The following is a 202,550-nucleotide window of genomic DNA, read 5'->3' on the forward strand; positions in this document are numbered from 1 at the left end:
CCCATGTACCGATCGCCCGACATCTGCTCCGCGCCAAGGATCTCGCCGACGCGCGCTACTGCGAGGCACTCACCGTCGCCGACATGGCTGCGGCCGCCGCGCTGTCCCCGGCGCACTTCAGCCGCCGTTTCAAGGCAGCGTTCGGTGAGTCGCCGCACCAGTACCTGCTGACCCGCCGCCTGGAGCGGGCCGCGTCGCTGCTGGTGACGACCGACTGGACGGTGGCCGCGATCGCGGTCGCCGTGGGTGCGCAGAGCATCGGGTCGTTCACGACGAGTTTCCGCAGGGTGTACGGGACGACCCCGCAGGCCTACCGCGCGGCCCATCCGCCCGCCGCGCGGCATGTGCGCATCCCCCGATGCGTGGCGATGGCCTACGCGCGCCCGCAGAACCGCACGTTTCGAGAAGACACACCTGCGCAGACTGCCTAGCGTCGTTCTCAGGCAGTCGACCAAGGAGCGGCCATGACAACCATCAAGATCGCCAATGCCCAGTTCTGGGTGCACGACCAGGACGAAGCGCTCGCCTTCTACACCGACAAGCTGGGCTGGGAGGTCCGGGCGGACGTGACCATGGAGGCATGGAGCTTCCGCTGGCTGTGTGTCGGTCCGCCCGGAGGGGACGGTCCGGCGCTGGTGCTGATGCCCGTGCCGAGGCAGCCCATGCTGGACGAGGCCGCCAGCGCCCAGCTGTCCGACCTGGTGGCCAAGGGGGCGGGCGGCACACTGTTCCTGGAGACGGACGACTGCAAGGCCGCCTACGACGAGCTGTCCGCCCGAGGCGTCCAGTTCAACGACCGCCGACGGTCCAGCCGTACGGCATCGACACGTCCTTCCGTGACCCCTCGGGCAACAACATCCGCCTCACTCAGGTGCTGGAGTTCGACCCGGACCGCGGCTGACCCCGATCCACGGGCTGCCACCCACCACCGGAGCCGGGCTCCTGTCCGCAGGGGCGCGTCATAGGGTTCAGGGCGCGGTGATCCGGTCGGCGGGCGATGAGGTGGCGGTGGATGGCGGGACTGTACGAGATCTGGCAGCAGGCGGAGGTGTCGCGCAGGCTCGACGTGTTGTCGGGTTTCATCGCGATGTGCGCGGCGGGGGACGACAACGCTCGACGTCGTCTCGCCCGGCTGGTTGCTGATGCGGAGACGGCCGTCTCTTCCTCGCCCCCGGATCTGGCCGTCGCCTCGGAGCGCCTGGACGAACTCGTCGAGTGGGCTGACACGGAGTGGGCCGATCACCCCTATCGTCCAGTGGAGGCCCGGCCCGACGAAGCCGATCGGCAGACCCGTGACTATGCCAAGGATCTCTGGCACGCAGCACTTCCGGTCCGCCTGCGATCCGAAATGGTCCGCATCGAACTCCACCTTGAAGTGCGGTTTCTGGCCTTGCGCCGCCAACCGGGATTGAGCTGTCGGAGCCGCCAGGATGTCTACTACGTCGCCGGGCGTGCCGCGATGGCTCTCGACCTTGGACATTTGGAAGTGGCAGAGCAGGAGATCCGGCGCATGGAACAGGTGGTTTCCGTGGCACCGTGAGAGGTCAACGCTGTCCGGAGCGTGTGTCGCCGCCTTCCTGATCACCCGCCTACACGTCCACTGTCCTCGTCAGAACCCCTTAGGGCTAAGATTTCAACACCAGATATATGCCGCGAGGGGAAGACATGGTTCAGCGCAGGTCGGCGAGGCGGCCCGATGCCGTTTCGGGGATTGTCGACGAGTGGGCGCGGGAGCGGCCCGAGCTCGACACCACGCCGCTGGAGGTGCTGGCCCGGCTGCACCGCTCGTATCTGCAGTACCAGTCGCGGGTGACCTCGCAGCTCGATGCGCACGGTCTGTCCGTCGCCGGGTTCGACGTGCTCACCGCCCTGCGCCGGTCCGGGGCGCCGTACCGGCTCACCGCGGGACAGCTCGCCGCTTCGGGGCTGATCTCCTCGGCGGGGGTGACCCTGCGTCTGGACCGGCTCGAGAAGGACGGGCTGCTCGTGCGGGAGCGGGACGCCGATGACCGCCGGGTCGTGTACTCGCGACTGACCGAGGCCGGGCTGAAGAAGATCGACGAGGTCTTCGCCGCCCATCTGGAGAACGAGCGCCGGATGCTCGGCGGGCTGTCACCCGCCGAGCGCCGTCAACTGGGCGGTCTGCTCTCCAAGTTGGAGCGTTCGATCGTGGAGTCGGACGACGCCGCGCAGGACGGACCGAGCACCGGCTGAGCCGGTCGCCGCGGCTGAGTCATGCGGTGGCGTCGGCCGGCGGTCGCGCCTTCGACTGCTGCTTGGCTCGGGCCTGGTAGAGACGGCGGAGGCGGACGATGCCGAGGTCGTGCTGGTAGAGGTTCTCGCGCTGGTCGGCGTCCTGCGGCATGGCTTCGAGCATGACGCGGTCCTGCTCCAGGACCTCCCAGTGACGGGCCTCGATCAAAGTCTTGTAGAGGAAGCGCCAGGTGTCGCGCTGCCAGTCCCGCACCTTGCGGTAGCGCCAGAAGAAAACGCCGGTGCGCCCCGCGTCCACCGGGCAGGCCATGCCGACGATGCCGAAGGGACCGCCGGGCCCGGCTGACGGCGGGTACGGGATGGACAGGTCCACCCAGTCGACACCGGTGTGGCACAGCTCGACCCAGTCGAAGTTCACCCCGCGCTGGTCGGTCTTCTCGAAGAAGTAGCCGCGGTCGGTCTCCCGGATACGGAACTTCGCCGTCGTGTCCCCGGCGAACATGGTGTGGGACTCGTTGTGCAGGAACGCGCCGTGCATCGGGTCGAGCAGGTTCTCCATGGCGTACCGCCAGGGGACGTTCCACTCGGCGTAGCAGAGGAAGGCATCGGTGTCGTCGTCGGCCAGCGGGTCCGGGACGGTGAGGTCGACCGGCTCGGGGTGCTCCTCGTCGCCGAAGTAGGCGAGGATCGCGCCGCCCACCTCGCGCACGGGCAGGGAGGTGACGAGGGTCTTGCCCTCCAGGTTGCAGCCGGGGAGGCCGGGCACGGAGGTCACCGTGCCGGTGCCGTCGACCTCGACGCCGTGGTACCAGCAGGCGACCCGGTCGCCCAGGTGTTTGCCGAGCGAGAGCGGGGCGCCGCGGTGCGGGCAGCGGTCGGCGAGCATCGAGAGGGTGCCGTCGGATTTGCGAAAGAGCAGCCAGTTCTCGCCGAGGGCGGTCACCTTCCGCATGCCGCCGGGCTCGACGAAGTGCGACGGCACGACGGGGTGCCACTGGTTGCGCAGGCCGTGGGCGTAGATGTGCTCGGCCGTGTCGTGGGTGGAAAGCGTCATGTCAGGCTCCCAGGCGGTGCATCTCGGCGCGGAAGGACTCCTCGGTCCAGGGCTCTCCCGTGGGGGTGTGCAGCTGACGGGAGTTGAGGCCCGCGAGCACGTCGGTGAGCTCGTGGCCGTCGTTGGTGAAAATGTCCTCGAGGGTGCGCGCGAGCTTCAGCTCGTACGGGGTGGGCTCGTGGTCGCGGGTCTGGTGGGGGTTCAGCTGGGGCCAGGTCTCGGGCATCGGGACTCCGTGCGGGTCTGGGGGCCGGGGAATTGCGAAACGGTCGGGTGCCGGCAGCTGGGACAAGCGGCGGCCGGCCGGGGGTCAGAGGTCCAGGACCAGTCGGTCCGAGGCGCAGCGCGAGACGCAGATCATCATCGTGTCGCCGGCCGCGTGTTCGGCCTCGGAGAGCAGGAAGTCGCGGTGGTCGGGGAGGCCGCCGAGAACGCGGGTCTCGCAGGAGCCGCAGATGCCGTCACGGCACGAGGAGTTGACGTTCAGGCCCGCGTTCTCGGCGGCCTCCAGGATGGAGGTGCCGGGACCGACGCTCAGGGTCACCCCCGACGTACGGCATTCGACGTCGAAGGCGCTGTCGTCGTCGCCGCGTTCCACGACCGGAGCGGCGAACCGCTCGGTCCTCAACTGCCCTTCCGGTACGGCACCTTCGACCGCCTGCAACAGCGGTTCAGGACCGCAGCAGTACACCAGCGCGTCGGCGGGCAGGCCCGCGAGGATGCTCGGCAGATCGATGTGGCCCTGCTCGTCCTGCGGTACGAAGCTCACCTGGCCGCCGGTGAGCGCCGACAGCTCGCCGCCGAACGCCATGGACGCCCGGGTGCGCCCTCCGTGGACCAACCGGTAGGGAGTGCCGTCGCGTTGGGCCTGCCTGGCCATCGCCAGGATGGGGGTGATGCCGATGCCGCCGGCGATGAAGACGTAGGAGGCGGCGGGCTCCAGCGCGAAGTGGTTGCGCGGCCCGGCCACCCGCACAGTGTGGCCGGGCCGCAGGATGTTGTGCACGTGGCGCGAACCGCCGCGCGAGGACGGCTCGTTGAGGATTCCGAGCCGGTACACGGCGTTGTTCGCCGGGTCGCCGCACAGGCTGTACTGACGTACGTGACCGCCGACATGGAGGTCCAGGTGCGCGCCGGGTGTCCAGGCCGGGAGCGGTTTGCCGTCGGGGTGGTTCAGTTCGACGGAGAGGACGCCCTCGGCCTCCCAGGTCATGCGGTGGACCAGGAGGTCGAGCTCCTGCTCTTCGGTGATGCTCATGGTGGGGGGCCTCCCTACGCGGTGGGGATCTTCACGGGCGGGGTGAACGGGTTCTTCATGGGGCCGAGGGTTGCGAGGTCCACCTCGACGAGCGTGGGTCCGTCATGGGCGACGGCGGCCTTGATGACACCTGCGGCGTCGGAGGCGTCGGCGATGCGCGCGTACGACAGTCCGCAGGCGGCGGCGAGCACGGCGAAGTCGGGGGTGAACAGGTCGACTCCGGAGCGGCGTTCGCTGTACTTGTCCTGCATGTTGCGCAGCACGCCGTATCCGCCGTCGTTGAAGACGACGAGCGTCAGGCGCGGTCGTTCCTGGGCCAGCGTGAGCAGTTCGCCGAGGTGGACCGCGAGTCCGCCGTCGCCGGCGATGACCACGGTCGGCTCGTCCGGGCGGGCGACCGCCGCACCGATGCCCATGCCCAGGCCTTGCCCGATACCGCCACCGCGCGGAAAGACATTGGCGCGCGGGTCGTGCATCGGCAGCAGGCGGTTGCCCCAGGAGGAGGACGGGATGGTGACATCGCGGGCGACGACGATGCCGGGGGGCAGTGCGTCGGCGAGGGCGTCGCAGATGGCGGCCTGGGGGCCGATGTTGTCGTGCAGCGTGGCGCGCACCTCGTCGCGGACGCGACGCACACGGTCCGTCCAGTCGGCGTCCGCGCGCCTGGCTGCCGTGGTCAGTTCGGGCAGTACGGCGGACGCGGCACCGTGGAGTGCGTGCCGGGCCGGGTGGACGCGGCCGAGTGCGGCGGCGTCGATGTCGATCTGGATGTGCGCGGCGGGCAGTTGGAGCCCGTAGTCGGCGGTCTCGTTGGAGCGGAAGTGGGTGCCGACGGTGACGAGGACGTCGGCGTCCTTCAGCAGGGCGCGTACGGCGGGCGTGGTGGCGAAGTTGCCGATGACCTGCTCGTGGTCCTCCGGAACGGCACCGCGCCCGGAGTTGGAGGTGAGCAGCCCGGCGCCGGTGGCCTCGACGAGCGCCAGGAGTTCGGCCCGCGCGGTGTTCGCGCCGCCGCCCGCCCAGATCAGGGGTCGCCGCGCGGACGCCAACAGAGCGCAAGCGGCCGTGAGTTGCTCCGCGTCGGGGACCGGTGGCTCGGTGGCCGGAGGCGTGGAACCGTCGTCCTCCTGTGCCGCGTACTGCAGGTCGATCGGCCACTCGACGCTCGCGGGCCCGGCGGGCGCGGTGAGGGCGGCAACGGACGCCTCGCGCAGGATGCGCCCCGCGTCACGGGTGGAGGTGACGGTCGCGGCGTACTTCGACACCGCGGTGAGCATCCCGAGCTGGTCCTTCGTCTCGTGGATGAAGCCCCGCCCGCTGCCGAGGTACGCGGATTCGACCTGTCCGGTGATGTGCAGGACGGCCGTGCCCGCGGAAAGGGACTCGACGAGGGATCCGGCCGCGTTGCCCGCGCCGGTGCCGGTCGAGGTGAGGGCGCAGCCGATGCTGCCGCGTGCGCGGCCGTACGCGTCGGCGGCGTTCACGGCGGTGGCCTCGTGGCGTACCGGTACGAAGCGCAGTCCGGGGTCGGCCTCGATCGCCTCCACGAGCGGGAGGTTGTGCACGGAGACGATGCCGAAGACGGCGTCGATGCCCAGCGAGGTGAGGTGGGCGGCGAGGAGTTCGCCTCCATTGCGGTGGGTCACAGGGGTCATGGAGGGCTCCTCAGAGGATGCCGCGGCCGACTCCGCCGCAGACGTCGATGCTGGTTCCGGTGATGTACGAGGCGCGCGGGGAGAGCAGGGCGACGATGGCGTACGCGACCTCCTCGGCACGGCCCAGCCGGCCGAGCGCGACGCCCCGGTCGGCAGCGAGCTGGGCCTGCCACTCCTCGTAGCCGAGGCCGGTGTCGGCGGCGGCGTGGCGGCGCGTCCACTGGCCCGTGTCGATGAGGCCGAGGCACACGGAGTTGACGCGGATGCCGTCGCCCGCGAGCTCGGTGGCCAGGGACTTGGAGAGGTTGAGGATGCCGGCGCGCGCGGCGCTCGTCGTGATCAGCCGGGTCTCCGGCTGCTTGGCGAGGACGGCGTTGACGTTGACGATCGCTGCCGCGTCCGAGGCGCGCAGGTAACTGCGGGCGGCGGCAAGGGGGTTGAGCACGCCCGAGAACTTCAGCTCGAGTTCGTCGCGCCAGTCCTCGGCGGTCGTCTCGTCGAGCGGCTTCATACGGGACTGGCCCGCGTTGTTGACGAGCGCGTCGAGGCGCCCGCCGAAGTGGGCTGCCGCGCGCTCGACGAATTCGCTTACGCCATCGGAGTTCCGTACGTCGCACACGCCGGTGAACAGCCGGTCGGAACCGGCGCCCAGGTGCGCGGCGGCCTTGGCGAGCCGGTCCGCGTCGCGGCCGCAGGTGGCGACGTCGGCGCCTTCGTCGAGCAGGGCCCGTACGGTGGCCAGGCCGACACCCGAACTGCCGCCGGTGACCAGTACGGTGCGGTCGGCGAGGCCGAGGTCCATGAGAACTCCTTGCAAGAGGTGGTGCAGAGCGCAGGGGTGGATCAGTGCATGGTGAAGCCGCCGTTGACGGCGATCACCTGACCCGTCAGATAGCCGGAGTCCGCGCCGAGGAGGAACGACACCGTCCCGACCAGGTCGTCGGCCTGCTGGGGCCGTGCGATGGCCCGGTTGTGCGCGTACAGGGCATGCCGTTCGGCGGGTACGGTCTCGGTCGCCTCGACCTCCGTGAGGCCCGGCGCCACCGCGTTGACGGTGATGCCCTCGGCGCCCAGCTCACGGGCCATCGCCCGGGTCAGTGCGATGACGGCGCCCTTGGAGGCGATGTAGTGGGCGAGGCGGGGTGAGCCGTAAAGGGCGGCGTCCGAGGCGATGTTGACGATGCGGCCGGGCCGCGCCATCAGCGGGAGGAGGTGCTTGGCGACGAGCCAGGGCCCGCGTGCGTTCACTGCCATCAGCCGGTCCCACACCTCGACGTCGATGTCCTGGAAGTACTTGCCGCCCACGCCGTTGGCGAGCGCGGCGTTGTTGACCAGTCCGTGGACGGGGCCACGGGGTGCCAGCCACGCGGCCAGGTCCTCGACCGAGGCCGGGTCGGCGACGTCGAGCGGTACGAACTCCGCCTCGCCGCCCGCCTCTTGGACGGCCTCGGCCGTCCGCCTGCCCCATTCCTCGTTCAGCTCGGCGACGACGACCCGGTAGCCGTCCGCACCGGCCCGGCGGGCCATGGCCTCCCCCAGGCCACGGCCCCCACCGGTGACGACGACCGTCCGCGGCTGCTCAGTCACGGGTGATGCCGTACAGCGGCGAGTACTCGGGGTAGGTCGGCACCTGCGGCTTCTGCGTGCCGATGATGACGCAGAACAGTGCGTCCGTGTCGCCCTCGTTCTTCAGCGAACGCGTCACCCCGGCCGGCACCACGATCATGTCGCGGTAGCCGAGGGTGCGGTACTCGACCTCGTCCGCGCCGCGGTGGATGCCGACGCGGACCTGGCCCTCCAGCACGAAGAAGGCCTCCTCCACGTCGTGGTGGGTGTGGGCCGGGCCCTCGGCGCCGGGCGGCAGCAGCATGTTGGAGAAGGTGAAGCCGCCGGAGGGGAGGATGCGGTTGTCGTTCTCGTGGTTGCCGGTGGCGCCGGAGCCGACGTAGCGGATCTGTGCGCGCTTGTACTGCGGGCCGGCCTTCTCCTGGAAGGACAGGGTGCTCCAGTCGGGCTCGCGGGAGCCCTTGGTGGCGATGAGGGCGTCGGTGTACTTGGCGAGGTCCCCGCCGTTGTCGTACTCGGTGGTGGTGATCGGCATGGTGGTCATCCCTTGCTGGTCCGGGAGTTGGTGACGATGTGCAGGTGGGACAGCAGCCAGGCGTTGAAGTGCTCGGGCTGTTCCTGGTTGGCCAGGTGACCGGCGTCCTTGACGATCACGTACGCGGTCTTGTGCAGACCGCCGGCCAGGACCTGTGAGGCTTCGGGACCGGTGACGCGGTCCTGGTCGCCGCACAGGACGAGGGTGGGCGCGGTGACTCGGGCGAGCTCGCCGCGCAGGTCGGTGGTGGCCATGGACTCGGCCGCGTGTCCGTAGCCGGGCAGGCGGATCGAGTCGGCCATGGTGTCGACGACGCGCCGCAGGAGTTCGTTCGGCGCGCCGGCGGAGACCAGGCGGGGGCCGCGCTGCTCGGCGAAGGCGCGCGGCCCGAGCTTCGCGAGTTCGGCGACGCGGGCGCGCATCCCGGCGGCCTTCTCGGGGGTCGTACCGGAGCCGGGGGTGGAGTCGGCCATCGTCAGCGAGGCGATGAGGTCCGGGTGGCGGGTGGCGAGCCGCAGCGCGATCACGCCGCCCCAGGAGACGCCGAGGACGTGGGCCCGGCTACCGTGGGTGGGGCTGCTGTGTGCACGGATGACCGCGGCGGCCGTGTCGGCGTAGTCGTCGAGGTTCAACTGCCCTTCCGGGTCTGCCGACTTGGCGTAACCCGGCGCGTCCCACGCGACTATCTTGAAGTCGGCCGCGAGCGCCTGCAGTTGGGGCGAAAAGGCAGCGGAGGACGACCCGATCCCGTGCAGGCACAGCACCAGCGGCCCACTGGTGCCCGCCTGTTCGAGATGCAGCCCGGCGATGTCATACACCGTTGCGCGAGCGGTCACAGGATCTGCCCCGAGCGTCCGGCGAGGGCCGCGAGGGAGCGCAGGACCGCGTACGGAACGACCTGGCTGGTGGCGGGGTTGGCCGCGTCCGGCTGATGCCTCACCTCGAAGCGGTACGAGCCCTGCGGGCCGTTCGCCTCGATCACGTGCGAGGTGTGCACGGCGGCCGGGTCGGCGACGACGCTGACCCGTACCGCGTCCAGGTCCCCGACCGCGAGCGCCACGGAGGCGGCCACGTTGGTCGACTTCGGGAACTTGACCGGCACCTCGCGCGCGGTGCCGCGCATCACCTCGACAGGCCCGGTCGCGGTCCGCATCGCGGTCAGCAACTCCTCGTCCATCCAGGGCTGTTCGAGGGTCGAGGGCAGCTTGGTGGTGGTCAGCCTGATCTCGCTCAGCGGCCCCATGGCGCGTACCGCCTGGAGCAGGTCGAGTCCGCCGACCGCTCCCCCGGTGAAGTACACCCGCCCGGGACCGGTGGTCAGCAGCTTCTTCGACAGCTCCTCGTCGGTCAGGGCTCCCGTGGACGCCACGAGGAGGTCGGTGCCGGAGGCGAGGATGGTCTCGCCCCAGCCCCGTACGACACCCTGGCCGGCCACCTCGACAATCAAGTCGCAGCGTTCCAGGGCCTGTTCCACGGTCAGCTGCGGTGCGGGGGTCGCGTCGCCGAGCGGGCGGTTGTCGACGACGGCGGCCAGCTCGGCGCCGGGTACGTCACCGGCGGCGATGGCGCCGCCGACGACGCGACCGATGGCTCCCCATCCGATGAGACCGACCTTGCGAACCCTGTTCATGCTGCGACTCCTTCGGCGTCGACGGGCGGGACGACGGGGCTGCCGTCGGGCGTGCCCGCCATGTGGGCGCGGATCAGCTTCGACGGCGGGCCCGCGGTGCCCCAGGTGTCGGACAGTTCGGGCGTCCGCCGCCAGGTCCGGCAGATCCACACCTCCTCGACGATCTGCGCGACCTCGGAGGTGTACTCGCACACCAGCCCTGTCGGGTCGGTGAAGTAGGAGAAGGTGTTGTCGCCGGGGCCGTGCCGGCCGGGGCCCCACTCGGGGGTGATCCCGTGGTGCCGGAGCCGGCCGAGCCCGCGCATGAAGTGGTCCAGCGAACTCATCTCGTACGCCACGTGGTTGAGGGAGACCCAGGGCGCCTGGTTGAAGGCGATGCAGTGGTGGTCGGTGTTGCAGCGCAGGAACGCCATCTGGTGCTCGGACCAGTCCGAGACGCGCATGCCGAGCACCTCGCGGTAGAAGGCGACGGCGGCGTCGATGTCGGTGGTGTTGAGGACCGCGTGCGTGACGCCGACGGGCAGCGCCTCGTCCCGGCCGCGCGCGGGCACCGCCCAGGTGTCGGCGGAGAGTTCGACCAGGCGTCCGTCCAGGTCGTGGAACCGCAGCCCGTAGCCGCCGCCGACCTGGTCGAGGGCGCCGGGCTCGGTGACGAGGGTGATCCCGCGCGCCTCCAGCCGGCGTGCGGCCTCGTCCACCTCGGCGGGGGTGCCGACGGCGAAGGCGAGACGGCCGAGGCCGATCTTCTCGGACCGGGTCAGCTGGAGGGCGTGGTGCTCCGTGCCGGTGCCGCGCAGCCAGCTCGCGCTGTGCCCGGCCTCGACAACCTCCAGGCCCCACACCTCCTCGTAGAAGCCGGCGGCCTCGGCGAAGTTCGGGGTGAGCAGCTCGACGGAGCGCAGTGCGCGCAGCCGGGCGATCGGGGGGTGGTTCATGTGCAATCTCCCAGACGAGTGGGTCAGTTGGCCCAGGGCAGCGGTGCGGAGTCGGTGCCCCAGTACAGGGACTTCTGCCGCTGGTAGGCGCGGATCAGGTCGCGGCCCTTCTCGGTGCCGAGTCCGGAGTCCTTCATCCCGGCGAAGGGGGTGGAGATGGAGAACTGCTTGTACGTGTTGATCCAGACCGTTCCGGCCTCGATCCGTCGCCCGAGCCGCCGGGCGGCCCGCGCGTCCCGGGTCCAGATGCCGCAGGCGAGCCCGAAGTCGGAGTCGTTGGCCTGCGCGACGAGTTCGTCCTCGTCGTCGTAGCGAAGCGCCACGAGTACGGGGCCGAAGATCTCCTCCTGGCAGGTGCGCGCGGAGTTCGGCAGCCCGTCGATCACGGTCGGCAGGTAGTAGGCGCCCTTGGCATACCGCTTGCCCTGGGGTGCGGCGCCGCCGCAGAGCACCCGGCCGCCTTCCTCGCGCGCCAGGTCCACGTACGCGGCGACCGCGTCCCGGTGCCGGTGGTGCACGAGCGGGGCCACCTGTGTGTCGGGGGACGTACCGGGTCCGACTCTCAACTTCCGTACGCGCTCGACGAGTTCGCCGACGAAGGCGTCGTAGAGACCGGAGTGGACGAAGAGGCGGGAGCCGGCGACGCAGGACTGGCCGCTGGAGGAGAAGATCCCGTACATCACGCCCGCGAGGGCCTGTTCGACGTCCGCGTCCTCGCGCACGATCGTCGGCGACTTGCCGCCGAGTTCGAGCGAGGCGGGGATGAGCTTGTCGGCGGCCGCGTGGGCGATGCCGCGACCCGTGCCGGTGCCGCCGGTGAAGCCGATACGGCCCACGAGCGGGTGTCTCACGATCGCGTCGCCCACGATGCTGCCCTTGCCCGGCAGTACCGCGAGCAGCGCGGTCGGCAGTCCGGCGCCGGCCAGCACCTGGTGGACGATGCGGCCGAGGGCGAGGGAGACCAGCGGCGTCCACTCGGCGGGCTTGAGCAGGACGGCGTTTCCGCCGGCCAGTGCGGGCGCGAGCTTCTGTGCGTCGGAGGCGATCGGCGAGTTCCAGGGGTTGATGGCGCCGACGACGCCGATCGGCTCGTGGACGCTCATCGTCAGGTACGGGCCGCGTGACGGCGTGAGCGCGTCCTCGGCGGTCTCCAGCGCCGCCGCCGTGTACCGGAAGGTGCCGGCGGCGCTCAGGGCGAGGGCGCGGGTTTCGCCGAGAGTCTTGCCGGTGTCGGCGGTCTGCAGCGCGGACAGATCCTCGGCGTGCTCCTCGATGGCGTCGCCGATCCGGTGCAGGACGCGCGCCCGCTGGTGGGGCAACAGGTCGCGCCACTCGGGCGCGGCGGCGGCCCCGGCGGCGGCCCGCGCGGCCTCCTCCACGTCCTCCACGGACGCGGCGTGCACGGTGGTGAGGACGGCGCCGTCGGCCGGGTCCACGGTGTGGATGGGCAGGCCGCGACCGCGACGCCAGTGGCCGGCGATGAGGATCTCGTCGGCGGGGATGCGCGGCATGGGGACCTCCGGATGAGGGCGGTACGGGATTCTCCGCTCGCGTCGGGCGCACTGCGCCAATCGCGGTGTCGAAGCACTAGAAATCTAAGGGCTTAACTATTTTGACCGCAAGAGGGTGCCGCCCGGGAAATTTTCACGAGGTCAGGGATAAGGCTTGCCTAACCTCGGAGTGGTACCGGTAGAACTTTAAGCGCTGAGATGTTCAGCACCTACGGAAATGGGAGCCCGTCTCCCTGCCCCGCTCTCACAGCCGCCCGGTACCGGGATACCGTCGTACCCTCGCGGCCCGAACCCTCCCGTGCGGTCCCGTCCCCCAACCGCGCCGTACGGATCCGGAGGCCAGGCATGACGATCGACGCACAACGCGCCGCCGCCGAGCGACCAGGCGACGCACCGGCGCTCGCGGCCGCCATCGGCGCCCGCTTCGAACGCCTGCCGCTGTGCCGCTGGCAGGTGATGGTCCGGCTCATCGTCGGCACCGCCACGTTCTTCGAGGCCTTCGACCAGCTCCTGATCGCGTACGCGCTCCCCCAGCTGCGCTCCGAGTGGAACCTCGACACCGGCCACACCACCGCCTTGATGACCGTCGGCTCGGTCGGCATGCTGGGCGGCGCGCTGGTCTCGGGCCGGCTCGCCGACCGGGTCGGCCGCGTCAAGGTGATCGCCGGCTGCATCGCTCTCGCCAGTCTGTGCAATCTGGCGCTGACGCTGTGCACCTCGCCCGAGCCGTTCATGGCGGTCCGCTTCGTGCAGGGCATGGCCATCGGCGGTGAGGTGCCGATCGCCGCCACGTTCATCGCGGAGATCACCCGCGCCCACCAGCGCGGGCGCTTCGTGCTCCTCTTCGAGCTGGTCTTCCCGGCCGGCCTCACCGCGGGCGCGCTGGTCGCCTACTGGCTGGTGCCGCTGCTCGGCTGGCGCTGGATGTTCGGCCTCGCGGCCCTGCCGGTCGTCCTGAGCCTCCTCGTCCTGCGCCTCGTGCCCGAATCGCCGCGCTGGCTCGCGGACCACGGCCGGCACGAGCAGGCGCTCGCCACGATGGCGGCGATCGAGACGAAGGTCGAGAACGTCACGGGTGCCCCGCTGCCGCCCCCAAAGCCGACGCCGTCCGTCGTACCGCCCCGGGGCAAGGGCGGTCTGCGCGAGCTGTTCGGCGGCCGCTACCGCAAGCGCATGATCGTCGTCGGGCTTCTCTGGTTCACCGGTTACTTCGCGAACTACGGCATCACGTCCTGGCTGCCGACCATCTACAAGTCCCACTTCCACCTCGGCCTGTCGACGGCCCTCCTCTACTCGACCGTCACCAGCTGCGCCGGGCTGCTGGGCTGTCTGATCGTCGCGCTCACGGTGGACCGGGTCGGCCGCCGCAACACGGTGATCTGGTGCTTCGCAGCCGCCGCGCTCTGCCTGCTCGTCCTCGGCCTGTCGGCGTCAGGCACCGCGGTCGGCGTGCTGATCTGGACGTCCCTGGCCGCGGTCTTCCTCTTCGGCTGCAACATCTGCCTCTACCTCTACACACCCGAGCTGTTCCCCACCCGGATCCGGGCACTGGGCGCCAGCATGGGCGGTGCCATGAACCGCCTGGGCATCGTCCTCGGCCCGATCGTGGTGGGTGCGATCTACGCGGGCGGCGCGATCGGCACGGTCTTCGTGACCCTCGCCGCCGTGGCCGTGGCCGGTTCGCTCACGGCCGCGGGCGGTGCTGAGGAGACCAGCGGGCGCAGCCTGGAGGACGTGGCGCCGTAGGCCTCGAGGGTGCGTCCGGGTGGGGCGCACCCTTGGCCAGACATCAGGGACGCATTCGGGGGGTACCCCCTCTGTGGAGGTTCATGATGTTCGAAGCAGGCGACATCCGCGAATGGCGGGGGCACGACGTGGTCGACCCGGAGGGTCACAAGATCGGCGTTCTGGAGGCGATCTATGTGGACACCGCGACCGACCAGCCGAATTTCGCAACGGTCACCGTGGGTCTGCCCACCCGTCGGCGCCTGGTGTTCGCGCCGCTGTCCGGCGCGACCGTGGGACCGGGCTATCTCAAGATCACTCAGCCCAAGGACATGGTCAAGAAAGCCCCCTCGATCGAGGTCGACGGAGAGCTGCCGGCCGAGGACGAGCCGGAGATCTTCGCCCACTACGAACTCGACTACAACTCGGGAGCCGGCGGTGAACGCCGGCTCGCCCGGCGCTGAACCGCCGACGACACCGAAGACACCGACGACATCGAAGTGACCGAAGCCTCTGGAGGGCCGATGAGCCTCTTTCTGTTCCTCGTCCTCGCGGCCGTCGTGCTGGGCATCATCGGAGTCGCCGTACACGGCCTCTTCTATCTGCTGATCATCGGCGCCGTCGTCCTGCTCGGTGCCCTCGCGTACGCGGCCCTGCGTTTCCGCCGTGGCGGCAGGAAGCACCGCGTGGCGCGCTGATCGGCACGGTGCGACGCACTGATCGGACCCGGCGCGGTGAGTCCGCCGGGTCCGATCAGCCGCCCGCGTCCGGTCAGGCCTCGTCGAGGCGGCGGACGTCCTCCTCGTCCCACGTGCGGGTGTCGCGCGGCTGGGTGTACGGCTCGGTCTCGGGCGGGAGCCCGCCCGCGATGGCCCGCTGCCGCACGCTCTCCGCGTCGAACTCCAGGCCCAGCAGGATCGCGAGATTGCTGATCCACAGCCAGACGAGGAAGACGATGACGCCGGCCATGGTGCCGTAGGTCTTGTTGTACGAGGCGAAGTTGGCGACGTAGAAGGCGAACCCGGCGGAGGCGAGCAGCCAGATCACCAGGGCGAGCAGACTGCCCGGGGTGATCCACCTGAAGCCCTTGACCTTGGCGTTCGGGGTGGCCCAGTACAGGATCGCGATCATCACGGTGACCAGCACCACCAGGACCGGCCACTTGGCGATCGACCACACCGTCAGCGCGGTGTCCCCGACTCCGAGCGCCTGCCCGGCCTGCCGGGCGATCCCGCCGGTGAAGACCACGATCAGCGAGCTGACGACGGCGAGCACCATGAGGACCACCGTCACACCCACCCGCACCGGCAGGATCTTCCACACCGGCCGGCCCTCCGGCATGTCGTAGACGGCATTGGCGGACCGGATGAAGGCGGCCACGTACCCGGACGCCGACCACACCGCCAGCACGATGCCCAGCAGGGCCATCAACGAGCCGGTCCCGGAGTTGTTCTGCAGTTGCTCGACGGCCCTCGTGATGATGTCGCGCACCGAGCCGGGAGCCAGCTGCCGCATGTTGCTAAGCACCTTGTCGGTGGCCGACTTGCCGGCCACCCCCAGAAGCGAGACCAGCACCAGCATCGCCGGGAACAGGGACAGCACCCCGTAGTACGTCAGCGCCGCGGCCCGGTCCGTCAGCTCGTCGTCCTTGAACTCCTTGAGGCTGCCCTTGAACACGGCGGCCCAGGCGCCCTTGGGCAGCTTGACGGGGGTGTCCGGAGCGGCCTGTTCGACCTCGTGGTCCGGCCCCACCTCCTCCGGCGACGGCACCCGGGTGGCCGGGTCGTCGTCGCGGTCGTGTTCTGCGCGCCGTCCTGGAAGATGAAGCTTTGCCATATCTGCCGGGTATCCCGAGGGAGCGCACTCACGCCCACGTCCACGGCACACGGCGTCACGCGGTCGCTGCGGGGCCGGCGTGCGGACCGTGATGCGGTCGGCGTGCGGACGGTGATGCGGTCGGCGTCAGTGGCCGTGTCCGTCGGGTCGGGCCGTCTCCACCTGCCCGGCATCCATCGGCGTCTCCATGGCGGAGGACGTGATCACCTCGGAGCGTCGGCTGCCGCGGTCCATGAGGCCGCCCGTGAAGGCGAGCCCGAGACCCGCGACGGCAAGCGCGGCGCCGACGAGGTTGGGCGAGGCCCAGCCCCAGCCCGCTGAGATGGCCAGCCCGCCGAGCCAGGCACCGCCCGCGTTGGCCAGGTTGAAGGCGGAGTGGTTGGAGGCCGCGGCCATGGTCGGCGCGTTCTTCGCCTTGGCCATAAGCAGCATCTGCACGGGCGTGGTGACGAACGAACCCATCGCGCCGATGAACGTGATCGTCAGCAGGGCCGGCACGGTGCTGTGCACGGTGAAGTAGAACGTCACCAGTCCCGCCGCGAGCAGGGCGAGGCCCGCATAGAGCGTCGGGCGCAGAGCACGGTCCGTGAGGGGGCCGGCGAGCAGCGTGCCGGCGGTCATGCCGACGCCGTACAGCGCGAGGACCAGGGTGGTCGAGGAGTCGGAGATGCCCGTGAGGTGCGTCAGCATCGGCACCAGATAGCTGTAGACGGCGAAGAATCCGCCGAACCCCACCACCGCCGTGCCCAGACCGATCGCGACCTGGCGGTTGCCCATGGCCCGCAGTTCGTGCCGGATGCCGGACTGCCGGCCGCGCGGCTGGTGCGGCACGAAACGGGCCAGTGCGGCCAGCGCGATCAGGCCGATGACGGCGACGGCGCCGTACGCGGACCGCCAGCCCAGCTGCTGTCCGAGGGCGGTGCCGGCCGGCACACCGACGATGTTCGCGACCGTCAGCCCGAGGAACATCTTCGAGACGGCACGCGCGGCCCGCTCGGGGGCGACCAGGCGGGAGGCGACGACCGCGCCCACGCCGAACAGCGCCCCGTGCGGCAGCCCGGCCAGGAAGCGCGCGGCGAACAGTAGGCCGAAGCCGGGGGCGAACGCGGACGCGAGATTGCCGATCACGAACAGTCCCGACAGGAGCAGCAGGAGCCGCTTGTGCGGTACGCGCGCGCCGATGCCGGTCAGCAGCGGGGCGCCCACCACCACGCCGAGCGCGTACGCCGAGACCAGGTTGCCGGCGTGGGGCACCGACACGCCGACCCCGTCGGCGATCTGGGGCAGCAGCCCCATGGTGGCGAACTCGGTCGTGCCGATGCCGAACGCGACGACAGCCAGGGCCAGCAGAGCCAGGGGCATGGTGCGGGGGAACCTTTCAACGAAAGCACTACGGGGACAGGACGGGGACAAGGGAGCGGTCACGGGCCGAGGTCGTCTAGATCCTCCGGCCGGCCGCGTCGAGCACCATTGCCCGCGCACCCCCAAGCAGGGCGAGCCCACCAACGGTGCAGCACGGGCGCGGCACCGCGCATTCCAAGATCGGCCCGGACTTCCACGTGATCTGCGTCATGCCCCGATCAGCCGCGAAAGGGCGGCGCATATCGCAGGGCCCGCCATTCACGCATTTGAAAGAACGAATACACTTTCATGTTCTGGTTGACGCTGAACGTACGTGGGGGTGATGCTGGGGAGCGATCGAGAAGACGGTATGTGCCGGGAGCATCCATGTCCCATCACACGGCTCTTCCCCAGAGCGAGGAGCCCTGCCCCGCCTGCGGCACCGCGTTCCAGGTGCCGCAGCCGTCCGCGCCGGTGACCCTGAGCGTCGACGCGGCCGGCGACCGGCTCGTGGTGACGGTCTCCGGTGAACTCGACCTGGAGAGCGACCAGTTGCTCCAGCGGACGTTGAGCGATGCACTCGACCGTACCTCCGGGTGCCTCGAACTGGACCTCGCGGACGTCGACTTCTGCGACTGCGCGGCCCTCAACGTGCTGCTGGACGTGCACGACCGGGCGCGCGCGAGCGCCAAGCGCTTCCTGCTGCGCGCCACCAGCCCGGCCGTTGAACGCCTGCTCGCCCTCACCGGTGTTCTCCCGCTCTTCGCGGCGGGGGCTGCGGACTCCGGGTCGCCGGTCAACGGAACGACACGTGAGACGAACTCGCCCGGCGCCGACATCGCGGCCGAGAACGCCCAGCTGCAGGAGGCGTTGGAGAGCCATGCGGCGATCGATCTGGCCCGGGGCATGCTCATGGCGTCGTTCCGGCTGAATCCCCAGCAGTCCTGGCAGGTACTCGTGACCGCGTCCCAGCGCAGCAACACGAAACTGCGCCTGATCGCCGAGGCCCTTCTGCAGACCGCAGACGGCAGCGCGCTGCCCGCACCGCTTGCCGACCACCTGGCCACTGCCGTGCGGGCGCACAGCGGTTCAGCAGGATAGGGGTTCAGCAGGGCTCATCGCCCGTCTTCCGCCCGTGAGTTGACGGACGCGTCCGGTATGCCGAGGGCGAGCAGAGCGGTGTCGTCGTCGAGGCCGTCGCCGAAGCTGTCCAGCAGGTCCGTCAGGGCCTTGATCACGGCGCTCGGGGGCTTTCCCGCGCGCTCGGTGGCGAAGGCGAGCAAAGCGTCCTCCCCGTACAAGGAGGCGCGGTCCTCGCCGGTGCGGGCTTCGGTGAGGCCGTCGGTGTAGAGCAGGAGTGTGTCGCCGGGTGCGAGTTCGGTCGTGGCGGTGGCGAAGCTCGCGGAGGGCAGGACACCGACCAGGAGGCCGCCGGGTGTGGGCAGATAGGCGGCCGTGCCGTCGGCGCGCAGCACCAGGGCCGGAGGGTGCCCGCCCGAGGCGACGACGACGGCGACCCGACCGGTCACCGGGTCCGGTTCGAGCGTGCCGAAGACGACGGTGCAGTGGCGGGGGTCACCGCTGCCGGTGTAACGCTCGTGGAGCACCGTGTTGAGGGTGGCGAGGGCCGCCACGGGGTCGGCGTCGTGCAGTGCGGCCGCCCGCAGCGTGTAGCGGGTCAGCGAGGTGACCGCGGCGGCCTGGGGCCCCTTGCCGCACACGTCCCCGAGGAAGAACGCGTAGCGCTTGCCGTCGATCGGGAAGAGATCGTAGAAGTCGCCGCCGAGCCGGTCGGGAGAGGCCGTGTGGTAGTGGGCCGCCGTCTCCAGTCCGGGCACCCGCGTCAGCGTGTCCGGCAGCAGTGAACGCTGGAGGACGGCGAGGGCGTCCTGCAGCCTGGCGCGGTCGGTCTCCGCCCGCATGCGCGCCTCGTCGGCCACTTTGCGGCGGCGCAGCAGCTCCTCCTCGTACGCCCGGCGGTCCCGGGCGTCGAAGAGGGTGGTGCGGATCAGCAGGGGTTCGCCGACGCTGCCGCGCTTGAGCACCGAGGAGACCAGGACCGGCATCCGGCCACCGTCCGCCTGCTTGATCTCGAAGGCGATGCCGCTGATCTCACCCTGCAGCTGCAGCAGCGGCGCGAAGTGCGTCTCGTGGTACAGCTTCCCGCCCACGGTCAGCATGTCGCTGAACCGCATCCGGCCCACCACCGCCGCACGCTCCAGGCCGAGCCAGCCCAGCAGTGTGGCGTTGATCTTCGCGACGGTGCCGTCCATCAGGGTGGACAGATATCCGCAGGGAGCGCTCTCGTACAGTTCCTCCGCGCTGTCCTCCAGCAAGGCGGCGAATGCCGCGTCCTCCGTCCGGTCGCCGTCGGCGTCGGACGGGTCGGGGCGCCCGGAGCGACGGGTCATCGCAGCTCCGCGAGAAAGTCCAGGAGGGCCTTGTTGGTGGCTTCGGGCGCCGACAGGTGCGGGCAGTGCCCGGTCGCGTCCAGCGTGACGAGCGTCGAGCCGGGGATCGCTCGGCTGACGAACGCACCGACTTCACGGGGAGCGATGGCGTCGTGGGTGCATTCCAGCACCAGCGTCGGGACGTTCACCCGCTTCAGGTCGTCCCTCGAGTCCGAGAGGAACGTGGTGCGCGCGAACACGCTCGCCATGTCGGGGTCGGTGGCGCAGAAGCTGTTCTTGAGCTCCTCGCCGAGTTCGGGCCGGTCCGCGTTGCCCATGATCACCGGTGCCATCGCGGCCGACCAGCCGAGGTAGTTCGAGTCCAGGGACTGCAGCAGTTCCTCGATGTCCTCGGCGCCGAAGCCGCCGCGGTAGCCGTCGTCGTCGATGTAGCGCGGGGAGGGGGCGATCATCACCAGTGCGCCGATCCGCTCCGGAGCGAGGTCGGCGGCCAGCACCCCGATCATCGCGCTCACCGAGTGCCCCACGAAGATCGCCTCACGGAGGTCGAGCGCCTCGCACACCTCCACGACGTCCCGGGCGTATCCGTCCAGGGAGGAGTACCGCTCCGCCGAGAATGCGGCAGGGTCCGAGCGGCCCGAACCCACGTAGTCGAACAGCACCACCCGGTGGTCCTCGGCCAGAGCGGGCACCGTCAGCCGCCACATGTTCTGATCGCAGCCGAACCCGTGCGCGAGCACCACCGTGGGCCCCTGCGGGTTTCCGGTGACGGTGATGTTGTTCCGCCGAGCTATGTCCATGGTTCACAGTCTCACAAGGTCGCCACACCGCCCCCATTCACCGCTGAACCACCCTGCGTCACCCGTGGTCACCCCCAGTCACCCACCGCCTCCCGGCACGTGGCCTTCGATCGTCGGGCGACTCCAAATGACCCCGAGCACAAGGCAGTTGACTGCTCATCAGTCGCACGATCAACTATAACTTTGCCAGCTCTTGGTGTAGCCGGGCCGTCGTTTACGTGAGCCTCATGGGCACCAGGCGGTGACCGCAGCCCCGCCAGAACAGGCGACTGCCGCGGCCACCGACCCCCCACGCAGGTGAAAGGCAGCAACGATGAAGAAGAACCGCGCGCTGCGGTACGGCGGCCGCGCGCTGGCGCTGACGGCGACCGCGCTCGGGACGATCGCGGCGGCCGTGCCGGCCGCGGCCGAGGACCAGCCGACCGCGGAGCAGATCATGAGCGACTGCGCCTTCGGCGCGGGCAAGTGCAGCTTCAACTCCCCCCAGCTCGGCGAGGCTTATCTCGGCAAGCCCCGCCAGGTCTCGGACCTGCTCTACAACTGCACCGCCTCCCCCGCCTCCCAGTCCCTGTCCTGGGCCGACACCGTGGGCTCCTCCCACTCGGTGGGCGGCTCCATCACCGTCGGCGGCGGCATCGAAGGCATCATCACCGCCAGCGTGACGGCGACGTACAACTACACGTGGCAGAGCTCGCACACCGAGACGAGCTCCTACACCGTGACCGTGAAGCCGGGCGAGGTGGGCTGGATCACCCGCGCCCAGGTGATGCAGCAGATATCGGGCACCTGGCAGACCCACTACGACGACCCCAAGTGGGGGCACTACTACTGGTTCGTGCCCGACACCGTCACCGGGCCCGCCCCGAACGGCACGGACGGCCGGCACAACGCGGTCGTGGCCCGGTCCCGCAGGATGACGGCGGAGGAGAAGAAGCTCTGCTCCACTCAGGACAAGCTCTTCACCCGCGCCCGCTGATCCGGTCCCTGGTGGAGCCCGCGGCGGACGGAGAGCACGCCGGGACACCGGTCCGCTCTCCGTCCGCCCCGCAGGCCGTTCAGCTCGCGCCGGACTCCGGGCCGTAGAGCGCGGCGATGTCCTGGGACCGCGCCCACCGGCTGTACGTGGGCGACTGCGGCCAGCCCTCGGGAGAGTCCTGCCATTCCTCCTGGCGCCCGAACGGCAGCGTGTCGATCAGCGCGAACGAGTGGCTGAGCTGCTCGGTCCCCCTGCCGGTGGTGTGCCAGGTGCGATACACCTTGTCGCCGTCGCGCAGAAACACATTGACCGCGAATCCGCCGTCGGGCGGTGCGCCGACGTCGCTTCCGAACGGGCTGTTCGCCGTCGAATACCAGGTCATGCGGTTGCCGACCCGCTCCTTGTAGGCGAGCGCTTCCTTGATCGGCCCCTGGGTGACGATCACGAATCGCGCGTCGTAGCTGTCCAGGAACTCCAGTCGGGTGAACTGCGAGGTGAATCCCGTGCAGCCCGGGCACTGCCATTCCTTGCCCGCGAACCACATGTGGTTGTAAACGATCAATTGGCTCTTGCCCTCGAAGATCTCCGCCAGCCGGACCGGGCCGTCCTCGCCGTCGAGGACGTAGTCGGGCATCTCCACCATGGGCAGGCGGCGGCGCTCGGCCGCGATGGCGTCGAGCTCCCGTGTGGCGGCCTTCTCCCGGGCGCGCAGCGCTTCGAGCCGTTGCTCCCAGGTCGCGGCGTCGACGACGGGCGGTAGTGCGTGGGTGGTCATGATCCCTCACAGAATTCGTGCGCGGTTGTCCCGTGTACTTCCCTTGTACTGAGGTAGACCCCGCCCGGCTCCGGAACTCATCGCTCGTCGGCGTATTCATCGACCGGTAGCACAAACAGCGGGGCGGTGGCTGTGCGCCACGTAAATTCTCGGAGACATCTCGTACAACCTTTCGTCACGTCCGCCGGTCTGGATATCGCAGGTACGTACAGGAGTTGGTGAAGAGGAGCTCAAAAGGTGACCGTGCGCTCTTTTGCCCGGCGGATGCGACCTCGAGTCGAGCGGAAGGCCGCCGAGAGGGTGTGGCAGTTGCGCACCATGCGGCGCCGTCGGCGGGCGGCGGTCACCGACCCGGTGCTGCGCCCGGTGGCCGTGCGCGGCCAGCAGTTCTACGGACGCGTCGTGACCGGCTTCACCGCGGTCGAGGCAGCCGCCTCCAATCTCGGCCTGGTCGTGGCCGCCCTGGAGCAGGAGGGCATCCCGCACTTCCTGGTGCCGGGCTCGCGTACCCGTCACACGGTCGGCGTCAACGCCGTCGACCGGGAGCGCTTCCTGACCGCCCTGGAGGCGCAGAACGCGGGCAAGGCCGTGTTCATCGGCAGACCGCTGCCCGGCGGAAAACTGCTGCACCCCGCGCTGTTCATGGACGGAGTGCTGCCCGCGGCCCTGCGCTCGGCGCCCACGCTGCGGATCGGCGAGAACCATCTGGGACCCGCAGGCCAGCTGCTCGCCGGGCCCGAACTCGCCTGCGACGTCGAGTTCTGGGAGGACGGGGCCGAGCTCATGGCCTCCGAGGAAGGGCCCCGCCGACTGGCCAAGGTCCAGCCGCAGGCGTCCGCGGACATCTTCGCCGAATCCCTGATCGCGCCCCGGAACAACGGCGTCACCGACGTGCTTCCCGCCTCCGAGCAGAAGCCGGCCACCGTGCAGGTCGGCGACCGTGAGCTGCCGAGCTTTGTGCCGTTCACCCAACCGACCGTGCACGACGTGACGTTCCCCGTCGACGTCGTCTACACCTGGGTGGACGGCGAGCAGCCCGAGATGCGTGCCAAGCGGGCCCGTTACCAGGGGCGGGGCACCGCCGAGATCCTGGACAAGGAGATCAACGCCTCCCGCTACACCAGCCATGACGAGCTGAAGTACTCCCTGCGCTCGCTGGCCATGTACGCGGACTTCGTCCGGCACATCTACCTCGTCACCGACGGGCAGAAGCCGCACTGGCTCGATGACGAGGCCCCGGGCATCACCGTCGTCGACCACCGCGACATCTTCCCGGCGGATGTGCTGCCGGTGTTCAACTCCCATGCCATCGAGACCCGGTTGCACCACATCGAGGGCCTGTCGGACCACTATCTGTACTTCAACGACGACGTGTTCGTCGGCCGCCGCGTCACCGCGGAGCACTTCTTCCACGGCAGCGGGCTCATGAAGGTGCCGGTCTCGCCCCTCAAGATCGGCATCGGCAAGCCGCACGCCGAGGAGACGGCCACCAACTCCGCCAGCAAGAACGTCCGTCGGCTGCTGTGGGAGAAGTTCGGGCGGATGACCACGAACAACTTCATGCACACCCCGCTGCCGCAGCAGCGCGAGACTCTGCTGGCGTTGGAGGAGCTCTTCGCGGAGGACATCCGCCGCACCACCGCGTCCCGTTTCCGCTCCCCGCAGGACGTGGCGATGACGGCGCCGCTGCTCTACCAGTACGCGCTGATGACCGGCCGCGGCGTGCCGGGCAGCTTCAGCTTCCGGTACGTCAACATCAGCCGCCCGGACGCCGAGAAGCGCCTGGACGATCTGCGCCGTACCCGCCGCTTCGACTTCTTCTGCCTCAACGACGTCGATGTGCCGCCGGAGGAACGGGAGTTGGTCGGCGTCCGGATGAGCGAGTTCCTCGAACACTACTTCCCCTTCCCCAGTCCCTTCGAGAAGCGGAACTGACGGGGCCGCCTCCATGGACATCCGCCACCGCTCCGCGATGCCCGCGGGCCTGCGAGCCGTCCGGGATCTGCTGGTGCGCCTCCGGCTCGCACTGTGGGCCCGGTTCTGGACACTGCGCAGGATGCGGGCCAGACGACGTCTGCGGGCCGCGGTCCCCGGGCTGCGCCCGGTCGCGTTCGGGCCGCTACGGCTGTACGGGCCGACGGTCGCCTCCTACACCGCAGCGGACGCCGACGAGGCCGACCTCGAGCGGGTCTGCACCCTGCTGGAGTCGGTCGGAGTGCCGTACTTCCAGGTCCCTTCCGACCAGGGCGACGGCACGCCCCGGCCGGTCATCGGCGTCGAGGAGTCGTACCGCGAGGTGGTGCTCGCCCGCGCCGCGCAGCGTTTCTCGCGGACGCCCGAGTACGTCGGTGCCGTCGGACCGGACGGTGCCGTGACCTGCGCGGTGCTGTGGGCCGACGGAGGTCTGCCCCGCGCTCTCGCGCAGGCGTCGGTGCTCCGGACCGGCGTCGTGCGCCTCGGCCCCGCGGGGCAGGTGCTCAGCGGAACCGAGGCCGGCTGCGACATCGAGTTCTGGCGCCACGGCCGGGACCTGGGCACCGCCCCGGGGAGCGACCCCTTCTGGCTCACCGTGCCCGGCAGCCAGTTGGGGGACGTCTACGGCCCGGCGCTCGTCGCCCCGCGCCGCAACGCCGTCTCCGAGGTGCTCCCCGCGGTGGCGCAGCAGCCCGCCGCGCTGACCGGTCCGCGCCGCCGTGTGCCGACGTTCGCGCCGTTCGCCGAGTCCACCGTCGACGAGGTGCGCTTCCCCGTCGACGTGGTCTTCACCTGGGTCGACGGGGACGACCCCACGATGGCCGCCAAACGCCGTGCCCATCAGCGGATCTACGACTACGACAACGCCATCGCCCCGCGCGAGACCGGCGCCTCGCGCTACACCAGTCACGACGAACTCAGGTACGCGCTGCGCTCGTTGGACATGTACGCCGGGTTCGTGCGGCACGTCTACCTCGTGACCGACTCGCAGATCCCGGCCTGGCTGAACCCGGACGCGGAGGGGCTGACGGTCGTCGACCACCAGGACATCCTCCCGGCGGCGGCACTCCCCGTCTTCAACTCCCATGCGATCGAGAGCAGTCTGCACCACATACCGGGCCTGTCGAACCACTACCTCTACTTCAACGACGACGTCTTCATCAACCGCCCGGTGCGGGCCGAGCACTTCTTCCACGGCAACGGGATCGCGCGTATCCCGCTCTCCCCGCTGAAGCTCGGGCTCGGATCTCCGCACGCGCTGGAGCCGGCCCCGAACTCCGCGGGCAAGAACTCCCGCGAGGTGATCAGGCGCTTCCACGGCCGGTACGTCACGCACAAGTCGCTGCACACCCCGCACCCCCAACTGCTGTCGGTCATGCAGGAGATGGAGAGCCTCGGCATCGACGAGCTGGAGCGCACCTCCTACTCGCGCTTCCGCTCCACGTCCGACGTCGCGCCCGCGTCCACGCTTCACCACCACTGGGCCATCGCGACCGGTCGGGCCGTTCCGGCCCACTACCGCTTCCGCTACGTGCAGTTGGGGTCCCCGGACATGGGGCGCCGCCTGGCGCGGCTGACCGCCGGCGAGGACATCGACTTCTTCTGCCTCAACGACGTGGACACTCCTCCGGAGGCGAGAGCGGAGGCGCAGGCCGCCATCCACGGGTTCCTGGAGCGCAAGTTCCCCTTCCCGAGCCGCTTCGAGGGGTCCTCGACCCGACCCGTCGCCCGCCCGGTCACGCCTCGGATCACGAAGCTTCCCCGCCAGGTGACCCTCGGTGAGGTCCGACGTCACGACGGTGGGGTCCGCCACGAGGGCCGCAGCCAATAGCCGCGCCCGGCTCGGAGGGTCAGGGCCACACCGAGATCGCGGCGCCTGCCATGACGACGCCCACTGCCAATTGCACGGTCCCGATGGACCGAATGCCAACACGCAGGAACAGAAGGCCCGTTACCGCTGCCACCACGCCTAGAACCCCCCACCCCAGCACCGGCGACCAATCCGTGGGCGGCTGCCCGGAGGGCCTCGGCTCCTGCGGGGGCTCGCCGCCCGTCCGGCCCAGTCCTCGTACGGCGAGCACGATGGCGACCAACAACAGGGCGAACACGTCCCCCAACAGCACGAGCACCAGAAGGCAGCCAGTCGTGAAGGCTTCGGCCGTTCGAGAGGACGGCTTGTCGGGAGCGGATGGCATGTTCCTACGGTGGTACGGAACGCACTGCTTCAAACGGGCCGTCGCCGAGCCGCAACTCAGGTGTAGTACGGACTTGATGACCCACCGAGCAAGGAGATCCGATCATGGCTGAGGCTGACGAAAGACCGGCCGAGGTGAACAAGCGGGACATCCTGCTCTCCGGCGGCCGGACTCTCCAATTGACGGAGTACGGCAACGGCAGCATCCGGATCACGTTGACCGGGTCTCCTTATGTGATCACGTGTCTTGAGCAAACCGAGGACGGAGCCGTCCTGAAGCTCTCTCCCGGGCGCGAGGGATCCAACGCCCACAGGAACTGGGTCCGCGACCACAGCGGCGACGACCGGTAGCCGCATCAGACGTGCGCGATGGCGGCTCCCGTCAAGGCGCCGCCCGGCGTCCTTCGCTCGTTCGGTAGCGCCCCGGTGTGGTGCCCATGATGTCGTTGAAGGCGGCGATGAAGCTGCTGGGGTTGGACCAGCCGCAGGCGTGGGCGACGTGTGTTGTGTCGTGGTTGTCGGCGAGGAGGACGAGGGCGTGGTGGATGCGCAGTTGGGTGCGCCATTGGTAGAAGGTCATGCCGAGTTCGTCGTGGAACAGGCGGCTGAGCGTGCGGGCACCGGCCCCGGTTCTGCGCCCCAGTTCCGCCAGTGAGGAGTTGTCCGCGGGCTCCTCGTACAGGATCCGCGCGACGGCCTGCAGACGGTCGTCGCGGGGTTCTGGCAGTTGCAGTGGCTGCTCGTGTGCCTCGCGGAGTTCGTCGACGAGGGCGCGACGGAGCCGGGCGTGTGCGGCGCGGTCGTAGGAGTCCGCTGCCGGGTCGTAGTTGCGTGGGCCCGTGAGGGCGAGCAGCATCTCGCGGGCGAGGTCGGAGACGAGGAACACGACGGGACGGCTCGGTACGAGCCTGGCCAGGGACGCGGGCAGAAAGACGATCCGCATGTCGGTGTGCCCGTGCGCGCGGTGGTAGTGCGTGAACCCGGCGGGAGTCCAGGCCACCCGGTTCGCGGGAACGATCGAGGTGCCGCGTTCCGTGTGCACCGACAGGACGCCGCCGGCCGCGTACACCAGATGTCCGCGAGGGTGGGACTGCACCGACGTCGTCGCCCCCGACGGCCATTGATGCGCCCCACCGGACGGCCACAGCCGTGACGTCGCACCGGATTGGGGAGCTTGGCGGCCTACGGGCATGAGGTGGCAGTCTACCGGTGGCCCGCCGCACCGCTCGGTGGCGACAGTGGACGCAAGAGCGATGATCTTCACTGTCGAGGTGGTCAGGGATGAGTACGACGATGCGGGCGGCGGTCTGCGTCAGGGCCGGCGGCCCTGAGGTGCTGGAGATCCGCGAGCTTCCGGTACCCGAGGTCCGGGACGGCTGGAGCCTGGTGCAGGTCAAGGGCGTGGGTCTGAACCGGTCCGAGCTGAGGACGCGGCAGGGGCACTCCCCGAACGTGACGTTTCCGCGTGTGCTCGGGATCGAGTGCGTGGGCGTCGTGGCCGCCTCGACCGACCCCGAGGTGCCGGACGGGACGACCGTCGCGGCGGTGATGGGCGAGATGGGACGGGCGTTCGACGGCGGCTACGCGGAGTACGCGCTGCTGCCGAACACGCTGCTGATGCCGATCACCACCACGTTGCCCTGGGAGGTCCTGGCCGCGCTGCCGGAGACGTATCTGACCGCACAGGGTTCACTGGACGCGTTGGGGATCATGCCGGGTGGCGCGGGGCGGTTGCTGATCCGTGGCGGAACCTCGTCCGTGGGGATGGCGGCAACCTCGATCGCGTCCGGCCACGGCATCGAGACGGCGGTAACGACCCGTCGGCAGAGCAAGATCGCCGCGCTGGCCGCGGCCGGTGCCGGTCATGTACTCCTCGACGACGGCGGGTCGTTGGCGGCGAGTGTGCGCGACGTCTGGCCCGAGGGACCGGACCACGTCCTTGATCTCGTCGGGACGAACACGGTGGTGGACTCGCTGCACCTGGTCCGCCGCGGCGGCACGGTGTGCGTGACCGGTTCGCTCAGCGGATGGACGCTCCCGGACTTCGAGCCGATCGCGATGATCCCGTCCGGGACCAGGCTCACCGCCTTCCACAGCGACGACATCCGGGGCAGCGCGGGCAGAGCCGTATTGCAGCGGGTCGTACGGGAGGTCGAGGCCGGCCTCTACCGGCCCCACGTGGACCGCGTCCTCGGCCTGGACGACATCGTCGCGGCCCACCGGCACATGGAGAACAACGAGGCCACCGGGAAGGTCGTGGTGGTGCCGTAGGGGCTGAGGGGCGGGGCCGTCAGTTCGGCAGTGTCGCGCGCATCATCCGTGCCGTGGCAGTGGCGTCGTAGTCCTCCGGAACGCCCGGTACCAGGATGATGTCCCCGGGGATGTTCCGTGCGCGCAGTGGTGCGATCTCCTGGTAGGGGGCCGAGTCCCACCAGGCCTGCGCGTCCGCCATCGAGGGGAAGGCGATCACCACCACATGCCCGGGCCACGACCCCTCCTTGACCTCGTGCTGGGCACCGTGCACCAGGAATCGGCCGCCGTACGGGGCAAAGGTCGCCGTGATGCGCTCGATGTAGTCGGCGATCTCCGGGTGCGGGGCGGCTTCCTGCAGGTGGGCTATGGCGTAGGCGGACATTCCGTCCCCTTCCGAGAAGTGCCGGACTGGTTACGCCATTGATCCTGGCAGTGGGCCCGTTCACCGTCGATTACCCCACGAGTAATCGTCCCGCCGGCCTCAGATCAGCCGGGCCAGCCCCGCCGCCGACGGGCTTCCCGGGGCCGCCTGATACACGATGATCACCTGCTGTTCGGCGCCGCCGACGGTCAGGGCCTGCCGCCGCAGGGCGAGTTCCCCGACGGCCGGGTGTGCGAACCGTTTGAGCTCGTCGCGGGAGGGCCGTACGTCGTGCCGCGACCACAGGGCACGGAAGTCGTCGTCCCTCCGAAGCTCCTCGATCAGCCGCGCGGTGGCGGGATCGCGCGGGTCGGCCTCGGCGCGCAGGGCCGCGGCGGTCTGCGCGGCGATGTCCGGCCAGTCGGGGAAGAGGCGCCGTGTCGCGGGGTCGCGGAAGACGTCCCGGGCCAGGTTGTGTCCGGGCTCGTACATCGGGGCGAGTGCGCGCGCCCACTTGTTCGCGGCCAGTACGTCGAAGCGCCGGTTGCGCACATACGCCGGGGTGCCGGCCCATGAGTCGAGCAGCTGGTGCACGTCGGCGGCGACCTCGGTCCGCGACGGTTCCACGGGATCGGGGGCGGCGAGCGCGAACAGGTGCGTCGTGCCGTCCGCGTCCAGTTCCAGGGCCTGTGCGAGCGCCCGCAGGACCTGCGGTGAGGGATGCCGGTCGACGCCCTGTTCCAGCCGGACGAGATACGGCTCGCTGATGCCCGCCAGCAGGGCCAGCTCCTCGCGCCGCAGCCCCGCCACCCGGCGTCTTCCCGGCGTCGTGACGTCCGTACGGGAGGGCGAGATCCGTCCCCGCCGGGCCTTGATGAACTCCCCCAGGGCGTTGTCGGTCGCCATGGGCTGAAGGGTAACCCTCCCGGGGTGCTGGCTGCCGGTGCGCGGGTCGCGGAGGGTCGAGGCATGAAGACCTGGTTCATCACCGGTGCGTCCCGCGGCTTCGGCAGGACCTGGGCCACCGCCGCCCTGTCCCGCGGCGACCGCGTCGCCGCCACCGCACGCCGCCCCGAACTCCTGCAACCCCTCGTGGACCGCTACGGCGACCGCGTACTGCCCCTCCGCCTCGACGTCACCGACCGGGCCGCCGCCACCGCCGCCGTCCAACGGGCCGCGGATGTCTTCGGCCGCCTCGACGTGGTCGTCAACAATGCCGGCTACGGCCTGTTCGGCATGGTCGAGGAGACCACCGAGGAACAGGCACGCGCTCAGCTCGACACCAATCTGTTCGGTCCGCTCTGGGTGACACAGGCGGCACTGCCGATCCTGCGCGCCCAGCACAGCGGGCACATCGTGCAGGTGTCCAGCCTCGGCGGCCTCGCCGCCTTCCCCACCCTCGGGCTGTACAACGCCTCCAAGTGGGCGCTCGAAGGCATGAGTGAGGCCCTCGCCCAGGAGGTCGGCCCCCTCGGCATCCGCGTCACCATCGTCGAACCCGGCCCCTACGGCACCGACTGGTCCGGTACGTCCGCGGTGCACACCGAGCCGATCGCCGCGTACGAGCCCGTCCGCGAGGCCCGCCGGGCCGGTGCCACCGCCCGCACACCGCAGGATCCGCAGGCAACCGCTGATGTCCTGCTCGAACTGGTCGACCTCGACGACCCTCCGCTACGGCTCTTCCTCGGCGACTACCCGTACCCCGTCGTGGAAGCCGCCTACCGGCAACGTCTCGACACCTGGAACGCCTGGCGGCCTCTCGCCACCAGGGCCTGACCGGGGCAGTGCGCTCCCCTTCGCAGCAGACGACCTCGGTGCTACAGTTAGGGCGAACGACCAAGGTGACTGCCCCAGGCGATCGCCCAAGCCGACGACGAGCGCCTACTGCTGCGCCTCGCGTACGGCGGAGAGGGAGACGGAATGGCGGACGGAAGGGCGCTCAAGATCCCGGCGCCGCGCGGCGGGGTACGCCTGCGCGGGGTCACCAAGACGTACGGCACCGGCGAGGCGAAGCTCAACGCGCTCGACGGCGTGGACCTGGACATCGAACCGGGCGAGCTGGTGGTGGTCCTGGGCCCCAGCGGCTCGGGCAAGACCACGCTCCTCAACATGATCGGCGGCATCGAGTCCCCCGACGGCGGCGAACTGACCGTCGCCGACACCACGTTGACCGGCCGCGCGCCCAGGGAGCTCGTCGCCTTCCGCCGTGACCGCGTCGGCTTCGTCTTCCAGTTCTTCAACCTGGTCCCGACGCTGACGGCGCGTGAGAATGTGGAGGCCATCGTCGAGTTGACCGGTCGGGGGCACCGCGCCGAGGTGCCGCGGCTGCTGGAACAGGTCGGGCTCGCGGACCGCATGGACCACTTCCCCGCCCAGCTCTCCGGCGGTCAGCAGCAGCGTGTCTCCATCGCCCGCGCCCTCGCCACCGATCCCGACCTGCTGCTCGCCGATGAACCGACCGGCGCCTTGGACGTGGCCACGGGCAAGACCGTCCTCAACCTCCTGCAGGAGGCCAACCGCCAGGGACGTGGCGTGCTGATGGTCACGCACAACGCGTCCATCGCCTCGATCGCGCACCGCGTCATCACCATGCGCGACGGCCGCATCCAGTCCATGGAGCGCAATGCCGAGCCCGCCGACGCGGCAGCCGTGAGCTGGTGAGGGCGTGCACCGCATCCTGCTCACCAAGACCCGCCGCGACCTGCGCCGCCGGCTCCCCCAGTTCGCCGCCATCGCGGTCACCGTCATGGTCGGCGTCGTGCTGTTCATCTCCAGCTACGAGGCCTACCAGAACCTCAGCGCCTCGTACGACCGCACCTACGCCCGCCTGCGCTTCGCCGACGTCACCGCGACCGGCGGCAACCCCCGGCAGGTCGCGGCGGCAGCCCGGCACACGTCCGGGGTCTCCGCCGTGAGCAGCCGTACGCAGGGCGATCTGCCGCTGCGCATCGGGGGCGACAAGCTGCTGGGCCGGGTCGTCGGCCTGCCCGCCGGCGCCCAGCCCTCGGTCGACCGCGTCGCCGTCACCTCCGGCCACTACCTCGATCCCGGCGACCCCACCGGCGTCCTGGTCGAGAGCCATGCCGCCAAGACCTTCAAGCTGTCACCGGGCAACCGGTTGCGCGCGTTCGACGGCTCGGCCTGGCACACCGTCACCGTCCGCGGTGTAGTGGACTCGGCCGAGTATCTGTGGCCCGCCCGCAGCAGGCAGGACTCCCTCGACGACCCGCACTCGTTCGCCGTGATCTTCGCCCCCGAGACCACCGCCCGCAGCCTGGCCGGGCCGAGCGCCGCGAGCCAGACCCTCGTGCGGTTCACCGACGACTACCGCGACAGCGCCACCACGAAGCGGGCGACTGCGGAACTGCGGGCGGCGGGCGCCGTCGACGTCACGCCCCGTTCCGAACAGGCCTCGGTCGCCACCCTCAAGGAGGACCTGACCGGATTCCAGCAACTCGGCCTGACGTTCCCGCTGTTGTTCCTGGCGGCGGCCGCGGTCGCCGCGTATGTGCTCATCACCCGTCTCGTCCTGTCCGAGCGCAAGGTGATCGCCACGTTCCTCGCGGCGGGCGCCCCGCGCAGGCTCGTCGTACAGCACTACCTCAGCCATGGCACCGTGGCAGGCGCGACCGGCGCCGTCGTGGGACTCGTGCTCGGCACCCTGTCCACGGACGCGGTCACCCGCGCCTACACCAGCGCCCTGAAGGTCCCGGACACCGTCATCGAGCACCGCTGGCCCGTCGCGGTGATCGGTCTGGTCTTCGGCCTGCTGGTCGGCCTCGTCGGCGGCATCGCCCCCGCCCTGGCGGCATCCCGCGAGGCGCCCGCCGAGGCCATGCGCGGCGACGGCGGCACCCTCGAACCGCCCGGACCATGGAGCCGTACGGTCGCCCGGGCCCGCCGCATCCCGGTCGTCGCCCGGCTGGCACTGCGCGAGCTGACCCGCAGCCGGCGCCGGACACTGGCCACCATGACCGGCACCGTGCTCTCACTCGTCCTCGTGCTCGCCTCCGTCGGGATGATCACCAGCATGCGGTCGCTGGTGAACGTGCAGTACGGCACGGTGCAGCAGGAGGACGCCACGATCACCGCCGACACCCACGCGTCCGGCCTGGCAAGCAGCCTGCGCAAGGTCCCCGGGGTCGCCCGCGTCGAACCCGTCACCACGGTGCCGGTGACCGTCTCGGCCCACGGCCACTCGTACGCCACCTCGCTCACCGGATACCGGCAGGGCACGGTCATGCACGGCTTCCGTACGCCGAGCGGCGGCACGACGAGCCTGCCCGCTCAGGGCGTGCTCGCGGGCAAGGCGATCGCGAGCCGGCTGGGCGTCCGGGTCGGCGACATGGTCACCGTCAACTCCCCCGGCGGAGAGGGCCGGCAGGCCCGTCTCGCCGGTCTGCTCGACGAGCCGATCGGCACGTCCGTCTACGCCACGGACACCACCGCGCGTGCCCTCACCGGCGCCGGTGCCGACTCCTACCAGCTGCGCTTCGACCACGCTGTGAGCGAGCACGCCCGGGACGACGCCCGTGCCACGATCAGCAACATGGTCGGCGTGGTCGCGTACACGGACGCCAAGGCACTGCGCAGCCAGTTCGACAAGTACCTGGGTCTGTTCTGGCTCTTCGCCGGTGTGATGCTCGTCCTCGGCGCGATCCTCGCCCTCACCGTCATCTATGTGACGATGACCGTCAATGTCGCCGAACGCACCGGTGAACTGGCCACGTTGCGCGCGGCGGGAGTTCCGCTGCGTCGCATCGCCGGCATCCTCGCCACGGAGAACCTCACCGCCACTCTCCTCGCCGTACCCGTGGGACTGGTGGCGGGAGCCGCCGCGGCGTGGGAGGCGCTGGACTCCTTCAGCAGCGACATGTTCCACATCCAACTCACCCTGGGCTGGGGCACGTTGCTGTCCGCCGTCGCCGCCGTGCTCGCGGCATCCCTGCTGTCACAGATACCCGCGATACGCATGGTCCGCGGCCTGGACATCGCCCGGGTCGTACGGGAGCGGGCCCAATAACCCCAGCACATGCCCCGGAACTTCCTGTGTTAAATTGGACATACGTCCAAGACGATCGCCCAGTGCGTTCGACCCGAAAGGAGGCCGGGCCACTGTGACCCCGACCTCGGCCGAGCGCGGCAAGGAGACCCGCGTACGGCTGCTCGACGCCGCCTCCCAGCTCATCGCAGAGGAGGGCTGGGGCGCCGTGACGACGCGCAAGGTGGCGGACCGGGCCGGTCTGCGTCCCGGCCTCGTCCACTACCACTTCAGCACCGTGACGGACCTGCTCATCGACGCGTCCCTCGGAGAGGTGCGCCATGAGGTGGAGGGGTCACTGGCGGCGCTGCGCCGCGAGATCGACCCGGCTGCCGGAGTGGAGCAGGTGCTCGCGATGGCCGAGGGGTACACCCCGGACGACCAGTTGACGGTCCTGTTCACCGAGGTGCTGCTCGCGGCCACGCGTCATCCGCGGCTGCGCACCGAACTGGCCGCCCTGATCCGCGAGTTCCGCGCCGCCCTGGCCGACTGGCTGCGCGCCAGTGCCGGCCTGGACGACGCGGAGGCCACCGCGGTCGTCTTCGCCGCGCTGCTGGACGGCCTGGTGCTGCACCGCCTGGTCGACCCCTCCCTCACGGCCCAGCCCATCACCGGACCTCTGCGGCGTCTGGTCGGAGCGAAGGAATCGACGGACGCGACGGGTACGAAGGACGCGACGGACGCCGGGCGGGGCTGAGCAGGTCCGGTGCTCAGCCCGGGCGCGTGCGGTTCCTCAGGGCCGCGCTGTCCGGTAGGTGCGTACGTAGTCGAACTGCGCTGTCGCCCCGGCCGTGTTCATCGAGACCAGGCCGATCCGCAGGGCCTGTTCGGCGGGCAGGGTCCACACGCCGGTCCAGGTCCAGTGTTCGCCGTCCGTGCTGGTGGCCGCGCGCACCTCGTGTTCGGCGCCGGGCGTGTCGTGGTGGTACGACAGCCGCAGCCACAGCGTGTCGGCGGCCGGTCCGCCGAACATGGGGCCGTACGCCACCGCGGTCGGCGGCGTGGTCGTGGGCCGTGCTCCCTCCTTGCCGAACTCGGTGACATGGGTGACCTTCCCGTTCGTGTGGCTGAGCGGCAGCACGGCGTGGACGAGTTTGAAGTACCGGTCGTCGTTGCCGTAGAGCACGAGGCCCGCCTGCTGGTTGCCGGGTCCGTTGGCCAGATGGAGCTTCGTCTCCACGATGAAGTCGCCCGGCGGTGCGGGCCTGGTCAGCACGGACGCCGTGTTGGTGCCGAGGTAGAGCTCGGCGTTCTGGGTCGGCCAGGACAGGGAGCCCCCGCCGAGTGCGGCTCCGGCTGCAGGGCCGCGGACCCAGGCCCACTTCGGTGAGAGCGAGTCGCCCTTGAACTCGTCGCTGTAGGCGGGCAGTTCGGCGCCGGTGGTGGGGGCCGGGACCCGCGCGGTGACGGGTGTGTAGAGGCGTGCGGCGCCCACGTTGTCCGCCTGCGCGCCCGTTCCCCGGGTGGCGACGCCGACGCTTCCGGGGTGGATGGCGGCCGCGGGAAGTGTGCGGTGCTGCACGGCCACGGGGTCGTGCAGCCGGTCCGCGCTGACCTCCACGGTCAGCCGGGTGCCGCGTACTTCGGCCGAGACATTGCGCCAGGCGTCCCACTCGAATCCGGACGGCAGCGGTGTGGTCCGCTCCCCCATGCTGACGCCGTTCACCCGCACGTCGGTCACCAGCGCCTGCCGGTCGCGGTCCAGCCAGGCGACGACACGGTTGTCCGGGCCTCTGTCGGCGATCACGAGTCCGGCCGCCGATCCGGCCGAGGTGACGCGCAGGTCCGCCTCGGCGCGTACCTGGGCCGGGGCTGACGCGGCCGTCACCAGATAGCCCGCGTCGGCGGACGTGGTGCGGTGGGTGACGTATCCGCCCGAGTCCTGGTCGGTGGCGGCGGTCCAGCCCCCTGGGCCCTGTTCGCGCCAGCCGGACAGCGAGCCGTCGTTGAAGGTGCCGCCCGCGCTCCATGTGGTGACAGGGGCCTGCTGACTGCCTTCGGAGGGACCCGCACCGGCCCGGACGACGGGCCAGCCGTTGATCCAGTCGAGCCGGTCGACGAGCATCGGGCGGGTGCTGAGCGTGCGGTCGACACCGGGCACGGGATCGAGGTCGGGGTCGTCGGCGGGGATCGCGTGGTAGACGAGCCAGTCCTGTCCGGACAGGTCGGTCTGCACGGCGTTGTGCCCGGGTCCGATCCACCTGCCGTCGCCCCCGACGACCACACCGCCCTTGCTGGTCGGGGCCGTCAGGTCGACACCCCGGTCGTCGGTGAACGGCCCCGTAGGGCTGGTGGCGCGGCCGACCTTGACCTGGTAGCCGCTGAAGGCGCCGTCACAGCATCCGGCGTCCGAGTAGAAGAGGTAGTAGTAGCCGCCGCGGTGGACGACGTAGCCGCCCTCCATGCGGCGCCCCTGGGCGACCTCGGTGACCGGGCCCTCGATCCGGGTGCGGTCGCCGTTCATCCTGGCCACGCAGATGGTGTCGTAGCTGCCCCAGTACAGATACGGCTGTCCGCCCACGTCCGTGAACTGGGCCTCGTCGATGTCGCCCGTGGCGCAGCCGCTGTCCGCGGGCAGCACGGCGCCCTCGTCGTGCCACGGCCCGGTGGGGGTCGGGGCGGTGGCCACTCCGACGGTGTCCTTGCCGGCCACCGAGTAGAAGAGGTTGTAGTGGCCGTCGGTGTAGCGGATGTCGGGGGCCCAGAGCCGGGAGCCGTCGTGCCAGGCGGGCTGGGTGTCGGGCGTGAACACCTGCCCGGCGTAAGCCCAGTGCGTCATGTCCGAAGAGCGCAGGATGGGCAGCATGCGTTCGCCGCTCTCCCCCTTGCTCTGGAAGACGGGGTTCTGGGTGCCGTAGGCGTACCAGTAGCCGTCCTTGCCGCGGATCATCGTGGGGTCGGGGAAGGTGTCCACGGTGCCCGCGGTCACGGGATTGCGGTACGTCGGTGACGGCGCGGCGGCGGCCGCCGGGTGCGCCGGGGGCAGCAGTCCGGCGACGAGCAGGCCGGTCAGCGCTGCGAGGGCGCGATGGATGCGTCTGCGGCTCATGACGGTGACGGGCCTTTCTGTTCGAAGGCGCTCAGCGTGGGGTCGTAGTCGGAGGTGCCGATGTCGTACATCGGCGTCATCCAGTGGTAGAAGTTGTCGCCCCGCTCCCTCAGCAGGTCGTACATGCGGCGCATCAACCGGCGCCGTACGGCGGCGAGTTCGGGGTGGTCGTAGCGGTTGGACAGTTCGTGCGGGTCGGCGGTGAGGTCGTAGAGCTCGTTGACCGACTCCGGGTTGACGACGAGCTTGTAGCGCTCGTCGCGGAGCATCCGCTGCGGGTAGGGGAAGTGGTGGCCGTGGAACTCGGCGAGCAACTCCCTTGGCCAGTCGGGGTGTTCACCCCGTATGAGAGGGAGCAGGCTGCGGCTGTCGGTGGCCGGTGCCGGGTCGCCGCCGGCGAGTTCGAGGAGGGTGGCCGTGCAGTCGGTGAGGGTCGCGAACTCCTCGCGCACCTGCGGGGGTTGGCCGGGCACCCGGATGATTCCGGGGATGCGGTAGATGTCCTCGTACATCGCGGGGCCCTTGTCGTGCAGGCGGTGGGCGCCGGTGAACTCGCCGTGGTCGGCCGTGAAGAAGACGGCGGTGTCGTCGGTGAGGCCGAGTTCGTCGAGGCGGGTGAGGATGCGGCCGATCTGTTCGTCGACGAGCGTGACGTAGCCCCAGTAGACCGCGATGAGTTTGCGGGTGACGTCGAGCGGCATGGTGTCGAAGGCCCAGTGGGCGCTGTAGTTGCGCTGCACCGGTGGTTTGCCCTCGAAGGTCTCGGCGATCGACGGTGGCAGGTCGACGAGTTCGGGGTCGTAGAGGTCGTAGTAGGCGTCGGGCAGCAGGTAGGGCAGATGCGGGCCGAAGAAGTGGGTGGCCAGGAAGAAGGGCCGGCCGTCCGCCGCGTACTTCTCCAGCTGTTCGATGGCGCGGGTGGCCAGGTAGTACTCGAAGGTGGCTTCCACGGGCTGCTGGAGGCGGGCGGCGAGGAGGTTGCCGGGGTTGCCGTTGGGGGTGGTGCCGCGTACCGGTTCGGTGATGCGGTACGGCGGAAGGCCGCGCTCCTCCAGGTAGGCGAGGTAGTCGGGGTGGTCCACCGGGTTGTGCCAGCCGGGCAGGTCGGGGCCCTCGAAGCCGTAGGAGGCGGCGTTGCGGTGGGTCCCGACGTGCCATTTGCCGATGAGGCCCAGCTGGTAGTCCCGTTCGGCCAGGGACTCCGGGAAGGTGAAGGCGTCCTCGCGCAGGTCCTCCAGGTAGCCGACGTTGCGTTCGTGGTTGGCGAGCAGTCGGTGGCGGAACGGCGCCTGGCCGGTGAGCAGGCTGGCGCGGGCCGGGGTGCAGATGGCGGTGGGGGTGTAGAAGCGGTCGAAGCGGGTGCCGGTGGCCGCGAGCCGGTCCAGGTTCGGGGTGGCGACGTGCGGGTTGCCGTAACAGCCCAGGGTGTCGACCCGGTGCTGGTCGGTCATCAGGAAGAGGAGGTTCACCCGGCCGCCTTCGTGTAGACGTCGGCGGCGTAGAAGGTGTCCGCGGCGGGGGCCTTCTTGAGCTGTCCGGTGCCGACGAAGAAGTCGCTCATGTCGTCCAGCCACTTGGCGACGGTGCCGTCCTCGGTCTTGGCGACGAGGTCGGCGGTCGTCAGCTGTTTCACATGGCTCGCGTCGGACGCGACCTTGTCCTCCGGGATCTTGAGCAGTTTCGCGGCGAGCGCGATCGACTCCTTCGGATGCGCGGCCCGCCAGTCGTTGGCCTCCTGCAGGACCTTGACGACCTTCTCGTTGGTGGCGGGCGCGACCTTGTCACCGGTGACGAACGCGGTGGGGAAGTCGCCGCCGATCTGCTGGGTGCCGGACACCTCGACCAGCTTCGGCACCTTCTGCTTGATCGTGTCGATCAGCGGATACCAGATGCCTGCGCCGTCGATCTGCCCGGAAGCGAACGCGGAGACGACGGTAGCGGGCTCCATCGCGACCTTCTTGATGTCGTCCATGCTCATCCCGGCCTTCTGCAGGGCCAGATGGAGCACCATCTCGCCGGACGTCCCCTCCGGCACGCCGACCTTCTTGCCCTTCAGGCCGGCGATGGAGGTGATGCCGGGCTGGGCGATGACCCGGTCCGCGTAGGTCAGGGTGTCGATCGCGACGATCTTCGACTTGCCGGAGGCGGGCAGCCACATGGCGCCCGGGCCGATGTAGCCGTAGTCGAGGTTGTGGGTGCCGAGGGCCTGGATCTGGATGGGGCCGTTGACGAAGACCTTGTACGAGGCGGATATGCCGTGCTTCTTCCACAGGCCCCGCTCATCGGCGATCGCCAGCAGGCTCGCACCGTTGTAGTCGGCGATGTACCCGAACCGGATGCTGTCGCCGCCGCTGCCGCCGCCGGAGGAGCCACATGCGGCGAGCGGCAGTGAGAGGGAGGTGGCGGACAGGGCCGTGATGAAGCCGCGTCGAGACATGCTCATGACATGAGTTCCTTCGAAGTGCTGTGCGGAGTGAGGGAGTTCAGGCGGCCGAGCCCGCCGGTGTCTGGTGGTAGACGGAGTGCCAGACCTCGTTGCGGATCCGCGCGAACTCCGGTGACAGGCGCAGTTCTTCGGTCCGCGGGTAGGGCAGGTCGACGTCGATGATCCGGTGGATGCGGCCCGGTCGAGCGGCCATCACGACGACGCGCCGCGCGAGGTAGACGGCCTCATCGACGTCGTGGGTGATGAACACGACCGTGCGCTTGCGGCGGCTCCAGGTGTCCAGGAGCTGATCCTGCAACTGCACCCGGGTCAGCGCGTCCAGCGCTCCGAACGGCTCGTCCATCAACAGGACTTCGGGGTCCACGGCGTAGGCACGGGCGATCGCGCAGCGCTGTTTCATGCCGCCGGAAAGCGTCTTGGGCAGTGCGTCGGCGAAGTCGGACAGTCCGACCAGGTCGATGGCCTGCTCGGCCCGTCGCCTGCGCTCGTCGGCCGCGAGGGAGGTGAGCTTCAGCCCGAACTCGACGTTGCCGCGCACGGTCAGCCACGGGAAGAGGGCGTACTGCTGGAAGATGACGCCGCGTTCGGGGCCGGGCCCGGCAACGCGCCTGCCGTCGACGAGCACTTCGCCCGAGGTCGGCTCCACCAGTCCGGCGGCCAGGTTCAGCAGGGTCGACTTGCCGCAGCCGGAAGGCCCGACGACGGTGACGAACTCCCGCTCCCCCACGTCCAGCGAGACCCGGTCCAGGGCGGTGAACTCGCCGCCCTTCATCGGGAACGTCCTGACCACGTCCCGGAAGGAGATCTTCGCGTCGGCCCGGCCGGGCACCGGGTCCGTCGAGTCGAGTTCCGTGCTCATCGGCGCTCCTGCCATCCGGTCAACCGCCGTTCCGCGAGGAGCAGCAGACGGTCCATCACCAGCCCGATCACTCCGATCGTGATGAGGCCCACGAAGATCGTGGGGATGTCGTAATAGGTCTGGGCGTGCGTCATCTCGTAGCCCAACCCCTTGTCCGCGGCGATGAGTTCGGCGGCCACCACGGTCGCCCAGGCGGAGCCCAGCCCGATCCGCATGCCGACGAGCAGGAACGGCGTGGCCGCGGGGATGACCACCTTGAGGAAGATGACGCGGTCCGGGGCGCCCAGCACCCGGGCCGCGTTGATCAGAGTGCTGTCCACGCCGACCACGCCCTGGAAGGCCGCCACGACACAGGACAGGAACGCCGCGAGGAAGATGACGAAGACCTTCGGCGTCTCCCCGATGCCCATCAGCACGATCGCCAGCGGGATGATCGCCAGGGGCGGGATGGTGCGGAAGAACTGGACGTACGGCTCAAGCAGGCCGCGCGCGAGCGGATACCAGCCCATCAGGAATCCGACGGGTACGGCGAGCAGGGTGCCGAGCGCGAAGCCGAGGAAGACGCGGCGCAGACTGGCCAGCGCGTCCTGGGCCAGCGTGCCGTCCTCGATCAGGTCGAGCGCCCTGGAGGAGACGGACAACGGGCCGGGCACGTCGGCGAGTTGGGCCGAGGCGACCAGGGCCCAGGCCGCGACACCGACGACCAGGGCGATCAGATTGAGCAGCAGCGTCGGGACCCCGCGCCTGGTGCGGCGGGGCGTAGAGGTCGTGGGTGTCTTGTCGGGGGCGGTGATCACTGCCATGGCGGCCTCGCCCGGTGCGCGGGTGTCATGTGTGCTCCTCGGAATCGGGGGATGCGGGGTAGCGGGCGAGCAGCGGCGACTCGTGCAGGACCAAGGCGATGGCGCCGAGCGCGCCGGCGGCTTCGCCGAGTGCGGCCGGGCGCAGATCGACGCGGTTGCGCGAGATCGGCATGAGGTCGGCGGCCAGGGCCCGGGCCACACCGCCGAACAACGCCTCGCCCGCCTCGGCGAGTTCACCGCCGATGACGACGACGCCGGGGCCGATCGCGTTGCACACGGCGGCCAGTACGGTGCCGACCTTGGCGCCGACACCGTCCAGCAGGGTGGCCGCGGCGGGGTCGGCGAGGAGGGTGGGCAGATCGTCCGCTCTGTCATGGGCCTCGAGTACGGCCCCGACGGAGGCGACCGTCTCCAGACACCCTCGCCCGCCGCACGAACATCGGCGTCCGTCCGGTTCGACGGTGATGTGCCCGAACTCCCCCGACAGTCCGTGGGCGCCCCGGTGCAGCGAGCCGCCCACGACCAGGCCGCCGCCGACGCCGTGCGACAGCCGCAGATACAGCACGTCCTGATCGCCGGCCGCGGCTCCCCACGTCGCCTCGGCGAGCGCGGCCAGGCGGGTGTTGTTGTCGACGAGGACGGGGACGCCGAACCGCTTGCGCAGCAGCAGCGGGAGGTCACGGCGGGGTTCGGTGCCGTCCTGCTCCTCCGCCGCGTCCTGCACCGGGCCGACGACACCGACGCCGATCGCTCCCAGCGAGCCCAGCCGCAAGGTGCCTCCGGCCAGTGAGCCGACGAGCCGTTCGGCGACGTCCACCCGCTCCTGCCAGGGCAGGTCCGGCTCGTGGGCCTCGCCGGCCGAACCCATCACCTCGTGGGCGACGTTGACCGCGGCCACGTGCACCGCGCGCCGGGCGAAGTCGATGCCGATCGCCTGTCCCGCCTCGGGGTGCAGCGTCAGCGTCTCCACCGGCCGCCCGCGCCTGCGCTCCCCCGCGGCGGGCGCCGTGGCGACGACCGCGCCGCTGTCGACGAGCGCGCCGACGATGTCGTAGAGCGTCGTCCTCGACAGTCCGCTGTGGCGGCCCAGCTCGGCGCGGCTGAGCGGGCCGTGCTTGCGCAGCAGCCCGAGGACGAGCTCTTCGTGGCCGCGGCGCAGCCGCGCCAGCGGGCCGTCGTGGTGCAGTGGCATGGGCCACAGCATGAGGACGCCCGCGTTTTTTCGTCAACAGCCCGGAATAAATAAAACGAGCGGGGCCACTCCCCGATCGGGCTCAAACATGCAGGTCAAGTGGGGCGTCTGCGGGCGGCACATGGGCGGCAGATTTTTATACGCCCGCAACAGTGGACGGCTCGCGCCGGGTCCAGGCGACTGTGTGCCGGCCCGGTTCACGCGTCGCGAACCGTGCGGAATCCCAGGTTCCCGGTGCTGCTGTCCGGTGTGTTGGAGGTGCGGGCGGCCACGCGGTACCGGTTGCAGTAGGAGCGGTGGCACAGGTACGAACCGCCGCGCATGACCCGGGAGGTGCCACGCTCGGGGCCCTGCGGGTTCGTGCGCGGACGGCCGCCGTGATCGGTGCCCCACCAGTCGGCGCACCACTCCCAGACGTTGCCGGACATGTTGTGCAGACCGAAGCCGTTGGGCTCGTAGGCGTCGACGGGCGCCGTGCCGCGATAGCCGTCCTCCGCCGTGTTCTTGGTGGGGAAGTGCCCCTGCCAGATGTTGCAGCGGTGCTCGCCGCCCGGCGTCAGTTCGTCGCCCCACGGATAGCGGCGCTGATCGAGTCCGCCCCGGGCGGCGTACTCCCACTCGGCCTCGGTGGGCAGCCGGGTTCCGGCCCAGCGGCAGTACTCCTGCGCGTCGTGCCACGAGACGTGCACGACCGGGTGGTCTCCGCGGTCCGCCACCCCGCTGCCGGGCCCTTCGGGCGCCCGCCAGTACGCCCCTTCCACCCCGCACCACCAGGGCGTCTGCTCCGGGCGGGCCGCTCCGCGCCGCAGGGCGGCGGGCAGGAACCCCGCGAACACGTACGACCAGCCGAACCGCTCGGCCTCGGTGACGTACCCGGTCCCGTCCACGAAGGCGGCGAACCGCTCGTTGGTCACGGCGTGGACGTCGATCCAGAAGGGCGACACGGTGACGTCGCGAACGGGCCCTTCCCCGTCCTCCCGGAAACCGTCCGGGTCCTCGGTGCCCATACGGAACGTCCCGCCCGTCAGCAGCACCATCCCGTCGGTCGCACCCGTACGCCCGTCGGCCGCCACCACCGCTCCGGCCGACCCTGTCCGCCCCGCACGGGCCGGCGCACAACAGCCCCCGGCCTCCCCCTCGGACCCCGCCATACGACCTCCCGTTACACGATTCTCCGATGCCGAGGCTACGACATGGTCCGCTGCGCCCTGTCCGGCCGCGGGCCTGTATCGGGGTCAGCCGTCGGCGCGCGCCGGGCCTGTTCGGTGCCGAGGGAGAGCGTCCGCCGCGGCCTTGTCCGTGTCCCGGGGAAGACGGGTGGCCGCGACGAGGCCGACGACTCCGATGACGGCCAGGCAGGCCATCGCGGCGGCGTAGGCGCCTTTGGTCAGTCCGGAGACGAGGATGGTGCCGGCGATGGCCGTACCGAACGACGAGCCGAGGTTCGACACGCTGCGGGACAGCCCCGAGATCTCCCCCTGCTGCTCCTCCGGGAAGCTCGACTGCACGACGTTGACCGACGGGGTCAGCATCATGCCGAGGCCCAGTCCGATCAGCAGCAGCCCGGGGACGAAGGCCCAGGCGGTGCTGAAGGCCCCGGCCAGGGCGATCAGGGCGACGATCCCGGCGATGGCGCCGGCGAAGCCGGTCGTGATGAGCAGGCGCTGGGAGCGCCGCTTCGCCATCCTCTCGGCGGTCAGGGACGTGAGCAGCAAGCCCAGAGTGGCCGCGGTGAAGATGACCCCGGTCTGTATGGCGTCGTATCCGCGGACGACCTGGAGGTAGGCCGCCACCGTGAAGGACGTGCCCATGAGCATCAGCCACTGCACGTTCTGGGTGACCAGACCGAGATTGGACGTGCGGTTGCGGAACAGGCTGCGCGGCAGCAGTGGTTCCTGCCCGGCAGCTTCCTTGGCGCGGACGTGGCGGAAGAACCACCACAGCACGAGTGCGCCGAGGGCCATGAGGCCGGCCATCAGCCAGATGTCGTTGTCGGCGGCGAGGATGCCCATGACGACGAGGACGAGGCCGGCGGCGGCGAGCACCGCTCCGAAGGTGTCGAAGGAGGAGGTCGGATCGGGCGGCAGCGGATCGGTCATGCGCAGGCTGAGCAGCACGATCACCCCGATGACCAGGGCCTGGAACACGAACGCCGCCCGCCAGCTGATGCCCGAGGTGATGAGGCCGCCGATCAGCGGTCCGGCCGCGGCACCGGCACCGCCCAGCGCCATGACGACCCCGAAGGCACGGGCGCGGGAGGTCACGTCCGGGTACATGAGCGTGGCGAGGATGTAGACGGGCGGGATGAGCAGGGCGGTCCCGACGCCTTCGAGGACCGCGTTGCCGAGGATCAGCACCCCCAGTCCCGGTGCGGCCGCGCACAGCAGGGCGCCGACGGCGTAGACGACCAGACCGAGCAGGAAGCAGCGTTTGCGTCCGTAGCGCTCGGTGAGCTTGCCGCCGGGGATCATCAGGGCCGCCATCACCAGCAGGAAGAGGGTGATCGCCACCTGCACGCCCTGCACGGTGGTGTCGAGGTCCTTGCTGATGTCGTTGATCATCACGTTCATGTTGGAGCCGGCGAAACTGCAGATGAACTGGGCGAGGGCCAGGGCGGCCAGGACGCGTCTGCTGCCCGCTATCTGGTTTCGCTCGGCCGTCTCGACCACTTCTGTCGCCTCCTGGCGCCCCTTCGGCATCGGCCATGCACCGGGCAGGGGCCCGCCTCCGCCTGCCTTCGTCCAGGGTTCGGCGGCGCCCGCGGCGCCTGCCTCACCCACCGGGGGTGAAGCCCTCCCGGTGCGGGGTTGCCAGGTTGGGCACACGTGGACGGCGCGATGTCGCGGCACGCGGGTGCCCGAGGGCGCGCGGCGGGAAGGAGAACGCTCATGCAACGCTATGCCCCGATCGAGAACCACGGGCTGGTGGGAGACCTGCAGACCGCGGCACTGGTCTCGTCCGAGGGAACGGTCGACTGGCTGTGCGCGCCGAGGTTCGACTCGCCCAGCGTGTTCGCGTCCATCCTCGATCACGAGCACGGCGGGTACTTCAGCGTCTCCGCCGACAGCAGGCGGCCCCCGGTCCAGCTGTATCTGCAGGACACCGCCGTCCTCGTGACCCGCTTCCTCGCCGAGGAGGGTGTCGGGGAGGTCATCGACTTCATGCCGGTGGACCGTCCCGAGCAACCCGCGGACACGCACCGCCTGGTCAGGGTGTTCCATGTGGCGCGGGGCCGGGTGCGCTTCTCGCTCGAGTGCCGCCCCCGCTTCGACTACGGGCGTGCCGCGCACCGCCTGGACATGCGCGAGGACGCGATCCGCTTCGAGAGCGCCGGTGCCCGGGCCGTGCTGCAGAGCGCGGGTCCGCTGCGGTGGAGCCGGGACGGCGACGACGTCCTCGGTGAACTCACGCTCGGCCAGGACGAGTTGGCCGCCGTGGTGCTGACGCTCGGAGCCTCGCGGGACATGCGGGTGGCTCCGGTCGGGCCCGCGGAGATCAGGGAACTGTTCGAGCGGACCCGGGACTTCTGGCACAGCTGGATTCGCCGCAGCACCTATGACGGACGCTGGCAGGACATGGTGAACCGGTCGGCCATCACCCTGAAGCTGCTCACCTACGCGCCCACCGGAGCACCCGTGGCGGCGGCCACCATGGGCCTGCCCGAGCAGATCGGCGGCGGACGCAACTGGGACTACCGCTACACCTGGGTCCGTGACGCCTCGCTGTCGGTGGGCGCCCTGCTCGGCCTCGGCTACGTCGACGAGGCCGTGGCCTTCCGCCACTGGCTGGGCGACCGGATCCGGGCGGGTCGCACGGTCAGCGGTGAGCCGCTGCAGATCATGTACCGGATCGACGGCGACCCGGAACTGCCGGAGGAGGTCCTCGACCACTTCGAGGGCTACCGCGGCTCGGCGCCGGTGCGCGTCGGCAACGGCGCGGCCGGTCAGCTCCAGCTCGACATCTATGGAGAGGCGGCACTCGCGCTGGCCCAGTCCGTGGACGGCATCGCCGACGTGCCGCCGTACGACGGCTGGCAGGCCCTTTCGGGGGTGCTGGACTGGCTGGTGAAGGCCTGGGACCGGCCGGACGAGGGGATCTGGGAGACCCGCGGCGGCCAGCAGGACTTCACCTACAGCCGGCTGATGTGCTGGGCCGCCTTCGACCGTGGGCTGCGGATGGCCCAGCGGTACGCCAGGCCCGCCGACACCGCGCAGTGGATCACGGCCCGCGACGACATCCTGCGGCAGGTGATGGAACGGGGCTGGAGTGCAAAGCGCCAGGCGTTCGTCCAGCAGTACGACGACACCACCCTGGACGCGTCCCTGCTGCTCATGCCCCAGGTCGGGTTCATCTCGGCGAAGGACCCCCGCTGGCTCTCCACCCTGCAGGCCATGGAGCAGGAGCTGGTCTCGGACAGTCTCGTCCACCGCTACGACCCGGCGGCCTCCCCGGACGGTCTGCGCGGCAGCGAGGGCACGTTCTCGCTGTGCAGTTTCCTGTACGTCGACGCGCTCGCGCGGTCCGGACAGCTCGGACCGGCCCGCTACGCCTTCGACAAGATGCTGACGTACGCGAACCAGGCGGGTCTGTTCGCGGAGGAGATCGGCCCGACGGGAGAACAACTCGGCAACTTCCCGCAGGCCTTCACCCACCTCGCCCTGATCACCGCCGCGCTCTCCCTGGACCGGCAGATGAACAGGGCGGACCGGGTCGCCGCGTAGGCCTTTGGGCTTATCGGCCCCATGATGAGGGCCGTTCGGCCGGGCGGAGGGACCACCGGACCGACCCGCGCCGGGCGAGCGACTGCGAAAGATGGGACCCTGAGCGCAGGGAAGTGCTGCCCGAGGCCTGACACACAGTAGTGGTGGTGAGTGCCGTGGAGAGCAGTCCGACACCGGCCGGACACCGCGTCGATCCGCTCGGAGACCCATTTCTGCGCACCTGTTTCGCCCTGCCTGCACGGCCCGTGACATTCCTGCCGCGACCGCGGCTGACCAGGCACCTCGACCAGGCACTGCGCACACCGCTGACGATGGTCAACGGCGCGGCGGGGGCGGGAAAAACGCTCCTGGTCGCCGACTGGGCCGCGGGCCTGGCGCGGGCACCGGCCTGGCTCACCGTCGAGTCGGAGGAGAAGCGGCCGGGGATGTTCTGGGCGTACTTCCTCCATGCCCTGCGGGCGTGCGGCAGCCCGGTCTCCGGGCAGGTCGACCGGCCTGCCGACGCGAACCGTGTGAGCCGCCGGATGCTGTCGGCGATCGCCGAGGATTTGGAGGGCCGCAGCCCGGCCGTAACCGTCGTGCTCGACGAGTACGACCGGGTGACTGTGCCGGAGGTCGCGGAGCAGCTGGACTTCGTGCTGCAGCATGCCGGGCAGGGGCTGCGTCTGGTCCTGGTCACCCGCACCGAGCCGATGCTGTCGCTGCACCGCTACCGGGCGGCCGGAGCGCTGACGGAGATCCGCAACGCCGATCTGGCCTTCACGCCCGAGGAGGCCGCGGCACTGCTGGGGCGGCACGGGCTGAGCCTGCCCGTCGCCACGGCACGCGCCCTGGTGCAGCGCACCCGTGGCTGGGCCGCCGGGCTGCGGCTGAGCGCCCTGGCCGCACAGCACAGCCCTGACCCGGAGACGTATCTGAAGGAGTTCGAGGCGGGCCGCAGCACCGTCGCCGACTTCCTGCTGGCCGAGGTGCTCAAGCGGCAGCCGACGCAGACCCAGGACCTGCTGCTGCGGGTCAGCGTCCTGGATCGCCTGTGCCCGGATCTGGCCAACGCGCTGACCGGTCGCAGCGACGCCGACCGCATTCTGTCCGAACTGTGTGGCAGCAACGCGTTCGTCGAACAGCTCGGGCACTCCTGGTACCGCCTGCACCCCTTGTTCGGGGAGATACTCCGGGCGCATCTGCGGGTGCGCTGCCCCGGTCTGGAGCCCGAGCTGCACCGGCGGGCGGCGCGGTGGCTGCGGGGGGCCGGTTCGCTGCGGGGAACGCTCACCCATGGCGCCGCGGCCGGCGACTGGGAGTTCACCGCCGGTGCCCTGGTGGACGATCTGGCGATCGGGCAGTTCTTCACGGGCCTGCGCTCCGACGACCTGGCCCGGCTGTTCTCCCGGATGGATCCCGGCGCCGGCGGCCCGGCGGCCGACCTGGTGCGGGCGGCCCGCGACCTGTCGCAGAGCGATCTCGACCACGGCACGGCCCATCTGCGGCACGCCGAGGCCAGGTTCGCCACCGGCACGGCCGATCCGGCGACAGCGCAGCTGTGCTGTGCCCTGCTCGAGGCGCTGGCCGCCCGGTTGAGCGGCTCCCCCGCGCGGGCGGAACGGGCCGCCGAGGCGGCCGACGAGGTGCAGCCGGGGGTCCCGTCGCACCTGCTGGACAAGCACCCGGAACTGCCCGCGCTGCTGCTGACGCATCTGGGCTCCGCGCGGGTGTGGGCCGGGCGCTTCGAGGACGCGCGTGTCTCTCTGTCCAAGGTGGTGGGCTCCCCCGCCGGTGCCTCCACCCTGCTCGCCCGCGAGGAGTCCCTGGGCCATCTGGCTCTGATCGACTATCTGAACGGCTGGACGGACAGGGCGGAGCACAAGGCCCTGGAGGCGGTGAGCGGCACCGAGCAGTGCGGCCCCTTCGGGCCTGCGGGCTCCGGCATCGGACGCGTGGTCCTGGCAGCCGTGGCTGTGGACCGGGACGAGCTGGCCCGGGCCGAGGCGCTGCTGGACGAGGCGGACGGGCAACCCGGCGCCTTGCACGATCCCGTGACGGCCGCCGGACGGGCCATGGTGGCGGCCCGGCTGCAACTGGCCCGGGGCAACACACGCGCCGCCGTCGAGGCCGCCGACCCGGCCGTCTCGGCCGACGTGGCCTCTCCCTGGGCCGACAGCGCCGAGACGCTGGTGACGTCGGCCGCCCATCTGGCCGAGGGCCGGGGCGAGAGCGCCGCCGAGGTGCTGCGGCAGTTGGGCGACGGGCGGCCGGCCTGTGCCGTGGAAGCCGCCCGGATCCAGCTCGCCGTGGGCAATGCGGGGGCCGCGATCGACCTCCTCGACGGCGTGCCCGGCGCGCGCCCCGCGGGCCCTGCGGTGACCGTCCGGGCGTCGTTGGTGCGCGCCCAGGCCGCGGACGCCTCGGGGGACGCGGTGAGCGCCCGCAGGCTGGTCGCGCAGGCCCTGCACGAGGCGCGGCGCGAGCGGCTGCGGCGCCCCTTCCTCGATGCCGGGCGGTGGCTGCGGCCGCTGCTGGTGACGGCTCCGCTGAACCAGCTCGCGGCGGGGTGGCTCAGGCCCGGCCCCTCTCCGTACGGTCCACCGGCCGGGCTCGGAGGTCCGCCCTGGCCGATCGTGGTGGAGGAGCTGAGCGCACGCGAGCAGGACGTCCTGGAGCGGCTTGCGCAGATGATGTCGACGCAGGAGATCGCCGCGGATCTCTTCGTGTCGGTGAACACGGTGAAGACCCACCTCAAGAGCCTGTACCGCAAGCTCGGGGTGAACCGCCGCAGCGACGCCGCGCGCCGCGGGCGCGACCTGCAGCTGCTGTGACCTCGGTGGGTCTCGCCCATGGCGGGTGAGGCATCGCCGCTCCGCCTCCGGTGTGATCGAAGGGGCCGACCACAGGGAGCGCGATGTCCAGGACCGAGCGCACCACCGTCCACGAGCGCAAGGTCGAACGCCGTGCGCACGCGGACTACACCGGAGGCGTCTACGGGTCGATGCTCGCCGCCTCGGTGGTGATCGGGGCCGGTGCTCTCGGCTCGTTCCCGCGTCTGGAGCTGGTGCTGCTGTTGCTGCTGACCGGCGTGGTGTTCTGGATCGCGCACGTGCACGCCCAGCTGTTCGGTGCGCGGCTGGCACAGCGGCCGCTCGACCGCCACGGGGTGGTGCACGTGCTGCGGGACGAGTGGCCGATCGTCAAGGCGGCCGTTCCGCCGGCCGTCGCGGTGGCCGTCAGCCCGCTGCTGGGCCTCGACGGGTCGGCGACCGTCTGGCTGGCGCTGTCCGTGGCGGTGGCCGGGCAGGTGGGGTGGTCCGTCGCCGCGGCCCGCCGGGCCGGTGCCTCCCGGCGCCTGATGGCGTCGAGCGCCGCGGTGAATCTGGTACTCGGCCTGCTGATCATCTCCTTCAAGCTGTTCCTGAAGCACTGACGTCCGGGGCGGCTCACCTGCGCCGGGTGAGGCCCGGGGAACCCGCCGGGGCGGACGATCGCATGGCGGGGCGCAGAACCGCCTCCTCCCGGCCTCCGTGGGAGCAAGCCACATGCGCTACGAGATCCGAGTCGACGGAATGATGTCGGACACCCTGGCCAAGGCTTTCCCGGAACTCGACCACGTGGTGATGTCCGGTCAGACGGTGCTGTACGGGTTCGTCGTCGACGAGGCCCAGCTCTACGGGCTGCTGGCGCGCTGCCAGTCGCTGGGCCTGCACGTCCTGGAGATGCGCCAGGTCCCCGGGTGAGCGGGAAGCGGGCTCGCGGGCCCTGAGCGCTCACATCTCCCGCACGTCGACGCGGCCGGAGCGGGACGCGGCGGCCAGCGCCTCGAAGTCCCGTTCGTTCCGGTCGGCGTAGGACTGCGCGAACTCGGTGAGGGCGCGGTCGAAGCGGTCGCTGCGGCCGAGGTAGGCGGCGATGGCGATCGGATCGCCGGAACGGGCGTGGGCCCGGGCCAGGGACGCGCCGCACAGCCGGGCGAACAGGCCCAGGAGCCCGGGGTCCATGGTCTCCGGGCGTGCGATGCCCTTCCAGTCGCGCAGCTGCCGTACGTAGAAATCGCGCTCCCTGCCGTCGAAGCCCACCACGTGCGTCCAGCCGAGGAAGATGTCGCTGGTGGTCTGGATCAGGCGCTGGCCCGTGACGACGCGGCGGCCCTGGTTGTCGTAGCGGTCGCCGCCCGTCTGGGCGGACAGCACCGACTCCTGGGCCTCCTTGGCCTGCAGCAGCAGCGGGTCGTCGTCGTTCCTGCCGAGCAGGAGCAGGATCCAGCAGCGGGTGCCGACGCTGCCGACGCCCACCACCTTCCGGGCCATGTCGACCAGGTGGTAGTGGCGCAGCAGATGCCGGCGCTCGGACGACAGGGTCTGCGCATATCCGTCGAGTACGGTCCTCAGCGCCTTCTCCTCGTCCGCCGAACCGGCCGCGAGATCGCCGAGCGGGGTGATCAGAGGAGGGTCGGGTGTGATGCGGCGGCCCGCGGCGGTGTCGCGCGTCAGCTTCTCGAACGCCTGCATTCCGGTGCGGGTGCGGGCCTGGGCGGTGGCGCGGCGGGTGCGGCGCCTGGCCTCCTTGTCCATCGACGAGGCCAGCAGTTCGCGCAGCCCGTCCACGTCGTCCTGGGCGTACCAGATGTCCAGGGTGGTCATGCCGGCGCAGTCACGCATCCGCTCCCGGTAGGCCCGTACGCAGGTCCGTACGGCGGCGTTCTGCTGTTTGACGGAGAAGCCGTTGGCCCGGCCCGCGATCGCGAAGCTCGCCGACAGCCGCTTCACGTCCCACTCGAAGGGGCCCGGGAGGGTCTCGTCGAAGTCGTTGATGTCGAAGACGAGACGGCGCTCCGGTGAGGCGAGCAGCCGGAAGTTCAGCAGATGGGCGTCTCCGCACAGCTGCACGCGCAGGCCGGTGGTCGGGGTGGGGCCCAGGTCCGCGGCCATGATGGCGGCCGCACCCCGGTAGAAGCGGAACGGCGACTCCAGCATGCGGCCGTAGCGGATCGGCACGAGTTCCGGTACCCGGGTGGCCGACTGACGGTCTATCACCTCGACCGGGTCGAAACGGTCCTCGGCCGCCTCGAACCATCCGTGGCACGAACGCGACGCACGGGCCCGCGCGTTCCGGCCGATCTGCGCGCGCTCGGCGGGCGACAGGGCTGCGGTGAAGGGGTGGGGAACGGTCATGGCTCGACCTCCTGGTCCGGTGCGGCAATCCGCCTGGAGACCGCTCGTCCCGCTCCGCTCCGCGCAACGTCTCCGGGTCAAGCCCACCGGCACGGCGGTCCCGGCGGATCACCCGGGACGGGTGACCCGGTTGACGGCACCCGGGGGGACGCTGGCGTCGTCAGGTCCCCCGCACACGGCCCCGCCGGCGGTCCGGATCCGATCCGCTCGTCAGCGAGGAGGAGCCATGACCATTCCGCGCGGTCCGGCATCGCGTACCGGACCGGAGCACAGCCCCGACGGCGTGGCACCCGGCCAGGCGGGCGGTGCCGCGAGGGCGCTGGAGCAGCTGGGCCGCTCCTGGACCTGGGTGCTGGCCTCGTCGGTCATGACGCTCGTGCCGGGTGTCCTGGTGCTGGTCTGGCCGGACGAGACCCTGCACGTCCTGGCCGTGCTGATCGGGCTGTACCTGCTGGTGACCGGGGCGTTCAGGTTCGTCGCGGTCTTCGCCGGCGCCGGGGGCGCCGAACGCGTCGTATCGCTGGCCATGTCCATCCTGTTCGTCCTGGGCGGAGTGCTGTGTCTGCGCAATCCGCTGCAGACCATCGCCGCGCTCTCGCTGATCGTGGGACTGACCTGGCTGATGACCGGGATCCTCACCCTCTACACGGCGATCGCCGCCGAGGACATGCCGCACCGCGGCTTCGTGGTGGGGGCCGCGGTGATCGGCATCGTCGCCGGAATCGTCGTGCTGGCCATGCCGTCCGAGTCGGCGCGCGCCTTGACCCGGCTGCTCGGCCTCTGGCTCGTGCTGCTCGGACTGGCCGAGCTGGTGCTCGCCCTCGCCTGGCGGGCCGCGCTGCGCCGGGTCGGTCTCACCGGCCACACGGGTGCCTCCGCGGCCGACGGTGCCACGTCCCCCGGCTGACCGATACCGCGGCAGGACCGCTACCGGGCGCGGACACGACGAGGGAGACACCATGAATCGCCCTTCGGCCTCGGTGACTCCGGGTTCCGGCGCGACCGCCGGGCCCCCGCGTGAGATGACCTCCACGGAGCAGGAGGAGTACCTGCGGCTGAGGCACGCCGCTTCGGTACGTCACCGGCTGGCCCGCCGCTCGGGTGCCGTCGTGCTGCTGGTGCTGACGATGCTGCTCGCGCCCCTGGCGCTCGTCGCGGCCTGGGTGCACGACGAGGTCGCCGACACCGGCCGCTATGTGCAGACCGTCAAGCCGCTGGCCTCGGATCCGGCCGTCCAGAAGGTCCTGGTCAACCGGCTCACCGACCGGGTCGTGGACAACGTGGACGTGGACGCGGTGACGAACGCGCTCACCGACACGCTGCAGAAGAACGGGGTGCAGCCGCGTGTCGTGGAGGCCTCCAAGGTGCTCGCCGGCCCGCTGCGCTCCGCGGTGCACACCGTCGTGGAGCGCAATGTGAGCCGCGTGGTCACCAGCGAGGTGTTCCAGCAGGCCTGGGTGGGGGCCAACCGCCGGGCGCACGCAGCCGTGGTGAGCATGCTCACCGGCTCGCGCGAGGGGGCACTGCAGGCCGACGGCGGCAAGGTGCAACTGGATCTCGGAACCGTCGTCGACCAGGTGCGCCAACGCCTGGTCGACGCGGGTTTCGACAAGGCCTCCGCCATCCCCGACGTGAACCGCACCGTCACGCTGTTCGAGACCGAGCAACTGGGCAAGGCGCAGGACGGGATGCGGCTGCTGGACGTCGTCGGCACCTGGCTGCCCGTCCTGACCCTGGTCCTCGCGGGGCTGACCGTGTGGGTCGCTCCCAACCACCGGCTGATGGTGATGGTCGTCGGCATCGCAGTCGCGGTGATGGCGGTGCTGCTGCTGGTCGCCCTCGCCGTCGTACGCCGGGTCTACCTCGACTCCGTCCCCTCGGCGGCTCTGCCGCCCGACGCCGCCGCGGTCATCTACGACGCCTTCCTCCGCTTCCTGCGCTCCAGCACTCGTACCCTGCTCGTCGTGTCCCTGCTCGCGGCGCTGACCGCCTACCTCTACGGCCCCGGCAGGGCGGCTCGCGGCGTCAGGGGCCTGGCCGGACGCGGAGCCACGGCAGCCGGGAGCGGGCTGCGCCGCACCGGGCTGAACACGGGCCTCACGGGACGCTGGCTGACCGCGCATGCGTCCTGGACCGTCGGGGTCACCATCGGGGCGGGCGCCCTGGCCCTCGTTCTCTGGAACCGGCCCACCGTCGGAGCGGTCGTCCTCGTACTCGTCCTGGTCCTGGTCGTGCTGGCGATCACCGCCGTGCTCGCGGCCGCGGGTCCGGCTCCCGACGCCGCCGCCGAGCCGGGGCCCGCGGTCACGTGAGCCATGGCCGGACGGACCGCACCGGCCACCACCCGCAGGCAGCGCGTGGCCCGGGCTGCGGCGCGACTTCGGGCCGGACCGCTGGGCCGGCTGCTGCCCCGGCTGGCCGCGCTCAACCTGGTGGAGGGCGCCATGAGGCTGGCCGCGCAGGCGTTCCTGGCGGCGCTCCCCCTGCTGATGACCGTGGCGGCGTTCGCGCCGGCCGGGGTGAAGGACCTGCTGCTCGACTCCCTCAGTTCGGTTCTGGGGGTGAAGGGTGAGGCGCTCGACGAGGTCAGGCACGTCTACTCCGCGGGAGCCTCCGCACGGCAGTCCGTAGGTGCGCTCGGTGTGCTCCTGACCCTCGCGTCGGCCACCGCGTTCAGCCGGGCCCTGCAGGCGGTGTGCGAACGCTGCTGGCGGCTGCCTCGGGCGCCGATGCGGTCGGCGGCCTGGCGCTGGCTCATCTGGCTGGTGGTGTGGCTGGCCTTCATGCTCCTCCAGGCCCCGCTGCGGAAGGGTTTCGGCGTCGGCCCGGCCACCGGTCTGGCACTGACCCTTGCGGGGTCCGTCCTGCTGTGGTGGTGGTCCCAGCATCTGCTGCTGGGCGGCAGGATCGGCTGGCCGAGTCTGCTGCCGGGAGCGGTCCTCGCGGGGGCGGGCACGATCACGCTGAGCTGGGCAGGCCATCTGATCCTGGCCAACGCCATGCAGCGCAGCCTCGATGACTTCGGCCCGCTCGGGCCGGTCTTCACACTCCTGTCCTGGCTGATCGGCGTCTTCCTCGTCGCGCTCTCGGGCCTGGCCCTCGGCGAGGCCGTCGCCACCAGCACGTGGTACCGGGCCTCCGTCCTTCTGCCCGGCGGGGAGAAGGCGGTGCGCTGACCGGCTCGTGCACCCGCTCACCCGCGCCGGGTGAGGCGCCCGGTCCTTGCCGTGCGCACGCTGGGAACGCAGAAGCAGCCTCCCGGGCGCAGGCCCGGGACGGAGGGAGAGACATGAGCGCGCCGACGTATCTCGCGTACGACTATCCGATGCTGAGCATCTTCTGGTCCATGCTGGTGTTCTTCCTGTGGATCATGTGGTTCGTCCTGCTCTTCCGGATCGTCGTCGACATCTTCCGTGACGACGCCATGAGCGGATGGGCCAAGGGCGGCTGGCTGGCGTTCGTGATCATCCTGCCCTTCCTGGGTGTCTTCGTCTACGTGATCGCGCGCGGCAAGAACATGGGCCGCCGGGAGGTAGCGCAGGCACGGGATCAGCAGCGGGCCTTCGACTCGTACGTGCGCGAGACCGCCAAGGGCGCAGGTGCGCCCAGCAGCGCCGAGGAGCTCGTCAAGCTGTCCGACATCCGCGCCCGCGGCGACATCACCGACGAGGAGTTCGCCAGGGCGAAGGAGCTGGTCCTGAGCGGACACGGGGCAGGGTCTCGTTCCGGCGCGACCGCCGCTGCCGGGCACTGAGCACGCCGCAGTGATCGAAACGAGGTATCCAGGATGACCGCCACACACACCACACAGACGAGTTCCGCGAAGCAGTCGTGGGCCGCCGGCCTGATGACCTTCGGGGCCGTCATGCTGACGATCGCCGGACTGCTCGCCATCTTCCGCGGCATCATGGCGATCGCCGAGGACGACGTGTTCGTCACGACGCCCAACTACGTCTTCCAGTTCGACCTGACCAGCTGGGGCTGGATCCATCTCGTGCTCGGCGTGGTCGCCGTGTTCGTCAGCTTCGGCCTGTTCCAGGCGGCCACCTGGGCCCGCGTCGCCGGTGTGGCGATCGCAGGGCTCATCATCATCGCCAACTTCCTCTCACTGCCGGAGTATCCGGTGTGGTCCGTCGTGATGATCGCGTTCTCCGCGTTCATCATCTGGGCCCTGTGCGTGGTCCGGCGCGACGAGGCCTTCGAGCCGTTCGAACGCCCGGGGCGCAGCATCTGAGACGGCGTTCAGGGTGTGAGCATGCGGTCCTGCTCCACCGGGGGTGTGCCGTCGTGCCAGGGCAGGGGCTTGCCGAAGCGGATCAACTCGCCGTGGAGGGCGGGGTCGACGTGTTCGGTGAAGACCAGGTCGAGTACGGCGCGGGCGGCGTCGGAGGGCGACTGGGCGTGGCTGTAGTCGCTGAACCAGGGCCGTGAGGTGGCGGTGTCGACCATGCCGGGGCACACCGAGGCGATCAGGGTGTCGTCGGCGAGGTCGCGCTCGCGGCGTTCGGCGGCGACGGCGCGGACCGCGGCGACCTGGGCCACCTTGGAGGGGACATTGAGCCAGCGGGGCCAACCGGCCTCCTCCGCCGTCCTGTTGTGGATGGCGGTGCGCCAGGACTCGACGGCGTTCTCCACCTGCTCCAGGTCCGCACCGTCGAACAGATCGTGCAGACGCGGATCGAGATGACCGAGGGTGCCCAGGCTGCTGGCCACGACGAGCAGCCGGCCGCCGGGGCGCAGAATCGGTCCGAAGCTGCGCAGGATCGCGTGCGTCGCGGTGTTCGAGACGTCGATGAACTCGTCGGCGCGGGCGGCCTGCGACTCCTCGGGCAGCACTCGGGCCACCGCGTTGGAGATCACGACGTCCAACCCGCCGTGCTGCGCGCTCAGTTCGTCGGCGAGGCGGCCGATGGCGCCGGTGTCGGTGACGTCCAGGACCCGGCCCTCGACACGGGCGCGGGTCCCGGGCAGCTGCGCCACCTCGCGGGCCGCCTCGGACACCCGTTGCGGGTTGCGGCCGGTGAGCAGGACCAGGTCGTCCGGCTGCATACGGGCGGCGAGTCCTTCCACGAGTGCGCGGCCGAGGCCCTGGTTGGCGCCGGTGACGAGGGCGATGCGTGAAGCGGTCATGGCTTCAACGCTAGGAACACGGCGTGCATGAGTCCAACGAGAGTCCGGCACAGCACGTATGCGTGATCGTCATGGCCGAGCCTGCCGCGCTTGTTCATGTTCATGAATTTCTCTCACGTGTCTGTACAGTCCCACACCTCGTGTGCGACGCTCGGCCAACTCCTGTCATTCATTGACCAGTTGGAGGGACCGGCATGACTGTTTCCCGGCGTGCGGTACTCACCACGGCGGCCGGTGTCGCTGCGGGGTGGGCGGCCGCGGCACCGGCCGTGGCCGATACGCAGGCGCCGACCCCGACGCCGGCGGCGGACCTGCGCGTGCTCGGTGCGGCGGCCGACTACGCCGTCGAGAAGGTGCGCAGTGTGGCGCCGGGGGTGACCGCCTTCCCCGTGGGCACGAAGTTCGAGAAGTGGACGTACTCGCAGAACGGGGACTGGGTCGGCGGGTTCTGGCCGGGGACGCTGTGGATGGCGTGGCTGCGCAGCAAGGACGACGCCTTCCGCGGCTGGGCCCTGGAGTCGGCGCGGAAGCTGGCGCCACGGCAGACCGACACGAGCACGCACGACCTCGGTTTCCTCTTCTACCCGTCGTGGGTCACCGCCTGGCGGCTGACCGGCGACGAGGCCTGGCGCACGGGCGCGGTCAGGGCTGCCGACTCCCTGATCAAGCGCTACAACCCGCGCGGGCACTTCATCCGGGCGTGGGGTGCGCTGAACGATCCGGCGAACGCGGGCCGGGTCATCATGGACACCATCATGAACCTGGACCTGCTGGCGTTCGCGAGCGCGCAGACCGGCGACGGCACGTACCTGGACATCGCGGTCGAGCACGCGAAGACCGCGCAGAAGGTGTTCCCGCGGCCCGACGGATCGACGCCGCACGTCTACGACTTCGATCCGGACACCGGCGCTCCCATCGGCCCGAACACCGTGCAGGGTTACAGCCCCACCTCGTGCTGGTCACGCGGGCAGGCATGGGGGGTGTACGGGTTCACGACGATGTACCGGCGGACCGGCGACACGGAGTTCCTGGCCACCGCGCGCAAACTCGCGGACTTCGCGGTGGCCGCGCTGACTGCGGACCACGTGCCGGTGTGGGACTACTTCGCGCCGCAGCAGCCGTACGACATCAAGGACGCGTCGGCCGGTGCGGTCACGGCCTGCGGGCTGCTCGATCTGGCCGCGGCCACCGGCCGGCAGTCCTATCGCGACGTGGCGGTGCGCATGCTGACCGCGCTGGCGCAGACGTGCCTGACGAAGAACTCGGCCCGCGCGGACGCGGTCGTGGCCCGCTGCACGCGTAACCGCCCGGCCGAGGACGGTATCGAGATCTCCCTTCCGTACGCCGACTACTACCTGCTGGAGGGCATCCTGCGGGTGCTCCAGCCGCAGGACGTCGACCGGGCGATCGACCTGTCCACGGTCTGACCTGCGCGCCCTGCCGCGTAGGTCAGACCGTGGACGGCAGGGTCGGGTCAGCCGTCCGACTCCGGGGACGGCAGATAGGCGCCGGGTACGTCGTTCGGCGCGTAGATCTTGCTGTCACCGGGGTACGGCTTGGTCCAGTTGTGCGTCTCGTACCAGGTGAGACGGTTCATCTGGGCGGGGTTCGCGTAGTCGGGCACGGCGTGCGGGCCGGTCAGCCGCTGGTGCGACTCCCAGGTCTTCCACTGCGCCGCGAGCTTCTGCTTGTCCGCCGGCACCTTGGCCGCGGTCGGTGCGGGCGAGGCCTTGGCGTCCTGCGGTGCCGGGGTGTCCGCGCCGCAGGGAGGCAGGGTGCTCAGGCCGTCGGTCAGCGAGGTCCGGTTGGGCTGCGCCGTGAAGGGGGTGTTGTCCGCCTTGCGGCTGAAGGCCCCGTACATCGGCGTGGCCGCGCTGTCCTTCTGGTTCATCGGGTGGATCCCGAGGATCTGCTCGACGGTGCGGATCATGGTGATCTGCGTGTAGTAGTGGTTGTCGACCTTGCCGTGCTGCGCCCAGGGGCTGATGACCTGGACGGGGGCGCGGTGGCCGTCGACATGGTCGAGGCCGGCCTGGGAGTCGTCCTCGACGACGAAGATCGCCGAGTCCTTCCAGTACTTGCTGTGCGAGATCTCGTCGACCATCTTTCCGACCGCGAGGTCGTTGTCCGCGACCTCGGCGGCCGGGCTCGGCGGACCGCCGGTGTGGTCGTTGGAGAACCAGAACATGTTCAGGTTCGCCGGGCCGTTCTTCTCGAAGTCCTGCTTCCAGATCTGGTACTTGTACACGTCCGGGACGTCGAGGTCGAACATCGGGAAGCCGGGCACCGACACCTTGTTGAGCGAGGGGATCGCCGAACCGGTCTGGATCGGGTACGCCGTCTTCGCCCCGGTCGAGTCCATGGTCCTGGCGTCGCAGTACAGGTTCTGCCAGGTGGCGCCGGCCGGCTTGCTCTCGACGGACTGGAACTCGCCGTAGTCCTTCACGGACTTGCCGACCGCCTGCGCGCCGGACCAGATGAAGCCGGTCTTCTGGTGGCCGAGGACGTCGTTCTCGGTGTCGTAACTGCGCGTGTACTCACCGGCCGACGACTCCGTGTACTCCGGATTGTCGGACTGCATCAGCCAGTTGTGGCCCTCGGCGGAGTTCGTGCCGATGTCGTAGAAGTTGTCGTAGAGCCCGAACTGCTGCGCCAGTGCGTGCTGGTTGGGCGTCACGTTCTCGCCGAACTGCGTGTAAGCCGAGTTGCCGTTGCCCTGCGGCATGTCGCCGAAGACCTGGTCGTAGGTCCGGTTCTCCTTGACCAGCAGGAAGACGTGCTTGATTGTCGAGGGGTCGCCGAGGTGCACCGGGACGGGCACGGGCCTGGCGTGGCTCTTGCCCTTGGACGTCGTGACCGAGCCGGGCGTCCAGCCGTTCTGCTTGAAGACCTTGGCCGTCTGGGACCTGATGACGCGGTCGTCGGGCAGCTTGAACTGCGTCAGACTCGACGTCGTGTCGTGGGTGCCGTGGGCTCCGCTGGTGGAGGGACGGCGGGCGTCGATGCCGCGGGTGTTGGAGACGACCACGTTCGTGCCCACGGTCGTGATCTCGGAGGGGAAGTAGTCGGTCGGGAGCAGACCTATGTAACTGGCGGGCTCCTGCGGGGACTTGTAGCGGTAGACGGCGACCGCGTTCGCCCGGCCCAGCGTCACCAGCAGACGGCCGTCGTCGGTGAGGGTCACCGCGTCGGGCTCGTAGCCGACCTTCGCCTCGGGCCAGGGCTGGGTGGCGATGGTCTGGACGACGCGGTCCTTGCGGCTGTCGATGACCGAGACGCTGTTGTCGGCGGTGTTGGTGACGAACACCGCCCCCTTCTTCGCGTAGACGGCGGTCGGGTGCAGTCCGACGTCGATGCTGCGGACGGCGGCGGAGGAGTCCGCGACATCGACGACGCTCACCGTGCCGGTGGTGCTGGCGCCGGTGTCCGGATTGGCGACCACCTCGGTGCCGTAGGAGTTGATGGTGGTGTCGCCGGGCCTGGCCGGGCGTCCGCCCTCGTTGCTGACGTACAGCTTGCCTCCCACCAGGGCGAGACCGCGCGGGGCGTTGCCGACTGCCCAGCTCTGCTTGATGGTTCCGGTGGCCGCGTCGATGGCGACCACCCGGTTCTGGCCGTTGACCGCGGAGTAGACGGTGGAGCCGTCGGCGGAGAACACGGCCGCGCCCACGAGTGCGTGCTTGGAGCCGTCGGCCGGGATCGCGACGGTGACCGGGTTGGAGAGGGTGCCGTCCGCGGCGACAGTGAACTTGGTGTAGCCGTCCGCCTGGCCCAGCCACAGCTGGGTGCCGTCGGGCGAGTAGGTCGGGCCCTCCTGGCCGACGGCGGCGGTCTTGATCCGCAGATCGTCCGCCGCGTTGGTGCCGACCTTCTGCTTGATCTGGCCGGTCTTGAGGTCCATGACGACGAGCGACGCGTCGCCGTCGGTCACGGAGGCCGCGAGATGCGTGCCGTCAGGGCTGACCGCCGAGGACATGATCTTGCCGTCGTTGATGACGGTACGGCTGCCGTACGGGTCGATGTACTGGTCACTGGAGATGACCTGGCCGTTGGCGGTGGTCTGGGCGACCTGCTGGGTGCCGAACTGGTAGGTCGAGGCGACCGCGGTGCCCGTGATGCCGAGGGCGACGGCGATGCCCGTCGTCACCAGCAAGGCCCGGCGGCCGATGCGTCTGCCGAAGAGGTCGATGTGCCCCTTCTCGCTGCTGCGACGCTGCCGTGTTACCTGCATGATCATCCCTTCGGGGTGGTGTCGAGCAGGTCGACGTTGCCGTCGAACTGCCACAGCGGGTTCGGTGCGTCCCCGACGGGGGTCCGCACCAGGAAGTAGCCGTTCACTTCCTTCGGTCCGTCGCCGTCGGCGACGAACCGCCCGTCGGCGGTGAAGTCGAGCTGGTAGATGGCCTGTCCGGTGGCCTGGACGCCGGGCAGGTGCCACGAGACGACGCAGCGCCAGTCGTTGCCCGGCCCCTCGGCGGCAAGCCGGCCTGCGCCCTTGTTGCACGCGGCCGTCGCCCTCAACTGCGCCTCGGTGACCGCCGGGCGGTGCAGTTGCCGGGTCTGCAGGCGGTAGAGGTGCGCGAACGCCGTGGCGACCGAGTGCTGCACCTTGTCCTGCCGGATGCCCGAACCCGTGGCGGGGGTCGCCACCGCGACGACCGCGACCGTGACGGCGAGCAGCCCGGCCAGCGGCAGCACGCCGGCGGTGATCGCGCGGCGCCCGGAGCCGTCGTAGGTGAGACTGGTGAAGTCGCGCCGCAGGAACAGGAGATGGGCGAGAACGGTCGCGAGCACCGCCCACACCAGGCTGACGGCGATGCCGATCAGCAGCGGGCCCGTCTGCGCGGGGCTGGTGAACAGGCCGTTCCAGGAGATGAAGGCGTAGCCGGGCAGGGCGAGTCGTACGGCGACCGGCAGCGGGAGCATCTGGGCCAGCTGCATCGCGAGCGCGACCAGTGCCGGCAGGAGCAGTCCCATCGGGGACCGGCCCAGCGCGACCGAGCCGAGCAGTCCGATCGCGGCGAGAGCGAGCGTCGGGGCGAGTACGCACAGCCAGGCGAGAAGGACGTTCCAGGCGGCGTCCGAGGGGGCCAGGAGGTGGCCGTCGAGACCGACCAGTGGCTGGTTGCCGACCGTCACGAGCCCACCGACCGTGCTGGAGCAGGCCAGTCCGGCGACGAGCACCAGGATGACGGTCAGGCTGGCCAGCGCCTTCGCCACGAAGATCCGGCGCGGCGAGCGCACCGCCACCAGCAGATGGCGCCAGGTGCCGAGCCGGTCCTCGGAGGCGAACACGTCGCCGGCGACCAGGGAGGTCAGCAGGGGCAGCGCCCAGGTGCCCGCGAAACCGAGCATCACCAGCGGGGCGGCCCAGCCCGTGGCGAGCATCCAGCGGCCGAAGAGGGTGTCGCTGGGCAGCGTGCTCTGCTGACTCACGCCGACGACGAAGAGCCCAGGGGCGATCCAGCAGGCGAGGACCAGCAGCCGGATCCGCCACTGCGAGACGAGCTTGACCAGCTCGAAGCGGTAGCCACGCGGCACCGACACCGGACTGGCCACGGCGGTGCGGTCGTTGACTGCGGTCGCGGTCATCTGCCCGCCTCCTGCTGTTCGGTGAGGGCGAGGAACGCGGCCTCGAGCGGTGAGACGACGGGCGTGAGCTCCCGCAACGCGATGTCCGCGTGGACGAGTTGGACCACCAGTTCGTCGAGGGCGGGCACCAGCGCGCGCACGACGAGCACCTCGCCGTCGGGGCGGGTCCGGGCGTCGTCGACGACATGGATGCCGGCCGTGTCCGCTGCCACGCGACGGGCGGCCGCGGGGTCGGAGGTGCTCAACCTGTAGTCGAGTTCACGGTTCTCCGTGGCGAGTTTGCCGAGCGGGCCGGAGAAGACGACCCGTCCGGTGGCGAGGATCGTGACCTCGGAGCAGAGTGCTTCGAGGTCGTCCATACGGTGGCTGGAGAGCACCACGGCGGTGCCCTGCGCGGCGAGCCGGTTGAGGACCGCGTGCACATGCTTCTTGCCCGCCGGGTCGAGGCCGTTGGCGGGTTCGTCGAGGACGAGCAGCCGCGGCTCGGTGAGCAGGGCGGCGGCGAGCCCGAGCCGTTGGCGCATGCCGAGCGAGAAGCCGCGGGTCTTGTCGTCGGCGACATCGGTGAGCCCGACCTCGCCGAGTACGTCGTCGATGTCCGCCGTCCGCGCGTCTTTGCCGCGCAGCGCGGCCAGCGCGGCCAGGTTCTGCCGGGCGGTGAGCGAGGGATACAGGCCGGGCCCGTCCACGAAGCCGGTGACTCCGTCGGGAGCGGCGAGCGCCCGCCCGACCGGTGCGTTCAGGATCTCCAGGTCGCCGCTGTCGGCGACGGCGAGGCCCAGCAGAAGACCGAGCAGCGTCGTCTTGCCCGCGCCGTTCGGTCCGACCAGGCCGTGGATCTGCCCCTGTGTCACATCCAGATCTATGCCGTCGAGCGCGACGACGTCCCCGAAGCTCTTGGTGATGCCGCGAGCCCGGACTGCGTGGAGTGTCCCCATGAGCCCCTTCTTTCGAGATCCGCAGGGACGCTAGGGGCGACACACAACGCGCACACAGGTGACTTGCTGAACGCTCATGGAACGGATCGTCAAGCAGTGGGCAAGTCGGGGGTACGAAGAGCTGACATGGAGGGGCAGTTGGGATGATCCGGACAGCAGGTCTCCCCTGACCTGTCCGCATGTGTGCCCCAGCGGCGAACCCGACGGCGGAGCGACACGGCCGGGTCGTCGCTCCGCCGTACGCCTAGACCTCGATGCGCGAGCCCATGATGACGGTGCGGTGGCGCGGCAGGCCGAAGTGTTCGGCGGCGTCGGCCGTGATGTAGGAGGTCGCGATGAACAGCCGTTTGCGCCAGGGCGCCATCGTGCGCGCCTTTCCGCGCTGCAGCTCGATCTTGGACAGGAAGTAGGACGCCCGGTCGAGTTCCAGGGGCCCCTCGGTCTGGGACGCGTCGAGCATGGCCAAGGTGGCGGGCACGTCCGGGGTCTCCATGTAGCCGACGCGGACGGTGACATGGACGATCCCGTCGTCGGCGTAGCCGAGGCTGTCGACGGCGACCCGGCGGTCGTCCTGGACGCGGGGCACGGGTTCGGTCTCGATGGACAGGATCACGACCTGTTCGTGCCGTACGTGGTTGTGCTCCACGTTGGCCCGCATGGCCAGCGGCGCGGTCTCCTTGCCCCGGTTGAGGAAGACGGCCGTGCCGGGGACCTCGCGCACGGGCAGCTCCCCGCTGCGCAGTTCGTCGACGAAGGCGCGCAACGACCCTTCGGTGCGCTCCCGTTGTGCGGTGACGAGCCGGCGGCCGCGCTGCCACGTCGTCATGATGGTGAACACGGTGAGGCCGATGAGCAGGGGCAGCCAGGCGCCGTGGACGAACTTCGTCAGGTTCGCGCCCACGAACAGCAGGTCCACGAAGAGCAGGACGGCCGCTCCGCTCGCGAGCAGCCACCGGGGCGTGCCCCATTTCGCACGGGCGATGTAGAGGAACAGCAGGGTGGTGATGGTGATCGTGCCGGTGACCGCCATGCCGAAGGCGAAGGCCAGTGCCGTGGAGCTGCGGAAGGCGAAGACGAGGGTGAGGACCGAGACCATCAGCAGCCAGTTGACCCAGGGGACGTAGATCTGCCCGATGGTCGTCTCGGAGGTGTGGGCGATCCGCAGCCGCGGCAGATAGCCGAGCTGGGCGGCCTGGGAGGTGACCGAGTACGCGCCGGTGATGACCGCCTGGGAGGCGATCACCGTGGCCGCCGTGGCGAGCAGGATCATCGGCCAGCGGCCCCAGTGGGGCACGAGCAGGAAGAACGGGCTGCTGATGTTCTTGGGATCGTCGAGGATCAGTGCGCCCTGTCCGAGGTAGCTGATGATGCAGGCCGGGAAGACGAGGAACAGCCAGCCGCGGGTGATGGCGGGGCGGCCGAAGTGGCCCATGTCAGCGTAGAGCGCCTCGGCGCCGGTGACCGCGAGCACCACCGCGGCCAGCGCGAAGAAGGCGGTGCCGAAGTGGCCGAACAGGAAGCTCAGGGCGTAGCTCGGCCACAGTGCCCGCAGGATTCCCGGGTGGTCGACGATGCCGCCGATGCCGCATGCGCCGACGGCGGTGAACCAGGCGATCATGACCGGCCCGAAGACCCGGCCCACGGCGGCGGTCCCCCGGCGCTGCACCAGGAACAGGATCACGATGATCACCGCCGTGATGGGCACGACCGCACTGCCCAGCGACGGTTCGACGACCTTGACGCCCTCGACCGCGGACAGCACCGAGATCGCCGGGGTGATCATGCTGTCGCCGAAGAAGAGGGAGGCGCCGAAGATGCCCAGCGCGGCCAGTACGACTGCGGTTCGCCGGCCGAGTTGCGAGCTCCGCTGCCGCACCAGCGTGATCAGCGCCATGATGCCGCCCTCGCCCTGGTTGTCGGCGCGCATCGCGAGCAGCACATAGGTGATCGTGACGATGATCATCACCGACCAGAAGACGAGCGACACCACCCCGTACACGTTCTGTGTGCTGACCGGGACCGGATGCGGGTCGCTCGGGCTGAACACGGTCTGGAGGGTGTAGATCGGGCTGGTTCCGATGTCTCCGAAGACGACGCCGAGAGCGCCGATCACCAGCGCGAGACGCACCGTCTGCCGCGCGCCCGAAGGACCGGCCTGCGACCCCTGTGCCGCGGGCTCCTGTCCCGGCGGGGCCTCGCCCTGACCTTCGTCCATCGTGATCCTCCTCCTCGCGGACTGCGCCGACGCGGGGTCGCCGCGTCGGGGCGGACACTACCGATGGGTGGGGGCGATGCCCGGTAGCGGGGCTCCTGTTCAGCTCGAACGGCCGTTCCGCGTCGAGGAGCGACACTTATTGAACGCGTTCAATTTCAGGGTTAGGCTGGGCCCACCAAAGGCCGAGGGGGTTCGATGAAGGTAGTGCTGCCCGGGGGAACCGGACAGGTGGGCACGATCCTGGACCGTGCGTTGACAGCGGCCGGCCACGAGGTGGTGGTCCTCACCAGGCATCCGGAGCGTGAGCGTCGGATCGCCTGGGACGGGGCGACGCTCGGCGCCTGGGCCGAGGCGCTCGACGGAGCCGACGCGGTGATCAACCTGGCCGGGCGGAGCGTCTCCTGCCGTTACACACCCGAGAATCTTCAGGCCATGATGGATTCCCGGGTCAACTCCGCTCGGATCGTCGGCAAGGCGATCGCCGCTGCGTCGCGGCCTCCGCGGGTCTGGCTGCAGATGAGCACCGCCACGATCTACGCCCACCGCTTCGACGCGGCGCACGACGAGACGACGGGCGTGATCGGCGGCTCGGAGAGCGGGGTGCCGGACTACTGGGCGTACAGCGTCGAGATCGCCAAGAACTGGGAACGCGCACAGGCCGAGGCGCCGACGCCGGCGACGCGCAAGGTGGCCCTGCGCTCGGCGATGGTCATGAGCCCGGACCGGGGCGGAGTCTTCGACGTGCTGCTGCGGATGAGCCGGCTGGGGCTGGGCGGGCCGGTTGCCGGCGGTGCGCAGTACGTCTCCTGGATCCATGACGAGGACTTCGTACGGGCGGTGGAGTTCCTGATCGCGCGCGACGACCTCGAAGGACCGGTGAACCTCGCCTCGCCCGCCCCTCTCCCCCACCGGCAGTTCATGCGCACCCTGCGCGCGGCCGCGGGTGTTCCCGTCGGGCTGCCCGCGACGCGGTGGATGGCGGAGCTGGGCGCGTTCGCGATGCGCTCGGACACGGAACTGCTGCTCAAGAGCCGGCGGGTGGTTCCGGGCCGTCTCCGCGCGGCCGGGTTCGCCTTCGCCCGTCCCGACTGGGAAGAGGCCGCCTCCGACCTCGTACGCCGCTCCCGAGCGGCCGCCCGCTAGCGGCGCCGCATCCAACTCCCTTTTCCCTCGGGCAACATCACGTCCTCTTCAAGCAACATCACGACGCGAGTACGATGATCGAGTACTCGGCTTGCCCCCGCTTCATTGGCGCGATGGAGTTCTCATGACGACCGGCCCACAGCCGTCCCTTCGGATCGACACCAGCAAGGCGCATCCCGCGCGGGTCTACGACTGGCTGCTCGGCGGCAAGGACAACTACCCGGTCGACGAGGCCGTGGGAACGCAACTGCCGCCCGAGGCCAGGGACGCGGCGCGGCAGAACCGCGAGTTCATGCACCGGGCGGCGGCCTGGCTCGCCGGACAGGGCATCGACCAGTTCCTGGACATCGGCACGGGCATCCCCACGGAGCCCAACCTCCATCAGATCGTGCAGCGCGTCGTACCGTCGGCGAGGGTCGTCTACGCCGACAACGACCCGATCGTGCTGCGCCACGCCGAGGCGCTGCTGGTCAGCAGCCCCGAGGGAGCCACGGACTACATCCAGGCCGACGTACAGCAACCGGACGCGATAGTCGAACATGCCCGCCACATCCTGGACTTCGACCGCCCCATCGCGCTGTCGCTGATCGCCCTGATGCACTTCATCACCGACGCCCAGGGCGCGCACGACATCGTCCGCGGCCTGGTGGCCACGCTGCCGAAGGGCAGTTACCTGGTGCTGTCCCACGCCGCCTCCGACAAGTTCGAGGATCTCGTCGAGCAGGTCGTCGCCGAGTACGCGAAGGGCGGCATCGAACTCGGCTTCCGCACACGTCCGCAGGTCGAGCGCTTCTTCGACGGTCTGGAACTCGTGCCGCCCGGCCTGGTGACGGCACCGGAGTGGGGGCCCGACGGCCTGCTGCCCGAGCCCGAGGACAGTGGCATCTACGCGGGAGTGGCCCGGATCGTCTGAACCCGCCTTGGGCGGGCCTCACTCGGCCAGGGTGGTGGCGAGTTCCTTGGTGGCGTGCACGAGTTCACTGTCGCGCTCGGCCAGCAGTCGCGGCAGGACGCTGCGCTGGGCGCGTACGGCATGGCGCGCCGCTGATTCCCATTCGACGTAGTCGCCGTGGTGACGGCGGAGTTTGGGGTAGGCGGCGGCCGTGATCTCCCACTGGCGGGCGTCGGCGATGTTCCGCAGGAGTTGCAGGATCTGCACCCGGCAGGTGGTTTCGGGGCGCTGGGCGAGATCCCACAGGAAGGGCACCGTGACCGCGGTGGCCTGGCCGACGACGAAGCCGTACTGACAGATGCGGTGCCGCAGCCGGTCGAGCGCGTCCTGAGCGGCGGCGTCGTCGCCCGAGGCGATGGCGGCGAGCAGGAAGGGAATCGCGGCGGCGGACCCCGAGGCGTCGGCGATGTCGTGCCAGGACACGAGGCCGACGTCCCGAAGGGTCGCGGTCGGCTTCTTGGCCGTCAAGGGACGCTCACCGCCGTGCGTCGACGTCGTGGGTTCATCTCACACACCGACCCCGGTGGACAGCATGGCCCAGACGGTCTTGCCCTTGGGGGCGTACCGCGTCCAGCCCCAGTGCTGGGACAGGGCCTCGACGATGAACAGACCGCGGCCGTGCTCCTGCAGCGGACCGGCGGCGCGCGCGGTGCCCGGGAGGGTGTCGCCCTGGTCCGTGACGGCGCACACCAGGTGGGCCGGACGCCGGGTGAGCTTGAGCCACACCCCGGAGCCGTCGTCGTCCTCGCTCCCTGCGTGCAGCACGGCATTGGCGGCGAGTTCGGAGACGACGGTCAGCGCGTCGTCGCGGCACGTGGCCAACTCCCAGTCCTTCAGGACCCGTTCGGTGAACTCGCGCGCCTGGGCGCAGCCCGCCCGGTTGCCTGACAGACGCAGGGCGGCTGTTGGGTGCGCGAGCACGGACACGTCAACTCCTGAAGTGATGTCAGGACAAGGCGCCAGCGAAGGGGTTGGCGCCTTGGCTATTATCCACGTCGACAGCACGCTCGTGCAATTTCACGAGAAATTGCGCGCGCAGTTCGAGCCAGTCATGCGCAAGGAGACTGCAGTGCCATCAGTTCCGAATGGGGTACGAGCGAGTTCACTGGGTGTCCGCTGGACCAAGAGCCGGCACAGCAACGCCGAGGGCAACTGCGTCGAGGTCGCCGCCTTGACCGAGGGAGAGGTCGCCCTGCGCAACTCCCGTGACCCGCACGGTCCCGCGCTCATCTACACGTCGACGGAGCTGGCCTCCTTCCTGACCGGCGCGAAGGAGGGCGAGTTCGACGATCTGCTGTGAGGCGCGGGGGTCCGTCGGACCCTTCCCTTTTGGCCTGAGCATGCGGCAGCACCCGTCAAGATGCGATAATGCGGTCTGTTGCCCCCTGCCCACCGGGAGTCAGGATGTCCTCCGAGTCACCGCGCGTCTCCCGTCTGGAACCGTATCTGCATCGCACGGAACCGGCGCCGACTTTGCTGAAGATGCTGGTCGGAGTGCAGCTCGCGGGCATCCGCGAGGACGCCGGCCTGCCTCAGGAACAGGCCGCCCGCGCCGTGGGGTTCAGCCCGGCGAAGCTGTCACGCATCGAGGCGGGCAAGGGGCGCAGGCCGCCCACCGAGGGCGATGTCCGCACACTCCTCGAGTACTACAAGACCGAGGACTACGAGGCGTCGATCCTGCTCCAACTGCTGCGGCGTGCCGGGGAGCCCGGCTGGTGGCAGCGGTTCGACAAACGCCTGATGCCGGAGTGGTTCGACCGGCTGGTCGGACTGCAGGAGGCGGCGGACTCCATCCGTACGTTCGAGATCCAGTACGTGCCCGGACTGCTGCAGACTCCGGCCTACGCCCGTGCCGTGGTGGAGCGCGGGCTGCCCTCGGCGCCGTCCCGCGAGGTCAGCCGCCGGGTCGAACTGCGCACCAAGCGCGGGGAGTTGCTGCAGCGTCCGGACGCGCCCCAACTGTGGGCGATCATCGACGAGTCGGTGCTGTTGCGTGTCCTGGGCAGCCGCGAGGTGATGCGTGAGCAGTTGGACCACTTGGTCACCATGGCCCAACTGCCGCATGTGTCCCTGCAGATCGTCCCGCTGGACGTGACCAACGCATCCGCGCCGGCCATCCCCGTCACCTATCTGCGCTTCGGCGGCCTGGATCTGCCGGACATCGTCTACTTGGAGCACATCAGGAGCGCCACGTTCCTGGAGGACCGCGACGAGACGGAGCAGTACCGGGTCACCCTCGACCAGCTGGCCGACGACGCCCTGAGTCCGCGCGAGTCTTTGACCCGCCTCAAGGAGACGATCGCACAGCGGTACGGAGACGCGTGACCCAGCCGGCCAGGTGCCGCTACGGCATACGGCCCACGCCGCCGAACTCGATCCACTCCTGGGTGAGCTGACGTGGCGCCACCTCGGTGTCCGGCCGCCAGGTGGACACCTCCACCAGGCCGGGCTCCAGGATCTCCAGCCCGTCGAACAACGCCGCGACGTCCTTCTCCTGGCGCACCCGGCCCCAGTGCCCCTGCGTCGCCTGGTCCATGAAGCCGGTCACGAATTCCCGTACCTCCGGGTCCTCGCTCACCAGCTGACACATCAGCAGACAGCTGCCGGGCGCGAGCCGTTCGCGTACCCGCTCCACGACCGCGGCGGGCCCGTCGGTCTCGCTGTCCGGAATGCAGTGGAACACCGAGTTGAACAACACCGCGACCGGCTCCGAGAAGTCGATCAGGCGCTCGGTGTCGGGGTGGGAGAAGATCGCGTCCGTCTCGCGCATGTCCGCCTGGATGACGGCGGTGCGGTCGTTCTGGTCCAGCAGGGCCCGGCCGTGCACCAGCACCATCGGGTCGTTGTCGACGTAGACCACACGCGAGTCCGGTTCGATCTGCTGCGCCACCTGGTGCACGTTGTTCTGCGTGGGCAGGCCTGAACCGTGGTCGAGGAACTGCCTGATGCCGTACTCCTGCGCCAGCGTCCGGACCACGCGCTGGAGGAAGCGCCGGTTGTTCAGCGCCAGCGCGCGGGTGCTGGGCACCACCTTGTCCAGTTCCTCGCAGGCGGCCCGGTCCACCGCGTAGTTGTCCTTGCCGCCCAGATAGTGGTCGTACATGCGCGCGGCTGTCGGAACCGTGGCATCGATCTTCGTGGACAGCCGCTTCCCGGACTCCATCGTCTCCCCCACTTCCAAGCCGCATCGCGCGGACCGGTTCGCCAAGCAACACATCCTAGGGAAAAAGCACTTGGTCGAGCCACTCCTCGCACGATTCCGCCACCCGTGATCGGCCCGCGGTCAGCTCAGGCGGCCGAGCAGCGATGTGACCACCCATTGGACGAACGCGCCCAGCGCGGCCGCCAGCGCCACCTTCCCCGCCTTCTTTCCCGCCTTGCGCGCGGCTCGGCGAACACGCCCGGATTCCTGCTCGGGTTCCCTCATAAGACCACCATTCAGTGAACACATGGACACTGAACGACCAGGCTAGGGAATGCCGTTGGAGATGACTCCGGTCCGGATGCCACTCAACTCACCCCTGTTTATTGGACAGTTCTCACAACCTCTTGACGGAGGTGGTTCAGACCTTTAGGTTCTCCCACACCCACCAGGTTCACAAACAAGCATTCTGTTCATGGACATGAATCAGGACATGAATCAGATGCTTCGGGAACGTGCTCACCCCCACCATCGAGAAAGCAGGGCACGCCATGATCCGTTCGAAAGTCCTGGCCGGTGTCAGCGTCACGGCCGCCGTCGGCGTACTGGCGGTCATGAGCACCGGGGACGCCACCGCCGCCGATCCCGGCAAGGCTCCCGGCGGCAACTTCGACCTGTCCGTGTGGCAGCTTCAGGAGCCCGTCGGCTCCCCCGGTTCCCCCACCACGATCCCGTCCTCGCGCCTCCAGGGCGCGAACGGCTACCAGGACACGTACTTCTACACCGACCAGCGCGACGGCGCGATGACGTTCTGGGCTCCGGAGAAGGGCGTCACCACGCCCAACTCCAACTACGCCCGCTCCGAGTTGCGGGAGATGAACCGCAGCGGCAGCGCGGCCAACTGGTCACTGAGCGGCAGCCACAAGCTGAGCGCCACCCTGCGGGTCGTGTCGGTCACGAAGAACGTGTGCGTCGGCCAGATCCACCTCGGCACCGGCGGCTCCTCCACCAAGCCGCTGGTGGAGCTCTACTACCGGTCGAGCGGCGACATCGTCCTCGGCACCGAGAACTCCCCCTCCGGCGGGCAGACCCTGCACACCGTCGGCCATGTCTCGGTCGGCAAGACCTGGACGTACACGATCGCGGTCTCCGGCGGCGACACTGTCGACCTGACGGTCAACGGCAGCACCACCCACTACTCGATCCCGTCGTCGTTCTTCTCCTACAAGCAGTACTTCAAGGCCGGTTCCTACAACCAGTCGTCCTCCGACAGCACCACCAACGGCGCACGGGTCGCGTTCTACGGGCTGAACGTCTCCCACAGCGGCTGAGCGCGGCGATCGACCCCGGTGTCCCGTCGCCCGCCACCTCCCGGCGGGCCGCGGGACGCCGGTCGCGGGTTCCATGGCCTTTGGCCGAGGCCTACTTGGCGGGCGCGAAGACGCGCTGCGCCGCGACCGCGGCCCCGCCCCGCGCCCACTCCTCGAACGGCAGCGGGCGTACGACGAGATCGCAGTCGACGGCGGCACCGAACGCGTGGTCGACGAAGCTCTGCCTGATGTGGTCGGCGAAGAGGTCATAGGAGGCCACACCCTCACCGGAGATGATGATGCGCTCCGGGCCGATGAGGTTGGCGACGCAGGCGAGCGCCAGGCCCACGGCCCGGCCCGCGCCGGCGAAGACCGCCCGGACCTCGGGATCTCCGGCGTGTGCGAGGCGCACCGCCTCCTCCATGGTCAACCGGGCGTTGCCGGTGGCCTGCCGGGCCTGCTCGGTGATCGCATGCGTGGACGCGACCGCCTCCACGCAACCGGTGTTGCCGCAGGTGCAGATGCGGTCGACACAGCTCACCGGGAGATGTCCGACCTCGCCCGCCACGCCGTGCGCCCCCGAGACCACGCGACCGCCGATGGAGAGTCCCGCGCCGATGCCGGCGCCGACGGTGACCAGCGCGAAGGTCGACAGGCCGGCGCCAGCTCCGAACCACTGCTCGGCCACGGTCAGCGCCCGTACGTCGTTCTCGATGACCGTCGGCGCCCCGGCGGCGGTCTCGACCAACTGGGCGAGCGGCACACGGCGCCAGTCGAGGAAGGGCGAGTACTGGACCGTGCCGAGGCGGCTGTCCACGTCGCCCGAGATCGTGACACCGATGCCGTGGAGGGTATCGACCTGCGTCAGGCCGGCCATCGCGCGCAGCTCGTCCACCAGCCGGGCGATCGCCAGGACCACGGTGCCCACGTCCCGTGAGTCGAGTCGGACACGGCTCGCGGCCAGCGGTCGGGCGGTCAAGTCGGCGAGTACGCCGATGAGTTCCTCGCCGGTGACCTTCACCCCGGCGAACAGGGCGCGTTCGGCACGGACGGCGATGAGTGTCGCGGGGCGGCCGCTGGCCCGTTCCGTGGTGGGACGGCCCACCTCGGTGATCCAGCCGTCGACCATCAGCGGGGTGGCCACCTTGGTGACCGCTCCCGGTGTCAGCCCGGTGCGCCGCCCGATCTCGGCACGGCTCAGCGGGCCGTGCTGGAGCAGGGTCTGGAAGACCAGGGCGGCCGCGGGAGGCTGATCGGCGAGGGTCATACGCCCGACCTTACCTTTCCTTTGGAAACTAAGACAAGACCCGAATCACCCCATGTCTTGGCCGGAAACCGCAGGTCGCTCACCCTTTTCTGACGGAAACCCTTCGCCCTGGCCCGCAGACATCGGATATCTCGCGGCTTCGACTATGTTGACGCCGGAAGGAAACCAGTCCTACATTCGCCGCACTCCTCGTCGGGGCCGACGGGACGGTCCGGCGCCGCGAGGAGCGTGGCCCCCACCCACGTGCCCGTTGCCCGCTTTGCCGCTTCCCCGATCCCGCAGGCGATCACGCCTGCAGTCGCGCCCTGACGGAGTACACACATGGCTCGTCCAGCTCGACCCTCACGTCTGAGAACGCTGACCTGTGTCACCGCACTCGCGGTGGCCCTCGCCGTGCCCGCCGCCGCGCGGGCCGCCTCCCCGGCCGATGCCCCCGCGGCCAAGGCGTCCGGGAACACGGCCGCACCCGTCGTGGCGGCCAAGCCGTACATGGGCTACAGCACCTGGAGCCTCGAATCGACCAACTTCCCCGGCTACGGCGGAGAGAACTGGGTCACCGAGACCAACGTCCTGAAGCAGGCCGACGTCCTGGCCTCGAAGCTGAAGTCCCACGGCTACAACTACGTGAACGTGGACGCCGGCTGGAACGTCGACAACGGCAAGAACGTCGGTGACGCCTACGCCCGGCCGACCGCGGACCTCAAGAAGTTCCCGCACGGCATGAAGTACGTCGCCGACCAACTGCACCGCAAGGGACTGAAGTTCGGCCTCTATCTCGCCGTGGGCCTCTATCAGGACTACTACAACGACGGCAAGACACCGATATACGACGCACCCGGCTGCACCACCAAGGACATCGTCTACCCGGACCTGCGCAAGACGAGCGGCTGGGACAACGTCTCCTACCAGCTGAACTTCGCCAGCCCCTGCACCACCAAGTACATCCAGTCCGTCGCCGACGAACTGGCCTCCTGGGGCGTCGACTTCCTCAAGATCGACGGCGTCGGCCCCGGCTCCAACCAGGGCGACGACGCCCACAACAACGTCCCCGACATCAAGGCCTGGCACACCGCGCTGCAGAAGACGGGCCGGCCCATCCAGTTCGTCCTGTCCTGGTCGCTCAGCCACAACCAGGCCGACGTCTGGAAGGCCAACTCCAACGGCTGGCGCGTCGACACCGACGTCGAGTGCTACTGCGACACGCTGGTGACCTGGAACAACTCCGTGAAGGGGCGCTGGAACGACGTCGTGCCGTGGATCGATGACGCCGGGCCGGGGCACTGGAACAACCTCGACTCCCTCGATGTCGGCGTCGGCGTGATGGATGGCATCAACAACGTCGAGCGGCAGAGCTACATGACGCTGTGGGCCATCGAGTCCGCACCGCTGTACATCGGCGACGACCTCACCAAGCTCGACTCCTACGGCCTGAAGCTGCTCACCAACGACGAGGTCATCGCGGTCGACCAGGCGGGCAACCCGGCCAGGCCGGTCAGCCAGAAGACACCCCAGCAGGTGTGGTACGCCCGTAACGCGGACGGCAGTTACACCGTGGCGCTCTTCAACCTCGACAAGGGCTACTCCGATGTGACGGCCGACTTCGGCGACCTCGGCATCAGCGGCAAGGCCTCGGTCCGCGACCTGTGGAGCCACAAGAACCTCGGCTCGGTCCGCGGCCACTTCACCGACAACCTGCCCCCGCACGGCTCACGCCTGCTGCGGATCACCCCGCAGGGGACCGGCAAGCACCCCGGCGTCCCGCTCGCTGTGCACGGCACCGAGTCCACCGCCACCAGCGTCTCGCTCGACTGGAACCCGGTGAACTCCGGTACGCGGACCACCGGTTACGACGTCTACGCGAACGGCTCCAGGGCGACCACCGTCACCGGCACCTCGGCCACGGTCAACGGTCTCAAGGCCGGCACGGACTACGCGTTCACCGTCGTCGCCCATGACGCCAGGGGCCGGACGTCCGCACCCAGCAAGGCGATTCACGTCTCCACACCGGCCACGGGCGGACCGGTCTCCTACGAGGCCGAGGCCTCCGGAAACACCCTCGGCGGCAACGCATCCGTATCGGACTGCTCCGAGTGCTCGGGCGGCAAGAAGGTCGGCAACCTCGGCGGCGGCGGATCCGTGGCGATCAACCACGTCACCGCGCCGAAGGACGGCACGTACCTGATGAAGCTCGACTACACGGACGGTTCCTCCGGCCGCACGATCGTGGTCACCACGGGCGACACGTCCTTCCAGGTGCCACTGCCCGGCAGCAACGACAACAACTGGGGCCGCCCGCAGTCGATCACCGTGTCCGTGCCGCTGAAGGCCGGCGAGAACACGATCGGCTTCGGCAACCCCTCGGACTACGCCTCCGACGTGGACCGGATCACTCTCTGACCGCCTCTCCGGCCCGACCGTTCCACCCGTCCGACAACTGATCCGACACCTGAGGAGGTGCCGTGGTGGTCACATCACAAGGCAAGCTCACGACGCCGACCACACCGCCGTCCGCCGCGGTGACCACCACGGCCACCGACCTCGGCCCAACTCCCCACGCCCGCAAGGTCCGTAGCGCCCGCAAGCCGGGACGCTCCACCCCGACCAGGTCCGCGGCGGCCCGCCGCCGCGACCTGCCGGCCGCTCTTGTGCTCATCCTGCCCGCGGTGGCCGGATTCGCGGTCTTCTTCGCCTATCCGACCCTGCGCGGCATCTACCTCAGTTTCACCGACTTCCATGTCCTGACCCCACCGCAGTGGGTGGGACTGGCCAACTTCCAGCAGATGTTCGGCGACGACGTCTTCTGGCACTCCCTGCTCGTCACCGTCTACTTCGTCGCCCTGTCCGTGTCCTTCGGCACCCTGATCTCCCTGGTGACGGCCGTGGTGCTGCACCGGGTGACCCGCTCCTCGCTCCTGCGCGGCGTGATCCTGCTGCCGTTCCTGATCTCCAACGTCATCGCCGCCCTGGTCTGGCAGTGGATGCTCGACCCCAGCCTCGGCATCGTCAACAGCGTCCTGAAGCACCTGACCGGGCACTCGATCCTCTTCCTCGGCAGCGGCGGATGGGCGATCCCGTCCCTCGCCGCGATCAGCGTGTGGAAGTGGATGGGCTACTACGCCCTGCTGATCTTCGCCGGACTGCAGACCATCCCGTCCACGATCTACGAGGCGGGCCGGGTGGACGGCGCGAGCGAGACACAGATGTTCCGGCGGCTGACGGTGCCCCTGCTGCGCCCCATCCTCGTCATGGTGGTCGTCCTGACGGTGATCAACTCCTTCCAGGTGTTCGACATCGTGCAGGTCACCACCCGGGGCGGCCCGGCCAACGCCTCGAACGTGCTGCAGATGTACATCTACGACAAGGCCTTCCGGCAGTTCGACTTCGGCTACGCCGCCACCCTGTCGCTGGCCCTGTTCGCCCTGCTGATCACGGTCACCTTCACCCAACTGCGGCTCGCCCGCGCCAACGAATCCGACCTGACCTGAAGGAGGCCGTCATGGCAGTCACCCTCGCGCCCGGCCCGACGGCCACCGCGCAGCGCCACACCCGCGACAACTCCCGCCGCCTCCCGCTCGGCAGGATCGCGGCCTGGATCTACCTCGGCATCGTCGTCCTGGTCACGCTCTTCCCCTTCTACTGGATCCTGCGCACCGCGCTGTCCAACAACTACAAGCTGGCGACCAACCCCTCCTCACCGCTGCCGGTGGGCTTCACCTGGGGCGCCTTCGAGCGGGTCCTGGGGATCGCCTCCACCGCGGACGCCCAGGCCCAGGGCGGTTCGGGCGCCTCCATCGACATCGCGCTCTATCTCCGCAACTCGCTCGTCTACGCCTCCGTACAGACGGTGCTGATCGTGCTGTTCTCCGCGGCGGCCGCGTACGCCTTCTCCCGGCTGCACTGGCGCGGGCGCAATCTGGTCTTCAACATCCTCATCGCCGCGCTGATGGTGCCCAGCGTCTTCACGCTGCTGCCCAACTTCGTCCTCGTCAAAGACCTCGGGCTGTCCAACACCTTCGGCGGGCTGATCCTGCCGGGCGCCCTCTTCCAGGCCTTCACCCTGTTCTTCCTGCGGCAGTTCATGCTCGGTCTGAGCAGCGAGGTCGAGGAGGCCGCCATCATCGACGGCGCGGGTCCCTTCCGGATCTTCTTCCGGATCATCCTGCCGATGTCGTCCGCGCCGATCGCCACCGTGTCGCTGCTGATGTTCGTCAACGCCTGGAACGACTACTTCTGGCCCCTGTTGATCACCAACAGCGAGAACGTGCAGCCCCTCACCCTCGCGCTCGGCGTCTTCAAGCAGTCCTCCCCGCAGGCCGCCCCCGACTGGGCGGGCCTGATGGCGGCCGCCCTCGTCGCGGCTCTGCCGATGCTGCTGCTGTTCCTCGCCTTCGGGAAGCGCATCGTCAACTCCATCGGCTTCTCCGGTCTCAAGTGACCGCCCGTACACCGCGATTGGACGGCACAGCCATGTCCCCCAGCGACCTGGTGCTGAAGTGGCCCGCGCCCGCGGCCGCATGGACCGAGGCCGCGCCCGTCGGCAACGGCCGGCTCGGCGCGATGGTCTTCGGCGGCTCCCATCGGTTCCGCGTCCAGATCAACGACTCCACCGTGTGGTCCGGCACGCCCGGCGGCCCGGCCGCCGCCCTCGCCGCGGTCCATGCGTCCGGCGCGGGCCCGCAGCGGCTCGAAGAGGCCCGCTCCGCCCTCCGCAGCGGCGATCACGACCGCGCCGAGGCGCTGATGAAGACCTTCGAGGGCCGCTACAGCCAGGAGTATCTCCCGTACGCCGACCTGTACTTGACGGTCGTCGGCGGCGACCGCGCCGTCTACCGCGGCCGCACCCTCAACCTCGACACCGCAGTGGCCGAGGACGGCTTCACCCTCGATACACGCACGGTCCACCGCCGGGTCTGGGCCGACGCCGTCACCGGCACCCTGTGCACCACCCTGGACGCGGACGGCGGCACCGTGGACCTGTCCGTCGAACTGTCCACTCCCCTGCGCGAGGTCCACCGCTCGGTCCACCGCTCGGCCAGATCGAGCGGCCTCGCCCTCGGCATCGAGATCCCGGTGGACGGCACCCCCGCCCACGAGCCCCAGGTCGCCGAACCCCTCCGCTACGCCGACGGCCCCCTCGACGGCTACGACCCGTTCGGCGCCCTCGCCCTGTCCCTGGACACCGACGGCAAGGTCACCGTGCAAGAGGGGAACCTGCTTGTCACCGGCGCATCCCGCGTCCTGATCACCCTCGCCTCCTCCACCAACGCGGCCCGGCACTGGCGCGGAGAGGACCAAGCGGACCGCGCCGAACACCTGGCAGCCGCGAGCGACATCACCGCCCGGGCCCTCACGCAGGGCGCCGACCGCCTGCTCGCGCACCATGTAACCGATGTACGGGGGCTACTGGGCGGCACCGCCCTGCGCATCGGCCCGCGACGCTCCGGCGTCCACGACGTAGCCCGATCCATCCTCACCGGGGACGACGAACTCCTCACCGCCACCGTCCTGTTCCAGCTCGGCCGCTATCTCCTGGCCACCGCTTCCCGCCCGCACGCCGGTCCCCCGGCCAACCTCCAGGGCATCTGGAACGCGGATCTGCGCCCGGCCTGGTCCTCCAACTACACCCTCAACATCAACACGCAGATGAATCACTGGGGCGCGGAGGCGGCCGGCCTGAGCACGTGCCACGAGCCCCTGTTCGACCTGATCGACCGGATGGCCGCCCAAGGGGCCGATGTGGCACGGCAGTTGTACGGCACCCGCGGCTGGGTGGCGCACCACAACACCGACATGTGGGGCTGGGCGCTGCCGGTCGGCATGGGCCACGGCAACCCCTCCTGGGCGCTGTGGATGATGGGCGGTGCCTGGCTGTCGCAACACCTGTGGGACCACTACGAGTTCAGCCGCGACCTGGACTTTCTGCGCGAGCGGGCGTGGCCGCTGCTCAGCGGCTGCGCCAAGTTCCTGCTCGACTGGCTGGTGGACGACGGCACCGGGTTCCTGGACACGCTCCCGTCCACCTCCCCCGAGAACCTCTTCCTCGTCGATGGAGCCCCGAGGTCCCTGACCCGGTCCGCCGCGATGGACCTGGCGCTGACCCGGGCCACTTTCGAACGCACCCTCAAAGCAGCGGAGTTGCTCGGGCTAGACACGCCTCTGGCCGACGAGATACGTGGCGCGCTGCCCCGGCTGCGTCCGCCCCGGATCTCGGCGCAGGGCCGGTTGCAGGAGTGGGCCGAGGACCTGCCGGAGGCCGACCCGTACCACCGGCACCTGTCCCACCTCATCGCCGTACATCCTCTGGGGCTCGTCGATCCCGACACCACGCCCGAACTGGCCGACGCGGCACGCAAGTCCATGGACCGCCGTGGCCCCGGTGCCATGGGGTGGTCCTGGGCCTGGAAGACCGCCCTGCGGGCGCGGTTGCGCGATGCCGCGACGGCACGCTCGCTGCTGCTGGAGGCGAGCCGCCCGCTCGACGGGGACTGGGCGGTCGACGCCCCGGTCGACGGCTCCCGGTGGGGCGGGCTGCTGCCGAACCTCTTCTCCGCCCACCCTCCCTTCCAGATCGACGGCAATTACGGCTTCATGGCGGCCATCACCGAGATGGTGCTGCAGAGCCACACCGGCACGATTCACCTGCTGCCCGCGCTGCCCGCGCAGTGGTCCGAGGGCCGGGCCACGGACCTTCGCTGCCGCGGAGGGCTCGCCGTCGACTTCACCTGGGCCGACGGCGCTTTGAGCACGGTCACCGTGCGGCGGCTCGCAGGTGACGCCACCGAGCCGGTCCGCGTCCGCTTCGGCGCCCAGGAGAGCGTGGTCCGCCTTCCGGTCGGCCAACAGGTCGAGTTGGATGCCGGTCTGCGGCCCCGAGGGGAGCCGGTTCCGTGCTGACCGAGCAGGACGTCCCCGAGCTGTTCGCCTACCGCAGCGCCTACCGGGAGCCGGCCGACTTCGACACGTTCTGGAAGGACACCCTCGCGCAGGCGCGCGCGGAGCGGGACGCCTCGCTGGAGCTGACGGAGGTGGCCACCGGTCTGGAGACGGTCGACGTCCATGACGCCGTCTTCCCCGGCTTCGGCGGCCACCCGGTCCGCGGCTGGCTCAGGCTGCCCCGCCACCGCGGCGGGCCGCTGCCCGCCGTCGTCCAGTTCCACGGCTACGGCAGCGGTCGCGGTGCCCCCGTGGACGACCTGTTGTGGGCGTCCGCCGGGTATGCGCATCTGCTGGTGGACGCCCGCGGGCAGGGTGGCGCCTGGGCGGGTGGCGGCGCGACACCCGACCCGGTGGGCAGCGGGCCGGCGTATCCGGGCTTCCTCACCCGGGGCATCGAGGACAGGGACACCTATGTCTACCGCCGGGTCTTCACCGACGCCGTGCGCGCCGTCGAGGCCCTGCGCGGCCGTACCGATCTCGTGGATTCCGCGAGGGTCGCCGTCGTCGGCCCCAGCCAGGGCGGCGGCATCGCCCTCGCAGTCGCGGGGCTGGTCCCCGATCTGTCCGCCGCCCACTTCCAGGCGCCGTTCCTGTGCGACATCCGGCAGGCCACGCGGCTGACCGACGCCGACCCCTACGCCGAGATCATCGGCTATCTGGGGGCCCGGCGGGACCGCGTGGAGCAGACGTTCGCCACGCTGAGCTACTTCGACGGGCTCGCCTTCGCCCGTCGTGCCACCGCCCCGGCCTGGTTCTCCGCCGGGCTGCGCGACGAGGTGTGTCCGCCGGCGACCACCATCGCCGCGTACCACGCCTACGCCGGTCCCAAGCAGTTGCGCCTGTGGGAGTTCAACGGCCATGACGCCGGCGGCCCCGAAGACCTGGCCATCGCGCTCGGCGCATTCGGCGCACTCCTGAAGACAACGTCCCGTCCCCCGGTGCTGCCGTCCCCAGCACTCCCCGAGTCACCCCGAAAGAAGGAACGATGAAGAGAATCACGGGAGTTCGGAAGACCGTCGCACTGGGCGCCACGCTCACGTTGGCAGCGGTGCTGTCCGCGTGCTCCAACGGCTCCTCCTCCGCCGGAGGGTCCAAGACCCTCAACTGGTGGACGTGGGACGACAAGCAGGCCGCCGCGTACAAGGTGTGCGCCACGGACTTCGAGAAGGCCAATCCCGGTGTGACGGTGAAGATCACCCAGTACAACGTGGCGGACTACTTCACCAAGCTGACCGCGGGATTCGTGGCGGGCAACGCGCCCGATGCCTTCCAGAACAGCGTCCAGTACTTCCAGGCGTACGCCTCCCAGCACCAGTTGCTGCCGCTCGACGACTTCATCTCCAAGGACAAGTTCGACCTGTCGCGCTTCTCGGTCGGCGTGAACGCATGGAAGTTCACCGACGGCAAGCAGTACGCCCTGCCCCTGGACTGGGCGGCGACCGGCATCTACTACAACGAGGACGCCCTCAAGAAGGCGGGGTATGCCGAGAAGGACGTCGACTCGATGACCTGGAACCCCGACGACGGCGGCACACTGGGCAAGATGATCGCCCACATGACCATCGACGACAAGGGACGCCGCGGTGACGAGAAGGGCTTCGACAAGTCCCACGTCAAGACGTACGGCTACGGCGAGGTCGCGGCCAAGGACTTCATCGGGCAGACCACCTGGAGTCCGCTGGTCGACACCACGGGCTGGCGCCTGGGTGACAAGTCGTCCTGGCCGACCGTGTTCAACTACGACGACCCGCAGTTCGTGAAGACCATGCACTGGATCCGCTCCCTGACCGACAAGGGATTCGCGCCCAGGATCGGCCAGTTCACCGACAGCGTCAGCGACGTCGACCTGCTCTCCTCCGGCAAGGTCGCCATGGAGAGCGCCGGTTCGTGGGAGGCCGCGACCTTTGTGAAGGTCCCCGGCCTCAAGGTCGGCATCGCACCCACCCCTTACGGTCCCGACGGCAAGACGCGCGCCGTTCTGAGCAACTCCAACGGCAACAACATCTGGGCCGGCACCAAGAACCCCGATCTCGCCTGGAAGTGGGTCTCGTACATGGGCAGCGAGGCCTGTCAGTCGAAGGCCTCGCAGACCGGCACGTTCTTCCCGTCGATCCCGGCCTCCATGGACGCCTCGGCCAAGGCTCTGGCCACGAAGGGCGTGGATCTGTCCGTCTTCACGGACATGATGAAGAACAAGGTCCTCTACCCGTCTCCGGTCTACGGCAACGGCGCCGCCCTGCAGGACGCGCTGGAGCCGCTGTTCCAGGCCTACTTCGCGGGGCAGAAGGGCGACTCGGTCTTCACCGAGATGCAGTCCAAGAGCAAGCAGCTGCTCGCGAAGAACTGAACCCGTCACCCCTTTGAAAGGCAGGACTCTGCATGTCGGACACCACCGCGCGGATTCACACCCTGCGCGCGGCAGGCACCGCACTCGTCGTGGAGCTCACGGAGCCGGTGCCCAGAGTCCTGCACTGGGGTGCCGATCCGGGCGAGCTGTCCGCGGACGCCCTCGCGGCACTCGCCCTGACGGCCGAGCCCGCCGTGCTCAACAACTCCATCGACATCCCGCGCCGGTTCACGGTCTGGCCCACCGAGGCGGACGGCTGGTCGGGCACACCGGCCCACGAGGGCCATCTGGCCGGCTCGTTCACCGCACCGAGGATGGGTCTCGTCGATGCCTCGCACCGTCCGCTGGCCGAGGGCGGGGAGCTGGCCCTGCACCTCACGGATCCCGGGTCCGGACTCGACGCCACAGTCACCTATGTGATGGAGCCCTCCGGGGTGCTGTCCGTGCGAACCACGCTGACCCGCCGGGCGGACGCCGACCCGGCGCCGTACGACCTGACACAGGTCACGACGCTGCTGCCGCTGCCCCGACGGGCCGCGGAGATCCTGGACTTCACCGGCAAGTGGAGCCGGGAGCGGTCCCCGCAGCGGCGACCGGTGGGCTTCGGCACCCATGCCCGGGAGGTGCGGCGGGGCAAGCCCGGTCTGGACTCGCCGTATCTGATGACGGTGGGTGTGCCCGGGTTCGGTTTCCGCACCGGTGAGGTCTGGGCGGTGCATGTCGCCTGGAGCGGGGATCAGCGGTATCTGGTCGAGCAGTTGCCGGAGGGCGCGGGCACCCATGCCGCCGTGCTCGGTGGTGGCGAGCTGTTGCGTGCCGGGGAGATCCGGCTCGCTCCCGGCGAGTCGTACACCACACCCGTGTGTCATTTCGCGTGGTCCGACCAGGGGCTCGACGGGCTGGCGGAGCGCTTCCACACCCTGGTGCGGGCCCGCCCCGGCCATCCGCGCAGCCCCCGCCCGGTGATCCTCAACAGCTGGGAGGCGGTGTACTTCGACCACGACCTGGACCGGCTGCTGCGGCTGGCCGACAAGGCGGCGGAGGTCGGTGTCGAGCGTTTCGTGCTGGACGACGGCTGGTTCCGCGGGCGCCGCTCCGACGACGCCGGACTGGGCGACTGGACCGTCGACCCCGTGGTGTGGCCCGATGGACTGACGCCGCTGGTGGACCATGTGCGGTCGCTCGGCATGGAGTTCGGGCTGTGGGTCGAGCCGGAGATGGTCAATCTGGACTCCGATCTGGCCCGCGAGCATCCCGACTGGGTGCTGGGTCCGGCCCGCGGGGTCGGCCCGTCCGCTCGCAATCAGCACATACTGGATCTGTCCAACTCCGAGGCCTGGCACCATCTGCTGGACTCGTTGGACGCCCTGGTGGAGAAGTACGGCATCGCCTACCTCAAGTGGGACCACAACCGGGACCTCCACGAGACCGTGCACGGCTCGGCCGACCGGCCCGTGGCGCACGCGCAGGTGCTCGCCTTCTACCGGCTGGTCGACGCGCTCAAGGCGCGCCACCCCGGGCTGGAGATCGAGAGCTGCGCCGCCGGGGGCGGGCGGGTGGACCTGGGCGTCCTGGAGCACACCGACCGGATCTGGGCCTCGGACTGCAACGACCCGGTGGAACGCCAGGCCATCCAGCGCTGGACCGGGCAACTGCTGCCGCCCGAGCTGGTCGGCACCCATGTCGGCCCCGCCACGAGCCACACCACCGCCCGCGTCGGCTCCGACTCGCTGCGGCTGGCCACCGCCCTGTTCGGGCACGCGGGCATCGAACAGGACCTCACCCGCTGCTCCCCGGAGGAGCTGGCCCGCATCACCGCCTGGACGGCTCTCCACCGCGAACTGCGTCCGCTGCTCCACGGCGGCCGTACGGTCCGCGCAGACCTCGCCGACGAGGCGACGCTGCTGCACGGAGTCGTGGCGCACGACGGCGCGGCCGCGCTCTACTGCTGGGCGCGGCTGGCCACTTCACCGGAGGGGCAGCACGGGCGGGTACAACTGCCCGGCCTCGCCCCCGAGGCGACGTATCTGATCCGCGTCCGTACCGAGACGGGTCTGCCGTCCTTCCACCAGGTGGCGGGTCCCGCCTGGCTGTCCACGGCGCTGGACGGGCGGCTGGCGCTGCCCGGCTCGGTCCTGACCGTGGCCGGACTGCCCATGCCCAACCTCAATCCGGGTCAGGCCCTGCTGCTCGAACTGCGCAGGACCGAGGAGGCGGACATGTCCTGATTGCCCTCGCGGACAGTGCAGTTGGCCCCTTCTACGCGGATCCGCTCAGCCGCAGTTCGGCCTTGACGGCCGCTTCGTCGTGGGTGAGCGGGCCGCTTCTGGTCAGCAGTCGGCCGGCCTCCTCCACGGCGAGCGCGCCCAGTTCACGGGTGTCCAACGCGACGGTGGTCAGGGGCGGTTCGACGAGTGTGCCGAGTTGAAGGCCGTCGAACCCGATCACGGCGAGGTCCTGGGGGACCTGCCGGCCGAGCCTGCGCGCGGCGCGCAGGGCTCCGATGGCGATGATGTCGTTGAAGGTGAACACGGCGGTCACGTCGGAGTGTTCGGCGAGGAGCCGCTCCAGTGCGCGCTCCCCGCCCTCGATGCTCTGGTCCGCGCGGCTCACCGTGCCGGAGTCGAGTCCGCAGGCGGACATGGCGGCGTCGAACCAGGTGTGGCGGATGCTCGGCTCGGAGCGGGCCGCGTGGTCGAGCATGCCGATGTGCCGGTGTCCGGAGTCGACCAGATACCTGATGGCGGCGTGCACGCCGGCCTCGCCGTCGATGCGGATCTCGCTGAACCGCTCGGCGCGCTGCTCGCGGTCGATGAGCACCACGGGGAGCCCGCGGGTCAGCTTGTCGATCTCGTCCTCGGGCAGCGTCAGATACCCCACGACGGCGTCCACCTGCGAGGCGATGACCTCGAGCGTGCCGCGCTCCTCCTCGACGCGGTCGCCGGTGTCGTAGACGACGACATGCCAGCCCCGGGCCCGTGCCGCCTCCAGCGCGGCGGCGGCGACCTCGGTGAAGAACGGGTTGAGCAGATCGGGTATCACCAGGCCGACGCTTGTCGTGTCCTGCCGTACGAGTCCCCTGGCGAACCGGCTGGGGCGGTAGCCGAGTTCGAGGGCGGCGTCGAGGACGCGCTGCTTGGTGGAGGCCTCGATCTCGCCCTTGTCGTTGAGCGCCCGCGACACGGTCTGCCGGGACACCCCGACGACACGCGCCACATCGTCGATCGTCACCCGGCGCGGGCCGGTCCCCGACGACGCCATCACTCACCTCTGTCCGTTGGGTGTGACTCCGGAGCCTTGACACTTGTCCGCACATAAGCGCAGACTCCCAATCACTTCGCTCCCGTGAGCGCTCACGTTACCGCTCACGGCCCGTTGTTCCAAGCCACTCAGCACCCCGCCACCAGTCGTTCTCCGGGAACGGAAGACATGCGCAACACAGCCAGGCGCACTCGCCTCGCCGCCCTCGCCGCGGCCACCGGAATCGTCGTCCTCGCCGGATGTTCCTCGTCCGACTCCTCGGACAAGGCCGCCGCGCCCTCCTGCAGCCCCGCGAAGGGGAAGGTCACGCTCCAGTACTGGAACACCGTTCCGGGCATGGACAAGGTCGTCGACCTCTGGAACAAGAGGAACCCCGGCATCCAGGTCGAGACCAAGAACATCTCCAACGACCAGTACGGCATCCTCGGCAACGCTCTCAAGGCAGGCAAGGCTCCGGACCTCGCCCAGGTCGGCTACGACGAGCTGCCCAACCTGCGCACCCAGAGCGCCTTCGTGGACGCCTCGGCCTGCTCGGCGGCCGGCGCGGCCAAGTCGAAGTTCGTGCCGTGGACCTGGTCGCAGACCAGCTTCGACGGCACCGGCGTGTTCGCCCTGCCGCAGGACACCGGCCCGATGGCCCTGTTCGTGCGCAGCGACATCTTCAAGAAGTACGGCATCGCCGTGCCGAAGACGTGGGACGAGTACGCGGCCGCCGCGCAGAAGCTGCACAAGGCGAATTCCAAGCTCACCATCACGTTCTTCGACCCGAACAACGCCGAGTGGTTCAACGGGCTCCTGTGGCAGAACAGCGCCAAGATGTACGGCTATTCGGGCGACAAGTGGCAGGTCACCGTACAGTCGGCGCAGAGCAAGCAGGTCGCGGACTACTGGCAGAAGCTGATCGCCGGCAAGCTCGTGCGTACCGACCTGGCCAACGGCTCGACGCAGATGTACGCGGCGTACCAGAAGGACCAGATCGCCAGTTACGTCGGGGCCGCGTGGGGCTACAGCATGTTCCGCGACAACCTCCCCAAGCAGTCCGGCAAGTGGAGCATCGTGCCGATGCCGACGTGGGGCGCGAACGGCTCCTCCGGTGACTGGGGCGGTTCGACGGTGGCGTTCATGAAGGGCAGCAAGCACCTGTACGAGTCGGTGAAGTTCAACACCTGGCTCAACACCGACCCCGAGGCCCTCGCGATGGAGAACAAGCTCGGCGGCCTCTACCCCGCCGCCAACGCGGGACTCCAACTGCCCGCACTGTCCAAGGGTGTTCCGTACTACAACAACGAGAAGATCTTCGACGTCTTCGCCGAGTCGTCCAAGAAGATCGACACCAGTTTCGCCTGGGGCCCCACCCAGAAGACGGTGAACCTGGCGCTGCAGGACGCGATGGCCAAGGCGGCCGCCGGTGACGGCACGCTGGACGACGCGCTCGCCAAGGCGCAGGCGGCCGCCCTGAAGTCCATGAAGGACCAGGCCATTCCGGCCGCGGAGGGCAAGTGACCGCAGCATGACGGACATCGCTACCCGCATCACCAGCACGGCCCGCGCGGTCGAGCCGCCCAAGGGCCGTCGCCGTCTGACCGGCGGCGGCCCCCGGGCCGGCACCGTCCTCGCGTTCGTCACCCCGTTCTTCCTGCCGTTCGTGCTCTTCTACCTGGTGCCGGTCGGCTATGCCCTGTGGCAGAGCTTCCGCGTGGTGCGACGCTCCGGAGGGCAGTACGGCACCTCGTACACGACGTTCGGCGGCTTCGAGCAGTACGTGCAGGTCTTCCAGAACACCGAGTTCTGGTCGAGCATCGGGCGCATCGGCCTGTTCGGCATCGTGCAGGTGCCGGTCATGCTGTTCGTCGCCCTCGTCATGGCGCTGCTCCTGGACACTCCCCTGCTCAGGCTCAAGGCGTTCTTCCGCATCACCGCGTTCATGCCGTACGCCGTGCCGGGCGTCATCGCGGCGATCATGTGGTCGTATCTCTACTCGCCCCAACTCAGCCCGGTCGTGGACCTGTTGGACGGCATCGGGCTCAAGCCCGACTTCCTCGGCCCGGGCGCCGTCCTGTGGTCGGCGGCGAACGTCTCCACCTGGCTGTGGACCGGCTACAACATGCTGATCATGTACTCGGCGCTGCAGTCGATCCCGCAGGAGCTGTACGAGGCCGCGAGGATCGACGGTGCGAGCAACTGGACGATCGCCTGGCGGATCAAGGTCCCGATCATCGCCCCGTCGATCGTGCTGACCACGGTCTTCTCGATCATCGGCACGCTCCAGCTCTACGCCGAGCCGGCCGTGCTGCGCCAGATCTCCTCCAACATCTCCAGCACCTTCACGCCCAACATGCTCGCGTACGCGGTGGCCTCCGGGAACAACTACCAGCAGGCCGCGGCGATTTCCGTGGTCATCGCCGTCATCACCTTCGTCCTGAGCTTCGGGTTCATGCGACTGACCGCCAAGAGGGCCGGACTGTGAGCACGCCATCCACGATCCGCGAGAGCCGCGTCAGCCGTACGGCCGTCATGGCGCTGATGTTCCTGCTGGCCGTCTACTTCCTGCTGCCGGTCTACTTCCTGATCGTCGCGGCGACCAAGCCACAGGGCGACCTCGCCTCCACGAACGGCCTGGCGTTCTCGCACTTCAACCTGTTCGAGAACCTGCGCATCCTGTTCACCCGCAGCGACGGCGTCTTCGGCCGGTGGGCGGTCAACACCGTCGTCTACGCGGTGCTGGGCGCGGCCGTGGGCACGCTGATCTCCGCGCTGTGCGGCTACGCCCTCGCCAAGTTCCCTTTCCGCGGACGTGAGTTTCTGTTCTCCGTCATCCTCGGCGGCGTCCTCGTCCCGACCACCGCGCTCGCCCTGCCGCTGTTCCTGCTGTTCTCGGCGACCGGGCTCGTCAACACCTATTTCGCGGTGTTCCTGCCGAGCATCGTCAGCCCGTTCGGGGTCTATCTGGCGCGGATCTTCGCGAACGCCGCCGTCCCGCAGGAGCTGATCGAGTCGGCGCGGCTGGACGGCGCGGGCGAGTTCCGCACGTTCTTCTCGGTGGCGTTCAAGCTGATGACACCGGCCCTGGTGACCGTGTTCCTGTTCCAGTTCGTCGCCATCTGGAACAATTTCTTCCTGCCCATGGTGATGCTGCAGAAGGAGTCGCTGTTCCCGATCACCCTCGGCCTGTACGAGTGGAACGGCCAGACCGCGCGAGCGCCGTTGCTCCAGGAGTCGGTGATCACCGGTTCGCTGGTGTCGATCGTGCCCGTGATCATCGTGTTCATCCTGCTCCAGCGGTTCTGGCGCTCGGGGCTCGCCGCCGGCTCCCTCAAGTGACGCCCGCCCCCGCACAGAAGGTGTCCGACACCATGCCCGACTCCGTCGTGTTCGTACCCCACTTCCACTGGGACCGCGAGTGGTACGAACCGTTCCAGGTCTTCCGGCACCGGCTCGTCACCGCGCTCGACACCGTGCTGGAGACGGCCGAGGCCGACCCGGACTTCCGCTTCACCGTCGACGGGCAGATGGCCGCGATCGAGGACTACCTGGAGATGCGTCCGGAGAACCGCGACCGGGTCGTGGCCCTGGTCCGCGAGGGCCGGCTCGCCATCGGGCCCTGGCTGATCCTGCTCGACGAATTCCTCTGCTCCGGCGAGACGATCGTGCGCAATCTGCAGATGGGCCGGGCGGCCGCCGAGCGGCTCGGCGGTGCGATGTCCGTCGGCTACCTCCCGGACATGTTCGGCCATGTCGCGCAGATGCCGCAGATTTTGGCCCGCGCGGGCATCGAGCACACGGCGCTGTGGCGCGGCGTGCCGGGCTCGGTCGACGGTCATGCCTTCCGCTGGCGCGCCCCGGACAGCTCCGAGGTGCGCACCGAGTTCCTCTTCGACGGATACGACAACGGCCTCGACGTCCTGCTGGTGCCCGACCGGATCGCCGGCGCGCTGGACGAGTACGCCCGGATGACGGCCGAGCGCTGGGGCGGCGACCCGGTGTTGGCGATGGCGGGCACGGACCACAACGCGCCGGACCCGCGGTTGGCGCAGTGGCTCAGGCGTGCGTCGAGCAAGGAGCGGCCCATCACCCTCGCGACGCTCGACGAGTACGTCCACGGGCACGTGCGCGACGAGCCGGCCACGGTCGTCACCGGTGAACTGCGCAGCCATGTGCGCGGCAACATCCTCCCGGGTGTGCTGTCCGTGCGGCTCGGGCTCAAGCAGCGGATGGCGGTCGCCGAGCGCACCGTCGATCAGGCGGAACGCATGAACGCCCTGTGGTCCGAACGCGACGAATCTCCGTTCCTGTCGCTGGCCTGGCACAAGATCATCGAGTCGACGGCGCATGACTCGGTGGTCGGTTCGGGCACGGACGAGACCTGCGACCAGGTCGCGGCCCGGCTCGCCGAGGCCGCGCAGACGTCCCGCGCCGTGCGCGACGCCGCTCTCGCGGAGCCCGCGGCCCGGGTGCCGAGCAACAGCCATCTGGTCGCCAACCCGCTGCCGTCGGCGCGTACGGCACTGGTCGAGGTCGATGTCGTAGCGCCACCGCACGGGTCGGACCTGGTCGCGGTGGCCGCCGACGGCTCGGCGCACCCCGTACAACTGGCGTCTCAGGCCCCGACCGTGCTCAGCGACGAGCGGATGGACGCCTCGCAGCTCGAACGCGTGCTGCGCCGCATCCATCGCAGAGAACTGTTCGGGCTGCTCATCGACCACTACGAACTCACCCCGAACTCCCTGGTGTTCCATCTCGCCGAGGTCCCGACGAGCGGACCGTTCGACCTGATGGTGCTACGCCGCGCGGTCGCCGACGCGGCGGCGGCGCATCCGGGCGAGTGGCGGGTGCGGACGCTGGCGCAGGCCCGGGCCGGCGCGCTGGTGCCCGTGCGCGTCCCGGCCTGCGGGCTGGCCGCCTTCCGGGTCGAGGTGAGCGACCGTCCCGCCGCCCCGGCCGCGCAGTTCGTACCCGCGACGGCCACGGCACGCGCGCTGTCCAACGGACTGGTCGAGGTCCAGGTCGCCGACGACGGCACCCTGGACGTGACCGGCGCCGACGGCACCGTCCTGTACGGGGTCGGCCGCCTGGTCGACGGCGGCGACCGCGGTGACAGCTACAACTACGCTCCCCCGGCGGCGGATTCACTCGTGTCCGAGCCGGTGCACATCACCGTCGACGTCCTCGAAAACGGTCCGTTGCGCTCCCGGATGCGCGTCACCCACGTCTACGAGTGGCCCGCCGCGCTCTCCGCCGACCGTGACGTGCGCGCCGACGAGACCGTGCCCACACCGGTGGAGATGCTGGTGGAGGTGCGCGCGGGCGAGCCCTTCGTGCGTGTCTCCACCTCGTTCCTGAACCGGTGCGCGGACCACCGGCTGCGTCTCCATGTGCCGCTGCCCGAGCCGGTGACCCGTTCCGCGTCCGCCGGACAGTTCGCCGTGACCGAGCGGGGGCTCACCGCGGAGGGCGGTTGGGGCGAGTACCCGCTCCCGACCTACCCGGCGAGCACCTTCGTGTCGGCCGGTCCGACCACCGTCCTGCTCGACCACAGCGGCGAGTACGAGGTCGTCGACGACGGCTCCGCACTCGCCCTCACCCTGCTGCGCGCCATCGGCTCGATCAGCGTCAACATCCACCCGCTCCGTGACGAGCCGGCCGCGAGCGAGATCCCGGTGCCGGGAGCACAGGAGTTGGGCATGCGGATCGAGCACCGGTTCGCCGTCGTGCCGTGTGCCACCGGCTGGCAGGGCGCCGATGCCGTCGCCCTGGCCGAAAAGTTCCGCAACGACGTCCTCGTCACCCGCGGGACCGGGCCCGCCGAAGGCCGCCTGCCCGCGGACGTCACCGGCTTCCGGGTCGACGGCCGGGGCGTCCATGTCTCCAGCATCCGCCGCGTCAGCGACGACGCGCACGGGACCGGGACCGGTGCCGGTGCCGGCACCGGCACCGGCACCGGCACGGAGATGCGGCTCACGGCGATGAGCGACACCGCCACGACCGTCCGTGTGACCGGGCCGTTCACCGAGGCCACCACCGTCGACCTCCTCGGCCGGCCGATCTCTCCGGAGCCGGTACGCGACGGGCTCGAACTCGCCCTCGGCCCCTGGGAGATCAGGACCGTCGTGCTCAGATGAACGTCGTGCTCCGATGACCGCCGCGCGCAGATGACCGCCGGGCTCCCCCACCGACAACGCCTGTCGCCACCAAGAAAGTTGTGACCTCTTGTCTTCCGAGCTCTCCGCACCCGTTTCGGACACCGCACCGGGGCGCGGCGCACTGCGCCCCGCGCGCTCGTGGCTGCACTCCGACGCCCCGTCCCTCTCCCTCAACGGGTCCTGGCGATTCCGTCTGTCGCCCACGGCTTCGGCGACGGAGGACTTCGCGGCCGACGAATACGACGACCAGGGCTGGGACAGCATTCCCGTGCCCTCGCACTGGGTGCTCCAGGGCGACGGGGCCTATGGCCGGCCGATCTACACCAACGTCCAGTTCCCCTTCCCGATCGACCCACCGCACGTCCCGGACGAGAACCCCACCGGCGACTACCGGCGCCACTTCGCCCTGCCCGCCGACTGGTCGGACGCCGAGCGTGTCGTGCTGCGCTTCGACGGAGTCGAGTCGCTGTTCCGGGTGTGGGTGAACGGCGTCGCGATCGGCAGCGCGAGCGGCAGCAGGCTGGCCCATGAGTTCGACGTCACCGCAGTCGTGCGTCCCGGCGACAACGTCGTCGCCGTACGAGTGCACCAGTGGTCCGCGGCCAGCTATGTCGAGGACCAGGACCAGTGGTGGCTGCCGGGCATCTTCCGCGACGTCACCCTGCTCGCCCGGCCCGCCGGGGGCATCGAGGACGTCTGGCTGCGCACCGGCTTCGACAACGGACGCGGGCACATCGACCCGGAGGTCGTCGCCGACACGTCCGCCTTCCCCGTCACCCTGCGCGTCCCCCAACTCGGTATCGAGCAGGTCTGGGCCACGCCCGCCGATGTGGCACCGGTCGAAGTCGCCGACGTAGAGCCGTGGTCGGCCGAACAGCCGCGCCTGTACGAGGCGACCGTGTCCTCCGCGTCGGAGAGCATCGCCCTGCGGCTGGGTTTCCGCACGGTCGAGATCCGCGGCGACCGGTTCCTGGTCAACGGCAAACGCGTCGTCTTCCACGGGGTCAACCGCCACGAGACCCACCCCGAGCGCGGCCGCGTCTTCGACGAGGAGCACGCCCGCGAGGACCTGGCCCTGATGAAGCGGTTCAACGTCAACGCCATCCGCACGAGCCACTATCCGCCGCATCCCCGGCTGCTCGACCTCGCCGACGAACTCGGCTTCTGGGTCGTCCTCGAATGCGACCTGGAGACGCACGGCTTCGGCAAGGTCGACTGGGCGGGCAATCCGAGCGACGACCCCACCTGGCGCCCCGCGCTGCTGGACCGCATCCAGCGCACGGTGGAGCGGGACAAGAACCACCCCAGCATCGTGATCTGGTCGCTCGGCAACGAGGCGGGAACGGGCAGCAACCTCGCCGCCATGTCGGCCTGGGTCCATGCCCGCGACGCCGAGCGCCCCGTGCACTACGAGGGCGACCACGCGGGCGAGTACACGGACGTCTACTCCCGCATGTACTCGACGGTGCCGGAGACCGAGCAGATCGGCACCGACGGCTCACGCGCGCCCCTCCTCAACTGCACGCCCGCACAAGGCGCCCGGCAGCGCACCAAGCCGTTCCTGCTGTGCGAGTACGCGCACGCGATGGGCAACGGACCGGGCGGGTTCGACCAGTACGAGGCACTGGTGCACAGGCACCCGCGGCTGCACGGCGGCTTCGTCTGGGAGTGGCGCGACCACGGCATCCTGACGACGACCGAGGACGGGACGCCGTACTACGCCTACGGCGGCGACTTCGGGGAGGTCGTGCACGACGGCAACTTCGTGATGGACGGCATGTTGTTGAGCAACGACGTGCCGACGCCGAGCCTGTACGAGTTCAAGGCGGTCGTGCAGCCGGTCGCCTTCACCTTCGAGGCCGACAAGTTCGCCGTCACCAACCTCCGGCACTCGGCCGACACTTCGGATCTGCGCTTCCGCTGGCGCGTCGAGCACGACGGAACGCTCGTGGAATCCGGCGACCTGGACGTCCCCGTCGTCGCGGCGGGCGAGTCGGAGTGGGCTCCCCTGCCGCCGATCGCGGTCTCCCCGGACGCCGAGACATGGCTGACGATCGACGCGGTGCTGGCATCGCCGACCCCTTGGGCGCCGGAAGGCCATGTGATCGCAACTGCCCAGCTGGACCGCTCGGTTCGACGCCCCGCCGCCCCCGTGGGCCGCGCGGCCCGCCCCCGGAGCGACTGGCGGCCCGGAGACGGAACGCTGACTCTCGGCATCGCGGAGTTCGTCGACGGGTCCCTCGCCCGCCTCGCCGACCGCGCCGTCTCCGGCCCTCGGCTGGAGCTGTTCCGCGCGCCGACGGACAACGACGAGAGCCCGGCCGGCACGGTCGTGGGGAGCGACGACAGCACGGACGGCGTGTCCAGCGCCGACCTGTGGCGACGCGAAGGTCTCGACCGGCTGACGACGCGACGGCTGTCCGTGGAACGCGCCGAGGACGCCCTGCGCACCGTCGACAAGGTCTCCGCGGCCAACTCCGCGCTCTCGGTGATGGTGGAGTCCGTCTGGACGCTGGAGGACGGTGAGCTGGAACTGCGCGTGGAGATCGAGCCGTCGCGCGGCTGGCGGACGGTCTGGCCGCGGATCGGAGTCCGCTTCGAACTGCCCGACGGCACGGCCCCCGTCGACGGCGTCGAGTGGTTCGGCCTCGGCCCGCTCGAGTCCTACGCCGACAGCGTCCGCGCCGCGTACACGGGCCGTTTCTCCTCCACGATCCGCGATCTCTCGGTCGACTACGCACGCCCGCAGGAGACCGGACACCGCTCACAGCTGCGCCAACTCACGCTGAAAAGCGGCAACTTGGAGGCGCTGCGCATCGTGGCCGTGCCGGATGCACAGGGCCGCCGACCGGGCTTCACGCTCAGCCGCCACACACCGCAGCAGATCGCACGGGCCGAGCACCCCTTCGAACTGCCCGACTCGACGACCAGTCACCTCATCATCGACGCGGCCCAGCACGGACTCGGCTCACGGTCCTGCGGACCCGACGTATGGCCCGAGTTCGCACTGCGACCGGAGGCTCGCACGATCCGGCTGCGTATCACTGCTCCTCGGTGATCGAGGCGGGGTCTGCCGCACGGCGGGCGATCTGCACGGCTAACTGCTCGCCGTGAAGCGCGCCCGCCACAGATCCCGCAGCAACGCGATCTCGGCCATGTGGTGGATGAGTTCGAGGTTCATGCCCACCAGCACGCAGACGTACGGCTCGTCGGGGTTGGAGCCGTACGGGTACTGCGAGAACCCCACCGTGTCCAGTTGCTCCTCGGTGACGGTGGCGACGCTCTCGCGCCAGCGGTCGACCGTCGTCCAGAACCGCTCCAGCGCCAGGGCGGCATCAGGGGTGAAGTCGACCAACTCGTGCGGATCGCGCCGCCGTTCGCCGAAGGTCCACTCCCAGTCGCCGGCGAAGTTGGAGTGCAGATGCCCGAGCCGCCACGCGATCGTGGTGACCGGCGAGGCGTCCGGCTGCACCGGGCCGGTGTGGGCGAGAACCTCCTCGACCCGGTGGGTGCTCACGCTCCAGTCCTCCGCGATCTTCTCGATCGTCATGCCGCCCGCGACCTCCCGGGCAATCTCGGCGTACTCGCTCGCCGGGATGTCCGGCGCACCCTTGTCCAGCACCCACTCGCCCGGCCCGAAGGCCCTGGGCGTCGTCGCCTCGCCCCGGCGCCGTATCGACCAGCATCCGGGCACCGGCTCCCACAGATACTCCTCATCACCGAGGCCCCTGAGCCGCACCTGCGCCATCTCCCTGGCCAAGTCGAACTGGTCGAGCAAAAGGCCGAAGCGGTCGGTCCGTTGGCCGGTGGTCTCCATGCTCCGCTCCCCCATCTGTGAATGCGTGCCGGGTGCGACAACTCCCCTTCCCAAACTATTACTTCACATATTGACGAAAGTGGTCCGGACCTTTAGTTTCACGACGTGCGCAATCCCCCCACCCGTGCTGGAAAATTCCGCAGGTCGGCGATCGCCGCCGTCCTTGGTGCCATAGCCCTGGTCGTCGCGCTTCCGGCGCAGGCGAACGCCAATGTGCTCACGCTGCTGCCGCAGAACGCCGACGGCCTGGAGCAGAGCTTCTCCCCCGCCTACGACTACGACGGCGACGGCTGTTACGCCACCGCGGCCATCGGCGCGGACGGCACCATCAACCCCGGCCTGAAGCTCGGCGGCGACGTCAACGGCCACTGCCACGACTACGCCCAACTCGCCAACGCCAACACCTACTCGCGCGAGAAGTGCAACAACGGCTGGTGCGCGGTGATGTACGCCAGCTACTTCGAGAAGGACCAGGCCACGCTCGGACCGGCGGCCATCGGCCACACGCACGACTGGGAGCACGTCGTCGTGTGGATCAACGACAACCAGGTCCAGTACGTGTCGGTGTCCCAGCACAGCGGCTACCAGGTGGCGGCCGCCTCGGCCATCCGCTTCGACGGCAGCCACCCGAAGATCGTCTACCACAAGGACGGTGTCTCCACCCACGACTTCCGGTTCGCCAACTCCAACGACGACCCTCCGGAGAACGTCACCGGCGGCTGGTTCTACCCGCGGCTGGTGGGCTGGAACGGCTATCCGGCCGGCTACCGCGACAAGCTGCTGTACGCGGACTTCGGTGCGGCCACCATCAAGATCAAGGACGGCGACTTCGAGTACGGCCTCGCCCACTCGATGCCGTCGGGCATTCCGTTCGACCCGAACGCCTGAGGTTCTGTGCGTGGTGCAGCCTGACGCCTGACCTCAACTATCCGATGTGGCGCAGCAGTTCGGCCACTGCGGGCGGCAGGTCGCCCTTCGGGTGTACGACCCTCATCCGCCAGGTCGGTGCGTGCGCAGCGAAGCGGCGCACCGACAGGTCGGGGAAGCGGGCGGCCAGGGAGGCGGGCAGGATGCAGACGCCGAGGCCGTGGCGCACCAGGTCGGTGGCGCCGAGGACGTCGTTCACCTCGAAGGTGGTGGCACGTTCGAGGGCGGCCGACCGCAGGGCCCGGTCGACCGAGGTGCGGATCGCCCAGCCCAGCGGGAAGTCCACCAGCGGCAGCGCGACCGCCTCGGCCAGGGTCACCGTTCGCTCCGGCAGCCGGGCCTCTGCGGCGGCGGTCACGAGGACCATCTCCTCCTGAGCCAGCGCCCTGGTGGCGAGTCCCCGGAGCCGGGCGGCGTCGAGGGCCACGACGGCCAGGTCGACCGTGCCGTCGCGCAGGTCGCGCGGAATGGCGTCCGCCGGGGCCTGCCGCAGCCTCACCGCAACGCCCGGGTGTTCCCGGTGGAAGGCGGCCAGTCCCGGGGCCAGACCGGCGTAGAGCCCCTGCATCACACCGACGGTGACCTCTCCGCTCAGCTCCTCCTGAGCCAGGGCGACCGCCGCGCGTGCCTCCTCGGCCGCCCCCAGAGCCGTACGCGCGAAGGACAGGAAGGCGCGCCCCGCCGGGGTCAGCGTCACCCGGTGCGTGGTGCGCAGGAACAGCCGTGCCCCCAGTTCGTGCTCCAGCGCGCGCACCGTCCCGGAGACCGCGGACTGCACCACGTGCAGCCGCCGTGCCGCGGCGGTGAACCCGCCCTCCTCGGCGACCGCGACGACGACCGCCATCTGCCGTAGCTCCATGGCCCGCCTTCTCAGCTCGACCGCGAAAGGCCCATCCCGGGAACGCTCGTCCCTGGAACGCTCATCTCGGAGAGAGATTACCGTCATCTACGATCATCTCGACCGAAGGGGAAGCGGGCACGTCGGGCATCTGTTGGGAGCGATAGGCGGCGGTCGAGCCGCCTGCGTCATCGTTCAGGGATCGGAGTGCTCAGATGTCGATGTCCTCGGCCACGCGCCATGTGCGGGGCGACGCCGGCCAGGAGCCGGAGGGCCGTCGCTTCGGCCGCCGTGCCTACGGTGTCGGGTTCTGGGTGATCGCGGCGGTGTTCGTGACGGCCATGGCGTTCTCCACGGTGCCGACTCCGCTGTACCCGCTCTACCAGGCGCACGACGGTTTCTCGACGTTCACGGTGACGGTCGTGTTCGCGGTCTACGCGGTCGGTGTTTTGGTGAGTCTGGTGCTCGCCGGGCACATCTCGGACTGGGTCGGCCGCAAGAAGGTACTGACCGCGGCGCTGCTGCTGGAGCTCGTCGCCGCCGCTCTGTTCCTCGCCGTTCCGTCGCTGCCGGTCCTGCTCGTCGCGCGACTGGTCACCGGGCTCGGTGTCGGCATGCTCACCGCGACCGCCACGGCCCATCTGCACGACCTGCACAGCGCCGACCGGCCGGACGGCTCGGCGCAGCGCTTCGAGATCGTGTCGACGGCGGCGAACATCGGCGGCCTGGGCGTCGGCCCGCTGGTGGCGGGACTGCTGGCCCAGTACCTCGGCGCACCGCTGCGTCTGCCCTACGCCGTCCTCGGCGTCGCACTGCTGGTCGGCGTGGCCGCCGTCGCGCTCACCCCGGAGACGGTGGAGAAGCCGGCGGTCAGGCCCGCCTACCGGCCGCAGCGGGTGAGTGCCGACCACGGCGACCGGGCCGGCTACGTCGCGGCTGTCGCCGCGGGCTTCGCGTCTCTGGCCGTGTTCGGGCTCTTCACCTCCTTGGTGCCGGGTTTCGTCGGCGGCACCCTGCACCATCCGTCGCGGGCACTGGCCGGGCTGATCGTGTTCGTGGTCTTCGGTGCGGCCGCCACGGCCCAGGTACTGACGGGCCGGCTCACCGCGAGGGCCCGCCGCAACGCCGGGCTGCTCGCCCAGGCGGCCGGAGTGGCCGTGCTCGCGGTCGGCGTGCGCACCGCGAGCCTCACCGTGTTCGTACTCGCCGGCATCGTCGCCGGGGCCGGTGCCGGGATGCTCTTCAAGTCCGCCGTGGGCTCCGTCGCGGCGATGGCGGCCCCCGCCCGGCGAGGCGAGGCGCTCGCCGGGCTGTTCCTGGTCTCCTACCTCGGCCTGGCGCTGCTGCCCGTCGGCCTCGGTGTCGCCGGACGCTACACCTCGACGTCCGGAGCGATGACCTGGTTCGCCGGGGTGGTCCTGGCCCTGCTCGCCGGGGTGGCCCTCCTCGCGCGGCGCACCCGGGCGAGCTGACACCGAGGCAAGCTGACATCCGGGCAAGCTGAGCAGGGCCGCCCGGGGCGCTCACGAGTCGAGCGCGTCCGCCATGTTCTGCTGCCAGTAGGTGACCGTCAGCGAGCTGTCGTAGTAGATGCCCTTGGCGGGCAGCGTGGGCACGGCGGACGCGCCGCCGCTGCTGTTCGGCGTCAGGCCCTGGAAGGCGATCGTCAGCCGGTGCCCCGTCTGCCCGCCCTCGCCGCTGCCGTCGGCCGCCGAGAGCAGAGCGCCCGCGTAGCCCGACTCACCGGGCGTCAGGGTCACCACGGCCTGCGGCTGGGTGTCCTTCATCGCGGTCGGCGCCCACTGCATCTCGTCGAAGCGGAGCACCGGGTAGTAGGGCAGGTCGCAGGTCTTGGAGCCGGTGTTCTTGACCGTGATCAGCATGTGGTTGAGCGGGCGGGAGACCGTCTGCACGGTGACCTTGGTGTTGGAGCCGTTGCACAGGACGCGCTTGTCCGAGGCGGACGTGCCCGAGGCGCCCTTGCCGCTTCCGGAGCCCGTGCTGTTCCCGCTCCGGCCCCCGCTCTTCTGTCCGGCACCGGAGTTTCCCGCGCCGGCCTTTCCCCCGTTGGCCCCTCCCGCATTGGTCTGTCCGCCGGTCGCGGAGCTCTGGTCCTGAGGCGTTCCGGTCCCGCCGGCCGACGGCTCGGCCGTGACGGATGCCGAAGTCGTCGCCTTGCCCTCGTCCTTGGTCCCCGTTCCGTTCTGGCAGGCCGTCAGGGCGAGTGCGGAGAGCGTGACCGCTGCTGCGCTCACGAGCAGTCGGGGTGTGCGGGCGGGACGGGTGGTGGCGGCGGCGCTGGTGGTGGTGGCGCTGGTGCGAGACTCGGGCATGGCTGGATCCATCTCCTGATGACAAGGCCGGGGCCACCGCTCGAACGGTTCCCGGGATCGGCGTGCTTGGATGACCTCAGCCTGTGCGGTGATCCGTTCCAGACGCCACAGCCACCGGGAGATCAGGGACGCTGGAACGCCGAAACGGGCTCTGAACTGCTGAAACAACCTGTTCCTGGAACGCCGGAACGGGACATGGGGTGGGAGGAACGGTGTCGCAGGACACTGCCGAGGCCGGGTTCGCCGGGCTGCTGCGGGAGTTGAAGGACCGATCCGGGCTCAGCTACGGGACGCTCTCCAAGCGACTGCACATGAGTACGTCGACGCTCCACCGGTACTGCAACGGCGATGCCGTGCCCACGGATTACGCACCGGTCGAACGGCTGGCCCGCCTGTGCAAGGCGTCGCCCGCCGAGCTCGTCGAGCTGCACCGGCGCTGGATACTGGCGGATGCGAACCGCGGGCGTAAGGGCACGGCAGCGAGCGACCTCACGGTCATGGACGAAGCGGCAGCCGATGCCACGGCCGCGGACGCACCGGCAGCCCAAGCCTCGGTCGCGCGTGAAGCGACGGACGAGCCCCCGGCCGCAGGCAACACGGCGGACGAGCCCGCGGTCGCGGGCGTAACGGCGGACGGTGTCGCGGTCACCGACGAGCCCGCGGTCGCGTCCGGTGAGCCCGCGCTCCGGAAGCTGCGTCACCCCCGGCGGCTCGTTGTCGCCGGGATCGCCGTGGTCGCCGTGGCCGGTGCGGTCGCGCTCACCGCCAACCTGCCCTCGCGGGACGCCGACGACGGCCGGGCCCGCTCCGCCGGTGTCGCCTCCGCGACGAACGACAGCAAGCTGAACGGGAAGGGGCGCACCGGGTCCCCGTCACCGTCCCATGCGTCGCCCTCGGCGTCCTCCTCGACCACGGGCCGGGCGAAGGAGACGGCAAAGGGCTCGGGAGCGGCCGGGGCCTCCCCCTCCACGACCGCCGCCGAACCGGCCGCCGGTACGCCGCTGACGGTGACCACCCAGCCCTACAGCTGGGAGACCCCGTGCAGTCAGCACTACCTGATCGACAAGCCTCCCGCCGCTGTGGGCCCGCCGCCCGTGGCGGAGGAGGCGACGGCGTGGGTGGCCGCGTCCGGTGGCGTCTCGGCGGGAGAGCAGTACGTCACGCTCACCGTGCAGGGTTCCGGCAAGGAGACCGTCGTCCTCAACAGCCTTGCCGTCCGTTCGGCCGGTCGGAGCGCGCCGCTGCCCTGGAACGACTACACCATGGGCGTCGGCTGCGGTGGCGGTGTGGAGACCCGTTCCTTCCGCGTCGACCTCGACTCGGCCCGCCCGACCGTCGTACCCCGGTCGGGGCAGCGGAACTTCCCTTTCAAGGTGAGCGAGTCCGACCCGGAGGTCTTCTACATCAAGGCCGACACCTCGGCGTACGACGCGAGTTGGTACCTGGAGCTGAACTGGTCCAGCGGCAGCCGGCACGGCACCGTGCGGATCGACAACCGCGGGCGGCCGTTCCGCACCAGCGCCAACACCGGGCGGCCCGCCTACGAGTTCATCCCCGGTGGGAACGCCTGGACCAAGGCGCAGCCGTCGTCCTGACGTCATGCCGCCGGTCGGCGCTCAAGGCCGTCTATCCCTCCGAGGGCGTCGCCTCGTCCGGTCCGCCCGACGCGGCGGCGCTCCGCGCACGGAACAGCAGGTTGGCAGGGACCGCCAGCAGCCACCAGTACTTGGCCAGCGTCGGCGAACCGAACGCGACCGGGACGGACGTGGCGAAGACCAGCGCCACGACGACGCTACGGCGAAACGTCTCCGTCATCTGCGTCGGCGTGGTGTGCGGCGTCGTCAGCGCCGGCTTGGCGATCAGTCGGAGATACATCACGCAGTAGAGCGCGACCGCCAGGAAGATCGACGCGGCGTAGAAGGCGGTTCCCGTGGTCGTGTCGCCGTACTCGCTGATCAGCTTGGTGGGGAAGGGCAGTGCGGCCACGACCGCGAGGAGCATGAAGTAGCAGGTGAGCAGCCAGCGGTCGACGGTGGCGATGAGGCGGAACAGCGCGTGCTGGGTCAGCCAGAGCGCGCCGATGACGAAGAAGCTGAGCAGGTAGGCGTCGATCGCCGGCACCGCCTCGCGTACGGCGTGTGCGACGTCCGAGTCGGGCAGGTCCTCGGGGACGCTGATGTCGAGCGCGAGCAGCGTGATCGCGATGGCGAACACTGCGTCGCCGAAGAAGGCCAGTCGTTCCGGTCCGACGAGGACCTCGCGACGGAGGGGGACGATGAGGCGTTTGGGCATGAGCGTGGCACCTGGGATTCATCGAGGAGAGAGGGCCATATCTATCACGCGGGTGTCGTGACGGAGTGAACGCCGGGTGAGGAAAGGGCACTTGGGACATCGTGTTGTTCCCTGGCGTACGGAAGAGCGACACGCGGCGGTGCCCGAGCGGGCCATTTACTAACAATTGGTTGAGCAGTCTCAACTGATAAAACTAGGCTTAGTACCCATGAAGGTGAACACCGGTGCAGGTCGCGGCGAGATACGCGACCCCAGCGACACCGCACAGCTCGCGTACGACCTGCGGCTCGCGATGGGACGGGTGACCCGGCGGCTGCGCCAGGCCCACGCCGTGGGGGACGTCTCCCTCTCCGGCATGTCGGTGCTCGCGCGGCTGTCCAACGACGGTCCGGACACACCGACCGCGCTCGCCGAGATGGAGCGGGTCCGCCCGCAGGCCATGGCGAGCACCCTCACGCTGCTGGAGCAGCGCGGGCTGGTCGGCCGCAGCCCCGATCCGGCGGACGGGCGGCGCAGCATCGTGACGATCACCGACGAGGGCCGCACCATGCTGGCCGAGCGCCGCTCGGAGTCCGTGCACCGGCTCGGGACGGTCCTGGAGGGGTTCACGGCGGACGAGCGGGCCGCGCTCGCGGCGGCGCTTCCGCTACTCGACCGGATGGCGGAGCAGCTGTGAAGGGGCCCTTCGCCTTCGGCGCCCTGCGCTCGGCCCGCAGGAAGGACACCCCTGTCGGGCCCGGCTACAAGTGGGTCGCGCTGTCGAACACCACACTCGGCGTCCTCATCGCCACGATGGACGCCTCCATCGTGATCATCTCGCTGCCCGCGATCTTCCGCGGTATCGGCCTCGACCCGCTCGCTCCGGGCAACATCGGCTATCTGCTCTGGATGATCCTGGGCTATCTGCTGGTCTCGGCCGTCCTGGTGGTCGTCCTCGGCCGGCTCGGCGACATGTTCGGCCGGGTGCGGATCTACAACCTCGGCTTCCTGATCTTCGCGTGCGCGTCCGTGGCCCTGTCCCTGGACCCGTTCCGGGCGGGGGCAGGTGCCCTGTGGCTGATCATCTGGCGCATCGTGCAGGCCTTCGGCGGCTCGATGCTGACCGCCAACTCGGCGGCCATCCTCACCGACGCCTTCCCCGCCCGGCAGCGCGGTATGGCGCTGGGCATCAACCAGATCACCGCGCTCGCCGGCCAGTTCCTGGGCCTTCTGGCGGGCGGTCTGCTCGCGGTCGTCGACTGGCGTGCGGTGTTCTGGGTCAGCGTCCCGGTCAGCGTCACCGGCACGATCTGGTCCTACCTCAGCCTCCGCGAGACGGCGACGGGACGGCCCGGCCGCGTCGACTGGCTGGGCAACCTCACCTTCGCGGTCGGCGCGGGCATCCTGCTCGCGGGCATCACCTACGGCATCCAGCCCTACGGCGACAGCGCCACGGGCTGGGGCAACCCCTGGGTCCTGACCGGCCTGATCGGCGGCGCCGCCCTGCTGCTGCTCTTCTGCTTCGTCGAGACGCGCGTGGCCGAGCCCATGTTCAACCTGGCTTTGTTCAAGGTGCGCGCCTTCGCCGCGGGCAATCTGGCCGCGCTGCTGACCGCGATCGCGCGGGGCGGCCTGCAGTTCATGCTCATCATCTGGCTGCAGGGCATCTGGCTGCCCCTGCACGGCTACGACTTCGAGGACACCCCGCTGTGGGCGGGCGTCTTCATGCTCCCGCTCACCGTCGGCTTCCTGATCGCGGGGCCCGTCTCGGGCTTCCTGTCGGACCGCTTCGGCGCGCGACTGTTCTCCACCGCAGGGCTGCTGGTGGTCGCGGCGTCGTTCCTCGGCCTGCTCGCCCTGCCGGTGAACTTCGACTACGGCCTGTTCGCGGCACTGCTGCTGCTCAACGGGCTGGGACAGGGCATGTTCTCCGCACCGAACACGTCCTCGATCATGGGCAGTGTGCAGCCCGAGTACCGGGGCGTCGCCTCCGGCATGCGCTCGACGTTCCAGAACTCCGGTACGGCCCTGTCCATCGGGGTGTTCTTCTCCCTGATGGTCTCCGGGCTCGCGTCCTCGCTGCCCGGGACGCTGAGCAGCGGCTTGCAGGCGCACGGTGTACCGGCCGGCGCGGCCGAGCACGCCGCGTCGCTGCCGCCGGTGAGCACACTGTTCGCGACCTTCCTCGGCAACAACCCGATCCAGCACCTTCTCGCGTCCGACGGGTCCCTCGGCCATGTCTCCGCGGCCCAGCGTGCGACGCTGACCGGCCACAGCTTCTTCCCGCAGCTGGTCTCCGGTCCGTTCCACCACGGCCTGACCATCGTGTTCAGCGTCGCGGCAGGCATGGCGCTGGTATCCGCGGTCGCCTCCGCTCTGCGCGGCAGCCACCACGCCGCTCCCGGAAGTCCGCGCAAGGACCGGCCTGCCACCGGCATGGCCCGGCCTGCGCCGCAGGCCCCCAACAACTCGGCGTCGTAGAACACCGGGACGGCCCTCAGCTCAACGGCAGCCGCATGATCGTCAGGTCGAGCCAGCGGCCGAACTTGGTGCCCACCTCCCGCACCGTGCCGGCGTGGTGGAATCCGAACCGTTCGTGCAGCCGGATCGACCCGCTGTTCCCGGCTTCGATGCCGGCGATCATGACGTGATGGCCGGCTTCGCGGGCGGATGCGATCAGGGCGGCCAGCAGAGCGGATCCGATGCCCAGCCCTTGCCGGTCCTCGCTTACGTAGACCGAGTCCTCCACGGTGTGGCGGTAGCCGTCCAGCTCGCGCCAGGGGCCGTAGACCGCGAACCCGGCCACCTCGCCCCCGACCTCGGCCACGAACGCCGAACCGCGCTCCAGATGGGCGGCGAGCCAGGCCGTCCCCTGCGCCGGGGACTGAACGGCATGTGTCCACAGGGCCGTTGAGTGCTCCACGGCGTGGTTGCGGATGGCCCGGACTGCCTCCCCGTCGCCGGAGCGGGCCGGGCGTACGATGGCCGTCCGGCTTCTCTCGTATATTGGATTCATGTCCAACATAGTAGATCCGCTCGTGGGGCGGATCGCCGCAAGGGTGCGCACCGAACGAGAGCGCCGCCGCTGGACCCTGGCTCAGCTGGCGGACGCCTCCGGTGTCTCCCAGGCGATGATCAGCCGGATCGAACGCGGCGAGAGCAGCCCCACGGCCGTCGTGCTCGGCAAGCTGTCGGCCGCCTTCCAGTTGAGCGTCGCCTCACTGCTCGCCCTCGCCGAGGGCGCCGAGGGCACCGAGGGCACCGAGGGCACCGAGGGCACCGAGGGCTCCGACGACGACACGGATCGCGGTGCGGGAGTCAGGCGCCGGGCCGAGGCGGCCGAGTGGCGCGACCCCGGCACCGGCTACCGGCGCCGCCAGATCACCGGCCCCGCGTTCCCGGCCGAGATCGCCGAGATCGTTCTCCCTGCCGGGGCCCGCGTGCCGTATCCGGCCGCCGCCTTCGCGTTCGTACGGCAGGTGGTCTGGGTCCTCGACGGCCGGCTGACCTTCCACGACGGCGACACCGTCCACGACCTCGAACCGGGCGACACCATCGAACTCGGCGCACCCGCCGACCGCGTCTTCACCAACACCACCGAGGCCGACTGCCGCTACGCCGTCGTCCTCACCCGCGACACCCGGCCATGACCCGCCCGCTCCCCCGCGGCGGCACCCTCCTGCTCGCCGCCATAGCGGGCACGGCGATCGCGAACAACTACGCCGTCCAGCCCGCTCTCGGCGTCGTCGCCGGCGATCTGCAGGTCTCCACGGCCGTGATCGGCCTCGTACCGACCGCCGCGCTCGTCGGCTGCACCATCGGCTTCGCCCTCCTGTTGCCGCTCACCGACCGCGTCGCCCCCGGCCGTCTGGTCCCCGTACAGCTCAGCGCCCTGGTCGCCGCTCTGATCGCCGCGGCCTCCGCATCCGGGGCCGCGGTCCTGCTGGCCGCGTACGTCCTCATCGGCGCTTGCGCGAGTGTCGCCGCGCAGGCCGGCAACATCGCGGGGCGGCATGCCGCGCCCGGACGCCGTGGTGCCGGCGTCGCCATGGTGGCCGCCGGCATGTCGGCCGGCATCCTGCTCAGCCGCCTTGCGGGAGGTGCGCTCACCGACGTGCTCGGCTGGCGGCGGATGCTCCTCGTCTTCGCCGCCCTCGCGCTGCTCGGCGCCTGCGCCGCGGCCCTGGTGCTGCCCCGGGAGCGGCCGTCCTCCGACCGCGGCTACCGGTCGGCCCTCGCCTCGCTTCCCCCGCTGTTGCGCGATGTCCCGCCGCTGCGCAACGCCGTGGCGGCGGGCGGCCTGTGGTACTTCGCCTTCACGCTGGTCTGGGTCGCCCTCGCGCTCGACCTCGCCCGGCCGCCCCACTCGCTCACCCCGACCGCCATCGGCCTCTACAGCCTGGCCGGGCTTCTCGGCTTCGTCGCGCTGCCGCTGACCGGCCGCCTCATCGACCGGTACAGCCCGCGCACGGTGATCACCGCCTCCATGGCGGCCGCCGCAGTCGGCGTCGCCCTGCTGACCACCGGCCTGGGCGCGCCTCCGGTCACCGCGGCCGGGCTCGCGCTCTTCGACGCCGGCTGCTTCGCGGCGCAGGCCGCCAACCAGAGCCGGATCATCGCCCTCGACCCGCAGCGCTCCGGCAGTCTCAGCAGCGTCTATCTGGTGCTGTACTTCACGATCGGCGCCCTCGGCACCGCGCTCGCCGCTCCCCTGCTCGATGCCTTCGGCTGGCGCGGCACCGCACTCACGGCCCTTGCCGCGCTGCTCCTCGCCGCGGCCGTCGCCGGCAGGTTCGCCCCGGGTGTCACTGTGCGCCGAGCCCGCGCAGAAACGTGTCCACCACCAGGTCGGCGGCCTGGGCCGCGGTGAGCTGAGACATCTGCTGCGAGGCCAGATGCATCAGCTGCGGCAGCAGCGCGCCCGGCCATGCGACGGGAAGGTCAGCACGCAGCAGCCCTTCGGAGACGGCACGCTCCAAGAACGCGTCCACCTCCCTGATCAGGGCGTCGCGCCGCCCACGGATCTCCTCGTCGGCCTTCAGCCTGGTCAGCTCCACGGGCCACTTGCGATTGACGCCGATGATCCCTTCGACGTAGCGGTGCAGGGCCACGGCGACGGGAGCCTCACGCAGCCTCGCATCCTCGACGACCCGCTCGACGGCCTCGTAGCGGGCTTCGTAGATGGCCGCGAGCAGTTCCTCACGGGAGGCGAACCGCCGGTAGACGGTGCGCCGGTCGACCCCCGCCTCGGCCGCGATGGCGGCGATGCTCGCGCCGGGGTCGTCGGCGAGCATGCGCGCCCCGGTCGTCAGGACGGCTTCCAGGTTGCGTGCTGCGTCGGCTCTCACGGGGTGAGCTTAACGCGTCGTGTGGCACCTCACTCAATTACAACCTCATAGATGAGGCAAGCTTGAATCTAAGTGCTACATTGATGTGACAGATAACTACAACGTCAGGCTTCCACAGAAACCCGGGAGACCAAGTGATCACCTACGACCGTCTCTTCATCGCCGGCTCCTGGACCGAGCCGAGCGATCCCGAACTGCTCGACATCCTGTCCCCGCACGACCGGACACTCGTCGGACGCGCGGCGCAGGCGCGGCCCGCCGACGTCGACCGCGCCGTGGCCGCCGCCCGCGCCGCCTTCGACGAGGGCCCCTGGCCCCGCATTGCACCGGCGGAGCGCATCGCGGTCGTCCGGCGGCTCAATGCGCTGCGCGAGGCCGACGGCGAGAAGATCGCCGCTCTCATCTCCGCCGAGAACGGCTCGGCCACCTGGTTCACGCGGGCCGGACAGCCGGGACTGAGCCGGCAGGCCGGCGCCTACCTCAAGGCGGCCGAGGAGTTCGGCTGGGAGGAGACCCTCGCGCCCACCGATCCGGCCTCCCCCACGCGCAGCGTGCTGCGCCGCGAGGCGATCGGTGTCGTGGCGGCCGTCATTCCGTGGAACTCGCCGTTCTCCGCGGCCATGGCGAAGATCCTCCCGGCCCTGCTGGCGGGCAACACGGTCGTGCTCAAGGTGTCCCCCGAGAACTCGCTGAGCATGGGATTCCTCGCCGAACTGCTGGAGCGGACCGGTCTGCCCGAGGGAGTGATCAGCGTCCTTCCCGCCGATCGGGAGACCAGCGAGTACCTGGTGTCGCACCGGGACGTCGACAAGATCGCGTTCACCGGCTCGACCCGGGCCGGTCGCCGGATCGCCTCCATCGCGGGCGAGCAACTGAAGCGGGTCAGCCTGGAGTTGGGCGGCAAGTCGGCCGCCCTCATCCTGCCCGACGCCGACGTGGACAAGGCCGTACAGGGACTGAAATTCGCCTCGCTGCTCAACAACGGCGAGGCATGCATCGCCCAGACCCGCATCCTCGCCCCGCGCAGCCGCTACGAGGAGGTCGTCACCGCGCTCAAGGATCTGGTGGAGTCGCTGAAGGTCGGCGACCCGAACGACCCCGACACCTTCATCGGCCCGATGGTCCGGCCGGACCAGCAGCAGCGCGTACGGGACTACATCGAACTCGGCATCAAGGAGGGCGCCCGGCTCGTCACCGGCGGCCCGGACATCCCCCCGGGGCTGGAGGGCGGCAACTACGTCACGCCGACCGTGTTCGCCGACGTCGACAACTCGATGCGGATCGCCCAGGAGGAGATCTTCGGCCCGGTCCTCGTCGTCATCGCCTACGACGACGAGGACGACGCGGTACGGATCGCCAACGACTCCGAGTACGGGCTCTCGGGCGGGGTGTGGTCCGCCGACCAGGCCCGCGCGCTCGACGTCGCGCGCCGGCTGAGGACCGGCACGGTCACGGTCAACGGTGCGCCCATCGCCTTCGACGGGCCGTTCGGCGGCTACAAGGCCAGTGGGATCGGCCGGGAGTACGGAGCGGTCGGTCTCTCGCAGTACGTCGAGTACAAGACCGTCACGCTCTGAACGGGGCCGCGGGATACGGGCCAACCGACCAAGCAGACTCCATCCGCCAACCACCGAGCGGGAGTTGACCATGGAAAATCGCACCGTCACCGACACCATCACCGTCATTGACAGCGACACCGACAGCGCCGCAGCATCGCGCCGCGCACGATTCGGCGAGCTGCCCGAGCGCGTCCGCTTCGAGGACATGGTCGAGGAGATGCCGGCGACGGCACCCGACCCGGCGCGGGACGCCCACGACCCCGAGGCGCCCTGGGCGAGCTTCTCCTGCCTCGCCCTCGACCTGGGCCTCTGACCCCGACCGCCTCACCCGATCGGTCCGCCCGGCGCGAAATAGGCCGCCAGGGCAGGCACGGTGACTGCATGAACACTGCAGAGCGCAACCACCGCGAAACCCTCCGTGACTCCGAGAAAGCCGGCCCCCGCATTCCGCGAATAGCCGCGGTCGGTGCCGCACTGGGCCTCGCCTGTGCGGCCCTGGCGGGAGCCACCTCGCCCGCCCTGGCGGCGGCGTCCCACCTGAACGGCACCGCCAAGGCCACGGCCGACCACCGCCAGGACGAGCGCGGGGCCGCCCGCGGTCACGGCGGCTGGGACGACGACGACGGCGACGACTGCGACGGCCTCATCGTCCTCATCTGCCACGGATAACTGCCCGTAGTTCGACCCCCGCCCCGAGCCCCGTGTCCCGCCCATCGCCACAGATGTGCGGGATACGGGGCTCGGTCGCGTTCCGGGTCACTGCCGCGCGGCGCGGTCGTGGGGGTCGGCGCCGCGGGAATGCCCTCGGCCGTCGCCTTGTCGTACTAGACACCTGATCAGCCCCGCATCCCAGGAGTCATGCGGGCACCGCAGAGCGAACGGAGCAGGCGACGTGAGCGACCTGAAGGCCGGCAGTCCGCAAGGGGCCGCTCCCGGCGCGTCGCCCGAGCTGCTCGAACGGATCCGCCGGCACCGACGGCACACCCTGGAACTGCTGACGGTGTGCGCCGTCGCGCTCGTCCCGTGGACCGTACTGCTCGCGCTGACGCTGCCGTCCGGCTACAAGGTGCACCACTGGCGTGTGGCCTGGGTGGGATTCGACGTCCTGCTTCTGATCGCGATGGCCTCGACGGTGCTGCTCGGCTGGCTGCGGCACCGCGCCGTGATCGTGGCGGGGCTGGCGACGGCGGTGCTGTTGATCGGTGACGCGTGGTTCGACGTCTCGCTCTCCTTCGGCACCTCCGAGGTGTGGCCGGCGGCGGCGCTCGCGGTGTTCGGCGAACTGCCGCTGGCGGGCTACCTCATGCACCGTGTGATGCGGATGATCTCCCTCGCGCAGTGGCCGTACCCCGAAAAAACGATCACCGGCGAACCGCAGGGCGGGACCCGCGCCCGCTGAGCGGGCTCATGAGCCGCGCGTGCCGAGGAAGTGCGCGGCCAGCCGTTTCGGGGCCTGTACGAGCCATGCCTCCGTGATCACTTCCTTGAGCTCGGCGGAGCCGATCCGGTCGAGGCGGACCAACACCGCCGGATAGCCGTCGAAGTGCGGGGTGGTGAAGTAGACGTCGGGGTCGGCGGCCACCAGCGCCTCTTTCACGCCGACGTCCGCCACCCGGAGGCCGAGGATCGGCCCGTCGGGTGCGGCATCGCCGAGCGCCTCGCGGTCCGGGCCCCGCAGCGGCCGTTCCCAGACGAACAGTTTGTCCTTGACCCGCCACTGCGGCAGTTCACGGGAGATCCGTTCGCTGGTCTCGGGGAGGCCGAGCGCGATGCTGCGGACTTCGTCCCAGGTTGCCATCTGTCGACCGTAGTCCAGGGGGGCTTCTCCCGCGACGCATTCGTGGATCGGAAGCCGTCGCGGAGCAGCCGTAGCCGATCGCGCGCTGCAGCCGTAGCCGATCGGTCGCGGATCAGCCGTAGCCGATTGGTCGCGGATCAGCCGTAGCCCTTTAAAGGCGAACCGCTGTGCCGTGGACCGTCGCACCGTGATTGGCTGGTGCCCGCACCGCCGCCGACGTACAGGAGGACACCGCAGCCATGAGTCACGCCTACAGCTATGAGTACAAGGTCGTCTCGTTCAGGGAGTCGCTGATCGGTGACGCGCTGGACAGCGACAAGCTGGAGAAGGTCCTCAACAAGCATGCCGAGGACGGCTGGGGCCTGAAGGCGATCACCTCGGCCGACGTCAAGGGGCGCATAGGGCCCGGAGCGGTCGAGGGTCTCCTCCTCACCTTCGAGCGGCCGCGCGCCTGACACCGGCACACCGCTCATGCCTCAGGGTCCGCGCGTGCTGCGCGGACCCTGCTTCATGCCGCCGGGCCGGTTGCTTCGGCGTCGAGGGCGGACGCGCGGAGGGCGGCTGCCACGCGCAGGACCGGTTCGGCCGGCGGGTGCGGCAGCCGCGCCAGCAGCAGGCGCCGCTGTTCCTGTGGTCCGCCGCGGACCGGCAGGATGCGTACGCCCGGAGGTGCGGCGGTGGCGAGAGAGGCGGGCACGGTGGTCAGCCCGCAACCGGCGCCGACGAGACGGAGTTTGGCCAGCCAGTCGCGCGCGGTGTGGGCGATCTCGGGCCGCTCGTCCAGGCCCGGCCACACACCCATCAGCCGGTCCTCACCGGAGCCGGTGCTCGCGACCCAGCGCTGTCCGCGCAGATCGGCCACGTCGACGTAGTCGCCGCGGGCGAGAGGGTGCGTGGCGGGCACCGCGAGGCACAGGGCCCGTTCGGTGAGCGTCTGCAGCGCCAGCGGGGGCGATTCCGTGTCCGGCGGGCGAAAGGGCGGCGCCGAGGCGAGCAGTGCCAGGTCCAGGCTGCCGGCCCGCAGGGCGCGCACCAGTGCCGGGGTGGTGCCTTCCCGTGTGACGACATCGAGGCCGGGGTCGGTGCGGCGCAGCGCGGCCAAAGCCGTGGGCACCAGGACGGCACCGGCGCTGGGAAACCATCCCAGGCGGACCGTGCCGGCCTGTTCCGGCAGGCCGGACAGCTCGCGTGCGGTGGCCTCGATCTCGTCGAGCACGACCGTCGCCCGGCGCATCACGACCCGGCCCGCCGCGGTCAGCCGCACGCCGTCACGCCGCCGTTCCAGGAGTTGCGCGCCCGCCGCGCGCTCGATCGCGGCGATCTGCCGCGACACCGCCGACTGGGTGTATCCCAGCGACGCAGCTGCCGCGGTGAAGGTTCCCTGTTCGGCCACCGCACGCAGCACACGCAGTGCGGTCAGCGAGACATCGGTGAAGTCCATGACGAGTACGCATATCAGACGCGCCCGGCCGTCGCCTGCCGCATGACCGTGCACCTCGGACGGGCCCCCGCTCGATCCGCTCGGTCCGCTCGACTAACTCGATCCGGTCGATCCGCTCGATCCCGGGGAAACAACTCACCATGTCGAAGATCCTGGTGCTCGGAGCTGCCCTCGGCGGCCTGCAGACAGCCCTGTTGCTCGCCGGGGACGGCCACCGGGTGACCGTCCTGGAACGGGATGCGCACCGGGCGCCGGCGGACGCGGAGTCCGCGTGGTCGCGCTGGCGGCGTCCCGGGATCCCGCAGATGCAGCAGACCCACCTCCCGCTCGCCCGCTGGCTTCAGCTGGCCGAGGCGCATCTGCCGGAGCTGGTGGGGCGGATGACGGCGGCCGGCGCTGTCCGTATGAACGTCGTGGCGCCCGAGCCGGGACTGCGCGGATCGCTCCGGGCCGGCGACGAGCGGTTCGACACCCTTGCCGCCAGGCGCTCCCTGCTCGAAGCGGCCGCGACCGAGGCGGCCGAGGCGGCCGGCATCGACATCCGGCGGGGCGTGGCCTGCCGAGGGCTGCACAGGTCCAATCGAGGGCTGCACAGCTCAGGTGACGCCGGGACCTCCGGTCGCGCCCGCTCCGGTCGGCAGCGCCCCGTCCATGTCACCGGAGTGGAGACGAACGAGGGCACGCTGACTGCCGATCTCGTCGTCGACTGCACCGGGCGCCGCTCCCAACTGCCCTCCTGGCTGCGGGACATCGGCGTGCGGGAGGTGGGCGAGGAACGCGGGCGGCGCGGATTCGTCTACTACAGCCGCTACTTCCGCTCGGCCGACGGCGCCCTGCCGACCTCCACCTTCCCGCTGGTGGTGGAACACGGCTCGCTCGGCCTGCTGCGCATCCCGGCCGACCACGGCAGCTACTCGGTCTGCCTGGTCAGCCGCGGCGACGACCTGCAACTACGGCATCTCCTGCGGCGGGAGGCCGCTTGGAGCGCGGCCGTACGTCAGTTCCCCGGCGCGGAACTCTGGCTCGACGGGCACCCCTTGACCGACGGTGTGCGGATCATGGCGGGCCTGTCCGACCGGAAGAGGAACCTCTACGACACCGAACAGCCCCTGGTCACCGGGGTGGTGGCGGTCGGCGACTCCTGGGCCTTCACGGTGCCGACCGTGGGCCGCGGTCTGACGATGAGTCTGCAGCACGGTCTGGTGCTGCGTGACGCCCTGCGGCGGACGGGGACCGGCGAACCCGAGGACCTGGTGGCCGAGTTCGGGCGTGCGACCAACGACGGCCTCGCCCCGGTCTACCGCCGGACCACGTTCTACACGCATCACCGGCTGGCCGAGATGGACGCGCACGCGGCCGGCCTGCCGTACCGCGATCCCGACTGGAGCCGCAGCCGTGCCCTCGTACGCCTGGCCCAGCGCGACCCGGACGCACTGCGGGCGGAGCGGGCCGCAGCACACCTTCTGCCCGGCGCGCGGGAGGAGCTGCGGGCGCCCGCCCTCGCGGACGCCGTGGCGCGTCTCGTCCCCGAGGTGGAACAGGACCTGCCGCCCGGCCCTTCACGGGCGGAACTGCTCGCCGCCATCGGCGGCTGACGGCTCGTTCACGGGCAACGGATCGGTCGCCAGTCATTAGTACGGATCGGTCCCCAGTCATTGAATGGGCGTTAGCGCTTCGGGGGCCGGGGCACCCGGGGGCCGTGGCGGATCCGGACCGGGATGTGCCACGTCCGGCTGGAGGTGACAGGCATGGGACATGGTGGAAACGTCGTCGACGAGCTGATGACCGACCATCGCGAGGTCGAGGAGCTCTTCGGCCGCATCGAGGCGTTGCCGCCCGGTGACAAGAACCGCAAGGTGTACGCCGACCAGGCCACGATCGAGCTGGTCCGGCACTCCGTGGCCGAGGAGGAGTATCTGTACCCGGCGGCGCGGAAACACCTGCCCGACGGCGACGCCCTGGCGGACCGGGAGATCGAGGACCACTCGACGGCCGAGCAGATCATGAAGGATCTCGAGAGCTGCGAGGCCGATGACGCCGAGTTCGACCGGCTCATCGGGCAGTTGATGAGTGACGTCCGCTCGCACATCGCCGACGAGGAGGGGAATCTCTTCCCCCGGCTGCGGGAGGCGTGCACGCCCGAAGCCCTCGACGAACTGGGCGACAAGATCCGCCAGGCCAAGAAGCTGGCGCCGACCCGTCCGCATCCCTCGGCACCGAACACCCCTCCGGCCAACAAGCTGATGGCACCGGGTGCGGGGCTGGTCGACCGGATGCGTGACGCACTCAGCGGCCGCGGCAAGGGGGCGTGAGGGGGGCTCGCGCGTCAGGCGGTGAGCGCCTGTCCCGGATTGAGCAGGTCCAGGAGCCGGTCCTGGTGGAGTGCGCTCACGGGCGCGAGCAGGTCCGGGTGGCGCAGCAACGCGGCCGCGCGCCGGTCGGTCTCGTCGGGCGCGACTAGGCGCCGGAACCTGACGGGATCACCGGCGGCGCGCCCGCCCTGGGCGAGGCCGGCCACCGCGAGGCGGGCCAGTTCGGGATCGGTCAGCAGACAGGCCGCCCAGCTCGCCACGACCTCGTCGACCCAGGTGCGCCAGGCGTCGGCGTCCGAGTCGTGGCCGAGGGGGTCGTCGGCGCCGGAGATCCGGTCGAGGCGGGCCGAGCCGCCGGAGCCCGCGATGCCGACGAGTGCCGCGTCCGCCGGGGTGGGATAGCGCAGCCATGCCGCGACCGTGACGGCCTGGCGGGCCTGCACCTCGCACAGGGTCGCGGCCAGCGCGCCGCCCGTCGAGGGGTAGGCGCAGGTCAGCCACTGGGCGGTCGCCGCGATGAGCGGGGAGAGGTCTGCGAGCACTGCGGGGCCGTCCGTATTGCATGAGGGGGAACAGGAACCGTGAAAAAACGGTAGCCGTGCCTCCGGGTCGACGACCATGCCCACGCCGCGTCCGGCTACGTGGCATCGACCACAGCCACTCGGGAACCCGGTGGGTCCCTGTACATCCCCACACTCCGAGGAGAGGCTCATGAGTCTCCTGCGTCTGGTCGGCCGACCCATGCTCGCCTCCATGTTCGTGGCGGGCGGTATGAACTCGCTGCGCGCTCCCGAACAGGTCGCGCCCGCTGCGGAGCCCGTCGTCCAGCCGGTCACCGAGCGGGTGCCCCAGCTCCCCGACCGCACCGAGCAGGTCGTACGGCTCAACGGTGCCGTTCAGCTGGTGGCGGGTCTGCTGCTGGGAAGTGGGCGGCTGCCCCGCCCGGCGGCACTCGCCATCGCGGCCACGCTGGTGCCGACCACCCTTGCGGGTCACCGTTTCTGGGAGGCGGACGACCCGGACGAGCGCGCTCAGCAGCGGATCCACTTCCTGAAGAACCTGTCGATGCTCGGCGGCCTGCTGATCGCGGCCGACGACACCGCCGGCGCCCCCTCGCTGGCCTGGCGCGGCCGCCACGCCGCCCATGACCTGCGCAGGGAGGCACATCTGGTGGGCCGGTCGATGCGGGCCACGGCCCGGCCCGCGGCGACGGTCGGCGGCGTGAAGGCCAAGCTGGGCCGCTGATCGCCCGGGCCGACGGCCGAGAGACGGGCCCTGGGGGCGCAAAACGCCGAGGGGGGCCCGACCGGTCCCCCGTTCCGGTCGTGACCCCCGCGGCTCGTCGAACCTACGTGTCGATCGGACCGGTTGTGAACTGCGTCGATGCCCGCTGAGAAGTCCGCAGGACTCAGCCGTGCACAGGTGAGTCCGGAAGATCCTGGTTCGTCGGGTGGAGTTCCGGTGGGTCGAGTTCGCCGAGGGCCAGGTGGGCGAGTACGACCTCGTAGAGATCGCTGCCCGAGGCGAGCAGCTGGCGTTCGAGAACGGGCTCCGCGCTGCGCACATGCTCGCGCACCGTCTGCGCGTGCACGCCGAGGATGTGCGCGGCGCGCTCGGCGTTGCCCCCGGCGGCGATCCAGGTGCGCAGCGTTCGCCGTAGATCACGGGCGTCGCCCTCCAGGCGGCCGAGCAGACCCTGTGCCCAGGTGCGCAGTGCGGGACCGGCGAGCAGGTCGGCGAGCCGTGCGCTCGCGTCCCCTGCGGGACCACTGCCGTGTGCATCCTCGGACAGGCCGACCCGGGTGTTGATCGCGAGATGGACGACGGCGCGTACCACGAGGTCGGAGAAGTCCGTGTGCAGCAGGGACTCCACCCGGTCCATGCGGGCGCGGACGGTGTTGCGGCTGACGCCGAGGACCTTGGCCGTGTTCACCGCGGTGAACTCCAGGCCGAGCCTGGTGGTGGCGAGGAGTTCCGCCCGGGTGTGGTGCGCCAGGGTGTCGAGCGGGCGCAGGACGCTCACCGTCCAGTCGAGCAGCACCGCCGGGTCCATCAGGCGCTCGGGGTGGGTGCGCTCGGCGTACACGGCCTGCTGGTCGGGCCGGAAGCGGGCGACGGCAAGTGCGCTGACGGCCTGGCCGTAGGCGGTGGCGGTGCGCACCAGACTTTGCGGGGCGCTGCCGCCGAGATAGGTGCCGGGTCTGCGGCCGACCAGCAGCCGCAGCTCTCCGGCGCCGGCGTCATGGGGGGCGACGACGATGACGTGGGCGTCGACGGCGGGGCAGCGCACGACCAGCGCCTGCTCCTCCGTCGCGGTCAGGCACTCCTCCGCGATGTGGTCGCGTTCCTGGGCGCTGCTCTCGAGGACGTAGACACAGGCGGTGTCGGTGTCGAGGAGGCCGGGCCACAGGCCGGCCGCGACGCGGCGGGCGGAGACGGTGTCCTCGACCATCAGCAGTTGCAGGATGGCGAGGCGGAGATCGGAGGTCGCGCGCCGCAGCCGCTGTCCCGCCTCGCTCGACTCACGTGCCCTGAGCAGGAGTTCGACGACCTGGGCGGTGTGGATGACGATGTCGGCGGCCCGCCGGTCGAAGGGGGCGGTCCGGGAGACCGCCAGCACACCGGCCGAGGCGAGGTGCGGCTGGCGCACTCCGACGAGCCGCAGATGGCGCCCCTCGTCGTCCCAGGCGGCGGAGGCGATCCGGCCGGAGACGAGGTCCGCGACGAGGTGCTCGTCCAGCGGGGTCGGCGTCCCGGCGAGGACCTGTCCGGTGTCGTCCTGCAGACAGGCCGTCCCGCCGACCGTGTCCGCGAGCCAGCCGACCAGTCGGCGGATGTCCCGGCCGGTCGGACGGAGATGGTCGAGCAGTTCCCGCGCCCACCTCGCGCTCTCGGCATCCGTCACCTGCGCACGGCCGGTCCCGTCCGTTCCGGCACCCATTTCGGCCTTCTCCTCGTCCATCGCATCGACCTAGGCATATCGGTCGGGGACGTTACCTCACGTGTACCCGGTGGTGACACGAGTACGGCGCCTGTACGGCACACAGGCGCTGAGGAGGCGACGAGGATGTGGCGTCTCAGACGCGCCGGTCGGCGAAGGCCCCACCCCCGGTGAAGACCCGCTCGGCGAACCGCTCGCCCATCCGCACATGGGTGGCGGCGTCCGGATGGAGCTGGTCGGGCAGCGGCAGTTCGACGGCGTCGCCGTCCCCGTACAGGTCACGGCCGTCGAGGTAGTGCAGGTTCGGGTCCTCGGTCGCGCGCTGCGTCACGATGCGGGCCAGCTCGTCGCGGATGACGCCCAGGCTCAGCTTTCCGTCGGCGCGTTCCGCCGGATCGCCCATGGCGTGGAACTGGAGCCGGCCGTCGCCCAGGGTGCTGAAATCCAGGACGGTCGGACCGGGCGTCTCCTCGTGGATGGGGCACAGGATGGGCGAGACGACCAGCAGCGGTGCCGTGGGGTGGCCCTCGCGGACGGTGTCGAGGAAGCCGTGGACGGCGGGAGTGAAGGCGCGCAGCCGCATCAGGTCGGTGTTGACTAGGTTGATGCCGATCTTGACGCTGATGAGGTCGGCGGGGGTGTCGCGCATCGTGCGGGCGGTGAACGGGTCGAGCAGGGCGCTGCCGCCCAGCCCCAGGTTGACCAGCTCCACGCCACCGAGCGAGGCGGCGAAGGCCGGCCAGGTGGTGGTGGGGCCCGCGGCGTCGGAGCCGTGGCTGATCGAACTGCCGTGATGCAGCCACACCCTGCGCTCGGACGGAGGGGCGGGCTCCACGGGGGCGTCGGTACGCAGGGCGACCAGTTCGGTGGTCTCGTTGTGCGGCAGCCAGATCTCCACGTTCTTGGCCTCGTCGGACAGGCCGGTGAAGCGCAGCGTGCCCACGCCGCCGGCAGTGACTTCGGCGGTTCCGGCGGTCATGTCGATGGTGACGGTGTCACCGCCGTCGACGCTCCCCCGGCCCGCCGGGCGACCGTCCACGAGGAGTTCGTACACGCCGTCGGGACGGGAGGGGGCGCCGACGTAGAGGCGCTTGGTGGGCACGGTGTCCAGTTCGGCGGCCGTCGCGCGGGTGCGGAAGGCCAGTCGTACGCCGGAGGGCTGGGACTCGGCCATGGCGAGCTGCGGATCGGTGCACTGGGCGCGCGCCCACGCGGGGAGCCGGTGCGGGAGCAGGCCACGCCCGGTCCGCTCCACGTCGATGGCACCGCGCAGCAGAGCCGCGGTGAGGGGCGTGGTGATCCAGTCGTACGTGGTGTGCATCGGTGTCCTCAGCCTCACGGTCGTCGGGCGGGGTCGGTGGGCCAGTTGCGCAGCAGGGCGTCGAGCGCGTCGAGGACGCGTGCCCAGCTGACCTCCGGGTCGGGGGCGCTGTGGCTGAAGCTGCCGCTCATCTCGAGGCTGACGTAGCCCTGGAAGACGCCGCCGAGGAGCCGGACGGCGTGGGTCTGGTCGGGTTCCGCCAGGTCGTAGCCGCGCAGGATCGCGCGGGTCATCTGGGAGTGCCGTACGCCCGCGCTGGCGGCCGCGGTTTCGGGGTCCAGTCGGGTCCGGGCGGCGTCCGCGCGTCCGGGGTGTTCCCTGGCGTAGTCGCGGTAGGCGTTGGCGTAGGCGGCGAGGGCGTCCTTCCCGGCGCGGCCCGCGAGGGCGTCGGCGGCTCGCTCGGCGAGTTCCTCCAGGGCGAACAGGGCGATACGGATCTTGAGGTCCTGGGAGCTCTTCACATGCGAGTACAGGCTCGCGACCTTGACGTCGAAGCGCCGTGCGACCTCGGAGACGGTCACCCGGTCGAAGCCGACCTCGTCCGCCAGCTCCGCACCCGCCCGCACCACACGCTCCGTGGTCAGCCCTGCGCGCATCCGCTACACCTCTCTCCGGCCACGACCTCGTCCAGAACTCATTATGCATTTGCCTAAACTCTTTAGGCAAAATACCTTGAGGTTATGGAACCGCTGACCGAGCGCGAGATCCGCGCAGCCTTCATCAACTGCACCAAGGGCGAGGCGAAGCGCCTGTCCGTCCCGCGCGACCTGGCCGAGCAGCCGTGGGAGGACCTGGACTTCCTCGGCTGGCGCGACCCGCAGGCGCCCGGCCGCGCCTACCTCGTCACCGCGGGGGACGACGGCCGGACGAGGGCCGTCGCCCTGCGCGGCGCGAGCTCCGCCGTCGGACAGCAGCGGCGCAGCATGTGCTCGATGTGCCTGACCACCCACTCCGGCGGCGTCTCGCTGATGGTCGCGCCGAAGGCGGGGAAGGCCGGGCAGCAGGGCAACTCGGTGGGCGCCTACATCTGCAGCGATCTCGCCTGCTCCCTGTATGTGCGGGGCAAGCGGGACGCGGGAGTCGGTGCGCGGCTGCACGAGACGATCACGCTGGAGGAGAAGATCCGGCGGACGGTGGCGAACGTCGCCGCGTTCGTCGCCAAGGTCGGGACGGCATAAGCTCGGTGAATGGCGAAGTACTTCGACGTGCACCCCGACAACCCCCAACCGCGTGCCATCTCCCAGATCGCCCAGAGCATCCGCGACGACGCCCTTATCGCGTACCCGACAGACTCCTGTTATGCGTTGGGCTGCCGGTTGGGCAGCCGTGACGGCATCGAGCGGATCCGGTCCATCCGCCACCTGGACCACCGACACCACTTCACCCTCGTCTGCCAGGACTTCGCACAGCTCGGCCAGTTCGTGCACGTCGACAACGACGTGTTCCGCGCCATCAAGGCATCGACGCCCGGCAGTTACACCTTCATCCTGCCGGCGACGAAGGAAGTGCCGCGCGTGCTGCAGCACCCCAAGAAGAAGACGGTCGGCGTGCGCATCCCCGACCACGTCGTCACCCAGGCCCTGCTCACCGAGCTCGGCGAGCCGCTGGTGTCCAGCACGCTGCTCCTGCCCGACGAGGAGGAGCCGATGACCCAGGGCTGGGAGATCAAGGACCGTCTCGACCATGTGCTGGACGCGGTCGTGGACTCCGGGGACTGCGGCACGGAACCGACGACGGTCATCGACTTCTCGGACGGCGAGGCCGAGATCGTACGGCGTGGGGCCGGGGACACGTCACGCTTCGAATGAGCCGTTCCGCCTTGGGCGGGGGGCCTTTCCGACGGGTCGATGGTACGTGCAACGATATGCGCACCCGGCCCGTCGGGCCGCACAGCACGTCGGCGCCGCGCGCGCAGAGAGGCAGCCCCCATGACCTCCGTACAGGGAACAGCCGTTGACATCACCACCGCGGACGGCGTCGCCGACGCCTATCTCGCGCATCCCGATGACGGCCTCCCCCACCCCGCAGTACTGCTCTACCAGGACGCCTTCGGACTGCGTCCGCATCTGAGGTCGATGGCCGACCGGCTCGCCGGTTCCGGCTACACGGTCCTGGTGCCCAACGTCTTCTACCGGAACGGCCGCACGCCGGTCTTCGACCTCCCGGAGTTCATCGACGTGTCCGCGCGGCCGGAGATCTTCCAGACGGTCGGCCCGGCGATGCAGGCGCTCACCCCCGACCGCGCAAAGCGGGACGCGGGCGCATACCTCCAGTGGCTGGCCGACTCACCGCTGGCCGCCGACGGCCCGGTCGCGCTGACCGGCTACTGCATGGGCGCTCGGCTCGCCCTGCTGACGGCCGGCTCCTACCCGGACCGGGTCGCCGCCGCGGCCGGTTTCCACGGCGGACGGCTCGCGACCGACGCACCGGACAGCCCGCACCTGGTGGCGGGGAACATCACCGCCGAGCTCTACTTCGCCCACGCCGACAACGACGGATCCATGCCGCCGGAGCAGCAGCAGCTCCTGGAGGAGACCCTCACGAAGGCAGGCGTACGGCACCGCTGCGAGGTCTACCCCGGTGCGCGCCACGGGTACACGCAGGCGGACACGGCCGAGTACGACAAGGAGGCCGACGACCGTCACTGGGCGGCCCTGCTCGACCTTCTGAACCGGACTTTCTGAACCGGACTTTCTGAACTGGTCCTTCTGAACCAGGCCGACCGGCCTGTTCTGACGGACAAACAGGCGCCTACGCCCGCGGGTCGGACCCGCGGGCGTCGTCATTCACCTCGCTCATCGTTCAACTTATTGACATGCTCGCGCCTCAGTGCCAGTTTGAGAGCGCTCTCAAAGGCGGTCCGGACCAACTTCGAGAGCAATCCCCCCACAAGTGTTGAACCCCCCACGGAGGTGCGCGTGCACGCAAGGAAAGTCAAGTACCGGCTTCTGGTCCCGACAGCGGCGGCAGCGCTGATCGCCGGGGCCCTGGCGCTCCACTCGCCCTCGTCCGCGGACGCCGCTGTGCCCGACACCATCCCCCTGAAACTCACCAACAACTCCGGTCGCAGCGAGCCCGTTTACATCTACACGCTCGGCACCCAGCTCTCGTCGGGCAAGCAGGGCTGGGCCGACGGCGACGGCACGTTCCACGCATGGCCCGCGGGTGGCAATCCGCCGACCCCCGCGCCCGACGCGTCGATCGCCGGTCCGGCGTCCGGACAGTCGAAGACGATCCAGATCCCCAAGTTCTCCGGCCGGATCTACTTCTCGTACGGCAAGAAGCTCGACTTCAAACTGGCCACCGGCGGTCTGGTGCAGCCGGCCGTGCAGAACCCCAGCGACCCCAACCGCGACACGCTGTTCAACTGGTCCGAGTACACGCTGAACGACTCCGGCCTGTGGCTCAACAGCACCCAGGTGGACATGTTCTCCGCGCCCTACGCGGTCGGGGTGCAGGGCGCCGACGGCAACACGACCACCACCGGGCACCTCAAGTCGGGCGGCTACAACGGCTTCTTCAACGCGCTGAAGAGCCAGGGCGGCGGCTGGGACAAGCTCATCCAGACCGGGTCCGACGGCACCGTGCTGCGTGCGCTGGCGCCCGGGTACGGCATGGAGACCGGCGCCCTGCCGAAGACCGTGATGGACGACTACATCAACCGCGTCTGGCAGAAGTACGCGTCGACGACGCTGACCGTGACGCCGTTCGCCGACAAGCCCGACACGAAGTACTTCGGCAAGGTCTCGGGTGACGTCATGAACTTCACCGACAGTTCGGGCTCGGTCGTCACCACCTTCCAGAAGCCCGACGCGGACAGCATCTTCGGGTGCCACAAGCTGCTGGACGCGCCCAACGACCAGGTGCGCGGACCGATTTCGCGGACCCTGTGCGCGGCCTTCAACCGCTCCACCCTGCTGACCAACCCGAATCAGCCGGACACCTCGGACGCGGACTTCTACAAGGACTCCGTGACCAACCAGTACGCCAAGAACATCCACGCGCAGATGGCCGACGGCAAGGCCTACGCGTTCGCCTTCGACGACGTCGGCAACCACGAGTCCCTGGTTCACGACGGCAGCCCGCAGCAGGCGACCCTGACGCTCGACCCGCTGAACTGACGAACTGACACACGCCGGACCTCACCACCCCGCTCCGGTGCGGGGTGGTGAGGTCCATTTCATGCGTGCAGCTCGGTGCATGGCACCTCGTGCAGTAGATCAGCTCGTGGTGACGGCGGTGTCGTCGACGACGAAGCTGGTCTGCAGCGAGGAGTCCTCCGCGCCGCTGAACTTCAGGGTGACGGTGGAGCCGGCGTACGAGGACAGGTCGAAGGACTTCTGGGCGTAGCCCGAGGCGGCGTTGACGTTCGAGTACGTCGCCAGGGTCTTGGATCCGGCGGTGACCGTCAGCTTGTCGTAGGCAGTACTGCCGGTGGTCTCCGAGGTGTCGATGTGCAGGTAGAAGGTGAAGGTGGCCTTGCAGCCGGCCGGGACGGTCACCGACTGGGAGAGGGTGTCGGTGTGCGTGGTGCCGTAGCCGTCCAGCCAGGCGTAGGACGAGCCGCCGTGCGCCGCCTCACCGCTGTCGTTGGTGATGACGCCGCTGGTCGCGGTCCAGGCGGTGTTGCCCGACTCGAAGCCCTGGTTGCCCAGGAGCTGGGAGGAGGTGCAGCCGCCGCCGGTGGAACTCACCGTCCAGCTGAAGGACGCGGTGCCGGTGGCGCCGGTGCTGTCGGTCACCGTGACGGTGGTGCTGTAGGTGCCGGCCGTCGTCGGCGTACCGGAGATCACACCGGTGGAGCTGTTGATCGACAGGCCCGTGGGCAGTCCGCTCGCGGCGTACGTGAGTGATCCGCCGTTGGTGGAGCTGGCGGAGACCTGCAGGCTCACCGCCGTGCCGACAGTGGAGGACTGGCTGCCCGGGTTGGTGACCGTGACGCCGTTGCTCGGCACGGTGATGTGGCCGCCGACGTTGATGCCGGCGAAGGCGTTGCCGACCCCGGCGTACTGCACGGAATTGGTGCCGTACAGCGCGGCGGCCGCGTTGAGGGCGGCGGTGCGGGCTCCGGCGTAGTTGGTGCTGGACGTCATGTACGTCGTCAGCGCCTTGTACCAGATCTGCAGGGCCGCGGCCCGTCCGATGCCGGCGACCGCGACGCCGTCGGACGTCGGGCTGTTGTAGGTGACGCCGTTGATGGTCTTGGTGCCGCTGCCCTCGGAGAGCAGGTAGAACATGTGGTTCGCCGGACCCGAGGAGTAGTGCACGTCGAGGTTGCCGACGCCCGAGTACCAACTGTCGGCGGAGCCGCCGTCCTTGCTCGGCTTGTCCATGTAACGCAGCGGCGAGCCGTCGCCGTTGATGTCGATCTTCTCGCCGATGAGGTAGTCGCCGACGTCACTGCTGTTGTTGGCGTAGAACTCCACGCCGGTGCCGAAGATGTCGGAGGTCGCCTCGTTCAACCCGCCCGATTCTCCGGTGTAGTCGAGGCCCGCGGTGTTCGAGGTGACGCCGTGGCTCATCTCGTGTCCGGCCACGTCGAGCGAGGTCAGCGCGTGGGTGTTGCCGGAGCCGTCGCCGTAGGTCATGCAGAAGCAGCTGTCGTCCCAGAAGGCGTTGACGTAGCCGCTGCTGTAGTGGACCCGGGAGTAGGCCGCGGCGCCGTCGTTCCTGATGCCGCTGCGGCCGAAGGTGTTCTTGTAGAAGTCCCAGGTCTCCTGGGCGCCGTAGGCCGCGTCCGCGCCGGCGGTCTGCGTGTTGGACCCCGTACCGTCCCCCCAGACGTCGTCGGAGTCGGTCATCAGGGTGCCGGTGCCCGAGGTGGCCCGGTTGAGGTTGTACGTCTTGTGGCCGCCGCGCGTGCTGTCGTTCAGCTGGTACGTCGAGCCGGACAGCGTGGTGTTCAGCGTGACCGTGCCGCTGTACTGGGTGTGGCCGGTGCCCGTCTTGATGTCCTGGAACCGGCCGAGCTCCTTGCCGGTGGTGGCGTCGGTGACGACGTGCAGCCGGCTCGGTGTGCCGTCGTCCTGCAGTCCGCCGACCACCGTCTCCCAGGCGAGCCTGGGGGTGCCGTCGCCCGCCCAGATCACCTTGCGGGCACTGTCGGCGGAGGGCCGCTCGGCGTCGAGGGCCCGCGCCGTCATGAGGGCCTTGGCCTGGGCGGCCGACTTGGTGAAGGTCGCCGTGGTCGAGGCGACCTTGATGGTGTGCTTGTTGTTGAAGGTCGTGCTCACCGTGCCCTTGGCCAGAGAGGCGGGCGGAGTGTGCACGACCAGGTCGCCGCCGAGGACGGGCAGACCGGCGTAGGTCCGCTCGTAACGGGTGTGCACGGTGCCGTCGTTGTCCTTGACGACGTCCTTGACGACGAGCTTCTCCTTGGCGCCGAGGCCTATGGAGCGGGCGGTCGCCGCGGTCTTCTGCTGTGCGCTCTTGATCAGCGCGCTGTGCTGCGCGCCGGTCAGCTTCATCTCCAGGCCCCCGGTGCGCAGGGGGCTGGGGTGGGGAGCCGCGGGGGCGGCGTTCGCCGGAACCGACTGGATGCCGACGGCGAGGAGGGCCGCGGTGGAGGCCAGGGCTCCGACCGCGGTCCATGTGCGGGGGATGCGTCTCACTCGTTCTCCTACTGCTGCGGCCGCGTGGGGGCGGCCAGGACAGACCGGGCAGACGGGTGTACTGACCGGGACGAGCAGAGCTGTGCGAGACCGTCACAGCTTGGTGAGAACGTGGGGGGTGGGTGCGGCCGTTGAACGGAGAATGACAGCCTTGACCAGGTCATGCCAGCGACTTGAGGGCCAATCGAGGGTTATCCCTCTGTGCGGCGGCAAGACCTAGGGTCGTCGCCCCAAGCAGCCCTGGATGCATGGGACTTGGCGGTACGCCGGATGGGCTCAGCGGGGCTTGACGGCGCGGACGAGCGCGGAGTGCATGCCGTCGGCGACCGGCTGGGTCGGCGTGATCTCGATGTCCGTGAAGCCTGCGGCCTCCAGGCCCCGGCGGTATTCCGAGAAGGAGAGGGCACCGGCGATGCAGCCGACGTAGTCCCCGCGCTCGGCACGCTGGTCGGGGGTGAGCGTGTCGTCGGCGACGATGTCGGACACGCCGAACCTGCCGCCCGGCCTGAGCACCCGGAAGGTCTCGGCGAAGACGGCCGGCTTGTCGGTGGACAGGTTGATGACGCAGTTGGAGATGACGACGTCGATCGTGTTCGCGGGCAGCGGGACGGCCTCGATGGTGCCCTTGAGGAACTCCACGTTCGTCGCGCCCGCCTTCGCCGCGTTGGCGAGAGCCAGGGCGAGCATCTCCTCCGTCATGTCCAGTCCGTACGCCTTCCCGGTGGGACCCACGCGGCGGGCGGACAGCAGGACGTCGATGCCGCCGCCCGAGCCCAGGTCCAGAACGCGCTCGCCCGCGCGCAGTTCCGCGACGGCGGTGGGGTTGCCGCAGCCGAGGGAGGCGGCGAGGGCCTCGGCGGGCAGCGCCTCGCGCTCGTCCGCGGCGTACAGGGTCGAGCCGAAGTTCTCGTCGGTCTCGACCGGTTCGGGTCCGCAGCAGCCGGTGCCGCCGACGGTGACCTTCGTGGCCGCCGCCGCGTACCTCTGACGGACGGTTTCCCGCAGGTCGGTGCTCTGATCGCTCATGACGCACTCCTGGATGAGGGGACGCAGGCGCACTGCGCCCCGGGTCGGCCTGTATTGACGTTCATCGATTCAAGCTTGCGCCTTGGATCGATGAACGTCAATATAGAAGGATGACGAAGGAGACGACGAAGGAAGCGCTGGTGGTGATCGGCCAGGTCGGCGCCTGCTGCCCCGGACTGTCCGCCGCACCGCTGGACGAGGACCGGGCGGTCGAGCTGGCCAGGGTGTTCAAGGCTCTGGGCGACCCGATCCGGTTGCGGCTGATGTCGATGATCGCCTCGCGGGGAGAGGGCGGCGAGATCTGCGTGTGCGACCTGACCCCGGCCTTCGACCTGTCCCAGCCGACCGTCTCCCACCACCTCAAGCTCCTGAGGCAGGCCGGACTCATCGACTGCGAGCGGCGTGGGACCTGGGTCTACTACTGGGTGCTGCCCGGTGTCCTGGACCGGCTCGGAGAATTCCTCACCACGGCACGGACCGCGGGCGCCGACGCCTGAACGTCCCGCTCGCCGACGAGCCGGCCAGGACGGGTTCGCGGCCGGCCGGCTCCACCAGAAAGGCTCCCACCGTGAACGACCGGCCCGCGCGCCCCTCCGTACTGTTCGTCTGCGTCCACAACGCGGGCCGATCCCAGATGGCGGCCGCTTTCCTCGAACACCTCGCGGGCGACCGCGTCGACGTCCGCTCCGCCGGTTCCGCGCCCGCCGAAACCGTCAACCCTGCCGTGGTCGCGGCGATGGACGAGATCGGCATCGACCTCTCCGCCAGGACCCCGAAGATCCTCACCACGCAAGCCGTCCAGGCCTCCGACGTCGTGATCACCATGGGGTGCGGCGACGCCTGTCCGGTCTTCCCCGGCAAGCGATACCTCGACTGGCAGCTCGACGATCCCGCGGGTCAGGACGTCGAGGTGGTACGCACGATCCGCGACGCGATCGAAGCGCGGGTGAGGGCGCTGATCTCGGAGATCGCGCCGGGCTGAGGGGGCGTCTTCCGCGCAGCGCAATGCCGATCGCGGGCCGGGTCGTGCGCGGCCGCGGCGGCCCGCTACATGTCCGCCCGCGCGCGCCAGAGGGCGAACGCACCGGCCGCGCATCCGGCGCCTGATCGATGAGCGGGCCAACCTCGATCGCGCGCCACACCGGGTGGCCCCGCCGAGGATGGCGGGGCGCTGCTCGAACACCGCCCGGAACAACTCCCGTTCGACGCCGAAATGATGGCGCAGCGCACCGCGCGTCCACCCTGCCCCAGGCTGCTGACGAGTCATCACGTGTCACTCGGGGAACGGAGACAGGGAAGGCACGATCGTCGACTACGGGGGAACTGTGATGTCTCGCAGCACAGCGGCACCGACCACGGCTCAGGACGACACCGTCCTGGCACGGCTCGGCATCAGGGCCGAACTCGCCCGCAGAATGGGCGTGTTCGGCAATTTCGCGATCAGCTTCTCCGTCATCTGCATCCTGGCCGGCGGCATGAGTCTGTTCGGCTACGGCCTGGACCACGGCGGTCCCGCGGTCATGCTCGGCAGCTGGGTCGTCATCGGCTTCATGACGCTGCTCGTCGGGATGTCCCTGGCGGACGTCGTCTCCGCCTACCCCACCAGCGGTGGACCGTACTTCATGGCCGACAGGCTCGGCGGCCCCCGCTGGGGCTGGACCACCGGCTGGCTCAACCTGCTGGGCCTGCTGGGCGCCATAGCGGGGATCGACTACGGCGCCGCGACCTTCATCGGCGCCTTCGCCCAACTGCAGTGGGACGTGACGCCCACCGACACCACCACCCTCGTCGTCTTCGGGTGCATCCTGCTGCTGCACGGCCTGCTGAACCTGCGCGGCGTGCGCCTGGTCACCGTGCTCAACTCGATCTCGGTGTGGTGGCAGTTGGCAGGGGTCGCCGTCATCGTCGGCGCCCTCACCCTCGCCCCGGCCCACCACCGGTCGGTGCGGTTCGTCCTCACCCACTTCAACAACGACACGGGCTTCACCAGCCCGCTGTACGTCTGCCTGATCGGTGCCCTGCTCGCGGGCTACACCTTCTGCGGCTACGACGCCAGCGCCCATGTCGCCGAAGAGACGACCGAGGCGCAGACCTCCGCCCCCAGGGGCATCGTCCACGCCGTGACCGTCTCCTGGATCGCGGGCTTCGTCCTGCTGGCCGGGATGCTCGCCGCCATCCAGGACTACGACGCCACCCGGAACACCGCCACCGGCGTGCCGCCCGCGCAGATCTTCCTCGACGTCCTGGGCGCCAACGGCGCCAAGTCGCTGCTCCTGGTCGTCATCGTGGCGATGCTGTTCTGCGGCAACGCCGAGGTCGCCGCCACGAGCCGCATGATCTACGCCTTCTCCCGCAGCCGCGCCCTCCCGGGCTGGCGGACCTGGCGGCGGGTCAGCAGCCGTACCAGGACCCCCGTACCCGCCGTATGGCTCGCGATCAGCGTCCCCTTCGTGCTGGCCCTGCCCGCCCTGTGGTCGCCCGCCGCCTACGGTGCCATCACCGCGATCAACGCGGTCGGCATGATCCCCGCCTACGGCATCCCCGTCTACCTCGCCCTGCGCAAAGGGCAGCACTACCGCCCGGGGCCCTGGAGTCTCGGCCGCTGGCGCCGCCCGATCGGCGTCATCGCCGTCGCCTACGTCGTCGTCATCACGGTCGTCTTCTGCCTGCCACAGTCGGCACCCATCACCACCGAGTCCTTCAACTACGCCGGCGTCACCCTCGCCCTCGCACTGCTGCTGGCCTGGCTCACCTGGATCACCCGCGGCCGTCACGCCTACCGGCTCACGGCGACCGGCGGCAGTGGCAGTGGCAGTGGCAGTCCCTCACCGGTGGTGGGGTGAGGTCAGGTAGTGCTGCCGCAGGAGTTCCTTTCCGTAGTCGTTGCCGTTCGGGGTGCGGATGACGGAGTGGACGTGCATCTGGGTCGGGCCGCTTCCCTGGGTCGCGCCGTAGGCGCCGGCGAGCGGGCCCGGTGCCTGGCAGTCCACCTCGACCCACACCACCGGGCTGTGCACCCGGACGTAGAAGGCGGCGTCGTCCGCGGTGCCGCCCGACCAGGTGGCAAAGGTGTCGTCGAGATGCTTGCGGACCTCGGCCATCCGGACCTTTGCGGCGTCGGCCTTCGCCCGCCCGACGAAGGCCTCGACGATGGCGAGGAGCTTCGCCTTCTGGGCGCCGGTGAGGGCGCTGCCTCGTATGCCTTCGTACGCCTGGACCGTGTTGTCGGAGAAGGCCCCGGCCTTCATGGACTCGTTGGACTTGGTCGGGGAGGCGATGGCGACCTTCTGCTGCGCCTCGGTCAGGGAGTTGATGAAGGCGAGGCTCGCGAGGACCTCCTCGTGGCAGACGGTGACCGTCTCGCCGTCGATCTTCATGGACGTGGGTTCCGAGCCCCAGAAGCAGGGGCTCATCACGACCTGGTCGCCGAGGACGAAGTAGTTGAGGACCAGGTGGTGGCCGTCGAACTGGAAGCCCCACGGCTCGCTGTCCGACGGCGTGCCCATCACGGTCCAGTAGTAGGCGTCCTCGTTGAAGGAGTCGGTGTTGTCGATCGCCTCGCCGGCCGCCTGGTTGATCCTGCGGATCTTCTCCGTGGTCTCCAGGCCGTCCGCGCTCAGCGCAGCCTTCAACAGGGCTGTACCCAGCGCCTTCTGATCGTCGCTCAGGTCGGCGAGGGAGACGCCCTGGCGTTCGTAGGAGTCGACGTTGCTCCACAGCCGCCACTCGGTGGAGTGGACCGTGAACTGGGTCGAGGACCTCTGGGTGTCGGAGAGCCCGGCCAGGAATGCCTTGGCCGCGGAGATCACCGGGGCGGTGTCGACCTTGGTGGAGTGGATGGTGAACAGGTCGTCGATCCGCTTGCCGTCGGTCGTCAGACCGAAGAACTCCTCGGTGATCGACTGGTTGCCGGGTCCGCCCGCGCCGCCGCCCGGGCCACCGCTGGGAGCACCGCTCGGCGCGGGACTGGCCGATGCGTCGGCCGTGCCGGTGGTGTCGTCGGCCGTCGCGGCCCACGCGCCGGCACCGCCCATCGTGACCAGCGCCGTGGCACCGCTCGCGAAAAAGACCTTGCGCATGAAGGTGCGGCGGCTCGCACGGGCGCTGTCAGCACCGTCGGAGTGCGGCTCCCGGTCGGTCGGCTCTGCGGCGTCGAGCTCGGTCATCGTCGCGCTTCCCTTCGTCGTGGCGTGTCCCTGCCGGACCGCCGTGGAGCCACGACTGTCGCGGACCAAGCTGAGGCACACCTGAAGTCGGAGCCCGGACGTGGTACGAAAAATCGGGCAAGTCAGGCCGTCGGCGCCGCCCTGAACTGGGCTTCTGTGCAGACGCTTAGAGTTCGGGTGCTGTCGTGTCGGACGTAGGTCCGGCAGCCGGCAGCCGTACGGCGAACTCGGTGTGTTCCGGCCCGCTCTGCGCCTCGATGCGCCCGCCGTGGGCCTGAGTGATGGCCGTGGCGATGGCAAGGCCCAGGCCGGAGCCGCCGGTTGCGCGGTTGCGGGAGGTGTCGCCTCGGGTGAACCGCTCGAAGACCGACGGGAGGAGGTCCGCGGGAATGCCGGGGCCGTCGTCCTGGACGCGGATCACACAGTCAGCGTCCGTGGCCTCGACGACGACCGTGACCCTGGTGCCCGCCGGTGTGTGCAGACGGGCGTTGGCCAGCAGATTGGCCACCACCTGATGCAGCCGGGCCGCATCGCCGACCACCGATGCCCGGCCGCCGTCGAGACGCAGCGCGAGCTGCCACTCGTGATCGCTCCCCGCCGCCCGCGCGTCCCATACGGCCTCGGCGACCAGGGTCGCCACGTTCACCTCCGCCTGCTGCAGGGGCCGCCCCTCGTCGAGGCGGGCGAGCAGCAGCAGGTCCTCCACCAGTCCCGACATACGCGCCGACTGGGCGGAGACCCGCCGCCAGGCCAGCTCGGGGTCGATCCGCTCGCTGCCGCGGTCCATCAACTCGGCGTACCCGGCGATCGACGCGAGCGGTGTGCGCAGTTCGTGACTGGCGTCGGCCAGGAAGCGACGCATGGCCTCCTCTCCATGCTGACGTGCGGCGATCGCATGCTCGACGTGGTCGATCAGACGGTTGAGGGCGGCGCCGACCTGCCCGGCCTCGGTGCCGGGGTCGGTGTCCCGGGCCGGGACCCGCGTGAGTGCGCCGACCTCGCCCCGGTCGAGCGGCACGCGTGCGACCTCGACGGCGGTGGCCGCCACCCGTGCCAGCGGCCGCAGTTGACGCCGGACGACCACCGCGGACACCCCGCCGGCGACGGCGAGTCCGAGGGCGGTGATCACGGCTTCGACCACGACGAGGTCGTCGATGACACTCTGGACGTCGTCCATCGGCAGCCCGGCCAGCACGGGAACGCCGTCGCCCGCGAGGGCGGTGAGTCGATACGTCCCCAGGTCCGGGACGGTGCGCGTGTGCAGCGAGCCGTCCGGGGCGATCCCGGCGAGGGCGGCACGCTGGGCGGTGGAGAGGACCTTCCGGCGTCCGTCGCCGGTGACCACCTCGGCGGCGATGACCCGTCCGTCGTCGTCGAAGCGGGCGGCGAGGGTTCCGACGGGCTGTCCGCGCTCGTCGAGGAATCCCAGATCGGTCGCGCCGCCCGTCCTGTACTGCAGACCGCCCTGGCTGCGCTCGGCCGCATCGGTGACACGCCGGTCCAGGTCCGCCAGCAGATCAGCACGCTGGACGACCACCGTGGCCGACGCCATGGCGCCGCAGACGACGACCATCGTCACGGAGAGGAAGAACACCAGACGGGCCCGCAATGAGCGCCCTCGCCGGCCGGTGCGGTCACAGGCCTCGATCTCAGTCCTCCGCGGCCCTGATCACATAACCGACGCCACGCACCGTGCGGATCATCGACGGCCGCCCTTTGTCGATCTTCGCGCGCAGGCTGTACACGTAGACCTCGACGAGATTGCCCTCCCCGTCGAACGAGGCGTTCCAGACGTGGTCGAGGATCTGCGCCTTGCTCAGCACCTGGTGGGGGTGGCCCAGCAGGAACCAGAGCAGGTCGAACTCCTTGGCGGTGAGCGGGACCGGGGTCCCGCCGCGCTGCACCTCGCGCGTCCGCTCGGCGGCCACGAGGTCGCCCAGCACCCGTACGGGTCCGTCGTCGTACGCCTCCTCGCCCGTCCCGGCGCGGCGCAGCAGTCCGCGCAGCCGGAGCATGACCTCCTCCAGCGAGAACGGCTTGGTCACATAGTCGTCCGCGCCCGCCGACAGGCCGTCGATCCGGTGCTCCAGCGCGTCCCGCGCGGTGAGCATCAGCACGGGCACCTTCGCGTTCTCGCCCCGCAGACGGCGCAGCACCTCGACCCCGTCCACGTCGGGAAGCATGCCGTCGAGGACGACGACGTGCGGCGCGCAGGCCCGGGTCACACGCAGCGCACCCCGGCCGTCCCCCGCCGTGAACGGCCGCCACCCCGCCTCGGCGACGGCCGCCGACAACAGCTCGGTGAGCTCGGGCTCGTCATCGACGATGAGCACACGAACCCCGGCCCCACGGGCCACAGCACTTGCTGACATGGGGCGACATTGCCATGCCGAACTGTGCGGGGACTGTGCTCGAATGGTGCGCTGCCGCAGTCGTCACCGGGCGCAATGTGGTCTACGGCCCGGCGCGGGGCGTACCGGACCGTGGATCAGTCTGGCGCTCAGCTCGACGCCCGGCCGCTGTCCTTCTGGGCGCCCCAGCCGTGCCAGCGCTCGACCTCGATCCAGGCGCTGACCCGGGCGCGTACCCGGTCGGGGTAGGGCTTGCCGGTGTAGTGGGTCGCGATGCGGTCGATGTCGGCGAGGCCCTGGTCGTCGTGCATCTCGGCGACCCGGCCGATGAGTGTGACGTGCGTGTACCAGTCGTCGCCGTCGAGGACGGTGAGCGTCACGCGGGGGTCGTTGCGCAGGTGCTTCAGGCGGACCCGGCCCTCGTCCAGGCTGATCAGGACGCGGCCGTCCTCCCATACGTACCAGGTGGGGGTGGAGACCGGTGCGCCGTCGGAACGCAGGGTGGCCATGATCGCCGGGTTGGGACGGGCGAGCAGTTCCTGCGCCTCGGGCGGAAGCGGCGGCTTGGACATGAACGGAACCTCCTGGTCGTGTGCTGCGAAGCAATCCTGCCAGTGCGGGACAGGTCACGGTCAGCTGGACAGCTTCTTGCGCAGGCCGGGCTTCGAGGCCTTCGTCCACACGGCCGGCAGGTCCCGTTCGTCCTCGGCGGCCACTGCCTGCTGCCAGCCGTAGAGCAGGCCCCAGGTGAAGCCGGGCTCCGCGGCGGCATGTGCGGACACGGCCAGCTTCCGCAGGGCGTCCCGGGCGACGACGGTGTCCTGGTGCTCCCCGAGCACCTTCTGCACGGACTTCACCCGCTCACCGAGCCGCTTCGCCGGCTTGCCGAGCACCGAGCGCGCCGGTTCGGTGGCGTAACGGGTCTTCTTGGCCGCCTTGCGGGCCTCGTGGAGGGCGACGTCGCGTTCCTTGCCGGGCGAGAGTTCCAGCGCGCGGGCGATCCGGGCGGCGAGGCGGTCGTACTCCTTCAGGATCGCCTTGACCATCACCTTCTCCGGCGCGCGGGCGGCCTGGCGGCGCAGCGGCGGCCGGTTTGTGAGCGTGGCCAGGGAGTCCAGGAGGGCCAGGTACCGGGGTTTGTTCAGGGCCTCGAGGCTGCGCCGGTGCGCCTCGTCGGCTCGGGCGACGTTCCATGCGCGCAAGCGGGCGGCGACGGGTCCGAGGACCAGCTCCGGGGGCAGGGCGTCGACCCGTGAGCCGATCCTCTTCACGAGCACTTCCTGGTCACGCTCCGCACCCAGCTCACCGCCCAGCCACTTGAGGTTGGCGCGGATCGGGTCGGTCACCTCGCGGTCCAAGACCGAGCGGTACGAGCGCAGGGTGCTGCGCAGCCGGCGGCAGGCGACGCGCATTTTGTGCACCGAGTCCGGCCGATGGCGGCGTACGGCGGGATCGAGGTTCACCAGGGCGCGCACCTGACGGTCCAGGTATCCGAGCACCTTGTCGCCGGCCGAGCCGGACACGACCTTCTCCGCGCGGGGAGCGGGTATGCGCGGTGCCTGGAGTCCCGTCGTCTCCAGGGCACGGGCCAGCTTGGAGGGACTGGCCGCCCGGTCGACGCCGCTCTTGGCCAGCGCCTTCTCCACGGCGTCCAGCAGCGCCGGATCGGTGCCCTCGGCGAGCTCGACCTCCATCTCGGTCCAGGCGGCCAGGGTGGGTGTTCCGCTCAGGGACTGAGCCCGTACGCCGTCGACGGTCAGTTCGGCCAGGACCGTGCCGTCGGGGTCGACGAGCTGCCGGGTGGTGCGGGTGGACCGGATGCGCACGACCGGCCTCAGCTCCGCACCACGGGTGCGTGACAGCGCCAGCTCGCGCAGGTCGTCCGGGAGGCTGTCCGACAGCGGGGCCTGCACTTCCTCGCGGCTGTCGCCCGACAGGGGCAGCTTCAGGTGCCAGCCGGCGTCGGCTCCGCCCGTCCTGCGGCGCAGCGTGGCGGATGCTCCGGCCAGACGCAGGTCCGCGGTGTCGTGGTACACGGCGTCGAGCTCGTGGGTACCCGTCTGCACGACCGACGCGATGCCGCCCACGCCCGTGAGGTCCGGGAGCCACGAGTCGTCATCGGCCGACGGAGCGTCGTACTTGCGCTCTGTCTCACGCATGGACTGAGTCATACACCTCGCGTACACGCCTCAGCCGGACTCAAACACGCCGCGGTTTCCCTGCGCATATGACACCTGAACATGGCGGATGAATGAAACTCGACCCACGGCGACCAAAGTTCACCAGTGAGAGTTGAGAATCGTTCAGTTACCGGCGGTAATACCTTGCATTCACGCCACACCTACCCGTAGACAATGCTCCACAATCTGCATGACTCTGGGGGGAGTTGACACATGCAAGGCACGGTCGACGGGTTTCGCTATGGCGCGGTGACGCCGGTGGCGGCGTATCTCATAGCCTGCTTGGGGGGAGCACTGGGACTGCGCTGCATCGTCCGGTCCCTGCGCAACGATCAGTCGTGGAAGGCCGGTTGGCTGGCGTTGGGCGCCGCGGCCATCGGCAGCGGCATCTGGACGATGCACTTCATCGCCATGCTGGGTTTCGAGGTGGCGGAGACCGGAATCCGCTACGACAGGGGGCTCACCCTGCTGAGCCTGGCCGTCGCCATCGTGGTGGTCGGCATCGGCGTGTTCATCGTCGGCTACCGCGGTGCCGGCAAGATCACCCTGGCCGTCGCCGGTGTGATCACCGGTATCGGCGTGGCCGCCATGCACTACCTCGGTATGGCCGCGGTGCAGGTGAACGGGGACATCGAACTCGACACCTTCACCGTCATCCTGTCCGTCGTCATCGCGATCGTCGCCGCCACCGCCGCACTGTGGGCGGCGGTCAGCATCCGGGGCTTCATGGCGAGTCTCGGCGCCAGCCTGGTCATGGGCGTGGCGGTGTCCGGCATGCACTACACGGCCATGGCCGCCGTCAGCGTCCATGTGCACGGCACAGGCGACGGATCCTTCTCCGGGGACTCCCCCGGTTCGCTGCTGTTCCCCATGCTCGTGGGACCGGCCGCGTTCCTGCTGCTGGCCGGAGTGGTGGTCATGTTCGACCCGCTCCTGGTGCTGGGCGACGGCGAGTGGAACGAGTCGCAGGCCAAGTCCGGTACACGGCAGGGGACTTCTGCGGCCGACGATATCCAGGAGCCAGCGCCTCAGCACAGCAACGCACTGCTCGGCGGTCCGGTGATCGCGGCCCGCCCCCGACAGGAACAGGCCTACCCGCGACAGGAACAGGCCTACCCGCGACAGGACCAGTACCCAACCGCCCCGCAGCCGCCCACGCCGCAGTGGGCCCCGCCGCCCACCAGCCAGGACTGGTGATCCGCAGTCCCCTTCTCCGCGCCAACTTGATCGTTGTTACGGTTCACCGGTGTCTGACTCCTCACGCGATACCGCCGAAGGCGCCGGCTGGGGCACAGCCGAGCGCGGCGCCTACAAGCAACTCATGCCGCCCAGGGTCGAGAAGGTCTCCTGGCTCAGCCCCAGGACGCTGTGGGCCGCCCGCAACGGCGTGCTGGCCTCCTGGTTCGGGGACCCCACCGGCCGCACCCGCAGCCGGTGGGTGGCCCAGCGCGAGGCCGCCGGGGCGCCCGCCGACAAGGTGATCCGGCGTACCGACCAGGACCGGTTCTCCTTCATGGTCATCGGTGACACCGGAGAGGGCGACGACCCGCAATACGCCGTCGTGCCGGGCTTTCTGAAGGTCAGTCAGGACACGGACTTCGCCGTCGTCGCGAGCGACGTCATCTATCCGGTGGGCAGCGCGGACGACTACGGCACCAACTTCTTCCGCCCGTACCAGGACTACCGGGCGCCGATCTACGCCATACCCGGCAACCACGACTGGTACGAGGGCCTCGGCGCGTTCATGCGCGTCTTCTGCGATGACGCCCCGCCGCTCGCCCCGGAACCGGCGCCGCGCCCGCTGTCCCGGGCCTGGATACGCAACCTCCTGTGGCACCGCCCGCGTCCGACGGACGGTCAACACCTCGACCAGGCGCGGCAGTTGCGCTCGGCCCCGGCCCAACAGGCCGTCCAGCCGGGCCCGTACTGGGCCGTCGACGCCGGACCGCTGCGGATCATAGGTATCGACACCGGTCTGCTCGGCACGATCGACGCCGAACAGGGCGCCTGGCTGCGCGAGGTGTCCCAGGGCCCCCGCCCCAAGATTCTGATCACGGGCTCGCCCCTGTACGTCGACGGGGAGCACCACCCGTGCACCATCGAGGGCGACCACGGCACCGTCGACGACATCGTCCGCGACCCCGACCACCACTACGTGGCGGCGATAGGCGGCGACATCCACAACTACCAGCGCTATCCGGTCCAGGTGGACGGCCGCACGATCCAGTACGTCGTGGCGGGCGGCGGCGGGGCGTTCATGCACGCCACCCACACCATCCCCCGCATCGACATCGCGAACGTCACCGAGAAGGACTTCCGCTGCTATCCGCTGCGCGGCGACTCCCTCGCCTTCTACAGCGGGCTCTACGGCCGCCGACTGCGGCTGCGGCGTCTGTTCGCCCTCTCCGAGGCCGAGGCGATGGCCGTGATCGCCGAGCGGCTCGGCATCCCGTCCACCCGTACCCCGGGCGAACCGGTGCGCGTCACCCGCCGCGCCCGTATCGTGGCCTCTCTGCTCGGCGCGGGCGGCCGCCCCGACCGCACCTCACGCTTCCGCCTGCCGGTCCGCAAGATCTACACACAGCTGTTCTCGCCGAGTTCGGCGACCTACAGCCCGCCCTTCTTCAAGTGCTTCCTGCGGCTGGACGTCACCCCGGAGGCCGTCCGGCTCCGCTGTTTCGCGGCCACCGGCAACCGCGCCCAGGAGATCGACCCCCCGGTCGAGGACGAGGTGGCCATACCCCTGGCCTGAGCACCCGCTGACCAGGGAACACCACCGGGCGCGGCGCAGTTTGCACCTCCGTACACCTTGGAACGATCAATGACGGAGGGGCCCATGCCGCCGACCTCACGCCCCCTGCGCAAGCTGGGCTTCCTGACCATCGGGCTGTTCGACGAGGCCGATCCGCGCCGGGGACACGAGTCCACGCTGGAGATCATCGAGCTGGGCGAGCGGCTCGGTTTCGACAGCGCGTGGCTGCGCCACCGCCATCTCCAGTACGGCATCTCCTCCCCCGTCGCCGTCATGGCGGCGGCCTCGCAGCGCACCAGCCGTATCGAGCTCGGCACAGCAGTCATCCCCCTCGGCTGGGAGAACCCGCTGCGGCTGGCCGAGGACCTGGCCACGGTGGACGTCCTGTCCGGCGGACGCGTCAACCCAGGTGTCAGCGTGGGCCCGCCGATGCACTACGAGCAGGTCAAGGAGGCGCTGTACCCGGACACCGCCGACGCCGAGGACTTCTCCTACGAGCGGGTGCGGCGCCTGCTGGCCTTCGTACGGGGCGAGAGCGCCACCCGCTTCAGCGGCGTCGAGGGCTTCGAAACGTTCTCCGACCACGTGCAGCCGCACTCCCCCGGTCTGGGACGCCGGATGTGGTACGGCGGCGGCAGCCTGGGCTCGGCGCGCTGGGCGGGCGAGCAGGGCATGAACTTCCTGGTCAGCAGTGTCGTCAAGGCGGAAGGGGCCGAAGGGCCGGACTTCGACTTCGCGGAGATCCAGCTCTCGCACATCCGCGCCTTCCGCGCCCACCACCCCGACGGCGAGAACGCCCGCGTCTCCCAGGGCCTGGTCGTCATCCCCACCGACTCCGCCACCCCCGAACAGCGCGCCAGGTACGAGGAGTACGCGGCCAAGCGCACCCCCCGTACGACGTCACCGCAGGGCCCGGCCCGTCTGCTGTTCGCACCGGACATCGTCGGCACCTCCGAGGAGATCGCCGAACGCCTCCGCGCACACGCCGCGTTCCGCGAGGTCGACGAGGTCGCGTTCGCCCTGCCGTTCACCTTCGAGCACGAGGACTACGTGCAGATCCTCACCGACATGGCCACGAAGCTCGGTCCGGCGCTGGGCTGGCGGACGTCGAACTGACGTCACCAGCGCCCGGGTCGGGTTCCCACGACCGGCTCCGAGGGCCTGCCGTCCACGCCGACCGGGATGTCGCCCGTGAGCATCACGCGGTGCATGATCCGCGGAAAGTCCAGGTGCGCGTTGTCGCTGGGCGCGAGGTGAATGGTGGCGCGGTTGTCCCAGAAGGCCACGCTGCCCGGCTCCCAGCGGAAGCGCACCGTGTACTCGGGTCTGACCGCCTGCTCCAGCAGCATGTCGAGCAGGGCCCGGCTCTCGGGGCGGGAGACGCCAGTGATCTGCTCCAGGTAGTAGCCGTTGACGAACAGCACCCGCTCCCCCGTCTCCGGGTGGACCCGGACCAGCGGGTGCACCGAGGCGACCTGGTGGTCCAGCAGATGCCGTAGATACGAGTCGTCGCCGGGCCGTGGCTGGTAGCCGACGCCGAGCCGGTGCTCGGCCCGCAGTCCGTCGACGAACTCCCGTACCGGAGCGGACAGTCCGGCGTAGGCGGCGGCGAGATTGGACCAGGTGGTGTCGCCGCCGTAGGGCGGTACCGTCTCGGCGCGCAGGATCGTCGCCGCCGGTGGGTCGATGCGGGCGCCGTGGTCGCAGTGCCAGCCGCGCAGCAGCGTGTGCCGCCGGCGCTGCAGCCACTCCTCGTGCTCCATGCCGAACTTCCCACCCAGCTCCAGCCGGTCGGCGGTCGTCTCGACCTCGGGGAAGTCCGGCGGCGAGGCACTGCCCCGCTTGCCGAGCACGACGGTCTCGCCGAACCGCCGCGCGAACGCCACATGCCCCGCATGGTCGAGCCGCTGCCCGCGGAAGAACACCACCTTCCAGCGCAGCACCGCCGCCCGGATCGCGGCGACCACGGCATCATCCAGGTCACCGGCCAGATCGACTCCCGTGATCTCCGCCCCGATGTGCCCGGCGACCGGTCGCACCCCGATGCCCGCGGCCCGCGCGGCGTCCGTCACCGTGTCCCGCTCCGTCGTCATACCCGCTCCGATGCTCGCCCCGACGGGCACCCCCACCCGGTTGATCACAACTCACACTATCCGTGAGGCTGGGGGTACGGCACAGTCGAGGAAAGGTCCCACGGTGATCAGCATCCCGGCACACCAGCTCAACGACGGCACGACGCTGCCCGCCCTCGGCCTGGGCACCTGGCCGATGAGCGACGAGGAGGCGGAGGGCGCCGTGTCCGAGGCCCTGGAGGCGGGCTACCGCCTGGTCGACACGGCCACCAACTACCGCAACGAGTCCGGCGTGGGCCGGGGTGTCGCCCGCAGCGGCGTCGGCCGCGAGGGGATCGTGCTGACGACGAAGCTCCCGGGCCGCCACCACGGCTACGAGGAGACCCTCGCCTCCTTCGAGGAGTCCCGCAATCGGCTCGGCGTGGAGTACGTCGACCTGTATCTGATCCACTGGCCGCTGCCCCGCGTCGACAAGTACGTCGACTCCTGGCGGGCCATGATCAAGCTCCGCGAGGAGGGCCTGGTCCGCTCCATCGGCGTCTCCAACTTCACCGCCGAGCACATCGAGCGGCTGGAGAAGGAGACCGGGGTGCTGCCGTCCGTCAACCAGATCGAGCTGCACCCCCTCTTCCCGCAGGAGGAGCTGCGCGCCTTCCACGCCGCCAAGGGCATTCTCACGGAGAGCTGGAGCCCCCTCGGGCGCGGCAGCAGTTTGTTGCAGGACCCCACCCTCGTCGCCGTCGCCGAGTCCCTCGGCGTCACTCCCGGGCAGGTCGTCCTGCGCTGGCACACCCAGCTGGGCGCGGTCCCCATCCCCAAGTCCTCCGACCCCGAACGACAGCGGCAGAATCTCGACGTCTTCGGCTTCGAACTGGACGCCTCCCAGCTCGACGCGATCGCCGACCGGCCCCACCGGCGCATCGGCGGGGACCCCGAGGTGCACGAGGAGTTCTGAGGCGCCTGACCGGGTACTCGGCCACCCACGGCACAGGTTCACGGAAGGAGCCGGAGGTGGCCGAGCGGAACGGGCTGCGGGACTACCACCACAAGCGCGACTTCGGACGGACGGGCGAACCGCGAGGGCAGGCGTCCGGCACGGACGCCGAGCCCCGGTTCGTCGTGCAGATCCACGACGCCAGCACCATGCATTTCGACTTCCGGCTCCAGGTCGGGGACGTACTGAAGTCGTGGTCCGTCCCCAAGGGCCCCTCCGACGACCCGCACGACAAACGGCTCGCCGTGCCCACGGAGGATCATCCGCTGGAGTACGAGGAGTTCGAGGGTGTGATCCCCGAGGGCGAGTACGGCGGCGGCACGGTGATCGTGTGGGACCACGGCGTATACGAGCCGCTGAGCCACGACCGGAAGGGGCGCTCCGTCGACTTCGAGGAGTCCCTGGAACACGGACACGCACGCTTCCGGCTCAAGGGCTCCAAGCTCCACGGCGAGTACGCCCTGACCCGCTTCCGCGGCGAGCAGGACGAGGGCAGGGAGGCCTGGCTGCTGGTGAAGGCCGGCGGCGCGGGGTCGGGCGGCCACGGCACCCCGGACCCGCGCCGGGCCCGCTCGGTGACCAGCGGCCGCACGCTCGCCCAGGTGGCCGCTGACGACGGGGAGGGGTGAGCGCCCGCGGCGCACGGTGAGAGGGGAGGAGGAGTCGTTGCGGCCCTCCTCCCCCGGGCCGTCACTTCTGGTGTGCACGCAAGGCGCTGAGAGCCCGGTCGGCGTGGGTGTTCATCCTCAGTTCGCTGCGGACGACCTCGAGGACGGTGCGGTCCTGTGCGATCACGAAGGTGACCCGCTTGGTCGGCGCGAGGCTGAATCCGCGCTTCACGCCGAACCGTTCGCGGATCGTGCCGTCGATGTCGGACAGCAGCGGCATGCCGAGGTTGTGGCGGCCGGTGAACTCCTGCTGCTTCTCCACGGTGTCGCCGCTGATGCCCACGGGCCGGGCGCCGACGGCCGCGAACTCGGCGGCCAGGTCACGGAAGTGACAGGCCTCCGCGGTGCAGCCGGGGGTCAGCGCCGCGGGGTAGAAGAAGAGCACGACCGGTCCGTCGGCCAGCAGCTCGGACAGCTTGCGCGGGGTACCGGTCTCGTCCGGCAGCTCGAAGTCGTCGAGCCGGTCACCGACGTTCACCTGCTCGCTCATGCCCGGCCCTCCCCGTTCTTCGCGATGCTGCGGGCCCACAGGACGAGGGGCAGCTGCAGCGGCAGCCGTCCCATGGCCACGGCCTTCTGGGACACGGGCCGGAGGCGCCAGTCGACCGCCATCTTGACGTTGGCGGGGAAGACCCCGACGAAGAAGGCGGCCGTCGCGAGGGCGGCGGCCTTGCGCGTGCGCGGCAGCGCGACCGCGGCGGCGAGGGCGAGTTCGGCGGCGCCGCTCGCGTAGGTCCATGTCCTGGGGTTGCCCGGCAGCGCGCCCGGGATGATCGCGTCGTACTGGCGTGGTGCGGCGAAGTGGGTGACACCCGCTGCGGCCAACAGGCCGGCGAGCAGCAGGGGCGAGCGTTCGGACCGTGACACGGTTCCTCCTCCGATGACCTGACGAGGGATGTTACCGGAGGGTAGAGGCAGCGGTGAGGCCGGTGTCCGCGCCATGCCAGGTCCGGCGATTGTGGGTGCCCGGCGTGTAGCCGAACGAGCGGCGGAAGACATCGATGAAGGCGCTGGCGGAGGCCCAGCCGCACCGGTGGGCGACGGTGGTGACGGGGATGTCGTCGGCCAGCATGCGCAGGGCGTGGTAGAGGCGGGACTGGGTGCGCCATTGCGGGAAGGTCATGCCGAACTCGTCTCGGAAGAGGCGGCTGAGGGTGCGTTCACCAGCGCCGGTCGCGGCGCCGAGGGCGGCAAGGGTGCGCTGCTCGGCCGGGTCCGCGTGCACGATCGCGCAGACGGCGGCGAGGCGGGGGTCCGTGGGGGTGGGCAGCCGCATCGGCTGCTGGGGCGAGGCGCGCAGTTGGTCGCGCAGCACGGCGAGCAGTCGGCGGCGTTCGGGGGTGTCGTCGTCGGGGTCGCGGGTGTAGGCGAGGATCAGCTCGCGCAGCAGGGGGCTGACGGCGAGGACGGCGGGAGCGTCGAGACCGAGCGGGTTGTCGGCGGCGGGCAGGCCCACGAAGTGCAGTTCCAGCTGACCGTGGGCGCGGTGGGCGTGCACGGTGCCCGCGGGGACCCAGATGGCACGGGTGCCCGGCGCGAACCAGGTGCCCGCGTCCGTGGTCACGGCCACCATCCCGGAGCCGGCGTAGGCGATCTGGTGCTCGTCGTGCCGATGCGCGTCGATACGTTCGCCGGCGGCCAGGCTTCTGGCCCGGGTGGGCGCTTTCGGCGTGTGGCGGATGTTCGACACAAGCAGGCAGATTATCGGAAGCGGGCCAGACACCGGCCCGGGACGATCGCAAGGTGTCCCGTTCCCTCAACCGTCCCATCACCCTGCTGTCCCTCGGGCACGTCTGTGTCGACGTGTACCAGGGGGCGGTGGCCGCGCTCGTGCCGTACTTCGTCTCCGAGCGCGCCTACACCTATGCCGCGGCCTCGGGCATCGTGCTGGCCGCGTCCCTGCTCTCGTCGGTCGTACAGCCGCTGTTCGGGGTCCTCACCGACCGGTGGCCGATGCCGTGGCTGCTGCCGCTCGCCGCGCTGACCGGGGGCGCCGGTGTGGCCCTGAGCGGTGTGGGCGGTTCGTACGCGCTGACGCTCGTGGCGGTCGCGGTGTCCGGAATCGGCGTCGCCGCCTACCATCCCGAGGCGGCCCGGGCGGCCCGAGCCGCCGCGGGTGGCAGCAACACGGCCATGAGCTGGTTCTCCCTCGGCGGCAACATCGGTTTCGCGCTCGCGCCGCCGCTCGTGGCCGCCGTCGTCGCCACCGGAGGCCTCGACGCCTCTCCCCTGCTGGTCGTCCCGGCCGCGGTGGGGGCTGCTCTGTGTGCGGCGGCGGTGCGTTCGCCGGGACGCCGCACCGCCGCCGCCCGCAGGGCCGTGGCCACCGGCGTCGACGACTGGCCGTCGTTCCTGCGGCTGTCGGGTGCGATCGTGTGCCGCTCGGTCGTCTTCGTCGGCCTGAGCGCCTTCGTCTCGCTCTACGTCCGGCAGCGCACCGGCGGAGGCGAGGCGGCGGGCACGACAGCGCTGTTCGTGCTGTACGCGGGCGGTGCGCTGGGCACGCTGGCCGGTGGCCGGCTCGCCGACCGGTACGGGCGGCTCACGGTGGTCCGCCGGTCGTACGCGCTGACCGTGCCCGCCGTCGCCGGCGTGGTCCTCGTACCCGGCCCGGCGGTCTATCTCTTCGTCGCGCTCACCTCGGCAGGCCTGTACGTCCCCTTCGCCCTCCACATCACCCTCGGCCAGGACTTCCTGCCGCGGCGACTCGGCACCGCGAGCGGGGTCACCCTGGGCCTCGCGGTGAGCGCGGGCGGGCTCGCGGCCCCCGTCCTCGGCTCTTTGGCCGACGCCACCTCCCTGCACACCGCCCTGCTCCCTCTGATCGCGCTGCCCGCCGTGGGCCGGTTGCTGCTGTGCGGCCTGCGCGAGCCCGCTTCCGCGATCGAGAAGCCGCCCGTGCACCGGCACCCCCGTACGACATCGGCGTGAGGCGGCACAGGGTCAGGGGTTACCGGCCCGTGCGACCGGCTGCTCCTCCGTGTCCTCGTCGACGGTGTAGGACAGGAAGTCGTCGACCATGCGGTGGAACAGGGTGGCCAGCTGCCGAAGCTCCTCCGGTGTCCATGAGGACAGCGCGAGTTGCATACCTCGGGCACCCACCTGCCGGACCCGTTCGATGGCCTGCTGGCCGGCCTCGGTCAGCTGAATGCGCTGGGCCCGGCGGTCGGCGGGGTCGGGGACGCGGGTGACATAGCCGGACCGCTGCAACTGCTGCACGGTGCGGGTGACATGGGACGCCTCCACACCCAGCCGGTTGGCCAGCTCCCCCGGACGCAGCGGATCCGCATCGGCCACCTGCCGCAGCAGCGCCACAGCCGCGCGGTCCAGCGGCACTCCGGCCAGCGCCATCAGCCGCTCGTGCTGCCGTGCGCGCGTGCTGAGGTACGTGACGCGGGTGAGCGCCCGCTCGATCTCGATGATCTCGTCCGAGGCGGGAGGGGCGGGCCGTTCGGGGGGTGCGGGGAGTTCGGGGAGCGGCGGTGTGGGCATGCGATTCACTTTAGCAGCTAGTTGCGTAACTCAAGTAAATCACCGCGACGGTACGGGTCCCGGCCAGCCGGTACGGTTCCGGCTGACCAAGACCGGTGCAGTGCCGGTCTATTCGGGCCGACCGGTGGAGGTCCCGGTCGTCACAGGTGCCAGCCACAGACCGACGACCGCGTCCGCCAGACCGGTGGCGGCGTCGTCCCAGTTGGAGCGTGGTGTGGCGCGGTTCTCGGCGATGGCACGCTCCCGTTCGGCGGGCATGTGCACGATCAGGTGACGGACCATCTCGCCGCGTTCCGCGCGGACATCGGCGGGCAGATCGGGCAGACACCGGTTGAGCCCGTCGATGCACTGCTGCAGTGACGGCGAGGCGAAGGACTCCTCGACCAGGATCTGGTGGAGCGCCGGGTCGGTCATCAACTGTGCGCAGAACCGTGCGAACCACGTGGGACCACGCAGCGTCCCGAGATGCTCGGGCAACGGGCGAACCAGGCAGTCCACCCAGTCCCGTACGTCGGTGAAGTCACCGATCCGGGTCAGCAGCCGGCTCCGGATCTGCTCCGTGTGCCCCGCGTGCCGGCGAACGATCGCACGGACCAGGTCGGCCTTGGTGCCGAAGTGATAGCCGACCACGGTGTTGTTGCCCTGGCCGGCGGCCTCGGCGACCTGACGGTTGGACACCGCGTTGACGCCGCGCTCGGCGAACAGCCGCTCGGCCGCGGTCAGGATCAGCTCCCGGGTCGCCCCCGCCCGCTCCGCCCGTACCGTCCTGCCGGCCATGCTCACCACCGCACCGGGACTTCACTCAGCCCTGCGACGGCCAGCCCCTCGGACCGTCGCGGGTCCGCCGACGGTACGGCGGGCTCCAGTGACGAAAGCCTACGCAACAGCACGTCGGGAGCGGTCTGCGGCTTGGCGTGGGCCCGGCTCGACTACGGTCGAGCGGCTTGCGTGACGTCTCGTGCGGCCACTTGCCCGGCACCGGACGGGGGGCAGTTCGCAGAGGCAACCGCACTCCGGTCGGACCAGCTGCCGCCCGTCGCCGACGAGGAGGCTCACTCACCCGCAAGGCCCCGCCCCAATCGGCCCGCGGCCGAGCTGGTCGAACGGCCGTCCAGCCCCGCCTGACCTCGCACCTTCCCCGCAGAAGGGCACTCACTCGGCCACGGAACAGAGCCTCTCCCGCCCGACGTTCCCGTCGATCATCGCTCACCATGGTTTCCAGGACGGGAATCCCGAGACGAGAAGACCTGAGACGAGAAGAACGGACACCATGACCATCCGCGTGCTGCTCGCCGACGACCAGGCCCTCGTGCGGGCCGCCCTGCGGATTTTGCTCGACTCCTGCGACGACATGGAACTGGTCGCCGAGGCCACCTGCGGCGGCGAGGCCGTCGCCCTCGCGCGCGTGCAGCGCCCCGACGTCGTCCTGATGGACATCCGGGTGCCCGGCACCGACGGCGTGGTCGCCACGTCCGAGATCTGCGCCGACCCGGCCGTACCGGACACGCGCGTACTGATCCTCACCACGCGCGAGATCGACGCGCGCGTCGCCGACGCACTGCGGTCCGGTGCGAGCGGATTCCTGGGCAAGGACGTGACGGCGGACGTACTGCTCGACGGTATCCGGACCGTGGCCTCGGGTGACTCACTGCTCTCCCCGCTCGCCACGCGCGCGCTGATCAACCGGTTCCTGGTCGTACCGGCCGCTGACGCACCACTGATCACGTCCGAGGACCTCGCGGCATTCACGGACCGCGACCGCGAGGTGGTCCTCCGGGTCGCGGAGGGCCGCTCCAACGCGGAGATCGCCGACCGGCTCGACGTCAGCCCGGACTCCGTACGCACACAGGTCCGCCGAGTGATGGCACAGCTGGGCGTCCGCGACCGCGCCCAACTCGCCGTCCTCGCCCACCAGTCGGGTCTTGTACGGACACAAGCGCCCGCGAGCTGCTGACGGCTCACCGCGGACCGCCAGCCGCCGCCCGCCACCCGCTCAGTCCGCGGACAACTTGTCCAACCACTGCTCCAGCAGCGCCGACTCCGCCGGTGTGAATCTCGGGGCCTGCTCGGCCCGCAGACGGGCGGCGAGCGTCGCGGCGGCCACCGGGACGTCGCTGCCGCGCTCGCTCGGCTTCGCGGTGCCGGTCGGACGGGTCAACGAGTCCAGCACGGCGTCGCGCAGCCGCTCGGAGAACTGCGGGTCCGGGTACTGCTCCGGCCTGGTCAGCATCGACAGGGCCGCTCCGACATTGGCGGACATGATCATCTGCGTCGCGAGGGCCGGTGCAACGGTCAGCCGTCCCGCGGCGGCGCAACGTTCAAGGATCCCGTGCAGCAGTGCGTGTGCCTCCTGGGCCGCCGCGGGCGGGGCCGTCAGCTCGGGCGAGTACATCAGGCGGTAGTGATTGGGGTGCTCCAGCGCGAAGCGCATGTGGTTGTCCCAGCCGCTTTTTAGGTCGGCGACGGGATCGTCGCTGGGCCTGGCCGCCCGCTTGGACGCGAGGTACTCCTCGAAGCCCCGGTCGACCACGGCCGCCAGCAACCCGGCCTTGTCACCAAAGAGGCGGTAGAGCATCGGCGCGCCCACCCCTGCCGCCTCGCACACCGCGCGCGTCGAGACATCCGCGGCCGACGCCTCGGCCAGCAGTTTGGTGGCCGCATCCAGGATCTTTTCCGTCGCATCCATGGGTTCACGGTACGCCATTCGTAGCAGCGATACGAACAGGGTGTACCAGCGCTACGAATCCGTGTTATCGTCGATACGAAGACGCCGTAGCAACGCTAACAGCGAAGGAAGCAACCATGCCCACGCAGCCCCACACCAACCAGCGCGTCGCGATCGTGACGGGCGGATCACGAGGCATCGGCCGGCAGGTCGCCCAGCGGCTCGCCGCCGACGGAGCCGCCGTCGTCATCGGGTACGCCGGCAACAAGGACGCGGCCGACGAGGCCGTCGCCGCCATCGAGAAGGCGGGCGGCACCGCGCTCGCCGTCCGCGCGGACGTCGGCGACGAGACCGAGATCGCCGCCCTCTTCGACCGGGCGGAGGCGACGTACGGCGGCGTGGACGCAGTGGTGCACGCGGCCGGGCGGATGCCCCTGTCCCCCGTCGCGGAGCTCGACCTCGGCGAGCTCGACTCCCTTTACCGCACCAACATCCGCGGCACGTTCGTCGTCGACCAGCAGGCCGCTCGCCGGCTGCGCTCCGGCGGAGCCCTCGTCAACTTCTCGAGCTCGGTGGTCGGCCTCGCCTTCCCCGGCTACGGCGCCTACGCCGCGAGCAAGGGGGCCGTCGAGGCCCTGACCCTGATCCTCGCGCGGGAACTGCGCGGCCGGGACGTGACCGTGAACGCCGTCGCGCCCGGCCCCACGGCGACCTCCCTCTTCCTCGACGGCAAGGACGAGGAGACCGTCGCGCGCCTTGCCGCACAGCCACCGCTGGAGCGCCTGGGGACGCCGGAGGACATAGCCAACGTCGTGGCCTTCCTGACCGGCCCCGAGGGCCACTGGGTCAACGGCCAGGTCCTGCGGGCCAACGGCGGCATCATCTGACGGCGCGCGATCTGACGCCGCGCGCCGCCTCGGAACACCTCCAAAACACCGGACCCTCCCGAACACCGGACTCCTTCGGGACACCGGACTCCTTCGGGACACCGGACCCCTTCGGGACACCGGACACCACCGGGACACCGGACCCTTTCGGGCCATCGAGAGGAACAGCCATGAACGACAGCAAGGTCATTCTCGTCACCGGCGCCTCCAGCGGCTTCGGCGCCCTCACCGTCCGTGCGCTCGCCGAGCGCGGCCACACGGTCTACGCGGGCATGCGCGCCCTCGGCACACGCAACGCCCGTGCGGCAGCCGACCTCGCCGCACACGCGGACGAGCACGGAGTCGATCTGCGGGCCGTCGAGCTGGACGTCACCCGGCAGGACAGCGCGGACGCAGCGGTCGCCCGCGTGGTGGACGAACAGGGACGCCTCGACGTGCTGGTGCACAACGCCGGGCACATGGTGCTCGGCCCGGCCGAGGCCTTCACCCCCGAGCAGCTTGCGGACGTCTACGACACCAACGTGCTCGGCACCCAACGCGTCAACCGGGCGGCCCTGCCCCAGCTGCGAAGTCAAGGCCAGGGGCATCTCGTGTGGATCGGCTCCTCCAGCACGCGCGGAGGGACCCCGCCCTTCCTCGCCCCGTACTTCGCGGCGAAGGCCGCCATGGACGCCCTCGCGGTGAGCTATGCCGCCGAGCTCATACGGTTCGGGATCGACACCTCGATCGTCGTGCCGGGCGCCTTCACCTCGGGCACGAACCACTTCGCCCACGCCGGGACACCGGCCGACACCGACCGTGCCGCGGCCTACGACGCGCGGTACAAGGCGCTGATGGCCGATGTGAACGAGCGGCTGGCAGGCTTGATACCACCGGACGCCGACGTCTCCGCGGTGGCGGACGCCGTCGTCAGGTCCGTCGAACTGCCGCACGGCAAGCGGCCGTTCCGGGTCCATGTGGACCCGAGCCAGGACGGCAGCGAGGTGGTGTCCGCGGTGGCCGACCGGATCCGGGTGGAGTTCTTCCGCCGAGTGGGGCTAGACGACCTGCTGATGCCGGCGGCCAGCCTGTAGGCAGCGCCGTTCAGGGGAAACCGACGGCCGGGGCGAATGGCGGGGGGCCACGGCGTCGACATCTCACCCCGTGACACTCCCCCTGATCCGCCCCATGCTCGCCACACCCGGGACGCTGCCTCCGGCCGCGCAGGACGCCCGCTGGGCGTACGAGACCAAGCAGGACGGACAGCGCGTGGTGGTCTACGCCGAGGGGGACGGCGGTCTCCTGCTACGGGCCCGGTCCGGGGAGAACATCACCGCCGCGTACCCCGAGCTGCAACCGCTGGCAGCGATGCTCGGCAAGACGCCCGCCGTACTGGACGGCGAGGTGCTGGCGATGGACGAACAGGGCCGCGCCGACTTCCAGTTGCTGCAGTCCCGCATGGGGCTCGCGCACGCTCCGGTCAAGGCGGCGCGTCAGGCCGCGAAGGTGCCCGTCCACCTGGTCCTGTTCGACGTGATGCATCTGGCGGGGCGGCGCCTGACCGGGCTCCCCTACACCCGGCGGCGCGGGCTGCTGGAGGAGCTCGGCCTCGACGGTCCGTCCTGGTCGACGCCCTCCGCGCTCGTCGGGCACGGCGAGCAGGCCCTGCTGGCCACCCGGGAGCACGGACTGGAGGGTCTGGTCTGCAAACGGCTGGACTCGGTGTACGAGCCCGGGGCGCGCTCACGGGCCTGGGTCAAGATCCGCAACATGCGGAGCGAGGACGTGATCGTGGGCGGCTGGCTGCCCGGCAAGGGACGGCTGTCGGGACTTCCCGGCGCCGTGCTCGTAGGGCAGCGGACAGGGGGCCGACTGCGGTACGTCGGCGGGGTGGGCACCGGGTGGAGCGAGGCCGAGCGGACCCGTCTCGCCGAGCTGCTGCGGGCGTCGGAGACGGCCGAGTGCCCCTTCGACCCGGTTCCGGCGGCGCCGGGGGCGCACTGGGTGCTGCCCAGGCTGGTCGGCGAGGTCCGCTACAGCACCCGTACCCGGGCCGGAATGCTGCGCCAGCCGTCCTGGCTGCGGCTGCGGCCCGACCTCGCCCCCGAGGACGCCGCTGCCGATCTGCCGGGCGATCTGCCGGGCGATCTGAGCTGACGGCTCGTCATGAACCGATTATTGGGCTGCGTTTCACCACGGGTACGCCTGTGGCCTCTTGGCGCGGAAGGGAAAACTCGGGATCCTGAACTCCCCTTCCCCCCACAGCTGTTGGGCTGCGCTCGGACTTTCGAGGAGGACTCAGTGGCGTCACCGAAGTTCAAGACGAACCGCAGACGTTTCCTGACCGGCCTGGCCGGTGCGGCGGCGCTCGTCGTGGCCGTTCCCGCCGTCGCCTTCGCCGCGCCGCCGCAGGCGCTGCCCGTCAACGCGGAGGCCGCGGAGCTCGCCTACCAGCCGGCCTTCGACTACGACACGGACGGTTGCTACTCCTCACCCGCGATCGGCCCCGACGGCACCATCAACGGCGGCCTCAAGCCGACCGGCGCGCTCAACGGGCAGTGCCATGACCCCTCCGACCTCGACAACACCAACAGCTACTCGCGCTACAAGTGCAACAACGGCTGGTGCGCCTATATGTACGGCCTGTACTTCGAGAAGGACCAGGCCCTCCCAGGCACCAGCATCGGCGGGCACAGCAACGACTGGGAGCACGTGGTGATCTGGGTGCAGGACGACCAGGTCAAGTACGTCTCGACGTCCAACCACGGCTCGTTCACCGTGCACGCGACGTCCGAGGTCCGCTTCGAGGGCACCCACGCGAAGATCGTCTACCACAAGGACGGCATCGGCACGCACTGCTTCCGGCTGGCGAACACGAACGACGAGCCGCCGGAGAACGACAAGCACACCTGGCAGTACCCGCCGCTGGTCGGCTGGAACGGCTACCCGGCGGGCCTGCGCGACAAGCTGAGCGCGTACGACTTCGGCAGCGCCAACTTCGGCCTGAAGGACAGCAACTTCGCCTCGCACCTCTCGTCGGCGAAGCCGTCCGGCATCCCGTTCGACCCGAACGCCTGACGTCACGACCGTCACCGGGCTACTTGTCCCTCGCGACCGCCACCGGACCGCTCGTTCCACCGCGACCGCCACCGGACCGCTCGATCCAACGCGACCGCGCACCGAACCGCTCGTTCCTCAGCTCCCGGAGGCATGCTGGCTCCGGGAGCTGAGGAAGGGCGGGTCATGCCGGTCGACGGGATCAGGGGCCGTGGGCGGTTGTCGCGGCGGAGCCTGCTGGCCGCTACCGCACTTCTCAGCCTGGCGGGTGCGGGGTCCCGGGCCCGGGGTAACGGCTACACCATGCCTGTCCTCACCTTCGCCGACCCGGTCACCCGGCGCAGCCTCGGCACCGTCTACACGGCCGCGCTCACCGCCCTGGCGGGCAGTCACACCGTCCGCGCCGACCCGGCGGTCTACGACAGGGCGGGGCTGCTCGCCTACCCGCCGGGCACGATCGTGGGGGCCGGTGGTGGCTATCCCGCGCCCCAGCGCTGGACCCGGGACGCGGCCGTCAACGCCTGGAACGCGGCCAGCTTGCTGGCACCGGTCGTCGGCCGCAACACCCTCTGGTCCGTCGTCGACCGCGGCCCGCACGGGCCCGTCGTACAGCAGGACGACCAGTGGTGGGACCAGGTCGTATGGATCCTGGCCGCCCGGCACCACTACCGGATCACGGGCGACCGCGAGTTCCTTTCCGAGGCCTACCGCACCGGCGCCAACACCCTTGCCGCGCGCCGAAGGAGCGACTTCGACACCGGCCTGGGCCTGTTCCGGGGTCCCGGCTTCATGAACGACGGCATCTCCGGCTATCCCAGCCCACCGGCCTCACCGGCCGTTCGCTCCTCGTTCGTCCTCGACCATCCCGGCACCGGACGACTGATGTGCCTGTCGACCAACTGCCTCTACTACGGCGCCCATTCGGCGCTGGCGGACATGGCCGACAGCCTCGGTGACGCCGAGCAGGCGGCATCGCTGCGTGCGGACGCGGTCCGACTGCGCACGGCGATCGACCGGCACCTGTGGCGCGAGGAGGCGGGTACCTACGCCTACCTCCGTCACGAGGGCGGCACGCTCGACACCTCGCAGGAGGGCGCCGGACTCGCCCTTGCCCTGCTGTGCGAGGTGGCGGACGGCGAACGAGCGGGCCTGGTCCTGGACAACACCCACTGGCAGCCGCACGGCATCGTCGACGTGTGGCCGCACTTCCCGCGGTTCGACGACGACAGGCCCGGACGGCACAACGTCATGGTGTGGCCCGTCGTCCACGGGCTGTACGGCAACGCGGCCGCCGCCGCGGGCCGCACCGATCTCTTCGCCCGGTCCGTCGAACGGCTCGCCGCTCTCGTCGCCCGCAGCGGGATGCGCTTCTACGAGGTGTACGACTCCGTCGGCGGCGAGGTCGACGGCGGCTGGCAGGAGGGTGGGAGCGGGCGGACCGAGCACTTCGTCTCGCAGCCCGACCAGACCTGGTCGGTCACCGCGTATCTGCGGCTGATCCACGAGGGTCTGTTCGGGCTGACGTTCGCCGAGGACGCCGTACGGCTGCGGCCGTGTCTGCCTGCGCACTGGGGCCCGGTGACCCTGCGCGGTCTGCGCTACCGGGACATGACGCTCGACATCGGTCTGAGCGGTGGCGGCAGCCGGGTGCGCTCGTGCACGGTCGACGGACGCCCGGCGGAGCCCGTCGTGCGCGCCGACGGGACGGGGCACCACACGGTGGACCTGGTCCTCGGGGTCTAGGCCCTGAGGCGTGCCGGGCTTGGTTCCCGGGCCCGATCCGCCGCCGTCGTCCGCTGCCTAGCGTCGAATCCATGGAGATGAGCGACACGAGCGGACAACTCGAAGAAGCCCTGGAACGGGTCCACGCGACGGGACCGGAGCGCCTCGGACGGCTCTCCAACCACGCCCCCATGGTCGTAGAGGCCCTGGCGGCGCGCGGGCAGGCGGGGGCGGTGCATCGATGGCTGGATCTGTACCGCAGCAAGCTGGAGGACTTCCCCGACCGGGTGGCACCCGTTACGGACGACAACTGGCGCGCGGCGCTGGGCGATGTGCGCCGGGCGGCCGACTGGATCGACCATTTCTCCCGCACGCTCGACGAGCGGCCCTGGCGGTCCGTCCTCGCGGAGTGGTGGCCGCGTCTGCTGCCCGGCATGTACGGCGGCGCCACGCATCCGGTGATACGGGTCGGCCATGCCGTACGCACGCTGGAATCCGGTGAGAACGCCCCACGCCGCGCCGAACTCGCCCATGCCCTGGGCTACTGGGCGGCGCGTCACCACACGGTCGCCGGTGTCGCCGCGCTGCCCGGAGCATCGACGGCCGCGGCCTCGCTGGACGCCGTACCCGCGATCGAGGAGGGGCACCAGGGGTTCTCGGACCGGCTGGCGGCCGTGCGCGGGATTCCGTCGTGGGCGGCGGAGGTGAGCGATCCGGTGGACGCGCGGGAGCGGCTCACCGAGCTGGTGACGGCGGCGACACACCGGTACGCCACTCATGGACACGGCGAGGCGACCATGCTCGTCCACGCCGCGACCGCACCCAACGCCGTGCTCCGTACCCTGGATTCGCTGCCCGGCGAGTTGTGGGCGCCGAGTCTGCACGCGGCCTGGACGGCGTCCGCGGCGGTCACCGCGATGTACGCGCCCGCCGAGCCCGTCGACTACGCACCCGCGTCACGTCCGAGCCCCGAGGACGTCGTGGAGCGGGCTCTCGCGCACGGCGACGAGCATGTCATCAAGTTCGCGGACACGGCCCTGGACGTCGGCGACGACCGGGCTCTCGCGGCGGCCGTGCGGGCGATCGAGATGAGCGAGCCGCTGGTCTGACCCCGACACACGAACAGGTCTGCCGGGCCGTGCGGCCCGGCAGACCTGTGCCGTCGTGCTGTGTCGTGCGTCAGCGGCGGCGTGCCGCCGGATCCTGCGTGACCGCCTCCGGACCCTCGCCCGCGGAGACCGGACCGGAACCACCGGATCCGGCGCCCGCGACAGCCGGTTCCTGCGGCCGGTCGGCGTGTCCCGGCCACCATGCCGCGTGACCGATCAGCGCGGTCAGGCTGGGCGTGAAGAACATCGCCATGACGAACGCGGCGACCGCGATGCCGAAGGAGACGGCGAAGCCCATCTCCGTGAGCAGCGAGTTGCCCGCCAGCATCATCGTGGCGAAGGTCGCCGCCAGGATGAAGCCGGCCGCGGCCACGGTCGGCCCCGCGTGCCGCAGGGCCATGCCGGCCGCCTCACGCGGTTCGCGGCCCTCGCGGGCCTCCTCCCGCAGCCGGGCGATCATGAGGATGTTGTAGTCCGTGCCGATGGCGACCACGAACAGATACATGATCACCGGGAGCATGAACATCAGGCCCGAGTGCCCCTGCAGCTCCTGGAAGATCCACACCGTGGCTCCCAGGGTGGCGCCGAAGCCGAGACCCACCGAGGCGATCAGGTACCAGGGGGCGACCACACTGCGCAGCAGCAGCCCCAGGATCACCATGATCAGTAGCGCGGCGACGGGGAAGACGGTGCGGTAGTCGTGGTTGACCGCCGTGTCGATGTCCTTGTAGATCGAGGACATGCCGCCGACGAGGGCGTCGGTGCCGTCCGGAGCCTTCGCGTGCGCGACGTCCCGCACCCGGCCCACGGACTGGATCGCCTTGTCCGTGGAGGCCTCGTACTTGAGCGTGACGGTGAAGTCCGCGGTGGTGCCCGCCTTGTTGACCTGTGTCATGCGGGCACTCGCCACGCCGTCCACCGACCGCAGCGCCGCCGCGTACGAGTCGAACTCGGACCTGTCGAGCGGCTTGCCGTCGGTACTGGAGAGATAGACGTCGGTGGGGGCGGCCGCGCCCGCCGAGTACGCCGTCTGCATCTCGTCCTGGACGACCATCGACTCCTTGGTCTTGGGCATGGAGCCCGAGGCCAGGTCGAACGTGGCGTTGTAGCCGAGGACCCCCAGCGACAGCGCCACCAGGACCAGGCCGGACAGCCCGGCCGTCAGGGCGGGGCGCCGCTGCACCCCGCGTCCGAGGGCGGCGAAGCGCGCGTTCTCCGGCTCCCGCTGCCAGGTCTTGGAGGGCCAGAACACCTTGGGCCCGATCAGTGAGACCACGGCCGGGATCAGGGTCAGACCCGCGATCAGGGTGACGGTGACGGCGATCGCCAGCGCGGGACCCATCTGCTTGAGGAAGCCCAGCGTGGAGAGGACCAGCGCGAGGAAGGCGATGATCACCGCCCCGGCCGCCGAGGCAATGGCCTCGCCGACCCTGCCGACCGCGTTGATCATGGCCTGCTTGGGTTCGTCGCCGGCGCGCAGGCGTTCTCGATACCGGAACATCAGGAACAGGAAGTAGTCCGTGCCCACGCCGAACAGCACGACGATCAGGATGGAGGAGATCGAGCTGTTGGCCTGCAGGCCGAACAGCTTCGTGGCGTACGCGATCAGCCCGTTGGCGATCGCCGACACCACGCCGATCAGGATCAGCGGCAGCACGGCCAGGATCGGTGCCCGGAAGATGATCAGCAGCGTCACCAGGATGATCGCGAAGGTGCCGATGCCGATCAGCGCCTCACCGCGCTTGGACGAGTCCTGCTGGTCGAGGGCCTGAGCGGCCGATCCGCCGAGTTTGGCATCCAGATCGGTGCCCTTGGTCAGGGCCTTGACGTCGTTGCGCAGCACCTTGGCCGCATCGGCCTGTTTGGGCTGGCCGGCGTTCTTGCTGTCCATCTGGACCAGGGTGATGGTGTACCTGCCGTCCTTCGACGGCTGGCCGGGGACCACCTTCTGCACCTGGTCGATGTGCTTGTCGCCCAGTTCCTTGGTGATCCGGGCGACGTCCTTCTGGTCCGCGGCGGTCAGCTTGCCGCCGTCGGTGCGCTGGTACAGCGCGATCGCGGACGGGGTGAAGGCGCTGGGGAAAGCCTTCTGCTGGAGATCCGCCGCTTTGATGGATTCATAACTCTTGGGTAGGAAACTGCTCTCGTCGCTGTTCGAGGGCAGGCTCGGAGCGGTGGCGACGATCGCCACCGCAGCGATCAGCCAAGCCACGATCGTCCAGACGGGATGTCGGACGACCGTGCTGCCAATACGTCGGAACATGCGGAAGGTCCTCCTGGCCAGGAAGATCACCGCAGCCCGGGGAGCGGACCCTGGCATCGGCGACCCCGACCGGCACACACCGCATGCACCGGTCGAACGGTTGTCTTGGGTCAAATGGTAGTGACCTTGAAAAAGATCGCTCAGGGTGGTCCGGAAAAACGCGTGGCGTCACGCCGGATGACCGGGCGTGATGTCCTCGGCGTCGTCCATCCGCAGCAGCGGGCCGTCGGTGCGCTCGCCCCATTCCACGGGTCTGAGGACGAAGCCGACGTGATCACCACCGTCGACGCGGTCCTCGACCAGGCCCACGAACCAGGCCGCCGCCTGCTCCAGAACGACCGAGCCGCCGTACCCCGGTCTCCACCGCACACGCGCGAACTTGTCGATCCGGTCGCCCGTCCGTCCGCCGAACAGGGCCGCCAGCCCGTGCTGCTCACGCGTCAGCAGATGGACCGCCAGACATTCGGCGGCCCGGGCTGCTCCATAGGTGTGGTTGGCCTTGGAGATCCACACCACATACCGGACGGGGTCGATGGAGCACTGGGAGGAGAAGCCGACCAGACACCCCGACCGGTCCGCTCCCGTGGCGGCCGTGACCACACACATGTCGGGGTTCAGCCGGCTCATGAACACATCGACGTCGTCGTCCGCCATGTCCCCACCCCGAATGTCACGCACTTGACCCCGCACTCGGTGCCTGGTCCCCCGCCGGCCTCATTTACGAGGGTAGGCCCTCGCCGCCGACGGCATTCAGTTCGGTGAGGATGTCGGCCGGCAGTTCCAGGGACGCGCCGCGGATGTTCTCGCGCAAGTGCTGGGCCGAGGACGTGCCGGGGATGAGGAGCATGTTGGGCGAGCGCTGCAGGAGCCAGGCCAGTGCCACGGACATGGGGGTGGAGTCCAGGCGCGCGGCGACCTTGGTCAGGGTGTCCGACTGCAGCGGTGACATGCCGCCCAGCGGCCAGTACGGCACATACGCGATGCCCTGGCGCGCGGTGCTGTCGACGAGCGCGTCGTCCTGCCGGTTGGCGAGGTTGTAGAAGTTCTGCACGCACACCACGGGCGCGATCGACTGCGCCTCGGCGAGCTGGTCCGCGTCGACCGTGCTCAGCCCGAGGTGACGGATCAGCCCCTGCTCGCGCAGTTCGGCCAGCGCGCCGAACTGTTCGGCGATGGAGCCGGGTTCGGGCGAGTCGAAACCGCCGACGCGCAGGTTCACCACGTCGAGGGCGTCGAGGCCGAGTCGCCGTAGATTGTCGTGGACCTGCTGCACCAGCTCGGCCGGGGTGCGGGCGTGCGGCCAGCCGCCGTGCTCGTCACGGCGGGCGCCGACCTTGGTGACGATGTGCAGGCCGTCCGGGTACGGATGGAGCGCCTCGCGGATGATCTCGTTGGTGACGTAGGGGCCGTAGAAGTCGGCCGTGTCGACGTGCCGGATGCCGAGTTCGACCGCCGTGCGCAGGACGGCGATCGCGGCGTCACGGTCCTTGGGCGGGCCGAAGACGCCCGGCCCCGCCAGCTGCATGGCGCCGTAGCCGAACCGGGTGAGGGTGAGGTCGCCCATGCGGTAGGTGCCGCCGGGGAGTTCGTTGCCAGTCATGTCTTCCTTCCGCTCACCAGCGTCTCCGGGAGCAGACTCGACCGTACGAATCCGCCGCGGAGATAGCCTGTGCCCCGCTCGTCCTGGGGGTGACAGGACCAGGCACGGCGCCGGCGGGGCTCGTAGGATCGAGGACATGAGCAGGCCGAATGCGCTCGGGGAGTACCTTCGGGCCCGTCGTGAGCTGACCGATCCGACGGACGCGGGGCTGCCGGTCGTCGGCGTACGCCGCACCCCGGGGCTGCGTCGTGAGGAGGTCGCCACGCTGGCCGGGATCAGCGCCGACTACTACCTCCGGCTGGAACAGGGCCGGGACCGCAATCCGTCCCCTCAGGTGCTGGAGTCGCTGGCGCGGGTGTTCCGGCTGGACGCGATCGCCACGGAGCATCTGCTGAGCCTGTCCACCGCCCGCCCGGCGGCGCGCCGGCGGCCGCCCCGGGAGGTGGTGCCCGCCGGGATCCTGCGGCTGCTCGACGCGATCAACCTGCCGGCGTTCGTGGAGAGCCGGATGTTCGACGTGCTCGCGGCGAACCGGCTGGCGAGCGCCGTGTCCCCCAACCTCCGCCCAGGGGTGAACCGGCTGCGCACGATCTTCCTCGACCCAGCCGAGCAGGCGCTCTACCCGGACTGGGAGAAGACGGCGGGCGGACTGGTCGCGGGGTTCCGGGCCTCCGTCGGCGGTGACGTCGACGATCCGCGGACCGTGCAGCTCGTCGGCGAACTGTCGCTGGGCAGCGACAAGTTCCGCCGCCTGTGGGCCCGGCACGACGTCACCGCACTCGCCGGGGGGTCGCTGGCGCTGTGCCACCCACAGCTCGGCCGCCTCGAACTGAGCCGCGAAAAGCTGCCCATCGCCGACTCGGGTGGGCAGATCCTGGCGATCTACCACGCCGAGCCGGGCTCGGAGTCGGCCCGGGCGCTGGAGTCGCTCCGGTTGTCGGTGGACACCGGGTCGGATCAGTCGTCGGCGTCCGGGGCAGGGTAGGGGCGGTTGGGGCAGGGGGATGGCGCGCGGTGCCGCGTACGCCTCTCGCAGCGCCGGACACGGCACAGGACACCGCGCTGCCGCTCGCGCTTCGGGCGACGCGCCATCTTCGCGACAGCCTCAGTCGAGGTCCGGCACCGGCCAGGCCGGGCAAAAGGGCGCCCGTCGCGCAACGCCCGGCGCACCCTGTCACTGCGGCGGACTCTGCGCAGCCGCGCACGCTCGGGCGACGCCGCGCCTTTCACGATGGCCTCTCGTCGACGTCCAGCAGCGGCCAGAGTCGGCCACGAAGACAGCACCCGTCGCCCGACGCCTGGCACGCCCGAACCACGTCGTCCACCGCACATTTGCTCAATCTCCGGACGACGCCGCCGCTTTCACGACGGCCTCTCGTCGACATTCGGCATCGGCCGAAGTCGGCTGCGAAGAGGGCGCCCGCCGCGCGATGCCCAACGGGCCCTCACCGCACCGAACGTCCACGCAGCCGCTCATGCCACGGGCGAAGCCGCCACTTCTGGGACGGCCCCGGTCGGCTGCGACCGCCCCGGGGCTGCGATCACTTCCGGTGGACTGCGACCGTCCCCTCGGGAGCTACAGCCGTCCGGGGCTACGACCGCGTCCAGCAACCCGTGCCCGGCCGTAGGCCGTTCCCGGGCCGGGGCGCCACCTGATCACGCCGTAGGCTTCTCCCGGGCTGTGCGTGCTGCGTTGGCCAGGTCCAGGTCGGTGGTTTCCGGGGCCAGGAACTGGGAGACCAGGCCGCCGAGGGCGAGGACGCCGGCGCCGACCAGGAGGACGAAGCGGGCGCCGTAGTGGTCGAGGCCCATCGGGAGCAGGAAGGTGCCGATCGCCGCGCCGACCCTGCTCATCGCGGTGGCGAAGCCGACGCCCGTGGCGCGCAGGGAGGTGGGGAACACCTCCAGCGGGTAGACCGAGGTCAGGGCGCTGGAGGCGGCGTTGAGGAAGATGAAGAAGAGGAAGCCGCAGACGATGACGGGGGTCGACGACGGCCACACCGCGACCAGTGCGAGGCAGCCGGCCGTGATCCAGAACGGCGGGATCAGCAGTCGGCGGCGGCCGATACGGTCCACGACGAGACAGCCTGCGGTGACGCCGGCGATCGCGGTGAAGGAGTAGACGAGCAGCGCCGCCACCGCGTTGTCGCCCATGTTCAGGGCCTCGAATACCTGCGTCCAGTACGTGCTGATGGCGAAGTACGGCAGCACGAGCGCGGCCCAGAAGACGCTCGCGAACACCGTGCTGCGGAGGTGCTCCTTGCTGAACAGGGCCCCGAATCCGGCCTGTTCGGTCGCCATGCGTTCGTCGATCTCGGCGGTGACGTCGATCTCGATGGCGTACCTCTCGATCAGCGCCTCGGCCTCCTCGCGCCGCCCCTTGCTCAGCAGCCAGCGGGCCGACTCGGGGATGCCGCCCCGAAGCGACACGCACACCACGGCGAGGACCGCGCTGCTGGCCAGCGACCAGCGCCAGCCGCCGTCGACGTCCTCGAAAACGGCGCCGACGACCGTGGCCAGGGCGTAGCCGACGTACCAGCTGATCTCCAGGCTGGCGAGCAGGCGCCCGCGGCCCTGCTTGGGGGCGTACTCCGACAGCAGCGGGGCGCCGATGGCGTACTCCCCGCCGATCGCCACGCCCATCACCAGCCGGATGACGAAGAGCTGCATCCCGTCGGTGACGAAGAACTGGAGCACCGAGCCGACCAGGAAGATCAGCATGTCGGCCAGGAACACCGGGCGCCGTCCGTAGCGGTCGGCGAGGCGGCCGAAGAGCGGGCCGCCGACGAAGATGCCGATGAGCGGGGACGCGCCGACCAGGCCCTCCATCAGGGTGGAGAGATGGAGATCGGCGGTGAGCGCGGTCATCGCCATGCCGATGCCGCCGATGACGTAGCCGTCGATGCCCTCGCCGATCTGGGTGGCGAGCTTCAACTTGGTGTGCAGGCGGCGGCGTTCGCGCCCGTGGTCGGGGGCTTCGGTGGTGGTGCTGGGTGGTATCGCAGGCGTCGTTGCCATGTGCGGTCCTTGTCGTGAGCGGAGGGAGCGGCGGGAGGGGGACGGAACGGGGAGGCGGAAGTGGTCAGTCGGTCCAGTCCAGGGCTATGTACTGCGTCTCCAGGAAGGCCTCGATGCCCTCGCGGCCGCCCTCCCTGCCGAGACCCGACTGCTTGACGCCGCCGAACGGGGCCGCGGGGTCGGACAGCAGGCCCCGGTTGACGCCGACCATGCCGGCTTCGAGGCGTTCGGCGATGCGCAGTGCGCGGCCGACGTCGCGGGAGTAGACGTACGACGCGAGGCCGTGGACCGTGGCGTTGGCGCGGGTCAGCATCTCCTCCTCGTCGGTGAAGGTGCTGATGGGCGCGACGGGGCCGAAGACCTCCTCTTGCAGGATGCGGGCGTCGTCGGGGACGTCGACGAGGACCGTCGCGGGGTGGAAGTGGCCGGGACCGTCCGGGACCGTGCCCTGCGCGGCGATCACCGCCCCGCGGTGCACGGCGTCGTCGACGAGGGTTCGGATCTTGTCGACTGCGGCCCGGTTGATCATGGGTCCGAGGGTGACGCCCTCCTCGAGGCCGGGTCCGGTGCGTACGGCGGTCATGGCGGCGCCGAACTTCTCGGTGAACTCGGCGGCCACGTCGGCGTGGACGTAGAACCGGTTGGCGGCGATGCAGACTTCGCCGCCGCCGCGCATCTTGGCGTCCATGGCGCCGCGTACGGCCGCGTCGACGTCGGCGTCCGCGCAGACCACGAAGGGGGCGTTGCCGCCGAGTTCCATGGTCACGTTGACGACGTTCGCGGCGGCCTGTTCCAGCAGCCGTTTTCCGGTGGCGGTGGAACCGGTGAAGGAGAACTTGCGGACGCGCTCGTCGTCGAGCCAGGCCGAGACGACCTCGGGGGCACGGTCGGTGGGCAGGACGTTGACCAGTCCCGCGGGCAGTCCGGCCTCGGCGAGGAGCGCGGCGACCGCGAGAGCGGTGAGCGGGGTCTCGGGGGCGGGCTTGAGCAGGACGGGGCAGCCGGCCGCGAGCGCGGGGGCGATCTTGCGGGTGGCCATCGCGGCGGGGAAGTTCCAGGGCGTGACGAAGGCGGTGACGCCGACCGGGTGCCTGCGGACGACATGCCGGAAGCCGCCGCCCGGGGCGTCGCCGAACGAGGAGCCGATGCGTACGGCCTCCTCGGCGAACCAGCGGAAGAACTCGGCGGCGTAACCGACCTCGGCCACCGCGTCGCGCAGCGCCTTGCCGTTCTCCAGCACGATGAGGCGGGCCAGGGTGTCCTGGTGCGTGCGCATCGACACGAAGGTGTCGTGCAGGATCTCCGAACGCCGTCGCGGAGGCGTCGCCCGCCATTCGGCCGCGGCCGCCTGGGCCGCCTCGATCGCCGTACGGGCGTCCTGCTCGCCCGCCGAGGAGACCTCGCGGATCAGATCGCCGGTGGCCGGGTCGTGGATGGAGTAGGTGTGTCCGTCGGCTGCCGGGAGCCATCGGCCGCCGAGGAGTACGTCGCCGTCTCCGAGCGGGGCCTTGGCCAGGAGGTCGATACCGGCGAGGGTCATGAGCTGCTCTTTTCTGCGTTCCGGACGGGGTCTCGTCCGATGCGCGGTGAATTTACGAGCGCGTCATGGGGGCGACAAGGTGACTCCGGCGGATCGCAACGCGGGTTGCTGTGAGGGCAACTCGCCGATCACGGGCGGGAGTACGGCGAAGTCGCTGCGCACAGACCTACGGCGCCCGGGTCTGCGGTGCCGTCCTCGCCGACGTGCACCACCCTCACTGCTCTCACGTCAGCCGCGCCCGAACCCCCGACGTACGCCTGGGCTCCCAGCCCAGCAGCATCGACACCCGTGCCGCTGCCCGGGCCGTGGTGCGGCCCGCCTCGTCCAGGCGTTCGCCGAGTCTGGTCTTGGGGGCGGAGATGTTGATGGCGGCGACGACCCGGCCGCGGAAGTCCCGGATGGGCGCCGATACGCCGACCAGGCCCTCTTCGAACTCCTCGCTGACGCGCGCGTAGCCGCGCCGTTTCGCGTCCTGTATGAGGGTCCACAGCTCCTGGACGGGCATCTCGCTGCTCGTGCCGAAGCGGACGTACAGCTCGTCGGGGGTCGCGTCGGCCAGCAGGACGCGGCCCGCGGACAGCTGCCAGGCGGGCACGCCGCGCCCCTCCCAGCCGTGGACGCGGAAGGAGTGCCCGGAGACCGAGAGCAGGGTGAGCACGTCGCGGTCGCTGAGCACGCACAGGTGGCTGGTCTCCTCCAGATCCGCCGACAGGGTGTGCATGACCGGCTCGGCCACGCGGACCAACCGGCTCTCCGAGGTGCGGGCCACCATCGAGTACAGCCGCCAGCCGAGCCGGTACTCCAGGGTGTCGGGATCACGCTCGACGATGCCCTCGGCGGCCAGGGCCTTCAGGGCCCGGGAGACCTGGGTCTTCTCGCGGCCCACCAGCTGGGCGAGGCGTACCACGCCGAGGCCGCCGACCTGCTGTGCCTCGTCGGAGGCGAGGGCCTCCAGGAGGTCGATGTCACGGCGGAGCCCGTGCCCGCGTGCGGCGGAGGAGGAGTCGCTCACGGCCGTCATGGTATGCCCGCCAACCGGTCGAGGAACGCCCAGGTCAGGCGCGGAGTTGCCCGTAGAGCAACCGGCATTTCGATTCCCGTGAGCGCCTTGCGGGCGCCTGCCGCCAGACCTAGATTCGCCGCATCGGGTCGGATGAACTGCACTGAATGCGAGGTTCGTCCCGCATCCCGCCCCGCTTCACCCCACCCCACGAATCACGCTTCCAGGTCCAGGAGTTGCGATGCCCCCCTTTGCAGCGACCGCGCTGATCGGCGAGTCCTTCGTCGGCGACGGTGCGAACGCCGCGCACACGAACGTCGTGATCGGCCGCAAGGGCGGTCCGGTCGAGACGGCCTGGGCGACCGCGCTCGCCACGCCGAGCGCCGGGCACGTGCCGTTCATGACGGTCGTCCGCCCGTCGGTGCCGGTCAAGCCGCTGACGCTGTTCGTGAACAAGGCCGCCGCCGCGGGCGAACTGCACGAGCGCGCCACCTGGGGGTCCGCCCAGGCCGGACTGGCCCAGGGCGTCCTGGACGCCGTGACCGCGGGCCTGATCCCCGCCGACGAGGCGGACGACCTGCTGATCATCGCCGCCATGTGGGTCAACCCGGCCGTCGACGACCTCGACGTGTCCTTCCGCAACCAGCGCGAGGCCGCGCACGGCGCGATCCGGGCCGCCGTGACGGGCACGCCGTCCGTGGCCGACGCCCTGGACGCGGCGAAGGCCGGACCCGCCAACCCCTTCTACACACCCTCGCCGGAGGCCCTGGTCCGATGAAGATCACCGACATCACCCTCGACCACCTCCGGCTGGAGCTGGACCCGCCGTTCCATGCGGCCTGGGACCCGGAGCCGCGCCGGCACTTCGACGCCACGATCGTGCGGGTGCACACCGACGAGGGGATCACCGGCATCGGCTCCGGCGATCTCATGGACGGCTTCGACACCTACAAACACCTGTTCGTCGGCGAGGACCCCCTCGACATCACCCGGCACGTCCGCGCGATCGAGACCGCCAACTTCCACGGCGCCCACTACTGGCCCCTGGAGGCGGCCCTGTGGGACATCATCGGCAAGGTGCACGGCCGCCCGGTGGCGGAGCTGTTCGGCAACGCGGCGAAGAAGCTGCCCGCCTACGCCTCCTCCGGCGAGCTCAAATCCCCCGAGGAGCGCGTCGCGACGGCGCTTAAGGTGCGCGAGGCGGGCTTTAGCGCGCTGAAGATCCGCATCGACCGGGACCGTGTGGACGAGGGGATCGCGGTCGTGCGGGCCGTGCGCGAGGAACTGGGCGCCGGCTTCGAGATCATGGTCGACCTCAACCAGTCCTGGCGGATGGCGGGCGACACCGCGCACGCCTCGGACCTGGCCAGGACGCGCAAGACCATCGCCCGGCTCGCCGAGCTCGACGTGTTCTGGGTGGAGGAGCCGCTGCCGTACGCCGACCTGGACGGCTTCAAGCGGCTGCGCGCCGAGAACCCGGGCGTGCGGATCGCGGCCGGCGAGATGCACCACTCCCCCACCGAGCTGCTGCGCTACCTGGAGGAGGACGCGCTCGACATCTACCAGATGGACGTCGTGCTCGCGATCGGCATGCAGCGCGCCCGCACCCTGGCGGAGCTCGCGCACCTGAAACACCGTCAGTTCACCCCGCACAGCTGGACCAACGGCATCGGCGTGCTCGCCAACCTGCATGTCTCGGCGGGCGTCGGCGGCGGCCCCTTCTTCGAGTTCCCCTACGACCCGCCCGGCTGGACCCCCGAGCGCCGGGACTTCATGCTCGCCGAGCCGGTGCGGGTCAATGCCGACGGCTGCCTGGAAGTGCCCGACAGGCCGGGCCTCGGCGTCGAGCTGGACGAGGACGCGATCGACCGCTGGAGGATCAAGTGACGTACACCATCGAGGAGTTGCTGCAGCGGTCGCACGAGGAGTGGCAGGCCGCCGCCGACAAACTCACCTTCGACACCCGCCCGTTCGTCGACGGCGCCTTCACCGACGCCACGTCCGGCGACAGTTTCCCCAGCGTCTCGCCGCGCGACGGCAAGGTGCTCGCCGAGGTGCAGGCGGCCTCCGCCGAGGACGTCGACCGGGCCGTACGGTCCGCACGTGCCGCCTTCGAGGACGGCCGCTGGCGCGACCTGGCACCCAAGGAGCGCAAGCGGATCCTGCTGCGCTGGGCCGAGTTGATCCTCAGCCACGCCGAGGAGCTGGCCCTGCTCGACACCCTGGAGATGGGCAAGCCCATCACGGAGTCGGTGCGGGTGGACGTGGCCAAGGCCGCGGAGACCATCGCCTGGTACGCGGAGGCGATCGACAAGTCGTACGACGAGATCGCGCCGACCCCCGGTGACGCGCTGGCGATGATCACCCGGGAGCCGCTCGGTGTCATCGGTGTCGTCGTGCCCTGGAACTACGCGCTGCTGATCGCCAGTTGGAAGCTCGGCCCGGCGCTCGCCACCGGCAACAGCGTCGTGCTGAAGCCCGCCGAGCAGACCTCCCTCGCCGCGCTGCGGCTGGCCGCGCTGGCCACCGAGGCGGGGCTGCCGGACGGCGTCCTGAACGTCGTCCCCGGCCGGGGCGAGGTGGCGGGGCAGGCGCTGGGCCGCCACCCCGAGGTGGACAAGATCGCCTTCACCGGCTCGGCGGAGGTCGCCCGGCTGTTCCAGGTCTACGCGGGCGAGTCCAACGGCAAGCAGATCGCCGTCGAGGCGGGCGGCAAGTCGCCCCAACTGGTGCTGGCCGACGCCGACATCGAGGCCGCCGCGTCCGCCGTGGCCTGGGGCATCTTCTACAACGCCGGCCAGACCTGCAACGCGGGCTCCCGCGTCGTCGTGCACACCTCCGTCAAGGACCAACTGCTGGACGCCGTACGGCGGATCACCGCCGACACCTTCCGCGTCGGCGACCCGCTCGACCCGGCCACGGTGATGGGCCCGATCGTCGACGAGACCCAACTCGCCAAGATCCTCGGGTACATCGAGCGCGGCCGGCAGGACGGCGCGACGGTGCTCTTCGGCGGCGAGCGCGTCCTTGCCTCCACCGGCGGCAGTTTCGTCGAGCCCACCGTCCTGGACGGCGTGGACAACGCCTCCGTCGTCGGCCAGGAGGAGATCTTCGGCCCGGTGCTCGCCGTGGTGTCCTACGACGGTGACGTGGACGAGGGCGTACGGCTCGCGAACCAGAGCGACTTCGGGCTGGTCGCCTCCGTGTGGACGCGGGACGTGACCGTCGCCCACCGCACCGCGAAGCGGCTGCGGGCGGGCACCGTCTGGATCAACACCTTCGACGCCAGCGACGTCATCACGCCCTTCGGCGGCTTCAAGGCGACCGGCGCGGGCCGCGACAAGTCCCTGCACGCGCTGGACGCGTACACCGCGCTGAAGACCACCTGGATCAACCTGGGCTGACCGGCCCTGCCGCTGCTGCACCACCCCCACTACACCGCCCGTACCACACCGTCACCTAGCGAGGACTTTGATGAGGATCGGTTTCATCGGCCTGGGCAACATGGGACGTCACATGGCCCGCCACCTGATCCACGCGGGACACCTGGTCACCGTGCACGACACCCGGCCCGAGGCCGGCGTGGAACATCTCGCGCTCGGCGCCCGCTGGGCCGACTCCGCCGCCGAGTGCGCGAGGGACGCGGAGTTCCTGATCACCATGCTGCCCAACCCGCGGATCGTCGAGGACGTCCTGCTGCGCGGCGGGGCGGCCGAGGCGCTGCCCGAGGGCGCCCTGTGGATCGACATGTCGACGTCCACGCCGGCCGCGGCCGACCGTGTGGCGTCCGACGTGCTCGACGCCCGCTCCGTGCGCCGCCTCGACGCCCCGGTCAGCGGCATGGCCCACGGCGCCGACGCGGGGATGCTGCAGATCTTCGTCGGCGGAGCGGACGACGACTTCCGCATCGCCCTGCCCGTCTTCGAGGCGATGGGCGACCCGGACCGCATTCTGCACGTGGGGCCGCTCGGCGCGGGCTACACCGTCAAGCTCATGATCAACCTGCTCTGGTTCACCCACCTCGTCGCCTCCTCGGAGGTCCTGGCGATGGGCGTCAAGGCGGGCGTCGACCTCGGGGTGCTGCGCAGCGCGCTGCTCGCGAGCCCGGCGGCCTCCTCCTTCATCGAGCGCGACCTGATGGGTGTGCTCACCGACGGCGACTACGACGACTCCTTCGCCATGGCCCTGGCCTGCAAGGACCTCGGCCTCGCCGTCGACCTGGGCCGCGACGTCGGCGTATCCACCGAGCTGTCCGCGCTGGTCGAGCAGATCTACCGCCGTTCGAAGGCCCAACACGGCGATCTCGCGGGCGAGATGAGCCCGGTCCGCCTCTACGAGGCTCTCGCGGGACGGGAGTTCCGCCTGCCCAACCCGACCGTGGCGTTCGACGACGCGGCCGTCACGGTCTGACGCCCAACCTTTCAGGAGCCGCACCCATGAACCCCCTCTCTCCTCTGAGCCTCGACGGCATCTGCCGCGTCGAGTTCGGGCCCGGCCGTGTCGACCGGCTCCCCGAACTGATCGCGGCCACCGGGCACACGCGGGCGTTCGTCGTCACCGACCGCGGACTGCGCGCGGCGGGCGTCGCCGAACGCGTCCTGAAGACGCTGGACTTGGCGGGCATCGAGTACGCGGTGTACGACGAGGTGGCGCCCAACCCCTCCACCGGCAACGTCGACGCGGGCGCGGCGCGGGCTCGCGCGTTCGGTCCGGCGGCGGTCGTCGCGCTCGGCGGCGGCTCGGTGCTGGACGCGGCGAAGGGCATCTCGCTGCTGGTCGGCAATCCGGACGCGGTGGCCGCCGACGCCGACCATCTATGGGAGGCCGCGGACGGGTTGCCGCTCGTCGCCATCCCCACCACGTCCGGCACCGGGGCCGAGACCAACGGCTTCGGAGTCATCGAGGACGCGGCGGCACACCGCAAGGTGTATATCGGGCACCCCTCGGTCCGCCCCCAAGTCGCCCTGCTGGACCCCGAGTTGACGCTCGGCCTGCCCGCCGCGGCCACCGCCGCGACCGGCATCGACGCGTTGGTCCACGGTATTGAGTCGCTCGCGTCGCGCGGTGCGAACCCGTTCTCCGTCGCCTACGCCACGCAGGCCGTGACCCTGGTCGGCCGCGCACTGCCGGCCGCATACCGGGACGGCGCGGACCTGGACGCCCGCGCCGAACTGATGATGGGCGCCCATCTCGCCGGCCAGGCCCTCACGCTCTCCGGCCTGGGCCTCGTGCACGGCATCGGCCATGCGCTGACGGCGCACACCGGCACACCGCACGGGGTCGCCCTGGCCGCCGTACTGGAAGAGGTGATGGAGTTCAGCGCGCCCGCCGCCCGGGAGGCGTACGAGCAGGCGGGGCGTGCCATGCGCCTCGACCCGCCCGCCGACGGCGACTGGGCGCGGGCCACCGTGGCCGCCGTACGGGCAACCTCCGGGGCACTGGACATCAAGCGTCCGCTGCGCGAGCTGGGGGCCGACCGGTCGATGCTGTCCTCCGTCGCGGCGGGTGCGGTCGCGGACGCGGTGACCAAGAACGCTCCGCGGATTCCGGACGCGGGTGAGGTGCTGGAGATTCTCGAGCGGACGTACTGAGGGGCGCTCAGGCGCCGACATGCGGCAGCCGGGCGGTGGCGAACTCCTCGTCGCCGCCCGGCTGTTGCGCCGTTCGGCTCGCGGACTGGTTCAGGTCATGGGCAGGTTCGACGTCGCCGCGCAACCTGCGGATTCAGCCGCCCGGCGCGCCGGAGGCGGCGGCTGCTCGGCGGAAATCGCCTGGCGCGAGGACCGCCGGGCGACGGAGACTCTTGGCATGGCTGACATGGGGTCGTTCCGGAACGCGGTCACGGCCTGGGCGGCCGGCGGTTCCGGCGAACCCGCGCGCGAGCTGGCGGGGCGGCTTCCCGTCCGCGTGGTCGTGCTGCTTGAAGGGCCCAGCGACGTCGCGGCGGTCGACGCGCTCGCCGAGCGCCGCGGCCGGAACCTGGCGGCCGAGGGAGTCTGCGTGCTGCCCATGGGCGGTGCGATGAGCGTCGGACGCTTCGCCGCCCTCCTCGGGCCGACCGGCCTCGACCTCCCCCTGACGGGACTGTGCGACGAAGGGGAGCGGTCCTTCTACGCCCGCGCCCTGGAGGGGACGGGCACGGCGCGACACGGGTTCTTCGTGTGCGCCGCGGATCTGGAGGACGAACTCATCCGCGCGCTGGGCGTGCCCCGGGTCAAGGAACTCGTGGAGGAACAGGGCGACTTGCGCGCCCTGCAGACCTTCCTGCGCCAGCCCGCCCAGCAGGGCCGCGCCGCGCACCAGCAGTTGCGGCGCTTCCTCGGCACCAAGAAGGGCCGCAAGATCCACTACGGCCGTGTCCTCGTGGAGGCGCTCGACGCCGACCGCGTACCCGCCCCGCTGGAGGGTCTGCTCTCCGGCGTCTGAGGAGGGGTCGGGGGCCGACGTACAGCACGTACGGCACGTACGACACATACGGCTGTGAACCACGAGCCCCGGCGTGTCCGGAACCCTCCGACGGGAACCCGGCGGTCATGAACGCTGAGACAGGAATCCAGGGCTCGTACTGGCTGCAGACCGCGCCGCCGCCCGCACCCGCTCCCCCGCCGTCCGAAGACCTCACGGTCGACGTCGCCGTGGTGGGCGGCGGCATCGCCGGCCTGAGCGCGGCCTGGGAGCTGGCCCGCGAGGGGCGCGAGGTGGCGGTGTTGGAGGCCGACCGTCTCGCCGCCGGGGTGACCGGCCGCACGAGCGCCAAGCTGACCGCGCTGCACACCCTGATCTACGACCATCTGCGCCGCACGCGCGGACCGGAGGGGGCGCGGCTGTACGCGCAGTCGCAGGCCGCCGCCATCCGGCACGCCGCCCAGGTCGTGGACGAGCTCTGCATCGACTGCGACTGGGAGGAGGCGGCGGCCCACACCTATGCCGAGGACCCGGGGCGGGTGGCGGAGCTGAAGGCCGAGGTCGAGGCCGCGCGGGACGCGGGGCTGCCGGCCGAGTTCGTCACCGAGACCGACCTGCCCTTCCCGGTCGCCGGCGCGGTCCGTGTCGCGAACCAGGCCCAGTTCCATCCCCGCAAGTACCTGCTGGCGCTCGCGGACGACCTGCGCCGCCGCGGCGGCACGGTGTACGAGGGCACCCGTGTCGTCGGCCTCACCGAGGGCGAACCCTGCGTCCTGACGACCGACGCCGGAGTCTCGGTGCGTGCGGGCGAGGTCATCGTGGCCACCCACTACCCGATCTTCGACCGGGCCCTGTTGTTCACCCGGCTCTCCCCCCGCCGCGAGCTGGTCGTGGCCGGGACCGTGGCGGAGGACCTGGCCCCGCGCGGCATGTACATCACGACGGAGCAGTCCACTCGGTCCGTGCGCAGCGCGCCCTACCGCGACGGCAAACGCCTGCTCATCGTCACCGGCGAGCACTTCACCCCCGGCACCGCCGACGTCGATAAACGCTTCGACCGGCTGTCCGCCTGGGCGTCCGACCGCTTCCGCGGGTTCACGCCCACCCACCGCTGGGCCACACAGGACAACGACTCCACCGACTCCGTACCGCTCGTCGGACCGCTCCACCCCGGCAGCCGGCACACCTACGTGGCCACCGGGTTCGGCGGCTGGGGGCTGAGCGGCGGCATCATGGCGGGCCGCCTGCTCAGCGACCTCGTCAACGACCACCCGGTCCCGTGGGCCGGCCTCTACGATCCCCGCCGTCTGGCTTCCGTGGCCCGCGAGGGCACGTCGTTCCTGAAGCATCAGGCCCAGGTCGCCCGGCACTTCGTCGGCGACCGGCTGTCCTCCGTGACGGGCACCTCGCCGGCCGACATCGCCCCTGGCGACGGGGCCGTGGTCCGGGTCGGCGGGCATCAGTGCGCCGTGCACCGGGACGAGAGCGGCCGGCTCCGGGCGGTCTCGGCCCGCTGCACCCACCTCGGCTGTCTCGTCGCCTTCAACCGTGCCGAGCAGGCCTGGGAGTGCCCCTGCCACGGCTCCCGCTTCGCCCCCGACGGGAGCATCCTCCAGGGCCCGGCGGTACGGCCGCTGGAGCAGCGCGACCTCTGAGCCCCGGCCTTCGCCCGGCCCGGGTACCCGGCGCTGTCAACCGGCGTCCTGCGCGGCCCCGTCGACATGGATGATGAGCAGGGCGAGGTCGTCGGCGGGGTCCGAGGCGTGGTTGATCAGGGCGTCGGCCATGGCGTCCGGGTCCGCGGGATCGGTGCGCGAGACCAGCTCGCCGAGTTCGGCGATGGCCTCGCCCAGGTCGACGCCGGGACGTTCGACCAGTCCGTCCGTGTACAGGACGAGCGCGCTGCCGGGCAGCAGGGGGAACTCGAAGGCCGTGTAGTCGGCCTCGCGGTCGATGCCGAGGAGCAGTCCGGGCGGCGCGCTCAGCACCTCGGTGCGGCCGTCGGGACGGCGCAGCAGGGCGGGCGGGTGACCGGCACTGGCCAGGCACGCCGCATGGTTGGCGAGGTCCAGGTCCGCGTACAGGCAGCTGGCGAAGCGGCCGGGGTCCAGGTCGACCAGGAGGCGGTTGGTCCGGCCCAGGACGTCTCCCGGCGATGCGCCGGCGGCGGCGTGCCCGTGCACGGCGGTGCGGACCTGGCCCATCAGGGCCGCCGCGTCGATGTCGTGTCCCTGTACGTCACCGATCGCGGCGGCGACGGTGGTGTCGTTCAGCCGGATGAGGTCGTAGAAGTCGCCGCCCACCTGTACGCCGTGCCCGGCCGGCCGGTAGCGGGCGGTGACGCGCAGCCCGGGGACCGCGGGCAGGTGCCGGGGCAGCAGCGCGGCCTGGAGCTGGTGGGCGACGGCGTACTGGGTGTCGTAGAGGCGGCCCCGTTCGAGTGCCTGGCCGACGAGTCCGGCCAGCGCCGTGAGCGCCGCGCGCTCGGGCGGTGGGAAGTGCTGCTCGCGGTCGTAGGCGAGGACGAGCGAACCGACGGCGCGGCCGGAGGCGATCAGCGGCAGGAACGCCCAGGACGTCTTGTCGTCCAGACGCACGGCGTGGGGGTACGACCGCCTCAGTTCGTCGAAGCTCGTGAAGAATTGCGGGCTGCCGCTGTCCATCACCCGCACGACGGGGGTGTGGGCCGTCAGGGGCAGGTTGTCGAAGTGCTTCAGCACCTCGGCCTCGTAGCCGCGGTGGCCGATGACGGTCAGCCTGCCGTCCCGCGGCGCGCTCACCGCCATCGCCGTCGCGCCGAGCGCCGGCATCAGCTGATCGGCGGCCTGGTCCACCACGTCCTCGACGCCCACGGCCTCGGTGAGCGTGGCTGCCAGATGCATCAGGTGGTAGAGGAAACCGGCCCGGCTGGGGCCGCCGGTGGCGGGTTCGGCGGTGCCGGGTTCTGTGGTCTCGTCGGAAGCGGTGGTCCCGTCGGAAGCGGTCGTCCCGTCGGACGGGGCGGCCGGGCTCACGGGGCCCGGGGAGAACTCGCCGTGGGGGTCGTCGCGGGTGATGCGCACGCTGATGCCGGAGGAATCCGGGTAGAGCGCGAAGAGCAGTTGGTGGTCCGGTGGGCGCACCGCTCTGAAGGTGGTGGGCCGCTCGCTGACCACTGCCGACCGGTAGCGGTCCTCGATGTCGGGGACGTCCATCCAGGGCAGTGCCTGCCAGGGCAGGGCGCCCAGCAGGGTGGCGGCATCGCTGCCCAGCAGCCGCGCCGCCTCGGGTGTCACGAAGGTGAACCGGCCGGAGTCGTCCAGCGCACACGCCCCTCCCGGCAGCCGGGCGATGAACGCGGCCTGCTCACCGCCCTCGGCCGGCAACGCACTGGCGCGCGACGGGTGGGGCAGCAGCCGCGGTCCACCCGCCGGGCGCGGGGTGTCGCGCTCGGGTGCGTGCTGCATCAGCCGGGCCAGTCGCCGGCAGCCGGCATCGACGGCCGCGCGCTCGCCGCCACTGAGCCGTGCCGGATGGCTGGCGGGCCACAGCAGGACCAGCCCGCCCACGACGGAGTTCCACGCGGTCAGGGGCGCCGCCGCCAGGGCGAAGGCGTAGGGCAGGACGAGGGACGTGCGCGGGTAGCGGCGCGCCATCTCCTCCATGTCGCCGATCCAGACCGGTCGGCCGTCCCGCACGGCGTCCGCCACCGGGACCGGGTCCGTCAGGCCCACGCGGGTCCACGGGACGGCCATCTCGCGCGGAGTGCCGGTCAGGGCCACCAGCCACAGCGCGTCACCGTCCTTGGGCAGGACGTACAGGAGGCCCCTGGACGCGCCACAGTCCCGGACGACGTCGAGGAGCACCGCGTCGACCGGCTCGCACGCGTCGTCCGTCGTGGTCTCGCTCCGGCTCACCACTCCTCCTGCAGGGCAGTGCCTCATCCGGTGCACGGGTTCCCAGGGCGACCCGCGCGAAGCGCAGCAACAACCCGCGCCCCTTTCGTCCGGCACCGGTGCGGCGGGCACGGCGCCCCGTTACGCCGTCCGGCCCGGCGGGTACCCGGCACGCCGGTCCACAAGGAGGCACCGGGACATGTACCGAACCGGAGACACGACCGGACTCGCGCTCGTCGTGATCGACATGATCAACACCTACGACCACGAGGACGCGGAGCTGCTCGTGCCGTCCGTGCGGCGCGTCGTGCCCGTCGTGGCGGACCTGATCGCCCGGGCACGCGCCGCGGACACACCGGTGATCTACGCGAACGACAACTTCGGGTCGTGGCGCTCGCACCACGGCGAGCTGGTGGACGCCGCGCTGGCCACCCCGCACGCCGACCTGGTCGAGCCGGTACGGCCCGACAAGGACTCGCTGTTCGTGGTGAAGGCCCGGCATTCGGTCTTCTACGAGACGCCTTTGACCTACCTCCTGTGGGACTTGGGCGTCGGCCACGTCGTGCTCGCCGGTCAGGTCACCGAGCAGTGCATCCTCTACTCCGCCCTGGACGCCCACATCCGCCACCTTGAGGTCACGGTCCCGCGGGACGCCGTCGCCTCCATCCATCCCCAACTCGGCTCGGCCGCCCTGGAGATGATGGAGCGCAACATGGGCGCCCGGATCGTCACGGCCGAGGAGATCGACCTCAGCGACGAGTGAACGAACCCGGCCCCGGTCCCGACGCTTGGCCCCGGCGATCGTGGGAACCCTGCCCCCTTTGGCAGCGGACAGCGATTGCGGAGCAGACCCCACATGGCACGTACGTCGGACGCGGCACGGGCCGCGACCACGACACTGCACGGCGCGGCACGGGCCGTACCCACGAAACTGCACGGCGCGGCACAGGCGGTGCGGCGCGCGGCGGAGCATCCCGGCCGGGAGCGGGATCTCGCCGCGCAGGCGCTCAAGGCCGCTTTCGCGGCCTGGCTGTCCTGGGCGATCGTCGGCTGGTGGCTGCACGCGCCGATGGCGTTCGTGGCGCCCTGGGTGGCGATCCTGCTCGTCGAGTCGACGGTCTACCAGTCCGTGGCCCACGCGTTGCAGCAACTGGCGGCGATCGCCGCCGGAACGATCATGGCGACCGAACTGGTGCTGCTGATGCACAACAGGATGGGCGCCATGGGCCTCGTCCTCCCGCTCGTCGTGCTGCTCAGCTCGTGGTGGCGCCTCGGACGGCAGGGGATCTACACGGCCACCGGCGCACTGTTCGTCCTCACCGACACACACGTCGGCTGGACGACATCGGGGGCCCGGATCGCCGAGGCCGCGTTCGGGGCGACGGTGGGCATCGCGGTCAACGCGCTGATCAGGCCGCCCGTCTACCTGCGCGACGCCCGGGCCTCGCTGCGTGCGGCCGCGCGGGAGACGGCGGAGATCCTGGAACAGCCGGCCGGTCGGCTGGTCGACGGGCAGTGGGACGAGGACGGCGCGAAGGCGTGGCATCAGCAGGCCCTGCGCATCCAGCACCGGGTGGAGGAGTGCCGGTCGGCGGTCGGCTGGAGCCGCGAGAGCCTGTGGGGCAACGTACGCCGTCGTGCCCTCGAGCCGTCGTCTCCGGCCGGGGACGACGAGGACGCGCTGGTGGTGCTGGAGTACGCCGCGGTGCACACGGCGGAACTCACCCGGACCCTGGTCGAGGCGGCGGCCGCGGACCGGCAGTCACGCTGGGCGGGGCTGCCCCTGATCCACGGTTACGCCGACTTCCTGGCCCAGGCGGCCCGGGTGATGCGGCTGTCCGGGCAGAGCGATGCCGAGCGGGACGACGACGAAGCGCTGCGGCAGGCCGCCCGGGAGATGCGCGCCACGGTCGACGGCCTGCGCCGCCAGATGCTCGACACCGTGCTCGGTGAGCCGGAGCTCGGTGAGCCGGAGGAAGCCTCGGCGTACGGTGCGCTCCTCCTGCAGGCGCAGCGGCTGGCCTGGCATCTCGACGCGGCGGCGCGCGAGGACTCGGCCCGCGGGCAGGTCTGACCGGGCCGTGCGAGGAGAACCGCACCGTTTTGCCTGCCATGTGCGGGGAACCCGCGTGGCACGACACCGAGACCCTGGCGCCGTGCAGGAACGGCGCTCCTCGGCCCCATGGGCCGGGGTCTTTTGCAGCAGAGAGAAGTGAAGGCGCCGTGAGCACGCTCACCGTGAAGAAGGAAGCCCTGCACGTGTCCGAGACCGGTTGGGCGAAGGCCGCCCGCCAGCTGCGCGGGAAGGGCGTTCGTACCTGCGTCGCCCCCGTCGAGGACCGCAACCCCTCCCCCGCGGCACACACGAGCGCCGACTGGAACATCGTCAGGGGCGAGGACTGACGGGCGAGGGTGTTCGTTCGCATTCTTCGACGGGACGGAGGGACCGGCGGTGTGTCCTGAAGCCCCCGCGCAGCTGTCCGACGGCAGCGATCTGTCCACGGCGCCTGTGGAAGCCGACGGGACCTGCCCGCCCTGGGCGCTGCGCGACTACGCCGTCCTCGCCGACGGCGAACGGGGAGCGCTGGTGGACCCCCGGGGCAGGATCGTTTGGCTGTGCGCGCCCGCCTGGCACAGCGACGCGGTGTTCTCCGCACTGGTCGGAGGCCGCGGGCACTTCGCCGTGGAGCCTGTGGACCGCTGGAACGTCTGGGGCGGCTCGTACGAGGAAGGCACCCTTGTCCGGGTCAACCGCTGGGTGACGCCGGACTGCGTGATCGAGTGCCGCGACGCGCTCGCCATGCCCGCCTCGCCCGACCGGGTGCTGCTGCTGCGGCGCATGCGGGTGCAACGGGGTGCGACGCGGCTGCGGGCGAGTCTTGATCCCCGCCCCGGCTTCGGCGCGCACCGAATGCGCGACCCCCGGCTGCGGGACGGGGTGTGGAGCGCCGAGGCGGCGGGACTCCATGTGCGGCTGGCGGGGGCGCCCTCGGCGTCGTGGGACCCGGAGCACGGGCTGCGCGGGGAGTTCCGGCTGCAGGAGGGCGAGGAGCACGATCTCGTACTGGAGATTGCGACAGCGCGGCAGACCCGCCGACTCGATGCCGACGAGTTGTGGCAGGCGACCGAGCGAGCGTGGGGCGACGCCGTGCCGGACTGCTCAGCACTCGCCGCACCCCGGGACGCCCGGCACGCGTACGCCGTGCTGCGCGGCCTGACCAGCTCCGCGGGCGGCATGGTCGCCGCCGCCACCACGTCCCTGCCGGAGCGGGCGAACACCGGGCGCAACTACGACTACCGCTTCGCCTGGCTGCGCGACCAGTGCTACGCAGGACTGGCGGTCGCCGCGCACGGCCCGCACGAACTCCTCGACAACGCCGTGCGGTTCACCGCCGAGCGGATCCTCGAGGACGGCGACAGGACCCGGCCCGTCTACACCGTCTCCGGAGGCCCGGTCCCGGACGAGCGGACCCTGCGGCTGCCCGGCTACCCGGGCGGCAGCGACCGGATCGGCAACCACGCCGGGCGCCAGTTCCAGCTCGACACCTTCGGCGAGGCGCTCCAGCTCTTCGCCGCCGCGGCCGGCCACGACCGCCTCACCGCGGACGCGCGGCGCGCGGCTGCGGTCGCCGTGGACGCGGTGGAACGCAACTGGACTCGCGACGACGCGGGACTGTGGGAGCTGGAGAACCGTTGGTGGACCCATTCGCGGCTGTGCGTGGTCGCCGGGCTGCGCCGGATCTCCGCGGTACTCCCCGGCCGGGACGGCGGCCGCTGCGCCGAACTCGCCGACGCCGTTCTCGCCGAGACGCGCCGCCGCTGTCTGCACCCGGACGGCTTCTGGCGCCGGGCCGCCGACGACGACGGCCCCGAGGCGGCACTGCTCGTCGCCATGGCCCGCGGCTGCCCCACCCCCGACGACCCCAGCAGCGCGATCACCCGCGCCCGTATCGAGGAGCAGCTGTCCCAGGACGGCTACCTCTACCGCTTCGACCAGCCGGACGCACCGCTCGGCGATGCCGAGGGCGCCTTCCTGCTGTGCGGGTTCGCCATGGCCCTCGCGACGCACCGGCTCGGCGACCGTGCCGGCGCGTTCCGCTGGTTCGAGAGGACCCGCGCGGCGTGCGGCCCGTCCGGACTGTTCGCCGAGGAGTACGACGTACGCCAGCGCCAGCTGCGCGGCAACCTTCCCCAGGCCTTCGTCCACGCACTTCTCCTGGAGTGCGCCGTACGCCTCAAGAGCTCTTGGAGCGAGAGCGTGCTGTACTGAAGGGGTACTTCTTCAACAGCCCCACCCCTCACCGGCCTCGACTGGAGTCGGCATGTGGAAGCGCAAGAAGAAGAGCGCCGGACCCAGGGGGCCCCTCGCCCTGGAACTGTGCGACCTGTGCGGTCGGACGTTCCCTGAACAGGAGGCGGTACGGGGTCATGTCCCCGACTCCTCCGCCGCCGGTCCCGGCGACGGCTGGTCCGACGGGCTGCGCCGGGTCACCGCGTGCAGTGAGACCCACCTCGACGTCGTCAAGGAGCGCTACCGGCACCGGCCCTACGTCCAGGAAGAGCTCTGGGCCGCGAAGATCACCCGCGTCCTGACCAGCGGTCCGCCCTTCCTCGCGCTGGAGCAACTGGCCTGCCGGACCGGCCTGCACGAACCGGAGATCCGCCGCGCGATCGCCTGGCACAACGCCCACAGGCCGCAACTGCCGTAGCAGGAGCGCCTGTGCGGCGCACGCTCCATGCGGCGTCGGCACGGACGTGGTCCGGGTCCCCTCAGGCGTGTCGGCAGGCCGGTTCTGGGCACTGAGAGACGATGAGCGTCCCCGCCCGGTCAGCGGCGGGTGCAAGAGGCGGTGCCGGACGGAGCCACGGAGCGGATCGGCGATGACGACTGACGGGAAGCGCCGGGACGCGGCGGCAGGACTCGGTACGCAGCCCGCGGGCCCGGACGGCGACGTACGGCGGCTGATCCCGCGAACCGACGCCCTGCTGCGCGAACCGCGGCTGGCCGAGGCGGCGCGTCGGCTCGGTGCTCCCGTCGTGAAGGCGGCGGTGCGACAGGCGCAGGCGCGGGCGCGGGCCGGTCGGGTCGCGCCCGAGGACGTGGCCGACGAAGCGGTCGCGCTGCTGCCCCACACCGCGTCCGGGCTGCACCCGGTGATCAACGCCACCGGCGTCCTGCTGCACACCAACCTCGGCCGGGCCCCCCTCTCGGACGCGGCCCGGCGCGCGGTGGCCGAGGCCGCCGGGCCGACCGACGTGGAACTGGATCTCGCCACGGGTGTACGGGACCGTCGTGGGCGTACGGCGCTGCGCGCGCTGCGCGAGCGGGTGTCGGACGCGCAGGCCGTGCATGTGGTCAACAACGGCGCCGCCGCACTGGTCCTCGCCGCCACCGCGCTCGCGGCGGGCAAGGAGATCGTCGTCAGCCGCGGGGAGATGGTGGAGATCGGGGACGGCTTCCGGCTGCCGGACCTGCTGGTCTCCACCGGGACCCGGCTGCGCGAGGTCGGCACCACCAACCGCACGACGGCCGAGGACTACGCGGCGGCGATCGGACCAAACACGGGTTTCGTGCTGAAGGTGCACCCGTCGAACTTCCGCATCACCGGTTTCACCCGCTCCGCGGACCTCACCGAACTCTCCGGCCTGGGTGTTCCGGTCGTCGTCGACATCGGCTCCGGGCTGCTCGCCCCGGAGCCGCTGTTGCCCGACGAACCGGACGCCGCCTCGCAGCTGCGGGCCGGTGCCTCGCTGGTCACGGCGAGCGGCGACAAGCTGCTGGGCGGGCCGCAGTGCGGGCTGCTGCTCGGCGAGGAGAGCCTGGTCCGCGCCCTGTCCCGGCATCCGCTCGCCCGCGCCCTGCGCGTGGACAAGTTGACGCTCGCCGCCCTGGAGGCCACCCTCACCGGTCCGCCCACCCCGACCGCCGCGGCACTGACCGCCGACCCCGCCGCGCTGCGCGCCCGCGCGGACCGGCTCGCCGCATCCCTGAGCGCGGACGGCGTCGACGCCCGGGTGGTCGAGAGCGCCGCGACCGTGGGCGGGGGCGGCGCGCCCGGCGTGACCCTGCCGAGTGCCGCGCTTTCCCTGCCCGAGACGTACGCCGCCGCGCTGCGCACCGGGCGGGTCCCGGTCGTCGGGCGGCTGGAGGCGGGGCGCTGTCTGCTGGATCTGCGCGCGGTGCCGCCGCAGGACGACGAACGGCTGTACGGCGCCGTGCGCGCGGTGGCAGAGAGCTAGGGGGCGGGCGTCATGCGGGTGGTGGCGACGGCCGGGCACGTGGATCACGGCAAGTCCGCCCTGGTCCGGGCGCTGACCGGGATGGAACCCGACCGCTACGAGGAGGAGCGGCGCAGGGGACTCACTCTCGACCTGGGTTTCGTGTGGACACGGCTGGGCGCCGACGGCGAGCACCTCGCCTTCGTGGACGTGCCCGGCCACGAGAAGTTCGTGCCCACGATGCTGGCCGGGGCCGGTCCGGTCCCGGCGGTGCTCTTCGTCGTGGCCGCCGACCAGGGCTGGCAGCCCCAGTCCGAGGAACACCTGGCGATCCTGGACGCGCTGGGCGTGCGGCACGCCGTCCTCGCGGTGACCCGCAGCGACCTGGCGGACCCCGGGCCCGCGACGGCCGACGCGGTCGAGCGCATGGCCGCCACCGCGCTCGGCAGCGTCCCGGCCGTCGCGGTCAGCTCGGTGACCGGCGCCGGACTCGACGAACTGCGCGCCCGGCTCGGGCAGTTGGCGGCTTCCCTGCCCGTGCCGGACGCCGACGCCGACGTACGGATGTGGCTGGACCGGGCGTTCACGGTGCGCGGCCACGGCACCGTCGTCACCGGCACGCTCGGGGCGGGCACGCTGCGCGTCGGGGACCGGCTGGTGACGGGCGACGGCGGCTCGGTGCTGAGGGTGCGCGGTCTGCAGGCCCTGCACGAGGACCGGTCCGCCGTCAGCGGTGTGGCGCGGGTGGCCGTCAACGTGCACGGGAGCGGCGCCGACGCACTGCGCCGGGGGGATGTCCTGCTGACGCCGGAGCGCTGGCTGCGGACCGGCACCGTGGACGTCCGGGTCGTCGGCGAACCCGTCGCCGACCTGCCCCGGAACGTGACCCTGCACCTCGGCACCGCGGCCGTCCCGGTGACCGTGCGCCCGCTGGGCGAGGACACCGCCCGGCTGACGCTCGCCCGGGAACTGCCGCTGCGCGTCGGCGATCGCGCGGTGCTGCGCGAACCGGGCGGCCGGCGGATGCCCTGCGCCGCGTTCGTGCTGGACGTCCGGCCGCCCCGGCTGACCCGCAGGGGTGCGGGACGTGCGCGGGCGGCGGAGCTCGCGGCCATGACCGGTGCTCCGGACGGGGCCGGGGAGGTGCGGCGGCGCGGCCTGATCCGGCGCCCGGACCTGCTCGCGATGGGTGTCGCGGCACCGTCCGCGCCCGTCGCCGGGGACTGGCTCGCCGACCCGGCGCACTGGGCGCGGCTGGGCGAGCGCCTGGTCGAGGAGGTCGAGCGGCACGCCGAGGAGCACGCCCTGGACCCGGGACTGCCGACGGAGGCCGCCCGCCGGCTGCTGGACCTGCCCGACCGGGTACTGGTCGACGCGCTCGCCTCGGCGTCGCCCCGACTCACCGTTCGCCAGGGCCGGTTGTACACCGACGACGGTATCGGTGCGGCCCTGCCGCCCGACGTGCGTAAGGCTGTTGAAGCCGTGCGCGAGGATCTGGCGGCCGCGCCGTTCCGCGCCCCGGACGCCGGACGGCTCGCCGAGCTGGGTCTCACCCGCAAGGCGGTGGCCGCGGCGCACGCGGCGGGCGCGCTGCTGCGGATCGCCGACGGGATCGTGCTGCTGCCGGACGCCGCGGCACGAGCCGCCGCCGTGCTGGCCCGGCTGCCGCAGCCGTTCACCGCGAGTGAGGCCCGCAAGGCCCTGGACACCTCCCGCCGGGTGGCGCTGCCGCTGCTGGAGCACCTGGACGCACACGGCTTCACCGAGCGTGTGGACGACCAGCGGCGGCGCTGCCGGGAGGGTTCGGGGAGCGGAGGCGGACGGGAATCGAACCCGCCTGCCCGAGATCCTCGGGCACCTCGGTTTTGAAGACCGGGAGGGCCACCAGGCACCCACACGCCTCCACCGACCGACAGGCTAGTTCCCCAGGAGACCGGTATGACACCGACGACCCGCCAAGCGCCCGTACGGCTCACACAGTTCGCCCACGGCGGCGGCTGCGCCTGCAAGATCCCGCCCGGCGAACTGGAGGACGTCGTCAGCGGCCTCGCGCCCGCGGGGCCGGCCCCCGACAGCACGCTGCTGGTCGGTCTGGCCACGGGCGACGACGCGGCCGTGGTGGCGCTGCCCGGGCAGCAGGGCACGGCGGTGGTGTCCACGGCCGACTTCTTCACACCCGTCGTCGACGACCCCTACGACTGGGGGCGGATCGCCGCCGCCAACGCCCTGTCCGACGTGTACGCGATGGGCGGCCGGCCGATCGTCGCCGTCAACCTCCTGGCCTGGCCCCGTGACCGGCTGCCGTTCGAGCTGGCCCGTGAGGTGCTGCGCGGTGGACTGGACGTGGCCACTCAGGCGGGCTGCCATGTCGGCGGCGGACACAGTGTGGACGACCCCGAGCCCAAGTACGGCATGGCCGTCACCGGCCTCGCCGACCCGGCGCGGCTGCTGCGCAACGACACCGGACGGGCCGGTCTGCCGCTGTCCCTGACCAAGCCGCTCGGCCTGGGCGTGCTCAACAACCGGCACAAGGCGACCGGCGAGCGGTTCGAGCAGGCGATCGCCACGATGACCGCCCTGAACCGGGACGCGAGCGTCGCAGCCCTGGCCGCCGGGGCGTCCTGCGCCACCGATGTCACCGGCTTCGGCCTGCTCGGCCATCTGCACAAGCTGGCCCGCGCCTCCGGGGTGAGCGCGGTGATCGACACGGCCGCCGTGCCCTGTCTGGAGGGTGCGCGGGAGGCGGTCCGCGACGGGTACGTCAGCGGTGGCACCCGGCGCAACCTGGACTGGGTGGCGCCGTACACCGACTTCGGGACCGCCGACACCGACACCCGGCTGCTGCTGGCCGACGCCCAGACCTCCGGCGGCCTGCTGGTCGCCGGGGAGGTGCCGGGGGCGCCGGTGATCGGTGAACTGGTGCCGCTCGGCGCGCATTCGATCGTGCTCAGGTGACCGGCCGCCGGAACCCGCTCCGGTGATCGATCTGCCGGACCTGCTCAGGTGATCACTACTCCGTGCCCGTGTTCTCGTCGATGCCCGCCCGCGCGCGGTAGTCCCGCACCAACTGGACCGACGCCGGGCCCCGTGGCCGCCGTCCGGGGCGGATGTCGACGGCGAACGCCTTGGCCTCCTGGATATGGGTGTTGGGGTCCAGGGACAGATGCAGCAGTTCGTTGGCGGCGTCGCCCGTGCTGTAGCCGTTGGGACCCCAGTGGTAGGGCAGGCCGACCTGGTGCAGCGTGCGTCCCTGCACCGTCAGCGGGGCCATCCGGTCGGTGACGAGCACCCGTGCCTCAACGACACCGCGTGCGCTGACGATCGTCGCCCAGCCGGTGTGCTCCAGACCGCGCTCGGCGGCCAGCTCGGGCGAGATCTCGCAGAAGAACTCCGGCTGCAGCTCGGCGAGATAGGGCAGCCAGCGGGACATGCCGCCCGCCGTGTGGTGCTCCGTGAGCCGGTAGGTGGTCGCGACGTACGGGAAAACGTCCGAGCCGGGCTCCGTGCCGCTCGGCTGGTAGCGGTTGTCGGGGTGCTTCGCCAGCAACTGCCGTACGGGATTGCGCTGTTGCGGGTAGAGCAGATTGTCGAAGGGCGAGTCCTGCGGCTCGTAGTGCGTCGGCAGCGGCCCGTCGGTGAGTCCTGAGGGCACGTACAGCCATGCCTTGCCGTCGGCCTGCATGATGAACGGGTCCTTGCCGGACAGGGCATCCGCAGCCTCCGCGTCGGGCGGCGGCTCGTAGTCGGGGGACTTGGTGGGCTTGAAGTCGGGGACGTCGTGGCCGACCCACTTGCCCTCGTCCGCGTCCCACCACACCAGCGCCTTGCGCTCGCTCCACGGCTTGCCGTCGGGGTCGGCGGAGGCGCGGTTGTACAGGATGCGCCGGTTGGCCGGCCACGCCCAGGCCCATTCGCTTGCCACCCAGTTCTGCTCCTGGCCGGGCTTGCGGCGGGCCGACTGGTTGACGCCGTCGGCGTAGACCCCGCAGTAGATCCAGCAGCCGCACGCGGTGGAGCCGTCGGCCTCCAGTTGCTCGTAGGAGGAGAGCGGACTGCCGTCGGCGGCACGGCCGTTGATCTCGGCGAGGACGGACTCGGCGTCGGGCTCGGCGAGTTCGCCCTTGAGCGGGTAGTCCCAGGTCACGTCGAGGACGGGCGCGTCCATGGGGTCGGTGGAACCGGCGAGCTTCTCGCGGATGATCCGTCCGAGGTGGTAGGTGAACCACAGGTCGCTGCGGGCCTGTCCGGGCGGTTCGACGGCCTTGTGGTGCCACTGCAGCAGGCGCTGGGTGTTGGTGAAGCTGCCGTCCTTCTCGGTGTGCGCGGCGGCCGGCAGGAAGAAGACCTCGGTGCCGATGTCCTCCGTGCGCATTTCGCCCGTCTCGATCTCGAGGCCGTCCTTCCACCAGGTGGCGGTCTCGATCAGGGAGAAGTCCCGTACGACCATCCAGTCCAGGTTGGCCATGCCCAGCCGCATCAGCTTGGCGTTCGCGTTGCCCACGGCCGGGTTCTCGCCGAACACGAAGTAGCCCTTGCAGACGCCCTCCAGCTGGGCCATCGCCGTCTCGTAGGCGGAGTGGGAGCCGGTCAGGCGCGGCAGGTAGTCGAAGCAGAAGTCGTTGTCGGCCGTGGCTGCGTCGCCCCAGTAGGCCTTGAGCAGGCTCACCAAGTAGGTGCGCATGTTGCCCCAGTAGCCCTTGCGCGCGGCCTCCCCCTGCACGAACTCGTCGAGGCCCTCGCCCTGGTGGGCGTGCGGCATCGGGATGTAGCCGGGCAACAGGTTGAACAGGGTGGGGATGTCGGTCGACCCCTGGATGGAGGCGTGCCCGCGCAGCGCGAGGATGCCGCCGCCCGGCCGGCCCATGTTCCCGAGCAGGCTCTGCAGCACGGAGGCGGCGCGGATGTACTGCACGCCGACCGTGTGCTGGGTCCAGCCGACCGCGTAGGCGAAGGCGGTCGTGCGCTCCCGTCCCGAGTTGGCGGTGACCAGCTCGCACACCTGGCGGAAGAGGTCCTGCGGCACCCCGCAGATCTGCTCGACCGTCTCCGGGGTGTAGCGGGCGTAGTGGCGCCTGAGGACCTGGAAGACGCAGCGCGGGTGGGACAGGGTCTCGTCCCGTTCGGGTTCGCCCTCGCCGATGTCCGCGCCGCCGGAGCCGTGGGCCTCGCCGCGCGCGGCCTCGGTCTCCGAACCCCCGCCGGTGGTGCGCTTGTCGTACTCCAGGTCCCGTTCACCGGAAGCCGCCTGGACCTCCATGCCCTCGTACTGCCAACTGGCGTTGTCGTAGCGGCGGTTGTCGGTGTCGAGGCCGGAGAAGACGCCGTCGAGGTCCTCGGTGTCGCGGAAGTCCTCGCGCAGGATGACGGGCGCGTTGGTGTACGCCACCACGTAGTCGCGGAAGTACTTCTCGTTCCGCAGCACGTAGTTGATGATCCCGCCGAGGAAGGCGATGTCACTGCCCGCGCGCAGCGGAACGTGCACGTCGGCGAGCGCACTGGTACGCGTGAAGCGCGGGTCGACATGGATCACCTTCGCGCCCCGGGCCTTGGCCTCCATCACCCACTGGAACCCGACCGGGTGGCACTCGGCCATGTTCGAGCCCTGGATGACGATGCAGTCGGAGTGCTGCAGGTCCTGCTGGAAGGTGGTCGCGCCGCCGCGTCCGAACGAGGTTCCCAGACCGGGAACGGTGGAGGAGTGTCAAACGCGCGCCTGGTTCTCGATCTGGATCGCCCCGAGCGCGGTGAACAACTTCTTGATCAGGTAGTTCTCTTCGTTGTCGAGCGTGGCACCGCCCAGGCTGGCGATGCCGAGGGTGCGCCGGGTGCGGGCCTGGTCGACCTCCCACTGCCAGCCCTCGCGCCGGGACGCGACGACCCGGTCGGCGATCATGTCCATCGCGGTGTCGAGGTCCAGCCGCTCCCACTCGGTGCCGTGCGGGCGCCGGTAGAGGACCTCGTGCTCACGGGCGTCGCCCGTCGTCAGCTGAAGGCTCGCCGAGCCCTTGGGGCACAGGCGGCCGCGGGAGATCGGGGAGTCGGGGTCGCCCTCGATCTGGGTGACCTTGCCGTCCTCGACGTAGACGTTCTGGCCGCAGCCGACCGCGCAGTACGGGCAGACCGACTTCACCACGTGGTCCGCGCTCGCGACGCGGGGGGTCAGCCGCTCGCTGCGCCCGCTCTTCGCGGCGGCCCCGCGGCCCAGCGGGTCCGTGCCCGTGAGCTGGCGGTAGACCGGCCAGGAGTCGATCCAGGTGCGCACGCCCATCGCCGCGGACCCTCCTCTCGTCTCGCCTTTGCCGACGTTCCGCCGGGGCGGAGTACCCCTGCCTCGTGTGCCGAAACGGGGCGTGGTTCCCGTACCCCGGTCGGCCTTACGCCTCCTGCCCGCGCTCCCGGGCCTCCAACCGCTCCCGTTGCGGTACGACCGTGTACTTCGGGTCCTCGGCGGAGGCGACCCCGGCGTGGAAGAGGCCGAACCGCAGGGCCGCGGAGCCGGTGAGCAGGGCCGCACCGGCCACCGCCGCGAGCGCCCTGTCGCGCCGGCGGCCCGAGAGCGCCGCGAGGACGGCGCCGCCCGCCGTGAGGGCTTCCGCGGTGCGCAGCATCAGGTGCGGGCGGCCCTGCTCCAGCGGCTCGGCGGCCAGGCCCATCCGTCGCTTCATCAGCTGGAAGACGCCCAGTTCCAGGGCCGCTCCGAGCACGGCCATGCGGCGGGCGGGCCCCGTCTGCGCGATCGGTGCCGCGGCCAGGGCGAGTCCCGCCGCCGCGGTGGCGCCCGAACCGGCGAAGACGTACGGCATCTGCCGGTGGCCCTCGTGCCAGGAGGGCACCGCCGTGTCCGAGATCAGGACGGCCGTGTATGTCACGACGGCGGGGCCGAGGACGGCGGCGCCCGCGGTGGCGGCCGAACCGACGAGCCGGTAGCGGCCCGCGACGTCGCTCGCCGCGGCGGCCATGGTCAGCGGGGCGTAGCCCGACAGCAGCCACGAGCCCACGCTCATCGGCGAGGTCGGCTTGAAGACCCGCAGCATGTTCATGAACCGGGCCGGGCGTCCCAGGTCGTGGACGAGTGCGGCCAGCGAGAGCGAGATGGCGCCTGTCGCGCCGAGCTTGGCGACCCGGGCCAGCTCGGGCCGCCCGGTCGCCTGTGCGCCGGCGGCCAGCAGGGAGGAGCTGCCCGCGAGTCCGCCGAGGTAGAGGTAGCCCGCGATGTCGAGCGCTCTCCAGGTGGGCTTCTTCAGGATCGGCCTGCCGTAGTACGAGGAGAACTCCGCGTCCGGCACCATGGACCGCTCGCCCCGGCCACGGCGCCGCCTGCGTCGCCCCGCGGCGTCTCCGGTGAGGGCGTCCCGTCCGGGCCGCTCGCCCTCGACGCCCTTGCGCGTCACGTCGGATCCGCTCATCGCCGCCCCCTGCCCGTGCTCCTGACGAAACTGGTCACGGCCAGCGCGGCGAGCGAGGCGGCGGCCAGCGCCGCGTGCCGCCACATGTCCGGCAGGTCCCGGGTGGTGACGACCGGGTCCGGTGGCAGACCGTAGACCTCGGGCTCGTCCAGGAGCAGGAAGAACGCGCCGTCGCCGCCTACCCCGTCGGTGGGGTCCTCGCCGTACAGCCGGGCATCGGCGACCCCTGCGGCCTGCAGCCGGGCCACCCGGTCCTCGGCGCGCTCCCGCAGCTCGTCCAGCGGGCCGAACTGGATGGAGTCGGTCGGGCACGCCTTGGCGCAGGCCGGTTCCTGACCGACGCCGAGGCGGTCGTAGCACAGGGTGCACTTCCAGACCCGTCCGTCGTCCTTGCGCTGGTCGATCACGCCGTACGGGCAGGCGGGCACGCAGTAGCCGCAGCCGTTGCAGATGTCCTCCTGGACGACGACCGTGCCGAACTCGGTGCGAAACAGGGCACCGGTGGGGCACACGTCGAGACAGGCCGCGTGCGTGCAGTGCTTGCACACGTCGGAGGCCATCAGCCAGCGCAGTTCGGTGCGGCCGTCCGGGGCCAGTGGGGAGATCTGTCCCGCCGGAGCGCCGGCGGGCGCCGGGTCCGGTGCGGTAGCCGTGTCCGGTGCGGGTGCCGTGGCTCCCGGGCCGGGCGAGGCAGGGTCGGTGCCCAGCCGGCTCGCCGCGTCGAACACGTCGACACCCTCGTGGGAGACACCGGGCTCCTGCCCACCCATCGGTTTGCGCTGCTCGATGAAGGCGACATGGCGCCAGGTGTCGGCACTGAGCCCCTGCGTGTTGTCGTACGACATGCCGGTCAGCAGCAGACCGCCCTCCGGGACAGCGTTCCACTCCTTGCAGGCCACCTCGCACGCCTTGCAGCCGATGCAGACGGAGGTGTCGGTGAAGAAGCCCATGCGGGGCGGCGCGTCGAGGTGCCCGGCGGCGCCCGCCACGTCGTGCTGCGGTCCGTACAGCTGGTTGCCGTGTCCCGCGTCCGGCCGCGTCCTCAGCTCTTCGCCCAAGCCGCTGTCGGTCATGGCCCGACCTCCTCGTTGCGGGTGCCCTGCCCGCCGGGGCATGAGGCAGCCGCGCGCCGGGCCCGCCCCGGGTGCCCTGCGCGGGCCCGGCCGAAACCGGCGCGGCCGCGGCTCACTCCGTCCCGCGGTCCAGCAGATCCTTCACCCCCTGGGCGGTCAGCGCCAGCTCTTCCGGCGTGCCCGCGTCGATCACGAGTGCCAGTTTCTCGGACGGCCAGCCGTGGGCGAGCGCGCCGAGCTGGATCAGCCGGTGCTCCGTGATCGACGGGAACGCGTGGTGCATACGGGCCTGCGAGGTGAACACCGGCACCAGTTCGGTGCCGTCCGGCTGCTCGTAGACGGGCAGGCTCACCGTCTCGGGAGGCTGGTCCGGGGCGGTGCCGGTGGGGACCAGGACCTCGCTGTCGGCCAGGGTGTCCAGTTCTGTGTCCTGGGCATCGCCCGCGGCCACCGCACGCAGCGCCATCTGTACGGCGGAGGCGTCACCGTTGGGAAAGTACTCGGTCACGGTCGGTCCCTCCGTAGGGTCGAACACGCCCGGGGACGGCGCATCGTCCCGCTCGGGTACCCGTACTCCACGCCGCCATGTCCCGCCCCACCTGCCGCGGCGACGTCGCGGCCCGGCCCGCTCCCCCGACGGCCCGGGCGGCGCCAGCGGCCTACCCGCCCGCCACCAGCCGGTCCCCCAGGGCCGTGCGCTCGTACAGCACGAAGTAGCCCTGGCGCCGGGCGTCGAGCAGCCCCGCCGTGCGCAGCGCCGTCAGGTGGGACGACACCGTGGACGGGGCCAGGCGGTGCCGGGCGGCGAGTTCCGTGGTGGCGGCCGGGATGGTCAAGTCGCAGAGCAGGGCCGCGCGTTGGGCGCCGAGGAGGCGGGCGAGGGCCTCGGGCGGGCGCGGTACGGAGGTGGCGTGCAGCCGGCCCATGCCGCGGGCGGGGTAGATGACCGTCGGCTGCCAGGGGCGGGCGAAGCCGCTGATCACGTCGGGCCAGGCGAACACGCTGGGCATGAGCAGGATGCCGCGCCCGTCGGGCCGCTGCGCCTCCTCGTGATCGCCGGTCCGGTACAGGACGAGCCGCCGGCCGGTCCAGCCGATGCCGGGGTGCAGGCCGCCGAGCAGCGCGTCGAGACCGCCGTCGGCCGCCTGCCGCGAGCGGTGGGCGATGTCGGCCGCCAGGACGGCGCGGTGGCGGGGCCAGTCCGGGGCGAGCAGGGTGTGCCAGGCCAGCTCGGTGAGGTCGGCCAGGCGGCGGACGGTCCCGGCGGGGTCGTCGAGCGCGGCGCGACCCTGCGGTGACTCGGCGAGGCCCGGTGTGCAGGCGAGCGACCGGGCCATCTCCGTGCGGGCCAGAGCGGGGTCGGTGGCGCGCATCCGGGCCAGTTCGTCGTCGATGGCGGGGTACGGCTCGTCCGGGGGCGGGCCGAGGAAGTCCGGGGTGTAGCCGCCGGGGCGCGGCATGAACAGCCACAGGTCCGACAGGTCGAGCCCGGTGAGCGTACGGCCGAGACGGCGCAGCCAGGCGCGGTGGTAGCCGTGCCTGGCGGGACGGCGCAGCATGCGCAGCGCCTCGTGGGTCTGGCACAGCGGGGAGATCGCGAACCGGCAGCGGGTCAGGTCGGCGGGACCGAGGTGCAGGGTCAGCGGCACAGGGACCTCCGTGAGCGCGCCCGATCGGATCCGTGCGAGGCGGGCCGTCTCGGATCCGATTCGGCCTGCGTCGAAACAGTAGAGGCCCCGCCCGCCGCCCAGCACGCTGGCCCCGGCCCCCCGGCCGTTCTCGACTTCTCGGAGGATTTCTGGATGGGCAGCGTACGTCCGGCCGCCTGGCGCCGAGGTGCCGTCGTCGCGGCGCTGATGCTGGCGGCGTTCACCTTCAACACGGCCGAGAACCTCCCGCTGGGGCTGCTGTCGCTGATGGCGGCCGACCTGCACGTTCCGCTCGGGACGGTGGGAGCGCTGGTCACCGGCTACGGGCTGACGGTGGCGGTGGTGTCGCTGCCGGCCGCCCGCCTCACCCGCTCCGTGCCGCGCCGGTATCTGCTCGCCGCGATCCTGGGCCTGCTGGCGGCGGCCAGCTGGATCTCGGCGCTGCAGGGCGTGTCGTACGGGCTGCTGCTGGCGGCGCGGCTGGTCACCGCGCTGGCGCAAGCGGCGTTCTGGGTGCTGATGGGTCCGGTCGCGGTCGGGCTGTTCCCTCCCGAGCGGCGCGGTCGCGTCATGGGGTTGCTGTCCCTCGGCGGTTCGCTGGCCACCGTGCTGGGCGTGCCGGCCGGGACCTGGCTGGGCGGTCACGGCGGCTGGCGGGCGCCGTTCGTGGTGCTCGGCGCCCTCGCGCTCGTCTCTCTCGTGGTGATCGGGGCCCTGCTGCCGACCTCGCGTCCCGAGGAGAGTCATGCCGCCTACGGTGCCGAGCCGGACCGGCGCCGGTTCCTGGTCGTCGTCGCGACCACCGGGCTGTCGGTGACGGGGGTGTTCGCGGGATACACCTATGTCGTCGCCCTGCTGCAGGACGTCGGCGGGTTCGGGGCGGACGCGGTGAGCGGTGTGCTGTTCGCGTTCGGCGCGGCCGCGCTGGCCGGTGTCGCGGTCACGGGTCCGCTGCTCGACCGGTTCCCGCGCGCCACGCTCACGGTGCCGGTGATCACGCAGGCGGCGGCCCTGCTCGGCCTCTACGTGGGCGCGGGCAGCAAGGTGGCGGCGGTCGCCCTGCTCATGCTGCTCGGCGCCTCGGTCGCTCCCGTGTTCATGGCGACGCAGAGCCAGGTGCTGCGGGTGGCGCCGGGTCGTACGGAGTCGGCGCTCGCCGCCAACTCGGCCGCCTTCAACGTGGGCGTGGCCGCCGGGGCGCTCCTCGGCGCCGGCCTGCTGCCGGTCGTCGGGGTGCGCGGGATGTTCCTGGTGGGAGGGCTGCTCACCCTGGGTGCGCTGACGGTGCTGCTGTGGCCCGAGGGCCGGGCAGCTGAAAAGGCCGTTCGATTTACCCGTGTCGGCTGATCGTCAAACAGACGTGATGCGGATCCCGAAGCCGCCGTATGGCACGGACAGCCCCTCCGGGAGGTCTATCGTGTCCGCATGTCCGTCCCCGAACTGATCCGTATCGTCTCCCGCGACTCGCCCATGGCGCTCGCCCAAGTGGAGCGTGTCCGCGCCGAGTTGGCGGCCCTGCATCCCGGTGTGCGCACCGAGGTCGTACCGGTGAGGACGACCGGTGACAAGTGGATGGGTGCCCTGTCCAGGGTGGAGGGCAAGGGGGCGTTCACGAAGGAGGTGGACGCCGCGCTGCTGGCGGGCGAGGCCGATCTCGCGGTGCACTGCGTCAAGGACGTGCCCGCGGACCGGCCGCTTCCGGCGGGCACCACGTTCGCCGCGTTCCTCAAGCGGGACGACATCCGCGACGCCCTCGTCCACCCGGGCGGTCTCACCCTTGACCAGCTTCCGGAGGGCACCCGGATCGGCACCTCGGCGGTGCGCCGCGTCGCCCAGCTCGCGGCCACCCATCCGCATCTGGAGTGCGTGCCGTTCCGTGGCAACGCCAACCGGCGGCTGGCGAAGCTGACGGCCGGCGAGGCGGATGCGCTGCTGCTCGCGGTGTCGGGGCTCGAACGCATCGGGCGTCAGGACGTGATCAGCGAGATCCTCTCCCCCGAGACGATGATGCCGCCCATCGGCGCGGGCATTCTCGCCCTGCAGTGCCGGGAGGACGACAGCGAGCTGATCGACGCGGTCAGCGGGCTCGGCGACCCGGACACGTATCGGGAGGCGACCGCCGAGCGCATGTTCCTGCATGTGCTGCAGGGGCACTGCAACAGCCCGATCTCCGGGTACGCGCGCGTGGAGCACGGTGGCGAACTGTCCCTGCGGGCCTGTGTGTTCACCCCCGACGGCAAGACCCGGCTCAACGCCCACGAGTGGGCCGGACGCCTGGACCCCGCCACGCTCGGCACGTCGGTCGCGGTGGCACTGCTGCGCCAGGGGGCACGCGAGATCATCGACGGCATCCCGCACTGAGCCCGCGTCACGCTCGCGGGCGCGACGCGGCGGCGAGCCGGATCCGGCTCAGGCGGTGCCCTCCTCCGCCTGGTCCCGCAGGAACTCGCTGACCTGGTGCGCCAGGCGGTCCCGCACTCCGCCGGTGTGGGGAACGGGCTCCTCGTGCAGTCCGATGCCGCCCGCCCACAGCCTGCGCTCGGCCCATTCGTCGTCGGCCCGCAGCTGCACCTGGACGTCGATCTGGCTCAGCGAGGCCTCCGGACCGGCCGCGTAGAGCACGGCGGTGGCCCGGCGCAGCGGGTAGACGTCGAAGCCCTCGATGAACTGCGAGTTGCGCCAGTCGATGAACGCGGCCTCGCCGTCGGGCCCGATCCGTACGTCGATCTGGCCGTCCTCGAGGTGCACGGTGGTGTGCCGGTTGCCGCGGTTCTCGACGGTCACGCGGACGCTGAAGTACGTGAGCCCCTCGGCCGCGTCGTCCCGTCCGCGCGGCGGCTCGGACGCCTCCAACCGGTGGACGCGGACACGCAGGCCGTCGTGCTCGTCGTACTCCTGCCAGTCCCCGACCACGTTCGGCTCGTACACAATCCACCTCTTCGACCTCAGAGAGCTGCTTCCTATCTGTGCGCTCAGTGCACTGTCAAATGAGCAGAATGCGCTGTGGCCAGCGCATTCACCCCCTTTGATCACTGATCAAGCCGTGCGCAGGAAGAACGGTCCGAACTGGCCGTACGGGCGTGCATGTGTGCGTGTGGCACATCACGTTCCGGGGCGCTCGATCAGCGGGCCAGCCGGCCGAGGAGGGAGGAGGCCGCGGTGATGCCGAGGAGGGCGGCCACGAGGAGCACCGCGAAGTCGAGCGCCACGTGCGCGTGCGCGCCGATCAGCAGCCCGCGCAGCGCGTCCACCTCGTAGCTCAGCGGGTTGACCTTGCTGACGGCCTGCAGCCAGCCGGGCATGACGGAGATCGGGTACAGGGCGTTGGAGCCGAAGAACAGCGGCATGGTGATGGCCTGTCCGATGCCCATGAGGCGGTCGCGGCTGATGACGATGCCGGCGATGGTCATCGACAGGCAGGAGAAGAAGACGGAGCCGAGGACGACGGTCCCGAGGACGCCGAGCAGTTTCAGCGGGTTCCAGGTCAGTGCGACGCCGAGCAGAGCGGCGATGACGACCACGACCAGGGCCTGGATCAGCGACTTCACTCCGGCCGCGAAGGCCTTGCCGGTGATCAGGGCCGAGCGTGGAGTCGGCGTGACCAGCAGCTTGTTGAGGATGCCGGCGTCGCGCTCCCAGATGATCTGGATGCCGTAGAAGATGGCGATGAACATCGCGGACTGGGCGATGATGCCGGGCGCCATGTAGTCGATGTAGGGGATGCCACCGGTGGGTATCGCGCGGATCCGGGTGAAGGTCTGACCGAAGATCAGCAGCCACAGGGCGGGCTGGATGGCCCGCGTGTAGACCTCGGTGCGGTCGTGGCGCAGCTTCTGCAGCTCGACGGTGCACATCGCGCCGACGCGGGCGGGCAGCAGCCGCCAGCCCGCGCGAGGCCGGGGCGGCCGCAGCAGCAGATCGATGCCTTCGACGCGCTCAGCCGACGCGGTTGGCAGTACGGCGGGTGCTTCGGACATCGCGGAAATCTCCTGACTTGTCGTCGAGACCGCTGCCCGCCACGTCCCGGAAGACGTCCTCCAGCGTGGGCAGCGGGGCCGAGGCCGGGGCGCCTTCGGCGCGCCGGCGTTCACCGAGCCCCTGCCTCAGTTCGGTGGGGGTGCCGAGGGCCCGCACGCGGCCGCGGTGCATCAGGCCGACCCGGTCGCAGTACTGGTCGGCCTCGTCCATGTAGTGGGTGGTCACGAGCACGGTCATGCCGGTGGCCGCCCGGACGGCGTTGATGTGCTCCCACACGCCGGTGCGGGCGATCGGGTCGAGGCCGATCGTCGGCTCGTCGAGGATCAGCAGGCGGGGTGCGCTGACCAGCGCCTGGGCGAGTTCGAGGCGGCGGATCATGCCGCCGGAGTAGGTCTTGGCGAGCCGGTCGGCGGCGTCGGTGAGGTCGACGGCGGCCAGCGCCTGGCCGACGCGCTCGGCCCGCTCGCGGCGGGAGACGTCGAAGACCCGGGCGAACAGCGTGACGTTCTCCCGGCCGGTGAGGCCGGCGTCGGCGGACAGCTGCTGCGGCACATAGCCCAGCAGGCGCCGTACGCCCATGCGGTCCTTGGCCGCGTCACTGCCGAAGACGCGGACCATCCCGGCCGGTACCGGCAGCAGCGTGGTGATGCAGCGGATCGCGGTCGTCTTCCCGGCGCCGTTCGGGCCGAGGAGTCCGAAGACCTCGCCCCTGTGCACCGAGAGGTCGAGTCCGTCGACGGCTTTCGTCTCGCCGAAGAAGTAGGCGAGGCCCGTGCAGGTCACGGCCTCGGGCTCCGCGGCGTCGATGTCCCGTGTCATGCCTGATCGGCCTCCTCGTGCAGGTTGTCGGCCAGCTTGCGCAGGGCCGGGATCGCCACGCCCAGCGCCTCGCGGTCCTTGTCGTCGAGCCGGGACAGGCCTCCCCGCACGAGTTCCGAGCGGCGTCTGCGCCACTCGTCGATCCGGGCCTCGGCCGCGGGGGTCGGCATCAGCCGGGCGGCCCGCCGGTCGGCCGGGTCGGTCTCGCGCGACAGATAGCCCTGCCGCGACAACTGGTTGACCAGCGTCGAGACGGAGTTCCCGGCCAGGTGCAGCTCCTTGGCGGCGTCCGAGATCCCGATGCCCGGCCGGCCCACGACCAGGCGCAGCAGTTCGACCTCGGCACCGCGCAGTTGCGGGGTGATCTGAGGGCGCAGTCGGCGCCGGAGCAGCCGGTGGACACCGGTGAGGGCGTCGATCAGCTCGTCCGGGAAGGGGTCGGGTTCCACCCTTGGAGATTACCTCTGTAGCAGAGGTAACTAACCCAAGGGACGGTCAAGCCTCCGACGAGCACCATCCCGGTGTCCGCTTTAGTGTGAAAGGAGCGACTCCGGGCATGTGGAGTACGTGCTTCGGAACAGGAGGCACGTCCGTGGGAACCGATGCCTTCCCGGACGTCCCCCTGTGTCCGGGTCCGTGTCTCCCATGGTGACTGTCCCCGGCACCGCCTCTGGGAGGTGCGCACCATGCCGGTCACCAGCGGCAGAACCAACCCCCACCCGCACGACGACGCCCCCGACACCGCCGAGGCCTTTTTGCGGCTGGCGCGGCTGCCCGAGGGTCCGCAGCGCAGAAGGCTCAGGGACGAGCTGGTCGAGGCCTGGCTGCCCATGGCCGAGCGGATCGCCGTCCGCTTCAAGGGGCGCGGAGAATCCCTCGAGGACCTCTACCAGGTGGCGGCCCTCGGTCTGGTCAAGGCCGTCGACCACTACGACCCGGCCCGCGGCCACGCCTTCGAGGCGTACGCCGTGCCGACCGTCACCGGCGAGATCAAACGGCACTTCCGCGACCACATGTGGACGCTGCATGTGCCGCGCCGCGTGCAGGACCTGCGCAACAGGGTGCGCCAGTCCGCCAAGGAGCTGTCCCAGACGACCCCGGGGCGCGGACCCACCGTCCGCGAGATCGCCCGGCACGCGCAGCTCAGCGAGAGCGAGGTGCGCGCGGGCATGGAGGCGCTCGAGTGCTTCTCCGCGCTGTCGCTCGACGCCGAGATGCCCGGCTCCGACGGCTACTCCCTCACCGACGCGATCGGTGGCTCCGATCCGGCCTACGACGTCGTCGTCGACCGGGTCGCGGTCGGGCCCTGCATCCGGGCGCTGCCCGAACGCGAGCGCACCATCCTGTACCTCCGCTTCTTCCGGGGCATGACGCAGAGCCGGATAGCGCAGCAGCTCGGCATCTCCCAGATGCATGTCTCCCGCCTGCTCAGCGGCTGTTTCGCCCAGCTGCGTGAGGAGCTGCTGACGGAGAACGGCTGAGCATGCTCGTTCCCCGGCGCATCGCCCGGGTCCCGGCCGGGGCACCGTTTCGGCCGCATGCGAGGGGTACTCGGCAGGCGCCCGGAGCGGTTCCGGCCGGACACTGGTACGAGACCGGTGGCCGCCGGAGGACGAGACCAGGACGCGACTGCCATGAACCACGATTTCTCCAGCCCTCGCGCGACGACCCGCGTCGTCTCCTCGCGCTCCGTTTCCGGGGCGCCCTGCTGGGTGAGTCTGACCAGCCGTGACGTCGACGCCACCGAGAAGTTCTACGAGGCCGTACTCGGCTGGGAATGGCGCTCCGCCAAACTCGGCGACCGCTTCCGGATGGCGCTGGTCGACGGAACGCCCGTGGCCGGGATCGCGGGTGTCGCCTCCATGTGGCAGGTGGCGGTGGCGTGGACGCCGTACTTCGCCGTGGCCAGTGCGGACGAAGCGGTGTCACGGGCACAGGAACGGGGCGGGACGGCCGCGGTCGGCCCGATCTCCTTCCCGCCCGGACGGGCCGCGCTGCTGGCCGACCGGGACGGCGCGACCTTCGGCATCTGGGAGGGCTTGCTCGTCGCGGACTGGGAGAAGTGGCGCCTGGCGGCCCCGACCTTCATCAGGCTGCACACCCGCGACGCCTTCGACGCCGCGATCTTCTACGGCGAGGTGCTGGACTGGGCGTCCGGACGGCCCGGCTCCTGCGAGGTCCGCTACGAGGGCGGCGAGGTCGTCCTGCGCAGTCAGGGCTCCGTCGTGGCGCGCATCGAGTCCGGGGCTCTGGGCGCGGCCCCGGACCCCACCATCCGGCCCCACTGGCAGATCCACTTCGTGGTCGAGGACGTCGCGGCCTGCGTGCGCGCGGCCGAACTGCTCGGCGGCAGCGTCCTCACCAAGGGCAGCGACGAGGCCGTCCTGCGCGACGCCGACGGCGCGCAGTTCACGGTGACCTCGCACCGCGAACGCTAGCGCTTCGCCCCACCGCCCCCGCGGCCCCGTGTGCCCCGCGTGCCCCGCGACATCGCGGCGGAGGGGCGGGACAGGAGCACGAGGCTGCGGCGCTCGACCACGACCGTGCCGTTCGCCTTGTGCTCGGACTCGTCCGGAGGTCCCTGGGGTTCGGCGGTGTCGATCAGGGTCGTCCAGCGCTCCCCGTAGGTGACGTCCGGCAGCCGGAACTCCACCGGCTCCCAGTAGCTGTTGAGCAGCAGCAGGAACGAGTCGTCCACCACCCGCCGGCCGTCCGGGTCGGGTTCGGCGATCGCGTCGCCGTTGAGGAAGACGGCGACGGAGTGCGCGTCCGGGCGCTGCCAGTCCTCCTCCGTCATCTCCCGAGCGTCCGGCGCCAGCCACATCAGGTCGGGCAGGGGCTGGTCCGCGTGCGTCGGGGTCTCGCCGCGGAAGAACCGGCGGCGGCGCAGCACGGGGTGCGCGGCCCGCAGTGCGATCACGTGCCGTACGAAGTCCGCGAGTTCACGCTGCTCCTCGGTCAACCGCCAGTCGATCCAGGAGACTTCGCTGTCCTGGCAGTAGGCGTTGTTGTTGCCGCCCTGGGTGCGTCCGAGTTCGTCGCCGTGGCTCAGCATCGGGATGCCCTGCGACAGCAGCAGGGTGGCCAGGAAGTTGCGCTGCTGGCGGGCGCGCAGTTCCAGCACGGCGGGGTCGTCCGTGTCGCCCTCGACGCCGCAGTTCCAGGACCGGTTGTCGCTCTCGCCGTCCCGGTTGCCCTCGCCGTTGGCCTCGTTGTGCTTGTCGTTGTACGACACCAGGTCGCGCAGCGTGAACCCGTCGTGCGCGGTGACGAAGTTGACGCTGGCGCGGGGGCGGCGCCGGCTGTGCTGGTAGAGGTCGGCGGAGCCGGTCAGCCGGGAGGCGAACTCGCCCAGCGTGTGCTGCTCGGCGCGCCAGAAGTCCCGTACGGCGTCGCGGTACTTGCCGTTCCACTCCGACCACAGCTGCGGGAAGTTGCCCACCTGGTAGCCGCCCTCCCCCACGTCCCACGGCTCCGCGATCAGCTTGACCCTGCTGATCACCGGGTCCTGCTGGATCAGGTCGAAGAACGCCGACAGCCGGTCCACCTCGTGGAACTGCCGTGCCAGCGTGGCCGCGAGGTCGAAACGGAAGCCGTCGACATGCATCTCGGTCACCCAGTACCGCAGCGAGTCCATGATCAGCTGCAGGACGTAGGGGTGCCGCATCAGCAGGCTGTTGCCGGTGCCGGTGGTGTCGTAGTAGTGCTTCCAGTCGCCGTCCACCAGGCGGTAGTAGGAGGCGTTGTCGATGCCGCGGAAGGAGAGCGTGGGGCCCTTCTCGCTGCCCTCGGCCGTGTGGTTGTAGACGACGTCGAGGATCACTTCGAGCCCGGCCGCGTGCAGCGCCTTGACCATCGACTTGAACTCCTCGACCTGCCGGCCGCGGGTGCCCCGGGCCGCGTAGGCGTTGTGCGGGGCGAAGAAGCCGATCGTGTTGTAGCCCCAGTAGTTGCTCAGACCGCGGCCCTGCAACACGCCGTCCTGCACGAACTGGTGCACCGGCATCAGCTCGACCGCCGTCACGCCGAGTCCGGTCAGATGCTCCAGGACCGCGGGGTGCGCGAGGCCGGCGTAGGTGCCGCGCAGCCGGGGCGGGACGTCGGGATGGGTGCGGGTCAGGCCTCGTACGTGGGCCTCGTAGATGACGCTCTCCGCGTACGGCCGCATCGGCGGCCCGTCGTCGCCCCAGTCGAAGGCGGGATCGGTGACGACGCCGAGCATGGTGTGCCCGGCGCTGTCGGAGCGGGAGGGCCCGTTCGGTGACCGCTCGAAGAGCGAGGCGTGGTTGTCCACCTGGCCGTCCACCGCGCGGGTGTACGGGTCGAGGAGCAGCTTCTTCGGATTGCAGCGGTGGCCGAGGTCGGGGTGCCAGGGGCCGTGCACCCGGTAGCCGTAGCGCTGTCCGGGCCGCACGCCCGGCAGATAGCAGTGCCAGACGAAGCCGTCGACCTCCGTCACCGGGATGCGCCGCTCGCCGCCCTCGTCGTCGACGAGGACGAGTTCGACCTGCTCGGCGACCTCGCTGAAGAGGGCGAAGTTGGTGCCCTTCCCGTCGAAGGAGGCACCCAACGGGTAGGGGTGCCCGCTCCTGACGGGCACCCCTTCCGTGTGGCGTCGCTTCGCCGTCACCGGGCATCCTCCAGGACGCCGTCCGACTCGCGTACACAGCCGGACAGCACCGCGGCCCGCGTCTCGCGGGGCACCTGGAGCACCTCGCGCAGCTGCGGCTCGGGCGGCACGGGCACCAGCGGCACGCGCTCGCCGGCCCTGGCCCGCTGCGAGAACCAGATGACCTTGCTGCCGGTGGCCGTGGCACAGCAGCCCCAGCCGTCGCTCATCGCGGCGATCCGCCGGAGGCAGCCGCGCAGGTCCTGGTCAGGACGCAGTTCGCTGTCGTTCTCCCCCACGGCGGTGATCAGATGCTGCCCGTTCCACCACATCTCGATCGACGTGCTCTTGTCCCTGGCGTGCCGGTCGATGGCCTGCAGCAGCAGCTCGGCCGCGCCGCACACGGGCTCGACCAGTGTCTCGAGGTCCCAGAGCCGCAGGTGTGCGGCGAGAATGCGCCGGACCTGCCCGACCCGCTCCGGGCTGACCTCCACGTCGAGGTGGTAGTAACAGGGCGCTGCGGTCTTCATTTCGTTGGCTCCTCACCCGCGAGGCTCCCGCCGTCCTCGCCCCTGCGGGACGAGCCCCGTATGCACAGCGTGAGCGGTGTTCGCTTCTGAGTCACCTCAAGAGTGGGAGCACTACGCCATTCGTGCAACACGAGCGGCCTCGCGGTGATCGATGGACCCTAGGTGGTAGTTGAAGATCCAACAAGACGCTGAGTCGTCGTCCGTGCACCATGTGTGAAGACCTCGATGCCCGTAACGGATCCGCGCGTGCTCACGCGCGGGCGCCGCCCGACGGTCGGGAGACGCGCGATCGAGCCCCGGAAAGTGAAGGGCGTCATGCTGCTACCTGCCAAGGCCGAGGTGGCCCGGCAATTGCGGCGGTACCGGGCGTGGGAACGCGTCATGCTCGCGTCCCCCGCCGACCGCGCGGTGCGGGCCACCTTCGAGGACTCGGGTTACACCCTGTGCGTCCTGATGGGCAAACGCTGTGCCCGCGAGGCGGCGGACGCCGCCGAACGGTATCTGCGGTCGACCCTCGGCACCTATCTCCGGGAACAGGACGAGAGGTCCCAACCCGATGTCGCGGCGCGCCGCGGTCCTCCGGAGGTGCAGCGGCGTCTGGCCGGGGACCGGTGACCCCCGCGGCGCACACGAGCGGGAGGCGATCCTTCCGGCGCAGTTCACTACCCCGACCGGGCCGACTGGCCCGGTTTTCCAGCACGGTGGAGGTGAGATCCATGAGCTCGATTCCGGCCATCGGCCGCATTCCGGTACGGGACGTCCAGCCGGCGGTGGAGTGCGGAAGGTTCCCGGCCAAGGCGGTCGCGGGCGAGACGTTCCAGGTCACCGCGACCGTGTTCCGCGAAGGCCATGACGCGGTCGCGGCCAATGTCGTCCTGACCGGCCCCGAGGGCCAGCACGGCCCATGGACACCCATGCGGGAGCTGTGGCCCGGCTCCGACCGCTGGGGCGCCGACGTCACCCCCCTCTCCGAGGGCCGCTGGACGTTCCGGGTCGAGGCCTGGAGCGACCCCGTGACCACCTGGCGGCGGATCGCCCGGATCAAGATCCCGGCGGGCATCGACACCGGTCTGGTCCTGGAAGAGGGCGGCGACCTGCACGAACGGCTGGCCGCCGGGGTGCCCGAAGGTCCGGGCCGGGACGCCGTGCTGGCGGCGGTGGCGGTGCTGCGCGACGACTCGCTGCCGGTCGCCACCCGATTGGCGGGTGCGTTGACGCCGGAGGTGGATGCGGTGCTGGCGCGGCATCCGCTGCGGGAGTTCGTGACCGCCTCGCAGTCTTT

184 protein-coding genes, 1 tRNA gene and 1 pseudogene are annotated in these 202,550 nt (G+C 70.8%); 101 read left to right on the plus strand and 85 right to left on the minus strand.

Features of this window, described 5'->3' with window-relative positions; translation table 11 throughout:
• From JYK17_RS06285 to JYK17_RS06300, 4 genes are all read left to right on the plus strand, one after another.
• On the plus strand, positions 1–431 hold a 431-nt coding region (locus JYK17_RS06285), incomplete at its 5' end, for a helix-turn-helix domain-containing protein (RefSeq protein ID WP_222809959.1).
• A gap of 33 nt (positions 432–464) precedes the next feature.
• A complete protein-coding gene (locus tag JYK17_RS06290) occupies positions 465–965 on the plus strand; it encodes a VOC family protein (protein WP_308011650.1) in 501 nt (166 codons plus the stop codon).
• Between the two features lie 47 nt (positions 966–1,012).
• A complete protein-coding gene (locus tag JYK17_RS06295) occupies positions 1,013–1,540 on the plus strand; it encodes a hypothetical protein (protein WP_222809960.1) in 528 nt (175 codons plus the stop codon).
• 125 nt (positions 1,541–1,665) lie between these two features.
• Positions 1,666–2,214: a MarR family winged helix-turn-helix transcriptional regulator gene (locus JYK17_RS06300; RefSeq protein ID WP_222809961.1), complete on the plus strand. Its 549-nt coding sequence runs from the start codon at positions 1,666–1,668 to the stop codon at positions 2,212–2,214.
• Positions 2,215–2,233: 19 nt separating this feature from the next.
• On the opposite strand, the gene JYK17_RS06305 is transcribed toward JYK17_RS06300, so the two are convergent.
• The 11 genes from JYK17_RS06305 to JYK17_RS06355 all read right to left on the minus strand — a co-directional run bounded on the left by JYK17_RS06305 (position 2,234) and on the right by JYK17_RS06355 (position 12,358).
• Positions 2,234–3,268, minus strand: coding sequence for a Rieske 2Fe-2S domain-containing protein (locus tag JYK17_RS06305; RefSeq protein ID WP_222809962.1), 1,035 nt, complete (start codon positions 3,266–3,268; stop codon positions 2,234–2,236).
• Position 3,269: 1 nt separating this feature from the next.
• On the minus strand, positions 3,270–3,494 hold the full coding sequence (locus JYK17_RS06310) for a recombinase-like helix-turn-helix domain-containing protein (protein ID WP_128804199.1): 225 nt from the start codon (positions 3,492–3,494) through the stop codon (positions 3,270–3,272).
• Positions 3,495–3,578: 84 nt separating this feature from the next.
• Positions 3,579–4,526 (minus strand): PDR/VanB family oxidoreductase, encoded by a 948-nt coding sequence (locus JYK17_RS06315; protein WP_128804198.1) that lies wholly within the window; start codon positions 4,524–4,526, stop codon positions 3,579–3,581.
• A gap of 14 nt (positions 4,527–4,540) precedes the next feature.
• On the minus strand, positions 4,541–6,181 hold the full coding sequence (locus JYK17_RS06320; RefSeq protein WP_261995457.1) for a thiamine pyrophosphate-binding protein: 1,641 nt from the start codon (positions 6,179–6,181) through the stop codon (positions 4,541–4,543).
• A gap of 10 nt (positions 6,182–6,191) precedes the next feature.
• On the minus strand, positions 6,192–6,983 hold the full coding sequence (locus JYK17_RS06325; RefSeq protein ID WP_108015077.1) for an SDR family oxidoreductase: 792 nt from the start codon (positions 6,981–6,983) through the stop codon (positions 6,192–6,194).
• 41 nt (positions 6,984–7,024) lie between these two features.
• Positions 7,025–7,768: an SDR family oxidoreductase gene (locus JYK17_RS06330; RefSeq protein WP_222809963.1), complete on the minus strand. Its 744-nt coding sequence runs from the start codon at positions 7,766–7,768 to the stop codon at positions 7,025–7,027.
• The gene (locus JYK17_RS06335) at positions 7,761–8,282 is read right to left on the minus strand and encodes a cupin domain-containing protein (protein WP_222809964.1); all 522 of its coding nucleotides are present in this window, start codon (positions 8,280–8,282) and stop codon (positions 7,761–7,763) included. Before JYK17_RS06335 ends, JYK17_RS06330 begins: the two co-directional genes overlap by 8 nt.
• Before the next feature lie 5 nt (positions 8,283–8,287).
• Positions 8,288–9,118 (minus strand): alpha/beta fold hydrolase, encoded by an 831-nt coding sequence (locus tag JYK17_RS06340; RefSeq protein WP_222809965.1) that lies wholly within the window; start codon positions 9,116–9,118, stop codon positions 8,288–8,290.
• Positions 9,115–9,912 carry an aspartate dehydrogenase domain-containing protein gene (locus tag JYK17_RS06345; protein WP_128804195.1) on the minus strand — a complete coding sequence of 266 codons (798 nt, stop codon included), beginning with the start codon at positions 9,910–9,912 and terminating at the stop codon, positions 9,115–9,117. Before JYK17_RS06345 ends, JYK17_RS06340 begins: the two co-directional genes overlap by 4 nt.
• Positions 9,909–10,847, minus strand: a complete 939-nt coding sequence (locus JYK17_RS06350) for a VOC family protein (RefSeq protein WP_222809966.1) — start codon at positions 10,845–10,847, stop codon at positions 9,909–9,911. The genes JYK17_RS06345 and JYK17_RS06350 overlap by 4 nt, the downstream gene beginning before the upstream one ends.
• Before the next feature lie 23 nt (positions 10,848–10,870).
• Positions 10,871–12,358 carry an aldehyde dehydrogenase family protein gene (locus JYK17_RS06355; RefSeq protein ID WP_222809967.1) on the minus strand — a complete coding sequence of 496 codons (1,488 nt, stop codon included), beginning with the start codon at positions 12,356–12,358 and terminating at the stop codon, positions 10,871–10,873.
• A 345-nt stretch (positions 12,359–12,703) separates the two neighbouring features.
• On the opposite strand from JYK17_RS06355, the gene JYK17_RS06360 reads away from it, so the two are divergent.
• From JYK17_RS06360 to JYK17_RS06370, 3 genes are all read left to right on the plus strand, one after another.
• Positions 12,704–14,104 carry an MFS transporter gene (locus JYK17_RS06360; RefSeq protein WP_222809968.1) on the plus strand — a complete coding sequence of 467 codons (1,401 nt, stop codon included), beginning with the start codon at positions 12,704–12,706 and terminating at the stop codon, positions 14,102–14,104.
• Positions 14,105–14,190: 86 nt separating this feature from the next.
• Entirely contained in the window at positions 14,191–14,547 is a 357-nt protein-coding gene (locus tag JYK17_RS06365; RefSeq protein WP_222810047.1) for a PRC-barrel domain-containing protein, read from the plus strand.
• 60 nt (positions 14,548–14,607) lie between these two features.
• On the plus strand, positions 14,608–14,781 hold the full coding sequence (locus tag JYK17_RS06370; protein WP_222809969.1) for a hypothetical protein: 174 nt from the start codon (positions 14,608–14,610) through the stop codon (positions 14,779–14,781).
• A gap of 73 nt (positions 14,782–14,854) precedes the next feature.
• Here the strand turns inward: JYK17_RS06370 and JYK17_RS06375 are convergent, their stop codons facing one another.
• Both JYK17_RS06375 and JYK17_RS06380 read right to left on the minus strand, forming a co-directional pair.
• The gene (locus tag JYK17_RS06375) at positions 14,855–15,919 is read right to left on the minus strand and encodes a YihY/virulence factor BrkB family protein (RefSeq protein ID WP_222809970.1); all 1,065 of its coding nucleotides are present in this window, start codon (positions 15,917–15,919) and stop codon (positions 14,855–14,857) included.
• 126 nt (positions 15,920–16,045) lie between these two features.
• A complete protein-coding gene (locus JYK17_RS06380; RefSeq protein WP_108015069.1) occupies positions 16,046–17,281 on the minus strand; it encodes an MFS transporter in 1,236 nt (411 codons plus the stop codon).
• Positions 17,282–17,647: 366 nt separating this feature from the next.
• Here JYK17_RS06380 and JYK17_RS06385 point away from each other — a divergent pair, with 366 nt between their 5' ends.
• Positions 17,648–18,361 carry an anti-sigma factor antagonist gene (locus tag JYK17_RS06385; protein WP_222809971.1) on the plus strand — a complete coding sequence of 238 codons (714 nt, stop codon included), beginning with the start codon at positions 17,648–17,650 and terminating at the stop codon, positions 18,359–18,361.
• 14 nt (positions 18,362–18,375) lie between these two features.
• Here the strand turns inward: JYK17_RS06385 and JYK17_RS06390 are convergent, their stop codons facing one another.
• Together JYK17_RS06390 and JYK17_RS06395 are read right to left on the minus strand one after the other, a co-directional pair.
• Positions 18,376–19,671 carry a PP2C family protein-serine/threonine phosphatase gene (locus tag JYK17_RS06390; RefSeq protein WP_108015067.1) on the minus strand — a complete coding sequence of 432 codons (1,296 nt, stop codon included), beginning with the start codon at positions 19,669–19,671 and terminating at the stop codon, positions 18,376–18,378.
• Positions 19,668–20,471 (minus strand): alpha/beta fold hydrolase, encoded by an 804-nt coding sequence (locus tag JYK17_RS06395; protein ID WP_108015066.1) that lies wholly within the window; start codon positions 20,469–20,471, stop codon positions 19,668–19,670. Before JYK17_RS06395 ends, JYK17_RS06390 begins: the two co-directional genes overlap by 4 nt.
• A gap of 313 nt (positions 20,472–20,784) precedes the next feature.
• Between JYK17_RS06395 and JYK17_RS06400 the strand changes: the two genes are divergently transcribed.
• A complete protein-coding gene (locus tag JYK17_RS06400) occupies positions 20,785–21,447 on the plus strand; it encodes a hypothetical protein (protein ID WP_128804190.1) in 663 nt (220 codons plus the stop codon).
• Positions 21,448–21,526: 79 nt separating this feature from the next.
• On the opposite strand, the gene JYK17_RS06405 is transcribed toward JYK17_RS06400, so the two are convergent.
• On the minus strand, positions 21,527–22,222 hold the full coding sequence (locus JYK17_RS06405; protein WP_108015064.1) for a DUF899 domain-containing protein: 696 nt from the start codon (positions 22,220–22,222) through the stop codon (positions 21,527–21,529).
• 264 nt (positions 22,223–22,486) lie between these two features.
• Between JYK17_RS06405 and JYK17_RS06410 the strand changes: the two genes are divergently transcribed.
• A complete protein-coding gene (locus tag JYK17_RS06410) occupies positions 22,487–24,157 on the plus strand; it encodes a stealth family protein (protein ID WP_234547300.1) in 1,671 nt (556 codons plus the stop codon).
• A 13-nt stretch (positions 24,158–24,170) separates the two neighbouring features.
• Positions 24,171–26,027 (plus strand): stealth family protein, encoded by a 1,857-nt coding sequence (locus JYK17_RS06415; RefSeq protein WP_222809972.1) that lies wholly within the window; start codon positions 24,171–24,173, stop codon positions 26,025–26,027.
• Positions 26,028–26,046: 19 nt separating this feature from the next.
• Here JYK17_RS06415 and JYK17_RS06420 read toward each other — a convergent pair whose 3' ends face one another.
• Positions 26,047–26,391 carry an inner-membrane translocator gene (locus JYK17_RS06420; RefSeq protein WP_222809973.1) on the minus strand — a complete coding sequence of 115 codons (345 nt, stop codon included), beginning with the start codon at positions 26,389–26,391 and terminating at the stop codon, positions 26,047–26,049.
• Positions 26,392–26,495: 104 nt separating this feature from the next.
• On the opposite strand from JYK17_RS06420, the gene JYK17_RS06425 reads away from it, so the two are divergent.
• A complete protein-coding gene (locus JYK17_RS06425) occupies positions 26,496–26,741 on the plus strand; it encodes a hypothetical protein (RefSeq protein ID WP_222809974.1) in 246 nt (81 codons plus the stop codon).
• Between the two features lie 31 nt (positions 26,742–26,772).
• Here the strand turns inward: JYK17_RS06425 and JYK17_RS06430 are convergent, their stop codons facing one another.
• Complete coding sequence (locus JYK17_RS06430; protein WP_222809975.1) at positions 26,773–27,486, minus strand: AraC family transcriptional regulator; 714 nt, start codon at positions 27,484–27,486, stop codon at positions 26,773–26,775.
• 185 nt (positions 27,487–27,671) lie between these two features.
• Here JYK17_RS06430 and JYK17_RS06435 point away from each other — a divergent pair, with 185 nt between their 5' ends.
• Entirely contained in the window at positions 27,672–28,661 is a 990-nt protein-coding gene (locus tag JYK17_RS06435) for a zinc-binding dehydrogenase (RefSeq protein WP_234547301.1), read from the plus strand.
• A gap of 19 nt (positions 28,662–28,680) precedes the next feature.
• Here JYK17_RS06435 and JYK17_RS06440 read toward each other — a convergent pair whose 3' ends face one another.
• Both JYK17_RS06440 and JYK17_RS06445 read right to left on the minus strand, forming a co-directional pair.
• A complete protein-coding gene (locus JYK17_RS06440) occupies positions 28,681–29,025 on the minus strand; it encodes a DUF1330 domain-containing protein (RefSeq protein WP_108015058.1) in 345 nt (114 codons plus the stop codon).
• Between the two features lie 99 nt (positions 29,026–29,124).
• Entirely contained in the window at positions 29,125–29,910 is a 786-nt protein-coding gene (locus JYK17_RS06445) for a helix-turn-helix domain-containing protein (RefSeq protein ID WP_108015057.1), read from the minus strand.
• A 63-nt stretch (positions 29,911–29,973) separates the two neighbouring features.
• Here JYK17_RS06445 and JYK17_RS06450 point away from each other — a divergent pair, with 63 nt between their 5' ends.
• The 4 genes from JYK17_RS06450 to JYK17_RS06465 all read left to right on the plus strand — a co-directional run bounded on the left by JYK17_RS06450 (position 29,974) and on the right by JYK17_RS06465 (position 34,742).
• A complete protein-coding gene (locus tag JYK17_RS06450; RefSeq protein WP_108015056.1) occupies positions 29,974–30,780 on the plus strand; it encodes an SDR family NAD(P)-dependent oxidoreductase in 807 nt (268 codons plus the stop codon).
• A gap of 144 nt (positions 30,781–30,924) precedes the next feature.
• Positions 30,925–31,665 (plus strand): ABC transporter ATP-binding protein, encoded by a 741-nt coding sequence (locus JYK17_RS06455; RefSeq protein ID WP_108015055.1) that lies wholly within the window; start codon positions 30,925–30,927, stop codon positions 31,663–31,665.
• Positions 31,666–31,669: 4 nt separating this feature from the next.
• The gene (locus JYK17_RS06460) at positions 31,670–34,027 is read left to right on the plus strand and encodes an ABC transporter permease (protein WP_222809976.1); all 2,358 of its coding nucleotides are present in this window, start codon (positions 31,670–31,672) and stop codon (positions 34,025–34,027) included.
• Positions 34,028–34,121: 94 nt separating this feature from the next.
• The gene (locus tag JYK17_RS06465; protein ID WP_108015053.1) at positions 34,122–34,742 is read left to right on the plus strand and encodes a TetR/AcrR family transcriptional regulator; all 621 of its coding nucleotides are present in this window, start codon (positions 34,122–34,124) and stop codon (positions 34,740–34,742) included.
• A gap of 36 nt (positions 34,743–34,778) precedes the next feature.
• Here the strand turns inward: JYK17_RS06465 and JYK17_RS06470 are convergent, their stop codons facing one another.
• The 8 genes from JYK17_RS06470 to JYK17_RS06505 all read right to left on the minus strand — a co-directional run bounded on the left by JYK17_RS06470 (position 34,779) and on the right by JYK17_RS06505 (position 45,093).
• Complete coding sequence (locus JYK17_RS06470; RefSeq protein ID WP_222809977.1) at positions 34,779–37,094, minus strand: family 43 glycosylhydrolase; 2,316 nt, start codon at positions 37,092–37,094, stop codon at positions 34,779–34,781.
• Positions 37,091–38,563 (minus strand): sulfatase family protein, encoded by a 1,473-nt coding sequence (locus JYK17_RS06475; protein ID WP_222809978.1) that lies wholly within the window; start codon positions 38,561–38,563, stop codon positions 37,091–37,093. Before JYK17_RS06475 ends, JYK17_RS06470 begins: the two co-directional genes overlap by 4 nt.
• Positions 38,560–39,537: an aliphatic sulfonate ABC transporter substrate-binding protein gene (locus JYK17_RS06480; RefSeq protein ID WP_222809979.1), complete on the minus strand. Its 978-nt coding sequence runs from the start codon at positions 39,535–39,537 to the stop codon at positions 38,560–38,562. Before JYK17_RS06480 ends, JYK17_RS06475 begins: the two co-directional genes overlap by 4 nt.
• Positions 39,538–39,577: 40 nt before the next feature.
• On the minus strand, positions 39,578–40,399 hold the full coding sequence (locus JYK17_RS06485; protein ID WP_108015049.1) for an ABC transporter ATP-binding protein: 822 nt from the start codon (positions 40,397–40,399) through the stop codon (positions 39,578–39,580).
• Positions 40,396–41,202, minus strand: a complete 807-nt coding sequence (locus JYK17_RS06490) for an ABC transporter permease (protein WP_108015048.1) — start codon at positions 41,200–41,202, stop codon at positions 40,396–40,398. The genes JYK17_RS06485 and JYK17_RS06490 overlap by 4 nt, the downstream gene beginning before the upstream one ends.
• 25 nt (positions 41,203–41,227) lie before the next feature.
• The gene (locus JYK17_RS06495) at positions 41,228–42,394 is read right to left on the minus strand and encodes an ROK family transcriptional regulator (protein WP_234547310.1); all 1,167 of its coding nucleotides are present in this window, start codon (positions 42,392–42,394) and stop codon (positions 41,228–41,230) included.
• Positions 42,395–42,591: 197 nt separating this feature from the next.
• Entirely contained in the window at positions 42,592–43,545 is a 954-nt protein-coding gene (locus JYK17_RS06500; protein ID WP_108015046.1) for a formylglycine-generating enzyme family protein, read from the minus strand.
• Between the two features lie 84 nt (positions 43,546–43,629).
• Positions 43,630–45,093: an MFS transporter gene (locus tag JYK17_RS06505; protein ID WP_234547312.1), complete on the minus strand. Its 1,464-nt coding sequence runs from the start codon at positions 45,091–45,093 to the stop codon at positions 43,630–43,632.
• A 189-nt stretch (positions 45,094–45,282) separates the two neighbouring features.
• Between JYK17_RS06505 and JYK17_RS06510 the strand changes: the two genes are divergently transcribed.
• The 4 genes from JYK17_RS06510 to JYK17_RS06525 all read left to right on the plus strand — a co-directional run bounded on the left by JYK17_RS06510 (position 45,283) and on the right by JYK17_RS06525 (position 50,840).
• Complete coding sequence (locus JYK17_RS06510; RefSeq protein ID WP_108015044.1) at positions 45,283–47,115, plus strand: glycoside hydrolase family 15 protein; 1,833 nt, start codon at positions 45,283–45,285, stop codon at positions 47,113–47,115.
• A 140-nt stretch (positions 47,116–47,255) separates the two neighbouring features.
• Complete coding sequence (locus JYK17_RS06515; protein ID WP_222809980.1) at positions 47,256–49,928, plus strand: winged helix-turn-helix domain-containing protein; 2,673 nt, start codon at positions 47,256–47,258, stop codon at positions 49,926–49,928.
• Positions 49,929–50,011: 83 nt separating this feature from the next.
• Entirely contained in the window at positions 50,012–50,530 is a 519-nt protein-coding gene (locus JYK17_RS06520) for a hypothetical protein (protein WP_108015042.1), read from the plus strand.
• A gap of 112 nt (positions 50,531–50,642) precedes the next feature.
• Positions 50,643–50,840: a DUF8691 family protein gene (locus tag JYK17_RS06525; RefSeq protein ID WP_108015041.1), complete on the plus strand. Its 198-nt coding sequence runs from the start codon at positions 50,643–50,645 to the stop codon at positions 50,838–50,840.
• A 30-nt stretch (positions 50,841–50,870) separates the two neighbouring features.
• Here the strand turns inward: JYK17_RS06525 and JYK17_RS06530 are convergent, their stop codons facing one another.
• Positions 50,871–52,274: a DUF2252 domain-containing protein gene (locus JYK17_RS06530; RefSeq protein ID WP_222809981.1), complete on the minus strand. Its 1,404-nt coding sequence runs from the start codon at positions 52,272–52,274 to the stop codon at positions 50,871–50,873.
• A gap of 226 nt (positions 52,275–52,500) precedes the next feature.
• On the opposite strand from JYK17_RS06530, the gene JYK17_RS06535 reads away from it, so the two are divergent.
• From JYK17_RS06535 to JYK17_RS06555, 5 genes are all read left to right on the plus strand, one after another.
• Positions 52,501–53,181 carry an HdeD family acid-resistance protein gene (locus JYK17_RS06535; RefSeq protein WP_222809982.1) on the plus strand — a complete coding sequence of 227 codons (681 nt, stop codon included), beginning with the start codon at positions 52,501–52,503 and terminating at the stop codon, positions 53,179–53,181.
• Positions 53,182–53,233: 52 nt separating this feature from the next.
• Positions 53,234–54,586, plus strand: coding sequence for a hypothetical protein (locus tag JYK17_RS06540; protein ID WP_222809983.1), 1,353 nt, complete (start codon positions 53,234–53,236; stop codon positions 54,584–54,586).
• Positions 54,587–54,589: 3 nt separating this feature from the next.
• Positions 54,590–55,450: a YhjD/YihY/BrkB family envelope integrity protein gene (locus JYK17_RS06545; protein WP_128804175.1), complete on the plus strand. Its 861-nt coding sequence runs from the start codon at positions 54,590–54,592 to the stop codon at positions 55,448–55,450.
• Between the two features lie 113 nt (positions 55,451–55,563).
• Complete coding sequence (locus JYK17_RS06550; RefSeq protein WP_108015036.1) at positions 55,564–56,028, plus strand: SHOCT domain-containing protein; 465 nt, start codon at positions 55,564–55,566, stop codon at positions 56,026–56,028.
• A 33-nt stretch (positions 56,029–56,061) separates the two neighbouring features.
• Positions 56,062–56,508 carry a DUF7144 family membrane protein gene (locus JYK17_RS06555; protein WP_108015035.1) on the plus strand — a complete coding sequence of 149 codons (447 nt, stop codon included), beginning with the start codon at positions 56,062–56,064 and terminating at the stop codon, positions 56,506–56,508.
• A gap of 8 nt (positions 56,509–56,516) precedes the next feature.
• Here JYK17_RS06555 and JYK17_RS06560 read toward each other — a convergent pair whose 3' ends face one another.
• Positions 56,517–57,404 carry an SDR family NAD(P)-dependent oxidoreductase gene (locus tag JYK17_RS06560; RefSeq protein WP_222809984.1) on the minus strand — a complete coding sequence of 296 codons (888 nt, stop codon included), beginning with the start codon at positions 57,402–57,404 and terminating at the stop codon, positions 56,517–56,519.
• 194 nt (positions 57,405–57,598) lie between these two features.
• Here JYK17_RS06560 and JYK17_RS06565 point away from each other — a divergent pair, with 194 nt between their 5' ends.
• The gene (locus JYK17_RS06565) at positions 57,599–58,831 is read left to right on the plus strand and encodes a glycoside hydrolase family 88 protein (RefSeq protein ID WP_222809985.1); all 1,233 of its coding nucleotides are present in this window, start codon (positions 57,599–57,601) and stop codon (positions 58,829–58,831) included.
• Positions 58,832–58,878: 47 nt separating this feature from the next.
• Here JYK17_RS06565 and JYK17_RS06570 read toward each other — a convergent pair whose 3' ends face one another.
• From JYK17_RS06570 to JYK17_RS06585, 4 genes are all read right to left on the minus strand, one after another.
• Positions 58,879–61,635, minus strand: coding sequence for an alkaline phosphatase family protein (locus JYK17_RS06570; protein WP_222809986.1), 2,757 nt, complete (start codon positions 61,633–61,635; stop codon positions 58,879–58,881).
• A gap of 2 nt (positions 61,636–61,637) precedes the next feature.
• Positions 61,638–62,996, minus strand: a complete 1,359-nt coding sequence (locus JYK17_RS06575; RefSeq protein WP_108015031.1) for an ABC-2 transporter permease family protein — start codon at positions 62,994–62,996, stop codon at positions 61,638–61,640.
• Positions 62,993–63,934, minus strand: coding sequence for an ABC transporter ATP-binding protein (locus JYK17_RS06580; RefSeq protein WP_222809987.1), 942 nt, complete (start codon positions 63,932–63,934; stop codon positions 62,993–62,995). The genes JYK17_RS06575 and JYK17_RS06580 overlap by 4 nt, the downstream gene beginning before the upstream one ends.
• A 244-nt stretch (positions 63,935–64,178) precedes the next feature.
• A complete protein-coding gene (locus JYK17_RS06585) occupies positions 64,179–66,149 on the minus strand; it encodes a potassium transporter Kup (RefSeq protein ID WP_108015029.1) in 1,971 nt (656 codons plus the stop codon).
• A gap of 195 nt (positions 66,150–66,344) precedes the next feature.
• Between JYK17_RS06585 and JYK17_RS06590 the strand changes: the two genes are divergently transcribed.
• Both JYK17_RS06590 and JYK17_RS06595 read left to right on the plus strand, forming a co-directional pair.
• Positions 66,345–67,292, plus strand: a complete 948-nt coding sequence (locus JYK17_RS06590; protein ID WP_222809988.1) for a TIGR01777 family oxidoreductase — start codon at positions 66,345–66,347, stop codon at positions 67,290–67,292.
• A 124-nt stretch (positions 67,293–67,416) separates the two neighbouring features.
• Complete coding sequence (locus JYK17_RS06595; protein ID WP_108015027.1) at positions 67,417–68,205, plus strand: SAM-dependent methyltransferase; 789 nt, start codon at positions 67,417–67,419, stop codon at positions 68,203–68,205.
• 18 nt (positions 68,206–68,223) lie between these two features.
• Here the strand turns inward: JYK17_RS06595 and JYK17_RS06600 are convergent, their stop codons facing one another.
• Together JYK17_RS06600 and JYK17_RS06605 are read right to left on the minus strand one after the other, a co-directional pair.
• Positions 68,224–68,712, minus strand: coding sequence for a hypothetical protein (locus JYK17_RS06600; RefSeq protein WP_108015026.1), 489 nt, complete (start codon positions 68,710–68,712; stop codon positions 68,224–68,226).
• A 39-nt stretch (positions 68,713–68,751) separates the two neighbouring features.
• Complete coding sequence (locus JYK17_RS06605) at positions 68,752–69,171, minus strand: ATP-binding protein (RefSeq protein WP_128804170.1); 420 nt, start codon at positions 69,169–69,171, stop codon at positions 68,752–68,754.
• Between the two features lie 142 nt (positions 69,172–69,313).
• Between JYK17_RS06605 and JYK17_RS06610 the strand changes: the two genes are divergently transcribed.
• A complete protein-coding gene (locus JYK17_RS06610; protein ID WP_164932330.1) occupies positions 69,314–69,544 on the plus strand; it encodes a DUF397 domain-containing protein in 231 nt (76 codons plus the stop codon).
• Positions 69,545–69,648: 104 nt separating this feature from the next.
• The gene (locus JYK17_RS06615) at positions 69,649–70,569 is read left to right on the plus strand and encodes a helix-turn-helix domain-containing protein (RefSeq protein WP_128804168.1); all 921 of its coding nucleotides are present in this window, start codon (positions 69,649–69,651) and stop codon (positions 70,567–70,569) included.
• Positions 70,570–70,588: 19 nt separating this feature from the next.
• On the opposite strand, the gene JYK17_RS06620 is transcribed toward JYK17_RS06615, so the two are convergent.
• A complete protein-coding gene (locus tag JYK17_RS06620) occupies positions 70,589–71,407 on the minus strand; it encodes an SAM-dependent methyltransferase (protein ID WP_128804167.1) in 819 nt (272 codons plus the stop codon).
• 120 nt (positions 71,408–71,527) lie between these two features.
• A complete protein-coding gene (locus tag JYK17_RS06625; RefSeq protein ID WP_164932329.1) occupies positions 71,528–71,671 on the minus strand; it encodes a hypothetical protein in 144 nt (47 codons plus the stop codon).
• A 266-nt stretch (positions 71,672–71,937) separates the two neighbouring features.
• Between JYK17_RS06625 and JYK17_RS06630 the strand changes: the two genes are divergently transcribed.
• Complete coding sequence (locus JYK17_RS06630; protein WP_108015149.1) at positions 71,938–72,717, plus strand: polysaccharide lyase family 7 protein; 780 nt, start codon at positions 71,938–71,940, stop codon at positions 72,715–72,717.
• 91 nt (positions 72,718–72,808) lie between these two features.
• Here the strand turns inward: JYK17_RS06630 and JYK17_RS06635 are convergent, their stop codons facing one another.
• A complete protein-coding gene (locus tag JYK17_RS06635; RefSeq protein WP_222809989.1) occupies positions 72,809–73,963 on the minus strand; it encodes an ROK family transcriptional regulator in 1,155 nt (384 codons plus the stop codon).
• 321 nt (positions 73,964–74,284) lie between these two features.
• Between JYK17_RS06635 and JYK17_RS06640 the strand changes: the two genes are divergently transcribed.
• The 7 genes from JYK17_RS06640 (at position 74,285) to JYK17_RS06670 (ending at position 85,474) form a co-directional block, all read left to right on the plus strand.
• Positions 74,285–76,360, plus strand: coding sequence for a fibronectin type III domain-containing protein (locus JYK17_RS06640; protein ID WP_222809990.1), 2,076 nt, complete (start codon positions 74,285–74,287; stop codon positions 76,358–76,360).
• A gap of 62 nt (positions 76,361–76,422) precedes the next feature.
• Positions 76,423–77,448 carry a carbohydrate ABC transporter permease gene (locus JYK17_RS06645; RefSeq protein ID WP_222809991.1) on the plus strand — a complete coding sequence of 342 codons (1,026 nt, stop codon included), beginning with the start codon at positions 76,423–76,425 and terminating at the stop codon, positions 77,446–77,448.
• Positions 77,449–77,459: 11 nt separating this feature from the next.
• Entirely contained in the window at positions 77,460–78,398 is a 939-nt protein-coding gene (locus JYK17_RS06650; protein WP_222809992.1) for a carbohydrate ABC transporter permease, read from the plus strand.
• 32 nt (positions 78,399–78,430) lie between these two features.
• Complete coding sequence (locus JYK17_RS06655; RefSeq protein WP_222809993.1) at positions 78,431–80,857, plus strand: glycosyl hydrolase family 95 catalytic domain-containing protein; 2,427 nt, start codon at positions 78,431–78,433, stop codon at positions 80,855–80,857.
• Positions 80,851–81,888 carry an acetylxylan esterase gene (locus tag JYK17_RS06660; protein ID WP_222809994.1) on the plus strand — a complete coding sequence of 346 codons (1,038 nt, stop codon included), beginning with the start codon at positions 80,851–80,853 and terminating at the stop codon, positions 81,886–81,888. The genes JYK17_RS06655 and JYK17_RS06660 overlap by 7 nt, the downstream gene beginning before the upstream one ends.
• Entirely contained in the window at positions 81,885–83,246 is a 1,362-nt protein-coding gene (locus tag JYK17_RS06665) for an ABC transporter substrate-binding protein (RefSeq protein WP_128804161.1), read from the plus strand. Before JYK17_RS06660 ends, JYK17_RS06665 begins: the two co-directional genes overlap by 4 nt.
• A 32-nt stretch (positions 83,247–83,278) precedes the next feature.
• Positions 83,279–85,474 carry an alpha-galactosidase gene (locus JYK17_RS06670; protein ID WP_222809995.1) on the plus strand — a complete coding sequence of 732 codons (2,196 nt, stop codon included), beginning with the start codon at positions 83,279–83,281 and terminating at the stop codon, positions 85,472–85,474.
• 31 nt (positions 85,475–85,505) lie between these two features.
• Here the strand turns inward: JYK17_RS06670 and JYK17_RS06675 are convergent, their stop codons facing one another.
• Positions 85,506–86,507, minus strand: a complete 1,002-nt coding sequence (locus tag JYK17_RS06675) for a LacI family DNA-binding transcriptional regulator (RefSeq protein ID WP_222809996.1) — start codon at positions 86,505–86,507, stop codon at positions 85,506–85,508.
• A 168-nt stretch (positions 86,508–86,675) separates the two neighbouring features.
• Between JYK17_RS06675 and JYK17_RS06680 the strand changes: the two genes are divergently transcribed.
• The 5 genes from JYK17_RS06680 to JYK17_RS06700 all read left to right on the plus strand — a co-directional run bounded on the left by JYK17_RS06680 (position 86,676) and on the right by JYK17_RS06700 (position 95,705).
• On the plus strand, positions 86,676–88,010 hold the full coding sequence (locus JYK17_RS06680) for an ABC transporter substrate-binding protein (RefSeq protein WP_222809997.1): 1,335 nt from the start codon (positions 86,676–86,678) through the stop codon (positions 88,008–88,010).
• A gap of 7 nt (positions 88,011–88,017) precedes the next feature.
• The gene (locus JYK17_RS06685; RefSeq protein WP_108015011.1) at positions 88,018–88,974 is read left to right on the plus strand and encodes a carbohydrate ABC transporter permease; all 957 of its coding nucleotides are present in this window, start codon (positions 88,018–88,020) and stop codon (positions 88,972–88,974) included.
• A gap of 47 nt (positions 88,975–89,021) precedes the next feature.
• The gene (locus tag JYK17_RS06690) at positions 89,022–89,828 is read left to right on the plus strand and encodes a carbohydrate ABC transporter permease (protein ID WP_234548421.1); all 807 of its coding nucleotides are present in this window, start codon (positions 89,022–89,024) and stop codon (positions 89,826–89,828) included.
• A gap of 32 nt (positions 89,829–89,860) precedes the next feature.
• Complete coding sequence (locus tag JYK17_RS06695) at positions 89,861–92,626, plus strand: glycoside hydrolase family 38 N-terminal domain-containing protein (RefSeq protein WP_222809998.1); 2,766 nt, start codon at positions 89,861–89,863, stop codon at positions 92,624–92,626.
• An 88-nt stretch (positions 92,627–92,714) separates the two neighbouring features.
• Entirely contained in the window at positions 92,715–95,705 is a 2,991-nt protein-coding gene (locus JYK17_RS06700) for a glycoside hydrolase family 2 TIM barrel-domain containing protein (protein ID WP_222809999.1), read from the plus strand.
• A 39-nt stretch (positions 95,706–95,744) separates the two neighbouring features.
• On the opposite strand, the gene JYK17_RS06705 is transcribed toward JYK17_RS06700, so the two are convergent.
• On the minus strand, positions 95,745–96,464 hold the full coding sequence (locus JYK17_RS06705; RefSeq protein WP_222810000.1) for a DinB family protein: 720 nt from the start codon (positions 96,462–96,464) through the stop codon (positions 95,745–95,747).
• Between the two features lie 105 nt (positions 96,465–96,569).
• Between JYK17_RS06705 and JYK17_RS06710 the strand changes: the two genes are divergently transcribed.
• A complete protein-coding gene (locus JYK17_RS06710; RefSeq protein WP_222810001.1) occupies positions 96,570–97,352 on the plus strand; it encodes an NPP1 family protein in 783 nt (260 codons plus the stop codon).
• A gap of 37 nt (positions 97,353–97,389) precedes the next feature.
• On the opposite strand, the gene JYK17_RS06715 is transcribed toward JYK17_RS06710, so the two are convergent.
• The gene (locus tag JYK17_RS06715; protein WP_222810002.1) at positions 97,390–98,250 is read right to left on the minus strand and encodes a LysR family transcriptional regulator; all 861 of its coding nucleotides are present in this window, start codon (positions 98,248–98,250) and stop codon (positions 97,390–97,392) included.
• A 194-nt stretch (positions 98,251–98,444) separates the two neighbouring features.
• Between JYK17_RS06715 and JYK17_RS06720 the strand changes: the two genes are divergently transcribed.
• Positions 98,445–99,701, plus strand: coding sequence for an MFS transporter (locus JYK17_RS06720; RefSeq protein ID WP_222810003.1), 1,257 nt, complete (start codon positions 98,445–98,447; stop codon positions 99,699–99,701).
• A 51-nt stretch (positions 99,702–99,752) separates the two neighbouring features.
• Here the strand turns inward: JYK17_RS06720 and JYK17_RS06725 are convergent, their stop codons facing one another.
• Complete coding sequence (locus JYK17_RS06725) at positions 99,753–100,562, minus strand: DUF4232 domain-containing protein (protein WP_108015003.1); 810 nt, start codon at positions 100,560–100,562, stop codon at positions 99,753–99,755.
• A gap of 212 nt (positions 100,563–100,774) precedes the next feature.
• Here JYK17_RS06725 and JYK17_RS06730 point away from each other — a divergent pair, with 212 nt between their 5' ends.
• On the plus strand, positions 100,775–102,157 hold the full coding sequence (locus JYK17_RS06730; RefSeq protein WP_128804152.1) for a helix-turn-helix domain-containing protein: 1,383 nt from the start codon (positions 100,775–100,777) through the stop codon (positions 102,155–102,157).
• Positions 102,158–102,188: 31 nt separating this feature from the next.
• On the opposite strand, the gene JYK17_RS06735 is transcribed toward JYK17_RS06730, so the two are convergent.
• Complete coding sequence (locus tag JYK17_RS06735) at positions 102,189–102,854, minus strand: TMEM175 family protein (protein WP_108015001.1); 666 nt, start codon at positions 102,852–102,854, stop codon at positions 102,189–102,191.
• A 208-nt stretch (positions 102,855–103,062) separates the two neighbouring features.
• Here JYK17_RS06735 and JYK17_RS06740 point away from each other — a divergent pair, with 208 nt between their 5' ends.
• Positions 103,063–103,530 carry a MarR family winged helix-turn-helix transcriptional regulator gene (locus JYK17_RS06740; RefSeq protein WP_222810004.1) on the plus strand — a complete coding sequence of 156 codons (468 nt, stop codon included), beginning with the start codon at positions 103,063–103,065 and terminating at the stop codon, positions 103,528–103,530.
• Between the two features lie 116 nt (positions 103,531–103,646).
• Positions 103,647–105,314: an MFS transporter gene (locus tag JYK17_RS06745; protein ID WP_234548422.1), complete on the plus strand. Its 1,668-nt coding sequence runs from the start codon at positions 103,647–103,649 to the stop codon at positions 105,312–105,314.
• 16 nt (positions 105,315–105,330) lie between these two features.
• Here the strand turns inward: JYK17_RS06745 and JYK17_RS06750 are convergent, their stop codons facing one another.
• Complete coding sequence (locus JYK17_RS06750) at positions 105,331–105,849, minus strand: GNAT family N-acetyltransferase (protein ID WP_222810005.1); 519 nt, start codon at positions 105,847–105,849, stop codon at positions 105,331–105,333.
• Here JYK17_RS06750 and JYK17_RS06755 point away from each other — a divergent pair.
• Positions 105,848–106,483: a helix-turn-helix domain-containing protein gene (locus tag JYK17_RS06755; protein ID WP_222810006.1), complete on the plus strand. Its 636-nt coding sequence runs from the start codon at positions 105,848–105,850 to the stop codon at positions 106,481–106,483. The genes JYK17_RS06750 and JYK17_RS06755 overlap by 2 nt on opposite strands.
• A complete protein-coding gene (locus tag JYK17_RS06760; RefSeq protein WP_222810007.1) occupies positions 106,480–107,703 on the plus strand; it encodes an MFS transporter in 1,224 nt (407 codons plus the stop codon). The genes JYK17_RS06755 and JYK17_RS06760 overlap by 4 nt, the downstream gene beginning before the upstream one ends.
• Here JYK17_RS06760 and JYK17_RS06765 read toward each other — a convergent pair.
• Positions 107,639–108,127, minus strand: a complete 489-nt coding sequence (locus JYK17_RS06765) for a TetR/AcrR family transcriptional regulator (protein WP_108015148.1) — start codon at positions 108,125–108,127, stop codon at positions 107,639–107,641. The two genes, JYK17_RS06760 and JYK17_RS06765, sit on opposite strands and share 65 nt — an antisense overlap.
• Before the next feature lie 188 nt (positions 108,128–108,315).
• Between JYK17_RS06765 and JYK17_RS06770 the strand changes: the two genes are divergently transcribed.
• The 4 genes from JYK17_RS06770 (at position 108,316) to JYK17_RS06785 (ending at position 111,139) form a co-directional block, all read left to right on the plus strand.
• Entirely contained in the window at positions 108,316–109,758 is a 1,443-nt protein-coding gene (locus JYK17_RS06770) for an aldehyde dehydrogenase (RefSeq protein ID WP_108014995.1), read from the plus strand.
• A gap of 70 nt (positions 109,759–109,828) precedes the next feature.
• On the plus strand, positions 109,829–110,053 hold the full coding sequence (locus JYK17_RS06775) for a hypothetical protein (protein WP_222810008.1): 225 nt from the start codon (positions 109,829–109,831) through the stop codon (positions 110,051–110,053).
• A gap of 68 nt (positions 110,054–110,121) precedes the next feature.
• Positions 110,122–110,409 carry a hypothetical protein gene (locus JYK17_RS06780; protein ID WP_108014993.1) on the plus strand — a complete coding sequence of 96 codons (288 nt, stop codon included), beginning with the start codon at positions 110,122–110,124 and terminating at the stop codon, positions 110,407–110,409.
• A 223-nt stretch (positions 110,410–110,632) separates the two neighbouring features.
• Positions 110,633–111,139, plus strand: a complete 507-nt coding sequence (locus JYK17_RS06785) for a hypothetical protein (RefSeq protein WP_108014992.1) — start codon at positions 110,633–110,635, stop codon at positions 111,137–111,139.
• Between the two features lie 6 nt (positions 111,140–111,145).
• On the opposite strand, the gene JYK17_RS06790 is transcribed toward JYK17_RS06785, so the two are convergent.
• A complete protein-coding gene (locus JYK17_RS06790; RefSeq protein WP_222810009.1) occupies positions 111,146–111,538 on the minus strand; it encodes an MmcQ/YjbR family DNA-binding protein in 393 nt (130 codons plus the stop codon).
• A gap of 239 nt (positions 111,539–111,777) precedes the next feature.
• Here JYK17_RS06790 and JYK17_RS06795 point away from each other — a divergent pair, with 239 nt between their 5' ends.
• Positions 111,778–111,993: a DUF4177 domain-containing protein gene (locus tag JYK17_RS06795; protein ID WP_108014990.1), complete on the plus strand. Its 216-nt coding sequence runs from the start codon at positions 111,778–111,780 to the stop codon at positions 111,991–111,993.
• A 53-nt stretch (positions 111,994–112,046) separates the two neighbouring features.
• On the opposite strand, the gene JYK17_RS06800 is transcribed toward JYK17_RS06795, so the two are convergent.
• Positions 112,047–112,979, minus strand: coding sequence for a LysR family transcriptional regulator (locus JYK17_RS06800; RefSeq protein ID WP_128804141.1), 933 nt, complete (start codon positions 112,977–112,979; stop codon positions 112,047–112,049).
• Between the two features lie 140 nt (positions 112,980–113,119).
• Here JYK17_RS06800 and JYK17_RS06805 point away from each other — a divergent pair, with 140 nt between their 5' ends.
• Together JYK17_RS06805 and JYK17_RS06810 are read left to right on the plus strand one after the other, a co-directional pair.
• The gene (locus JYK17_RS06805; RefSeq protein WP_222810010.1) at positions 113,120–114,574 is read left to right on the plus strand and encodes an FAD-dependent monooxygenase family protein; all 1,455 of its coding nucleotides are present in this window, start codon (positions 113,120–113,122) and stop codon (positions 114,572–114,574) included.
• Positions 114,575–114,727: 153 nt separating this feature from the next.
• Positions 114,728–115,291 carry a hemerythrin domain-containing protein gene (locus JYK17_RS06810; RefSeq protein ID WP_222810011.1) on the plus strand — a complete coding sequence of 188 codons (564 nt, stop codon included), beginning with the start codon at positions 114,728–114,730 and terminating at the stop codon, positions 115,289–115,291.
• A 14-nt stretch (positions 115,292–115,305) separates the two neighbouring features.
• Here the strand turns inward: JYK17_RS06810 and JYK17_RS06815 are convergent, their stop codons facing one another.
• Positions 115,306–115,833: a hypothetical protein gene (locus JYK17_RS06815; protein ID WP_222810012.1), complete on the minus strand. Its 528-nt coding sequence runs from the start codon at positions 115,831–115,833 to the stop codon at positions 115,306–115,308.
• Positions 115,834–116,002: 169 nt separating this feature from the next.
• Between JYK17_RS06815 and JYK17_RS06820 the strand changes: the two genes are divergently transcribed.
• On the plus strand, positions 116,003–116,536 hold the full coding sequence (locus JYK17_RS06820; RefSeq protein WP_108014985.1) for a DoxX family protein: 534 nt from the start codon (positions 116,003–116,005) through the stop codon (positions 116,534–116,536).
• Positions 116,537–116,699: 163 nt separating this feature from the next.
• Here JYK17_RS06820 and JYK17_RS06825 read toward each other — a convergent pair whose 3' ends face one another.
• The 3 genes from JYK17_RS06825 to JYK17_RS06835 all read right to left on the minus strand — a co-directional run bounded on the left by JYK17_RS06825 (position 116,700) and on the right by JYK17_RS06835 (position 120,149).
• A complete protein-coding gene (locus JYK17_RS06825; RefSeq protein WP_108015147.1) occupies positions 116,700–118,232 on the minus strand; it encodes a helix-turn-helix domain-containing protein in 1,533 nt (510 codons plus the stop codon).
• Between the two features lie 136 nt (positions 118,233–118,368).
• Complete coding sequence (locus JYK17_RS06830) at positions 118,369–119,553, minus strand: GDSL-type esterase/lipase family protein (RefSeq protein WP_222810013.1); 1,185 nt, start codon at positions 119,551–119,553, stop codon at positions 118,369–118,371.
• Positions 119,554–119,567: 14 nt separating this feature from the next.
• Entirely contained in the window at positions 119,568–120,149 is a 582-nt protein-coding gene (locus JYK17_RS06835) for a TetR/AcrR family transcriptional regulator (protein ID WP_108014983.1), read from the minus strand.
• A gap of 84 nt (positions 120,150–120,233) precedes the next feature.
• Between JYK17_RS06835 and JYK17_RS06840 the strand changes: the two genes are divergently transcribed.
• The 4 genes from JYK17_RS06840 to JYK17_RS06855 all read left to right on the plus strand — a co-directional run bounded on the left by JYK17_RS06840 (position 120,234) and on the right by JYK17_RS06855 (position 123,674).
• Complete coding sequence (locus JYK17_RS06840; protein WP_108014982.1) at positions 120,234–120,731, plus strand: FBP domain-containing protein; 498 nt, start codon at positions 120,234–120,236, stop codon at positions 120,729–120,731.
• Positions 120,732–120,740: 9 nt separating this feature from the next.
• A complete protein-coding gene (locus JYK17_RS06845) occupies positions 120,741–121,361 on the plus strand; it encodes an L-threonylcarbamoyladenylate synthase (RefSeq protein ID WP_222810014.1) in 621 nt (206 codons plus the stop codon).
• Between the two features lie 120 nt (positions 121,362–121,481).
• Positions 121,482–122,237 carry a dienelactone hydrolase family protein gene (locus JYK17_RS06850; protein ID WP_108014981.1) on the plus strand — a complete coding sequence of 252 codons (756 nt, stop codon included), beginning with the start codon at positions 121,482–121,484 and terminating at the stop codon, positions 122,235–122,237.
• A gap of 234 nt (positions 122,238–122,471) precedes the next feature.
• Positions 122,472–123,674 carry a glycoside hydrolase family 64 protein gene (locus tag JYK17_RS06855; protein ID WP_222810015.1) on the plus strand — a complete coding sequence of 401 codons (1,203 nt, stop codon included), beginning with the start codon at positions 122,472–122,474 and terminating at the stop codon, positions 123,672–123,674.
• A 99-nt stretch (positions 123,675–123,773) separates the two neighbouring features.
• Here the strand turns inward: JYK17_RS06855 and JYK17_RS06860 are convergent, their stop codons facing one another.
• Both JYK17_RS06860 and arsM read right to left on the minus strand, forming a co-directional pair.
• On the minus strand, positions 123,774–126,164 hold the full coding sequence (locus JYK17_RS06860; protein ID WP_222810016.1) for a M4 family metallopeptidase: 2,391 nt from the start codon (positions 126,162–126,164) through the stop codon (positions 123,774–123,776).
• Positions 126,165–126,440: 276 nt separating this feature from the next.
• Complete coding sequence (gene arsM / locus JYK17_RS06865; RefSeq protein WP_108015744.1) at positions 126,441–127,190, minus strand: arsenite methyltransferase; 750 nt, start codon at positions 127,188–127,190, stop codon at positions 126,441–126,443.
• A 110-nt stretch (positions 127,191–127,300) separates the two neighbouring features.
• Between arsM and JYK17_RS06870 the strand changes: the two genes are divergently transcribed.
• The 3 genes from JYK17_RS06870 to JYK17_RS06880 all read left to right on the plus strand — a co-directional run bounded on the left by JYK17_RS06870 (position 127,301) and on the right by JYK17_RS06880 (position 130,033).
• Positions 127,301–127,687, plus strand: coding sequence for an ArsR/SmtB family transcription factor (locus JYK17_RS06870; protein WP_108015745.1), 387 nt, complete (start codon positions 127,301–127,303; stop codon positions 127,685–127,687).
• Between the two features lie 71 nt (positions 127,688–127,758).
• A complete protein-coding gene (locus JYK17_RS06875; RefSeq protein ID WP_108015746.1) occupies positions 127,759–128,172 on the plus strand; it encodes an arsenate reductase ArsC in 414 nt (137 codons plus the stop codon).
• A gap of 346 nt (positions 128,173–128,518) precedes the next feature.
• Entirely contained in the window at positions 128,519–130,033 is a 1,515-nt protein-coding gene (locus tag JYK17_RS06880; RefSeq protein WP_128804135.1) for an amino acid permease, read from the plus strand.
• On the opposite strand, the gene JYK17_RS06885 is transcribed toward JYK17_RS06880, so the two are convergent.
• From JYK17_RS06885 to JYK17_RS06905, 5 genes are all read right to left on the minus strand, one after another.
• Positions 130,016–131,356 carry a DUF3500 domain-containing protein gene (locus JYK17_RS06885; protein WP_108015748.1) on the minus strand — a complete coding sequence of 447 codons (1,341 nt, stop codon included), beginning with the start codon at positions 131,354–131,356 and terminating at the stop codon, positions 130,016–130,018. The genes JYK17_RS06880 and JYK17_RS06885 overlap by 18 nt on opposite strands.
• A 166-nt stretch (positions 131,357–131,522) precedes the next feature.
• The gene (locus JYK17_RS06890; protein ID WP_234548423.1) at positions 131,523–132,929 is read right to left on the minus strand and encodes a sensor histidine kinase; all 1,407 of its coding nucleotides are present in this window, start codon (positions 132,927–132,929) and stop codon (positions 131,523–131,525) included.
• A 76-nt stretch (positions 132,930–133,005) separates the two neighbouring features.
• Positions 133,006–133,728: a response regulator transcription factor gene (locus tag JYK17_RS06895; RefSeq protein ID WP_108015749.1), complete on the minus strand. Its 723-nt coding sequence runs from the start codon at positions 133,726–133,728 to the stop codon at positions 133,006–133,008.
• A gap of 128 nt (positions 133,729–133,856) precedes the next feature.
• Entirely contained in the window at positions 133,857–134,279 is a 423-nt protein-coding gene (locus JYK17_RS06900; protein WP_108015750.1) for a PPOX class F420-dependent oxidoreductase, read from the minus strand.
• Between the two features lie 60 nt (positions 134,280–134,339).
• On the minus strand, positions 134,340–135,878 hold the full coding sequence (locus JYK17_RS06905; protein WP_222810017.1) for a CYTH and CHAD domain-containing protein: 1,539 nt from the start codon (positions 135,876–135,878) through the stop codon (positions 134,340–134,342).
• A gap of 222 nt (positions 135,879–136,100) precedes the next feature.
• Between JYK17_RS06905 and JYK17_RS06910 the strand changes: the two genes are divergently transcribed.
• The 3 genes from JYK17_RS06910 to JYK17_RS06920 all read left to right on the plus strand — a co-directional run bounded on the left by JYK17_RS06910 (position 136,101) and on the right by JYK17_RS06920 (position 139,755).
• Positions 136,101–137,084: an MHYT domain-containing protein gene (locus JYK17_RS06910; RefSeq protein WP_108015752.1), complete on the plus strand. Its 984-nt coding sequence runs from the start codon at positions 136,101–136,103 to the stop codon at positions 137,082–137,084.
• A gap of 49 nt (positions 137,085–137,133) precedes the next feature.
• Positions 137,134–138,639, plus strand: a complete 1,506-nt coding sequence (locus JYK17_RS06915) for a metallophosphoesterase family protein (RefSeq protein ID WP_222810018.1) — start codon at positions 137,134–137,136, stop codon at positions 138,637–138,639.
• 84 nt (positions 138,640–138,723) lie between these two features.
• Positions 138,724–139,755 carry an LLM class flavin-dependent oxidoreductase gene (locus tag JYK17_RS06920; RefSeq protein WP_222810019.1) on the plus strand — a complete coding sequence of 344 codons (1,032 nt, stop codon included), beginning with the start codon at positions 138,724–138,726 and terminating at the stop codon, positions 139,753–139,755.
• Positions 139,756–139,757: 2 nt separating this feature from the next.
• Here JYK17_RS06920 and JYK17_RS06925 read toward each other — a convergent pair whose 3' ends face one another.
• Complete coding sequence (locus JYK17_RS06925) at positions 139,758–140,732, minus strand: TauD/TfdA dioxygenase family protein (RefSeq protein ID WP_108015807.1); 975 nt, start codon at positions 140,730–140,732, stop codon at positions 139,758–139,760.
• A gap of 103 nt (positions 140,733–140,835) precedes the next feature.
• On the opposite strand from JYK17_RS06925, the gene JYK17_RS06930 reads away from it, so the two are divergent.
• Together JYK17_RS06930 and JYK17_RS06935 are read left to right on the plus strand one after the other, a co-directional pair.
• Complete coding sequence (locus JYK17_RS06930) at positions 140,836–141,666, plus strand: aldo/keto reductase (protein WP_222810020.1); 831 nt, start codon at positions 140,836–140,838, stop codon at positions 141,664–141,666.
• A 56-nt stretch (positions 141,667–141,722) separates the two neighbouring features.
• The gene (locus JYK17_RS06935) at positions 141,723–142,334 is read left to right on the plus strand and encodes a DNA polymerase ligase N-terminal domain-containing protein (protein ID WP_108015756.1); all 612 of its coding nucleotides are present in this window, start codon (positions 141,723–141,725) and stop codon (positions 142,332–142,334) included.
• A 61-nt stretch (positions 142,335–142,395) separates the two neighbouring features.
• On the opposite strand, the gene JYK17_RS06940 is transcribed toward JYK17_RS06935, so the two are convergent.
• Genes JYK17_RS06940 through JYK17_RS06950 form a run of 3 tightly spaced genes read right to left on the minus strand, consistent with a single transcriptional unit; the run spans position 142,396 to position 144,063 of the window.
• Positions 142,396–142,863, minus strand: coding sequence for a peroxiredoxin (locus JYK17_RS06940; protein ID WP_108015757.1), 468 nt, complete (start codon positions 142,861–142,863; stop codon positions 142,396–142,398).
• Positions 142,860–143,240, minus strand: a complete 381-nt coding sequence (locus tag JYK17_RS06945) for a DoxX family protein (RefSeq protein WP_108015758.1) — start codon at positions 143,238–143,240, stop codon at positions 142,860–142,862. Before JYK17_RS06945 ends, JYK17_RS06940 begins: the two co-directional genes overlap by 4 nt.
• 31 nt (positions 143,241–143,271) lie before the next feature.
• On the minus strand, positions 143,272–144,063 hold the full coding sequence (locus tag JYK17_RS06950) for an AraC family transcriptional regulator (RefSeq protein ID WP_108015759.1): 792 nt from the start codon (positions 144,061–144,063) through the stop codon (positions 143,272–143,274).
• A 53-nt stretch (positions 144,064–144,116) separates the two neighbouring features.
• Here JYK17_RS06950 and JYK17_RS06955 point away from each other — a divergent pair, with 53 nt between their 5' ends.
• A complete protein-coding gene (locus JYK17_RS06955) occupies positions 144,117–145,304 on the plus strand; it encodes an MFS transporter (RefSeq protein WP_108015760.1) in 1,188 nt (395 codons plus the stop codon).
• A 12-nt stretch (positions 145,305–145,316) separates the two neighbouring features.
• Here JYK17_RS06955 and JYK17_RS06960 read toward each other — a convergent pair whose 3' ends face one another.
• Both JYK17_RS06960 and JYK17_RS06965 read right to left on the minus strand, forming a co-directional pair.
• Positions 145,317–145,865, minus strand: a complete 549-nt coding sequence (locus JYK17_RS06960; protein WP_222810021.1) for a MarR family winged helix-turn-helix transcriptional regulator — start codon at positions 145,863–145,865, stop codon at positions 145,317–145,319.
• A gap of 108 nt (positions 145,866–145,973) precedes the next feature.
• Positions 145,974–146,642 carry a TetR/AcrR family transcriptional regulator gene (locus tag JYK17_RS06965; RefSeq protein ID WP_222810022.1) on the minus strand — a complete coding sequence of 223 codons (669 nt, stop codon included), beginning with the start codon at positions 146,640–146,642 and terminating at the stop codon, positions 145,974–145,976.
• A 493-nt stretch (positions 146,643–147,135) separates the two neighbouring features.
• Here JYK17_RS06965 and JYK17_RS06970 point away from each other — a divergent pair, with 493 nt between their 5' ends.
• On the plus strand, positions 147,136–147,819 hold the full coding sequence (locus JYK17_RS06970; RefSeq protein WP_222810023.1) for a response regulator transcription factor: 684 nt from the start codon (positions 147,136–147,138) through the stop codon (positions 147,817–147,819).
• A 39-nt stretch (positions 147,820–147,858) separates the two neighbouring features.
• Here JYK17_RS06970 and JYK17_RS06975 read toward each other — a convergent pair whose 3' ends face one another.
• Entirely contained in the window at positions 147,859–148,551 is a 693-nt protein-coding gene (locus JYK17_RS06975; RefSeq protein ID WP_222810024.1) for a TetR/AcrR family transcriptional regulator, read from the minus strand.
• Positions 148,552–148,667: 116 nt separating this feature from the next.
• Here JYK17_RS06975 and JYK17_RS06980 point away from each other — a divergent pair, with 116 nt between their 5' ends.
• The 6 genes from JYK17_RS06980 (at position 148,668) to JYK17_RS07005 (ending at position 155,284) form a co-directional block, all read left to right on the plus strand.
• Entirely contained in the window at positions 148,668–149,417 is a 750-nt protein-coding gene (locus JYK17_RS06980) for an SDR family oxidoreductase (RefSeq protein WP_222810025.1), read from the plus strand.
• Between the two features lie 170 nt (positions 149,418–149,587).
• Positions 149,588–150,490 (plus strand): SDR family oxidoreductase, encoded by a 903-nt coding sequence (locus JYK17_RS06985; RefSeq protein WP_222810026.1) that lies wholly within the window; start codon positions 149,588–149,590, stop codon positions 150,488–150,490.
• A gap of 70 nt (positions 150,491–150,560) precedes the next feature.
• Positions 150,561–151,553: a non-homologous end-joining DNA ligase gene (gene ligD, locus JYK17_RS06990; RefSeq protein ID WP_108015767.1), complete on the plus strand. Its 993-nt coding sequence runs from the start codon at positions 150,561–150,563 to the stop codon at positions 151,551–151,553.
• A 144-nt stretch (positions 151,554–151,697) separates the two neighbouring features.
• Positions 151,698–152,474 carry an NPP1 family protein gene (locus tag JYK17_RS06995; RefSeq protein ID WP_222810027.1) on the plus strand — a complete coding sequence of 259 codons (777 nt, stop codon included), beginning with the start codon at positions 151,698–151,700 and terminating at the stop codon, positions 152,472–152,474.
• 282 nt (positions 152,475–152,756) lie between these two features.
• On the plus strand, positions 152,757–154,196 hold the full coding sequence (locus JYK17_RS07000; protein ID WP_234547320.1) for an MGH1-like glycoside hydrolase domain-containing protein: 1,440 nt from the start codon (positions 152,757–152,759) through the stop codon (positions 154,194–154,196).
• A 71-nt stretch (positions 154,197–154,267) separates the two neighbouring features.
• Positions 154,268–155,284, plus strand: a complete 1,017-nt coding sequence (locus JYK17_RS07005; protein WP_128804117.1) for a questin oxidase family protein — start codon at positions 154,268–154,270, stop codon at positions 155,282–155,284.
• 70 nt (positions 155,285–155,354) lie between these two features.
• Here the strand turns inward: JYK17_RS07005 and JYK17_RS07010 are convergent, their stop codons facing one another.
• The 3 genes from JYK17_RS07010 to JYK17_RS07020 form a co-directional block, all read right to left on the minus strand.
• Positions 155,355–157,547, minus strand: coding sequence for an MMPL family transporter (locus JYK17_RS07010; protein ID WP_108015771.1), 2,193 nt, complete (start codon positions 157,545–157,547; stop codon positions 155,355–155,357).
• Positions 157,548–157,715: 168 nt separating this feature from the next.
• Complete coding sequence (locus JYK17_RS07015) at positions 157,716–158,201, minus strand: flavin reductase family protein (RefSeq protein WP_222810029.1); 486 nt, start codon at positions 158,199–158,201, stop codon at positions 157,716–157,718.
• Between the two features lie 64 nt (positions 158,202–158,265).
• Positions 158,266–159,147, minus strand: coding sequence for an aldo/keto reductase family oxidoreductase (locus JYK17_RS07020; RefSeq protein WP_108015773.1), 882 nt, complete (start codon positions 159,145–159,147; stop codon positions 158,266–158,268).
• Positions 159,148–159,283: 136 nt separating this feature from the next.
• On the opposite strand from JYK17_RS07020, the gene JYK17_RS07025 reads away from it, so the two are divergent.
• Positions 159,284–160,132, plus strand: a complete 849-nt coding sequence (locus tag JYK17_RS07025; protein WP_108015774.1) for a helix-turn-helix transcriptional regulator — start codon at positions 159,284–159,286, stop codon at positions 160,130–160,132.
• A gap of 671 nt (positions 160,133–160,803) precedes the next feature.
• On the opposite strand, the gene JYK17_RS07030 is transcribed toward JYK17_RS07025, so the two are convergent.
• The 3 genes from JYK17_RS07030 to JYK17_RS07040 form a co-directional block, all read right to left on the minus strand.
• Entirely contained in the window at positions 160,804–162,165 is a 1,362-nt protein-coding gene (locus tag JYK17_RS07030; RefSeq protein ID WP_222810030.1) for an MFS transporter, read from the minus strand.
• Positions 162,166–162,229: 64 nt separating this feature from the next.
• Positions 162,230–163,705: an NAD-dependent succinate-semialdehyde dehydrogenase gene (locus tag JYK17_RS07035; protein WP_108015776.1), complete on the minus strand. Its 1,476-nt coding sequence runs from the start codon at positions 163,703–163,705 to the stop codon at positions 162,230–162,232.
• Positions 163,706–163,928: 223 nt separating this feature from the next.
• A complete protein-coding gene (locus tag JYK17_RS07040) occupies positions 163,929–164,726 on the minus strand; it encodes an IclR family transcriptional regulator (RefSeq protein ID WP_108015777.1) in 798 nt (265 codons plus the stop codon).
• 220 nt (positions 164,727–164,946) lie between these two features.
• Here JYK17_RS07040 and fae point away from each other — a divergent pair, with 220 nt between their 5' ends.
• From fae to JYK17_RS07075, 7 genes are all read left to right on the plus strand, one after another.
• Positions 164,947–165,483, plus strand: a complete 537-nt coding sequence (gene fae, locus JYK17_RS07045) for a formaldehyde-activating enzyme (RefSeq protein ID WP_108015778.1) — start codon at positions 164,947–164,949, stop codon at positions 165,481–165,483.
• Positions 165,480–166,592 (plus strand): mandelate racemase/muconate lactonizing enzyme family protein, encoded by a 1,113-nt coding sequence (locus tag JYK17_RS07050; RefSeq protein ID WP_222810031.1) that lies wholly within the window; start codon positions 165,480–165,482, stop codon positions 166,590–166,592. Before fae ends, JYK17_RS07050 begins: the two co-directional genes overlap by 4 nt.
• Positions 166,589–168,109: an aldehyde dehydrogenase gene (locus JYK17_RS07055; protein ID WP_222810032.1), complete on the plus strand. Its 1,521-nt coding sequence runs from the start codon at positions 166,589–166,591 to the stop codon at positions 168,107–168,109. The genes JYK17_RS07050 and JYK17_RS07055 overlap by 4 nt, the downstream gene beginning before the upstream one ends.
• A gap of 70 nt (positions 168,110–168,179) precedes the next feature.
• Positions 168,180–169,115, plus strand: a complete 936-nt coding sequence (locus JYK17_RS07060) for an NAD(P)-dependent oxidoreductase (RefSeq protein ID WP_108015780.1) — start codon at positions 168,180–168,182, stop codon at positions 169,113–169,115.
• A 26-nt stretch (positions 169,116–169,141) separates the two neighbouring features.
• Positions 169,142–170,296 carry an iron-containing alcohol dehydrogenase family protein gene (locus JYK17_RS07065; RefSeq protein ID WP_222810033.1) on the plus strand — a complete coding sequence of 385 codons (1,155 nt, stop codon included), beginning with the start codon at positions 169,142–169,144 and terminating at the stop codon, positions 170,294–170,296.
• A 217-nt stretch (positions 170,297–170,513) separates the two neighbouring features.
• Positions 170,514–171,131 carry a TOPRIM nucleotidyl transferase/hydrolase domain-containing protein gene (locus JYK17_RS07070; protein ID WP_108015782.1) on the plus strand — a complete coding sequence of 206 codons (618 nt, stop codon included), beginning with the start codon at positions 170,514–170,516 and terminating at the stop codon, positions 171,129–171,131.
• A gap of 107 nt (positions 171,132–171,238) precedes the next feature.
• Entirely contained in the window at positions 171,239–172,765 is a 1,527-nt protein-coding gene (locus JYK17_RS07075) for an FAD-dependent oxidoreductase (protein WP_222810034.1), read from the plus strand.
• A gap of 36 nt (positions 172,766–172,801) precedes the next feature.
• Here JYK17_RS07075 and JYK17_RS07080 read toward each other — a convergent pair whose 3' ends face one another.
• Positions 172,802–175,006 carry a SpoIIE family protein phosphatase gene (locus JYK17_RS07080; RefSeq protein WP_108015784.1) on the minus strand — a complete coding sequence of 735 codons (2,205 nt, stop codon included), beginning with the start codon at positions 175,004–175,006 and terminating at the stop codon, positions 172,802–172,804.
• A 178-nt stretch (positions 175,007–175,184) separates the two neighbouring features.
• On the opposite strand from JYK17_RS07080, the gene JYK17_RS07085 reads away from it, so the two are divergent.
• From JYK17_RS07085 to JYK17_RS07115, 7 genes and pseudogenes are all read left to right on the plus strand, one after another.
• The gene (locus JYK17_RS07085; protein ID WP_108015785.1) at positions 175,185–175,748 is read left to right on the plus strand and encodes a cysteine hydrolase family protein; all 564 of its coding nucleotides are present in this window, start codon (positions 175,185–175,187) and stop codon (positions 175,746–175,748) included.
• A 93-nt stretch (positions 175,749–175,841) separates the two neighbouring features.
• Positions 175,842–177,059, plus strand: a complete 1,218-nt coding sequence (locus tag JYK17_RS07090; protein WP_222810035.1) for an aromatic acid exporter family protein — start codon at positions 175,842–175,844, stop codon at positions 177,057–177,059.
• Positions 177,060–177,208: 149 nt separating this feature from the next.
• Complete coding sequence (locus JYK17_RS07095; RefSeq protein WP_108015786.1) at positions 177,209–177,388, plus strand: hypothetical protein; 180 nt, start codon at positions 177,209–177,211, stop codon at positions 177,386–177,388.
• Between the two features lie 49 nt (positions 177,389–177,437).
• Positions 177,438–179,255 (plus strand): glycoside hydrolase family 15 protein, encoded by a 1,818-nt coding sequence (locus tag JYK17_RS07100; RefSeq protein ID WP_372464960.1) that lies wholly within the window; start codon positions 177,438–177,440, stop codon positions 179,253–179,255.
• A gap of 52 nt (positions 179,256–179,307) precedes the next feature.
• Positions 179,308–179,694: a hypothetical protein gene (locus tag JYK17_RS07105; protein WP_108015787.1), complete on the plus strand. Its 387-nt coding sequence runs from the start codon at positions 179,308–179,310 to the stop codon at positions 179,692–179,694.
• A 172-nt stretch (positions 179,695–179,866) separates the two neighbouring features.
• Positions 179,867–181,225 (plus strand): L-seryl-tRNA(Sec) selenium transferase, encoded by a 1,359-nt coding sequence (gene selA, locus JYK17_RS07110; protein WP_222810036.1) that lies wholly within the window; start codon positions 179,867–179,869, stop codon positions 181,223–181,225.
• 12 nt (positions 181,226–181,237) lie between these two features.
• Positions 181,238–182,980: pseudogene (locus JYK17_RS07115) on the plus strand (SelB domain-containing protein); the annotation flags it as partial.
• Between the two features lie 35 nt (positions 182,981–183,015).
• Here the strand turns inward: JYK17_RS07115 and JYK17_RS07120 are convergent.
• Positions 183,016–183,108, minus strand: a tRNA-Sec gene (locus tag JYK17_RS07120).
• A 34-nt stretch (positions 183,109–183,142) separates the two neighbouring features.
• On the opposite strand from JYK17_RS07120, the gene selD reads away from it, so the two are divergent.
• Positions 183,143–184,159, plus strand: coding sequence for a selenide, water dikinase SelD (selD, locus tag JYK17_RS07125; protein WP_108015790.1), 1,017 nt, complete (start codon positions 183,143–183,145; stop codon positions 184,157–184,159).
• Positions 184,160–184,214: 55 nt separating this feature from the next.
• Here selD and fdh read toward each other — a convergent pair whose 3' ends face one another.
• The 5 genes from fdh to JYK17_RS07150 form a co-directional block, all read right to left on the minus strand.
• A complete protein-coding gene (gene fdh / locus JYK17_RS07130) occupies positions 184,215–187,472 on the minus strand; it encodes a formate dehydrogenase (RefSeq protein WP_222810037.1) in 3,258 nt (1,085 codons plus the stop codon).
• 106 nt (positions 187,473–187,578) lie between these two features.
• The gene (gene nrfD, locus JYK17_RS07135; protein WP_181362662.1) at positions 187,579–188,610 is read right to left on the minus strand and encodes an NrfD/PsrC family molybdoenzyme membrane anchor subunit; all 1,032 of its coding nucleotides are present in this window, start codon (positions 188,608–188,610) and stop codon (positions 187,579–187,581) included.
• Positions 188,607–189,683, minus strand: a complete 1,077-nt coding sequence (locus JYK17_RS07140) for a 4Fe-4S dicluster domain-containing protein (RefSeq protein ID WP_222810038.1) — start codon at positions 189,681–189,683, stop codon at positions 188,607–188,609. Before JYK17_RS07140 ends, nrfD begins: the two co-directional genes overlap by 4 nt.
• Positions 189,684–189,795: 112 nt before the next feature.
• Positions 189,796–190,191: an SseB family protein gene (locus JYK17_RS07145; RefSeq protein WP_222810039.1), complete on the minus strand. Its 396-nt coding sequence runs from the start codon at positions 190,189–190,191 to the stop codon at positions 189,796–189,798.
• Positions 190,192–190,342: 151 nt separating this feature from the next.
• Entirely contained in the window at positions 190,343–191,332 is a 990-nt protein-coding gene (locus JYK17_RS07150; RefSeq protein WP_222810040.1) for an ArsR/SmtB family transcription factor, read from the minus strand.
• A gap of 153 nt (positions 191,333–191,485) precedes the next feature.
• Between JYK17_RS07150 and JYK17_RS07155 the strand changes: the two genes are divergently transcribed.
• Positions 191,486–192,679: an MFS transporter gene (locus JYK17_RS07155; protein ID WP_222810041.1), complete on the plus strand. Its 1,194-nt coding sequence runs from the start codon at positions 191,486–191,488 to the stop codon at positions 192,677–192,679.
• Between the two features lie 78 nt (positions 192,680–192,757).
• Positions 192,758–193,693, plus strand: a complete 936-nt coding sequence (gene hemC / locus JYK17_RS07160) for a hydroxymethylbilane synthase (protein ID WP_128804100.1) — start codon at positions 192,758–192,760, stop codon at positions 193,691–193,693.
• Between the two features lie 48 nt (positions 193,694–193,741).
• Here hemC and JYK17_RS07165 read toward each other — a convergent pair whose 3' ends face one another.
• The 4 genes from JYK17_RS07165 to JYK17_RS07180 form a co-directional block, all read right to left on the minus strand.
• Positions 193,742–194,260 (minus strand): hypothetical protein, encoded by a 519-nt coding sequence (locus JYK17_RS07165; protein ID WP_108015797.1) that lies wholly within the window; start codon positions 194,258–194,260, stop codon positions 193,742–193,744.
• Positions 194,261–194,454: 194 nt separating this feature from the next.
• A complete protein-coding gene (locus JYK17_RS07170; RefSeq protein ID WP_108015798.1) occupies positions 194,455–195,309 on the minus strand; it encodes an ABC transporter permease in 855 nt (284 codons plus the stop codon).
• Entirely contained in the window at positions 195,269–196,129 is an 861-nt protein-coding gene (locus JYK17_RS07175) for an ABC transporter ATP-binding protein (protein ID WP_222810042.1), read from the minus strand. The genes JYK17_RS07170 and JYK17_RS07175 overlap by 41 nt, the downstream gene beginning before the upstream one ends.
• Positions 196,126–196,578, minus strand: a complete 453-nt coding sequence (locus tag JYK17_RS07180) for a MarR family winged helix-turn-helix transcriptional regulator (protein WP_222810043.1) — start codon at positions 196,576–196,578, stop codon at positions 196,126–196,128. The genes JYK17_RS07175 and JYK17_RS07180 overlap by 4 nt, the downstream gene beginning before the upstream one ends.
• Positions 196,579–196,815: 237 nt before the next feature.
• Between JYK17_RS07180 and JYK17_RS07185 the strand changes: the two genes are divergently transcribed.
• Positions 196,816–197,610: an RNA polymerase sigma factor SigF gene (locus tag JYK17_RS07185; protein ID WP_108015801.1), complete on the plus strand. Its 795-nt coding sequence runs from the start codon at positions 196,816–196,818 to the stop codon at positions 197,608–197,610.
• A gap of 153 nt (positions 197,611–197,763) precedes the next feature.
• Positions 197,764–198,567 carry a VOC family protein gene (locus JYK17_RS07190; protein ID WP_181362663.1) on the plus strand — a complete coding sequence of 268 codons (804 nt, stop codon included), beginning with the start codon at positions 197,764–197,766 and terminating at the stop codon, positions 198,565–198,567.
• Here JYK17_RS07190 and glgX read toward each other — a convergent pair.
• Together glgX and JYK17_RS07200 are read right to left on the minus strand one after the other, a co-directional pair.
• Positions 198,564–200,759, minus strand: coding sequence for a glycogen debranching protein GlgX (gene glgX / locus JYK17_RS07195; RefSeq protein WP_222810044.1), 2,196 nt, complete (start codon positions 200,757–200,759; stop codon positions 198,564–198,566). The two genes, JYK17_RS07190 and glgX, sit on opposite strands and share 4 nt — an antisense overlap.
• Positions 200,756–201,268 (minus strand): pep a2, encoded by a 513-nt coding sequence (locus tag JYK17_RS07200; protein WP_108015804.1) that lies wholly within the window; start codon positions 201,266–201,268, stop codon positions 200,756–200,758. The genes glgX and JYK17_RS07200 overlap by 4 nt, the downstream gene beginning before the upstream one ends.
• A gap of 315 nt (positions 201,269–201,583) precedes the next feature.
• Between JYK17_RS07200 and JYK17_RS07205 the strand changes: the two genes are divergently transcribed.
• A complete protein-coding gene (locus JYK17_RS07205) occupies positions 201,584–201,883 on the plus strand; it encodes a DUF5133 domain-containing protein (RefSeq protein WP_108015805.1) in 300 nt (99 codons plus the stop codon).
• A 101-nt stretch (positions 201,884–201,984) separates the two neighbouring features.
• A partial coding sequence (locus tag JYK17_RS07210; RefSeq protein ID WP_222810045.1) for a maltotransferase domain-containing protein occupies positions 201,985–202,550 on the plus strand: 566 nt, incomplete at its 3' end.

The sequence above is a fragment of the Streptomyces plumbidurans genome, from assembly GCF_019857225.1.
Taxonomy (GTDB): Bacteria; Actinomycetota; Actinomycetes; order Streptomycetales; family Streptomycetaceae; genus Streptomyces; species Streptomyces plumbidurans.

Coding starts and splice junctions, on each gene's coding strand:
- JYK17_RS06290 (WP_308011650.1), top strand. CDS start 465: ATGACAACCATCAAGATCGCCAATGCCCAGTTCTGGGTGCACGACCAG.
- JYK17_RS06295 (WP_222809960.1), top strand. CDS start 1,013: ATGGCGGGACTGTACGAGATCTGGCAGCAGGCGGAGGTGTCGCGCAGG.
- JYK17_RS06300 (WP_222809961.1), top strand. CDS start 1,666: ATGGTTCAGCGCAGGTCGGCGAGGCGGCCCGATGCCGTTTCGGGGATT.
- JYK17_RS06305 (WP_222809962.1), bottom strand. CDS start 3,268: ATGACGCTTTCCACCCACGACACGGCCGAGCACATCTACGCCCACGGC.
- JYK17_RS06310 (WP_128804199.1), bottom strand. CDS start 3,494: ATGCCCGAGACCTGGCCCCAGCTGAACCCCCACCAGACCCGCGACCAC.
- JYK17_RS06315 (WP_128804198.1), bottom strand. CDS start 4,526: ATGAGCATCACCGAAGAGCAGGAGCTCGACCTCCTGGTCCACCGCATG.
- JYK17_RS06320 (WP_261995457.1), bottom strand. CDS start 6,181: ATGACCCCTGTGACCCACCGCAATGGAGGCGAACTCCTCGCCGCCCAC.
- JYK17_RS06325 (WP_108015077.1), bottom strand. CDS start 6,983: ATGGACCTCGGCCTCGCCGACCGCACCGTACTGGTCACCGGCGGCAGT.
- JYK17_RS06335 (WP_222809964.1), bottom strand. CDS start 8,282: ATGCCGATCACCACCACCGAGTACGACAACGGCGGGGACCTCGCCAAG.
- JYK17_RS06345 (WP_128804195.1), bottom strand. CDS start 9,912: ATGAACAGGGTTCGCAAGGTCGGTCTCATCGGATGGGGAGCCATCGGT.
- JYK17_RS06350 (WP_222809966.1), bottom strand. CDS start 10,847: ATGAACCACCCCCCGATCGCCCGGCTGCGCGCACTGCGCTCCGTCGAG.
- JYK17_RS06355 (WP_222809967.1), bottom strand. CDS start 12,358: ATGCCGCGCATCCCCGCCGACGAGATCCTCATCGCCGGCCACTGGCGT.
- JYK17_RS06360 (WP_222809968.1), top strand. CDS start 12,704: ATGACGATCGACGCACAACGCGCCGCCGCCGAGCGACCAGGCGACGCA.
- JYK17_RS06365 (WP_222810047.1), top strand. CDS start 14,191: ATGTTCGAAGCAGGCGACATCCGCGAATGGCGGGGGCACGACGTGGTC.
- JYK17_RS06370 (WP_222809969.1), top strand. CDS start 14,608: ATGAGCCTCTTTCTGTTCCTCGTCCTCGCGGCCGTCGTGCTGGGCATC.
- JYK17_RS06375 (WP_222809970.1), bottom strand. CDS start 15,919: ATGGCAAAGCTTCATCTTCCAGGACGGCGCGCAGAACACGACCGCGAC.
- JYK17_RS06380 (WP_108015069.1), bottom strand. CDS start 17,281: ATGCCCCTGGCTCTGCTGGCCCTGGCTGTCGTCGCGTTCGGCATCGGC.
- JYK17_RS06385 (WP_222809971.1), top strand. CDS start 17,648: ATGTCCCATCACACGGCTCTTCCCCAGAGCGAGGAGCCCTGCCCCGCC.
- JYK17_RS06390 (WP_108015067.1), bottom strand. CDS start 19,671: ATGACCCGTCGCTCCGGGCGCCCCGACCCGTCCGACGCCGACGGCGAC.
- JYK17_RS06395 (WP_108015066.1), bottom strand. CDS start 20,471: ATGGACATAGCTCGGCGGAACAACATCACCGTCACCGGAAACCCGCAG.
- JYK17_RS06400 (WP_128804190.1), top strand. CDS start 20,785: ATGAAGAAGAACCGCGCGCTGCGGTACGGCGGCCGCGCGCTGGCGCTG.
- JYK17_RS06405 (WP_108015064.1), bottom strand. CDS start 22,222: ATGACCACCCACGCACTACCGCCCGTCGTCGACGCCGCGACCTGGGAG.
- JYK17_RS06410 (WP_234547300.1), top strand. CDS start 22,487: ATGCGACCTCGAGTCGAGCGGAAGGCCGCCGAGAGGGTGTGGCAGTTG.
- JYK17_RS06415 (WP_222809972.1), top strand. CDS start 24,171: ATGGACATCCGCCACCGCTCCGCGATGCCCGCGGGCCTGCGAGCCGTC.
- JYK17_RS06420 (WP_222809973.1), bottom strand. CDS start 26,391: ATGCCATCCGCTCCCGACAAGCCGTCCTCTCGAACGGCCGAAGCCTTC.
- JYK17_RS06425 (WP_222809974.1), top strand. CDS start 26,496: ATGGCTGAGGCTGACGAAAGACCGGCCGAGGTGAACAAGCGGGACATC.
- JYK17_RS06435 (WP_234547301.1), top strand. CDS start 27,672: ATGAGTACGACGATGCGGGCGGCGGTCTGCGTCAGGGCCGGCGGCCCT.
- JYK17_RS06440 (WP_108015058.1), bottom strand. CDS start 29,025: ATGTCCGCCTACGCCATAGCCCACCTGCAGGAAGCCGCCCCGCACCCG.
- JYK17_RS06445 (WP_108015057.1), bottom strand. CDS start 29,910: ATGGCGACCGACAACGCCCTGGGGGAGTTCATCAAGGCCCGGCGGGGA.
- JYK17_RS06450 (WP_108015056.1), top strand. CDS start 29,974: ATGAAGACCTGGTTCATCACCGGTGCGTCCCGCGGCTTCGGCAGGACC.
- JYK17_RS06455 (WP_108015055.1), top strand. CDS start 30,925: ATGGCGGACGGAAGGGCGCTCAAGATCCCGGCGCCGCGCGGCGGGGTA.
- JYK17_RS06470 (WP_222809977.1), bottom strand. CDS start 37,094: ATGAGCCGCAGACGCATCCATCGCGCCCTCGCAGCGCTGACCGGCCTG.
- JYK17_RS06480 (WP_222809979.1), bottom strand. CDS start 39,537: ATGAGCATGTCTCGACGCGGCTTCATCACGGCCCTGTCCGCCACCTCC.
- JYK17_RS06485 (WP_108015049.1), bottom strand. CDS start 40,399: ATGAGCACGGAACTCGACTCGACGGACCCGGTGCCCGGCCGGGCCGAC.
- JYK17_RS06490 (WP_108015048.1), bottom strand. CDS start 41,202: ATGGCAGTGATCACCGCCCCCGACAAGACACCCACGACCTCTACGCCC.
- JYK17_RS06495 (WP_234547310.1), bottom strand. CDS start 42,394: ATGCCACTGCACCACGACGGCCCGCTGGCGCGGCTGCGCCGCGGCCAC.
- JYK17_RS06500 (WP_108015046.1), bottom strand. CDS start 43,545: ATGGCGGGGTCCGAGGGGGAGGCCGGGGGCTGTTGTGCGCCGGCCCGT.
- JYK17_RS06505 (WP_234547312.1), bottom strand. CDS start 45,093: ATGCCGAAGGGGCGCCAGGAGGCGACAGAAGTGGTCGAGACGGCCGAG.
- JYK17_RS06510 (WP_108015044.1), top strand. CDS start 45,283: ATGCAACGCTATGCCCCGATCGAGAACCACGGGCTGGTGGGAGACCTG.
- JYK17_RS06520 (WP_108015042.1), top strand. CDS start 50,012: ATGTCCAGGACCGAGCGCACCACCGTCCACGAGCGCAAGGTCGAACGC.
- JYK17_RS06525 (WP_108015041.1), top strand. CDS start 50,643: ATGCGCTACGAGATCCGAGTCGACGGAATGATGTCGGACACCCTGGCC.
- JYK17_RS06530 (WP_222809981.1), bottom strand. CDS start 52,274: ATGACCGTTCCCCACCCCTTCACCGCAGCCCTGTCGCCCGCCGAGCGC.
- JYK17_RS06535 (WP_222809982.1), top strand. CDS start 52,501: ATGACCATTCCGCGCGGTCCGGCATCGCGTACCGGACCGGAGCACAGC.
- JYK17_RS06540 (WP_222809983.1), top strand. CDS start 53,234: ATGAATCGCCCTTCGGCCTCGGTGACTCCGGGTTCCGGCGCGACCGCC.
- JYK17_RS06545 (WP_128804175.1), top strand. CDS start 54,590: ATGGCCGGACGGACCGCACCGGCCACCACCCGCAGGCAGCGCGTGGCC.
- JYK17_RS06550 (WP_108015036.1), top strand. CDS start 55,564: ATGAGCGCGCCGACGTATCTCGCGTACGACTATCCGATGCTGAGCATC.
- JYK17_RS06555 (WP_108015035.1), top strand. CDS start 56,062: ATGACCGCCACACACACCACACAGACGAGTTCCGCGAAGCAGTCGTGG.
- JYK17_RS06560 (WP_222809984.1), bottom strand. CDS start 57,404: ATGACCGCTTCACGCATCGCCCTCGTCACCGGCGCCAACCAGGGCCTC.
- JYK17_RS06565 (WP_222809985.1), top strand. CDS start 57,599: ATGACTGTTTCCCGGCGTGCGGTACTCACCACGGCGGCCGGTGTCGCT.
- JYK17_RS06570 (WP_222809986.1), bottom strand. CDS start 61,635: ATGCAGGTAACACGGCAGCGTCGCAGCAGCGAGAAGGGGCACATCGAC.
- JYK17_RS06575 (WP_108015031.1), bottom strand. CDS start 62,996: ATGACCGCGACCGCAGTCAACGACCGCACCGCCGTGGCCAGTCCGGTG.
- JYK17_RS06580 (WP_222809987.1), bottom strand. CDS start 63,934: ATGGGGACACTCCACGCAGTCCGGGCTCGCGGCATCACCAAGAGCTTC.
- JYK17_RS06585 (WP_108015029.1), bottom strand. CDS start 66,149: ATGGACGAAGGTCAGGGCGAGGCCCCGCCGGGACAGGAGCCCGCGGCA.
- JYK17_RS06590 (WP_222809988.1), top strand. CDS start 66,345: ATGAAGGTAGTGCTGCCCGGGGGAACCGGACAGGTGGGCACGATCCTG.
- JYK17_RS06595 (WP_108015027.1), top strand. CDS start 67,417: ATGACGACCGGCCCACAGCCGTCCCTTCGGATCGACACCAGCAAGGCG.
- JYK17_RS06615 (WP_128804168.1), top strand. CDS start 69,649: ATGTCCTCCGAGTCACCGCGCGTCTCCCGTCTGGAACCGTATCTGCAT.
- JYK17_RS06620 (WP_128804167.1), bottom strand. CDS start 71,407: ATGGAGTCCGGGAAGCGGCTGTCCACGAAGATCGATGCCACGGTTCCG.
- JYK17_RS06625 (WP_164932329.1), bottom strand. CDS start 71,671: ATGAGGGAACCCGAGCAGGAATCCGGGCGTGTTCGCCGAGCCGCGCGC.
- JYK17_RS06630 (WP_108015149.1), top strand. CDS start 71,938: ATGATCCGTTCGAAAGTCCTGGCCGGTGTCAGCGTCACGGCCGCCGTC.
- JYK17_RS06635 (WP_222809989.1), bottom strand. CDS start 73,963: ATGACCCTCGCCGATCAGCCTCCCGCGGCCGCCCTGGTCTTCCAGACC.
- JYK17_RS06640 (WP_222809990.1), top strand. CDS start 74,285: ATGGCTCGTCCAGCTCGACCCTCACGTCTGAGAACGCTGACCTGTGTC.
- JYK17_RS06650 (WP_222809992.1), top strand. CDS start 77,460: ATGGCAGTCACCCTCGCGCCCGGCCCGACGGCCACCGCGCAGCGCCAC.
- JYK17_RS06655 (WP_222809993.1), top strand. CDS start 78,431: ATGTCCCCCAGCGACCTGGTGCTGAAGTGGCCCGCGCCCGCGGCCGCA.
- JYK17_RS06665 (WP_128804161.1), top strand. CDS start 81,885: ATGAAGAGAATCACGGGAGTTCGGAAGACCGTCGCACTGGGCGCCACG.
- JYK17_RS06670 (WP_222809995.1), top strand. CDS start 83,279: ATGTCGGACACCACCGCGCGGATTCACACCCTGCGCGCGGCAGGCACC.
- JYK17_RS06675 (WP_222809996.1), bottom strand. CDS start 86,507: ATGGCGTCGTCGGGGACCGGCCCGCGCCGGGTGACGATCGACGATGTG.
- JYK17_RS06680 (WP_222809997.1), top strand. CDS start 86,676: ATGCGCAACACAGCCAGGCGCACTCGCCTCGCCGCCCTCGCCGCGGCC.
- JYK17_RS06685 (WP_108015011.1), top strand. CDS start 88,018: ATGACGGACATCGCTACCCGCATCACCAGCACGGCCCGCGCGGTCGAG.
- JYK17_RS06690 (WP_234548421.1), top strand. CDS start 89,022: ATGGCGCTGATGTTCCTGCTGGCCGTCTACTTCCTGCTGCCGGTCTAC.
- JYK17_RS06695 (WP_222809998.1), top strand. CDS start 89,861: ATGCCCGACTCCGTCGTGTTCGTACCCCACTTCCACTGGGACCGCGAG.
- JYK17_RS06705 (WP_222810000.1), bottom strand. CDS start 96,464: ATGGAGACCACCGGCCAACGGACCGACCGCTTCGGCCTTTTGCTCGAC.
- JYK17_RS06715 (WP_222810002.1), bottom strand. CDS start 98,250: ATGGAGCTACGGCAGATGGCGGTCGTCGTCGCGGTCGCCGAGGAGGGC.
- JYK17_RS06720 (WP_222810003.1), top strand. CDS start 98,445: ATGTCGATGTCCTCGGCCACGCGCCATGTGCGGGGCGACGCCGGCCAG.
- JYK17_RS06725 (WP_108015003.1), bottom strand. CDS start 100,562: ATGCCCGAGTCTCGCACCAGCGCCACCACCACCAGCGCCGCCGCCACC.
- JYK17_RS06735 (WP_108015001.1), bottom strand. CDS start 102,854: ATGCCCAAACGCCTCATCGTCCCCCTCCGTCGCGAGGTCCTCGTCGGA.
- JYK17_RS06740 (WP_222810004.1), top strand. CDS start 103,063: ATGAAGGTGAACACCGGTGCAGGTCGCGGCGAGATACGCGACCCCAGC.
- JYK17_RS06745 (WP_234548422.1), top strand. CDS start 103,647: ATGGACGCCTCCATCGTGATCATCTCGCTGCCCGCGATCTTCCGCGGT.
- JYK17_RS06755 (WP_222810006.1), top strand. CDS start 105,848: ATGTCCAACATAGTAGATCCGCTCGTGGGGCGGATCGCCGCAAGGGTG.
- JYK17_RS06750 (WP_222810005.1), bottom strand. CDS start 105,849: ATGAATCCAATATACGAGAGAAGCCGGACGGCCATCGTACGCCCGGCC.
- JYK17_RS06760 (WP_222810007.1), top strand. CDS start 106,480: ATGACCCGCCCGCTCCCCCGCGGCGGCACCCTCCTGCTCGCCGCCATA.
- JYK17_RS06765 (WP_108015148.1), bottom strand. CDS start 108,127: ATGCTCGCCGACGACCCCGGCGCGAGCATCGCCGCCATCGCGGCCGAG.
- JYK17_RS06775 (WP_222810008.1), top strand. CDS start 109,829: ATGGAAAATCGCACCGTCACCGACACCATCACCGTCATTGACAGCGAC.
- JYK17_RS06780 (WP_108014993.1), top strand. CDS start 110,122: ATGAACACTGCAGAGCGCAACCACCGCGAAACCCTCCGTGACTCCGAG.
- JYK17_RS06790 (WP_222810009.1), bottom strand. CDS start 111,538: ATGGCAACCTGGGACGAAGTCCGCAGCATCGCGCTCGGCCTCCCCGAG.
- JYK17_RS06795 (WP_108014990.1), top strand. CDS start 111,778: ATGAGTCACGCCTACAGCTATGAGTACAAGGTCGTCTCGTTCAGGGAG.
- JYK17_RS06800 (WP_128804141.1), bottom strand. CDS start 112,979: ATGGACTTCACCGATGTCTCGCTGACCGCACTGCGTGTGCTGCGTGCG.
- JYK17_RS06805 (WP_222810010.1), top strand. CDS start 113,120: ATGTCGAAGATCCTGGTGCTCGGAGCTGCCCTCGGCGGCCTGCAGACA.
- JYK17_RS06810 (WP_222810011.1), top strand. CDS start 114,728: ATGGGACATGGTGGAAACGTCGTCGACGAGCTGATGACCGACCATCGC.
- JYK17_RS06820 (WP_108014985.1), top strand. CDS start 116,003: ATGAGTCTCCTGCGTCTGGTCGGCCGACCCATGCTCGCCTCCATGTTC.
- JYK17_RS06825 (WP_108015147.1), bottom strand. CDS start 118,232: ATGGGTGCCGGAACGGACGGGACCGGCCGTGCGCAGGTGACGGATGCC.
- JYK17_RS06830 (WP_222810013.1), bottom strand. CDS start 119,553: ATGCACACCACGTACGACTGGATCACCACGCCCCTCACCGCGGCTCTG.
- JYK17_RS06835 (WP_108014983.1), bottom strand. CDS start 120,149: ATGCGCGCAGGGCTGACCACGGAGCGTGTGGTGCGGGCGGGTGCGGAG.
- JYK17_RS06840 (WP_108014982.1), top strand. CDS start 120,234: ATGGAACCGCTGACCGAGCGCGAGATCCGCGCAGCCTTCATCAACTGC.
- JYK17_RS06845 (WP_222810014.1), top strand. CDS start 120,741: ATGGCGAAGTACTTCGACGTGCACCCCGACAACCCCCAACCGCGTGCC.
- JYK17_RS06850 (WP_108014981.1), top strand. CDS start 121,482: ATGACCTCCGTACAGGGAACAGCCGTTGACATCACCACCGCGGACGGC.
- arsM (WP_108015744.1), bottom strand. CDS start 127,190: ATGAGCGATCAGAGCACCGACCTGCGGGAAACCGTCCGTCAGAGGTAC.
- JYK17_RS06870 (WP_108015745.1), top strand. CDS start 127,301: ATGACGAAGGAGACGACGAAGGAAGCGCTGGTGGTGATCGGCCAGGTC.
- JYK17_RS06880 (WP_128804135.1), top strand. CDS start 128,519: ATGTCTCGCAGCACAGCGGCACCGACCACGGCTCAGGACGACACCGTC.
- JYK17_RS06885 (WP_108015748.1), bottom strand. CDS start 131,356: ATGACCGAGCTCGACGCCGCAGAGCCGACCGACCGGGAGCCGCACTCC.
- JYK17_RS06890 (WP_234548423.1), bottom strand. CDS start 132,929: ATGGTCGTCGTCTGCGGCGCCATGGCGTCGGCCACGGTGGTCGTCCAG.
- JYK17_RS06895 (WP_108015749.1), bottom strand. CDS start 133,728: ATGTCAGCAAGTGCTGTGGCCCGTGGGGCCGGGGTTCGTGTGCTCATC.
- JYK17_RS06900 (WP_108015750.1), bottom strand. CDS start 134,279: ATGTCCAAGCCGCCGCTTCCGCCCGAGGCGCAGGAACTGCTCGCCCGT.
- JYK17_RS06905 (WP_222810017.1), bottom strand. CDS start 135,878: ATGACTCAGTCCATGCGTGAGACAGAGCGCAAGTACGACGCTCCGTCG.
- JYK17_RS06910 (WP_108015752.1), top strand. CDS start 136,101: ATGCAAGGCACGGTCGACGGGTTTCGCTATGGCGCGGTGACGCCGGTG.
- JYK17_RS06920 (WP_222810019.1), top strand. CDS start 138,724: ATGCCGCCGACCTCACGCCCCCTGCGCAAGCTGGGCTTCCTGACCATC.
- JYK17_RS06925 (WP_108015807.1), bottom strand. CDS start 140,732: ATGACGACGGAGCGGGACACGGTGACGGACGCCGCGCGGGCCGCGGGC.
- JYK17_RS06940 (WP_108015757.1), bottom strand. CDS start 142,863: ATGAGCGAGCAGGTGAACGTCGGTGACCGGCTCGACGACTTCGAGCTG.
- JYK17_RS06960 (WP_222810021.1), bottom strand. CDS start 145,865: ATGCCCACACCGCCGCTCCCCGAACTCCCCGCACCCCCCGAACGGCCC.
- JYK17_RS06965 (WP_222810022.1), bottom strand. CDS start 146,642: ATGGCCGGCAGGACGGTACGGGCGGAGCGGGCGGGGGCGACCCGGGAG.
- JYK17_RS06970 (WP_222810023.1), top strand. CDS start 147,136: ATGACCATCCGCGTGCTGCTCGCCGACGACCAGGCCCTCGTGCGGGCC.
- JYK17_RS06975 (WP_222810024.1), bottom strand. CDS start 148,551: ATGGATGCGACGGAAAAGATCCTGGATGCGGCCACCAAACTGCTGGCC.
- JYK17_RS06980 (WP_222810025.1), top strand. CDS start 148,668: ATGCCCACGCAGCCCCACACCAACCAGCGCGTCGCGATCGTGACGGGC.
- JYK17_RS06985 (WP_222810026.1), top strand. CDS start 149,588: ATGAACGACAGCAAGGTCATTCTCGTCACCGGCGCCTCCAGCGGCTTC.
- JYK17_RS07000 (WP_234547320.1), top strand. CDS start 152,757: ATGCCTGTCCTCACCTTCGCCGACCCGGTCACCCGGCGCAGCCTCGGC.
- JYK17_RS07005 (WP_128804117.1), top strand. CDS start 154,268: ATGGAGATGAGCGACACGAGCGGACAACTCGAAGAAGCCCTGGAACGG.
- JYK17_RS07010 (WP_108015771.1), bottom strand. CDS start 157,547: ATGTTCCGACGTATTGGCAGCACGGTCGTCCGACATCCCGTCTGGACG.
- JYK17_RS07015 (WP_222810029.1), bottom strand. CDS start 158,201: ATGGCGGACGACGACGTCGATGTGTTCATGAGCCGGCTGAACCCCGAC.
- JYK17_RS07020 (WP_108015773.1), bottom strand. CDS start 159,147: ATGACTGGCAACGAACTCCCCGGCGGCACCTACCGCATGGGCGACCTC.
- JYK17_RS07025 (WP_108015774.1), top strand. CDS start 159,284: ATGAGCAGGCCGAATGCGCTCGGGGAGTACCTTCGGGCCCGTCGTGAG.
- JYK17_RS07030 (WP_222810030.1), bottom strand. CDS start 162,165: ATGGCAACGACGCCTGCGATACCACCCAGCACCACCACCGAAGCCCCC.
- JYK17_RS07035 (WP_108015776.1), bottom strand. CDS start 163,705: ATGACCCTCGCCGGTATCGACCTCCTGGCCAAGGCCCCGCTCGGAGAC.
- JYK17_RS07040 (WP_108015777.1), bottom strand. CDS start 164,726: ATGACGGCCGTGAGCGACTCCTCCTCCGCCGCACGCGGGCACGGGCTC.
- fae (WP_108015778.1), top strand. CDS start 164,947: ATGCCCCCCTTTGCAGCGACCGCGCTGATCGGCGAGTCCTTCGTCGGC.
- JYK17_RS07050 (WP_222810031.1), top strand. CDS start 165,480: ATGAAGATCACCGACATCACCCTCGACCACCTCCGGCTGGAGCTGGAC.
- JYK17_RS07060 (WP_108015780.1), top strand. CDS start 168,180: ATGAGGATCGGTTTCATCGGCCTGGGCAACATGGGACGTCACATGGCC.
- JYK17_RS07065 (WP_222810033.1), top strand. CDS start 169,142: ATGAACCCCCTCTCTCCTCTGAGCCTCGACGGCATCTGCCGCGTCGAG.
- JYK17_RS07070 (WP_108015782.1), top strand. CDS start 170,514: ATGGCTGACATGGGGTCGTTCCGGAACGCGGTCACGGCCTGGGCGGCC.
- JYK17_RS07075 (WP_222810034.1), top strand. CDS start 171,239: ATGAACGCTGAGACAGGAATCCAGGGCTCGTACTGGCTGCAGACCGCG.
- JYK17_RS07085 (WP_108015785.1), top strand. CDS start 175,185: ATGTACCGAACCGGAGACACGACCGGACTCGCGCTCGTCGTGATCGAC.
- JYK17_RS07090 (WP_222810035.1), top strand. CDS start 175,842: ATGGCACGTACGTCGGACGCGGCACGGGCCGCGACCACGACACTGCAC.
- JYK17_RS07105 (WP_108015787.1), top strand. CDS start 179,308: ATGTGGAAGCGCAAGAAGAAGAGCGCCGGACCCAGGGGGCCCCTCGCC.
- selA (WP_222810036.1), top strand. CDS start 179,867: ATGACGACTGACGGGAAGCGCCGGGACGCGGCGGCAGGACTCGGTACG.
- selD (WP_108015790.1), top strand. CDS start 183,143: ATGACACCGACGACCCGCCAAGCGCCCGTACGGCTCACACAGTTCGCC.
- nrfD (WP_181362662.1), bottom strand. CDS start 188,610: ATGAGCGGATCCGACGTGACGCGCAAGGGCGTCGAGGGCGAGCGGCCC.
- JYK17_RS07140 (WP_222810038.1), bottom strand. CDS start 189,683: ATGACCGACAGCGGCTTGGGCGAAGAGCTGAGGACGCGGCCGGACGCG.
- JYK17_RS07155 (WP_222810041.1), top strand. CDS start 191,486: ATGGGCAGCGTACGTCCGGCCGCCTGGCGCCGAGGTGCCGTCGTCGCG.
- hemC (WP_128804100.1), top strand. CDS start 192,758: ATGTCCGTCCCCGAACTGATCCGTATCGTCTCCCGCGACTCGCCCATG.
- JYK17_RS07170 (WP_108015798.1), bottom strand. CDS start 195,309: ATGTCCGAAGCACCCGCCGTACTGCCAACCGCGTCGGCTGAGCGCGTC.
- JYK17_RS07175 (WP_222810042.1), bottom strand. CDS start 196,129: ATGACACGGGACATCGACGCCGCGGAGCCCGAGGCCGTGACCTGCACG.
- JYK17_RS07185 (WP_108015801.1), top strand. CDS start 196,816: ATGCCGGTCACCAGCGGCAGAACCAACCCCCACCCGCACGACGACGCC.
- JYK17_RS07190 (WP_181362663.1), top strand. CDS start 197,764: ATGAACCACGATTTCTCCAGCCCTCGCGCGACGACCCGCGTCGTCTCC.
- JYK17_RS07200 (WP_108015804.1), bottom strand. CDS start 201,268: ATGAAGACCGCAGCGCCCTGTTACTACCACCTCGACGTGGAGGTCAGC.
- JYK17_RS07205 (WP_108015805.1), top strand. CDS start 201,584: ATGCTGCTACCTGCCAAGGCCGAGGTGGCCCGGCAATTGCGGCGGTAC.